Source organism: Vibrio algicola (assembly GCF_009601765.2).
Taxonomy (GTDB): Bacteria; Pseudomonadota; Gammaproteobacteria; order Enterobacterales; family Vibrionaceae; genus Vibrio; species Vibrio algicola.
The window spans coordinates 342,172-572,857 of sequence record NZ_CP045700.1; the positions used below are offsets into that span (position 1 = coordinate 342,172).

At 41.3% G+C, this 230,686-nt stretch carries 209 protein-coding genes, 1 tRNA gene and 10 pseudogenes (2 of these 220 running past the window's edge); 89 read left to right on the forward strand and 131 right to left on the reverse strand.

Features of this window, described 5'->3' with window-relative positions; genetic code table 11:
- On the forward strand, positions 1-89 hold the 3' portion of the coding sequence (locus tag GFB47_RS13215; RefSeq protein WP_027695672.1) for a DUF3820 family protein. The gene continues 127 nt to the left of window position 1, outside the view; the window shows 89 of its 216 coding nt (coding positions 128-216); the start codon falls outside the window, past its left edge; its stop codon occupies positions 87-89.
- A 6-nt stretch (positions 90-95) separates the two neighbouring features.
- On the opposite strand, the gene GFB47_RS13220 is transcribed toward GFB47_RS13215, so the two are convergent.
- Positions 96-902, reverse strand: coding sequence for a Cof-type HAD-IIB family hydrolase (locus tag GFB47_RS13220; RefSeq protein WP_153448511.1), 807 nt, complete (start codon positions 900-902; stop codon positions 96-98).
- Positions 903-1,147: 245 nt separating this feature from the next.
- Between GFB47_RS13220 and GFB47_RS13225 the strand changes: the two genes are divergently transcribed.
- Together GFB47_RS13225 and GFB47_RS13230 are read left to right on the forward strand one after the other, a co-directional pair.
- Positions 1,148-1,375: a DUF1016 N-terminal domain-containing protein gene (locus tag GFB47_RS13225; protein WP_153448512.1), complete on the forward strand. Its 228-nt coding sequence runs from the start codon at positions 1,148-1,150 to the stop codon at positions 1,373-1,375.
- A gap of 592 nt (positions 1,376-1,967) precedes the next feature.
- Positions 1,968-2,882, forward strand: a complete 915-nt coding sequence (locus tag GFB47_RS13230; protein WP_153448513.1) for an aldo/keto reductase — start codon at positions 1,968-1,970, stop codon at positions 2,880-2,882.
- Between the two features lie 350 nt (positions 2,883-3,232).
- Here GFB47_RS13230 and GFB47_RS13235 read toward each other — a convergent pair whose 3' ends face one another.
- Positions 3,233-4,189, reverse strand: coding sequence for a LysR family transcriptional regulator (locus GFB47_RS13235; protein ID WP_153448514.1), 957 nt, complete (start codon positions 4,187-4,189; stop codon positions 3,233-3,235).
- 117 nt (positions 4,190-4,306) lie between these two features.
- Between GFB47_RS13235 and GFB47_RS13240 the strand changes: the two genes are divergently transcribed.
- Positions 4,307-5,512 (forward strand): multidrug effflux MFS transporter, encoded by a 1,206-nt coding sequence (locus GFB47_RS13240; protein ID WP_153448515.1) that lies wholly within the window; start codon positions 4,307-4,309, stop codon positions 5,510-5,512.
- A gap of 165 nt (positions 5,513-5,677) precedes the next feature.
- On the opposite strand, the gene GFB47_RS13245 is transcribed toward GFB47_RS13240, so the two are convergent.
- A complete protein-coding gene (locus GFB47_RS13245; RefSeq protein WP_178306540.1) occupies positions 5,678-6,937 on the reverse strand; it encodes an SLC5/6 family protein in 1,260 nt (419 codons plus the stop codon).
- A gap of 436 nt (positions 6,938-7,373) precedes the next feature.
- Here GFB47_RS13245 and GFB47_RS13250 point away from each other — a divergent pair, with 436 nt between their 5' ends.
- From GFB47_RS13250 to GFB47_RS13280, 7 genes are all read left to right on the forward strand, one after another.
- Positions 7,374-8,030, forward strand: coding sequence for a helix-turn-helix transcriptional regulator (locus GFB47_RS13250; RefSeq protein WP_153448517.1), 657 nt, complete (start codon positions 7,374-7,376; stop codon positions 8,028-8,030).
- A gap of 67 nt (positions 8,031-8,097) precedes the next feature.
- The gene (locus GFB47_RS13255) at positions 8,098-8,364 is read left to right on the forward strand and encodes a hypothetical protein (protein ID WP_153448518.1); all 267 of its coding nucleotides are present in this window, start codon (positions 8,098-8,100) and stop codon (positions 8,362-8,364) included.
- Between the two features lie 56 nt (positions 8,365-8,420).
- Entirely contained in the window at positions 8,421-8,708 is a 288-nt protein-coding gene (locus GFB47_RS13260) for a DUF1294 domain-containing protein (RefSeq protein WP_153448519.1), read from the forward strand.
- Between the two features lie 187 nt (positions 8,709-8,895).
- A complete protein-coding gene (locus GFB47_RS13265) occupies positions 8,896-9,477 on the forward strand; it encodes a GNAT family N-acetyltransferase (protein WP_153448520.1) in 582 nt (193 codons plus the stop codon).
- A gap of 125 nt (positions 9,478-9,602) precedes the next feature.
- Positions 9,603-10,445: a sulfurtransferase gene (locus GFB47_RS13270; RefSeq protein ID WP_153448521.1), complete on the forward strand. Its 843-nt coding sequence runs from the start codon at positions 9,603-9,605 to the stop codon at positions 10,443-10,445.
- 27 nt (positions 10,446-10,472) lie between these two features.
- Complete coding sequence (locus GFB47_RS13275; RefSeq protein ID WP_153448522.1) at positions 10,473-10,901, forward strand: GFA family protein; 429 nt, start codon at positions 10,473-10,475, stop codon at positions 10,899-10,901.
- Between the two features lie 117 nt (positions 10,902-11,018).
- On the forward strand, positions 11,019-12,506 hold the full coding sequence (locus GFB47_RS13280; protein WP_153448523.1) for a class II fumarate hydratase: 1,488 nt from the start codon (positions 11,019-11,021) through the stop codon (positions 12,504-12,506).
- Here the strand turns inward: GFB47_RS13280 and GFB47_RS13285 are convergent.
- Positions 12,503-13,210, reverse strand: coding sequence for an LrgB family protein (locus GFB47_RS13285; RefSeq protein WP_153448524.1), 708 nt, complete (start codon positions 13,208-13,210; stop codon positions 12,503-12,505). The two genes, GFB47_RS13280 and GFB47_RS13285, sit on opposite strands and share 4 nt — an antisense overlap.
- On the reverse strand, positions 13,210-13,635 hold the full coding sequence (locus GFB47_RS13290; protein WP_153448525.1) for a CidA/LrgA family protein: 426 nt from the start codon (positions 13,633-13,635) through the stop codon (positions 13,210-13,212). Before GFB47_RS13290 ends, GFB47_RS13285 begins: the two co-directional genes overlap by 1 nt.
- 166 nt (positions 13,636-13,801) lie before the next feature.
- Between GFB47_RS13290 and GFB47_RS13295 the strand changes: the two genes are divergently transcribed.
- Entirely contained in the window at positions 13,802-14,662 is an 861-nt protein-coding gene (locus GFB47_RS13295) for a LysR family transcriptional regulator (protein WP_153448526.1), read from the forward strand.
- 60 nt (positions 14,663-14,722) lie between these two features.
- Here the strand turns inward: GFB47_RS13295 and GFB47_RS13300 are convergent, their stop codons facing one another.
- The 8 genes from GFB47_RS13300 to GFB47_RS13335 all read right to left on the reverse strand — a co-directional run bounded on the left by GFB47_RS13300 (position 14,723) and on the right by GFB47_RS13335 (position 26,127).
- On the reverse strand, positions 14,723-15,763 hold the full coding sequence (locus GFB47_RS13300; protein WP_153448527.1) for an OmpA family protein: 1,041 nt from the start codon (positions 15,761-15,763) through the stop codon (positions 14,723-14,725).
- A 285-nt stretch (positions 15,764-16,048) separates the two neighbouring features.
- Positions 16,049-17,269: an ammonium transporter gene (locus GFB47_RS13305; protein WP_153448528.1), complete on the reverse strand. Its 1,221-nt coding sequence runs from the start codon at positions 17,267-17,269 to the stop codon at positions 16,049-16,051.
- A gap of 366 nt (positions 17,270-17,635) precedes the next feature.
- A complete protein-coding gene (locus GFB47_RS13310) occupies positions 17,636-18,916 on the reverse strand; it encodes a DEAD/DEAH box helicase (protein ID WP_153448529.1) in 1,281 nt (426 codons plus the stop codon).
- A 90-nt stretch (positions 18,917-19,006) separates the two neighbouring features.
- A complete protein-coding gene (locus tag GFB47_RS13315) occupies positions 19,007-19,351 on the reverse strand; it encodes a hypothetical protein (protein ID WP_153448530.1) in 345 nt (114 codons plus the stop codon).
- Between the two features lie 22 nt (positions 19,352-19,373).
- The gene (locus GFB47_RS13320) at positions 19,374-20,969 is read right to left on the reverse strand and encodes an ABC-F family ATPase (RefSeq protein ID WP_153448531.1); all 1,596 of its coding nucleotides are present in this window, start codon (positions 20,967-20,969) and stop codon (positions 19,374-19,376) included.
- Between the two features lie 208 nt (positions 20,970-21,177).
- Positions 21,178-22,725 carry a hypothetical protein gene (locus tag GFB47_RS13325; RefSeq protein ID WP_153448532.1) on the reverse strand — a complete coding sequence of 516 codons (1,548 nt, stop codon included), beginning with the start codon at positions 22,723-22,725 and terminating at the stop codon, positions 21,178-21,180.
- Positions 22,726-22,908: 183 nt separating this feature from the next.
- Positions 22,909-24,096 carry a mannose-6-phosphate isomerase, class I gene (gene manA / locus GFB47_RS13330; protein WP_153448533.1) on the reverse strand — a complete coding sequence of 396 codons (1,188 nt, stop codon included), beginning with the start codon at positions 24,094-24,096 and terminating at the stop codon, positions 22,909-22,911.
- A gap of 132 nt (positions 24,097-24,228) precedes the next feature.
- The gene (locus GFB47_RS13335) at positions 24,229-26,127 is read right to left on the reverse strand and encodes a PTS fructose transporter subunit IIABC (protein WP_153448534.1); all 1,899 of its coding nucleotides are present in this window, start codon (positions 26,125-26,127) and stop codon (positions 24,229-24,231) included.
- A 253-nt stretch (positions 26,128-26,380) separates the two neighbouring features.
- On the opposite strand from GFB47_RS13335, the gene GFB47_RS13340 reads away from it, so the two are divergent.
- On the forward strand, positions 26,381-27,253 hold the full coding sequence (locus GFB47_RS13340) for a helix-turn-helix domain-containing protein (protein ID WP_153448535.1): 873 nt from the start codon (positions 26,381-26,383) through the stop codon (positions 27,251-27,253).
- A gap of 53 nt (positions 27,254-27,306) precedes the next feature.
- Here GFB47_RS13340 and GFB47_RS13345 read toward each other — a convergent pair whose 3' ends face one another.
- The 4 genes from GFB47_RS13345 to GFB47_RS13360 all read right to left on the reverse strand — a co-directional run bounded on the left by GFB47_RS13345 (position 27,307) and on the right by GFB47_RS13360 (position 31,419).
- Positions 27,307-28,194 carry a PTS sugar transporter subunit IIA gene (locus GFB47_RS13345; RefSeq protein WP_218619105.1) on the reverse strand — a complete coding sequence of 296 codons (888 nt, stop codon included), beginning with the start codon at positions 28,192-28,194 and terminating at the stop codon, positions 27,307-27,309.
- Positions 28,195-28,271: 77 nt separating this feature from the next.
- Complete coding sequence (locus GFB47_RS13350) at positions 28,272-28,577, reverse strand: PTS fructose transporter subunit IIB (protein ID WP_153448536.1); 306 nt, start codon at positions 28,575-28,577, stop codon at positions 28,272-28,274.
- Positions 28,578-28,680: 103 nt separating this feature from the next.
- A complete protein-coding gene (yidA, locus tag GFB47_RS13355; protein WP_153448537.1) occupies positions 28,681-29,493 on the reverse strand; it encodes a sugar-phosphatase in 813 nt (270 codons plus the stop codon).
- A 240-nt stretch (positions 29,494-29,733) separates the two neighbouring features.
- Positions 29,734-31,419, reverse strand: coding sequence for a DUF2813 domain-containing protein (locus GFB47_RS13360; protein ID WP_153448538.1), 1,686 nt, complete (start codon positions 31,417-31,419; stop codon positions 29,734-29,736).
- Between the two features lie 195 nt (positions 31,420-31,614).
- Here GFB47_RS13360 and GFB47_RS13365 point away from each other — a divergent pair, with 195 nt between their 5' ends.
- Positions 31,615-33,372: a bifunctional metallophosphatase/5'-nucleotidase gene (locus GFB47_RS13365; RefSeq protein WP_153448539.1), complete on the forward strand. Its 1,758-nt coding sequence runs from the start codon at positions 31,615-31,617 to the stop codon at positions 33,370-33,372.
- A gap of 142 nt (positions 33,373-33,514) precedes the next feature.
- Here the strand turns inward: GFB47_RS13365 and moeA are convergent, their stop codons facing one another.
- The gene (moeA, locus tag GFB47_RS13370; protein WP_153448540.1) at positions 33,515-34,786 is read right to left on the reverse strand and encodes a molybdopterin molybdotransferase MoeA; all 1,272 of its coding nucleotides are present in this window, start codon (positions 34,784-34,786) and stop codon (positions 33,515-33,517) included.
- 219 nt (positions 34,787-35,005) lie between these two features.
- On the opposite strand from moeA, the gene folE reads away from it, so the two are divergent.
- Positions 35,006-35,680 (forward strand): GTP cyclohydrolase I FolE, encoded by a 675-nt coding sequence (folE, locus tag GFB47_RS13375; protein WP_153448541.1) that lies wholly within the window; start codon positions 35,006-35,008, stop codon positions 35,678-35,680.
- 232 nt (positions 35,681-35,912) lie between these two features.
- Here folE and arfB read toward each other — a convergent pair whose 3' ends face one another.
- Complete coding sequence (arfB, locus tag GFB47_RS13380) at positions 35,913-36,326, reverse strand: alternative ribosome rescue aminoacyl-tRNA hydrolase ArfB (protein ID WP_153448542.1); 414 nt, start codon at positions 36,324-36,326, stop codon at positions 35,913-35,915.
- Positions 36,327-36,543: 217 nt separating this feature from the next.
- Between arfB and GFB47_RS13385 the strand changes: the two genes are divergently transcribed.
- Positions 36,544-37,149, forward strand: a complete 606-nt coding sequence (locus tag GFB47_RS13385) for an HAD family hydrolase (protein ID WP_153448543.1) — start codon at positions 36,544-36,546, stop codon at positions 37,147-37,149.
- A 159-nt stretch (positions 37,150-37,308) separates the two neighbouring features.
- Here the strand turns inward: GFB47_RS13385 and GFB47_RS13390 are convergent, their stop codons facing one another.
- Together GFB47_RS13390 and GFB47_RS13395 are read right to left on the reverse strand one after the other, a co-directional pair.
- Positions 37,309-37,722 carry an FKBP-type peptidyl-prolyl cis-trans isomerase gene (locus GFB47_RS13390; protein ID WP_153449008.1) on the reverse strand — a complete coding sequence of 138 codons (414 nt, stop codon included), beginning with the start codon at positions 37,720-37,722 and terminating at the stop codon, positions 37,309-37,311.
- A gap of 82 nt (positions 37,723-37,804) precedes the next feature.
- Positions 37,805-38,431: a thioredoxin domain-containing protein gene (locus GFB47_RS13395; protein WP_153448544.1), complete on the reverse strand. Its 627-nt coding sequence runs from the start codon at positions 38,429-38,431 to the stop codon at positions 37,805-37,807.
- A 242-nt stretch (positions 38,432-38,673) separates the two neighbouring features.
- Between GFB47_RS13395 and GFB47_RS13400 the strand changes: the two genes are divergently transcribed.
- The 4 genes from GFB47_RS13400 (at position 38,674) to yieH (ending at position 41,943) form a co-directional block, all read left to right on the forward strand.
- Positions 38,674-39,726 carry a S1 family peptidase gene (locus tag GFB47_RS13400; protein WP_178306514.1) on the forward strand — a complete coding sequence of 351 codons (1,053 nt, stop codon included), beginning with the start codon at positions 38,674-38,676 and terminating at the stop codon, positions 39,724-39,726.
- A 127-nt stretch (positions 39,727-39,853) separates the two neighbouring features.
- Positions 39,854-40,348: a CreA family protein gene (locus GFB47_RS13405; protein WP_153448546.1), complete on the forward strand. Its 495-nt coding sequence runs from the start codon at positions 39,854-39,856 to the stop codon at positions 40,346-40,348.
- Between the two features lie 205 nt (positions 40,349-40,553).
- Positions 40,554-41,102, forward strand: coding sequence for a flavodoxin (locus GFB47_RS13410; RefSeq protein ID WP_153448547.1), 549 nt, complete (start codon positions 40,554-40,556; stop codon positions 41,100-41,102).
- A gap of 178 nt (positions 41,103-41,280) precedes the next feature.
- Complete coding sequence (gene yieH / locus GFB47_RS13415; RefSeq protein WP_153448548.1) at positions 41,281-41,943, forward strand: 6-phosphogluconate phosphatase; 663 nt, start codon at positions 41,281-41,283, stop codon at positions 41,941-41,943.
- A 129-nt stretch (positions 41,944-42,072) separates the two neighbouring features.
- On the opposite strand, the gene clcA is transcribed toward yieH, so the two are convergent.
- A complete protein-coding gene (gene clcA, locus GFB47_RS13420; protein ID WP_153448549.1) occupies positions 42,073-43,620 on the reverse strand; it encodes a H(+)/Cl(-) exchange transporter ClcA in 1,548 nt (515 codons plus the stop codon).
- An 876-nt stretch (positions 43,621-44,496) separates the two neighbouring features.
- Between clcA and GFB47_RS13425 the strand changes: the two genes are divergently transcribed.
- A complete protein-coding gene (locus GFB47_RS13425; protein WP_153448550.1) occupies positions 44,497-45,495 on the forward strand; it encodes a CobW family GTP-binding protein in 999 nt (332 codons plus the stop codon).
- A 4-nt stretch (positions 45,496-45,499) separates the two neighbouring features.
- Entirely contained in the window at positions 45,500-45,931 is a 432-nt protein-coding gene (locus tag GFB47_RS13430; protein WP_153448551.1) for a nitrous oxide-stimulated promoter family protein, read from the forward strand.
- Here GFB47_RS13430 and ylqF read toward each other — a convergent pair.
- From ylqF to GFB47_RS13445, 3 genes are all read right to left on the reverse strand, one after another.
- On the reverse strand, positions 45,928-46,878 hold the full coding sequence (gene ylqF, locus GFB47_RS13435) for a ribosome biogenesis GTPase YlqF (RefSeq protein ID WP_153448552.1): 951 nt from the start codon (positions 46,876-46,878) through the stop codon (positions 45,928-45,930). The genes GFB47_RS13430 and ylqF overlap by 4 nt on opposite strands.
- A 165-nt stretch (positions 46,879-47,043) precedes the next feature.
- Complete coding sequence (gene ltaE / locus GFB47_RS13440) at positions 47,044-48,051, reverse strand: low-specificity L-threonine aldolase (RefSeq protein WP_153448553.1); 1,008 nt, start codon at positions 48,049-48,051, stop codon at positions 47,044-47,046.
- A gap of 89 nt (positions 48,052-48,140) precedes the next feature.
- Complete coding sequence (locus GFB47_RS13445; RefSeq protein ID WP_153448554.1) at positions 48,141-48,665, reverse strand: NUDIX hydrolase; 525 nt, start codon at positions 48,663-48,665, stop codon at positions 48,141-48,143.
- 195 nt (positions 48,666-48,860) lie between these two features.
- Between GFB47_RS13445 and GFB47_RS13450 the strand changes: the two genes are divergently transcribed.
- From GFB47_RS13450 to ppiC, 5 genes are all read left to right on the forward strand, one after another.
- Positions 48,861-50,561, forward strand: a complete 1,701-nt coding sequence (locus GFB47_RS13450) for an ATPase RavA domain-containing protein (RefSeq protein WP_153448555.1) — start codon at positions 48,861-48,863, stop codon at positions 50,559-50,561.
- A gap of 61 nt (positions 50,562-50,622) precedes the next feature.
- Positions 50,623-52,074 (forward strand): ATPase RavA stimulator ViaA, encoded by a 1,452-nt coding sequence (gene viaA, locus GFB47_RS13455; protein WP_153448556.1) that lies wholly within the window; start codon positions 50,623-50,625, stop codon positions 52,072-52,074.
- A gap of 257 nt (positions 52,075-52,331) precedes the next feature.
- Positions 52,332-52,418 (forward strand) — tRNA-Leu (locus GFB47_RS13460).
- A gap of 507 nt (positions 52,419-52,925) precedes the next feature.
- Positions 52,926-53,606, forward strand: coding sequence for a MaoC family dehydratase (locus GFB47_RS13465; protein ID WP_153448557.1), 681 nt, complete (start codon positions 52,926-52,928; stop codon positions 53,604-53,606).
- 106 nt (positions 53,607-53,712) lie between these two features.
- On the forward strand, positions 53,713-53,991 hold the full coding sequence (gene ppiC, locus GFB47_RS13470) for a peptidylprolyl isomerase PpiC (protein WP_153448558.1): 279 nt from the start codon (positions 53,713-53,715) through the stop codon (positions 53,989-53,991).
- A gap of 111 nt (positions 53,992-54,102) precedes the next feature.
- On the opposite strand, the gene GFB47_RS13475 is transcribed toward ppiC, so the two are convergent.
- The 3 genes from GFB47_RS13475 to msrP form a co-directional block, all read right to left on the reverse strand.
- A complete protein-coding gene (locus tag GFB47_RS13475) occupies positions 54,103-54,804 on the reverse strand; it encodes an EAL domain-containing protein (protein WP_178306515.1) in 702 nt (233 codons plus the stop codon).
- A 318-nt stretch (positions 54,805-55,122) separates the two neighbouring features.
- Positions 55,123-55,731 (reverse strand): protein-methionine-sulfoxide reductase heme-binding subunit MsrQ, encoded by a 609-nt coding sequence (gene msrQ / locus GFB47_RS13480; RefSeq protein WP_153448560.1) that lies wholly within the window; start codon positions 55,729-55,731, stop codon positions 55,123-55,125.
- A gap of 27 nt (positions 55,732-55,758) precedes the next feature.
- Entirely contained in the window at positions 55,759-56,778 is a 1,020-nt protein-coding gene (msrP, locus tag GFB47_RS13485) for a protein-methionine-sulfoxide reductase catalytic subunit MsrP (protein WP_153448561.1), read from the reverse strand.
- A gap of 276 nt (positions 56,779-57,054) precedes the next feature.
- Here msrP and GFB47_RS13490 point away from each other — a divergent pair, with 276 nt between their 5' ends.
- Together GFB47_RS13490 and GFB47_RS13495 are read left to right on the forward strand one after the other, a co-directional pair.
- Positions 57,055-57,594: a cytochrome b gene (locus tag GFB47_RS13490; protein ID WP_153448562.1), complete on the forward strand. Its 540-nt coding sequence runs from the start codon at positions 57,055-57,057 to the stop codon at positions 57,592-57,594.
- A 5-nt stretch (positions 57,595-57,599) separates the two neighbouring features.
- Positions 57,600-58,169, forward strand: a complete 570-nt coding sequence (locus tag GFB47_RS13495) for a YceI family protein (protein WP_153449009.1) — start codon at positions 57,600-57,602, stop codon at positions 58,167-58,169.
- A 120-nt stretch (positions 58,170-58,289) separates the two neighbouring features.
- Here the strand turns inward: GFB47_RS13495 and nadE are convergent, their stop codons facing one another.
- A complete protein-coding gene (gene nadE / locus GFB47_RS13500) occupies positions 58,290-59,126 on the reverse strand; it encodes an ammonia-dependent NAD(+) synthetase (protein ID WP_153448563.1) in 837 nt (278 codons plus the stop codon).
- A gap of 148 nt (positions 59,127-59,274) precedes the next feature.
- On the opposite strand from nadE, the gene GFB47_RS13505 reads away from it, so the two are divergent.
- Positions 59,275-59,811, forward strand: coding sequence for a nicotinate-nicotinamide nucleotide adenylyltransferase (locus GFB47_RS13505; protein WP_153448564.1), 537 nt, complete (start codon positions 59,275-59,277; stop codon positions 59,809-59,811).
- A gap of 4 nt (positions 59,812-59,815) precedes the next feature.
- On the opposite strand, the gene GFB47_RS13510 is transcribed toward GFB47_RS13505, so the two are convergent.
- Positions 59,816-60,436, reverse strand: coding sequence for a hypothetical protein (locus GFB47_RS13510; RefSeq protein WP_153448565.1), 621 nt, complete (start codon positions 60,434-60,436; stop codon positions 59,816-59,818).
- 261 nt (positions 60,437-60,697) lie between these two features.
- On the opposite strand from GFB47_RS13510, the gene GFB47_RS13515 reads away from it, so the two are divergent.
- The gene (locus GFB47_RS13515; RefSeq protein ID WP_153448566.1) at positions 60,698-61,804 is read left to right on the forward strand and encodes a 1-acyl-sn-glycerol-3-phosphate acyltransferase; all 1,107 of its coding nucleotides are present in this window, start codon (positions 60,698-60,700) and stop codon (positions 61,802-61,804) included.
- 101 nt (positions 61,805-61,905) lie between these two features.
- Here the strand turns inward: GFB47_RS13515 and GFB47_RS13520 are convergent, their stop codons facing one another.
- The 4 genes and pseudogenes from GFB47_RS13520 to GFB47_RS16710 all read right to left on the reverse strand — a co-directional run bounded on the left by GFB47_RS13520 (position 61,906) and on the right by GFB47_RS16710 (position 63,698).
- Positions 61,906-62,226 carry a YfcZ/YiiS family protein gene (locus GFB47_RS13520; protein WP_153448567.1) on the reverse strand — a complete coding sequence of 107 codons (321 nt, stop codon included), beginning with the start codon at positions 62,224-62,226 and terminating at the stop codon, positions 61,906-61,908.
- A 173-nt stretch (positions 62,227-62,399) separates the two neighbouring features.
- A pseudogene (locus tag GFB47_RS13525) lies at positions 62,400-62,996 on the reverse strand (ATP-binding cassette domain-containing protein); the annotation flags it as partial.
- Positions 62,997-63,046: 50 nt separating this feature from the next.
- Positions 63,047-63,568, reverse strand: a pseudogene (locus tag GFB47_RS13530) (FecCD family ABC transporter permease); the annotation flags it as partial.
- A gap of 1 nt (position 63,569) precedes the next feature.
- Entirely contained in the window at positions 63,570-63,698 is a 129-nt protein-coding gene (locus GFB47_RS16710) for a hypothetical protein (protein ID WP_267904263.1), read from the reverse strand.
- A gap of 164 nt (positions 63,699-63,862) precedes the next feature.
- On the opposite strand from GFB47_RS16710, the gene hutX reads away from it, so the two are divergent.
- The 7 genes from hutX to GFB47_RS13565 all read left to right on the forward strand — a co-directional run bounded on the left by hutX (position 63,863) and on the right by GFB47_RS13565 (position 68,880).
- Positions 63,863-64,375 (forward strand): heme utilization cystosolic carrier protein HutX, encoded by a 513-nt coding sequence (gene hutX / locus GFB47_RS13535; protein WP_225874352.1) that lies wholly within the window; start codon positions 63,863-63,865, stop codon positions 64,373-64,375.
- A 106-nt stretch (positions 64,376-64,481) separates the two neighbouring features.
- Positions 64,482-65,003: a heme utilization protein HutZ gene (hutZ, locus tag GFB47_RS13540; RefSeq protein WP_153448569.1), complete on the forward strand. Its 522-nt coding sequence runs from the start codon at positions 64,482-64,484 to the stop codon at positions 65,001-65,003.
- Positions 65,004-65,432: 429 nt separating this feature from the next.
- The gene (locus GFB47_RS13545; protein WP_153448570.1) at positions 65,433-65,852 is read left to right on the forward strand and encodes a hotdog fold thioesterase; all 420 of its coding nucleotides are present in this window, start codon (positions 65,433-65,435) and stop codon (positions 65,850-65,852) included.
- Positions 65,849-66,085 carry a DUF3389 family protein gene (locus GFB47_RS13550; RefSeq protein ID WP_153448571.1) on the forward strand — a complete coding sequence of 79 codons (237 nt, stop codon included), beginning with the start codon at positions 65,849-65,851 and terminating at the stop codon, positions 66,083-66,085. Before GFB47_RS13545 ends, GFB47_RS13550 begins: the two co-directional genes overlap by 4 nt.
- A 170-nt stretch (positions 66,086-66,255) precedes the next feature.
- On the forward strand, positions 66,256-67,953 hold the full coding sequence (locus GFB47_RS13555; RefSeq protein ID WP_153448572.1) for an SgrR family transcriptional regulator: 1,698 nt from the start codon (positions 66,256-66,258) through the stop codon (positions 67,951-67,953).
- A 55-nt stretch (positions 67,954-68,008) separates the two neighbouring features.
- On the forward strand, positions 68,009-68,383 hold the full coding sequence (gene cutA, locus GFB47_RS13560; protein ID WP_153448573.1) for a divalent-cation tolerance protein CutA: 375 nt from the start codon (positions 68,009-68,011) through the stop codon (positions 68,381-68,383).
- A 23-nt stretch (positions 68,384-68,406) separates the two neighbouring features.
- A complete protein-coding gene (locus tag GFB47_RS13565; RefSeq protein ID WP_178306516.1) occupies positions 68,407-68,880 on the forward strand; it encodes a LabA-like NYN domain-containing protein in 474 nt (157 codons plus the stop codon).
- A gap of 75 nt (positions 68,881-68,955) precedes the next feature.
- Here GFB47_RS13565 and GFB47_RS13570 read toward each other — a convergent pair whose 3' ends face one another.
- Positions 68,956-70,170, reverse strand: a complete 1,215-nt coding sequence (locus GFB47_RS13570; protein ID WP_153449012.1) for a 4Fe-4S binding protein — start codon at positions 70,168-70,170, stop codon at positions 68,956-68,958.
- 213 nt (positions 70,171-70,383) lie between these two features.
- On the reverse strand, positions 70,384-70,596 hold the full coding sequence (locus tag GFB47_RS13575) for a DUF2986 domain-containing protein (protein ID WP_153448575.1): 213 nt from the start codon (positions 70,594-70,596) through the stop codon (positions 70,384-70,386).
- Positions 70,597-70,880: 284 nt separating this feature from the next.
- Between GFB47_RS13575 and queD the strand changes: the two genes are divergently transcribed.
- Both queD and queE read left to right on the forward strand, forming a co-directional pair.
- Positions 70,881-71,243 carry a 6-carboxytetrahydropterin synthase QueD gene (gene queD / locus GFB47_RS13580; RefSeq protein WP_153448576.1) on the forward strand — a complete coding sequence of 121 codons (363 nt, stop codon included), beginning with the start codon at positions 70,881-70,883 and terminating at the stop codon, positions 71,241-71,243.
- A gap of 2 nt (positions 71,244-71,245) precedes the next feature.
- Positions 71,246-71,914, forward strand: a complete 669-nt coding sequence (queE, locus tag GFB47_RS13585) for a 7-carboxy-7-deazaguanine synthase QueE (RefSeq protein WP_153448577.1) — start codon at positions 71,246-71,248, stop codon at positions 71,912-71,914.
- Positions 71,915-71,931: 17 nt separating this feature from the next.
- Here queE and trxC read toward each other — a convergent pair whose 3' ends face one another.
- Positions 71,932-72,366, reverse strand: coding sequence for a thioredoxin TrxC (trxC, locus tag GFB47_RS13590; protein ID WP_153448578.1), 435 nt, complete (start codon positions 72,364-72,366; stop codon positions 71,932-71,934).
- 137 nt (positions 72,367-72,503) lie between these two features.
- Between trxC and GFB47_RS13595 the strand changes: the two genes are divergently transcribed.
- The gene (locus tag GFB47_RS13595) at positions 72,504-73,595 is read left to right on the forward strand and encodes a ketoacyl-ACP synthase III (protein ID WP_153448579.1); all 1,092 of its coding nucleotides are present in this window, start codon (positions 72,504-72,506) and stop codon (positions 73,593-73,595) included.
- Between the two features lie 95 nt (positions 73,596-73,690).
- On the opposite strand, the gene GFB47_RS13600 is transcribed toward GFB47_RS13595, so the two are convergent.
- Positions 73,691-75,340 (reverse strand): FAD-dependent oxidoreductase, encoded by a 1,650-nt coding sequence (locus GFB47_RS13600; protein WP_153448580.1) that lies wholly within the window; start codon positions 75,338-75,340, stop codon positions 73,691-73,693.
- 116 nt (positions 75,341-75,456) lie between these two features.
- Between GFB47_RS13600 and GFB47_RS13605 the strand changes: the two genes are divergently transcribed.
- From GFB47_RS13605 to galE, 4 genes are all read left to right on the forward strand, one after another.
- On the forward strand, positions 75,457-75,882 hold the full coding sequence (locus tag GFB47_RS13605; protein WP_153448581.1) for a YeeE/YedE family protein: 426 nt from the start codon (positions 75,457-75,459) through the stop codon (positions 75,880-75,882).
- Positions 75,883-75,906: 24 nt separating this feature from the next.
- On the forward strand, positions 75,907-76,329 hold the full coding sequence (locus tag GFB47_RS13610) for a DUF6691 family protein (RefSeq protein WP_407701710.1): 423 nt from the start codon (positions 75,907-75,909) through the stop codon (positions 76,327-76,329).
- A gap of 137 nt (positions 76,330-76,466) precedes the next feature.
- Positions 76,467-76,715: a DUF2789 domain-containing protein gene (locus GFB47_RS13615; protein ID WP_153448583.1), complete on the forward strand. Its 249-nt coding sequence runs from the start codon at positions 76,467-76,469 to the stop codon at positions 76,713-76,715.
- A 124-nt stretch (positions 76,716-76,839) separates the two neighbouring features.
- Positions 76,840-77,856, forward strand: coding sequence for a UDP-glucose 4-epimerase GalE (gene galE / locus GFB47_RS13620; protein WP_153448584.1), 1,017 nt, complete (start codon positions 76,840-76,842; stop codon positions 77,854-77,856).
- Between the two features lie 506 nt (positions 77,857-78,362).
- Here galE and GFB47_RS13625 read toward each other — a convergent pair.
- Positions 78,363-80,558 (reverse strand): TonB-dependent hemoglobin/transferrin/lactoferrin family receptor, encoded by a 2,196-nt coding sequence (locus GFB47_RS13625; protein WP_153448585.1) that lies wholly within the window; start codon positions 80,556-80,558, stop codon positions 78,363-78,365.
- 389 nt (positions 80,559-80,947) lie between these two features.
- A complete protein-coding gene (locus tag GFB47_RS13630; RefSeq protein WP_153448586.1) occupies positions 80,948-83,641 on the reverse strand; it encodes a bifunctional acetate--CoA ligase family protein/GNAT family N-acetyltransferase in 2,694 nt (897 codons plus the stop codon).
- 334 nt (positions 83,642-83,975) lie between these two features.
- Between GFB47_RS13630 and GFB47_RS13635 the strand changes: the two genes are divergently transcribed.
- Together GFB47_RS13635 and GFB47_RS13640 are read left to right on the forward strand one after the other, a co-directional pair.
- Positions 83,976-84,659, forward strand: a complete 684-nt coding sequence (locus GFB47_RS13635) for an SPOR domain-containing protein (RefSeq protein ID WP_178306517.1) — start codon at positions 83,976-83,978, stop codon at positions 84,657-84,659.
- 119 nt (positions 84,660-84,778) lie between these two features.
- Positions 84,779-85,789, forward strand: coding sequence for a D-alanine--D-alanine ligase (locus tag GFB47_RS13640; RefSeq protein ID WP_153448588.1), 1,011 nt, complete (start codon positions 84,779-84,781; stop codon positions 85,787-85,789).
- A gap of 98 nt (positions 85,790-85,887) precedes the next feature.
- On the opposite strand, the gene GFB47_RS13645 is transcribed toward GFB47_RS13640, so the two are convergent.
- Positions 85,888-86,853, reverse strand: a complete 966-nt coding sequence (locus GFB47_RS13645) for a site-specific integrase (protein ID WP_153448589.1) — start codon at positions 86,851-86,853, stop codon at positions 85,888-85,890.
- A 124-nt stretch (positions 86,854-86,977) separates the two neighbouring features.
- Here GFB47_RS13645 and yciH point away from each other — a divergent pair, with 124 nt between their 5' ends.
- The 3 genes from yciH to GFB47_RS13660 all read left to right on the forward strand — a co-directional run bounded on the left by yciH (position 86,978) and on the right by GFB47_RS13660 (position 89,091).
- Positions 86,978-87,289, forward strand: a complete 312-nt coding sequence (yciH, locus tag GFB47_RS13650; protein WP_153448590.1) for a stress response translation initiation inhibitor YciH — start codon at positions 86,978-86,980, stop codon at positions 87,287-87,289.
- A 199-nt stretch (positions 87,290-87,488) separates the two neighbouring features.
- Positions 87,489-87,863 carry a cystatin domain-containing protein gene (locus GFB47_RS13655; RefSeq protein ID WP_178306518.1) on the forward strand — a complete coding sequence of 125 codons (375 nt, stop codon included), beginning with the start codon at positions 87,489-87,491 and terminating at the stop codon, positions 87,861-87,863.
- A gap of 466 nt (positions 87,864-88,329) precedes the next feature.
- A complete protein-coding gene (locus GFB47_RS13660; RefSeq protein WP_153448592.1) occupies positions 88,330-89,091 on the forward strand; it encodes a DsbA family protein in 762 nt (253 codons plus the stop codon).
- 608 nt (positions 89,092-89,699) lie between these two features.
- Here the strand turns inward: GFB47_RS13660 and maoP are convergent.
- Positions 89,700-90,053: a DUF413 domain-containing protein gene (gene maoP / locus GFB47_RS13665; RefSeq protein WP_153448593.1), complete on the reverse strand. Its 354-nt coding sequence runs from the start codon at positions 90,051-90,053 to the stop codon at positions 89,700-89,702.
- Between the two features lie 166 nt (positions 90,054-90,219).
- On the opposite strand from maoP, the gene hdfR reads away from it, so the two are divergent.
- Entirely contained in the window at positions 90,220-91,083 is an 864-nt protein-coding gene (gene hdfR, locus GFB47_RS13670) for an HTH-type transcriptional regulator HdfR (RefSeq protein ID WP_153448594.1), read from the forward strand.
- A gap of 116 nt (positions 91,084-91,199) precedes the next feature.
- Positions 91,200-91,373: a hypothetical protein gene (locus tag GFB47_RS13675; protein ID WP_153448595.1), complete on the forward strand. Its 174-nt coding sequence runs from the start codon at positions 91,200-91,202 to the stop codon at positions 91,371-91,373.
- Between the two features lie 76 nt (positions 91,374-91,449).
- Here GFB47_RS13675 and GFB47_RS13680 read toward each other — a convergent pair whose 3' ends face one another.
- The 8 genes from GFB47_RS13680 to GFB47_RS13715 all read right to left on the reverse strand — a co-directional run bounded on the left by GFB47_RS13680 (position 91,450) and on the right by GFB47_RS13715 (position 99,492).
- A complete protein-coding gene (locus tag GFB47_RS13680) occupies positions 91,450-91,596 on the reverse strand; it encodes a YoaH family protein (protein WP_153448596.1) in 147 nt (48 codons plus the stop codon).
- Between the two features lie 11 nt (positions 91,597-91,607).
- Positions 91,608-92,495 (reverse strand): DUF2861 family protein, encoded by an 888-nt coding sequence (locus GFB47_RS13685; RefSeq protein WP_153448597.1) that lies wholly within the window; start codon positions 92,493-92,495, stop codon positions 91,608-91,610.
- Position 92,496: 1 nt separating this feature from the next.
- Complete coding sequence (vxrB, locus tag GFB47_RS13690) at positions 92,497-93,153, reverse strand: response regulator transcription factor VxrB (protein ID WP_178306519.1); 657 nt, start codon at positions 93,151-93,153, stop codon at positions 92,497-92,499.
- A complete protein-coding gene (gene vxrA, locus GFB47_RS13695; protein WP_225874354.1) occupies positions 93,128-94,573 on the reverse strand; it encodes a sensor histidine kinase VxrA in 1,446 nt (481 codons plus the stop codon). Before vxrA ends, vxrB begins: the two co-directional genes overlap by 26 nt.
- A 320-nt stretch (positions 94,574-94,893) precedes the next feature.
- The gene (gene pntB / locus GFB47_RS13700) at positions 94,894-96,273 is read right to left on the reverse strand and encodes a Re/Si-specific NAD(P)(+) transhydrogenase subunit beta (RefSeq protein WP_153448600.1); all 1,380 of its coding nucleotides are present in this window, start codon (positions 96,271-96,273) and stop codon (positions 94,894-94,896) included.
- A gap of 9 nt (positions 96,274-96,282) precedes the next feature.
- On the reverse strand, positions 96,283-97,836 hold the full coding sequence (gene pntA, locus GFB47_RS13705) for a Re/Si-specific NAD(P)(+) transhydrogenase subunit alpha (RefSeq protein WP_153448601.1): 1,554 nt from the start codon (positions 97,834-97,836) through the stop codon (positions 96,283-96,285).
- A gap of 265 nt (positions 97,837-98,101) precedes the next feature.
- Positions 98,102-98,377 (reverse strand): HlyU family transcriptional regulator, encoded by a 276-nt coding sequence (locus GFB47_RS13710; RefSeq protein WP_153448602.1) that lies wholly within the window; start codon positions 98,375-98,377, stop codon positions 98,102-98,104.
- Positions 98,378-98,508: 131 nt separating this feature from the next.
- Positions 98,509-99,492: a Solitary outer membrane autotransporter beta-barrel domain gene (locus tag GFB47_RS13715; protein WP_153448603.1), complete on the reverse strand. Its 984-nt coding sequence runs from the start codon at positions 99,490-99,492 to the stop codon at positions 98,509-98,511.
- 209 nt (positions 99,493-99,701) lie between these two features.
- Between GFB47_RS13715 and GFB47_RS13720 the strand changes: the two genes are divergently transcribed.
- Both GFB47_RS13720 and GFB47_RS13725 read left to right on the forward strand, forming a co-directional pair.
- Positions 99,702-101,198, forward strand: a complete 1,497-nt coding sequence (locus tag GFB47_RS13720; protein WP_153448604.1) for a protein adenylyltransferase SelO — start codon at positions 99,702-99,704, stop codon at positions 101,196-101,198.
- Positions 101,199-101,371: 173 nt separating this feature from the next.
- A complete protein-coding gene (locus tag GFB47_RS13725) occupies positions 101,372-101,830 on the forward strand; it encodes a DUF3069 domain-containing protein (RefSeq protein ID WP_153448605.1) in 459 nt (152 codons plus the stop codon).
- Between the two features lie 157 nt (positions 101,831-101,987).
- Here GFB47_RS13725 and GFB47_RS13730 read toward each other — a convergent pair whose 3' ends face one another.
- The 4 genes from GFB47_RS13730 to GFB47_RS13745 all read right to left on the reverse strand — a co-directional run bounded on the left by GFB47_RS13730 (position 101,988) and on the right by GFB47_RS13745 (position 104,714).
- Complete coding sequence (locus tag GFB47_RS13730) at positions 101,988-102,272, reverse strand: DUF3861 domain-containing protein (RefSeq protein WP_153448606.1); 285 nt, start codon at positions 102,270-102,272, stop codon at positions 101,988-101,990.
- Positions 102,273-102,385: 113 nt separating this feature from the next.
- Positions 102,386-103,237, reverse strand: a complete 852-nt coding sequence (gene hchA, locus GFB47_RS13735; RefSeq protein ID WP_153448607.1) for a glyoxalase III HchA — start codon at positions 103,235-103,237, stop codon at positions 102,386-102,388.
- A 175-nt stretch (positions 103,238-103,412) separates the two neighbouring features.
- Positions 103,413-104,099 carry a hypothetical protein gene (locus GFB47_RS13740; protein ID WP_153448608.1) on the reverse strand — a complete coding sequence of 229 codons (687 nt, stop codon included), beginning with the start codon at positions 104,097-104,099 and terminating at the stop codon, positions 103,413-103,415.
- A gap of 90 nt (positions 104,100-104,189) precedes the next feature.
- Entirely contained in the window at positions 104,190-104,714 is a 525-nt protein-coding gene (locus GFB47_RS13745; RefSeq protein ID WP_153448609.1) for a hypothetical protein, read from the reverse strand.
- Between the two features lie 383 nt (positions 104,715-105,097).
- On the opposite strand from GFB47_RS13745, the pseudogene GFB47_RS16800 reads away from it, so the two are divergent.
- Together GFB47_RS16800 and GFB47_RS16670 are read left to right on the forward strand one after the other, a co-directional pair.
- Positions 105,098-105,199 (forward strand): annotated as a pseudogene (locus GFB47_RS16800) (phage integrase N-terminal SAM-like domain-containing protein); the annotation flags it as partial.
- A gap of 6 nt (positions 105,200-105,205) precedes the next feature.
- A pseudogene (locus tag GFB47_RS16670) lies at positions 105,206-105,343 on the forward strand (tyrosine-type recombinase/integrase); the annotation flags it as partial.
- A gap of 45 nt (positions 105,344-105,388) precedes the next feature.
- Here the strand turns inward: GFB47_RS16670 and mog are convergent.
- The 8 genes from mog to GFB47_RS13790 all read right to left on the reverse strand — a co-directional run bounded on the left by mog (position 105,389) and on the right by GFB47_RS13790 (position 114,491).
- Positions 105,389-105,922, reverse strand: a complete 534-nt coding sequence (gene mog / locus GFB47_RS13755; RefSeq protein WP_153448611.1) for a molybdopterin adenylyltransferase — start codon at positions 105,920-105,922, stop codon at positions 105,389-105,391.
- Positions 105,923-106,087: 165 nt separating this feature from the next.
- Positions 106,088-107,860 carry a sugar phosphorylase gene (locus tag GFB47_RS13760; protein ID WP_153448612.1) on the reverse strand — a complete coding sequence of 591 codons (1,773 nt, stop codon included), beginning with the start codon at positions 107,858-107,860 and terminating at the stop codon, positions 106,088-106,090.
- Entirely contained in the window at positions 107,857-109,086 is a 1,230-nt protein-coding gene (locus GFB47_RS13765; RefSeq protein WP_153448613.1) for a glycosyltransferase family protein, read from the reverse strand. Before GFB47_RS13765 ends, GFB47_RS13760 begins: the two co-directional genes overlap by 4 nt.
- Before the next feature lie 37 nt (positions 109,087-109,123).
- Positions 109,124-109,996, reverse strand: a complete 873-nt coding sequence (locus GFB47_RS13770; protein WP_218619106.1) for an HAD-IIB family hydrolase — start codon at positions 109,994-109,996, stop codon at positions 109,124-109,126.
- 291 nt (positions 109,997-110,287) lie between these two features.
- Positions 110,288-111,415 carry a molybdenum ABC transporter ATP-binding protein ModC gene (modC, locus tag GFB47_RS13775; RefSeq protein ID WP_153448614.1) on the reverse strand — a complete coding sequence of 376 codons (1,128 nt, stop codon included), beginning with the start codon at positions 111,413-111,415 and terminating at the stop codon, positions 110,288-110,290.
- Entirely contained in the window at positions 111,412-112,125 is a 714-nt protein-coding gene (gene modB, locus GFB47_RS13780; protein WP_153448615.1) for a molybdate ABC transporter permease subunit, read from the reverse strand. The genes modC and modB overlap by 4 nt, the downstream gene beginning before the upstream one ends.
- 44 nt (positions 112,126-112,169) lie before the next feature.
- Positions 112,170-112,934 carry a molybdate ABC transporter substrate-binding protein gene (gene modA / locus GFB47_RS13785; protein ID WP_153448616.1) on the reverse strand — a complete coding sequence of 255 codons (765 nt, stop codon included), beginning with the start codon at positions 112,932-112,934 and terminating at the stop codon, positions 112,170-112,172.
- Positions 112,935-112,997: 63 nt separating this feature from the next.
- A complete protein-coding gene (locus tag GFB47_RS13790) occupies positions 112,998-114,491 on the reverse strand; it encodes a cobyric acid synthase (protein ID WP_153448617.1) in 1,494 nt (497 codons plus the stop codon).
- Between the two features lie 203 nt (positions 114,492-114,694).
- On the opposite strand from GFB47_RS13790, the gene GFB47_RS13795 reads away from it, so the two are divergent.
- Entirely contained in the window at positions 114,695-116,119 is a 1,425-nt protein-coding gene (locus GFB47_RS13795) for an MltF family protein (RefSeq protein ID WP_153448618.1), read from the forward strand.
- Positions 116,120-116,239: 120 nt separating this feature from the next.
- Here the strand turns inward: GFB47_RS13795 and GFB47_RS13800 are convergent, their stop codons facing one another.
- The 4 genes from GFB47_RS13800 to nrdD form a co-directional block, all read right to left on the reverse strand.
- The gene (locus tag GFB47_RS13800) at positions 116,240-116,977 is read right to left on the reverse strand and encodes an ATP-dependent zinc protease family protein (protein ID WP_456119761.1); all 738 of its coding nucleotides are present in this window, start codon (positions 116,975-116,977) and stop codon (positions 116,240-116,242) included.
- Between the two features lie 96 nt (positions 116,978-117,073).
- Entirely contained in the window at positions 117,074-118,258 is a 1,185-nt protein-coding gene (locus GFB47_RS13805) for an amino acid aminotransferase (protein ID WP_153448620.1), read from the reverse strand.
- Between the two features lie 191 nt (positions 118,259-118,449).
- Entirely contained in the window at positions 118,450-118,923 is a 474-nt protein-coding gene (gene nrdG / locus GFB47_RS13810; protein ID WP_153448621.1) for an anaerobic ribonucleoside-triphosphate reductase-activating protein, read from the reverse strand.
- Positions 118,924-119,063: 140 nt separating this feature from the next.
- Positions 119,064-121,202: an anaerobic ribonucleoside-triphosphate reductase gene (gene nrdD / locus GFB47_RS13815; RefSeq protein WP_153448622.1), complete on the reverse strand. Its 2,139-nt coding sequence runs from the start codon at positions 121,200-121,202 to the stop codon at positions 119,064-119,066.
- Between the two features lie 309 nt (positions 121,203-121,511).
- Here nrdD and GFB47_RS13820 point away from each other — a divergent pair, with 309 nt between their 5' ends.
- Positions 121,512-122,438 (forward strand): endonuclease/exonuclease/phosphatase family protein, encoded by a 927-nt coding sequence (locus GFB47_RS13820; protein WP_153448623.1) that lies wholly within the window; start codon positions 121,512-121,514, stop codon positions 122,436-122,438.
- A gap of 19 nt (positions 122,439-122,457) precedes the next feature.
- Here the strand turns inward: GFB47_RS13820 and GFB47_RS13825 are convergent, their stop codons facing one another.
- The 3 genes from GFB47_RS13825 to GFB47_RS13835 all read right to left on the reverse strand — a co-directional run bounded on the left by GFB47_RS13825 (position 122,458) and on the right by GFB47_RS13835 (position 127,834).
- Positions 122,458-124,011 carry an NAD(P)-binding protein gene (locus tag GFB47_RS13825; protein ID WP_153448624.1) on the reverse strand — a complete coding sequence of 518 codons (1,554 nt, stop codon included), beginning with the start codon at positions 124,009-124,011 and terminating at the stop codon, positions 122,458-122,460.
- Between the two features lie 488 nt (positions 124,012-124,499).
- Positions 124,500-127,040 (reverse strand): ABC transporter permease, encoded by a 2,541-nt coding sequence (locus GFB47_RS13830; RefSeq protein WP_153448625.1) that lies wholly within the window; start codon positions 127,038-127,040, stop codon positions 124,500-124,502.
- Positions 127,040-127,834 (reverse strand): ABC transporter ATP-binding protein, encoded by a 795-nt coding sequence (locus tag GFB47_RS13835; RefSeq protein WP_153448626.1) that lies wholly within the window; start codon positions 127,832-127,834, stop codon positions 127,040-127,042. The genes GFB47_RS13830 and GFB47_RS13835 overlap by 1 nt, the downstream gene beginning before the upstream one ends.
- Before the next feature lie 25 nt (positions 127,835-127,859).
- Between GFB47_RS13835 and GFB47_RS13840 the strand changes: the two genes are divergently transcribed.
- Together GFB47_RS13840 and fabV are read left to right on the forward strand one after the other, a co-directional pair.
- Complete coding sequence (locus tag GFB47_RS13840) at positions 127,860-128,459, forward strand: arylesterase (protein ID WP_407701711.1); 600 nt, start codon at positions 127,860-127,862, stop codon at positions 128,457-128,459.
- Between the two features lie 325 nt (positions 128,460-128,784).
- Positions 128,785-130,005, forward strand: coding sequence for an enoyl-ACP reductase FabV (gene fabV / locus GFB47_RS13845; protein ID WP_153448628.1), 1,221 nt, complete (start codon positions 128,785-128,787; stop codon positions 130,003-130,005).
- 298 nt (positions 130,006-130,303) lie between these two features.
- On the opposite strand, the gene GFB47_RS13850 is transcribed toward fabV, so the two are convergent.
- A complete protein-coding gene (locus GFB47_RS13850; protein WP_153449014.1) occupies positions 130,304-130,591 on the reverse strand; it encodes a type II toxin-antitoxin system RelE/ParE family toxin in 288 nt (95 codons plus the stop codon).
- Positions 130,591-130,869: a type II toxin-antitoxin system Phd/YefM family antitoxin gene (locus GFB47_RS13855; RefSeq protein ID WP_178306520.1), complete on the reverse strand. Its 279-nt coding sequence runs from the start codon at positions 130,867-130,869 to the stop codon at positions 130,591-130,593. Before GFB47_RS13855 ends, GFB47_RS13850 begins: the two co-directional genes overlap by 1 nt.
- Positions 130,870-131,123: 254 nt before the next feature.
- Here GFB47_RS13855 and GFB47_RS13860 point away from each other — a divergent pair, with 254 nt between their 5' ends.
- Together GFB47_RS13860 and GFB47_RS13865 are read left to right on the forward strand one after the other, a co-directional pair.
- Positions 131,124-132,779, forward strand: a complete 1,656-nt coding sequence (locus tag GFB47_RS13860; protein ID WP_153448629.1) for an ABC-ATPase domain-containing protein — start codon at positions 131,124-131,126, stop codon at positions 132,777-132,779.
- A gap of 238 nt (positions 132,780-133,017) precedes the next feature.
- The gene (locus GFB47_RS13865) at positions 133,018-133,518 is read left to right on the forward strand and encodes a YgjP-like metallopeptidase domain-containing protein (RefSeq protein ID WP_153448630.1); all 501 of its coding nucleotides are present in this window, start codon (positions 133,018-133,020) and stop codon (positions 133,516-133,518) included.
- A gap of 4 nt (positions 133,519-133,522) precedes the next feature.
- On the opposite strand, the gene GFB47_RS13870 is transcribed toward GFB47_RS13865, so the two are convergent.
- Positions 133,523-133,690: a hypothetical protein gene (locus tag GFB47_RS13870; RefSeq protein ID WP_153448631.1), complete on the reverse strand. Its 168-nt coding sequence runs from the start codon at positions 133,688-133,690 to the stop codon at positions 133,523-133,525.
- A gap of 60 nt (positions 133,691-133,750) precedes the next feature.
- Here GFB47_RS13870 and GFB47_RS13875 point away from each other — a divergent pair.
- Positions 133,751-133,903, forward strand: a pseudogene (locus tag GFB47_RS13875) (IS3 family transposase); the annotation flags it as partial.
- Positions 133,904-134,074: 171 nt separating this feature from the next.
- Here the strand turns inward: GFB47_RS13875 and GFB47_RS13880 are convergent.
- Both GFB47_RS13880 and GFB47_RS13885 read right to left on the reverse strand, forming a co-directional pair.
- Positions 134,075-134,449 carry an AzlD domain-containing protein gene (locus GFB47_RS13880; protein WP_153448633.1) on the reverse strand — a complete coding sequence of 125 codons (375 nt, stop codon included), beginning with the start codon at positions 134,447-134,449 and terminating at the stop codon, positions 134,075-134,077.
- Between the two features lie 11 nt (positions 134,450-134,460).
- Positions 134,461-135,255 (reverse strand): AzlC family ABC transporter permease, encoded by a 795-nt coding sequence (locus GFB47_RS13885; RefSeq protein ID WP_153448634.1) that lies wholly within the window; start codon positions 135,253-135,255, stop codon positions 134,461-134,463.
- Between the two features lie 299 nt (positions 135,256-135,554).
- On the opposite strand from GFB47_RS13885, the gene GFB47_RS13890 reads away from it, so the two are divergent.
- The 3 genes from GFB47_RS13890 (at position 135,555) to GFB47_RS13900 (ending at position 138,087) form a co-directional block, all read left to right on the forward strand.
- Positions 135,555-135,935, forward strand: a complete 381-nt coding sequence (locus GFB47_RS13890) for a Rid family detoxifying hydrolase (protein WP_153448635.1) — start codon at positions 135,555-135,557, stop codon at positions 135,933-135,935.
- Between the two features lie 52 nt (positions 135,936-135,987).
- Positions 135,988-137,262 (forward strand): L-cysteine desulfidase family protein, encoded by a 1,275-nt coding sequence (locus tag GFB47_RS13895; RefSeq protein WP_153448636.1) that lies wholly within the window; start codon positions 135,988-135,990, stop codon positions 137,260-137,262.
- A gap of 165 nt (positions 137,263-137,427) precedes the next feature.
- Positions 137,428-138,087 carry a helix-turn-helix transcriptional regulator gene (locus GFB47_RS13900; protein WP_153448637.1) on the forward strand — a complete coding sequence of 220 codons (660 nt, stop codon included), beginning with the start codon at positions 137,428-137,430 and terminating at the stop codon, positions 138,085-138,087.
- Positions 138,088-138,275: 188 nt separating this feature from the next.
- On the opposite strand, the gene GFB47_RS13905 is transcribed toward GFB47_RS13900, so the two are convergent.
- The 8 genes and pseudogenes from GFB47_RS13905 to GFB47_RS13930 form a co-directional block, all read right to left on the reverse strand.
- On the reverse strand, positions 138,276-138,761 hold the full coding sequence (locus GFB47_RS13905) for a ferritin family protein (protein ID WP_153448638.1): 486 nt from the start codon (positions 138,759-138,761) through the stop codon (positions 138,276-138,278).
- A gap of 144 nt (positions 138,762-138,905) precedes the next feature.
- Positions 138,906-139,454: pseudogene (locus tag GFB47_RS13910) on the reverse strand (4Fe-4S binding protein); the annotation flags it as partial.
- Between the two features lie 14 nt (positions 139,455-139,468).
- Positions 139,469-139,576 (reverse strand): iron-sulfur cluster-binding protein, encoded by a 108-nt coding sequence (locus GFB47_RS16610; protein WP_225874316.1) that lies wholly within the window; start codon positions 139,574-139,576, stop codon positions 139,469-139,471.
- Positions 139,577-139,611: 35 nt separating this feature from the next.
- On the reverse strand, positions 139,612-139,863 hold the full coding sequence (locus GFB47_RS16615; protein ID WP_225874317.1) for a hypothetical protein: 252 nt from the start codon (positions 139,861-139,863) through the stop codon (positions 139,612-139,614).
- A gap of 46 nt (positions 139,864-139,909) precedes the next feature.
- Positions 139,910-140,308, reverse strand: coding sequence for an FAD-binding oxidoreductase (locus GFB47_RS16620; protein WP_225874318.1), 399 nt, complete (start codon positions 140,306-140,308; stop codon positions 139,910-139,912).
- On the reverse strand, positions 140,308-141,357 hold the full coding sequence (gene asrA / locus GFB47_RS13920; RefSeq protein ID WP_153448640.1) for an anaerobic sulfite reductase subunit AsrA: 1,050 nt from the start codon (positions 141,355-141,357) through the stop codon (positions 140,308-140,310). Before asrA ends, GFB47_RS16620 begins: the two co-directional genes overlap by 1 nt.
- Positions 141,350-141,655, reverse strand: coding sequence for an SAM-dependent methyltransferase (locus tag GFB47_RS16805; RefSeq protein WP_153448641.1), 306 nt, complete (start codon positions 141,653-141,655; stop codon positions 141,350-141,352). The genes asrA and GFB47_RS16805 overlap by 8 nt, the downstream gene beginning before the upstream one ends.
- Before the next feature lie 303 nt (positions 141,656-141,958).
- Complete coding sequence (locus GFB47_RS13930; RefSeq protein ID WP_153448642.1) at positions 141,959-142,894, reverse strand: hypothetical protein; 936 nt, start codon at positions 142,892-142,894, stop codon at positions 141,959-141,961.
- A gap of 447 nt (positions 142,895-143,341) precedes the next feature.
- Here GFB47_RS13930 and rbsD point away from each other — a divergent pair, with 447 nt between their 5' ends.
- The 6 genes from rbsD to GFB47_RS13960 all read left to right on the forward strand — a co-directional run bounded on the left by rbsD (position 143,342) and on the right by GFB47_RS13960 (position 149,337).
- Positions 143,342-143,761, forward strand: a complete 420-nt coding sequence (rbsD, locus tag GFB47_RS13935; RefSeq protein ID WP_153448643.1) for a D-ribose pyranase — start codon at positions 143,342-143,344, stop codon at positions 143,759-143,761.
- 14 nt (positions 143,762-143,775) lie between these two features.
- The gene (gene rbsA, locus GFB47_RS13940) at positions 143,776-145,281 is read left to right on the forward strand and encodes a ribose ABC transporter ATP-binding protein RbsA (protein ID WP_153448644.1); all 1,506 of its coding nucleotides are present in this window, start codon (positions 143,776-143,778) and stop codon (positions 145,279-145,281) included.
- The gene (gene rbsC / locus GFB47_RS13945; protein WP_153448645.1) at positions 145,278-146,264 is read left to right on the forward strand and encodes a ribose ABC transporter permease; all 987 of its coding nucleotides are present in this window, start codon (positions 145,278-145,280) and stop codon (positions 146,262-146,264) included. Before rbsA ends, rbsC begins: the two co-directional genes overlap by 4 nt.
- A gap of 65 nt (positions 146,265-146,329) precedes the next feature.
- Positions 146,330-147,208, forward strand: coding sequence for a ribose ABC transporter substrate-binding protein RbsB (gene rbsB / locus GFB47_RS13950; protein ID WP_153448646.1), 879 nt, complete (start codon positions 146,330-146,332; stop codon positions 147,206-147,208).
- A gap of 155 nt (positions 147,209-147,363) precedes the next feature.
- Entirely contained in the window at positions 147,364-148,305 is a 942-nt protein-coding gene (rbsK, locus tag GFB47_RS13955; RefSeq protein ID WP_153448647.1) for a ribokinase, read from the forward strand.
- Between the two features lie 15 nt (positions 148,306-148,320).
- Positions 148,321-149,337 carry a substrate-binding domain-containing protein gene (locus GFB47_RS13960; protein ID WP_153448648.1) on the forward strand — a complete coding sequence of 339 codons (1,017 nt, stop codon included), beginning with the start codon at positions 148,321-148,323 and terminating at the stop codon, positions 149,335-149,337.
- Between the two features lie 180 nt (positions 149,338-149,517).
- On the opposite strand, the pseudogene GFB47_RS13965 reads toward GFB47_RS13960, so the two are convergent.
- The 3 genes and pseudogenes from GFB47_RS13965 to GFB47_RS13975 all read right to left on the reverse strand — a co-directional run.
- A pseudogene (locus GFB47_RS13965) lies at positions 149,518-150,675 on the reverse strand (MFS transporter); the annotation flags it as partial.
- A 456-nt stretch (positions 150,676-151,131) separates the two neighbouring features.
- Positions 151,132-151,986 (reverse strand): PA4780 family RIO1-like protein kinase, encoded by an 855-nt coding sequence (locus GFB47_RS13970; protein WP_153448649.1) that lies wholly within the window; start codon positions 151,984-151,986, stop codon positions 151,132-151,134.
- Positions 151,987-152,051: 65 nt separating this feature from the next.
- A complete protein-coding gene (locus GFB47_RS13975; protein ID WP_153448650.1) occupies positions 152,052-153,050 on the reverse strand; it encodes a 2-hydroxyacid dehydrogenase in 999 nt (332 codons plus the stop codon).
- A 211-nt stretch (positions 153,051-153,261) separates the two neighbouring features.
- Here GFB47_RS13975 and GFB47_RS13980 point away from each other — a divergent pair, with 211 nt between their 5' ends.
- Positions 153,262-153,975 carry a TetR/AcrR family transcriptional regulator gene (locus GFB47_RS13980; protein WP_178306521.1) on the forward strand — a complete coding sequence of 238 codons (714 nt, stop codon included), beginning with the start codon at positions 153,262-153,264 and terminating at the stop codon, positions 153,973-153,975.
- Here GFB47_RS13980 and GFB47_RS13985 read toward each other — a convergent pair.
- A complete protein-coding gene (locus tag GFB47_RS13985) occupies positions 153,972-155,285 on the reverse strand; it encodes a DEAD/DEAH box helicase (RefSeq protein WP_153448652.1) in 1,314 nt (437 codons plus the stop codon). The two genes, GFB47_RS13980 and GFB47_RS13985, sit on opposite strands and share 4 nt — an antisense overlap.
- A 345-nt stretch (positions 155,286-155,630) precedes the next feature.
- On the opposite strand from GFB47_RS13985, the gene GFB47_RS13990 reads away from it, so the two are divergent.
- Positions 155,631-155,843: a hypothetical protein gene (locus tag GFB47_RS13990; RefSeq protein WP_153448653.1), complete on the forward strand. Its 213-nt coding sequence runs from the start codon at positions 155,631-155,633 to the stop codon at positions 155,841-155,843.
- Between the two features lie 123 nt (positions 155,844-155,966).
- Here GFB47_RS13990 and GFB47_RS13995 read toward each other — a convergent pair whose 3' ends face one another.
- A complete protein-coding gene (locus GFB47_RS13995; protein WP_153448654.1) occupies positions 155,967-157,157 on the reverse strand; it encodes an acetate/propionate family kinase in 1,191 nt (396 codons plus the stop codon).
- Positions 157,158-157,610: 453 nt separating this feature from the next.
- On the reverse strand, positions 157,611-159,491 hold the full coding sequence (locus GFB47_RS14000; protein WP_153448655.1) for a DEAD/DEAH box helicase: 1,881 nt from the start codon (positions 159,489-159,491) through the stop codon (positions 157,611-157,613).
- A gap of 403 nt (positions 159,492-159,894) precedes the next feature.
- On the opposite strand from GFB47_RS14000, the gene rnb reads away from it, so the two are divergent.
- Positions 159,895-161,931, forward strand: coding sequence for an exoribonuclease II (gene rnb / locus GFB47_RS14005; protein ID WP_153448656.1), 2,037 nt, complete (start codon positions 159,895-159,897; stop codon positions 161,929-161,931).
- 254 nt (positions 161,932-162,185) lie between these two features.
- On the opposite strand, the gene GFB47_RS14010 is transcribed toward rnb, so the two are convergent.
- The gene (locus GFB47_RS14010; protein WP_153448657.1) at positions 162,186-162,545 is read right to left on the reverse strand and encodes a DUF3024 domain-containing protein; all 360 of its coding nucleotides are present in this window, start codon (positions 162,543-162,545) and stop codon (positions 162,186-162,188) included.
- 203 nt (positions 162,546-162,748) lie between these two features.
- Here GFB47_RS14010 and GFB47_RS14015 point away from each other — a divergent pair, with 203 nt between their 5' ends.
- Positions 162,749-163,567, forward strand: a complete 819-nt coding sequence (locus GFB47_RS14015) for a phosphate ABC transporter substrate-binding protein (protein ID WP_153448658.1) — start codon at positions 162,749-162,751, stop codon at positions 163,565-163,567.
- Between the two features lie 258 nt (positions 163,568-163,825).
- Here the strand turns inward: GFB47_RS14015 and GFB47_RS14020 are convergent, their stop codons facing one another.
- The 3 genes from GFB47_RS14020 to norR all read right to left on the reverse strand — a co-directional run bounded on the left by GFB47_RS14020 (position 163,826) and on the right by norR (position 168,668).
- Positions 163,826-164,908 (reverse strand): hybrid-cluster NAD(P)-dependent oxidoreductase, encoded by a 1,083-nt coding sequence (locus GFB47_RS14020; RefSeq protein ID WP_153448659.1) that lies wholly within the window; start codon positions 164,906-164,908, stop codon positions 163,826-163,828.
- A 108-nt stretch (positions 164,909-165,016) separates the two neighbouring features.
- A complete protein-coding gene (gene hcp / locus GFB47_RS14025) occupies positions 165,017-166,687 on the reverse strand; it encodes a hydroxylamine reductase (protein ID WP_153448660.1) in 1,671 nt (556 codons plus the stop codon).
- A 412-nt stretch (positions 166,688-167,099) separates the two neighbouring features.
- Positions 167,100-168,668 carry a nitric oxide reductase transcriptional regulator NorR gene (gene norR, locus GFB47_RS14030; RefSeq protein WP_153448661.1) on the reverse strand — a complete coding sequence of 523 codons (1,569 nt, stop codon included), beginning with the start codon at positions 168,666-168,668 and terminating at the stop codon, positions 167,100-167,102.
- Positions 168,669-168,975: 307 nt separating this feature from the next.
- Here norR and GFB47_RS14035 point away from each other — a divergent pair, with 307 nt between their 5' ends.
- A complete protein-coding gene (locus tag GFB47_RS14035; protein ID WP_153448662.1) occupies positions 168,976-170,178 on the forward strand; it encodes an NnrS family protein in 1,203 nt (400 codons plus the stop codon).
- Between the two features lie 132 nt (positions 170,179-170,310).
- On the opposite strand, the gene helD is transcribed toward GFB47_RS14035, so the two are convergent.
- Positions 170,311-172,458, reverse strand: a complete 2,148-nt coding sequence (helD, locus tag GFB47_RS14040; RefSeq protein WP_153448663.1) for a DNA helicase IV — start codon at positions 172,456-172,458, stop codon at positions 170,311-170,313.
- 209 nt (positions 172,459-172,667) lie between these two features.
- Between helD and yccS the strand changes: the two genes are divergently transcribed.
- The 5 genes from yccS (at position 172,668) to GFB47_RS14065 (ending at position 178,772) form a co-directional block, all read left to right on the forward strand.
- Complete coding sequence (gene yccS / locus GFB47_RS14045) at positions 172,668-174,869, forward strand: YccS family putative transporter (protein ID WP_153449016.1); 2,202 nt, start codon at positions 172,668-172,670, stop codon at positions 174,867-174,869.
- A 39-nt stretch (positions 174,870-174,908) separates the two neighbouring features.
- The gene (locus tag GFB47_RS14050; RefSeq protein ID WP_153448664.1) at positions 174,909-175,874 is read left to right on the forward strand and encodes an HlyD family secretion protein; all 966 of its coding nucleotides are present in this window, start codon (positions 174,909-174,911) and stop codon (positions 175,872-175,874) included.
- Positions 175,875-175,903: 29 nt separating this feature from the next.
- Positions 175,904-176,836: an ABC transporter ATP-binding protein gene (locus GFB47_RS14055; protein WP_218619110.1), complete on the forward strand. Its 933-nt coding sequence runs from the start codon at positions 175,904-175,906 to the stop codon at positions 176,834-176,836.
- Entirely contained in the window at positions 176,833-177,978 is a 1,146-nt protein-coding gene (locus tag GFB47_RS14060; RefSeq protein ID WP_153448666.1) for an ABC transporter permease, read from the forward strand. Before GFB47_RS14055 ends, GFB47_RS14060 begins: the two co-directional genes overlap by 4 nt.
- 140 nt (positions 177,979-178,118) lie before the next feature.
- Positions 178,119-178,772 (forward strand): DsbA family oxidoreductase, encoded by a 654-nt coding sequence (locus tag GFB47_RS14065; protein WP_153448667.1) that lies wholly within the window; start codon positions 178,119-178,121, stop codon positions 178,770-178,772.
- A gap of 65 nt (positions 178,773-178,837) precedes the next feature.
- On the opposite strand, the gene GFB47_RS14070 is transcribed toward GFB47_RS14065, so the two are convergent.
- Both GFB47_RS14070 and GFB47_RS14075 read right to left on the reverse strand, forming a co-directional pair.
- Entirely contained in the window at positions 178,838-179,233 is a 396-nt protein-coding gene (locus GFB47_RS14070; RefSeq protein WP_153449017.1) for an ATP-binding protein, read from the reverse strand.
- 35 nt (positions 179,234-179,268) lie between these two features.
- Positions 179,269-179,883, reverse strand: a complete 615-nt coding sequence (locus GFB47_RS14075) for a sugar O-acetyltransferase (RefSeq protein WP_153448668.1) — start codon at positions 179,881-179,883, stop codon at positions 179,269-179,271.
- A gap of 127 nt (positions 179,884-180,010) precedes the next feature.
- Between GFB47_RS14075 and GFB47_RS14080 the strand changes: the two genes are divergently transcribed.
- The gene (locus GFB47_RS14080; RefSeq protein WP_153448669.1) at positions 180,011-180,895 is read left to right on the forward strand and encodes an NAD-dependent epimerase/dehydratase family protein; all 885 of its coding nucleotides are present in this window, start codon (positions 180,011-180,013) and stop codon (positions 180,893-180,895) included.
- Positions 180,896-180,934: 39 nt separating this feature from the next.
- On the opposite strand, the gene GFB47_RS14085 is transcribed toward GFB47_RS14080, so the two are convergent.
- From GFB47_RS14085 to GFB47_RS14165, 17 genes are all read right to left on the reverse strand, one after another.
- The gene (locus tag GFB47_RS14085; protein ID WP_225874359.1) at positions 180,935-181,363 is read right to left on the reverse strand and encodes a CBS domain-containing protein; all 429 of its coding nucleotides are present in this window, start codon (positions 181,361-181,363) and stop codon (positions 180,935-180,937) included.
- Positions 181,335-181,601 carry a hypothetical protein gene (locus GFB47_RS14090; protein WP_153448671.1) on the reverse strand — a complete coding sequence of 89 codons (267 nt, stop codon included), beginning with the start codon at positions 181,599-181,601 and terminating at the stop codon, positions 181,335-181,337. The genes GFB47_RS14085 and GFB47_RS14090 overlap by 29 nt, the downstream gene beginning before the upstream one ends.
- A gap of 197 nt (positions 181,602-181,798) precedes the next feature.
- Complete coding sequence (locus GFB47_RS14095) at positions 181,799-182,785, reverse strand: phage major capsid family protein (protein WP_153448672.1); 987 nt, start codon at positions 182,783-182,785, stop codon at positions 181,799-181,801.
- A 37-nt stretch (positions 182,786-182,822) separates the two neighbouring features.
- The gene (locus GFB47_RS14100) at positions 182,823-183,083 is read right to left on the reverse strand and encodes a hypothetical protein (protein WP_153448673.1); all 261 of its coding nucleotides are present in this window, start codon (positions 183,081-183,083) and stop codon (positions 182,823-182,825) included.
- Positions 183,084-183,290, reverse strand: a complete 207-nt coding sequence (locus tag GFB47_RS14105; protein WP_153448674.1) for a hypothetical protein — start codon at positions 183,288-183,290, stop codon at positions 183,084-183,086.
- A 1-nt stretch (position 183,291) separates the two neighbouring features.
- Complete coding sequence (locus GFB47_RS14110) at positions 183,292-183,882, reverse strand: hypothetical protein (RefSeq protein WP_153448675.1); 591 nt, start codon at positions 183,880-183,882, stop codon at positions 183,292-183,294.
- 328 nt (positions 183,883-184,210) lie between these two features.
- The gene (locus GFB47_RS14115) at positions 184,211-184,597 is read right to left on the reverse strand and encodes a hypothetical protein (protein WP_153448676.1); all 387 of its coding nucleotides are present in this window, start codon (positions 184,595-184,597) and stop codon (positions 184,211-184,213) included.
- 16 nt (positions 184,598-184,613) lie between these two features.
- Positions 184,614-185,114, reverse strand: a complete 501-nt coding sequence (locus GFB47_RS14120) for a hypothetical protein (protein WP_153448677.1) — start codon at positions 185,112-185,114, stop codon at positions 184,614-184,616.
- 296 nt (positions 185,115-185,410) lie between these two features.
- On the reverse strand, positions 185,411-185,758 hold the full coding sequence (locus GFB47_RS14125) for an HNH endonuclease (protein WP_153448678.1): 348 nt from the start codon (positions 185,756-185,758) through the stop codon (positions 185,411-185,413).
- Positions 185,759-185,949: 191 nt separating this feature from the next.
- The gene (locus GFB47_RS14130; protein WP_153448679.1) at positions 185,950-186,510 is read right to left on the reverse strand and encodes a hypothetical protein; all 561 of its coding nucleotides are present in this window, start codon (positions 186,508-186,510) and stop codon (positions 185,950-185,952) included.
- 2 nt (positions 186,511-186,512) lie between these two features.
- Complete coding sequence (locus tag GFB47_RS14135; protein ID WP_153448680.1) at positions 186,513-186,821, reverse strand: hypothetical protein; 309 nt, start codon at positions 186,819-186,821, stop codon at positions 186,513-186,515.
- 590 nt (positions 186,822-187,411) lie between these two features.
- A complete protein-coding gene (locus GFB47_RS14140) occupies positions 187,412-189,259 on the reverse strand; it encodes a primase-helicase family protein (RefSeq protein ID WP_153448681.1) in 1,848 nt (615 codons plus the stop codon).
- A gap of 535 nt (positions 189,260-189,794) precedes the next feature.
- The gene (locus GFB47_RS14145) at positions 189,795-190,106 is read right to left on the reverse strand and encodes a hypothetical protein (RefSeq protein ID WP_153448682.1); all 312 of its coding nucleotides are present in this window, start codon (positions 190,104-190,106) and stop codon (positions 189,795-189,797) included.
- Between the two features lie 2 nt (positions 190,107-190,108).
- Complete coding sequence (locus GFB47_RS14150) at positions 190,109-190,555, reverse strand: hypothetical protein (RefSeq protein ID WP_153448683.1); 447 nt, start codon at positions 190,553-190,555, stop codon at positions 190,109-190,111.
- Between the two features lie 352 nt (positions 190,556-190,907).
- On the reverse strand, positions 190,908-192,134 hold the full coding sequence (locus tag GFB47_RS14155; RefSeq protein ID WP_153448684.1) for a tyrosine-type recombinase/integrase: 1,227 nt from the start codon (positions 192,132-192,134) through the stop codon (positions 190,908-190,910).
- Between the two features lie 144 nt (positions 192,135-192,278).
- The gene (locus tag GFB47_RS14160) at positions 192,279-192,848 is read right to left on the reverse strand and encodes an HPP family protein (RefSeq protein ID WP_153448685.1); all 570 of its coding nucleotides are present in this window, start codon (positions 192,846-192,848) and stop codon (positions 192,279-192,281) included.
- Positions 192,849-193,012: 164 nt separating this feature from the next.
- Positions 193,013-194,023, reverse strand: a complete 1,011-nt coding sequence (locus GFB47_RS14165; protein ID WP_153448686.1) for a phospholipase A — start codon at positions 194,021-194,023, stop codon at positions 193,013-193,015.
- A 225-nt stretch (positions 194,024-194,248) separates the two neighbouring features.
- Between GFB47_RS14165 and GFB47_RS14170 the strand changes: the two genes are divergently transcribed.
- Positions 194,249-194,830, forward strand: coding sequence for an outer membrane beta-barrel protein (locus tag GFB47_RS14170; protein ID WP_153448687.1), 582 nt, complete (start codon positions 194,249-194,251; stop codon positions 194,828-194,830).
- Positions 194,831-194,888: 58 nt separating this feature from the next.
- Here the strand turns inward: GFB47_RS14170 and guaD are convergent, their stop codons facing one another.
- From guaD to GFB47_RS14225, 11 genes and pseudogenes are all read right to left on the reverse strand, one after another.
- A complete protein-coding gene (guaD, locus tag GFB47_RS14175; RefSeq protein WP_153448688.1) occupies positions 194,889-196,193 on the reverse strand; it encodes a guanine deaminase in 1,305 nt (434 codons plus the stop codon).
- Positions 196,194-196,311: 118 nt separating this feature from the next.
- The gene (gene xdhC, locus GFB47_RS14180; protein WP_407701706.1) at positions 196,312-197,163 is read right to left on the reverse strand and encodes a xanthine dehydrogenase accessory protein XdhC; all 852 of its coding nucleotides are present in this window, start codon (positions 197,161-197,163) and stop codon (positions 196,312-196,314) included.
- Between the two features lie 51 nt (positions 197,164-197,214).
- Positions 197,215-199,650: a xanthine dehydrogenase molybdopterin binding subunit gene (xdhB, locus tag GFB47_RS14185; protein WP_153448689.1), complete on the reverse strand. Its 2,436-nt coding sequence runs from the start codon at positions 199,648-199,650 to the stop codon at positions 197,215-197,217.
- A pseudogene (gene xdhA, locus GFB47_RS14190) lies at positions 199,643-201,069 on the reverse strand (xanthine dehydrogenase small subunit). The gene xdhB and the pseudogene xdhA overlap by 8 nt, the downstream one beginning before the upstream one ends.
- 527 nt (positions 201,070-201,596) lie before the next feature.
- Positions 201,597-202,091, reverse strand: a pseudogene (locus GFB47_RS14195) (IS5 family transposase); the annotation flags it as partial.
- Positions 202,092-202,376: 285 nt separating this feature from the next.
- The gene (locus tag GFB47_RS14200; RefSeq protein ID WP_153448690.1) at positions 202,377-202,886 is read right to left on the reverse strand and encodes an NUDIX hydrolase; all 510 of its coding nucleotides are present in this window, start codon (positions 202,884-202,886) and stop codon (positions 202,377-202,379) included.
- Between the two features lie 58 nt (positions 202,887-202,944).
- The gene (locus GFB47_RS14205; protein ID WP_153448691.1) at positions 202,945-203,649 is read right to left on the reverse strand and encodes a UTRA domain-containing protein; all 705 of its coding nucleotides are present in this window, start codon (positions 203,647-203,649) and stop codon (positions 202,945-202,947) included.
- 139 nt (positions 203,650-203,788) lie between these two features.
- Positions 203,789-203,950, reverse strand: coding sequence for a YqaE/Pmp3 family membrane protein (locus GFB47_RS14210; RefSeq protein WP_153448692.1), 162 nt, complete (start codon positions 203,948-203,950; stop codon positions 203,789-203,791).
- A gap of 68 nt (positions 203,951-204,018) precedes the next feature.
- Positions 204,019-204,417 carry a YccF domain-containing protein gene (locus tag GFB47_RS14215; protein WP_153448693.1) on the reverse strand — a complete coding sequence of 133 codons (399 nt, stop codon included), beginning with the start codon at positions 204,415-204,417 and terminating at the stop codon, positions 204,019-204,021.
- A 104-nt stretch (positions 204,418-204,521) separates the two neighbouring features.
- Positions 204,522-205,889, reverse strand: coding sequence for a TrkH family potassium uptake protein (locus GFB47_RS14220; protein WP_153448694.1), 1,368 nt, complete (start codon positions 205,887-205,889; stop codon positions 204,522-204,524).
- Positions 205,890-205,903: 14 nt separating this feature from the next.
- Entirely contained in the window at positions 205,904-206,566 is a 663-nt protein-coding gene (locus tag GFB47_RS14225) for a potassium channel family protein (RefSeq protein WP_153448695.1), read from the reverse strand.
- A 348-nt stretch (positions 206,567-206,914) separates the two neighbouring features.
- Between GFB47_RS14225 and GFB47_RS14230 the strand changes: the two genes are divergently transcribed.
- Complete coding sequence (locus GFB47_RS14230; protein WP_153448696.1) at positions 206,915-208,036, forward strand: mechanosensitive ion channel family protein; 1,122 nt, start codon at positions 206,915-206,917, stop codon at positions 208,034-208,036.
- Positions 208,037-208,117: 81 nt separating this feature from the next.
- On the opposite strand, the gene GFB47_RS14235 is transcribed toward GFB47_RS14230, so the two are convergent.
- A complete protein-coding gene (locus GFB47_RS14235) occupies positions 208,118-208,516 on the reverse strand; it encodes a DUF1090 domain-containing protein (protein WP_153448697.1) in 399 nt (132 codons plus the stop codon).
- Between the two features lie 133 nt (positions 208,517-208,649).
- On the opposite strand from GFB47_RS14235, the gene rlmF reads away from it, so the two are divergent.
- Entirely contained in the window at positions 208,650-209,726 is a 1,077-nt protein-coding gene (gene rlmF, locus GFB47_RS14240; protein ID WP_153448698.1) for a 23S rRNA (adenine(1618)-N(6))-methyltransferase RlmF, read from the forward strand.
- 193 nt (positions 209,727-209,919) lie between these two features.
- Here rlmF and GFB47_RS14245 read toward each other — a convergent pair whose 3' ends face one another.
- Positions 209,920-212,223, reverse strand: coding sequence for a peptidase U32 family protein (locus GFB47_RS14245; protein ID WP_153448699.1), 2,304 nt, complete (start codon positions 212,221-212,223; stop codon positions 209,920-209,922).
- A 102-nt stretch (positions 212,224-212,325) separates the two neighbouring features.
- Here GFB47_RS14245 and GFB47_RS14250 point away from each other — a divergent pair, with 102 nt between their 5' ends.
- Positions 212,326-213,006, forward strand: a complete 681-nt coding sequence (locus GFB47_RS14250) for a glutathione S-transferase (protein ID WP_153448700.1) — start codon at positions 212,326-212,328, stop codon at positions 213,004-213,006.
- 124 nt (positions 213,007-213,130) lie between these two features.
- Here GFB47_RS14250 and aroG read toward each other — a convergent pair whose 3' ends face one another.
- Both aroG and GFB47_RS14260 read right to left on the reverse strand, forming a co-directional pair.
- The gene (gene aroG, locus GFB47_RS14255) at positions 213,131-214,186 is read right to left on the reverse strand and encodes a 3-deoxy-7-phosphoheptulonate synthase AroG (protein ID WP_153448701.1); all 1,056 of its coding nucleotides are present in this window, start codon (positions 214,184-214,186) and stop codon (positions 213,131-213,133) included.
- Positions 214,187-214,399: 213 nt separating this feature from the next.
- Entirely contained in the window at positions 214,400-214,600 is a 201-nt protein-coding gene (locus tag GFB47_RS14260; protein WP_153448702.1) for a hypothetical protein, read from the reverse strand.
- A gap of 106 nt (positions 214,601-214,706) precedes the next feature.
- Here GFB47_RS14260 and GFB47_RS14265 point away from each other — a divergent pair.
- Positions 214,707-215,497 (forward strand): annotated as a pseudogene (locus GFB47_RS14265) (transposase).
- A gap of 480 nt (positions 215,498-215,977) precedes the next feature.
- Here GFB47_RS14265 and cspE (GFB47_RS14270) read toward each other — a convergent pair.
- The 3 genes from cspE (GFB47_RS14270) to GFB47_RS14280 form a co-directional block, all read right to left on the reverse strand.
- A complete protein-coding gene (gene cspE, locus GFB47_RS14270) occupies positions 215,978-216,187 on the reverse strand; it encodes a transcription antiterminator/RNA stability regulator CspE (protein ID WP_153448703.1) in 210 nt (69 codons plus the stop codon).
- A gap of 1,287 nt (positions 216,188-217,474) precedes the next feature.
- On the reverse strand, positions 217,475-217,684 hold the full coding sequence (gene cspE, locus GFB47_RS14275; RefSeq protein ID WP_153448704.1) for a transcription antiterminator/RNA stability regulator CspE: 210 nt from the start codon (positions 217,682-217,684) through the stop codon (positions 217,475-217,477).
- A 409-nt stretch (positions 217,685-218,093) separates the two neighbouring features.
- Positions 218,094-219,110 (reverse strand): lipoate--protein ligase, encoded by a 1,017-nt coding sequence (locus GFB47_RS14280; protein ID WP_153448705.1) that lies wholly within the window; start codon positions 219,108-219,110, stop codon positions 218,094-218,096.
- 172 nt (positions 219,111-219,282) lie between these two features.
- Between GFB47_RS14280 and GFB47_RS14285 the strand changes: the two genes are divergently transcribed.
- Positions 219,283-220,668 carry an alpha/beta fold hydrolase gene (locus GFB47_RS14285; protein WP_407701712.1) on the forward strand — a complete coding sequence of 462 codons (1,386 nt, stop codon included), beginning with the start codon at positions 219,283-219,285 and terminating at the stop codon, positions 220,666-220,668.
- Positions 220,669-220,782: 114 nt separating this feature from the next.
- Here the strand turns inward: GFB47_RS14285 and GFB47_RS14290 are convergent, their stop codons facing one another.
- A protein-coding gene (locus tag GFB47_RS14290) for a T1SS-143 repeat domain-containing protein (RefSeq protein ID WP_153448706.1) crosses the window boundary here: on the reverse strand, positions 220,783-230,686 show its 3' portion. 8,348 nt of this gene lie beyond the right edge of the window; 9,904 of the gene's 18,252 nt are visible here — the last part of the coding sequence; its start codon lies beyond the right edge, outside the window; it ends in the stop codon at positions 220,783-220,785.

Here is a 230,686-nt window from a genome sequence, read left to right on the forward strand (position 1 = left end):
CTAAAGGCGAACTCGGCGATTTATTGAAATTGTGCTTAGCACTAAAAGTTGAAGGGCTAGACAGCTTGGTTAAGCCATTAAAGCGTTAAAGCGAATTAATTATCTTGCGCCAAAAGCTCACCAATTACCGTTAACACACCAGAATCACGGTGACTTGGTGCGCTAAAACGAGCAAATTGTTTTACCTCTTGGTGCGCGTTATCGACCGCATAAGAGTGATAACTGGCTTGCAGCATTTCGATATCGTTAAAGTAGTCGCCAAAACTCATGGTTTCTTCATAACTAAAATTTAAGGTATTTTGTAAATGCTTAATCGCATCGCCTTTAGATGCGCTAATATTCATGATATCCAACCAAATTTTTGCGCTCACCACCACTTTATGACTGTGTCCAAAATGCTTATTTACGCTTGGGTATACCTTCTCTTGTGTGCCATCGAAATGACAAATTGCGACTTTAATAAAATCATCTTCAACACTGAGTAAATCTTCAACGTATTGACAACGATGATAATATTTTTTGATCTCTTGTAACGCTTTGGGATCTTGAGTTTCAATATAGGCCGATTGCTTGCCACATAGAACAGTAAAAGCCCCTTCTATCTGACGAACTTGTTTAATGATGTTATGAATTGATGGCGTATCAATGGTGCAACTATAAAGCTCTTGCCCCTGATGCATCACTAAAGTGCCATTTTCGGCAATAAAAAACATCTTGTCTTGCAGCGGTAAAAAGGTTTCGAGCAAGCTGTAATATTGACGACCAGAAGCGGCCGCAAACATAATACCTTTTGCATCGAGCTGGGCAAAGACATCAAAAAAAGCGGCATCTAATTGCCCATCTTGATCGAGCAAGGTGCCATCCATATCGGTAGCAATAAATTTAATAGAGTGTGATGTCATTTGAATACCCATAGAGCAAAAAATTGAGATAGGCCGTTGTAGTGACATGTATTGAAAAGTTTTAACGGCCACGAGAAGGTTAACCATACAACGGCTAGCCATAAATTTGAATTAGTTTCCGCAAGATCCATCACTCAGCTCATCATTCACCAAATACTGAATAATTAAGGCATAGTTCCACGATTTATGCCTAATGAGTGATATGATAAATGCAATTTTTAATGGTGCCTTAGGCCAGTAACCGCATGGATTACAGAGTAAGAAAAACTTATGAAGCAGACAGAACAGCGATTGTTGAAGAGGAGCAAAATGGCAATGAAAAAGCTCGGTATGGTAGTTATTTAGTTAAAACGTTGTCACAAAAGCTTACCCGTGATTTCGGCTCTGGTTTTTCTCAGCGAAATATCAAATATTTCAGGCAGTTTTATTTAGCTTTCCCTGAATTACAAATTGGGCACACAGTGTCTGCCTAATTGAGTTGGAGTCACAACAAGCAATTATTGAGAGTTCAAGATCCTCAAGCTCTGTTGTGGCTAAGTAATATTGGCCATAACATTGTAGGTTCCTAAATTGCTTTCGGGCGAAATCGAGTTAGGATCAGAGCGGGAATTACTAGGGGCTGTTGATCTTTCGTGATTAAATTTTGTTCGAGATAAAAGCCTTTTAATCGAGGCAAGTCGATTGAAGCCTAGTTATTCTAAGTAAATGAGACTTAACGAAGAGTAAAAGGCTTTTAGCCGAACCCTTCGGGCTGCGTTTGTTGGTCTTTTCTACTTCGTCATCGGCTTTTCGTGTAGCCAGCTACACCACAAAGCCTCTTCCTTGTATAAAAACCCAACAATTCGCAGCAAAAACAACCATGAAAGATCAACAGCCCCTAGTTTCAGCAAGATTCATAACGGGGTGAAAAATGTCGCGAGGATCAGACTTCCCGTTTTTTTAAATGCAATATTATATTTCGATGCATAAGCCCAAAGTAACGTTGAACCCAATGATAAAACTGCCTAGGATGAAGGCAATCGATTTTCAATATTCAAAGGAGTCAGCGGTAAGCTGAAAAGGAATATGACGACAATAAAAAAAGTACAAATCGCGCCACAAGGGCCTGAATTTTCTGAATTAGTTCAAGGTTACTGGCGCTTGGGGGATTGGAATATGACCCCGCAGCAACGATTAACCTTTTTAAAGCAACACGTGGAACTTGGGATCACGACCGTTGATCATGCGGATATCTACGGATATTACCAGTGTGAACAATTGTTTGGTGAAGGATTAGCATTAGATAAAAGCATGCGCGATCAAATTGAGATCGTGAGTAAATGTGATATCAAACTTTGTGGTGATAAGAATCCAGACTGGAAAATAAACCATTACAACACCAGTCACTCGCACATTGTAGAGTCGGTCAATAATTCACTTAAACGCCTGCAAGTAGAAAATTTGGATGTTTTGTTGATCCATCGTCCTGATGCATTAATGGACGCCGATGAAGTAGCAGATACCTTTAATCAGCTTAAACAAGCCGGCAAAGTGAAGCACTTCGGGGTATCGAACTTTACCCCACGTCAATTTGAATTGCTGCAATCTCGCCTTGATGCGCCATTAGTCACCAATCAAGTAGAAATCAATCCGCTTAATTTTGATGTTGTGGATGATGGAACGTTAGATTTATTACAGCAATTACGCGTAAAACCAATGGCATGGTCTTGCTTAGCGGGTGGTGATATTTTTAATGGCTTAGAAGAAAAGCATGTACGCGTGCGTGAAGAGCTAGAAGCCATCGCCAAAGAAGTGGGCGCAAAAAGTATCGATCAAGTGATTTACGCTTGGGTACGTCGTTTGCCGTCGAATCCATTGCCAATTATAGGTTCAGGTAAAATCGAACGAGTGAAAGCGGCGATTGATGCGTTAAGTATTGATTTAAGCCGTGAGCAGTGGTTCCGAGTTTGGTGTGCCTCGAAAGGCCATGGCGTGCCATAAAATCAACCTGCGTATTTGAAGCCGCAGCGTTGTTGGCTGCGCTCACTCACCCTAATCACCTAGACGTGGGCTTTCGTTTATAAAAGAAAGCTCATAGGGCTTCGTTCCCTTGCCGCCTTGCTGTAACGCCAATTACTTTGACTGGTCACCTGCGCATTTGACTGGATGTATGCTGAAGCTACAGCTTCGTTGGCTACGTTCGTTCACCCCAATCATTTAGGCGAGTTTTTGGTTAAACGCCTTTTTGTAATGATCAATATTGTAAAATAGTGAGTAATATCTATGTAAAAGAGCCATATCGACCCGTGCGATGGGCTCTTTTTTGTCTATAAATCAGCAATTTTATTTGATTAATTAATCGCTTTTTCGACACTTTGACAGATGGTTTCACGCATCCATTGGTGGCCTTTATCTTGGTTATTGCGCTCATGCCATAATAAGACATAGGCCATTGGCAAAAATTCAAAAGGCAGAACCAGTTGGGTGAGTGGGTAGAGGTTTAAAGCGTGACTGGCAAAACTTGAGGGTAGAGTGAAAATTAAATCAGTATGGGCGCAGACACTGGCGGCGCTATAAAAATCGGGTACTGTGGCGCTAATATTGCGATGATGACCTTGATCAGCCAAATGATAATCGAGTGCCCACCATTCCTTTCCCTCACAGCGAACTTGCACATGTGTCATGGTTAAATAGCGAGTGAGTGTCCAATCTTGTTGTGCTATTTCCTGCAAAATAGGGTGGTCGTTACGCACTAAACAGACTTGTTTATCTTCATATAAAGTATGTTGTACTAAGCCTTCGGGTAATTTATTGCTGTCTAATCCTGATTGAGGGTGGAGATCTCGCCCTGCAATACCAAAGTCAATTTGCCCTTGTTGTAGATCGTGGAAAGATTGTCCGGTCCATAAATAGAAATCGAGTTTAATGCTCGGCGCTTGTTGCAACAGTGAGCCAATAAACGAAGGAATGAGCGTTTCATAAGCGCTTTCGACCATCGAAAAAGTAAATTTACGTTGGCTGGTGGCGGGATCAAAAATAGGTGGCAAAGTCAGTTGATATAAATCTTGCAACGTATTGGGTAATAATTTGGCTAACACGAGGGCGTGCGATGTTGGTCTTAATCCATGTGAGGTACGCTGAAACAAAGGATCATCGAGTGTTTCCCGCAGGCGATTCAAACTTTTGCTTAATGTCGATTGGCTGAAGTTTAAACGATGCGCGGCGCGGGTGACGCTTTGTTCTTCAATCAAAACTTGTAAGATCACCAATAAATTGAGATCGATGCGGGATAGTTTGTCTAAATTCACCTGATATTCCTTAATGGAAATTAACTGGCGCAATTATATCATTTCTATTCATATCATCTAGCCATTACAATGCCCACCCAGATCACACTTCTTTTTTATTTATCGTTCGAGAGCCGTATGAAACGAAATTTATTACCCATTTTAATGTCGATGGTGCTACTAAGCCCGTTGGCGATTGATATCTATTTGCCATCATTACCGACGATGGCGCAAGACTTTGCCGTGTCGAACAGCCAAGTACAATCCACTTTAATTCTATTCTTATTTGCGATGGGTGTTGGGCAAATTATTATTGGCCCGTTGGCAGATCGCTTTGGTCGCCGTCCGATCGCGCTATTTGGAGTGTGCTTATACATTTTAAGCAGTTTGTTGGCGGTGGTATCAAAAGAGTTTCAACTATTGCAATTGGCGCGTGTATTACAAGGTTTAGCCGCCTGTTCTACCTCGATTGTGGTGTTTAGTGCGGTGCGAGATTGTTATTCAGTTAAAGATGGCGCAAAAATTTACAGCTATTTAAATGGCGCTATTTGCGTGATCCCAGCATTAGCTCCAACACTCGGCGGCGTATTAGCGCTGCATTTCGGTTGGCGTTCCACTTTTGCTTTTATGATGTTGTACGGTTTGATCATGTTGGTGGTGGTGCTGTGGAAGTTTCCTGAAACCCGTCCGGCGAATACCATTACCGATGGTGCGCTGTATCGTTGGGCGCGTTACAAACCTGTTCTCACTGAACGCCATTTCTTGTTTTATGCGATTTGTTGCATGACAGGAATGGGGGCGATCTTAACTTATGTTTCGTATGCACCAGTATGGCTAATTGGTAAATTAGGCGTATCGGAATTGGCCTTTAGTGGTTTATTTGGTGTTAATGCGATCGTTAATATCGCCGCCTGTTTTGGCGCGCCTTGGTTAATTAAAAAACTGGGCAACCGTCCAACGGTTATTTTTGCGCTAGCTTTATTGGTTGTCTCGGCGGTATTGCAATTTTTAGTGCAAGAAATTGGACCGCAAGCCGGAATGGCCGCCGCGATTGGCTTTATGTTACCAATGGGCTTGCTGTGCATTGGTTTCGCGTTATTACTAGGCCCTGCCACCAGTATGGCGCTTTCTGCCTTTGGCGAACGAGCCGGAACCGCAGCGGCAATGTTAGGCTTTATTCAAATGAGTGGGGCATCGTTATTAGCCGGTTTAATTCAACAAACCTCGCTTACTGCGCCATTTGCGGTGATCACCGTGATGGGCGGTGGGGCGATTATATTGTTGGCGGTGATGTCGATGAAGCGGATGAATGCCTGGCATGTTGAGCAAGTTGTTCACGATTAAATACCCTGCTTACTTAAAGCTGAAACTTCAATTAATTTGGGTATACATTGTATTACTTAAAGCTGCAGTATTGTTGATTACACTTGCTATCATTTAACCCAATAAAAAAGAGTGAGCCATTAACGGGCTCACTCTTTTTTTAGTTGCTGAATCTAATGGATTGAATTAGATGAAAGCAAGGAATGGAGAGATACATAACAATACACCAGTGGCAATAATAAGGTTAGTTGCCGTGCCTTTGTATTGGTGTAATGACGGTACTTTGTGCACTAGGTAAGCTGGAATTAAGCAGCCAACCAAGCCAAAGATAGGGCTACAGATTGAAGTGAACGATAGGATTGGTGCATTCAACGCGATAGCACCCCAAGCGATCAGGATAGTGAATAGCACCACACCCTTATCAATCAAGTTTTTGTTAATGTTCTCTTCTTTGTATTTACGCTTTAAGAAGTTAAGCGCAATACCGTTACAAGCTTCACGGAAGGCTAAGAAAACACCAAAGAATGAAGTAACAACAGCAAAGATATTAATAACGATACCTGCAACCGTTACCCAGCTACCAGGGTAGTACTTAGCAATAATCGCAAGCGCAGAGATATTTTGTGCCATCGCAATATTGGCTTGTTCTTGGCTAATCGCGAAAGTGAACGATACTGCAAAGAAGAAGACAACAAAGAAGAGAATCAAGAAAGCAATCGTCATAGCGCGAGTGGCTTTATGACGTGCAACTTCAATGTTTTTCTCATGGGCGCGGTATGAAATGACCATCGGGCTTAATGATTGAATAAACAGGATGGAAGTTAATGTAAATGGTAGGGTAATGATGGCATTTTTCAGCATCGGTAAGAAAGTACCCATGGCTGGAACGTTATTCATATCCCATTCAGACATCAGTAATACACCCATCACCGCAACTAAGACAAGCACGGTTGTTGCCATTACACCAGATAATTTAAAGAGTAGTTTTTCACCTTTACTGGCAATGAAAGCTAAAACACAAATTAGACCTAAGCCATAAAATACGTTTTCATTTAAATGACCTTGCGTGACACCAAATGAATGTAAGTAAGAGGCACTGTCATTGGTAACGGCTAATGAGTAAACCAATACCCAGATAACCAACATTAGGAAGTAAAGCACGCCTAATGCCATGCCCCAGTTTTTACCTAGGTAACCGGTGATAACGCCTGGGTAATCAGTACATTCTTTGGATTCCGCTAGCGTATTAATGAACAATTTTTGGAACAAGTACATTGCAGGATAGCCAATTATAGAGGAAAGTAAGAATACCCATAACCCCATAATACCTACTTGGACGGGTAGAAAAACAATCCCCGCACCAATTGCCATTCCGATGCTCATTACGATCCAACCGATATCAACACTGTCGAATTTGGTGGCTTGTTTCCATTCGGTTTCAGTCATGCCCGCTTTGATGTGGCGAGGCTGCTTTACGCTGCTTTTTGTTTGAGAATCTACTGCTGTATTTGTAGTCATAATGTTGATCTCGTTATTGTGTATTTCTCAAATATATTTGAGAAGGATGTAAGCAAACAATAAAAACCGTATTTATTCAGTGGTAATTGAGAGCTCGAGCATAAAGTGAGCATAGTTTGTGAAGTAGATCACCTCTATCTAGTAACCAAATATTACCAATTGCAAAATTTTCAGATTAATTTGAATTTTTAGATTAAATGTTCGTCAGGAATGAAAATATAAACTCCAATTTTTTTGATTATTTTAATAAAGATTAGTGAAAAGTGTGATCACTCTCTTTGTTGTTGCTAATCAAGCTAAGGCAGAATCAACGCAATAGCTTACTTTTAGCTTGAACGTGCGGAAAAGACGTTAAGGATGCACAGTGGAACTCAGAAAATTAACCCAAGCAGATCATGATATTTTGCATGCGATGGAAAACGTGGTGGATGGGATCGCGAAAATGTACGGACAACACACCGAAGTGGTGCTGCACAGTTTAGATTCTCAATCCCCGTCAGTAGTGAAAATCGCTAACGGTCATATCACCAGCCGCAGTTCGGGCGCGCCGATCACCAATTTGGCTTTTTTGAAACTCAAAGAAGGTCGCGATGTTTCCGATTCTTACTTTAGTAAAACCAGCGAAGGTAAAACGCTGCGATCAATTACTACGATTGTGAGAAATCGAACCGGTGAAGCGATTGGTCTGTTGTGCATCAATTCTGATATGGATGTGCCAATGCATGCGTTTATTCAAACCTTACTGCCAACCGATCAGACCGTCAGCTTTACCGATAGCGCATCTCCGGAAACTTTTGCGCAGAATATTGATGAGACCATCGTCAGTACCATTGATACAGTAAAACAAGAGATATGGTCTAACCCAACCGTTTCGCCATCAAAGCGTAATCGTGAAGTGGTGACGCGTTTATCTGAATTAGGCATTTTCAAATACCAAGACAGCAAGCAAACCGCCGCCGAGGTTTTAGAAATTTCACGCGATACGGTTTATCTTTATTTGAGAGAGCTTGAGCATAAGTAGCTTGAGTATAAGCAGACAGCTACGATAACGGATTGAGCCAAATAGCCCTTAAATAAAAGAGGGTCACATGTCGAGTTGGTATCAAAAGAATTTAGGTGAAGCTTTAATGGCGATCCCAGAATTTGAAGCACTGAAAACTCAAGTGGCTAAATTAAAAGCTGAGCACAGTGGCGCGGTGGTCGATCTTTATTATCGACACCAGTCGAATGGTCAACTTCATTGTGATTTGATGGTTTATTTATATTCAGATAATAAAAGGATCATGAACGAGATCCAGGCCAAAGTGTGTGCTAAACCAAGCCAATCTGGTTTGTCTCGGCTCGATTCAGATTGAGAAAAAAAGCAATTTAGCGTACATTCAACGGCAAGATTAATCACAGAGAAATTCCCATGATCACGTTACAAACTGGGCTGTTATATTGCTTTATTATGAGCCTTGTGACCTTCATCGTTTACTGGAAAGATAAACGCGCGGCCCGTAAAGATTTATGGCGCACTCCCGAAAAAACCTTACATATTTTGGCCTTTGCTGGTGGTTGGCCTGGCGCCTTGATTGCACAGAAAGTGTTTCGCCATAAAACCCGTAAATTGAGTTTTCAAATTATTTTTTGGTTGATGGTTATCCTAAATTGCATCGGCACACTGTGGATACAAAACCCGAATTTTTATCTTAACTAGATTGATGCCTTTGGATACCTTATTGTTGATGCGATGATTTTGGAGGAGCTCAGGTTTTTCTCTCGCTGTTAATAACGACGGAGATTTGCTATTATTTGATGGTTATTTCGACACCTATGAGCGTGCTCAATCATCCAGACTGGTGCTCTCTAGGTGATGGACCACAAATAAATGGGGCTCCACTTCTATGAATATTAATCAATCGAGCGATAATCTAAGCACCACTCAATTAGCCAATCAAGCATTTGATATTAAGCTTACCGATGCTCATATCTCTAAAATTCCCGATCAGGTATGGCCTCAAATTGAGCAAATTCAAGAGCAGGCGTATCGTGATGATCTGGCCGAAAATATCGATATTCTTAAAATAAAGTCCGATGTTTCCCCTGAAACCTGCTTTGTCTGTATGGATGATGAAGAGCAAGTGCTTGGCTATGTTTTGGCTCATCCTTGGGAAAGCTCGGTTCCACCCTGTATTAATCAAGATATTTCTGAACGTGGTGAATTGGTATCACTGGAAGAGGCTTCAACTTTGTATCTGCATGATTTAGCCATTAGCCCTGATGCGCGTGGTGCGGGTATTGCTCAAGCATTGGTTGAAAACTTACTCAAGCATGCACAACGATGGAATATAGATAAAATCTCTCTTGTTGCGGTACAGGGTATGGCAAGCTTTTGGGGTAACTACGGTTTTAACTCGGTTAAGTCAAACGCGACCGACAGTTATGGCGATGATGCTCAAATGATGGTAATCCAACTGCCTCTTTGATCGCCCGCAGGTATTATAATCAAAGTAGATCCTCAATTCCTAGATCAATAAATTTCTCTCATTCGATACCCTAAGTCTGGTATGTCAGCTTTGATTGGACAGGGTATAACACAAGGATAGATATCATGAATTCAACTCACCCGATGGTGACTCCTACATGGCTTTTTGACCATTTCTCCGATGATAATGTGATCGTGCTTGATGCCACGACTATCGATGCGGTAGCAGGTGAAGCATTACAAGGAGCACGCCGATATCTACCTAACTCACAAGCATTTGATATTGAAAAAGTGTTTGTTGATTTAGATAATCCGCTACCCAATACTATGCCAAGCCCCGAAAAATTTACCCAACAAGCTCAAACCTTGGGTATTAATCAAGACAGCATTGTGGTGATTTATGATGAGCGAGGCTTGTATTCCGCGCCACGTGCATGGTGGATGTTTCAATGTATGGGGCATGCACAAGTTTATGTATTAAACGGCGGCGTCAATGCTTGGCAAGCAATGGGTTATCCTATTACCGATACGCACGGTGTCGATTTATTTGCCAAGGGTAATTTCATCGCGAAATATCAAGCCGAGAAAGTGTATAGCGCACAAGATGTTTTGGCTGTAATGGATAAGCCTAAAACCTTGATTGTTGATGTACGTGGCGAAGGGCGGTTTAATGGAACCATGCAAGAACCACGCGAAGGCATGCGCTCAGGACATATCCCATCTTCTATTAATTTGCCGTTTGGTAAAGTATTAGTTGGCCATCAGTATTTGCCATCTCAAGAGTTAACAGCCTTGCTTCGTGAATACCACTTTGATCAAGCTGACAAATTAATCTTTAGCTGTGGTTCTGGTTTAACCGCTTGTATTGTTCTGCTGGCTGCTTATAGTGCAGGCTATACCAATTTGGCACTGTATGATGGTTCATGGAGTGAATGGGGCGCCGATCACTCGCTACCGATTTCACAGTAACGGCATTGATTAACTGTAGGGAATATTATGAATAATGAATCTGTTGATATTTATCCAGTAAAAGGGCAGTGCCAATGTGGGCAGGTCACTTTTAGCTTAAAAGCCGCGCCAAAAATGGTGATAGCGTGTCATTGCAAAGAATGCCAGAAGTTATCCACTAGTGCGTTTAGTATTACAACCATTGTCGAAGCAAGCAATATTGAAATCAACGGCGTATTACATGACAGTTCTCGCGTAGCCGATTCAGGCAGTGTGAATGTCGGAAAATTTTGTCCAGGTTGTGGCAATCGTATTTATCAGATCAATCCGGTAGCGCCTGAAATGATCAAATTTAAAGCCGCTGGTGGCTTAGACAATACCAGTATGATCATTCCAACCATGCATGTTTGGACCCGTGAGAAACAAACTTGGTTTACGATTCCCGAAGGTGTGCAACAGTTCGAAAAACAACGTTAATCGCGCTTTATCTTTTGCACAGTCTGCTCATTACTTGCTTAATGGGCAATTTCCTCCAACACTAAAACCATCGACTCTTTTTAACTCAATTATTTGGGTATCAATAGGATCATTACGATGGCGACTAATCATTATTCAAACCAAGAAAGCTCTGTAAATAAAATTAATTCTAATCATGATCAGGATACGTCGGATTACCGAATTGAACACGACAGCATGGGAGAAGTTCAAGTACCCACCAGTGCCCTCTATCAAGCGCAAACTCAACGAGCAATAAATAATTTCCCTATTAGTGGGCTAACATTGCCGATTCGCTTTATTCAATCAATCACTATGATCAAGCAAGCCGCCTCGGTGGTGAATCTTGAACTGGGATTATTGGATCATCAACGCGCTCAAGCAATAGAAGTTGCCTGCTCGCAAATTATTGAAGGCGAGTATAACGATCAATTTCCGATTGATGTGTTTCAAACCGGCTCGGGCACTAGTACTAATATGAATGTTAATGAAGTGGTGGCAACTTTATCTAATCGGACTTTAGCCAATCAATTCCCACACGAAGGCAGTCAAATTGAGCAAGTTCACCCCAACGATCATGTCAATATGAGTCAAAGCAGTAATGATGTGATCCCCACCGCAATCCAATTAAGTTGTTTAACCGCTATTCACACCCAATTGCTTCCCGCTATGTCTCATTTGATCAGCGTGCTAGAAACAAAAGCGCTGCAAAATGACGATATAGTCAAAACGGGGCGCACTCATTTAATGGATGCGATGCCAGTGACTCTTGGGCAGGAATTACGCGCATGGAAAACACAAGTGCAACGCGCGCAGCAACGCATAGAAGACTCATTACCCGAACTGCAAAGCTTAGCTCAAGGCGGCACCGCAGTCGGTACAGGCATAAATGCACCAGAGACGTTTGCAGCAAAAATCGCACAACAACTCAGTGATATGACAGGGATAAGTCTGCATGCCAGTGATAATCCATTTTATAATTTAAGTTGCCAAGACAGCAGTGTGGCCTTATCGGGGGAATTAAAAAGTTATGCCGTGGCATTAATGAAAATAGCCAATGATTTACGTTGGATGAACTCTGGGCCCTTAGCAGGGATTGGTGAGATTGAACTCGCCGCATTGCAACCTGGTTCGTCAATCATGCCGGGTAAAGTCAATCCTGTGATCCCAGAGGCCGTTGCGATGGCTGCAGCGCAAGTGATAGGCAATGACACCACCATTACTGCAGCAGGGCAATCGGGAAATTTTCAATTAAACGTAATGTTACCGCTGATCGCTTATAACTTATTGCAGAGTGTCGAATTACTCAGTAATTGTTCGGTGCTATTGGCGGATAAAACAATAAAAGATTTCAGCGTTAGGCAAGATAATCTGGATAAGGCGTTAGCTAAAAATCCTATTTTAGTCACCGCATTAAATCCCATTATAGGTTATGAACAGGCGGCTAAAATTGCTAAAAAATCCTATCAACAACAAAGATCGATTTTGGATGTAGCAGAACAAGAAACCTCCTTGAGTCGAGTGGAATTGGAAGCGTTACTCGATCCAATCAAACTGACTCAAGGAGGGGTAGGCAAATCATTTTAAGCCCACAATATATGACCAAGCATTGGCGCTAACAGTACGGTCACGACACCAGCCAGCATCATCATTAGACTAGCAATCACGCCAGCTTGATTATCAATTTTATAAGCGGTGGCCGTTCCTGCTCCATGAGCGCAAGCGCCAAGGCCTGCGCCTTTCCCATGGTGCGAGTTTATGGTTAATAGCCCTAAAACTAACTCCCCAACAATGATGCCAATCACGCCGGTTATCACCACAAAAACGGCAGTAAGATCAGATTTGCCACCAATAGATTCGGTTGCCGCCATCGCAAATGGAGTGGTAATGGATCGCATTGCCAAACTACGCTGTAACATCTCAGACAAATGAAACCATCTACTGAGCAATAAAGTACTACCAATGCCTGCGACAACCGCGATCACAACCCCAGAGCTCAACGACAGCCAATGCTTAATGATTAATGAACGATATTCATAGACAGGAACTGCAAAGGCTAAAGTAGCAGGACCAAGCATCCAAACTAACCAATGAGAATCAAACATATAGTCTTGATAAGGAATGTTTAATACCAAGACTAAAGCGACGATCACAATCGGTACAAATACCAAAGGAATAAAAATGAAAATCGGGAAGCGGCGATGTAACCATTTACTGAAATAATAACAGGCAACAGTGAATACTAAGTAAGTCACGATCAGGACTTGATGCAGAAAAGGAGAGTAAGTCATTATTTATTCCCTTGCATTTTATCTGCAATTAATTGTTTTAATGCTATTTTTTTAACTTCATAACGGTAGACTTTCTCAACCACGAAAGAGGTTATCCCTAGTACAAAGCAGGTACTTAATATTATTACTGCCATGATTTTTAAGCCTTGATGTAGAAATAAATCTTGATAGTTAATGATCGCAATAACAGCAGGAATAAAAAACAATAGCATCTCGGCCAATAACCACATTGAACCGGCTTTTAACCACTTCACATTGACGATGCCTGTAAACATCAAAGCCAGCAAAACGAGTAAGCCAAATACATTCGAAGGCATAGGGATATGCAACAAGCGAACCACTTGGTCTGAAAGTAACCACAGCAAGCAAAGTTCGATAACTTGGATGAAAACAAGAGATGTATTTTTTACGCTGAAACTAGACATGATAATTAATAAGCCCGCTTTAATTTGATGTACTCATTATAGGTGAAGATATCAACTTTCAATAAATGAATAATATAACTATAATCTATTCCATATTGGAATGGTGGTGGGTTTTAGGGCTAAGTGATTCGCTATGCTGCTGAAATGAAACGTGAGGTACGCGAAAATGAATAATAAAGAACTGAATTATTTTGTCACTTTGATCCGAGCAAAGAATTTCACTCGCGCATCTGAGCAACTATTTGTCACCCAACCCACCATAAGTAAAGCATTGAAGTCGTTAGAAGCATCGGTTGGAGAACCATTAATTCAACGCAATAACCGAGACATTCAATTAACCGAAGCCGGAGAAGTGGTTTATCGTTATGGTGAATCTATATTGCAGCAATTTACCGATATGCAAACCAAGCTCCAAGATCTTAAACAATTGGAATATGGGCAGCTTTCGATTGGTATCCCGCCAATGGTTGGGCATCTCTATGCTAATACATTGCATCAGTTTAACGTGGATTACCCTAATATTGATGTTTCAATTATAGAGTTTGGTAGCCGAAAAATTGAAAGTGCAATTCATAAAGGTGAGATCGATGTTGGCGTCACCATGTTGCCATTAGAAAATGAAAAACTACAAACTAAGACCATAGTAGAGCATCCAGTACTTGCAGTAATGGCTAAAAATAATGGTTTTGAGAATAAAAAAAATATTGATATCACCGAGTTAAAAAACCATACCTTCTACCTTTATAGTGAAGAATTTGCACTTACCGCGGTGATTGAAAAAATGTGTCAAAAGTATGGTTTTCAGCCGAAGATTGGCGTGCGAAGTACTCAATGGGATTTTTTGGCCGCGATGGTAGAAAATGGGCTTGGAGTGACTTTTTTACCCGCGCCAATTTGCGCAAAGTTAGATCCAAAGCATTATGATTTTTTTGAGTTAAAACAAGAGATAAAGTGGGAGTTAGGCATTAGTTGGTCATCTCAACGCTACTTATCGCGTGCCGCTGAGGCATTCTTAAGCTTAATCTAAAATAAAAAACTGCACTGGACTCCTCCAAATGCAGTTGATATTTTTATTCGCTGCTAGAGATTATTTTCTTTCGTAGAAAACTTCAACACGGCGATTTTTCTCACGTCCTTCGGCTGTCGCGTTGTCAGCAATTGGGCCCGTTTCGCCTTCACCTTTTACCACAATTCGGTTGGCATCGACATCTTGAGACACTAAATAGTCAGCCGCCGATTGAGCTCGTTGTTGTGATAATTTTTGGTTATAGGCTTCACTACCACTAGAGTCAGTGTGACCTACAATTTCTACGGTTAACTCTGGTTCAGCTTTAAGTTTATCAGCAACAGGGTGCATTGATTCTTTGGCTGCAGGAGTAAGCTCGGTTGAATCGTGAGTAAACGCACCAGTAGAAAGGGTAACAGCTAATTCTTCTTTTGGCGCTTCTGCAACCACGGGAGCTGATTCTTGTACAGGTTCTTCTACCATAGGCTGATCTTCAACAGGTGCCGCCATTGGCGTAGCCTCTGCCACCGCTGCTTGGCCAAAGTAATAAGCAATACCGACAGAAACATAATTAACATCTGGCTGCGCACGATATCCTGCACCATCTGAAACATTATCACCAGCATTATCAAACCATTGATATTCACCGCGTAAACGCCAATTATGACTGATCTGATACTCAATACCGGCACCTAACATAAGTGAAATGTTATTGTCATCACCAGCAAAATTACTGGCTTGAACATTGTTATAAGCACCACCAAGTTTACCAAATAGGTTCCAAGAATCGGTAATATTCCAATCCGCCTTCGCGCCTAACTCAAAATTTTGTAGTTTGGTCTTTTCTGCATCGTAATGGGATTTACCTAAATAGTTATAACCACCTTCTAAAGACAACCAAGTGTTAAATTGATAACCACCGTACACACTGCCAGCCCAAGCATCATCATCGACATTACTAGCATCAGCAGGATCAAAGTCAAAGTTAGCCCAACCAGTTTTAGCACCTAAATAAAACTCACCAGCATTTTCAGCCGCTGCATTTACATTTGCAGATAACAGCAAAGAAAGAGAGAGAATTGAGGTAATTGAAGTAGAAAGCAAAGTCCGTTTTGTATTCATAATGTCACCATATATTTAAGGTTAATTTTCGTTGCCGATACCATGCTGAATAATCTGGTATCGATAATAAGGATGAAAATTGAGTTATGTTTAAACCTAGTTGTAATAATATGGTCAAATTGTTGCTTAAGCAATGTATTTTTGTTAATTGATTGGTGTGGTGCATGCATTGGGAGGGCGAAATGCGGGAATAATAAATTGTAGGTTAAGGTGAAAAAACACTGGTACTAAGGTAATTGAAATGGCAGCGTGTGTGTCCATTCAATTACCTTGATTTAGATACAATCAATCCTCATTGGTCGAACTGATCTTATGGAGTGATAAATCGGCGCCGTTGTACTCTTGTTCTTGAGTTAAGCGTAATCCGGTAACTTTATGAATGGCGCCGTACACAATAAATGAACCCAGCACCGCAATGGCAATACCGGCAAGAGTGCCGAGAATTTGTACAGGTAAACTCACGCCGCCCATGCCACCTAATGCTTGCTGACCAAAAATACCGGCTGCAATACCACCCCAAGCGCCGCATACTCCATGCAATGGCCACACCCCTAATACATCATCTATTTTGGTGCGATTTTGCATAAAGGTGAATAACCAAACAAACACAGCGGCGGCTATGATCCCAGTGAGTAGGGCACCAATCGGATGCATCACATCGGAACCTGCACACACAGCCACTAAACCGGCCAATGGCCCATTATGAATAAAGCCGGGGTCATTTTTACCGACTACCATCGCAGTGATGATCCCACCTGCCATTGCCATTAATGAATTCATGGCAACTAAACCACTGACACCGTTAATTGCCTGCGCCGACATGACGTTAAAGCCAAACCAACCAACCGATAAAATCCAAGCGCCTAATGCCAGGAACGGGATATTAGAAGGGGCAAAGTTAGTGTGTTTACCTGCGCGCACGCGTCCATGTCGCATGCCAAGAAAAATGACTGCGATGAGAGCAATCCAACCGCCGACGGCATGAACCACCACAGATCCTGCAAAATCATGGAATGGGGCGCCAAAAGTGATATCAAACCAATGTTGTAAGCCAAAGTTGCCATTCCAAATCATGCCTTCAAATAAGGGATAAACAAGGCCGACAATAAAGAAAGTTGCAATCAGGATCGGATAAAAACGAGCACGTTCCGCAATACCGCCAGAAACAATCGCCGGAATGGCGGCGGCGAAGGTGAGCAAAAAGAAGAACTTGACTAATTCATAGCCGTTGCCTGCCGATAGAGTTTGAGCATCAACAAAAAAGGTATGACCATAGGCGACCCAATAACCAAAGAAGAAGTAAGCAATGGTTGAAACTCCAAAGTCGGCTAAGATTTTGACTAACGCATTAACTTGGTTTTTATGACGAACGGTGCCCACTTCTAAAAATGCAAAGCCAGCGTGCATCAAAAACACCATGATGGCACCGAGTAAGAGAAAAAGCGTATCAGAGCTTTGAGTGAGAGCTTGTACTGCGCCCGTGACCTGAGTAATTGGATCATCCATGAAACTTTCCTTTGAATATTAAAATTAGATTGTAAATACCCTGTCGCACAATATGAGTGCGCTACAGCTCTGTAATGGAGCAATTTTTAATTGATAAGGATGTTTTAAGCAAAAAATAAGCCAAGTTATAAAGGCATGGTATTTTTAGAGGTATTAAAATAAAACTAGCATAGTAAAGGCGTATCAAGAAGAGATGACTTTGATTGGTGAGCCATGATGAGTTGCAGTGCACGAAAATAGTGCAATAAAGCAGACTGGTGCAAGTTGGTGGTGCGGATTGAATTGCCCAATATTGGACAATTCAATTTTGAACACTCTTTTTGTTATTCGTTTGAATGACGCATGAACATTTAATAGGAATGTTTGTTATTTAGATCTTGGTTTGCGTGCTGCATTCTTTTCAGGTACGCGCTTTTCAGGTGAGCGATCGGCTTTGGGCTGAAAATCTTTAATGCTGCGTTTTTTGGCGCTACGGCGATTGGCCTGTTTATCTTTGGCTGGGCGTTTGGCTACGCCCGTGCTTGGTTTATCCGTCACCGGAAAGTCGCTGAGGGTTTGTAGAGGCATGCGGTTTTTGGTTAGCGCCCGAATAGCGTCTAATGCTTCAGTTTCGGCGTGGCAGACCAAGGATATCGCCGAGCCTAGTTTGCCTGCGCGCGCAGTACGTCCAATTCGGTGCACATAAACAGGGGCATTATCTGGTAGGTCGAAATTGATCACAACCGGTAGCGCATCAATATCAATGCCACGCGCTAGGAGATCGGTCGCCACTAATACTTGGATGGTGTGTTGTTTAAATTGATGCAGAGTGGCTTCTCGCTCTATTTGTTCTTTATTACCATGCAGGGCTTTTACGTTAATGTCGGCTTTGATTAATTTTTTGACTAGGGTATCCGCATTGTCTTTGGCATTAATAAAAATCAATACTTGTTTTGTCGGTTGCTGTTTTAACAATGAAATTAACACTTTGGTTTTGCTGCCTTTATTGACTAAGAATAACTGCTCATTAATCCCATCGACCACACTGTTATTGTCATTGGTTTTAATTTCAACTGGTGAGGTGAGAACCTTCTGTACTTCAATCGCCAAGGTCTCGGTCAATGTGGCTGAAAAACATAAGGTTTGGCGCTGGATAGGAATAAAGGTTAATAGCGCTTGAATATCACTCCAAAACCCCATATCCAATAAACGGTCGGCTTCATCTAATACCAAGTGTTTGACGTTAGATAAATCAATCTTGCCTTCTTTTGCAAGCGCAAGCAGGCGACCAGGCGTAACAATAATAACATGTGGCAGTTTGGCTAATTGCTGCGCTTGAGTGACGAGGTCAACGCCACCAAATAGTGTGGCAGTTTGAATGCTTAACGCTTTAGCAATGGGTTTTAATGTTTGCGCAGTTTGTCGTGCCAGTTCGCGAGTTGGGGCAATAATAACGGCTTGAAGATGCGCGTTTTTATTGTCGATCATTTGTAAAACAGGCAAACCAAATGCAAGGGTTTTGCCACTGCCAGTGTGGGCTAAAGCCAGTACATCGGCATCGTGTAAAATAGCAGGGATCGCTTGTTGTTGAACGGGGGTTGGATTGGCAATGGTTGAAGGTAGTGCGTTAATAATATCGCTATTTAGCTGAAGTTCAGAAAAAGTCATGAGAGAACCTGTATAAGGAAAGCGTGAGAATAAAAAGGCCCTAAAGTGGAAACTTCAGGGCCTTGTTGTTGATTATGAATGCCGAGGTTGTTACTTAACCGCTTTTACCATACTTTTAGCGGGTGCGTCTTTCACGTCATCAACTTTACCAGAGACATTGTCTTTAGTGTCGTCGACTTTGTCAGACACGTTATCTTTGGTGTCATCGACTTTGTCCGATACGGCATCTTTGGTATCGTCAACTTTATTAGTGACTTCTTTCTTGGCCTGTTTGGTGGTTTTTTCCACATCACAACGACCATTAACACCAACAGATGATTCAAGCGCGGCATTTTTAGCCGCTTTACTTGCATTACAATCTGGCTTAATCACACCAGCGTAACTCATGCTTGATGCAAGAGCGAAACCAAGCATAACCAAAGCTTTAATCTTCATAAATTGACCTTTATTTTTAAGCCTAAGCTTTGTTTACTTCACGAACTTTTAGGTATTCTTCATAAGTACCACGGAAGTCGTGGATTGCACCATCACGAATTTCAAGCACGCGAGTAGCCAAAGAGGATACAAACTGACGATCGTGTGAAACAAAGAACAAGGTGCCTTTGTAGTTTTCAAGCGCCAAGTTTAATGATTCGATCGATTCCATATCCATGTGGTTGGTTGGTTCATCCATCAACAGCATGTTTGGTTTATGCATCATCAACTTACCAAGCAACATACGGCCTTGCTCACCACCTGAAAGGACTTTTACGTCTTTTTTGATATCGTCCTGACCAAATAGCATACGACCTAAGAAGCTGCGGATAACTTGCTCGTCATCACCTTCTTGACGCCACTGGGCCATCCAATCAAATACTTTGATGTTTTCGGAAAAATCATGTTCGTGATCTTGAGCGTAATACCCAATGTTGGCGTTTTCAGACCACTTAAACTCACCCGATCTCGGGGCTAATTTACCGGCAAGAGTGTTAAGCAGGGTAGTTTTACCCACGCCATTTTCACCGATGATCGCAACACGCTCACCTACTTCAAATATAGCATTAAAGTTGCTGTATAGATCTTCTTCAAAACCTTGAGTCAATTCTTCAACGATTAACGCGTTACGGAATAGCTCTTTTGATTGCTCAAAACGGATGAATGGGTTTTGACGGCTTGATGCTTTAACTTCGTCTAATTGAATTTTATCAATTTGCTTAGCACGAGAAGTCGCTTGCTTTGCTTTAGAGGCGTTAGCAGAGAAACGAGACACGAAAGTTTGCAGTTCAGCAATCTGCGCCTTCTTCTTAGCATTATCATTGAGTAGACGTTCACGCGCTTGAGTCGAAGCAAACATGTAATCATCGTAGTTACCAGGGTAGACACGTAACTCGCCGTAGTCGATATCAGCCATGTGGGTACATACTGAGTTCAAGAAGTGACGGTCATGCGAGATGATGATCATGGTGCAGTTACGTTGGTTTAGCGTGTCTTCCAACCAGCGAATAGTATCCATATCCAAGTTGTTGGTTGGTTCATCAAGTAGCATGATGTGTGGGTCAGCAAAAAGCACCTGTGCAAGTAGTACACGTAGTTTCCAACCTGGAGCGATTTCGCTCATTGGACCCCAATGTTGCTCAGTTTCAATACCCACAGAAAGCAGTAAATCACCGGCGCGAGATTCTGCGGTGTAACCGTCCATTTCTGCAAATTCAACTTCAAGGTCGGCGACTTTCATCCCGTCTTCTTCGCTCATCTCAGCTAAAGAATAAATACGGTCACGCTCTTGTTTTACTTCCCAAAGTTCTTTATGACCCATAATCACGGTATCAAGCACAGAAAATTCTTCGTAAGCGAATTGGTTCTGGTTTAGTTTTGCTACGCGTTCGTTAGGATCAACGCTCACATTACCACCGCTTGGCTCAAGCTCGCCGCTAAGGATTTTCATAAAGGTTGACTTACCACAACCATTGGCACCAATTAAACCGTAACGGTTACCGTCACCAAATTTTACTGAAATGTTTTCAAATAATGGCTTGGCACCAAATTGCATTGTGATATTAGCTGAACTTATGATAACGGCATTCCTCTAGTTTATCTTTTAATTTCATAGACTTACAATCCAGAAGGTAAAAGGTTCTGAATTGACTTTATTCTTGGGCTGCATTATAGACGATAAATGACTTATGTGATACTAGTCTAACTTTTTGTCTTAATAGAAAAGGGAATGTTAAGACAAAAAAATAGCGTTTAGCTTATGGTTAAACCGCTAAACGCTATGATTTTTAATCTTCTGCGACGGGGACTAACGCTTTAAATGCATGTAATTCATCAAGCGAGATAGGACTCTCTAATCCCTTTTTCGTTTTAATATTATAAATATAATTTTTATGTTGGCCTGAACTTGTCGTCGAGGTTATATAAAGCTGATTATCTGAGCTTAGGTTAATTGTATCGATTTCTTGATTGTTCAGAATAGTCGTGACTGCATTATTGTTATTACGATCGATGATAGAAATTTGCGCCGCTTCTTTGATCACAATGTAATCGTCATTAACCCATAGATCGTTTTGCTCGCCGTTACTTATTTCATCATCAGAAGTATCGGTATTGAAGCCGCTATTTGATAATGGTGAGGCATCTAAGTTACCCAGTTTATTTACAGATATAGAATATAGGCATTGTTTGCCATCAGGACAAATAATGCCGTTGAGATTATTGTTTAGTGTTGTACTAAGTAGAAACGCATCATCGCCATTTTGTGCTGATTCACCATCCCAACCACCTGAATAATTTTTATTTAATGTATCACCATCCTTCAATAGCCCTATATTCAAAAGAGTTAAATCAGAGTCTGAAATTGGAAGGATTTGGTTTACATCGGATAAATTTTTGATTCTGTTGTGTATCCCAATCATATTTGATAACAAGCCATCATTAATTTTGGCAATGGCACCTTTACATAATGCTTTTTGTGGCAAGGATAATTTATCACTTGTACAAATATTCCCATCAAAAGCCGTTTTTTGACCTTTTGATGTTTCAATTAACACGTCACCCAATGTATTACTGGTTGACAATAGGCTATCACCGCTCATTGCTGTCACTGACTTGGTTTTTTCAATGGTTTTATTTTCAATTAATTGCTGTAAAACTTGTGCGATCGATACATCGGGATCATCGCTGGTGATCTGGCTAATAGCATCAATGATAGAAGCCTCATTTAAATCCAAACTATTATAAAAATGACCATGTTTGAGTGTGTCGGTAGCGAAGACTTCACCATTAGAAAATATTAATGATCCTTTACTATTTTCACCTAGAAACGATGGGCTATCCTTCTTATCGGTAATGAGAAAATAGTCGCCATTGGGTTGCACATAATACCAAGCAGGGTTTCTCATGGTTTGAGAAACATCCAGGACAGGTTTATCGCCAGTGATGGCGTCAATCAGTTTATTGAGGGCGTCCTCATTTGGATCCTCAACCGGTGCTAAACCTTGGGTGTATTTATAAACCGCGTTATGTTTTTCTGTAACCTGAACAACAAATCCGCCGTTTTTGGTTGGGGTAAAGTCATTCACGCCATAATTAGAAATGTCATATTGCGCGCCGGAGCTATCAAAGCCGATCAAATGCTGAGTCGAGAGGGTGTTTTGAGTGTCAGCTTTATCATTGTCATCTTGCAGGCGAGCAAGACTGGAAACCGTGTCAAGATTCGAGAATTGTAGTACCGCTAATTCAGCTTTTGGTGCGCTGTCATCATCGGATAAGTCGTTACAAGCAGAAAGGGCAAAGCAGCAAAGGGTGGTGAATAATAACTTCTTGATCATGAGGGCTCTCTATTTTTTTTGTGCGGTATATTAGCTTATGAGAGGCCGCTTTTTACAGCTTACCTGTTGGGGGAGAGGAAGCAGCTTGGAATTATGGCACAAAAAAAGGCACTAACCAGAAAATATTGGGTAGTGCCTTATTTTTTATGTGATGCGAAATTTGGTTTTCGCAGGCTTTTATTTTTAATTATAAGCGCGAGCAAAAGTGCCGTTAGTGTCAACTTGATATTGCGCGGCGCTTAATGGAATAAAGGCCGACTGTCCTTTGCTGATACAAAGCTCAACGCCTGATTGATGACGCAATATAACATCTTGATCAATGGCAAAAATAATTTCAGCGCTTTGACATTCAATCTCACTATTTCCCTGGTAAACACTGAAATTAAAATCGGCAACTGGAATCGGATAATGCTTGGCATTGCCCTCAACGCGTGGCGTCATTAAAATTTCATCATTGGGTTTTGGCACGCAAATAGTGTTGGCGATAAGCTCTGGCACATCCATATATTTAGGGGTTAAACCGGCGCGTAAAACGTTATCGGAATTGGCCATGATTTCTAAACCTGTCCCTTTGATATAAGCGTGTGGGGTACAAGCATCAAGGAACATAGCTTCGCCTGGTTGCAGCGTCACCACATGCAGCATTAGTGGTGCGAATAAACCGACATCGCCTGGATATTGCTTAGATAATTCAAGGATCAATCCAGCGATTTTACAGCTTGCATTCTTTTCAACGTGAACCATTAAGGCATTGAGAGCAGAGGCTTTACGCTCGCCTTTAAGTGATAAAATGGCTTCAAAAAAGGTGGTTAAACCTTGTTGCGTTTGATTGGCTTTAAATGTAGCAACTTCCGCTTCTAATGCTGCAATGCCAATGTTTTCGAACGGTTTAATGATTGCAGGGTAAGCTTTAAAGCCATTCATGGCTTGATATGGAGTTAAAGCATACACCAATTCTGGTTTATGGTTTGGATCTTTGTAGTTACGGTTGGCGGCTTTAATATCTATGCCAGCTTGGTTTTCTTTTTCAAAGCCAATTTCAGCCGCTTGCTTACTTGGATGAACTTGAATTGATAGTGCTTTTTCTGCTGCTAATACTTTAAATAAGTAAGGCAGTTCGTTAAAGGTGTCGGTGGTGGCTTGACCTAAAATAGCCACTTTATCTTGTTTGATAACCTCATCTAGATTAAGCAGTGCACCATCAATTTCGATTTGAGAACAACCATTAGGGTGAGCGCCCATCCAGATCTCAGCTTGTGGGCCTTGACTTGGGTTCGGCATATCAAACAATTGTTCAATCGAAGTTGTGCTGCCCCAAGCGTAATCTTGGATCACGTTTTTCATCAGGGTAAATGGAGGTAACTGTTTCATAAAAGACCTTAGGTGATGACCATTTTGTACCGATTGTACTGACAAGTGGTTAAGAGGTATAAATCTAGATCAAAAAAAGTAGATAACAAATTCATTATCTACTTTTATTGATTATGGTGTTTTAAGTGGTAATTAGGCTGCCACGGCGTTAGCGGCTCTCGCTTTACGCATTTTTTTCAATGTAACACAAACGACAGCGGTAACAATTGCGCCAGTCGCCATACAAATCAATGCCATGACGGGTTTGTTCATCGCGCCCAGTAGCGCTACCACAGGACCACCGTGAGCTACGCTGTTAGTAATGCCAAATGAGAATGCCATCACTGCGCCAACCATTGAGCCAATCACGTTAGCCGGAATAACCGATAGCGGATCTTGCGCGGCAAATGGAATTGCACCTTCAGAGATACCCACCAAGCCCATTGCGCCGGCGGCTTTACCTGCTTCGATTTCGCTAGCTTCAAAGATATCAAGTTTGCGACCAATAACAGTGGCAAGTGCCATACCGAGTGGTGCAATTGGGATCGCGACTGCCATTGCGCCCATAAATTGAGTTTGGCCACTGGCGATCATGCCGACCGAGAATAGGAATGCCACTTTGTTAAATGGACCACCCATATCAAAGCCTGCCATGCCACCAAGGACAATACCTAATAACACCACGTTACCAGTACTCATCTCAGTTAGAACGGCACTCAACCACTGCATTAAATCAGCAATTGGCGCGCCGATAACAAAGATAAATAATGAAGCAACAAATACCGTACCTAAGATCGGAGCGATCATGATAGGCACGAGTGGGGCAATCATTTTGTGGTAATTACGAGTCGCAATAAAGCGCACGAAATAACCAACTAATAGACCGGCAATAATAGCACCAATGAAACCAGTACCAGCGTCAGCGCCATAAAAAGAACCGGTATTGGCGATCCAACCACCAATAAAGCCAGGGGCAAGTGCGGCGCGATCACCAATGGCAAAAGCAATATAACCGGCAAGAATTGGGATCATCAGTTGGAAGGCAACCACACCCACATCTAACACATGTTGCCATAAACTGCCTGCTGGAATTTGCATCCCACTTGGGGTCGGTTCACCCCCAATCGCCAGAGAAAGCGCGATCATCAAACCACCAGTGACCACAAATGGGATCATGTGTGATACGCCATTCATCAAATAACGATAAAGGTTAGAGCGGCCAGAGGTTGCGGCTGATTTTTCTTGTTTAGAACTGTCTGCATCAGCATGATAAGGGGCTGCATCGAGCGCTTGCTGAATAACGCCTTTACCATTACTGATAGGGGCTTTCACACTGGTTTGGATCAGTTTTTTACCATTGAAACGCGCCATATCGACTTGTTTATCACAGCTGACGACGATGGCTACCGCACGCTCAATTTCTTCGGCGGTTGGCGCGTTTTTAACGCCAATTGAACCGTTGGTCTCAACTTTAATTTCGTAACCCATTTCAGCCGCGGCTTTCTCTAAACCTTCGGCTGCAAGATAAGTATGCGCGATACCAGCAGGGCAACCAGTGACACCAATAAGGAAACCTTTATCAGCAGCAACGCTATTGGTCACTTCTTTTTTCTCAAGCAATAATGCCAATGCCTCGGCCGGTGTTTTGGCCTGCATAAAGGCTTCAATAAAGCCGTCTTCAATCAGCTTTGATGATAATTCAGCGAGTACCTCAATATGGTGATCAGCGCCGCCATCGGGAGATGCGATCATAAAGAACAGTTTAGAGGCTTCGCCATCTTCTGCGCCATATTCAATCCCGCCGCGACTAATACCAATCGCAACCGCGGGCTCGCAAACTGCCGCACTTTTGGCATGGGGAATCGCGATGCCGTCTTCAAAACCGGTATTGCCGATTTCTTCACGGGCATACACATCTTTTAAAAATTGCTCACGGTTATTGAGTTTGCCTTGAGATTCTAATACATCCACCATTTCATTAAAGACTTCATCTTTGCTGGTGGCGGTTAGATTCAAGCGGATCAGATTTTCATTAATCAGCTGAGTAATCATTATCATACCTATATGGGTTGGGCTTTGTTATACGCGATATTGTTGGATATTTCGGTCATGAAAAAAAGTGCACATAAACACCATTTACTGGATTATTGTAACCTAGGGTTAGGTTTGTGATCTTGATCACCTAGCTTGGTTGGCTAGTGATATACCCAGTAATAAGCAAGGTTTACAATGTGTGTATTATCTTAAGGTTACTTAAAGTCTCTTAAAGGTAGTCCAATATTCAACAATAAGTGAAAAAATGCCCATGAGCCAAGTTTTTATCAATGTGTTAGAAGGTGTATTAGCGGAGAGGGAGCATTTTAATCGCGTGTGGTTTGCCAGCGATCACAGCACGCCACCGCCTTTTAGTTATCAAGTCAATTTCCCGCGGATGGAGTTTGTGATCACCGGTGAGTATATTAATACCATTGAAGATCCTGAGTTTGGTATCACCCAAGTGAAAGTCTTGCCAGGTGACATTTTGTATATTCCACCCAATAGTTGGAATAATCCAGAATGGGATACCGATTGTTGTGTCTTGAGTTTATTATTTGGTAAGCGCCAACTTGGGTTTAGTTTGGTGGAAAAACGTAAAGGGGAGGCCACGTTTTTTGATGTGCAAAAACACAGTGTTAAGACTCGTACTGGCCATGCTTTAGACCATATTTTAAGTGGATTAAATACTTTAGCCACAGAGAAAATACAGCATCCAACTGGTGGACATTTACTGATGGCATTAATGAGCTATTGTCACAGCATGTTGTTATCACCAGAAAGCTCAACCCAAAATCGCAGTGAAGATTTGTATCAAGGAATTTGTATTTATATTCAGGAAAATTTTCACCGAAATATTACCCGTGACAGTATTGCCAGCCGTTTTAATGTTAGCCCCAATCATTTGTCGCGTTTATTTCGCCAACAAGGGCACATGCGGCTAGCCGACTACATTACTTGGGTGCGGTTAGAGCGGGCAAAATTTATGCTTACGCGTTATACCTTTAGATTAAGTGAAGTGGCACTACGCTGCGGTTTTAATGATGTGAATTATTTTTATCGGGTGTTTAAAAACAAACTTGGCCGCACTCCAAGTGAATTTAAAGCCATGCATACGGTTAAAAATGGCGCGAGTAGAGATTAATTTTTAAGCTTTCCAATAACCAATAACCAATAACCAATAACCAATAACCAAGTTTATTTTGGCATCATTAAACAAGTTAAGATCGCTTGCAGTTCACAAGGGTTATGATGGGCGCTAATAAATTGGTTTTTCTCAATATCAATTAAACTTACCGCCAAATTACGCACCGCTAAAATGGCATTGTTACTGCATGGTTTTGGCAGCAGCAGCGCCACAACATGAGTGACAAGGCCATGCTTAGATTGCCAATTAATAGGGGTATGAGAAGTTAAGCAGATCAGTTTAGGTTGTGATACTGATTCAGTGATCACATGGGGAAGCGCGACTCCACCTTGCATTCCAGTGGACGATACTTGCTCTCGCTGGGCTAATTGTGTTTCGATAGCTTTATAGTTTTCGAGTGAGGCTATTTTCGCAATGCGTTGTAATATATAAGACTTCTCTGCTTTTGAGTCATCTTCAGAGGGGGTCATTAAGCGGTAAAGGCGAATAAAAGCTTCCAGTTGATCTTGAATAATATCATGGTGAAATTGGAAACTACTCGAATGTAAATTCTGCGAACCTTGTGGCTGAGCGGAGCTTGGACTCTCGAGTAAGAAGCAATCTTGTTGTAAGTAAAGGCGTAGAGTAGCGGCATAGGTTTCAGCTTGTTTCCCACACAGTGTGATCTCACATAAATCAAAGGGTTGAAAGGCAAAAGTGAGAGCGCTTAAATATTGTTGCACGTTTACCCGTTGCAATGTGTGCACTTTGATCAACTCAGAATAGCCTTCAAATCCTCTAATTTGCTGGTGGATCCCTTTAATCAACCAAGCCGGTAAGCCAACTTGACCCAAGTAAAAAGTGACTCGTACTGTAGAGGTCTGTTTTGATGACGTGACTGAGGTTACTGGGTGAGTATTAGGCAAAGGGATTATACCATTCAAATTAGTTTCAAGCATGTCTAACATTAAACTGGCTGTAATATTTTACTACCGTGAGTTTAAACCGTTGTTGAGATTAAGCTTCAGTTTGCTCACTAAAAACCATCAAGGCAGCGTTTAATTACCGCATCTGGATTGGTTAATACCTCTTCAATGTTCGATTTAATCACATGGCATTGCTCAAATCGTTCTGCTTGCTCAATTTCAATATCTGATGCAATAAGCGCGATGTCGGCATGGCTAATATCGTGATAGCTTAATTTATTTTCTATCCCCATTGCCCCTTGAGTTTCGACTTGAATATTTATTTTTAAATGAGCAGCCGATTTAACCAAGGCTTCGGCGGCCATATAAGTATGTGCAATACCAGTAGGGCAGGCGGTGACAGCGACTATTTTCATGTTACATTTTCCATTTATTCTTTAGTGAAATACGGCGTTGCGTATAGCAGTCATGCTATTTGCTACTTATGAATAAACGGTAAGTAGCATAAGTTAAATAAAATTATTTAGCGTTTAATACAAACTTTTCAATTGCTTGAGCGACACCACTATTGTCATTGCTGTCGGTGATATAGTTTGAAATCGCTTTGGTTTCATCGGTGGCATTTGCCATTGCGATACCGAGCCCAGCGTAAGTGAGCATGTGGTGATCGTTACCGGCATCACCCATTGCAATCACTTGTTGCTGCTCAATACCAAGGTGCTGGGCTAACGCTTCAACCCCTGCGCCTTTATCACTGGTTTTGTGCATTATCTCTAAAAAGAAAGGTGCACTGCGCACTATGGTAAATTGTTGATAAAGATCGTTTGGTAGTTGTGCTACGGCTTTGCTCAGGATCGGCTCTTCATCGACCAGCATCACTTTTAAAATCGGGGCATCATCACTCAACTCAGAAAAAGGCATCTCTACTACGTCAATACCATTGATAACACATTCATGATTAGTGTATTTGCTGTTTTTAGGCGTGATCAAACCATGCTCAATCGAAAAAGCATGCACATTAACATTTAATGTTTCAGCCCAATTAGCGATCAGTTTGGCATCGGCGCCAGTTAATATTTCTTGGCGGATCACCGTCTTTGAATCTGCAGTTTGCACCATAGAGCCGTTATAGCTGATCACATAATCTTGATCAGTATTCATCTCTAATTCTTCAAGCGCGGCAAGCATGCCATCGAGTGGACGACCAGAAGCCAGTACCACCGTCACACCCATCGCGCGAGCTTGGCTAATGGCTTGTTTATTGTGTTTGGTGATCTTGTGTTCGCTATTAAGCAGTGTGCCATCCATATCCAGTGCGATCAGTTTGTACATGATTCTTCTCGTTCTAAAATTAATTTAGATGCATGTTAACGGTATGACATGGGTGACACAATCGATATATACCCATGTTACTTGAAGCTGCGGCTTTTTTGGCTACAAAGTTCACTTCAATCACTTAGACAAGCCAAATTCATGGACTTATGTCGATAATCTAGGGTTTAGTTGCCGCCTCACTGCAACTTCAATTATCTTGGATATAGAAGGTCAGCAGGATGCCGGTTTGAAAAACAATCAATTATTGCCATTGGCCATAGTGATCACTCGTTTTAAGATCCGGCGCAGCAATTGGGGTATTTGTTCTATTCCTTGTTGTTCACAATACTCTGCTATGCTCAGCGCGACATCGGGTTTGGCGTGTTTTTTTAATACTCGATTAATTACCTTTTTCGCGGATACCGGTTGATCAATAGGAATATTAATTAAATCGCGAAAGAATTTTTCAAAGCCATGATGATAGAGGAAGTTTTCGATATCTTTATCTGGCAGCTCAGTTAATCGATGCTGTTCAAGATCTTGTTCGAGTAGAGAACGCACCGTCGTGGCGTATTTATTGCCGGCCGCGTCGCCATCGGTCACCACATGCCAATCAATCTTTAAGGCTTTAGCGACTTTGATTAACGATTTCAAGCCAGACTGAGCAAATTCAACCAGTTGGATCCCTTCATTGGCGAGTTGGTAACCGCACACTTTGGCCAATTCATTAAATAACCAAAATTCCGTTTCACCTTCCACCAATAACCAACTGCGAGCAAAAAGCGCATTGGGACGATGAAAACGAATATGAAAACTAATACGGCGTAATTCATCATGACTGAGTAAGTGGTGCGGAATCGAAAGGGCGACGGTTTTATCTGATTGCCTGACTAACCGGCGTATGGAGAAAAAAGGCACAGCACTGAGCAATATACCACTATTGGTGGTGACAATTTTTTGCATAGGGATCATTTGTAATAACTCCCATGATTTTAATAAATTGGTAGGGTGCAAGCGACTTTCAGGATCTTCTAAAATCATTATAGGGCGAGCAGATTGGCTAATGTCAGCAGCCCCTTTGGCTTGAAAGTACGCATTAAGTAAGCCCATTAACAGCAATTTACTTTGATGATTTTTATTGCTTTTTAATAAATGAATTAAACTGTCTTTATTGGGGTTAATTGATTCACTCAGACCACTAAAAAGACCGTCTCTTGCTTCGCGTGGATTTTGTTTCGGCTGATTTTGAAAGGAGAAATAATGGTCAATTAAGTGTTGCATCGCATTGATGGTGCTTTTTAGTTCGGCTTTATTCACATGGCCCGGCATAGCGGATAAACGACGATAGGTATTGTTGACTCGGCGTTCGATCTTTTCTTTGTCATTGTCATCGCTAAATATGACTTCTTCATTTTGCTGGTGCAATCGTCGAGCATCGCGTAAACGGATCACGGGATGCAACCGACTTAACTCAAGGGCCAATTGCTCGCAATCGTGAATAGCGAGCACATTGCCTTCCCAATCTAAAAATTGATAATGCGTGCTGACTTTATGCTCATTGCGGATTGCGCTGATCTGAAAAAGAAAGCTTTTTGTGTCTTCGGAGTCGGAGTTTTTATCATTATCCGCATGATCAGAATCGATCCAAATTGGTTTTAAGCGGCGATAACGAGCGCTAAGATGTTCCGATTTATGCTGAGTGCGCCATTGGGTTACAATTTGAATATGTTGGGTTTGCGGTTGTGACAAGGCGTAATTGACATGAAAATCTTGGATCTGAAAAGGATATAACTGACCATTATGAGGCAGCGCAATACACAGGGCATCCAGTAGAGAGGATTTACCCCAAGTGTTTTCACCTAGCAATGTCGTGATCTCATCAAAGCCGATGGATAAACGTTGAATACCTCGAAAACCCACAATTTCAATTCGTTCTAATTGCATATCAAGTCCTTATCACTAAGCCATCCACTTTAGATTATAGGAATCAATCCAATCAAGAGGGTGTTTTGCTCACAAATTTGAAATAGTCATAGAGTTGTCATGCTTGAAGGCTTATGATTAAGAGTAAAGAAAAGAGCATAAGATTGATCTTAAAAAATACAGATCGTGATGACAGATACAACCATAAGAAGAACTATGACAGATATAACGCACCATTCCGTGAGCCTAACGCTTGCGCATATCAACGATACCCATTCCTATTTTGAACCAACATCATTGCAGTTACAGCTTAAAATTGGTCAACAAACGCTATCTCCGTATGTGAGCGCGGGTGGATTCGCGCGTATTGCCACTCGATGTGATCAATTGAGAGAACAAGCAAAGCAAGACAATAAAGGTTTCTTGTTTTTACACGCCGGTGATTGCTTTCAAGGCACATTGTATTTTTCCTTATTCAAAGGCAGAGCCAATGCCGACATGCTGAATGCTTTAAACCTTGATGCGATGGCGCTGGGTAATCATGAACTCGATATGGGGAATGAGCCGGTCGCACATTTTCTTAAACGAATCGAATTTCCATTGCTGGCTGGCAATTGGGATGTTTCCAACGAAGATAAAACCAAAGCCTATAAAGTGAGTGACTCAACTCAATTGCATAGCTTTGCATCGCAGCATCAACACGCCACTTGGGTTGAAAAGCAAATCAACGGCGAGCGCATTGCTATCTTTAGCCTTGCCTTAGATAAAATGGCCGATATTTCTAACCCTGATGTGGATACGCCTTTTATTAATGCCATTGATGTGGCTAAGGCAACCGTGGCGGCTATTCACAAACAAGGTATAAATAAAATCATTTTGCTCAGCCACTTAGGTTATGAAGCTGATTTAGAAATGGCAGCCCAAGTCGATGGTATCGGAATTATTGTGGGTGGGCATTCGCACCGTTTGCAAGGTGATTTCTCCGAGCTTGGTTTAGGTAAAGATGATGATTATGGCCAAAAGATCAATGATACATACGTGGTGCAAGCCGGCTTTCATGCCCAAACGATGGGACATTGTGACGTTACCTTTGCTGCCAATGGACGGGTGAGCGACTTTAACGGCAAGAACGAATTATTACTCGGACGCCGTTTATGTTTAGACGCCACATTAAGCCAAACACATGGTGATAATGCTCATGCCAAAGCGTGTCAGTTTGTGGCACAGCACCCTAATGTGGTGGTGTGTAAAAAAGATCGTGATGTGCAAAGCATTCTGATTGATAAATACATGCCGAAAGTTCGAGCATTGCAACAAACGGTCGTCGGTAAAACGGATTATAAATTGCGTCATGTTCGCATTCCCGATGAACAAGGGTGCAGTGAACTGGCGCCATTAGTGGCAGAATCTTTCGCATTTACCTTAAATCAGCAAGGCCATAATATTGAATTTGCCGTTCATAATGCGGGCGGAGTACGGTGCTCTTTAAATCCTGGTGATATAACCATTGATGATGTGGCAGGAAAATTATTGCCCTTTGCGGTACCGATTGGGTTCTATCAAATACAGGGGCGCTATATTGGCCAAGTTCTGGAAGGTGCCATTAATAATGCATTAAGTAATGGTGTGGTTGGAACGGGATCAGGCAGTTACCCTTATGTGCATAATTTGCGTTTTGAATATTGCGCAGAGAAACCGTTAGGCCAACGAATTCAAGCTTTGCAGATTTATTCCTCATCAAGTCAGTCGGAGAATAAGTGCTGGCAAACTATTGATGATAAACGTTTTTATACCGGTTCTTCCTCGGCTTACACCATGAAAGGAAAAGAAGGCTATGGCGCAATAGTCAATATGAAGCAACAAGGTCAAGTCACCTCGTTTTCGATGGCGGATTGTTTTATTGAATTCTTAAAACAAAATCCACAGCGTTTACTTCAATCGCAATTAATGGGGCGAGTTAATCGCAATCGTTAATATCAACCGTTAATAGGTTGGTTGACCATTTCGCGTCAAAAAAAGGCTGATCCCACTTCTCATTAAAAAGAGCATGTCAGGTATCAGCCTATTTTTTATTTGTTCGGTTTGCCGAGCTTTTATTTGCTCGGGTCACCGCGATTTAAGCATAAAATACGGGAGCAAACTGCTGAATATAAACCGTTTCGCCAGCTTCTACTTTACCGCGCTCTCTTTCTAGAATGATAAAGCAGTTGGCCAGGCTCATTGAACGGAACGCACCAGAGCTTTGATTACCGGTGCTACTAACTTCAAATTGACCTTGCTCGTTAATCGTATAAATACCACGTTGGAAATCGGTACGACCAGGCGCTTTTTTAAAGCCAGTTAACGCTTTGGCAGGAATACTTGGTTGGGCTTTCCAATCGGCATGTCCTGCCAGTTTTGCTAATAAGGGTTGTACTAAAATATACAAGGTTAAAATTGCAGAAACTGGGTTACCAGGCAGACCACAAAAAATGGCATCAGCGCTATCATCGGTTGCCAATAGTTTTCCAAACGCAAAAGGTTTACCCGGTTTCATGGCAATCTTCCAAAAACCAATTTGTCCAAGTTCTTCTAAAATGATTTTAGTGTAATCGGCTTCACCTACACTAACACCACCAGAGGTTATCACCACATCAGCTTGCTGTTGTGCTTGAATAAAGGCTTGACGCAGTTGGTCTTTATCATCAGGGATCACGCCCAAGTCAATCGCTTCACAACCAAATTGTTCTAGCATGATCTTAATGCCATAGCGATTACTGTCGTAGATTTCACCTTCTTGAAGAGGTGTTCCTAATGGTTTTAATTCATCACCGGTCGAGAAAAATGCCACTTTAGGTTTGTTTAATACTGTTAAGCTTGGAATGCCTAAGCTTGCGATCATTGGAATATCGCGCGGGGTTAAACGATGACCCTTTGGCAGCACTAAATCGCTTTGGCCAATATCTTCACCTAATGAACGGATATTTTGTTGATCACGAACTGGCAGAGCTTGGCTAAAATCGACAATGTTAGGAGTAGTGGCATCTATTGTCGCTTGTTCTTGCATGATCACAGCGTCACAACCGGCGGGTATTTTGGCGCCCGTCATAATGCGAATACAGCTTGCTGGTGGCCATTCACCTTTATATGGAATACCGGCGAAAGATTTCCCTACGACTTCTAACGTGGTTGTATTGGAAAGATCCGCGATACGAACCGCATAACCATCCATCGCTGAATTATCAAAAGGCGGCACATTAAGTGGAGAATGCAGGTCTTGTGCTAAAACATAACCAACCGAATCGGAAAGCAATTTTTCAACAGTACAAGTGACTGGGGTAATGGATTTCAGCATATTGGCTAAAGCATCATCAATTGGCATTAGGCCGGGAGTGCTACAAATGTCCATAGTATTTCCTGTTTAAAATTGAGACTGGTGGCGTGAGTCGGATTTAACTTGTTGGCAGCATTTATAACAACAAATAGGCCTTCAAAAATCAAAAGAGCACACGCAATTTATGGATGTAATTATGCTTGAGAACGAGTATCCTTGTCATCAACTCAATAGTGGTATTTAGCTTCTAGTCGAGTTTTTATAGATGTTCGATTCGAACGAAAGGGAGTAGTGATGGGATCTCAAGCAGTGAATAAACAAGGTTTAAGCGAATCAGCGTTGTTAGTGAAAGCAGCATTACAACAGCGCGGAATTGAAACACCAATGCGTTTAAATGACATTCCTCGCCAAGAAAAAAAACAACGCATTGAGCATCACATGCGAGAGATTTTAACGCTGTTAGAGTTAGATTTGAGTGATGATAGCTTGGAAGAAACCCCCCAGCGCATTGCAAAAATGTATGTGGATGAAGTATTTTCGGGGCTAGATTACAAAAACTTTCCTAAGATCACTATGATCGACAATAAAATGTCGTGCAGTGAGATGGTTCGAGTAAAAGATATAACCGTCACCAGTACCTGTGAACATCACTTAGTGACGATTGATGGTCAAGCTGCCGTGGCTTATATCCCGCGCGGAAAAGTCATTGGTTTATCTAAAATTAATCGTATTGTGCGTTTCTTTGCTCAACGCCCACAAGTTCAAGAACGCATGACTCAGCAAATTTTAGTCGCGTTACAAGCACTACTCGAAACCGATGATGTTGCCATTACTATGGATGCCACTCATTACTGCGTAAAATCTCGCGGCGTGATGGATGCTACCAGTGTGACCACCACCACAGCCCTAGGCGGCATTTTCAAATCCAACCCAGCAACCCGTGCTGAGTTTTTCCATGGTTTAAGATAAGAGCTCATGGTTTAAGATAATGAGTTTCACGGCTTAAGATCAACACATGGATAAAAGAAGAAAAACGCCCGTCATCCCACACATGAGCCTAAGCGAAGAAGATGCGGGATCTCGCTTTTGATTTCCTTACGCATATTGTCAGCTCGCGGATACTTTTCACGTTATACCAATACAAAAAATCGCACCTTTGAGTGCGATTTTGCTTATTAAATTTAATATCTAGCAATTACCACTAATAAGAAACTTTACCGCGCAGTTGTTTTTTTTGCCCTTGTTGTACTTTCTTATCGGTACGCTTTCTTTGCGATGAGCGAGTCGGCGAAGTGGCTCGGCGCACCTTGACGATTTTCGTCGCTTCTAATATCAACTCTTTCAAACGCAGCAGTGCATCTTCTCGATTTTGTTCTTGAGTACGATATTGTTGCGCTTTAAGCACGATTACGCCATCTCCGGTTAAACGCTTATCGGAGATTTTAAGCAATCGTTCTTTATAGAAGCCAGGCAAGCTTGATGCATTAACATCAAAGCGTAAATGAATCGCAGAAGACACTTTATTGACGTTTTGGCCACCCGCACCTTGGGCACGAATTGCCGTCAGTTCAATTTCATTATCAGGTATTTCGACATTATTTGAGATTTTGAGCATAGTTTTATTAAAAATTGATGAATGAATGTAGTTAAGTTATCGAATTGTTATTAACACTAATGATATGCTATATCGTATTCGATAGACAGCGCTAGTATGAACGCGGTTTTGAAATGTTCGACAGTGGTGTTTAAAAAAGCAGTAGACTTATGTGATTGGTCGGTTGGTATTTATTGTATCGACTAACATATCAGTGCAATGGATTTAAGGTGGTAATATGACCGTAGATGTATCTCATTATAAAGCACTCATTTTTGATATGGATGGCACTTTAATCGATACCATGCCATCGCACTTAAAAGCGTGGCAACAAACGGCAGAGCAATATAACTTTCCATACGAACAAGAATGGATCCACAGTATGGGAGGGATGCCCACCTTAAAAGTGGCTAAGCAGTTAAATGCAAAGTATAACATCGATATCGATCCCGCAGTGGTGGCACAAACTAAGATAGGTTACTTTGCCTCTCTTATCCATGACGGAAAAGTTATTGATTGTACTTACCAAGTATTAGAGCAGTTCCAAGGGCTGAAAAAAATGGCGATTGGCACCGGAAGTAACCATAACAATGCCATGAAGTTATTAGAATACAACGGTATGTTGCCAATGATAGATGCGTTAGTTACTTCGAAAGATGTGACCAATCATAAGCCCAATCCCGATACCTTTTTATTGGCAGCAGAACGCTTAGGTATCGAGCCAAAAGATTGCGTGGTATTTGAAGACACCGAGATTGGACGCCAGGCTGCTATAGCGGCAGGAATGGCGTGTATTATGGTGGTTGATGGTAAATTAGTTGAAAGCAGTACTCAAGTCGCTTAGTGTCCATTTTTTCGATCATTAAACATCTGTAATGGTTTGCTCTTGTTCAGCTGACACTAATATTAAGCAGACACAAAAAAACCTGAAAACGAAAGCTCTTTCTAGCTAACAAGTTTTCAGGTTTTTTATGCCGAATTCTAGATTTCTGTCAAACAGAAACTACTTAACAATATCTAATAATTCCACTTCAAAAATCAAGGTTGCACCAGCAGGGATAGGGCCGCTACCCGATTTACCGTAACCCAGTTGATAGGGCACAAATAAACGGATTTTCTCACCGACAACCATGTGTTGTAGACCTTCTTGCCAGCCCTTTACCACTTGATTTAACTTAAATTCAATTGGCTCACCACGTTTGTATGAGCTATCAAATTCCGTACCATCGAGTAATGTACCTTGATAATGAACGCGCACTTTACTGTTGGCGCTTGGGTGTTCTTCACCGCTACCTTTTTCTAATACCAAATACTGCAAACCGCTTGGGGTTGTGATCACGCCTTCTTTATTGGCATTATCCGCCAGAAAGGCTGTACCCGCTTTGATATTTTCTTCTGCTGCTTTTTGATCATTCATTGAACGATACAATAAAAACAGCACGCCTAGAAGTAACAGTACAGGCAATAAAATCTTCACTTAACTTAATCCTTTAATCGATTTATGGTTGTTTTAACAAGTAGTTTATCGTGTTTGCGATATCTTGAATATCTTTATGACCAGGAATGAGAACTTGATATTTACCGTTAACGATAAAGGTAGGTACTGCATCAAATTTAGCTTGGTTGGTGATCGCCATTGCGCCTTTTAAGTACTCTAATAATGCTTTCTTTTGCAGTTCATCAAAGTTGTATGGACTAATGATATGACGAGAGGTGAATACTTGCTCAACCGCTTGTTGTTGCTGAGTTAAGGTCGAACCTTCACCTAATTGAACCGCTGCGAATAATTCAGACATCATTTTTTCGTCTGGAATATGGTTTAGCTGCATTACCCCTGCATAATAGAATAAGGCTGCAGTTTGAGCTTGGTCGTTGAAGGTAACGTGTACCTTGCCAAATTTTTGATGAGTTAAGCCTTCGAGCTCAGCAAGGGACGGTTCTAAATTACGGCAATGACCGCAAGTTAACGAGAAAACTTCGGTTACCGGTTTAATATCCGGTTGGGTTAATGCAGTTGGTAATTTCTTATATTGGACACCTAACTCTGGCTTGCCATTATCAGAACAAGCAGATAAAAATGTTAAGGTTATCGCAAATAAAAACAGACTTTTTAAATGTTTTGGCATGAGATTCTTTATAAAGTTAAGTTAAGAGACAAGCAAGTAGAGCGCAAAGCATAAGAAAAGTTCCGCTTGATGTAAAACAAAAACGATAGGTTGTGATCTTAATAGGCTAGATTTACTTTATTTGCCTAAATAACTCGCTATTCAAACATGATTTGGTGATAAATTAGCTAAATGGAAGCGTTGGTAAATGGAGCCAACAATAAGAGACGACATTATTTTTTAGATGAATGGATTTTAAAAGCATGGATGTGATGAAATTTTTTACGGTATCAAATACCTCAATGTGTTGTGCTTTAGCACTAAGCGCAAATGTCTACGCCAATGAAGATGCGAAGGGCTACTCAATTGTTCCTTATATCATTAATGGTAATGAAGCGGATGTTGCTGCATTTCCTTACATGGGGCTATTGCTCAAAGACTATTTAGATACCACAACCACAGAATATCCTAATGGTTATCTTGTTACTTTGTGTGGCTCAACTGTACTGGACGAACGTCATGTGTTGACCGCTGCCCATTGTGTTGAGGCGATCACTGATGCTCAAAAAGAAGAAAACAAAAGATTGGCGGTGGTATTTAAGGTGCAAAATATCAATTCCGATATATTTGCTAATACTAAGTATTCGGTTGAATCTATCTATTATCACGATGATTACAACATCAATAATAATTTATCCCATGATATTGCAATTCTAAATCTCTCAGAGCCCATTAGCAGTGATGATGTTTCGCGTAATAGCTATGTTGCAATAGCGGGGAGTGAGAGTGACTACCGTAGTAATGATTTTCAATTTACTCTGATCGGCTACGGTAATACCGGGCCTGCAACCTCCAATCCAAATGAAAACAATTCTAAAGTATTACAAAAGACTAAAGTCAGTTATATAACAGCAGATGAGTGTCAGAAAAACTACCCTGATGTAGATGATGCACAAATTTGTGTAACAGGTTCCATAGCGAATATGCTGCGTACAGGAGCCTGCCAGGGAGATTCAGGTGTGCCATTGCTTTACAGGCGAAATAATACGACATACCAAGCTGGTTTAGTCAGCTTTGGACCTGAATCGTGTGGTGATACCAGCCAAGTTGTCCAAAGTGTATATACTGAACTGGTGGATTATCAAGGCTGGATCAGCTCGGTATTAAATGGTACGGCTACCCCAAAACAGGCTATGAATGAAACCGATGATGATAGCAATAACGAATCCTCTAATAGCAGTTCTGGTGGTGGCTCTTTAGGTGGTTTTGGATTGGCATTGTTAGGTTTGATTTATTGGAATCGTCGTCGTAGGTAAGAAAATCAACAAACTCAATAATGCAATTGTGATTATTTGGTTGCGGTGTTTTTCAAGGTAGTAGTGATAATTTTTCAAGGTAATTGTGATAAACTGATTTAAAACAATATGAATTTAAAGGAATAAAATGAAAAAGTTAATTGTGGCTCTAAGCTTGGTGACCATTTTAGCAGGGTGTGATAACAATGAGGTTGGGGATGTGTCTTTAGGGCTATTCACCACCAAAGATATTAAATTGAACACTTTAATTGATCCAGAAGTTGCCGGTGTGACCTGTCATATAGCCTCAATTGAAGCGAATTTAAGTTTATCTGATCCGAGTGATAGCTCGATTTCTTGCCGTCAAACCGGAGAAATTACCCCTGAAATGATTGCGGGTATTGATCGCTCAGAATCAGGTGAAACGGTCTTTAAAAAATCAAAAAGCGTGTTCTTTAAGACCATGAAGATCCGCCGTATTTTTGATGCTAAGAGCCAAACCTTAATGTACCTTTCTTATTCGACTAAAGAGACATCGGGCAGTTTCAAACATAGCCTATCAACGGTTCCTCTATGGGGCACGAAAGCGTATAAAACACCAGAAATGCTGGCGCAAGAAAAAGCCCTTAAAGATGCAGAATAAAGCAAGTTAAGTCTTGGGTTTAAATTCATGATCAGATTAATAAATCATTGATTTTAAATAGCAACTGTTATTAGTGATCCTAAAAGCCTAGTGAATATTTACTAGGCTTTTTTATTGGCAAGTATCCTGTTACTTATTGCTTGAAAGTGCTATGGTCATTGGCTCTTTCTGATCAGAAAAAATTTGATGGATGATAGGAAATATTATGGAGTCGCGAGTATCTCAGTTAATTGCACAAAAGATACAATGGTTATCTCACCATGTTGATGTAGCATTCCCAACGCCAGAAAGCCTACAAGGGCGAGAGTTATACCTTGCGGCGCAAGCGACAAAGACCTTTACTACTCAAATTTCTAGCGAGCTATTATCTCAAGCCAGTCAATATCCAATTTGGTTAGATGAAGTGGTGTTGGTTGATTTTCATCGCTTAACCATTATGTTTTCGATTCTGCAAGCAAAAGCGTGGTCACAGCAACCAGAACAAGAAAAGTTGGTGATCGAGTTTTTAACTCAAATTATGTTAGATGATGATTACCAATTGTACATGGGGTTTAAACAAGGTGAAGCGGTGGCAGCATTGATTGTACATAAAAGCGTGGCAACGACCGAAGATCCTTCTGAGTATTTATTGCTTTCAGATGTGTATTTATCAAGCGGCTATCAAGTAGAAACAGCATTACCATTTTTTGCCTCTGTAATTGATTTATACCAACAGCCAAATGATAAAAAAACAATCATAGTTTATCCATTATAAAGTCATATTAACCATATCAATGGGATGTTTGCTCTCCTTGTATTGTTAACAAAAGTGATCTTGTTTGAATTTCTAGAGTTTGATTCGGTTTGATCTAACAGTTTACCTAACCTTTGCTTTCTTAATTTATCTCTCAAAGCCAGACTGAAAGTATAAATTTTAAAAGAGGGTAGCAAGGATGTCTCAATCCCAGATCAAATGCGTTATATTTGATTGCGATGGCACGCTAGTGGATAGCGAAACGCTATGCTGCCAAGCATTAGTACAAGTATTTGCCAATTACGGTGCTAAAGTAAGTTATGACAACTGCATGGCGAACTTTCAGGGCGGGAAAATGTTCGATATTCTCAAAGATATCAGTGAGAGTGTCGGGTTGACTATTCCAATGGAAATACTGGAGCCTCAGTATCGTGAAGTTATGCGTCAATTATTTACCGACCAACTCAAACCTATCCCGCATGCGCTAGAAACCGTTCAATATCTAATTAGTCAAAATATTGCGGTGTGCGTAGTTTCCAATGGACCAACCGCGAAGATGCAACAATCTCTTGAACTGACCGGAATGTTTGATCTTTTTGAAAATAATATCTTCAGTGCATTTGATATTAATTGCTGGAAACCCGAACCCGATTTACTGCTGTATGCGGCCATGCAGATGGGCTTTAAACTTGAAGAGTGCTTATTTGTGGATGATACCGAAAACGGAGTAAAAGCGGGTATCAATGCAGGGATCCAGACTATTCATTTTACACCATTAGAAGCTAAAGTGATTCAGCACCCATTAGTGAGTCATATTGCGAATTTATCTGAACTGCAAAAATTACCGCTATTTCATCATTAGCTAATATTATAAATACTCAAACTAATCAGGAGATCTATCATAATAGATTTGTGAGGATTGAACAAAGGGTCGTGTGTGATGTTATATCGCCAAATTTCACTACCTATAAACGACCGTTTTGATCGTTAATTATGTTTTATCATCTTTAATATTTAAAGCTTCACCATAATCACCAGCAACCTTTTTCGCAGGTTTATGTTCATCGGTTAGCTCCGTTGAGATTGCGGATTCAGTTGTTGTCGCCTTAGTCTCATCAATATCAGTTTTTACTTTTACTACTGGCGTTGTAATTGGAAGATCACCACGCTGTAATTTGGCTTTCTTCAAGGTTCGATGTAGTAATTGGGTGTAAATAGGTTGTCCACCGAGTAACTGCGCCATGATGGTCGCGCCCAAAGTGGTAATGATCAGTGGCAAGATCAAATGATAGTTATTAGTCATTTCAATAACCAGTAAAATACCGGTGATAGGGGCTCGAACTGTTGCTGCAAACAATGCCCCCATACCTGCAATCGCAAACATTCCAGGTTCAATGGGTAAGCTTGGGTCAATATAAAGGGCAAATTGACCAAAGAAGGTACCAAATAATGTTCCTAGTGCCAGCATCGGAGCAAAAATACCACCTGGAGCACCAGACCCAAAACAAATTAACGTTGTGGCAATACGCGCAAGAAATAGGATCATTAAGAAACTAATACTGTAGTCACCATTAGTTGCACCAGGAATAAGCTCAACCCCACCACCGGTTAATTCAGGTAAGTAAATCAGTAATAAACCAAATACACCACCAATAACAGTACCAGTGATCAAGTAGCGTTTACGTTCATTTCTATGGATCAGCGCGAACATATCTTGCGCCCAAGTAACCAAGCGATTGAAGGTGACACCAAAAATACCAAACATCAGACCAAGAACTAAGAAAAGCCATAAAGTGTGTAATTCTGGAGGGTTGTATTGCGGCATGGTGATCACCGCATCTTGACCCTTTATGCTGCGAAATACTAAGGTCGACATTACAGAGGAAATAATAACGGCTTTAATTGACAATAAGTTGTATCGAAAGTGAGGACGCATTTCTTCAACCACAAACATGATACCCGCGAGAGGAGCATTGAATGCGGCAGTTAAGCCACCAGCGGCACCACAAGCTAATAAAGAGTGTCGTCCATCAGGGTCTTTTAAGCGAAAAATATCAGAAACCATACGTCCAATATTTCCGCCCATTTGTACTGTAGGACCTTCACGGCCTAATACCATCCCCGATCCAAGTGCACCTAGACCACCAAAGAATTTTACTGGTATAACACGCCACCAGCGAACGGGGCGAATATCATCCATCGCGCCTTCTATTTCAGGAATACCAGAACCGGAGGCTTCAGGAGCAAAACGGTTTACAAGGTAGTAACCGACAAAAGCGAGTGCAGCACTAACAAGGATGGCGGTTAACCACAAAGGCACAGCGGAACCAACTTCTTGCTTTAACCATTCAGTACGAGTCTCTGATATCCAAGTGACGGCTATTTCAAAAAAGGTGCCGACAAAACCAGCTAAAATACCAACGATGGCAGATAATAACAAAATCGAAACGGGGGTTTTATCCCGAGTTAAAATTACTCCGACAAATTTTTTCGATTTGTATTGAGTAAAAGATTTTTTAAACGCTTTTGTTTTAGCCATTAGGGTTTGAGATTCCTATGATGATGAGGAAGTGATAAAAATGAGATCCAGATTATAAAATATTATGAAATAATTACATCTAATTGTTACGAAAAGTAAGTTTACTCATAAAGTAGTAAAATAGCACAGATTTTATCAGAAAATATTATTTTGGATCAGCTTGTAATTTGAAAGTTATGAACCATACTTTTTATAGGTAGAAGACATACTTTACAGGGAGGGAATAGCTTCTGCAGGCGAAAGCCAAATCGACACAGTAATACGTTAACTGACATAGCGCGAAACACTTCAATGTTGTTAGATATTTAGATTTATCGTGACAAAGTAAAAAGAGATACCGCAACAAAATACACAGTAAACGCTACACAGAAAGACGTGACAAAGGCTACATAGTAAAAGGCTACATAGTAAAAAGTGACAAAGTAATATGTACACCGCTACAAAATAGATACAAAGCAACAAAGCAACATAACAACAAAGATAAGCGCTAGAAACACATATGTTAAAGACACAAAACGTTTCAAGATACATGCTTTAAAGTAAAAAACACGTGTTAGTAACAAAGAGTACAATGTGGAAAGTGTAACGTAACAAACTGAGAAATCCTCGACCTATGGTCAACAGGATATATTACCTGATTGACTCGCATACTCACGATTGAGTCTCGAGGGGAAAGCGCACTGCAATTGGTGCGCTTTTTACTGTCTAGCATTCGATACAGAGTCATTAATTATTGTTGAAATATAGATGTTAGGGTGTAACCCGACCAATGGATTAACGGGATGAATTGTGGAGGTTATAACCGAGCCCTCCATCAACTAATACTGCAATTCAACCAATAAAAGTATATACTGCCGGCTCTCACAAGGAGCATCTATGTCACAGCGAGTCGCTACAAATATCATTACCGGTTTTTTAGGTGCGGGTAAAACCACCACCATCTTACATTTATTAAAGAATAAGCCTAAAGACGAAAATTGGGCGGTTTTAGTTAATGAATTTGGTGAAATTGGTATTGATGGTGCCTTGATGACCGAGCAAGGCGCGATGATCAAAGAGATCCCTGGTGGGTGTATGTGCTGTACCGCTGGTGTCCCAATGTCTGTGGGTATTAATGCGCTATTACGAACCAAGCCCGACCGTTTATTGATTGAACCAACGGGACTCGGTCATCCCAAAGAAGTGACTTCCAAATTACTCTCTGAGCAATTCGCTCCTTATGTTGATCTAAAAGCGACCATTGCTTTAGTCGATCCTCGTCATATCTCAGATGAAAAATATACGGCTAATCAAAATTTTAATGACCAACTTGACTCCGCTCAAATTATCATCGCCAATAAAGCGGATCAATCATCTGAACAAGATATCGATAATTTAATCCTTTGGTTTGAACAGTTTAAACTCAAGCATCCATTAGGCGCTGAACGATTACAGCTAGTGACAACGTCACAAGGTTCAATTGATTTAGTTTTACTTGAACAGGTAAGAGTCGCAGAAGCGTTAACGGCATCAGAACATTCAAGTCATAGCCATGGTCATTTAGATCCACAATTTGGCTTACAACCAGGACAAGAATACGTTCGTAAAGAAAATAAAGGACAAGGTTATTTTAGTTGTGGTTGGTTATTTGGTGCAGAGTTTATTTTCAATTTTGATCAACTATTTTCTATGTTGTCATCGCTCACTGCCGAGCGAGTCAAAGCGGTAATGAATACCGATCAGGGCTGCTATGCGTTTAATATGTCGAATGGTGTTGTATCAGTCAATCAAATGACACTGGAAGGTTATGAATCTCGAATTGAAGTGATCGATAGCGAGTTAATGCCATGGCAACAACTGGAAGATGTTTTATTATCTTTAATTATCAATAAATAGACCAATGAAAAAAACACTTTCAAATAGCGAATTACTTATCGGTTCGTTGCAAACTGAATATAAAACCTTGCAAGCAATGATTGGCATTTATTGTCCTGCCCATCATGCTACTAACTTGGGTGATAAAAATCATCAGGGGTTATGCCAAGAGTGCCAAAGTTTGTTAGATTACGCAGAAATGCGCTTAGATCGTTGCCCTTATGGTGAAACCAAACCAACCTGCAATAAATGCCCAATCCACTGTTATAAACCAGAACCAAAAGCTCAAATGCGTGAGGTGATGATTTATGCGGGTCCTCGCATGTTAATGCCACATCCGATCTTGGCGATCCGTCATTTAATTAAAGAGCGTAAAAAAGCGGCAGGGAAACCCGCCGCGAATCAATCAAACCGTGCTAAAAGAAAAGCAAACTACGAGCGCTCAGGAAATAACTAGCGTTTATTACGCAGATAACGTTTACGGCGCTCTTCTTTTTTCTTAATTTGTGCTTCTTTTTTACGTTCAGCTTCAATTTCTACATCAATCAATTCTTGAGTGATCATTTCTGGTCGCTCAAGAGTGATTTTTCCTAATGTACCGCTGCGTAATTCATGCAATAAAATTTCAGACGATTTGTGTAAATCAATTCGGCCACCAGCGCGCAATGCACCACGTTTACGCCCAATCTCTTCCATCAACTCAATTTCTGTTTGTGGTAATTCTTCAATATTGTAGCGCTCTTTCAATAAGTCTGGGTATTCCTTGGCAAGGTATTCCACTGTATAAAAAGCCACTTCATCATATTCCATTGCCGTATCTTTAACCGCGCCAGTTGCGGCTAAACGAAAACCACTGTGCGGATTCTCAACTTTAGGCCATAAAATCCCAGGGGTATCCGACAATACTATGCCGTTTTGTAGATTAATACGCTGTTGGCGACGCGTTACCGCTGGCTGGTTACCCGTTTGTGCAATCATGCGACCGGCCAACGTATTGATAATCGTTGATTTTCCTACGTTCGGTATACCCATGATCATGGTGCGAATATCTTTACCAATATCACTACGATGTGGCGCTAACTTTCGACATAACTCCATGATTTTAAACACTTCTTGCGGGTTTTCAGTGGTGATCGCCATGGCTTTAACGCCTTGCTCTTTTTCAAAGTGATCGATCCATAACTGGGTTAGCTCCGGATCGGATAAATCACGTTTGTTGAGCACTTTAATACAAGGTTTATCACCGCGCAGATGTGAAATTAACGGATTTTCACTAGAGAACGGAATACGCGCATCCAGCACTTCAATAATTACGTCGATTTTAGGGATAACTTCTTCTATTTCTTTACGAGCTTTGTGCATATGGCCCGGAAACCATTGGATGCTGTTGTTAATTGTCGACATTGAATCGCCTTTAATTGGATGCAGTATTAAGATTTTTTAATTAAGGCGGATATTAACACCTTCTTTGGTTTTAGGGGAGTTTTGCCTACTCTTGCATTCAAATCATCACAAGAGTTTACTCACCTTGTGATGATTTAATCACAGATAATTTAATGTTTGTCACACTTATGCGACTAATGGCGCTAGTACTTGTAAAAATCGCTCAACATCTTGACGATTAATATCTTTATGCAAAACAAAGCGCATCGGTTGGCTACAACTAATGGTAATGCCTTGTTGTTGAAGGCTTTGTTTTAATGCGGCTTGATCAATGTTGTCATCGATTTTGGCGAATACAATATTGGTATGCACCAGCTCAGGCTTTAAACTAAAAGCGTCTAGGGCATTTAAGCCTTTGGCTAAGATCTGAGCATTCTCATGATCGACTTTCAATTGTGAAACTTGCTCAGTTAATGCCAATTTACCCGCCGCGGCTAAAATGCCAGCTTGACGCATTCCGCCACCCAGCATCTTACGAATACGACGGGCACGCGAGATAAATTCTTTAGTACCCAATAATAATGAACCGACAGGGGCCGCTAAGCCTTTGGATAAACATACCGTCATTGAATCAAAGTATTGCGCGATTTCTTTTACATCGACATCCAGTGCAACCACTGCGTTATAGACACGAGCGCCATCAAGGTGCAGCTTTAGATCATGTTTATGAGTAAATTCACGTGCTTGCTTTAAATAATCTAAAGGCAGTATCTTGCCGTTGATGGTGTTTTCAAGGCTAAGTAATTTGGTTTGAGCAAAGTGAGCATCATCGGGTTTAATCGCACGCTCTAATTTTTTAAAACACAAAGTGCCATCAGGTTCGTTTTCGATCGGTTGTGGTTGAATTGAGCCTAATACCGCCGCGCCCCCCCCTTCAAATTTATAGTTGTGTGCTTGCTGGCCACATAAGTATTCATCACCACGCTGACAATGCGCCATTAATCCAAGTAAATTGGCTTGGGTGCCCGATGTCACAAACAATGCCGCTTCAAAACCGTGTTGTTGCGCCGCCCATATTTGCAGATCATTAACCGTAGGATCGTCGCCATAAACATCATCCCCGACAGCGGCGGTTGCCATCGCTTGACGCATAGCTTGAGTAGGGTGAGTAACAGTATCTGAACGGAAATCCATGTTAAGTCCTTATATTATTTAGAAAAAATAGATTATGTGGTGCTGCTTCTTGGTGTTAGTCAGCTTTGTTATATATAACTAATAATGGGTTAGCGATCAAAATAACCGCATAGCTTGGCTTTACTGATACAAGTAATGGTTTTGGCATCGGTGAGTACATCATCGCAGATCCATTGTTCTACTTGTTTCAAACTGGCTTGGGTGACATCAATAATTTCATCGTTATCAAGTTGCTGTTGCGCAGGGGCAGATAAGCGGGTAGCAACAAAAAGATATTGAATCTCATCACAAAAGCCTGCCATTGGGGTGCATTGCCCAAGTGGGTGTATCTCTTGTGCTCGATAGCCGGTTTCTTCGGTCAGTTCCCGTTTTGCACAAGTGAGCGGGTCTTCGTTATTTTCAATGGTGCCAGCAGGTAATTCTAAAATCCATTTATTAAGGGAAGGGCGAAACTGCTTAAGTAAAATGATTTCGCCATTCTCGGTGATCGGTAAAATGACCGCCGCGCCAGGGTGGATAATCGTGGTGTGACAAATCGATTGACCGGTTGGAAGCGTCACCTCTTTTTCAATTAATTGAATATTTTTCCATTGATGTAAAATTTGCTGGCGCATACTAAGATCTAATAAAACACAAATGAGGCTTTCATAGTGCCATTTAGGCTGTTAAATTCAAAGGTAATTGTTCAAGCCATGGATAGCTCTCAGTTTTTCTTATTACTGTTTCTTATTACTGTTTCATATTACTGATTGATGAGCTTTATCTTTGATTGATTATGTATTCAAAATTGTTTTTAAAAAGGGAAAAGCATGGATCGCACATCATCTTCACAACTATCAAACTCTCAAATCCCAAACACTCAACCAGTCAAGCGCACCGCTTCACAGCGATCACTGCTCTCTGAGCGTATCAATCAACTGGTGAGCGCGTTATCCGAAGGCGTGTACGAAAGGGAAGATACCATTAAGTTGTGTCTGCTCGCGGCGTTATCGGGCGAAAGTGTGTTTTTATTAGTGCCTCCTGGTATTGCCAAAAGCTTGATTGCGAAACGTTTAATTCAAGCGTTTGATAATAGCCGATATTTTGAATATTTGATGACCCGCTTTTCCACTCCTGAAGAAGTGTTTGGCCCATTAAGCATTCAAGAATTAAAAGATAATGGGCGCTATGTGCGCTTAACTGACGGCTATTTACCGACTGCGCAAGTGGTGTTCTTAGATGAAATTTGGAAAGCCGGTCCCGCTATTCTTAATACCTTGTTAACGGTTGTGAATGAAAAAACTTTTAAAAATGGTAATGATATTGAACCGGTGCCAATGCGCTTATTGGTATCTGCTTCGAATGAGTTGCCTGACGAAGACAGCGGATTAGAAGCATTGTACGATCGAATGTTGGTGCGTGTGTTTGTTAATCGCATTCAAAACAAACAAAACTTTCGCGCCATGTTAACGGTAGGAACCAAACAAGAAGCGGTGATCCCTGAAGGGTTAGCGATTAAAGATGATGAATACCAACAATGGCTGCAAGAGTTAGATCAACTTGATCTGACCGAAAGCATGTTTGAAAAACTATACCAATTAAAATCGATGCTTGAAGCGAAAGAAAATGCCGCCGGTGATGCCAATGATGAAATGTATGTCTCGGATCGCCGCTGGAAAAAAGCAGTTAAGTTACTCAAAGCCAGCGCCTATTTTAATGGTCGTGATGAAATCAATGCACTTGATATTCTGCTGCTACAAGATTGTTTATGGAACTCGCCACATTCGCGTTTAGTGGTTCGAGAATGTGTGTCTAACTTCGCAACCCAGTATGCCTATGATCAAATCTCGATCCAACAAAGTGTCGATCAACAACAAATAAAGATGACCGAACTTGATGAAGAAATCGTAAAACAATATGCGATGAATTTATCGGCCGATACTGAAGGGACGATACGCCGTAAAAATATTTATCAATACGATCTTTCTACTGCTAAGCGTTATAAAGTGGGTAACACCTCGGATCTGGTCAAATTAGTGTTATTACAAAGTAATATGTCGGTCAGTGAAAGTGATTCTGGTGACAGCCGTTGGGTGTATGTGCCTTTTAAAGAACTTGAACAGCTGATCCGCGAAGGCGGCGGAGATGCTTACGGTTTTGTAAATAAAAAATCCACTTTGTGCCGCTTCCGTTTAGAAGTCGATCATAAACAACATCTAGTGATTAAAGATATTGCTAATCGATCTATATCGGTAGCGGTTGCGACCACTCAAGGTTTTAATAAAGACAAACTTAATGCTTGGCATCAATTGGCAGAACAAGTGACCAAGGCATTAAAAGAAGCCGATTTTAGTGTGCGCCAGTCAAAAAATGCCTTCCACGCTTCGTTACCACACAGTTTCTTAGATAAAAACATTCCATTGATGATTGAATCGAGTTTGCAAGATCTTAGCGGCGCGATTGAGTCGGTGGCACAATTGAGTGAACAAGCTTTAAATAAAGTGACTCGTTTAGATGAAGCGTTTGAATGAGATTATTTATGATGTACTTGAGCTGTAAAAATTTCGAGCAGCCAAAAGGCAGGGCTAAATTATGCTAGGTATTGACGCGCTTGATATCGCCACCATTTTAGCTGACGCGGAAGTGATTGAGTCAGCATTGCACGATTTAATGGCTCGATCACAACTTATGCCATTGATTCAAGAGAATAAAAATGTTGCGACCTTAGTGCGCAATCAACTGGATAAATGGAAAAAGAAAGTCTCTAAAACCGTAATCAATGTGGCACCGTCGCAAAACTTGCAAACCGAATTGGCACTCTATCAACAAGTGATCCGCTGGCAAGAAACTGAATTTGTAGAGCGTAGCGATGATTTGCTGCTGCAACTAGAGCCTATTTCGTCGTTTTACCCTAAAGCGCAACGCTTATTATCCGAATCTAACGCCAAGATTAACCCGATGTTACCGCATTATTTTTGTCACCAGTGGTATCAAAATATCCTTGGGGAAGTAAAACAAGCGCAACAGGCGGCATTAGAACAAGAAAAAGCTGATCAATTGGAAGATTTATATCAACGTATCGATACTTTGCAAAATATGGATAAAGTCGATCCAGATATCAATAATGACTCTGTTGCAGGGCGCTTGTGGGATATGTCGTCGGCAACCTTATCTAAAGCCGATTGGTCGGTGATGAAAGAGCAAGCCGACTTCTTAAAGAAACACCCTAAATTACAAGATATTGCACAAAGTTTAGGTCGAATGGCGAAAGAAAGCCTCGATCCCGAACAGCCAAAGCAATATGCCCAACAAATCATATATCAAGAAGAAGTATCACAGCATGCGACTGACGATATTGTGGGCATTCATGAGAGCGACGATCTTAATAAACTTCTACCCAATGAGACACTCTTTTTAGCCTATCCAGAGCTGGAAGTAGTTTTCTATAAGCATCTTATTGATAAGCGCTTAATGAACTATAAGATGCAAGGCAAAGCTCGCAAAGTACGAAAAGTAGCCGCGCAGCAACCATTGCCAAGTAAAGCAGACGAAGATACCGGACCGTTTATTATTTGTGTCGATGCTTCCGGTTCGATGGCGGGTTTTCCCGAGCAATGTGTCAAAGCGATAGCCTTCGCTTTAATGCAAATTGCGTTAGCGGAAGAACGCGACTGTTTCGTTGTCTTGTTTTCTACCGATTACGTGACCTATGAATTAACGCGTCCAGACGGCCTACGAGAGGCAAGCGACTTTTTATCTTATACTTTTCATGGTGGCACGGACTTAGCACCCGCTATTACCGCGGCATTAACCCAAATGGAAGGGGCAAGATATAACAATGCCGATTTAGTGATACTGTCTGATTTTATTGCGCCTAAGCAATCGAAAGAGATGATCGCCCATGTGGATGCACTTAAACGTAATAAAAACCGTTTTCATGCGATTAGTTTATCCAAGTACGCAAATCCCGAGTTAATGAATATTTTTGACCATCATTGGGCGTATGTGCCAACGGTAGGGCAGAGGTTTGTGAAGCAAAAATAAAATTTAATCGCGGCAGGATTGATGGTTTAGTATACACTTTGTTGGTAATTCGATCGGCTCGGTATGCTTTTTAATCGGTTGAATCAAAAAAGTAAAATTTCTTATTGACTCATTTTTGTAATCAAGTAAAGTACATCTCGTTCCCAAGGGAAAGCAATTAAAAGCTTCTTGAGAAAATAAATTGAATGATATGGCGAAAGCGGTATCAAGATGGTGTCTTAACTTTGCAGTTAGGCGCATCGCAATAAGAATTGCGTGCCCTGGTGGTGGAATTGGTAGACACAAGGGATTTAAAATCCCTCGGCGTTCGCGCTGTGCCGGTTCAAGTCCGGCCCGGGGCACCATCTATAACGAAGGCTTACCAGTATTGGTGAGCCTTTTTTATTGGCTATGATTTAACAAAATGGGAATTTAAAATCCAGTCAGTGGTTCGCTCTGTGCAGTATCATGTCAGTTCGAGAGCACCATCTATAACGAAGGCTTACCAGCATTAGTGAGCCTTTTTTATTACCTGCTATTCAAGGAAAGATTCAAGAAAATGTTAAACGTTTGCGTCTAAGTTGATGGAATTAGAGAAGTATTGGCTTTTATGACGGATTGGTAATTTATACTATAATTCCAAGTCATAAATTTATTAGTGAATCATTGTTTTATGTCAATTCGATGTCAAAGAGTGGATTTTTTTAAAAACCAAGAAAAAGCATAACATCATGTTCTATATGATTTTTTGTTTTTAAGGATACGGGTGTACGCTCGAAAGTATTTGCACCGCTTTGGGAAGTACTTCAAAATTAAACATAATTGAGCAACTGGTACGAGTTGTAATAGAAGATAAAGGGCAAAGACTCATTATGAAAGTCGTTGATATTATAAAACATAAAACAGACTCGCTAGCGAAGCATCAGTTTGACTTAAAGGAATTGATGTCACCAGTATTAAGAGCCTACTGGACTGATTTTATTAATAGAGCGAATTCTCAACAAATTTTTCCTTGGTTGAAAGAACACCAAGCACCAGCTGTTAACGAAGAAATCGCACCGACTTCACCTATCATTGAACTGTCTGCAGCAGCGGAAGCACTTTATGTTGAATTACGCACGAAAGTTGGCGAAGAGCTTCATGTTGGTGACTGGTTAACGGTGGATCAAGAGCGGATCAATGCTTTTGGCCAAGTGACTGAAGATATGCAGTGGATCCATACGAATCCCGATCGCGCAGCAGAAGAATCACCATTTAAAACCACCATTGCACACGGTTTTTTAACTTTGTCTTTGCTGTCTCGTTTAACCGATAGTGTCGATGAAAAAAATCCACCATTTCCGACCGCTAAAATGACGGTTAATGTCGGGTTAAATGAAGTTCGTTTTCCTTACCCTGTAAAGTCGGGTAACCAAGTACGAGCTCGCAGTAAATTATTAAAAGTTACCCCGATTAAACGTGGGTTAGAGATCGAGCGTGAAATCAAAGTCGAAATCGATGGTATCCGTCGCCCAGGTTGCGTGGTTATTTCGGTTGTACGCTTGTACTTTTAATCATTCGAATTTAAAATCGATCACCCAATTTTAAGCAGCGCTGACTCACCTCAGCGCTGTTTTATTTTATCCAACTTATTACATTATTAATTATCGAGGCCTTCCAATGGCAAGAACTGCAGCAGCACTACATATTTTAGTTAAGCATGAATCTCAAGCACAAGATATTATTGCCCAACTTAAAAAAGGCGCTAAGTTTCAAGCTTTAGCAAAAAAATACTCTACTTGTCCATCGGGTAAGAAAGGTGGTGATCTGGGTGAGTTTCCAAAAGGTGCGATGGTACCTGCGTTTGATAAAGTGTGCTTTTCGGCAGAAGTATTAACGCCGCATCTAGTAAAAACCAAATTTGGTTGGCATGTGGTCAAAGTGCTATACAGAACTTAGTCGTTTTACTTTCATAAAATCAGCTGAAATAAAAAAGAGTTCCGTTATGTTTAATAACGGAACTCTTTTTTGTATTTGAGATTACTGGTTAATCCTAGAGCGAAAACTCGATCATGCTGCAACAGGGATCATAGGTTCTGGCATTGCAAGGAAATAGCCTTGATACATATCGATATTAAGAGAACGCATGCTATCAAGTTGCTCTTGGCACTCAATGCCTTCAATCACGGTCTTAGCGCCACAATTATGGGCTACTTTTAATGCATCGAGTAATTTTTCTTTAGAGCCTTGCATAAACTCAGTCAGTAGACCACGATCAATTTTTACAATGTGTGGACTAATAAGATTAACGCGATCTTGATTGGAATACTCTTGACCATAATCATCGATTGCAACATGAAATCCATGCTCGTTGATTTTTTTCACCGATGCTCTGAGCTCTCTGACATCATCACAACGCATTTCGAGTAGTTCTAATACAATTTGAGATGAACTGACATTTAACTGCTTCAGTTGATTAATAAAGCGAACTTCTTGCTGGCACTGACTATTAATTTTTTGTGCTGAATTTGGCAATAGGTTTAGAAATAATTGCAAATCTTGATATTGTGAATTGGCAAAATTATTGACATGAAGGATGCGGCTAATTAAATCAATCGCCATTTTATCAATATTGACTGGGTTTTGATCTGAAAAGTAAAAGCCAGGACAAACCCGATTGCCATTTTGATCTTTGATTCGGATCAGTGCCTCAACCCCAATGATATTATTATGTTGGTCAAAAATTGGCTGAAACACGCTGCTAAGGAGCATCTCCTTATATTTCGCAAAGTGATTACCAATATCATCCTTGAAAAAGCGCATTTTAAAATTATTGGGCATGGATTCGAGCTCAAAGTAAGGTTGTTGAAGTGGCACAATTTAACAGAGAGTGCATTTGGTAGCTATAAACTAATATTTAAAATGCTCATTTAATCAGCGATCTCTTAATTTAAATCAAACTTCTGTGTTTGCTGACATTTTGATAACTTTGATTGTCAGTACAAGTGAGTATTTCGTGCTTGTGGCTGAGGTTCTGATGCAAGTTGACCCAACGAAACCGTCTAGAAAATTGTGAGAAACAGTCACTTATTAATGCGTTTTAACCTTAAGCCAACGTCTAATTTTTTGCTGACGTAAGTAAAGTAACAAAAGACTGATCATAAGATAAATCACGGGCTCGACAATGCCAGATTTGACGGACCAATAATAATGAATAGGGGCCAGTATTGCGGCAAGGTATACCCAGTTATGCAATTGCTGCCATTTTTTTCCTAGCTTTCTTTGCATCGATTGAGTTGAGGTCAAAGTCAGTAAAAACAAAATAATCCACACACTTGCACCCACAACAAGATACGGACGTTTAATAATTTCACTGCCGATTAATTGCCATTCTAAGGCTAAATCAAACCATGCAAAACTTGAAAGGTGTAATAATGCCCACACAAAACAATATACTCCCAACAGACGACGTACTCGGATCAATGCACCGAGTTTGAATTTCTGCGTAACAGGTGTGATCAGTAGCGTGAGTAATAAACTATTGATCGCGGTTTTACCAGTAAAGTGAATAATAGGCTCAACAGGATCTGCGCCTAAATAACCATTCACAACAGCAAAATAGAGCCATAAAAATGCAAAGATATGCCCAGTATGAATGAGCACTTTTAACCATATTGTATGTTTAGGAAGTAACGTCATAGAGGTCTGCCATCGAATGGTTTAGGATTAATAATTCTTGGTCAAATCGAGGTTTTTATACAGTGATGCCACTTGCTCACCATAACCATTAAACATTAAGGTTTTTTGTCTGCGCGAGCTAAATAAACTGCCTTCGCCAATAAAACGTTCGCTGGCTTGACTCCATCTTGGATGATCAACATTCGGGTTGACGTTGGCATAAAAACCATATTCCTCAGCGGCCAATAAATTCCAAGTGGTAGGGGGTTGTTGTTCAAGTAAATGAATTTTCACAATCGACTTAATGCCTTTAAAACCATATTTCCACGGCACGATTAAGCGTAATGGTGCGCCATTTTGTGGTGCTAAGGTTTTACCGTATAAGCCGACCGTCATTAAGGTTAAAGGATTCATAGCCTCTTCAATGGTTAAGCCTTCAACGTACGGATAATCGATACCACCACCAAGAGAGTACGAAGCTTGCCCTGGCATTTTTTTAGGATCATAAAGGGTTTCAAAAGCGACATATTTCGCTTTGCTGGTGGGTTTTACTAACTTAAGCAAACTGGCGAGAGTAAACCCAAGCCAAGGCACATTCATTGACCATGCTTCAACACAGCGATGGCGATAAATTCGTTCTTCAATCATCATGTTTTTCATCACATCATCTATATCTAACGTGACACTTTTGGCGACTTCACCGGTAATTTCGATGGTCCATGGTCGAGTTTCAAAGCCTTTGGCTAATTCCGCGGGTTGCCCCTTGCTAGAACCAAATTCATAAAAATTATTGTAGGTTAATACTTTGGGCTCAGGTGTCAGTTCAAGATCAGAAGTTGAAAGGGATGATGGACGACCGACGAGATCTTGGCGAGGATCCATGACTGCAACCGGATCTTTCTTAGCAGAGAAAACATCAAATAGACTGGCTTGCGCGTTAGATGTAAAAGGAGTGATCGCCGCTGCAAGACCCAGTTTTTTAACAATATCTCGGCGTTGTTTATAAATAGTCTCGGGCGTGGCTTGGTTTTCTTTTAACTGCCATGAAAGCGGATTTTTTATCAACATAATAAACTTCCTTTTGATAACGTTTTAATTACATGTTCATCGCAATACCAATGAGTTATAAATTAAGACCTGTCGTTTTCAAATTTAATTTCAATTACTTGTTGGTGAATTTGCATTCTTTATACTTTAGGTTAAATGTTACATAAATTTACAGGTACTTGTTTGGGTTAAGCGCTATGATAAAGTTATTAACAAGGTAAGTGATGGTTGTTAACAATTTTGCGGTGAATGTATTATTACTCATTATCCGAAATATTTATTCAATGTGGTCGCAAGATGAACAAAGAAGTAAAAAATTACCATTGGCTTACAAAAATAAATCATTGGGCTGCCGCCGTTGTGATCATCAGTTTATTCGCCTCTGGATTATGGATGGTCGAGCTCGATTACTACAGCAGTTGGTATCAAGATGCGCCGCATTGGCATAAATCGGTCGGTTTACTACTGGCAGGTTTTACTTTGTTTAGGTTGGTGTGGAAGCTATTAACACCTTCTCCTGTAATCGAAGGCACAAAATTTGAAAAGACAGCCGCGAACATCGCCCATGGGTTAATGTACCTCTTAATGTTCAGTATTTTTATTTTAGGCTATTTAATTTCGACATCAGATGGCAGAGGTATTGATATTTTTGATTGGATGACAGTGCCGTCACTTGGACTGCTGTTTGAAGATCAATCGGATATATCCGGTTTGTTACACTATTATTTTGCTTGTGTACTGATTGCTTTAGCTGTGGTTCATGCCGCCGCTGCATTAAAGCATCATTTTATTAATAAAGACGATACTCTACGAAAAATGACAGGAGTCATAAAATGATCAAGATGAAAAAATGGTTAACAACTGCAGGTCTGTGCGCCTCTATGGTTTTACCCGTGAGCGCGATAGCGGCAGATTATGCAATTGATACCAAAGGGGCGCATGCTTCGGTGAACTTTCGTGTCAGCCACTTAGGTTACAGCTTTACTCAAGGTCGTTTTAATACTTTTGATGGTACGTTTTCCTACGATCCGAGTAATGTTACTGCGTCAAAAGTGAATGTTGTGGTCGATACCACCAGTGTAGATTCTAATCATGCTGATCGTGATAAGCACATTCGTAGTGATGATTTCTTAAATGCGAGTAAGTTTAGCAAAGCAACGTTTTCAAGCACCAAAGTAACCGATAAAGGCGATGGGAAATTAGTCATAGACGGTACATTAGACTTACATGGCAAGAAAATGCCTGTGACAATTGATGCACAATTTATCGGCGGTGGTGAAGACCCATGGGGTAAAGAGCGCGCCGGATTTAAAGGTACAACCCGTTTAGAATTAAAAGATTTTGGGATCAAAGAAATGGCAGGGGCGACTTATGTTGATCTTGACCTATATGTTGAAGGCATCAAGCAGTAATACGAGATAGAGCCAAAAAGAACCGTGACAATTTGAATAAAATAAAGGCTGCCGATTGTAATTAAACTCGGCAGCCTTTTTTATTTTATATCATCACGTTAATCAAAAGAATGATTAGTGTTATTCGTCATCATAAATCGTGGGGATAGGTTGGCGCTTATGTTGAGTCTTGGTATAAATGCTCACCAAGCGATCGGATGCTTGCTTAGATACTGGTTTGCCTTCTAAGAAATCATCTATTTGATCATAAGTCAGCCCTAATGCCGCTTCATCGGCTTTTTGAGGATCGAGCTCTTCTAAATCAGCTGTCGGCACTTTTTGCACTAACGTTTCTGGTGCGCCTAATTCAGCCGCCAGTTGACGAACTTGGCGTTTGTTTAAACCAAACAATGGCGCAAGATCGCAAGCGCCGTCACCAAACTTAGTATAAAAACCGGTGATATTTTCTGCCGAATGATCGGTGCCTAAGACTAAACCGCCAACATATCCTGCCACTTCATATTGGGCCACCATGCGAGCACGCGCTTTGACATTGCCTTTTACAAAGTCGAGTTTTTCTGCGCTTGTTGGTAGTAAATTAGTATGCTCAAGGGCTTGATGAGTCGCACTGTTCATGCCATCGACACTTGGTTTAATATTTACTGAAATAGAATGGCTTGGCTGAATAAACGACAGAGCTAATTGCGCTTCATCTTCATCTTTTTGTTCGCCATACGGCAGACGTACTGCAATAAATTGGTAGTCGTTGGAGGATGATTGCTGGTTGAGTTCATTAATTGCTAATTGCGCTAATCGACCGCAAGTGGTGGAATCAACGCCACCGCTGATACCCAAAATTAAAGATTTGCAACCCGATGATTGCAGACGATTTTTGATAAATGCAATCCGACGTGAGATTTCAAATTGCGCATCGATAGAAGGCTGAACGCGCATTTCTTGACGAATTTGTTGCTCCATGATGATTCCTTATAGCCACAGATGTAAGACGTTTTAATCATATACTTAAAAGGGGGAAGGTTACTAGTTCAAATCTAGTTCGAATCAAGCCTTTTCGGTGTTAAACTCATGCATTAAATATCATCTTAGTTGTTTACAGAGATCCAATATGACCACCATAGCAGTGTTTGGCAGCGCATTTAATCCACCGAGTTTGGGGCATAAATCGGTGATCGATTCATTAATGCATTTTGATCGTGTGTTATTAGTGCCAAGTATTGCGCATGCGTGGGGTAAATCGATGCTGGACTTTGATGTCCGCTGTCGCATGATTGAAGGGTTTATCGATGAAATCGGGCAAGAAAAAGTGCAATTGTCACGTATTGAGGAGGCGCTCTATCAACCTGATGGGGTAGAGGATAACCGGAGTGTTACCACCTTTGATGTGCTTGGCGCTCTGCAACAACGTTATCCAGACGCGGTACTAACTTTTGTCCTCGGTCCTGATAACTTGATGAATTTTTCCAAGTTTTATAAAGCGGATGAGATTGTGCAACGTTGGTCGGTATTGGCGTGTCCTGAAAAATTAGCGATCCGCAGTAGCGATATTCGCCAACGCTGTATCAATAATCAAACCATTGCAGAGTTCACCACGCCATCGGTTCAGCGTTATATTCAGCAAAAAAAACTCTATATTCAACAATAAGCAGTTATAAAAGTTGATCGGCAACTAATTGGCAAAGTTGATCGGCTTGAACCTCGTTACCATTGAATAAAGTGGTAATAATATTGGCGCGTGCTTGACCTGATTTTTGCATTTTAAACGCTTCTCGTACCTTGAGTGCTAGCTGCAATGCTTTATCTTCTGATTTGTCGTTTAGGTTTTGGCTTACGGTTGGGTGATTATTAGCAAGCTTAGGCGCATGTTCTTTTTTATGACAACTTGCGACTAATTCTTGAATAAACACGGTATACAAAGCTTGCAACGATGGATTATTCGCCTCAAAGCGTAGGGTGCGAAACTTGTTGACCAATGCAGTCAATAACTCGGTTGGATTGAATAAACCGGCTTGATGTGGATAGGCGTGTTGTGAGCGGATCGAAATGTTGATTTCAGTGATCCGGCTATTGGGTAGATAACTTATTGCCACTAAGCACTCAATCGGCAGCCACAACAATTGTCCGGCAGTAAACAAGTATTCCTCTTTGCCTAACCGCACCGCAATCTCGCCTTGTTCAACAGAGATCAGTTTATGTTTGCTGGTCTTTTTTCGCGCAGTGGTGGTCAGAAAAGGATGTTGAGTACTGGTATGGGAAATAAGATAATTCATGTGTTAAGTTCGGCGTACGAGTAAGATGGGCTAAGACTAGCGTTTTCTTGATCCCGATGCCAATTTTTGTGGCTAAAATATCAGAATTTAAACATAAAAAGGCTCAATATGGTCATTCTGGACGATGTTGTTATTCACTATTGGCGCTATTTCAGGTACTTTACCTGTCCAGTTTTAAGCTTTGTATGGTTGAACTCGCTAAAAAATTAAAGCGATTTTTCAAGCGTACAAATTATGTTCTATTCATAACAGCAGTAAATAATGAGTATTGAAAACGATCCGTATAAAGAAATCCGTCCTTACAACGATGATGAAATCCCTGCCGCATTAGATCGGCTGATCAATGATGATGAGTTTATCAATGCCATCATCAAATATCGTTTTTCCGAAAAATCGGCTTGGTTTAAAAAGCTGGTGTCCCCGATCTTGAAGTTTTATCTCAAACTGAAATGGTCCAAACTGAAAACGGTTAATGATATTCAAATCGAAATCGAAAATTTCATGGGCTCGACATTAGATAAAACAGCCAATGGCATCACTTATACGGGGCTGGAAAACTTAGATCCGAAACAAGCGTATTTATTTGTTTCCAATCACCGTGATATAGCGATGGATCCTGCGTTAGTTAATTTGGGACTGTTTAATAACGGCCATCAAACCGTGAGAATTGCGATTGGTGATAACTTATTAAAAATGCCTTGTGCGACCGAAATGATGAAGTTAAACAAAAGCTTCATTGTAAAACGTTCCGCTAAAGGTCCGCGTGAAATGATGAAAACACTGGGTCAATTGTCCGGTTACATTAAGCATTCACTTGAAACCAATAATTCGATTTGGATCGCGCAGCGTGAAGGGCGTGCCAAAGATGGCAATGATATGACCGAGCCGGCGATTTTAAAGATGTTTCATGTAGAAGGCCGTCGTCAAAAAATCCCATTTGCGGATTACATCAAGTCATTGAAAATTGTGCCGGTGTCTATTTCGTATGAAAACGATCCACTGGATGTCGCCAAAGCCAATGAGTTATACCAACTCGAAACACATGGTCATTATCAAAAAACAGAATTTGAAGATATTGAAAGTATTGTTAAAGGTATCATTGGAAAGAAAGGGCGCGTCAATGTTAGCTTTGGTGACGTTGTCACTGGTAACTTTGAAACACCAGATTTATTAGCGCAAGAAATTGATCGTCAGATACATGATTTATACCGTTTGTACCCGATTAACTTGCTTGCCGCTGGGAAAAAAAGTGATTCGATCACCGAAGAAACCAAAGCGACATTGGCAGAAAAACTGCGTCAATTACCTGAAGGTGCGCAAGAAAAGCTGGTTGCGATGTACGCCAATCCAGTCGAGAAGAAGCAGTAAAAACGAGAAATAAACAAAAAATTAAAGACAATAAAAAAGCAACCAACTGTGAAGTGGTTGCTTTTTTTATTTCAAAAATCGATGATTATTTTAAACCGCGATTAACGGTTTAATGAGCGACTTTTGAGTTCGAAAATTAATTTTTCAGCGCTGCATTCAAATTTAATACGAGCGGTTAAGGTCGTTGCGTCATCCGCCATTGCTTCAATTTCATGTTGGAAATCGGCATTCACTTCTTTTGCTAATGCAAGGTAAGGGGCAAAGTGAGCCAATAAGGTCTCTTTGTTTGGTCCTTGGATATGAACATCAGCCACATCATCACCTTCTTTGATGATAAAGCCCATTTCTGCACTGCAACCACATGCTTCACAAACTTCGTTTTCACCAGATACTAATTCGAGTTCTTGTCTTTCATTGCTCATTATATTTTGCCTTTTAAGTGACTAATGCGATTATTTTACGCTTCATTTTTTGGCAACACTAGTAAAAAACTATGATAAAGATTAAAAAAAAGTTGATGGTTGAATAAGTAACTAAAACAACTTAGCCCGATGATAATTGAAATAAGCTGTTCAACCATAAACTTAGATCAAATTTAAACGGGGTGTACTACCGGAAAATCATAGTGAGGATGCGCTTGTACTAAAGTTTGATAGCCATACACTTGCAAAATATTGTCAGGGGTTAAAGTGTGCCAAGGCGCGCCATCGGCGACAATATCGCCTTGATTTAATAACAAGATCCGATCGGCATATTGAGCGGTAAGATTAAGATCATGCAACACGACAATCACGGCTGCGCCTTTACTTGCCATCGATTTAGCTAACGCTAAGGTATTGTGCTGGTGGGCGAGATCTAAGGCCGACGTGGGTTCATCCAACATAAAAATACAGTTATGTTGCGCGTGACTGAGTTGGGTTAATACTCGAGCTAGATGGACTCGTTGCTTTTCACCTCCCGATAGCGAGGGGTAGGAACGCTCACTTAATTCAGGTATACCGACTTGTTGCATCATCTTGGTTGTGGTGTGTTTTAAATCGTGGTTATTGAGGCCTAGAGGGATCCCTCCGAGTTCGACCACTTCTTTAGCTAGAAATGGAAAGGTGAGGGTGCTGTGTTGCGGCAACATGCCAAGTTGCTTCGCTAACTGCGATTTCTGCCAATCTTTTTGCGCTCTACCAAAGTAATGCAAACTCGGCGTTTTACCTGCATGACGATTTATTGGGTTGGACAGGGCTTGTTCGCCACCCCTGCCAGTAACATTACCGTGACAGACGTACCAAATTGACTGGTTCCAAGTTTGTAAATCATGATGGTGGTTAATGCGCCACCTAAAAAAGCAAATACCGGTACGGCGGCAAGATCCATAAACAGCGGATAATCTTGCTTTAAGCCCGCAAAACAAACAATCGCAAACGCCGCGCCGAGTGCCGCGCCAGAGGATACCCCAATAATGCTAGGCTCAGCTAATGGATTACGAAATAGCCCCTGCATCACAGCGCCACAAAGCCCAAGGATCGCGCCAATGAATAGACACAATAAAGTACGAGGCAAACGAACCTGCTGAATGATTAGCTCAACATGAACCGGCAATTGGTTCATTGTTGGCATGATAGCGGTTGGAAATAGGCGCTCAATGCTGCTTTGTAGAGCGTGGCTAAAGGAAATATTCATCGGACCAACTGAAATCGACATCACGATCATGCTGCACAGTAAGAATAAAAAGGCAGCAAACAAAATACGAATGGGAATATGGCGTAACATGTCATGTCCTTATGGATAAATTGCTGCCTGCTGGCATCGCAAAGGCTTTTTGCTGATCGAATTGAGTGAACATCAAGATGTGCGCACCAATCGCAATGCTTGCCGCTACTGTATACCGATTGAAATTCACAAAGTGTCCTTACTGGTAGAGAATGTTAAATAAATGATCGAGGTGATCATTGATCAAGATGCAAATAATATCAATTATCATTTGCATTGTTATTTGGGTGAAATTAAGATGCATCTCATCAACACGATCAGCAACATTGTGATAACAAATAAGAGAAGGTCTTAATGGAAGAGAGACAACAAATGAATAGCGCAGTGATGAGTATGATTGACAGCGATCCGAGTTTATTGCCAGCCGCTATCGCACAACAACTGAAGATTTCAGAGCTTGAGGTGGTGGTCGCATTACCAAGTGAAATGGCGGTCGTTGTCGATGGGAAGCACGCCCAAAGCCTGTTAGAGCATTTGGTCGGTTGGGGGAATATGACCAGCATTGTGCATTCGGGCGGATCGATTTTTGAAGTAAAAGCACCGTTTCCAAAAGGGAAAGTCGCCCACGGATATTATAACTTAATGGGGCGCGAGTGCGAGTTACAAGGTCACTTAAATTTATCCAAAATGTCTAAAGTCGCTTTAGTCTCTAAACTATTTCGCGGTAAAGAAAGCTATTACTTTGGCTTTTTTGATTTGCAAGGAGACAGTATTTTTAAAGTGTACTTAGGGCGGGATAACAAACGAGCCTTGTTGCCAGAACAAGTTGAAAAATTCAAACAGTTGGTGGTTAAGTTTACATCCTAAACGACTTAACCATTGGAAATTATTATATAAAGATTCAGTCTATCGTTATCGAGTAAACAGCAATAAAGCAAGATAGTCACTCTAATACTAGCTAAGGGAAGAAATTATGGAAAATGAAGTAAAACAACAAAGGTTGCAGAATCGACTCGGCCCAGAGATCCAAGAATTTCGCGATGAGCGTAAAACCATTCAACTGGCGACTATTGATAAAAACGGGCAACCGAACGTGAGTTACGCGCCATTTGTGTCAAATAAGCAAGGTTACTTTGTGTTAATTTCTGAGATAGCTCGTCATGCGCGTAATTTATTAGATCAGCCGAATGTTTCATTGATGTTGATCGAAGATGAAGAGTCCGCCAAACAATTGTTTGCTCGTAAACGTTTAAGTTTTGATGCAAAAGCCAGTGTCGTTGAGCGTGATACAGCGCAATGGCAAGGTGTGATTGAACAAATGGAACAGAGATTTGGTGAGATCATCACCAGCCTTAGCCAATTAGAGGATTTTAAACTGTTTTGTTTAAGCCCGCAGCAAGGCCTATTTGTAAAAGGCTTCGGACAAGCATTCCAAGTCTCGAGCGATGACCTAGTCGATGTAGTGCATTTAGAACAAGGGCATAAAAAGTGGTGAGTAGCTAAACTCTATTACGATCTTAATAATAGACGGTTTTAAGATGAGAAAAGGGTCAGTTCGCAGTGAACTGACCCTTTTCCCTTTTTTGCAAGCAAAGGTGTTTTACGTTCCCATCGAGGGGAATATTGTTGTTCGGAAATCATACACCTTTTTGGTTATCAAAACCATACAAATTATCAATAGATTGGATATGTTTTGTATTTTGTGAATGTTCTTATAATTTGAGCCATTTTAACCGCATTTTGGGGCAGTTAGTGGGTATGAGTCTGTAAAACTCTGTTGAAATAGTATTGTTTGAACTATCAGTATTTAAGTGGTCACCTTGCAGTTCACCTTAGATGATAATATCTTAAGCCAAATAGTTTGTTTTGTGCAATTGGAGCACAGAGTTTCAGACCAACAACAGATATACCACAAGGAATGCACATGATTTGGAAGAAACCCGTTACTCTTGAAATACTGAATGCGACGTCTAAAAATACCATCATGGAGCATTTAAACATTGTGTATAGCGAGTTAACGGAAGACAGCATTTCTGCCACTATGCCAGTTGATCATACTACCCATCAACCACTAGGCATGTTACATGGTGGCGCTTCGGTGGTACTGGCAGAAACATTAGGCTCGTTAGCGGCTAATATGTGTGTTGATGATAATGCGTATTGTGTTGGGCTTGATATTAACGCTAATCATATTCGCGCTAAGCGTCGTGGAGTGGTGACAGGCACGACTAAACCTATTCATATTGGCGTGTCGACTCAAGTGTGGCAGATTGAAATTGTGGATGAAGAACAACGCTTATTGTGCACCAGTCGTATTACTATGGCGGTGAAACAACGCAAATGATCATAGAATTTACTCACGGTAAAGTTATCGCCAATATGCATGAAGTGGTGGTGCGATTAAACGCTGGCGGGCAGGTAACTTTGCAGGCTCAAATCGATGCGTTAACTTTAATCGGGCGTGGCGCGAATGTGATCACCGCCTATGACATGCAATGCCAGTGGTCAGTCGCATTAGATAACGATGTACAGCTGCAACAAGTAGCGGATTTTATTGGCGTTCCGGTTAAACGATAACAATAACGCTGGCACTTAAACGCAGAAACTCACTCAGATAGCCCGCTTGGTTAGGCTTAAAAGAGGAAATCCACCCCCCAATTTTTTTAGATTTAATCAAAGAAATTCCCAGTTTTGCGTGCTAATCTAGGAAATATTGTTATCACCCAAGATAGTTGAGTTTCCTCTTTATGAGCAGTCCTCGTTTACGCATTCAATTTGAACGTTTATTTGAGCATTTTCAAGGTGAAGATGCTTCCATTCAACTCGAAGAACTGACGGACATTTTATGCTGTACCCGCCGTAACACTCGTATTGTATTAAATAAACTGGCGGAAGAAGGTTGGGTGGAATGGATCCCAGCAGCTGGACGTGGCAAACAATCTCAATTGATTTTTAAACGCAATAAATACGATGTCAGTGAAAATCTTGCCAAGCGTTATTTAGAAGAAGGTAAAATCGAGCATGCATTATCGGTGCTGGATAACGATCCAGCACGTTTAACTCAAATATTTCAAAGTTACCTAGGTGTCAGTCATTTAGAAGGGCAGCAAGTAGTGCGCTTGCCTTATTATCGTCAACTGGCCAACTTAAATCCGGTTAAACCGACTCGTCGCTCCGAGCAACATATTATTCACCAAGTATTCAGTGGATTAACTCAGTTAGACGAACATGAACAAGTTCAACCTGATCTTGCCCATCATTGGGAAATGCTCAGCCCGACTCATTGGCGTTTTTATCTTCGCTCCGGTATTCGTTTTCATAATGGCGATCGTCTACAGATCAAAGATATCATTGAAAGCATTGAACAAATGAGTTCGATGTTATTATTCAAACATATCGAATCTGCTTCCTCATCGGCAACCAACACGCTGGATATTTTACTCAGTGAAGCCGACCACCATTTGCCACTATTGTTAACTGAGACTCTGGCTAAGATCTTGCCGAGCAGTTCAGAGCGATCAGATAATTTCGATTTAATTCCTAATGGCACTGGGCCTTACCGAGTGACGCGTAATGATAATATGCGTTTGGTTTTAGAAGCTCATGATCAGTACTTTGGTTTTCGTCCATTAATTGAACGGGTTGAAGTATGGGTTATTGATGAAACTCACTCGTCGATGGTGTATCCGAGTTTGACCAACCCAATGAAGCCCAAAGAAGGGCAATTTATTGATGTTGAACTTGATCCTGGTTGCACTTATTTACTGCTTAATCAAATCACCGGTCTGGCAAAAGATCCATTATGGGCAGAGTATTTTGCCAGTCGTTTGAATTCTTTTAGTTTATTGCGTGAAATCCCCGATCAAAAAGTGATTGAACTGGGTCTTTTGCATGCGCATGGTTTAAAACCCGGTTGGCATCATAGTGGTACCTATCATGCTGATATTGAACTGCCATTTGAGCCAGATACCACCAAGCCCGTTATTACCGTGGCTTATCATGCGATGCACCCTTTGTTTCCTCATGTGGTGGCAGCAATCAAATCACTACTTAGAAAAGATGGCATTGCGATCCGTACAGTAAAATACGATGTAGAGGTTGAAAATCCTCAAGAAATCGACATTTGGCTTAAACCTATGGGGCTGGCGAATAATCGAAAAGATGCCTTGATGGGCTGGTTACTCGGCTATAGTGATATACAGAAGATGAGTAAACCGGAGTTATTTCAACGATGGCAACAATTAATCAGTGATTGGCGTGGGGATAATAATGTTTCGTTTCCGGCCAAAGCATTGGCTAAAGAGTTAGTGCAGAGTAAGCAATTGATCCCGATGTTTCATTGCTGGTTAGGAGTGGGGCAAGATCATTGTGGTTCGTTACAAAACGCCACTTGCAACGCATTAGGTTGGTTTGACTTTAGTCAGGTGTGGGTTAAGCCTGAATAGCCAAGCCAATAGCCTAATCTAAGCCAGAAAAACATGAGAATGAAGGAGATAGCCGATGAGTGTTATTACCGAGAGTGATATTCACAAAAGTGACCAAGGTCGTCTACAACCTTGCGCGGTGGTATTAACCACCACCAACGATGATGAAGTGCGGCAGTTATTGATTGAGCAATTGCTCGAAAAACAATTGGCGGCTTGTGTGCAAGTGTTACCTATTTCCAGTTATTACCAATGGCATGGCGAGATCAATCAAGATAAAGAATCACTTTTGATCATCAAAATGGTTAAGACCCAGTACAAAGCGGTCGAACACTTAATACTGAGCGTGAATACCTACCAAGTACCACAAGTAGTGATGCTGCCAATTGAAACTGGGTATGCGGAATACTTGCAGTGGATTAATAAGCACGCTCAACCTGATGTTTTATAGTTACTATTCAAATTTGGATTTATATGCAAACTGTTTCGATTTTAGTAGATGTACAAAATATTTATTACACCACGCGTGATATTTACCATCGTCACTTTGACTACAATGCTTTTTGGGCCAAAGTCATGAAAGATCGCACCTTAGTACATGCTAATGCCTATGCAATCGCGCGCAGTGATGATAAACAAAAGCAATTTCATAATATTTTGCGTGGCATTGGATTTGAGGTGAAGTTAAAGCCGTTTATCCAACGTCAAGATGGCTCAGCCAAAGGCGACTGGGATGTGGGTATTGCACTCGATGCCATTGAACTGGCTGAAATCTCCGATGTAATTGTGATCGCATCAGGCGATGGCGACTTTGATTTATTGGCAAAACGTATTCAGCAGCGTTACGGTAAAAAAGTTGAAGTGTATGGCGTGCCGGGACTGACGGCGAATTCTTTAATCGAAGCCGCCGATGAATATTTTCCGATCCAAGCTGATTTGTTGCTTTAAGGCTTCAGTATGTCAATAGAGCTTAACGCTACCCGTTGCAGTCACAAGAAGATCAGAGAGTGACGACAATAAGTATTAATAACGGATGTAGTCCATAACCTGAATAAGCTGCATCCGAATGTCATTACTGGTTTGACTGTGCCAATAACCGCCGGCAAAAGCCAGTAATGGGATCCCAAACATGATCACCAGCACCAATATCATTAAGTGCTTGCTGGATAATTGCCAACCGTTACGAGTTTTAAACCCTAACGCTTCTTTTTTAGGGCAAGCGGAAACACAGCGCATACAAGCTTGACATTCATCGGTGCGAATTTGGCTTGCAGTATGAATAATAATATTGGATGGGCAAGCTCGAGTACATTTATCGCAATTCATATCGCCACGTTCATTTAAACAGTGATTCTTTTGACGACGAATTTTAAATGGGCTGGCAAAACTGATTAAGCCTAATAGCGCACCGTAAGGGCAAAAATACCGACAAAAAGCGCGTTTACGCCATGCTGCCATTAATAAAATCACTGCAAATACCACCAAGGTAATCGTACCTGGTGCGACAAATACCCATGCGGTTTTGATATCGGCAATCTTGTGATAGTTGCCATTGAGGTAATAGGGAATATTAGCTGGGTGCATGCCTAAAGAAATAAACGCAAAAAAGGCCAATAATAAGTATTTCATCATCCGCAATGGCCAATCTATCCAGGCGGGTGGTAAATAGGCTTTTTTGATCATTTTTAAACGAAGCTTATAAATATATTCGCCTGCCAATCCCAATGGGCATATCCAGCCACAAAAGGCGCGTTTGCAGACAATACCAGTAATTAATACCGTAAATAACATCACCGCGCCAGCAGGGTGGGTTTGATCCCAAAATCCTAAAGTAACAATCGCTTTAAGCTGAATGGCGGCGGCAATTGGCAAGAACGCATCGGTGACATCAGGGCGTAAAAAACTCGGAGAAATCTGCGCGGTTAATAATGCGGTATGAACGGCATATTGAATGGCAACAAAGAAGAATGACAGTGCCATTGCATGTTGGCAAGCATTGCGCAGAATATCGGGCCGTTGGCTAGCTTGGGCAAACTCAGGACGAATTTTGTGTACGCCAGTGATCACCATAACAGCCATCAGCAATGCGACAAATAATGGCCAATAAAGAGTGCTTAGCGCCGCCGTGAGTACAACGATAGTGGCTATCGCCGCACCTAATTTTTTACCACTGGTGTAGAGCAAGCTAACGCTGTACACCAAGGCCAGCATTAACGTAAAAGATTCGATAAAAGTCATAATCGCACCACTTGAGTTTGTGATGCCATTATAAGAAGTTTGAGGATGCAGATCTGGTGATAAAATCAGCATCTGCACTTTCTTTGATGTGAGTTAAATTTTACCCGAAATACGCTACTACTTTAGAGTAGAAATAGGCCTAAAAGACGGAGTTGTAGAGCGGGTATTAGGGTTTTATTGCCGCGAAATTAACCGCGACGACAAACCTGCTTGTTACTCTTGTTCGATTTGTTCTTGTTCGATTTGTTCTTGTTCGCTTTGTTGCTGAGCATCGACTTGTTGATCGTTTTGCTGCTGCGCTTCCAGTACTAACTTTTCACGATCGGCTTTTGATACGTATTTAGGTTTATTCGAGGTGTGAAGTTTTGAGTTCATCTTCTTAATACGTTTTTTTAAGATCGAATTGATTTTCTTCTTACGATTCATGCTTCTCTCCAGTAAATGTCTACCCTCGAGTCAGCCGATGGTATTGATGGGGGCGCATCATAGCAATAAACCCAAACCCCTGCTAATGAAATTTAGGCGCTATCGATTGCTTTGTTGTGCTAAAAATGAGCAATAAATGCATAAATCGAGCATATATCTTTATTTATAAGGGCAGTATCTATATATTCAGGCGCAAAGAGCATACTCACTTTGCTAACAGTAATAATAAGCAGTAAAGGCTTTGAGTATTGATCATTCCATCTATTCAACTAAACGGTAACGTAATGACTTGTGAAATTTATAAAGACTTTATTTTTGAAGCCGCGCATCATCTACCCAATGTACCAGCAGGGCATAAGTGCGGCCGTTTACATGGTCATTCATTTTTTGTGCGTTTATACGTCAAAGGCGAAGTGGATGCGACCACAGGTTGGGTGATTGATTTTGGTGATATCAAACAAATATTTGCGCCAATTTATGATCGTTTAGATCATTATTATTTAAACGATATTGAAGGGCTTGAAAATCCAACCAGCGAAGTCTTAGCTAAATGGATTTGGTTACAAGTCAAACCCGCGCTACCCCAACTCAGCAAAGTTGAAATTAAAGAAACCTGTACCGCAGGTTGTATTTACGTGGGTGAATAATTGTGTATAAAGTGAATGAAATTTTTCAAACTATTCAAGGTGAAGGTCATTTTACCGGCGTACCTTCAGTCTTTATTCGTTTGCAAGTTTGCCCTGTTGGTTGTGCGTGGTGTGATACCAAACAAACTTGGCAGGCGTTAGCGCAAGATCAAGTGAGTTTTGGTGATATCATCATTAAGCAAGTGGATAGTCCGACATGGTGCTTAGCGTCCGTAGATGAAATAATTTCGCAATATCAATCGCTTGGTTTTACAGCCAAACATATCGTGATCACTGGTGGTGAGCCTTGCCTTTATAACTTACTTCCTTTAACTCAAGCGTTTGAGAAGATGGGGTGTCAGTGCCAAATTGAAACCAGTGGCACCTCTGAAATTATCTGCTCTGATAATACCTGGGTGACAGTGTCACCTAAAATTGCCATGAAAGGTAAATTACCCGTATTAACTAGCGCAATGCAACGAGCGAATGAGATCAAGCATCCGGTGGCAACCCAAAAAGATATCGATCAACTTGATGCGTTATTAACGGCGACCAATTGCCAAGCTAAATCGGGCATTGCATTACAACCGATCAGTCAAAAACCGCGAGCGACCGAACTGTGTATGCAAGTGTGTATTGAGCGCAATTGGCGTTTGTCGATCCAAACCCATAAATACCTGAATATTGCATAACGCTATCGGTTGAACTGCTATTTTTGCAACGCTTGCTCTAACCACTGTTTAAATTGAGCAGGAGGAAGTGCGCCATTAATTGAATCGACACTTTTTCCGCCTTTAAACACCATTATGGTGGGGATGCTGCGTATTTGGTAGGAAGCGGCAATATTTTGTTGTGCTTCAGTATCCACTTTTACAAAGCGTACTTGTCCTTCGAAGGCTTGAGCAGTTTGTTCAAACACGGGAGCAAAGCCGACACATGGATTGCACCAAGGGGCCCAAAAATCAATCACGATAGGTTGCTTTGATTGAAGTAAAGCTTCGATATTACTTGAACTGGCGGTGATCGGTTTACCATCAAATAAAGGCTGTTTACAACGGCCGCAAGTGGCGTTATCCGACACCCGCTCAAGTGGCAGTTTGTTGTTGCTTTGGCAATGTGGGCAAGGCGAAGTAAATGTGGTCATGATATTCCCTTATGGACTGTGAAGTATGAACGTATCGGTTTGTTAATAACTATCGTATAATCGAGTTATATTCAATTAAAAAATAGCGATACCCATTCCATACTTGGGCATACATAATCAAATATTAGGATGTTTTTATGGCGAACGTTTACGCTGAAATTACAGGCTGGGGCAAGTGCCTTCCACCTGCGACGTTAACAAATGATGATCTGAGTACTTTTCTAGAAACATCAGATGAATGGATCCAATCTCGCACGGGGATCCAAAGTAGAAGAATTAGTCATGTTGAAACCTCAGATCTCGCCACTGTAGCCGCGAAAAATGCCATGCAGGCGGCGGGTATTAGCGCTCGTGATGTGGATTGTATAATTGTTGCGACCTGCTCACCAGATACACTGATCCCTAATATAGCCTCTAAAGTGCAACAAAATCTTGGCATTCCTGCCGCGGCCGCGTTTGATTTAAATGCCGCTTGTACCGGATTTTTGTATGGCTTAGAAACCGGTACTCGTTTAATCCAAGCGGGTAACTACCGTCATGCCATTATTATTGGCGCAGAACATTTAAGTTTTTACCTTAACTGGATGAAGCGTGATACCGCCGTTTTATTTGGTGATGGCGCTGGTGCGGTGGTGCTTTCTCGTCGTGAACAGCAACAAGCGGTGGGCTTACAACAAGCCTCATTGGGTTGTGATGCTGAAGGTCGTGATATTTTAGCCGTGCCAAAATTTGGTACTGCTATGGAACGTTTTGATGAGCAAAATGGTAACTGGGATTTTGACTTCGTTGGACGTGATATCTTTAAACGGGCAGTAAAAGGCATGAGCGCGGCTACTCAATCAGTGATTGAACGCTCTGGTTTAAGCAAAGAAGATATTGATAGTGTCATTCCGCACCAAGCCAATATTCGCATCATTCAAACCTTATGCGACTTTGCGGGTATTCCACAAGAAAAAGCGTTTGTGAATATTCAAAAATACGGCAACACCTCAGCGGCAACCGTTCCTATTGCCTTGTGTGAAGCAGTAGAGCAAGGCTTTATTAAACCAAACCAAAACATCTTAGTGGCTGCATTTGGCGCAGGCTTAACCTGGGGAGCGGGTTTAATTAAATGGGGTGAGCGAGTGACACCATTAGAAGCGCAAACGGCCGAGCTTCCTCCTTGTGACCAAACCGCATTAGAACTGTTAGAGAAAGCGATTGAGCATTGTCGTACTTATAGTGAATAAGAGATGAGGCTATTCTCATAAGATAAAACCCCGCATCGCTTCAATTGAGTGGTACGGGGTTTTATATATGAATCTATGGGTAAATATTAATTGTATTAAGCGTTAGCCGCTAGGTAGGTACGATAACCCCCGATAAGATTTTTGGCTTTAAAGCCATTGTTGACGAGTTGACGATACGCAACATTACCGCGTAACCCAACTTGGCAGTAAACAATGATTTCCTTGTCTTTTGGTAGTTCACTTATCCGTTGACGTAATTGATCAAGCGGAATATTGATATCCCCAATGATATGGTTATTGTTTTCTCTCTCGCCAGGGTTGCGAACATCAAGCAATATCTGATCATCATTTAAATTGTTAATTTCATCATAATGGATAGGTGCAGCATCACCATTTATAATGTTATTAGCAACAAACGCAGCTTGGTTTAGAACATCTTTGGCACTGCCATAAGGGGGTGCGTAAGTGAGTTCAATATGTTGTAACTGTTCAATTGTCATACCTGCCCGTTGTGCTACTGCTATGATATCAATTCGTTTATCAATACCATCTTTTCCGATGGCTTGTGCACCAAGAATTTTGCCATTATTTGGGTTATAGATAAGCTTTAAAGATACTGTTTCTGCTCCAGGGTAATAACTAGCATGACTTGCGGTATGCACATACACTTTTTGATACGGTGTCTTCATTTGCTGTAATTGCTTTTCATTTTTTCCTGTCGAGGCGACGGCGAGATCGAATACTTTACAAATCGCAGTCCCTTGAGTTCCTTGATAGCTTTGTGCTCGGCCAAACATATTATCTGCTGCCATTCTTCCTTGGCGGTTTGCTGGACCAGCAAGAGGCACTAAAGTTGCTTTTCCGGAGACAAAATCCATTTCCTCAATAGCGTCACCTACCGCATAAATACTTGGATCGCTAGTTTGCATCATTACATTGGTTTTGATGCCACCAAGTTCTCCAATCTCTAAACCGGCTTGTTTGGCGAGAGTGATTTCAGGCTTAACACCAATAGCCAAAATGAGTAACCCCGTTTGTAGTTCCTCACCATTACTTAATGATAGTGTTAATAGGTTATCCTTCGACTGGTGTTGTATAGACTGCAGCGAAACGCCTAATCGTAAATCAATGTTTTTAGCTCTGATTTCTTGGTGAACGAAACCCGCCATTTCACGATCTACAGGTGTCATCACTTGATCCGCCATTTCGATCAAGGTCGTTTTAATCCCAAGCTGATGGAAGGCTTCCATCATTTCAAGACCAATAAAACCACCACCAACCACGGTTGCATGTTGTGGCTGATATTGTTTGAGACTTGTAAGTATGGCGTCCATATCTGGAATATTCCGTAAAGAATGCGTTAATGGATTATCAATACCATTAATCGGTGGAACAATAGGGGAAGCGCCAGGGCTTAATAGTAAAAAATCGTACGACTCTGTGTATTGGCTACCTTGTAAAAGATTAGTGACCGTAACGCTTTTATCTTCTTTATTAATCGCTACAACTTCATTCATTACCCGGACATCAACATTAAAACGGGCTAAAAAACTATCTGGTGTCTGTAATAACAGCTTATTTCGATCAGTAATATCACCACCGATATGATAAGGGAGACCGCAGTTTGCGAAGGAAACATGAGGACCGCGCTCAAACATAATGATTTCAGCGTCTTCACTTAATCTGCGCGCCCTTGCTGCCGCTGATGCACCTCCAGCTACTCCACCAATAATGATAATTTTCATCGTTACCTCAGTCGTTAGTTTTTAATGAAAGAAAAGTATACATAATAAATTAGATATTGCTAATATATAAAATACTAATATACTGGTGAGAAATTGCAAAAAGAGAGTAATAATATATGCAAATCCCGTGGTTTTCTTTAGCTGGTGGGCTGTTATTAGGCGTCTCGGCGACATTATTGATGTTGTTTAATGGCAAGGTCGCCGGAATAAGTGGCATTGTTGGTGGGTTGTTTAATCGCCAGCAGGTGGATAAATTATGGCGGGTGTTATTTGTGCTTGGCTTAATTGGGGGTGGAGCGATCGCCAATGCTTTTTCATCGAGTGCTGGGTTTTCAGGTATTCCACAGCAATACGTTACCAGTTTATTGTTAATGCTGGTGGCAGGGTTTGTGGTTGGCATCGGGACTAAATTAGGCAATGGCTGTACCAGCGGGCATGGTATTTGTGGCATGGGACGGTTTTCAATTCGATCCATCGTTGCCACTTGCGTATTTATGCTGGTAGCGGCAGTCACTGTTTTCGTTCGTATTCATCTTCTATAGGCCACAATTCAGGTAATTAATATGATGAACTTTAATAAAATGATGCCACTTATTGCGGGCCTATTATTTGGTATGGGCATGGTGATCTCAGGTATGGCAGATCCCGCCAAAGTGATTGGCTTTTTGGATGTAGCGGGCAATTGGGATCCGAGTTTAGCCTTTGTGATGGGCGGGGCATTACTTGTGTTTACCCCAATGTATCACTGGGTGATAAAACCACGTCAACAAGCGTTAGATAATACAAAACTGTGTATTCCAACCAATAAAAAAATCGACAAAAAACTGATTGCTGGTGCGGCTCTTTTTGGTATTGGTTGGGGGATCGCCGGAGTGTGCCCTGGACCTGCTATTTCATCATTGTCAGGATTTAACATTGGCATACTCGCCTTTGTTGCCGCTATGATTTTTGGCATGGTGCTTACCACTAAAATCTTTAAACGAAGTTAGCGATTCTGTGCGGATAGAGATTAGATGTAAGCGGAGATCGACGAGGACAAGGAGCAGGCGAGAAATTGACTATCAACTATACTTATAGCGAAGTTACTTCAATAAATGAGTTATTTTTGATGACAAAGGAGCATTAAATGGAGATGCATAATCACAGTCTAAGCTCACTGTTCGATCAACTCGGTCTTGCTAGCAACGAAGAAGAAATAAAAGGCTTTATTCGACAGCATCGTATTCACTTATCAGGTGGAGCCAAATTACATCACGCTGATTTTTGGAATGATTCCCAAGCGGCATTTTTAAAAGAAGCGAAAGCCGAAGATGCCGATTGGTCAGATGTGGTTGATCAACTGGATGTATTGTTACGCACCTCGAGCGAAGAATGAAATGGGCTCTTGTCATTATGATGACGTTATTAATAAACACTTAATGTTAAACTTAACGATATTCGGTTGTGCTTAGCATTAAATAGGCTAAAATCGAATCAATTTCTTTAATATTGAGGTGGTTATGTTGGTATTAGTTACGGGCGGAATGGGATATATCGGCAGTCACACCTGCATTCAAATGATCGAAGCCGGTATGACGCCAATCATTTTTGATAATCTTTATAACAGCAAATCTAGCGTACTTGATCGCATTGAAGAAGTGTCGGGCCAACGTCCAATCTTTGTTGAAGGTGATGTGCGTAACAAAGCTGATTTAGATAAAGTGTTTAGCCAATATGATATTGAATCGGTTATTCACTTTGCAGGTTTAAAAGCGGTGGGTGAGTCGGTCGCAATGCCACTTGAATATTATGATACCAACGTTAATGGCTCTTATGTATTAACCGCTGCCATGCGTGATGCAGGCGTTAAATCATTAGTGTTTAGCTCGTCTGCTACTGTATATGGCGATCCTGCTTCTGTGCCTATTTTAGAAAGCTTTCCTACTAGTGCGACCAATCCTTACGGCCGTAGCAAGTTAATTATTGAAGAGTGCCTGACGGATTTCCAAAAAGTTAATCCAGATTGGAGCATTACTTTATTACGTTACTTTAACCCAGTAGGTTCGCACCCGTCAGGACGATTAGGTGAAGATCCTCAAGGGATCCCGAATAATTTAATGCCATTTGTTTCTCAAGTTGCGGTCGGCCGCCGTGAGTTTTTATCGGTGTTTGGCAGTGATTACCCAACCGTTGATGGAACTGGTGTTCGTGATTATATTCATGTTATGGATCTTTCTGATGGCCACTTAGCTGCGCTTAACCATGTTGGTAAAAAAGCAGGTTTGCATATCTATAACTTAGGGACGGGTAACGGCAACAGTGTATTAGAAATGGTGGCAGCGTTTGAAAAAGCGTCGGGTAAACCGGTTCCTTATAAACTGGTTGAACGTCGTCCTGGTGATATTGCAGAGTGTTGGGCCGATCCGGCTAAAGCTAAAGCCGATTTAAAATGGCAAGCAACTCGCACCTTAGATGATATGACGCAAGATACATGGCGTTGGCAATCGAATAACCCAAATGGTTATCCTGAAGTCTAAGACGTTCTCAACTGTGCATTAAGATGCATGCAACGGTAGATTAATAAATAACAAAAATTGCAGTTATTAAAAACCATCAGAGTGGTTCATCAAGATCAAAATATCTTATGAACAGCAATGATGGTTTTTTATTGAACACAAACTGTTAGCTTTCTCTCAAAAATCAAACTGTAACTTGTTATTACTAGGTGATGAATTAAAATGCACTGGCTATAACAATTATATTACTTTTTATTAACTTGGGGGTTCCTAATGTCATTAGGTCTTATTATCATGTTTATTCTTGCTAGTGTTGTAATGGTTCGACATGAAATGAAAGATAAATCATAAAGATAGTTCGTTATTTAGCATAGAAATCAATACCTTTTTAATTAAAAAATTTAGATTTCTACTTTTTAAAGTCAGCCTAGGCTGGCTTTTTTATTGCGTAAAAAACACTCTTCATACAATAAAAGCCAATGAAAATACCAAAAGTGGCAGTTTCATTGGCAATAATATTAGCTTCATCATCGATTGATTAAAAGAGCCTTAGATTGATAATCTAAGCTAACGCCCCAGTTACGACCTGATTGAGTATAAAAGTCTTGATTTTCGCCCGATTTTTTACCGTTCAGTTCAGAATATAACCAATATTTTTTATCCAAAGCATTAAATAATCCTGCACGTAAGGTTAAGTCCTGGATAGGACGATAATAGGTGGTTAAATCGACTAAGCTATAACCTGCCGCCACAAAATTATCATCTTGTGACCAATCATTTTTACTCGCCGCCATTGTGATATTAACTAAACCACCAAAAGTATGATTGACACTGTCATAGCCAACGCCAACATTACCGGTGAGTGGGGCAACAGAATCTAGGTGATCGCCACTGTCTTTGTCTCGACCTTCGGCGTAAGCCACCGAAAATTTACTGTAGATACCTTGCGGAGCGTTAAAAGCTTGATCAAGTAAAATAGTCGATGAAAATTCGACCCCATAGATTTCAGCATTGGCGATATTACTTTTACTGTAATGATCTTTATTGCCGACTTTACCTAAATATTGGTCAGTGATGAAGTCACTGTAATCATTGTAGAAGCCAACTAATTCAAAACGCGCGGATTGACTTTGTCCACGGACTCCTAGCTCATAAGATAAGCTTTTTTCGGGCTGAAGATCGGGATTGGCATCGACGATAGCACCTTGATTATAAGAGTAATAAAGATCGTAAACCGTCGGTGCTTTAAAACCTTGGCTAATTTGCGCAAAGCTGCTGAAGTGATCACTAAAATGATAAACAGTGCCTATTTTTCCGGTAAACGAGTCACTTTTATTTTCAGGATATTCAGTGGTAAAACCGTCGTCAGTCTTAGGTGAGGTTTTAAAAGAATCGTAACGCAAACCTGCCGTTAGAATGACACGTTCATCGAGTAAAAAGGCTTGGTCTTGAATAAACGCGCCCCATTTAACTAAGGTAGCATCCGGCATACCAGTGTTGCCAGGGCCGACGGTGGCGAGATCATATTTATGGTCGCTATTATCAATTTTAAACTTATTGTGCATAAAGTTAGCACCATAAGTGAGCTGATGGAACCCATGATTTGCTTCGATTAATTTATCAAATTGGGCATCAAATTGAATGCTATCATCACTGGCATCACGCTTACGCATGCGCTTTCCAGTCCCCATCATACCTGTGGTGGTATCGTAATTTTTCGATAAGGAATCCGACATTTGAGAGTTGATTGACCAAGCCAGTTGATCGGCTAGTAGGGTATTCATGCTCCAATCGTGCGAGAGTCCAACCCGAAGACGTTCGCTGGTATCTTGATTATAACTATCATTATAAGTGATCAATGGCATCGGCATGCTAGGTATAGTCATTGAGTAGCCGTCATAAGACAATTCATCTTCATCATATTGACGTTGGTAGTATTCAACCGTTAAGCCAATTCGGTGAGCATCATTAATTTGGTAATAAGCTTTACCTAACACATTACCAATGTTTTTATCGGCGGGATCGGCCGCGCCACGATCAGGTCCTGAAATATCGGCGCCATCACCGTAGGTTTCTGTTTCATACCCATCGGCATAAGTGACCATCAATAAGGTTTCTAACTTACCTTGACGCATTGCCCAAGTTAAAGTGTTTTTAAAGGTTTCATCGGCTGAAGTGTAGCTCGATTTAATCCCAAATCGATTTTCGTTGCCATCGTTGATCAATACATCAGAAGGGTCTTTGGTTTTAAATAGCACTACACCACCTAAGGCATCGGAACCATATAAGATTGAAGAGGGACCTTTGTTAATTTCGATGGCCGATAAGGTATCGATTTCGATATCATTGGGATAGAAACGTTGCTCATTAGACCCTGGGTTGTACGAGGTGGGTTGTTGGACACCATCGACCATAACCTTGACGCGACTGTCTTCCATACCACGGATGTTATAACCTGAGATCCCAAAGCGACCACTGCCTTGTGCATCCACACCTGGTGTGTATTGCAGTGCTTGTTTAGGATCGCTGGCCATAGTGTCATCGATCTCGTTATTTGAAACGGTTTCGACAGAAGCGGAAACATCGTTAATATTTTGCTCGGTACGGGTGGCAGACACCACAACTTCGTTTAAGGCACTTTTTTCTGCCGCTATTAATGGTGAGGAAAATGAGAAAGCAATCGCAGTAGCCAATAGGTTAGGTTTAAAATTGAAGGTAGACATATAGTTATCCGTTACTATGTTAATAAATAAGTTCGAACGGATTCCATACAATAAGAATGATAGTGACTATCATTTGCATTGGTGGTGAGTTTTATTTGCGTCTACTCTATGAAAGTAACCATTTAGATTCATTAAATCAATGAATTGCTATCAATTAGTTATGTGGAGGTAGCGGTGTTGTTAATATTTTTAGGTTTTAAATTTGTGAGATAGATCACAATGAATATGAGGCATAATGACTTTTTTTTAAATAAATTATGGCGGCAGAAGATATAAAAATGGAGCTCGAATATATAAAAAAAGCAGGACTTTGCGCATTTCAAATGTGAATTAAAAGTACGCAAGGTCTACAAGGGCGAAGAACCCCTAGTTAATTAATGGATTAGTCGCTAGGAATGGCCTTGTTGAAGTTCGAGTAGCATATCCACCAGGTTATCTTCAAAATGAATCGTGGTATGAAAATTCAGCTTACGAGACAGCCCAATCATGCCTTTATTGGAAGGCATAGTCATCCCCACCATTCTATGCGAGCCTTTGCTGCGACTATAGTTGATTAGCTTTTCAAGTAATATCCGCCCAAGGCCAATGCCTTTTAGATCAGATCGAACCAAAATTGAGAATTCAGCATCATAGTTATGGGGGTCTGCGACCACTCTGGCAACCCCGATAATAAACTCTTGGCCGTTGCTATCATATTGTGTGGCGACAAAAGCCATTTCACGGTCATAATCTATTTGAGTCAGATTGGCTAAGGCTTCATGGTTGAATTTTCCAACATCGGAAAAAAAGCGTTTATACAGATCTTCACGCGATACTTGGGTAATGAACTGCGCCAATTGATCTTCATCTTCCGGCAAAATAGGGCGCAATAAACACGATTCACTGTTTTTTAACCTTAACGTTTGTTCATGCTCAACCGGATAAGGTTTAATCGCTAAACGTTGACGAGCAGCGCCATCTTTAGCTTGGAGCTCTAATCTGGCATCAATCACGGTAAACTCATCTCCAGCCGCGAGTAATGGATGGAGATCTAAACTGATGATCTCAGGGCAATCAATCACCATTTGCGATAAACGCACTAGCAAACGACATAGGGCCACCGTATCTATAGGGTTGGGAAGTTGCTCAAGACGCAGTTTACCGACACGCATCGCACGAATAATGAGGTAGCGGGCCAGCGCCATATTCAGTGGCAGTAAGGCGACAGAAGCATCATGCGTTTCATCCCATTCTGAGCCCCCTTGACCTAATTTTATCACCGGACCGAAAACAGGATCACTATCAATTTTGATGCGTAATTCTTGCGAGCCCGCATGACTCACCATAGATTGAATGGTTAAACCTTGAATTAATGCTGACGGATAGGCCAGTTTGGCGCGATCTAAAATCGCTTGTGCTGCATTGGATACTTCGGTGGCATTACGCAAATTCAGCATAACCCCTTGTATTTCAGATTTATGCTTTATATCTGGTGAACGCACTTTAACAGTGACAGGGTAACCTAAGTTCTCACTAATATGTACCGCTTCACTTGGATCGGCGGCAAGCCATGTGGGAAGCACGTTGATACTGTAGTTGTGCATTAAAGCCGTTATATGATGGGAATCAAAATACGTATGCTGTTGCTCAACTTGCTGGGCAATCCATTGCTTTGCTTGAGCTAATTGTGTCGGTTTTCGTAACTCTACTGACAGTGGCGTTTCCATCAATTGCTTTTGGTTACGTCGGTATTCGACCAAATGCATATAAGCGCCCACCGCACCTTCTGGGGTACGATAGGTAGGAATGCCTGCTTGGGTGAATAAGTTACGCGCCTCTTTAGCGGTTTCTTCGCCAGACCAATTGGTGAGGATATTAAATTGTTTGCTCTTTTTGTGGTTATTAATCGCATCAATCACCGCATTGGCAGTTTGAGTCGGATGTGAAATAGCCGAAGGGCTGTGCATGATCAAGATGGCATCGATCTCATCACTATCAAATAGGCAGGTAATGGTATCAACATAACGTTGAGCATCGGCATCACCGACCAGATCGATCGGGTTGCTATGAGACCAACTCGTGGGTAACAATGCAGTTAATTTTTCTAGGGTTTGATCGGTTAACTGAGCCAGTTTTCCGCCTCGGTCAATCAATGCATCGACCGCCATGATCGCAGGGCCACCACCATTAGTGACAATCGCTAATCGTTCGCCTCTGAGTGGAACCGAGTGGGTTAAGGTTTCTAACGCCGCAAATAATTCATGGGTATTGTTTACCCGTAACATCCCAGAACGTTTTATCGCAGAATCATAAATGATATCTAAAGTTTGCTCACCGCGAGTATGGGCAAGCACCGCCTGTTGTCCGGCATAACTGCGACCACTTTTTAAGACCAAAATACGGCGATTACGCGAGGCGCTTCGAGCAGCCGACATAAAACTGCGGGCATCTTTAATAGAATCGACATACAGCAAAATTGCGGATGTTTTACTGTCGACCGATAAAGTATCTAACAGCTCGGCATAATCAATATCAATGGCATTACCCAGCGAGATAAAAGCAGAGAATCCAATGTTTTTATCGTTAGCCCAGTCAAGAATGGTGGTGCAAACAGCCGCTGACTGAGAAATAAACGCAATACTGCCTTTAGAAGCAGTAACCGGAGAAAGTGACGCATTGAGGTTTAACCATGGCAAGATCATGCCTAAGCTGTTTGATCCTAAAATACGCATATTGGCTTGATGGGCAATGGCTAAACATTCTTGATCTAATGTTTGTTCGCTCTCAAAGTTCTGATACATATCCGCGGAAATGACAATCACCGCGCCAACACCTTTGTAGGCTAATTTCTGAAAAATATGTTTATTATGCTTTGCGTTGGTACAGACAATGGCTAAATCGGGCGTTAGAGGCAAGTCATCGATATCTGAATAAGCTAACACACCACAAACCGACTTATAGCGAGGAGTCACCGGCATTATCGCGCCGTGAAACCCACCTTGTAATAAATTGTTCATTACAATAGAGCCGGCACGAAAAGGGCGAATTGATGCGCCAACAACGGCGATAGAGGTTGGTTTTAGTAATTTGTTCAGGTTCAACATGATTAACCACCGTATGACAGCAATAAAATGTACCCATTAACATGACGTTACCACACTAATTTCTGAGGGTAGAAACAGAAGTAGTGCTAAGGTTCTAAATACCATCATAATCAAAATAAGCTCAAGCATTAACCTACAAATGCGTGACTGTGATCTATCGCTATTAATAGACTAATTTGATGCAAATAATTGGCTTTATAACCGGTTTGATGGAAGATATTTCTAGCAACGTCAGAATATTGATAATTTTTAGATTTCTGTTGGTTTAGACCTTGATATTCAATAGATCTATGGGCATGATTAAAGTAAGTTTTTAATGGATATATGGCCTCTCATGAAGAAAGTAGTAATAATCTCCCTTTCTGCGCTGTTATTAGCAGCTTGTTCGTCTAGCGATTATGATTCAGATGTTTCAACTGAATCTTATCAAGAAACCTATAAAACTGACGAAGTCGCACAACCTATTACCGAAAGCAGTGCCGCGCCAATGGAGCAGGATGTCAATGCTGAACCATCGATGATAGAACCTGCAATTGCTGCTTCCGATAAAGAAACATCGGCTGCGTCAGCGACAGAATCTAACACCGACACCAACAAAAAAGTGGTAAAATTGAGTCCACAATCAAAAGAGGTAATAGATAATAAAGCTGAAGAGAAAAAAAGTAGTGAATCTACCATTCGTGTTTTCTACCCAGATAATCTATTAAGTAGTGCGACTCAACCGGGTGAAGATAACTACTTAGTGCAAATCGCGGCATTAAGTACCGAGCACAGTTTGGTTGCCGTGGCGAAAAACCTACCATCAAATCAGCCTAAATGGGTAAATAGCAAAACTGTTAATGGTAAACAATGGTACACATTATTGTTGGGCAATTATGCAACCGCGCAAGATGCAAAAGATGCTATTTTACGACTATCAATTGATATGCAAAACCTAAAGCCATTTGTTAAAAGCGTAAAAGCAATCAAAACATCAAAATACCCTGAGCTTAAAAAATTACCCTATATCGTTAAATAAAGCAGGTTAATCAAGGAGTTCAATATGGGCTCCTTTTTTGTGTGTCGATAATTAAACAAAGTGGCGACCTTTTCACCTAAAAAAAGTGAAATTCGGCTCTTTTAACAACAGTATTAAAAATGAAAAATATCCTACTTTTATGTGGTGGTGGTTCTTCTGAACATGAGGTATCACTGGTCTCTGCTCAATATTTAGAGCAACAGCTGAAGTTAATCACTGATTTTCGAGTTATTAAAGTTGAGTTAACTAAAAATAACGGCTGGCAATTATTTGATGAGGTAAGTTCGAGTACCTTATTGGTTGAACTTGATATCATGCATGGTGCGCTAAAAGGAGATGATTTCGCCTCTGTTGTGATCGATTATGTTGTCCCTTGTATTCATGGTTTTCCAGGAGAAACGGGTGATATTCAGTCTTTGCTTGATCTAGCAAACATCCCATACCTAGGTTGTGGTGCAGAAGCAAGCTCAAACAGTTTCAATAAAATCACCTCAAAGCTTTGGTATGACGCGCTTAAGGTGCCGAATACGCCTTATCGATATTTAACCGAGAATTCTCAACAATCCATTATGATTGCTGAGCAAGCCTTTGATCTGTGGGGGAATGTATTTGTAAAAGCCGCAAGACAAGGATCATCTGTTGGTTGTTACAATGTCACAAATCGTAATGAGCTCACCTCAACGATTCAAGATGCATTTCAATATTCCGAGCAAGTATTGATAGAGAAATCGGTTAAACCTCGTGAACTTGAAGTTGCCGCTTATCAATATCAAGGTGAGTTGATTATTACTAAGCCGGGTGAAGTGATTGCACCAGACGGTGTGTTCTACACCTATGATGAAAAATACAGCGCTGGCAGTCATTCAACCACCACACTTGAAGCACAAGGCTTGAGTGATAAGCAATTAGCCGATATCGATCAGTATTCACGTAAAGTGTTTACCCACATGCAGTTAAAAGATTTATCTCGGATTGATTTTTTCTTAACCGAAGATGATGAAATTTACCTAAATGAAGTTAATACTTTTCCGGGGATGACGCCAATTTCAATGTTTCCTAAGTTAATGGAACATAACGGCCATGTTTTTTCTGCATTCTTAGAGCAAGCGGTTCGTGGTGCGATTAAGTAATACGGCTGTATCGGAACGATAAGTTACAGAGGGCATTATACTCATTAGACTTTGATTATGCTCATTTATAAAAAAGCTGGGACTGAAGGCATAGTCTTTTAATCCCAGCTTTTTATTTGTCTAAATTTCATTTGTTCGCTATCCGAGAGCTGATACTTTTCTAAATATTGCGCCGGCATCACAGGGCTCATCCATCGGCCAAAATCTTGGATTTGTTTTAAGTTATAGCCTTGGGCGTACAAGTCTTTAGTGGCACCAATTCGGCTTGATTGTCCTGAAAATTGCAAATGCTTGGGTAAACGCAATAGTTCACTAGCACGTCGAAATACACGGTAAATAGAAGAATCATCGAGTTGGGTGTCGCCTAAATTTTCATATTTATCAATACGACTCAACAGATAAGTGTGGTGGCTCGGGATAAAAGATAACCATTTGTGCAATAACTGAGTTAACGCTGGAGTTAATGAATATTGATGATCATTAACCATTAATTGAATGGTTGGATAGCCCGATACTATTAAGTGTTCGAGTTCCACTGCACGTAATTGACCACGTTTTAAAGCACATTCAAACATTAAATGATAAATAATGAGATCGCGTAGATCTTTGATTGAATCAGAATGTTCTAGTTTCTGAGTCAATTGCGATAAATGTTGACGAGTAAAAGCAGTTGCTTGAGTCGCATCGCCTTTTTTTATCTGTCGCAATTGGGCAAGAGTAAAGTGGATTTGACGGTGATTAGTAGGATCACTAAGGGCATGCAACCTATGGATCAGACCTATGGTTAAGCTATAACGACGCAGTGTGGCGTATTTTCTCTGCTGACTTTCCTTTTCCAAAAATAACCGAATCGCAGTGATAGAGGCGGGCAGAGGACTTACATGTTTTGTGCGGCAAAAATGACTAAAGCGATTCCAATCATTAAGCATAGAAAGCAAAGAGTTATGCGAATACTGCTTATGGGTTAAGGCATCTAATTGTTCATAATCTATCGGCAAAGCAAAGTTAAGTTGGCTCTGCTTTAATTGCTCGGCATTATTACTAATAGGAATGTTTTTTCTCATAAAAGCCGCCTTTAGTGCACTATAACTTAATTAATCATAGCAAAGACTTGAACCAATCCCAAATACTATTATGATTAAGCTAATCTATTTTTAGTATTACAAGACACAAATAAGAAGGTTCACTATGTCACTCGTTTATTCCACCGATCTTGGTCGTATCAAACCCGAAGAAAAAGTCGAACAAAGACCAAAAGGTGATGGTGTGGTTCGAATCCAACGTCAAACCAAAGGACGTAAAGGAAAAGGGGTTTGTATTGTGACAGGTCTTGATCTCAACGATACTGAATTAAAACTTATTGCTGCAGAATTGAAAAAAGTGTGTGGTTGTGGCGGCAGTATCAAAGAGGGCACGGTTGAAATTCAAGGTGATAACCGCGACAAAATCAAAGCCCATTTAGAGAAAAAAGGTCACACAGTAAAACTTTCAGGTGGTTGATACAAACAGCTTGACCTGTCATGTTAACTCTCCGATCTAATTAAAATTGCGATCTGGCAACAAATGATACCGGCATATTGTGACTCTAACGGATAATTTAATCATTTAATTAACATTACCACTATAAAAAGTAATGAAATAACCGCTATAATCAGAGAGTTATTTTAATCATCTAGAATTATAAATGAGAGATAAATTTATGTATAAAAAACTATTGATTGTTAGCGTAGGAGCTCTTTCACTTATGGCTTGTAGTTCAACTCCAGCACCACAAGACACTCAAGCTGCCACTAAATGTGAAGTGTTGACATCGAAACCTGGTGGCTGGCAAAAAGTATCGATCACGCCTCAAGTCACTGAAGCAGCAACGACAGCTGTCGCAAGTATTGATGGAAGTCATAGCCTGAAAGAAATTCAAAGCGCAACTGAGCAAGTGGTTGCAGGTATGAATTATAAAATAAACTTTACAACTGAAGATGATACTGCCTATGTTGCAGTAGTATATCGTAACTTAAAATCTGAATACAAAGTGGTTAGCTTAATGTCTAAAGAAGACGTTGCGGATTGTAAGTAATCTTGCCGACACAAAACAGACATTAATACCAAAACCAGCAATTGATTGCTGGTTTAATTGTATAGTAAGCACCATCGCCTGATACTTTTAAGAACTTTCGACGTGTTTGCTTTAGTAAAATGCGTAGACCGGCGATGGGATCAAACTTGTTGTCGGTTTCATCTTTCTAGCGCTTTAAATTCTATCTGATAAGAACAATGTGTGAACATGAACTGAATGTTATTTAACATAATACGTATAATGCGCACTAAGATGCATTAATTATGATACACTGTATTTACGTTATAAATCATAGGCAATATTGCTTATGTTATCATGGCTTGAATGAAATTAATTCTCTGACACATGGAACTAATCATTGTTGTTATGCTCTTACTAACTTATACCCAAATGTCTACGTTAGCTTGGGTATATATCCGTTTTTGGATACTCGCTTTACATTCTCTTTTTTTGGATCAGTACATTTATGAAAAAAATCATCTTACCTTTGGCGTTAACTTTTTGTGCAACGTCTGCATTCGCTGCAAATACCGCTGATTTCACACCAGAACAACAAGCCAAAATTGGTGAGATTGCCGCGCAATACCTCGTTGACCATCCTGAGTTTTTAATTAAAGCGAGTCAAAAACTTCAACAGCAACAACTTGAGCAACAAGCCAATGGACAAAAAGCGGCAGTCTTAGCCCATAAAGATGCGTTATTAAATGATCCAACCACACCATTCACGGGTCCAAAAACGGCTAAGGTAAATGTGGTCGAGTTTTTTGATTACCAATGTATTTACTGCTTTAAGATCTCAACTGCGATTGAGCAGATGCAAAAGCAATATCCAAACGTGAAGTTCATTTATAAAGAGACCCCTATTTTTGGTAACCGTTGGGAGCCTTCAAAATACGCGGCCCAAATGGGATTAGAAGTATTTGCTCAACAAGGTTCAAAAGCTTATGGCGAATACCATAATGGCGTATACGCTACTGGGCTTAATGAAGGTAAATTAACGAAAGCAGTTGTTGATAAACAAGCAAAAGCGGCAGGAATGGATTTATCGAAATTTACTCCCACAGAAACGTATCAGAAAAATATTCAGTTGTTCTCCCAGTTAGGCTTCAAAGGCACACCGGCATTGGTTGTGATGCCAACAAATGGTGCAACGACTGAAAACACGTATGTTATCAACGGTGCTGATGTGAATGGTTTGAGTAACGCGATAAAAACCCTATCTAAATAGAAAATTAAACATTTAACGACAGTACTGAAAAATACTGATAACGGAGGACTCTCATGGAGTGCTCCGTTTTTTTATCTCTTGTTCAGCTCCCTTTTCTAACACCTCAATTACTGTGGCAGTCATGCTCGACACAAACAGCATGATACAAATCTTGAGCAATTATCCAGCATAAAAGTGACACTGTATCTTTTGTGTGTTTTATAAAGAACAAACGAATGCCTACAAAAAACGATTCGAAAAACTTTTTAACTGCAAAATGGTGAAATAAATGCGTAATTTCATAACGGATGCTATTACAACACACTGTACAGTTTGGTTATTTAATTTCATATTGTGCATAAGGTGTGGGTAATAATTAGCATTGAAGACTATTCTTATAAAAAAACCAATAGTCATTCTTTAACTATCTGTATTTTATGGTGTTATTCTCAAGGGTGTAAATATCCAGTTGGTTACACTGTGTAAGTGTGTTTTGTTTTTTATAGACGAAAAAAAGCCCACCAAAATGGCAGGCTGTCGATGATATTACTTATGTCTATCTTATCTTTATCATTTCAGTTTGATCTTGAAATGTCATTACCCTTGGTGCTAATTGCTAATGAGAGTGTTTAGTTATCTAGCAAAAAGTCATCGCTATCACCGTTGTTATCATCATAAGAAGAGGCATCAGAATTATTTTTTACCGTACTGCACAAGGTGTAACTGCGTTTACGCTGAGTTTTATTAAGGTACTTTTTCCAGCAACTTGAATAAGCGCTGTCTATCACCTCCCCTCCTTGTTGAAATGCGGAAGCAAATAATTCTTCATCGGCATCTTGAGCTTCAATAGAGCCCTCGAACAACCCCTGCATGGTACGGCCATAATCTTCAAGGATTTGTGCTTCTTTAATAGTGAATTCACCAGAGCGACTAAAGCCGCGTGCGAAATGTTTATTATCAAAATACTTACCAAGATTTCTCATGATTTATCACTCTATCGGTTACTTTTGTTATAGCGAAAATAGGCGTTTAAACTCATTCTGTACAACAAAATTTTTTGTTCATTTACATAAAAATTTTTTATCAAATTAAGGTATTCTTATACTCAATATAGACAAGATTTTCACTTTTTGAAATTTTGAGGCATCAATGGATACTGAACTCTTACGCACCTTTTTAGAAGTTGGAAAAACCCGCCATTTCGGACGCGCGGCAGAAAGCTTGTATTTAACTCAATCGGCGGTCAGCTTTCGGATCCGACAACTTGAAAGTCAATTAGGCAGTGCATTGTTTTCTCGTCAGCGAGGGAATGTGCATCTCACCCCGGCAGGAGAAAGATTGTTACCGTATGCGGAATCTATCCTGCAAACTTGGGGACGAGCACGTCAAGATGTGGTGTTGTCTGAAAGTTATATGGAACAAATTGCCATTGGCGCGTCATCGAGTGTATGGGAGCTTGGTGGAATTTCCGATTGGGTCAATGATTTACATGGAAACTTACCTGAAGCCGCTTTTCGGCTCGAATCGATCAGTCGACAAGATATTGTGCGAGCATTACTCGAAAAAAGTATTGATATTGCCCTATTAGGCGATCCACCAAAAGTCGAAGGATTCAGCTTAAAACAAGTGGCTAGTTTTGAATTTAAGTTAGTGGCAACCGAACCAGGCTTAACATTTGAGTCTTTAAACACCCAACCTTTGGCTTATTTAGATTGGGGGACTCGTTTTTCTATTGAACATGCACGGATCAGTGAATTACAAAAAATCCCAGTCTTACGGGCATCATCGAGCCGAATAGTGCTAAATTACTTGTTAGCCAATAGCGGCATGGCATATCTACCGGAACCGGTTATTTCTAAAACCGTTGATGCGAATAAATTATTTATTGTCGATGACGCCCCTGTTATGGAACAATCTTTGTATTTGTGTTGGAACGATAGGCATGAAAAAATTGATTTCATACAGCAATTATTAGCGGTCCCATTTGAACTTAGAACCACCACAGACGATTAATATTTTTAATCATCACCTGAAAAATTATTTGTTTTACTGTTTGGTTATATTTTCATAGTCTGAGAGTGGCTTCAAAATAAATTGTGTTTTTGATAATAATCGTTTTGGATAGAATTATGAGTAACTGGGACAAATGGCTTAGTAATGATAGCCGTACTTTAGGAAAGAAACTAAAACGCGATTTTGATGACTTTGATGGTGAAGTCGTTGAAAAAAGTAAATCTAGACGAAAGGCCTATCGAGATAAACATTTTCAAAGGTTTGATGAATTTGAAGAAACGCGATATTAATCAAGAGGGCACAATGCCCTCTTTTTATTTATTGCTACACTTTAGTTATAGTGCGCAAGAATAAAAAGAAAAAGGATCACTCCCCTTTCTTTTCTGCTCGTATTCTAGCTGCGATTATTTTGATTGCCTCCCCTGTACTCATTCCTTGTTGCATTAACTTTTGGATCTCTTCGACTGCTTCTTGTTGTTCTTGGTGGGTTAACGTAGGTATATCATCAAACATAGTGTTCTCTTTTAGTTAGATAAATCATAAGCTTTATTGATGATTTGCTTATATTCAATTGAAATTAAGCCTTGCCATCGTTTATGTGTCATTGAAACATCAAGCAAATAACGATTATTCGGTAATGTGGATTGAGGCAGAGTTTCAGGGTATTTCGTTTCAAAGGCTTGCGACCACACCTTTTTATAATGCCCTTCAATATTTCCATATAGGCTAATATCAAGAATAGGTAGTGGACAAAAGCGATTAAGTAAGGCGGTTTTGTCAATCGCCCAACTGTCTTTAGATACCCATCTAATCGATTGGGCGCTATCAGGTTGCCCTAATACTATCCAATCCTCCCAGCTATTACCTGATTGTGTTTTAATCCGAATTTTATATAAACCATTTCCAATTTCAGTATTGCGATCAATTTGAACACTATAGTTTAGCTTACCGGTGCTCGCGCTATTGTCTTTACTGAGCTTAGCATTAGACAGCAGTGCTTTATCTGGCCATTTAACGAAGCTGATTTCACTTACGTTTGAATTGGTTGATGCTCTAATATTTAAACGATAATTTAAACGATAATTTAAACGGCCCGGACTTTGAATGACTTGTCGCTCAATTACAACATTATTCAACCAACTTGGGTAACCGGAAGTATCAAAGCCTCGGCCACAATCGCTTTCTAGCCCTTTCCATAGCAAACCATTTAAATGATTGGTTACATGAGCTTCTGGTTCATTTTGCCAAGCTTCGACCATCGCATCGAAGCTTTTCTTTAAGTCTCCTGATAACAATGCTTTATGAGCATTGGTAATCGAATCTTGTTGTGTAAACCACTCATTATCCGCCCAACTTTGGTTAGGTAATAAGCTAATACATAAGATCAAAAGACTTGGGTTAATTTTCAACATTTTATTCTTTCATTTTATAACCAACACCGCGCAAAGTTTCTATTTTAATGCTCGGTATTTTTTGACGAAGTTGTAAAATATGGGTATCAACGGTACGAGTGGTTGGGAAGTGATTATAACCCCAAACATGATCGAGTAATTCGTCTCGAGTGAAAACGCGGCCTAAATTGACGGCTAAAAACACCAGTAAATCAAATTCGGTCCGAGTCATGATAATAACTTCATCACCCTCTTTTACCTCTCTCGTGGTTTTATCCATAAAGATATTGCCAACGGTAACTTTGCTTCCGTCATCTTCTGAATCGGGCGATCTTAACTGTGCTCGAATACGAGCAAACAACTCGGCTTCTGCAAAAGGTTTGGTTAAATAATCATTGGCTCCCGAATCTAATCCCGACACTTTATCTTTTACAGAGACTAACGCGGTTAAAAGAATAACCGGTATATCTTTAATTTGTTTCCACTCGGCTAAAAAGGTGACCGAATCACCATCGGGTAATTGTCGATCCAAAATAACAAGATCGGCTTTGTCCCATAACGCTGCCACATCTTCAGCGCGCTCTACATGTAAGCATTCATAACCCGCCTGTTCTAAACTGACTAATAGTCCATCTGCAAGGTTGCGATCATCTTCAACGAGTAGCAATGTCTGTTTCACAGGGAATCTCCAATTTAAATGTTGTCGGTGGTCCACTTAGGCTCATTTTGCCATCCATACGAGCAACCATCGATTCTACAATAGTTAAACCAAGACCCAAACCACTTTTACTAACAAAGGGTTTGCGAAGTTTCGCCCAATCTTTTTTTGTTAATAGCCCTTGATCAATAACTTCAAGAACCAATTTATTTGAATGTGTCGTCGCTTTTAATAACACTGGTGCTACGCCATATTTACAAGCATTTCTAACTAAATTGTCAACACAGGTTCCTAGCCAATAAATATTAATTTTCACTGCTAGATCTTGGTTCAACTCAATGGCGATATCAAATTCTGATCCCTCATAACGATACCGTAACCATTCCCCCACAGAGGGTATCCATTCTGTTGCTAGGGTTTGGTTATCCGACTGTAGATAATCTTTACTCGCTTCAGCCAATTGCCTTAAACGACGAGTGTCTTCACATAAACGTCTAAATTCATCGTAAACAGTATCCGGTAAATGTTCAAATTCACGTCGAAAACCTTCTACCGTCAGTGACAGACTTGCGATCGGTGTTCTTAATTCATGAGTTAAAATTTGCAAAACCAACATTCGGCTGCGAAGATCTTTACGTTTGCTTAACCAACGTGAATAACCCCAACTACAGATTAGGATAATATTGACGATAGCTAAAGCTAATATACTGTAAAATAACGTATCTGAGTTATTTTTATTATCCCAACATACATTTCCGCTGCGAACATAACAGTGTTCGGTTTGTGAAAAAGGTTTTACCACCAATTCTGATTGCTCAAGGTGCTCTTGCCACATCTTAGCAGGAAAAAGATAATACTCGGTACCGCGACGTAACCAAATTTCATTTTGTGACAAAATAGTCTCGGAACCCGAAATCAAGGCGGCGACAGCATCGTATGGCATGAGCTGCAATCGACCTAATAATGTATTCTTAGCCGCTTTGGGACGCTCTTGGATATGCATAAACGGCAATAATTGTTGATATTTATCAGGGTGTTTTTTCACATAACGAGCAGCATAAGTGCCTCCACCGGGGTGGATCAGGTTGGAGCGGATAAACCATTTAAGTGGTAATGCGGTGCCTTTACACATTGCCCGAGAAAAGACTAAAGGTTGAGTTACCGATGGACTTAACGGGTACTTCCCCTTACAGGTAGTGGCAATTTTATAAACTTGTTGTAAATCTTTAAGTGGGTATTGAGCAGTCTGAGGAAGTATGCTGTCTGGTGAGAGTAAATTGGTTGGGTAATCAGTTTGGATCACTCGAATATCGTAAACCGCCACCGCTTTATTGTCGTTAAACGATTTTTTAAATTGAGTAATACGTTCCGGTAACGTGTTAGCTTGAGCAGACCACGCTAGACAAGAAAGCCCCAATAGTAAAAAATTTCGTAAATTCAAAAAGCTACCTAATTGATATAGTGAGTTACTGATAGTCATTCTACATCAAAAATAATAAACACTGTGCACTTCCATACATTTTTATAATTAATTAACCTTTATCACTATAAAGTTTGACCTAACTAACACTCCATTACTGCATAGTAGAGCTATAAATCATCCCATCACTCTGTAAGTTACACTGTGATAAATTAATGCGTTCATATTTCAGTCACACCAAGGGTTTATAGAAAGCGAACCCAGATCGCTCGCTTCCACCTTTTAATCAAAAAAAACCAGCTCGAAAGCTGGTTTTTTACTTTATCCAATGAGTTTATTAATTAAAGAGCTTTTGAAATTGCATCGACACTGGCTTTAGCATCACCAAACAACATTTGAGTATTTTCTTTAAAGAACAATGGGTTTTGAACACCAGCATAACCTGTGTTCATTGAACGTTTAAAGACAATCACATTTTTCGCATTCCAAACTTCCAATACAGGCATACCTGCAATTGGGCTGTTTGGATCTTCAAGAGCTGCTGGGTTAACCGTATCATTCGCACCAATAACAAGAACGGTATCAGTGGTGGTAAAATCGTCGTTGATTTCATCCATTTCTAATACGATGTCATAAGGAACTTTGGCTTCGGCCAGTAATACGTTCATGTGACCAGGTAACCGCCCTGCGACTGGGTGAATACCAAATCGAACGTCAACACCTTGCGCGCGCAATTTTTCAGTAATTTCATGTACTGGATATTGAGCTTGAGCAACCGCCATACCATACCCTGGGGTAATGATGACTGACTTAGAATCTTTCAGCATTTCTGCTACTTCTTCCGCCGTGGTTTCACGGTGCTCACCTTGCTCTTCATCACCGGTTGATGCCGTTGTTGGTGCATTACCAAACCCGCCTGCAATCACGCTGATGAAAGAACGGTTCATTGCTTTACACATAATGTACGAAAGAATCGCACCAGAAGAACCCACCAAGGCACCGGTTACAATTAACAAATCATTCGCGAGCATGAAACCTGCTGCTGCTGCTGCCCAACCTGAGTATGAGTTAAGCATAGAAACTACAACAGGCATATCCGCGCCGCCGATTGACGACACCAAATGGTAACCAAACACGAGCGCGATAGCCGTCATAACAAGTAAAGCAAACATGCTGCCATTGTTATTAACGAAGTAAATCATCAGCAATACAGAAACAACAATCGCCAATAAATTCCATTTATGCTTATGGGGAATATTTAACGCCGATGTTGATACTAAACCGCGTAATTTACAAAATGCGACAATCGAGCCACTAAAGGTGACCGCACCAATGAACACACCTAAGAACACTTCAACTAAATGAATATTCAGTAATGCGCCCGTTAATACACCGTGATCGATATAGCTGTTATAACCCACCAACACCGCTGCCATACCCACAAAACTGTGGAGAATTGCAACTAATTCAGGCATTTCAGTCATTTCTACTTTGCGAGCTAAGTAGATACCTATAGCACCACCAATGATCATCGCTAAAATGATCCAAGTGATACCAGCCGAGTGAGGGCCGAAAATAGTGGCGATCAAAGCGATGGCCATACCTGCGATACCGTAATAGTTACCAAAACGAGCCGAATCTTGCTTAGAAAGACCCGCCAAGCTCATAATAAATAGAACGGCAGCAACAACGTATGCCGCTTGTACTAATCCTGCAGACATAAGTTACTCCTACTTCTTACGGAACATTTCAAGCATACGTTTGGTTACGGTAAAGCCACCAAAAATGTTTATGCTTGCAATTAAAATCGCGATGAATGACAAAAACGACACAATGCCATTACCTTGCCCCACTTGTAACAATGCGCCGACGACGATAATGCCAGAAATCGCATTGGTGACCGACATTAGCGGAGTATGCAAAGAATGCGATACATTCCACACCACGTAATAACCCACAACACAGGCTAAAACAAACACGGTAAAGTGAGATAAAAATTCCGGTGGTGCTACAGTTCCGATCCAACCGAATAAACCTGCCGCGATCACCATCGCGCCAAATTTTTTGGTTGGTGAGACTGGCTTTTCTTCTTTCTTAACCGGAGCGGCTTGTGCTTTAGGCGCAGCTTGTGGTTGCGCAGACACTTGAATTGGCGGCGCAGGCCAGGTGACTTCGCCTTCTTTAACGACCGTAACCCCACGTAAAACCACATCTTCAAAGTCAATATTGATGTTGCCATCTTTCTCTTTGCAAAGCAGTTTTAGCAAGTTAACTAAGTTGGTACCGTAAAGCTGAGAAGATTGAGTCGGAAGACGGCCAACCATATCGGTATAACCGATCACGGTGACACCATTTGGTGTTTTAACCACTTTATCCGCTTCAGTGTATGCACAGTTACCACCATTTGCGGCGGCAAGATCAACGATCACGCTGCCGGCTTTCATGCTATCGACCATTTCTTTGGTGATAAGCTTTGGCGCAGGACGACCAGGGATCAATGCGGTGGTAATAATGATATCGACATCTTTGGCTTGCGCAGCATACAGCTCTTCTGCTTTCTTGTTAAAAGCGTCCGACATTTCTTTTGCGTAACCATCACCAGCACTGGTGTCTTCTTTGAAATCAACTTCTAAGAAATCAGCGCCCATTGATTGAACTTGTTCTTTTACTTCAGGACGAACATCAAATGCGCGAACAATCGCACCTAAACTGCCCGCAGCGCCAATAGCCGCAAGACCTGCAACACCAGCACCGGCAACCAGTACTTTCGCTGGCGGCACTTTACCTGCCGCAGTAATTTGCCCTGTAAAGAAACGGCCAAACTCATGCGCCGCTTCTACCACTGCGCGGTAACCCGCAATGTTTGCCATTGAACTAAGGGCATCTAACGCTTGAGCACGAGAAATACGAGGAACCGAATCCATCGCCATCACGTTAATATTTTTAGTGGCTAGTTTTGCTAACAACTCTTCATTTTGAGCAGGCCAAATAAAGCTGACCAAACTCGCGCCGTCTTGAAGCAATTCAAACTCATCAACGCCGGTATCAGCATTGATTTGAGGCGCATTCACTTTAAGAATGATCTCTGACTTCCACACATCTTGCGCAGAAACCACAGACGCTCCAGCCGCTTCAAATGCAGTATCATCAAAACTGGCAAGTGCGCCAGCATTCGATTCTACCGCGACAGTAAATCCTAGTTTTAATAGCTGCTCGACCGTTTTCGGCGTGGCAGCGACTCGCGTTTCACCCGCAAGTATTTCTCTCGGTACACCAATCTGCATAGTAATTCCTTGAACATTGGCAATAAAATTAGTGGTTATCTAACTTGTGTAAATATGAACATTAGATAGTAATCGTAAACATCATGTAATAAAAAAACTAAATTTTATGACTTATAACGCTAAGTTAGCTTGATTCTCACCTTTATGAAGTAAAAAAACAACAAGATAGACAAGAAAACAGGTCATACCTGATATGCATTAAAATCATGTGGATACAAAAACAACACCTATCGTTCCTTAATTAATCATAATGCGAATTCATAACTTAAAACATGGACGAACCAGATTGTTCGATAAAAAGTTTTGCCTTTTTCAGCATCAATTGATTTGCATCATCTTGTGATGACAGCACATCGGAACGAATGAAGCGGTGTGTTTTAACCTCGCCATCGATGTGTTTAACAATCCGTCCCGCCACTCGATATTGACTGCCCTCAGAAATTGACTCGGCGTAGATTAAAAAACCATTAAACTCGATCGGTTCAACCTCAACGACTTTTGTTTCCTTTTTACTACCAAACAACTTTGATAAAAAACCCACTCGTTTCTCCTTTAGCAAACAATCTCGCCATAGTAATACGTTTTTTAATATTAAATGACCGGATTATAACGATAATACCAATAGGCAAAACCTATCAAAATAATCATCCATAAACATGACTCACTCTAGACTTAATCTTGGTTAAAGAACAATACGATACTGCCGCCCTTCAATGCACTGCCATAGTTAATGTTGATCCCAATCCCAACGTTATCGACCCAATCACGTAAAATTGGAGGGGTGAGTAACCAACCCAATGAGAACTCATAATAATTATCTGTACCCAATGAGGCAATCGGATCGCCCCCTAGATCAACCCGTTTGAAACTGGTGTACATCGACGGAATATAACCCGCCCAATTACTCAGGTTGTAATTCGCTTTAACACCATTCATCCAATACCAGCCATTTGGGTTACCTGCCTCATAACGCTTTTCTTTGTCCCAAGATTTACCATAAAAATAATTCATTTCCGTGGTATAGCGCCAATAACCCCACTTACGTTGAAATTTATAATCAAATGCAAGGTTAGGCTCAGCTACATAAGCTCGGCTGGAGGTATTGTAAGCCGCGCCATCTAGGATCGGCTTCAAACTTTCACTGTCACTGCTGTTGTATGAATGCTTATTCTTATAATACATAAAATGATTACCAAGACCGTACAATACCCGCCAATTCTCGGTAATATTAAAGGTGAGCTTATAGCCGACATAACCGCTGTAGACCTTATTAATATCTAAATCGGCTTTAATATCAGGACGTTGATTCAGTTTGGTTTCATTTTCAAAGTAAACGTAAGAGGCACGAACATAAAATTGATGATGAAAACGCTCTGTTGCACCATCAAGTTCCCAACTATAAGGAAAAGTGGTGACTGCAACACGGCCACGAAGAGCAAGAGATTGGTCGTCACCCAGATTATCATCTTGAAAAGGGGTAATCGCATTGGGATTAAAATCTTGGATACCAAAAGTGATCACATCACTATTAGTTAAAATAACCGCGGTCGAAAAAGTCTGCTCGGCACGAGAATGCACCGGTTCACTCGCTTTTGCTAATGCAATAAACGTGAGATTAATTACTATAACGGCAATAATTGTCGTTAAATGCGCCATCCATGATCCTTAAACACTGTGTACTGGTCCTCGCTCAGATATAGATGTTATACAAGTTATCACTGCTTGCAAATATTTAGCTGTCATCCATTAACCTTTAAACACAAATTTAGACCTAAGTAACCTCTTTTCGCTATACCCCTCATTTTAATCGGTATTTAAAGCGTAATAGCTATGATAATTTGGGTGCTCATTATGCGAGGTTTCTTATGTCTGCTTGGTCATCTGCCACATTACAATATTCATTCCATCAACTTACCGATGGTTTTTATCATGCCGTTAACCCAATGGCGCTGAATAAACCGGAATGGGTCGATTGGAATGCGGATTTAGCCGATTTACTTTCTCTGCCTCAAGAAGAAAATGCGCAGTTATTAGCAGAGTTTTCTGGTCAAACTATCCCTCAAGAATTTCGCCCGATTGCAATGAAATATGCAGGGCATCAATTTGGGCATTACAACCCAGATCTAGGCGATGGACGAGGATTGCTAGTGGCAGAGATAAAAGGCAAAGACCAACATTTTTATGATCTTCATATTAAAGGCGCAGGTTTAACGCCCTATTCACGACAAGGTGATGGCCGCGCGGTATTACGCTCTAGCATCCGCGAATATTTATGCTCTGAAGCTTTGCATCATTTAGGAATACCGACCAGCCGAGCATTAGGCTTGATCAATAGCCGTACACCGGTTTATCGTGAAAAGACCGAAACTGGCGCTATTTGTATTCGAGTGGCGCAAAGTCATGTTCGCTTTGGTCACTTTGAACACTTCTTTTATACCGGCCAGCATGAACAGCTTAAACAGTTACTCGATTATTGTATTCAGCACTATTTTCCTGAACAGCAACATCAACAAAAGCCCTACCTCGCCATGTTTGAACAAGTGGTGCTTTCCACCGCTCAACTTATCGCAAAATGGAATGCCTTTGGGTTTGCTCATGGGGTATTAAACACCGATAACATGTCGATCCTCGGCCAAACATTTGATTTCGGACCGTTCGGATTTTTAGACGCTTATCAACCCAACTACATTTGTAACCACTCCGATTATCAAGGGCGATACTCTTTTGCCAATCAACCCAATATTGGTTTGTGGAATTTGACCGCCCTCGCCCATGCACTCTCGCCTTTTATTGAACGTGCCGATCTTGATGCTGCATTAGCTCAATATGACCCCGAACTCAATCATGAATACAGCCAATTGATGCGCGCCAAAACTGGCCTAAACAACAAGCAGCCTGAGGATGGTGAACTGTTTAATCAACTATTTGCTTTAATGGCCGAAAACAAAGTCGATTACACTCGCTTCTTCCGCCAACTGTCGATGCTCGATCTACCAGATCTACCAGATCAATCTACTCAACAATCTAAAATAAGTAAAAATGCTCAACAGCAGGTATTGGATTTATTTATTGATAGAAACGCGGCAAAATACTGGTTAGATAAGTACCTGACGCGAGCCGAGCAAGAGCCAGCAAGCACCGAACAACGCTGCCAATCGATGCGACTGGCGAATCCAAAATACATCCTACGCAATCACCTTGCTCAAATTGCCATCGATAAAGCCGAAGATAGCGATTACAGCGAAGTCAAAATACTAATGGAATTGCTTAAAAACCCGTACAAAGAACAACCAAAGTATGATCATTACGCCAATTTACCACCTTCGTGGGCACAAGATCTTGAGATCAGTTGCTCTTCTTAACGCCCTTATACATAATAAGGCATACCTAAATTAATTAGGGTGAACGAATGCCATCACACCGACCCGAAGTCATTGAAGTTTCCGCTTCAGCGACTAAAGGTTTAGATAGCATTTAAATTAATAAGGTATTAGCACATAGATAGTCATGTGTAGCAAAATATTGGGGTTTTATTATGTCAGAACAACAAGACCAAGTGATCGAAGAGTCGGTAGAAGACAACGTAGATTTAAGCACTTACTCGCCAGAATTACGTCACTTAATCGAATTCGAACAAGTACCAGAACAAGCCATCCCTATGGTGACCTCAATTCACGATGTATCTGAAGAAGCCGTACGTGATGTATGGGACGATCTTCCTGCCAGCGCACAGAACATCTTAGATAATTTTGAGCAATTTCATGCCTTGATTTCAGTAGGTCAAACCTTCTCTGCAATCGATCTAATGCAAGAATTTGAAACCATGAAAATGCCTGCCGACATGGATGATGCAGGTAGAGAAGAATACCGCGCGTCATTACTAGATAAAGTATTGCAGAACTGCGTAAAAGATATGATCAAGCAGCTTAAAAAAGCACGTCGTGATCCTATTCTTAAGCGTGACTTCGTGGAAATTTTTGCTAAAGAAAAATAACCACACGCTTGTTATTTGTTAATTTAAAACGCTGACATCTCTTGTCGGCGTTTTTTTATTGCATTCAAATTTCGGCATTAATGAATGACATCCCCTAGATCAGCTGTCGGCTGCGCGACACCTATCCTTATTTGTTATATGTAAACTGCAATAAAATCTATTTTTTCTTAAGTTCTTTCATGAACTTAGTAAAATCAGGTTTAAATTCTTTGAAAAGTTCATTTTTACTGTTTTTTAGCATAACTTCTCCAAAAAGTTTTATTCCTATAGCAAAGGCTGTTGCATCTACTTCATCAAGATCCATTTTATCTTTCATGAGTTCAACTATCTTGAAGATATCATCGTGGTTTCTAACTTCAAACTCTAAAGCATCTGCTTCGACAGAATTACCTTTAGAGTCTTCCTTGTGCTCAATACTGAATTTATATAAGTGACCTTTCATTGGACCTCCAATCGAATTACATATAACGCCTCGCTAAGAGGCAAAAAATAGTTGGTTAAAATAAGCGACGCAGGAGCAAAAACCAACTGTTTTTTGTCCTTTTGAGCGACTTGTTATGTGCGTGATGAAGTTAATGTTTCTACAGCTAATTTTCCTAGCGCATCAGCGGCTAATGGACTTGCTCCTGTAATTAGTAACCGATCACGACACACTGTGTTGTCTGCTTTACTATTTGCCAGCACAACTCCAAACTCTTTTAGTCTATCACTCAACCCCCACGGCATCTTACCCGGTAAGTAACCAATCATTGGACTTTGTGCATCGACTGAATCTGGGAAAACAGCCATTTTATAACCATGATATAAGAACTCTGAATCATTCGTGCAAGTTGATAAAAAAGCGGCAGGACCATGGCAGATAGAAATTGTGAATATATCGTTATCATGAGCCCAATTTAGAATAACACCAACAGATTCATCTTCAGGCAGACCTAGCATTGCACCGTGACCACCAGGGATAAACACTGCTGCATAATCTTCAGCACTCAGCCCATTAGCAACAAGGCTATCTAGACTCGTAGGGCTCTCGAACTGCTTCTTATACTCGCTATATATAGAATTTACATGCTCATCTTTCTTAGGAAATGCCCACATTTCTATAATTGCAGGCTGACCACTAGGTGTCGCTATCTCAAACTCATAACCCGCATTTCTAAGGTGTAACATAGGTACAAGTGTTTCAACTGGGTGATTGCCAGTTGAAAACAGCTTCCCATTTTTCATTTCCATGTTCTTTTGTTCAGTTGCTAAGACTAAGATTTTTTGCTTTGGGTTAGCTACCGAAGTATATGCTACCTCTTTGTAATCTGTCGTATCAGCTGTAGCAAGCTTCAAAGCAACCTTTGAAGGTGAGTATGAGCCATCCGACTCAAGCTTTGGGGCTAACCCCAACAATTTTTTTAACACAATTTTCATCCTTTCAATATATTGATAGCTAGATGTTAGCTCAAAGCACATAACGCCGCGTTAAGTAGTGAGCAACGCTACCACGAAACGCAACCAAGCCACCGAAAACACTGAACCCAACGATAGAATGAAAAATGCCATGCGTTGGGAATCTGTCTTAAACGCTTTGTTATGTTTAAGTTGCTACGACACTACCTTGTACTAAAGAATTATTTGCCACTACAATCTCACTTTCGTTATCAGACGGGTCAAAATATAAGATATTGTCTCGTTCGATAGTGGTGCTTACAACAACGCCTCTTGGTTCATCATTGTACGTAGTAAAGGCAAACTCTTCTGCTTTCTCTTTACTCAAAGTCCAAGACATACCAAATGCCCCCGATTGAGATTCACTTACACTCATACCACGATATCCAGTAACTACAGCTGGTAAATTTGAATCAATCACTTCATCACTCACAATTCTTTGTGTTAGATGAATCCGTGGTCCTTGATTTTCAGCTTGGCGATGTTTAAAGAGTTCAACTAAGCCTCCACAAAAGTACCAAAAGAAATAACACATGATTTCATAAAGATACTCTTCAAGCTCGTCATCAACAGCGAATGAAGCTTTGAGATGATTGAAAGCTCTCTCTTTCATATCGGAACCCTCATAGCTTTGATTCATCGTATCAAGGCAGGGTAACTTTGTCTTCGCTTCATCTTGAAGCAAAAAACTGACTAAAACATCAAAACAAATAGCTTGCGAACCAAATCGCTTGTTTAGATCTTCTTCAAATTCAATAACGTTGATACATAGCTTTTCAGCCAAGTAGTTAGAATTGTTATTTCCAAATATCACTCGAGATTCCTGATTAAACATAACGCCCGCTTAAGCGGACAAAAATTGTTGGTTATAATGTGGAGCGAAGCGGAACGTAGCCAACTATTTTTATTCCGTTTAAAGCTCTTGTTAGCTTTCATTTTTAGCAGAAACGATCAACTCTGTTCTCCATTCTGCTACTAAACTAGATAATTTTTTATAATCATAATTAACTTCTATCGATTGCTGTACTTCATTAATTGGAAATTCACCAACTGCTGAAAATGCAGTTAAAACTTTAGTTGTATAATTATCAGGCCATGCATTTTTCCATTCATCTCGGTGTTTGAAATAATTAGCAGTACAATTTACTAACTCTAATAAAGAGTATCCTTGAACTGATACGTGATGCATTTTATATGCATCCTCTTTCTCAAGTTTAGCAAGACCTAGGCTATCTCTAATTTGATTAATATCCCGGAGACTTCCAAGACAATAAGCTTGAACAGAAACAAATAGAGCCCCCAAAAGGACCTCTCCATATTCATTCATCCATAACCCATCAAATCCGGGCTCCCGGCTATTTCTTTCAAAAAGCTTTTCAATACCATCAAGGATAGAATTTTCTACATCGATTAGGGGGCCAATACCATAATCGGCTTCGAAAATGTTCATAATACTCCTTGAAAGCTAACAGTGTATTAGCAAGAAACACGGATAAATCCGAAGATTATTTCAACACGTTCACTGCTAATCAATTCATTTATCATCATAAGATACTCTAATGATGAATTTTTTACAGCATTTAGCCGATTTTATGCGATGGAGAAAGCGAGAACTGGGTTTAACAAGCCAATTGTAACAATCTCAAACTTAAGATTATTCATACTTTAATTTTAAATCAGTGAGTTAGATTAAAACCGCAATACTGAACAGCTCTTTTTTGTTCTCGCTTTCTCCATTTTAATGGCACTTTGGTCAAAACACCATTATAACTGTATATAAATACAGTTAAGGGGTTATATAATGCCTTCACCATTTATTGAATCTATTCGACAATGCGCCATTACAGTTTAAAAACGGAGAAATCCTATCTCTTTTGGATTCGACAATTCATTCGTTTTCACAAAATGAAACACCCTAAAGACATGTCAAATTCTCACATTGCTACACAGCTTTTACAGTCGGGTTCCGACATAAGAACAGTTCAAGAGCTGCTAGGCCATAGCGATGTTAGAACAACAGAGCTATATACGCATGTGATTGGCAGTAAATTTGGTTTTACTAAAAGCCCTTTGGATTAATACATTTTCCATTACTAATCCAAAGGTTAATCTTATTATGTTGGGTTACTTCGCCTTCGGCCTAAATGGCTTAATGACGCTTTCATCACACTCTAAGAATGGGCCTTCCATTAGGTCGATGCAGTAAGGAATGGCTGGGAATACCGCGTCTAAACATTCGCGGATTGATTTTGGTTTACCTGGCAAGTTCACTAATAAGCTGCTGCCGCGTAAGCCTGCAGTTTGACGTGATAAAATTGCGGTCGGTACAAACTTTAATGACTCGCTGCGCATTAACTCACCAAAACCTGGCATCATGCGATCGCACACGGCTTCAGTAGCTTCAGGGGTTACATCACGCTTAGCTGGGCCTGTGCCGCCAGTGGTCACTACTAAACAACAACCCTCTTCATCGACCATTTTAATCAGTAAGGCTTCGATTTGATCTTGTTCATCTGGAATGATTTGATAAACCGGTTCCCAATCAGAAGTAAGGTAATCATTTAATGTCTCGATGATGGCTTTGCCAGATAAATCTTCATACACACCTTGGCTGGCGCGATCGCTTACCGTGACGATCCCGATTTTTGCTTTGCTCATGACTAACTCCTAAACATTATTAATCTTAAACCTAGCTTTTGGCCTTGCCTTAAAAAAGCTGCGGCTTTCATTGCTAAGTAAGATACCTGTTCAGGTTAAAAATGAACATAGCCATAAGTGATTATCCTGATGTTAAACAGACTAATTGCATTCATTTGAGCCTTTTTACACCACCTTATTAGTGATCCAAACGGTTTGATAAGGTTGAAGTTCAATATTAGTGACGCTTTGTTCAATCAATTCTCTACTAATAATATCTTGCCAAGTATCGGTTTGAATTATGTTCATATCAGCAAGATGCACGCTTTGGGTATCAAGAGTCATATTACTCACGCAGAATATGCTTTGGCTTCTGTCCACACTTTGTCGCCAATAACCAAATAAAGAATCACCGAGATGCAACGTAAACTGCGTCGCATTGGGATCAAACGCCGATTGTTGAGTTCGTATCTCAATTAAGTCGAGCATCTTGTTTAATACTTTATGGTGCTGAGAATGAGGTTGTTCTAGCGCTTCAACCAGTTGAATATAAGACCAACGATGACGATTGATGGAACGGTTTTGGTTGGTATTTTCAACTTTTTCATAGTCATTACTGGTGGCGAGTAAACTATGAATATAAATCCCAGGGATCCCTTCCATTCCAAGCATGATCGTATGCGCGCAGATAAAACGATCAATGCCGTATTTATCTGGACCTTTGTCGGTGCCTTGTAGCGCATCAAATAAAGCCACATTTATTTCATACGGTTTTTGCTCGCCGTTAACCCCAGTACGCCACGATACTTTGCCACCAAATTGCTGCATGGTATTAACCAAGTTTCCAATTTCTTGATCGGTTAATAACCCTTCTGCGGGCCTTAAACCAATGCCATCGTGTGAGGCTATAAAGTTAAAATACGTGGTTCCACGTTGCGCGGGTGGCATTCCCATCATCCAGCGTTTTAAATGCACACAATTACCGGTAATAAGGCTGTTGAGCAATAAGGGTGGCAAAGAGAAGTTGTAAATTGCATGAGCCTCGTTGCCATTGCCGAAATAGGTGAGGTTTTCGTGATTTGGAATATTGGTTTCAGTGATGATTATCGCATCTGCGCGGGCTTGCTCAATGAGACTTCTTAACAGCCGTATCACCTCATGGGTTTGTTCGAGGTTAATGCAACTACTCCCAGCTTGTTTCCATAAAAAAGCCACCGCATCTAAGCGAAAGGTTTTAACGCCGTGATCTAAATACTGACGAATGATCTCAACAAAAGCTTTAAGTACGTTTGGGTTTCTAAAATCAAAATCGACCTGATCATGACTAAAGGTACACCACACATGTTGGGTTCCTTGCCGCGTATTAACCTCTTTTAATAACTCAGAAGTACGTGGACGAACCACTTGAGAAGTATCTTGATCCGGTGGCGCGGTGTAGAAATAATCATGTCCCACCCCTTCTGCTTTAGTAAAGTTTTCAAACCAAGCACTTCGAGCCGAGCAATGATTGATCACTAAATCCGACATCAAATCAAACTCTGAGGCAATTGCTTCAATATCTTGCCAGTTTCCGAGTGACTCATTGACACTGGAATAATCAATCACGGAAAAGCCATCATCCGAGCTATAAGGAAAAAATGGCAGAATATGCACGCTGTTAATATGCGGTTTAAGATATTGATGCATAAAGCGATTGAGGGTTTTCAATGGTGCTTCGTTATCCTGTTGGATAGTATCACCGTAAGTGATCATGATAAGATCTTTTTCGGTCCATAATGAGGTGGCATTATCGTGAGCAACACTTGGACAGGTCGCTGAATCAATTCGCATAATGGCGAGTAATTGCTCCGCGAGTTCTGCATGATTTTCAACTTGTTCCAACCCTGCATAAATAACCTCAAGATGATGGCATAATTTCTCGGTTAATGAGGTACCGGCAATGGATGCGTTTTTTATCATAGCATCGCTCCAAATTCTTGATTATCAAGCTCCACGGCTTCTTTCAGACGTTCCATCACATCTGGCATGGCGCTGATCACTCTGTTCCAACTTGGAATAAACGGCGTTTCCATAGGTTTATCCATAAAGCTTTGCCCTGCAGTCATAATATTTTGCGCAAACATTTCGACCGCTTTTTCTTCATTATGAACATCTAACTCTAAGCCGTTCATAATTGCATCGTTATGATAAGCTTCGACAAAATCCAGAGCGACACGGTAATAGGTTGCTTTTAACGAGCGGAAGGTTTCAGCATTAAAGGTTTCACCTTGGGTCGCCAGTTTTCTAAATAGTGATTTGGTAATATCAATCGACATTTTAGATAAGCCAGCATTGACATCATTAAGCGATAAATCTTGATGCTTGTGATCGTAGGTTGTGGCGATATCGACCTGACAAATACGGTTACTGGCATAATTACGATGCATTTCAGATAGCACGCCAATCTCTAGTCCCCAATCGCTTGGAATACGAATATCATTTAATACATCACGTCTAAATGAGAATTCCCCCGCCAGAGAATATTTAAAGCTATCCATATAATCTAAATACGCGGTTTGACTGGTGACTTTTTTTAATGCTTTAAGTAAAGGGGTTACCAACAAGCGTGAAACACGCCCATTCATTTTTCCATTGGCAACTCGAGCATAATAGCCTTTACAGAATTCGTAATTAAAACGAGGATTGGCGACTGGATAGATTAAACGCGCCAATAAATTACGCTCATAAGTGACAATGTCACAGTCATGCAGCGCCACCGATTCCGCTTTACCGGTTGCGAGCACATACCCCATGCAATACCAGACATTACGGCCCTTGCCGAGTTCTTTTGGTGCTAGACCTAATGCGGCTAACTCTTTATCTAATGCTTGTAAACGCGGTCCATCATTCCACAATACACGATGATGTTGCGGCAATTTACCGAAAAAAGATAAGGCGTGTTTGTACTGCTCGAGATTGGCACGATCCAAACCAATCACAACTTGTGATAAGTACGGAACTTCGGTTAAGTGATCGACAATTTTAGGCAGTGCATCCCCTTCTAATTCCGAAAATAACGAGGGTAAGATCAACGCCATTGGCCGTTTTTCTGAGAATTGAACCAATTCCGCTTCGAGAGCGTCTATTGGTCGGTCGGCTAAATTATGAAGTGTGGTTACAATTCCATTTTGATAAAAATCTGCCATGTTATCTCCTGCATTCCATGCTTGATATTAAGTTGTTTTATAAATGTTTTTTCAGTAGAAACCGAATTGAGCTGTTCCAACCTTGCGGTCCATATTCTGTGCTATCGATAACATTATGTGAGCACGTTAATTGCGGTCGTTCATGATGCGGTGATGCGATCCTAACGGCAATATCCGCTTTTTCTAACATCGCAATATCGTTGTGGCTATCCCCCAGTGCAATACTAATCAATGGTTTAGCATTTGCTTCATGTTGATTTTTATACTGCTCCATAAGCCAGTGCATGGCTTTGCCTTTATCATGCTCGCCCGATATATGTACAAAGCGGCCACCTTCCAAGACGGTTGCCCCTTTAGCTTCTAACCTTTGGATAAATTGACGCTTTTGATCGCGGTCGCCTAGCCATTCAACCGGCATACCAAATTGACGTTGTTTTGCTCGTTGCGCTTCAAGTTGCGATAGCCCAGTTAATTGCGCTAAATACTCGCATGACATCGTGTGAAATGAGGTAAACAAACCTGTAAACTCATGTTCGATTTCATCAAGGATCAGCAACCAGTGTTCGCAAGTTTGACTGAAATTCTTAACCCAATAATCACCAATATGGAGTGTCCCTTGTGGTGGTTGTTTAAATCTAGCAACGGGCAAATACACCGCCGCGCCGTTCTCAACAATAAATGGGCTCGATAGACTAAGCTGCTCGCACAACACTAACAGTTCGGCTTGGGTTTTACTGGTGGTCGGGATCACCTCTATATTGGCGCATTGCAACTGATGCAATAATGGTGCGACCTCAGCAGCGCTGTAAGTATCATGGTCAAGTAAGGTGCCATCTAAATCCGTAAATATGACGGGGTGAACATCCTGTTCAAGCATTAAATAGTGACGTTGATTTCGATCTTGACTCAAAATTTTGCCCCTTATTATTTGCATCATAATGGTGCGAGATAACGGGCATACCGTAAGGGCTTGCACTAAAGATGATCGTTTTAGTTTGTTCTCTTTCCTGTAATGAATTGAAAAATAAAGATAACCACATAATTAACCGTCCTTGTGTTGATTAAGTAAGCCTGCCTTGTATAAATAACGATCAAGAAACGTGCCATCCACTTATAAACGGACACAAAAAAGCCTTGAGAGAGCTTTCACTCTTTCAAGGCTTTATATGATTTTAACATCTACAAAATGAATCTTTGTGAACTATCCTTTACGCGCCATATCTTTATTGGTGAGACGAACCCCTTTAATCTGTGCGTAAACTAATTGCCCAGTTTGTAGTTTGAGGTCATCGTATGCCCAAGCGGTAATATTTGCCCACAGACAAAGATCTTGAGAGTTATTGTCTACCGTACTTTCATCATGCTGTAAACGTAGTAATACCGATACAGGCGCAGAGGCATCGCTGACTTCTGCCACTTTAACCACTGTGGCGGGTAAAATATTACGAATAGAGGTGTTTGATGCGTGCTCTAAGGTGATCGATACATCGCTGGCATGGATCCTTATCCGCAATATTTCTTCTGCTTGAGCTTGAATACCCGACATCCAAACCCCAACCTGTGGCGCCAACTCAACATAAGTGACACTGTAATGATTATGAGTGTGTTTTACCCTTCCTTTAAATAAGGTACTCAATTCATTCGTATTATGCCAAGCGGCTAATGACGTTGAGCGCCATAAAGTCTCGATATCTCCCGCTTCTTTGACTCGCCCATCTTCAATTAACAGCATGTGATCGGCTAAATGTAGGATCTCATCCATACTGTGGGTCACATATAAAATCGGAATATTCACTTCCGATGATAAACGCTCTAAAAATGGCATCACTTCTTGCTTACGAGGTAGATCGAGGGAAGCTAGTGGTTCGTCCATCAATAAAATATCAGGCTCTGAAAGTAATGCACGAGCAATGGCACAGCGCTGTTTCTCGCCACCAGATAAGTCCGCTGGGTAACGATTCAATAAGCTGGATAAATCTAATAATTCAACCACTTGGTTAAATTTATTCGCTTCTATTTTGCCTTTCACACCATAGAGTAAATTGCCTTTTACTTTATAATGAGGAAATAATCGTGCTTCTTGAAATACATAACCGATGTTACGTTTTTCAATTGGTTGATTAATGCCTAATTCGGAATCAAATAAAACCTGATCGCCTTTGGCAATTCGGCCTGATGTAGGATTCTTCAAGCCACTGATTGCATTGATAACACTGGTTTTACCTGCGCCAGAGCGGCCAAAAATCGCGGTGATCCCAGCGCCAGGAATGGTGGCATCAATATTAAGGGCAAATTGCTCGAGTTGTTGTTCAAAACGTAATGTGATCATACTGCGCCCCCTGCCGAATTGGTGACACCCAACTTAGCTTGCGTTCTTTTGGTCAGCCATTCAGAACATAACAACGACAATAGAGCGATCACCACTGAAATAATGCATAGACGCGCGGCTTGAAACTCTGCGCCAGGGGTTTGAATAAAGTTATACATAGCCAAAGGCAGGGTTTGAGTTTGCCCCGGAATATTGGCAACAAAACTAATGGTTGCGCCAAATTCTCCTAAACTGCGGGCAAAGGACAGCATAGCGCCCGTAATAATGCCCGGCAATACCAGTGGCAGCGTGATGGTAAAGAATACTTTGAGCGGCGTCGCGCCAAGGGTTCGCGCCGCTTGTTCTAATTTTGGGTCAACATTGATCAAACTTAAACGAATGGCACGCACCATTAATGGCAATGCGACGACCGCCGAGGCCAATGCAGCGCCTTTCCAATTAAAACTGAAGACTAAGCCAAAAGTGCTGGCCAGCCAATGTCCGACAACCCCTTGTTTACCCATAGTCAGTAACAATAAATACCCAATCACGACCGGAGGTAATACCAAAGGAAGATGGATCACGCTATCCAGTAATCTCTTGCCGAAGAATTCTTTTTTTACCAATAGCCAAGATAGGAATATCCCGACTGGCAACAAAAAGATCACCGCAGTAAAAGAGACTTTCAAGCTTAAAAACAAGGCTTGAATTTCATAATCAGTTAGCGCCAAACTCGCTTCCTTTTGTCTTTTATTTCTGATTTAAAGATAAATGATTAGTATGCCATTAATGGCGTAAACCCATACTTAATAAAAGTTTTGCTGGCCGTTTCCGTCGCTAAGAACTTATAGAATGCTTGGCTTTGTGCTTTATCATTTAACACTGTCATTGGGTACACAATTGGTGAATGGGTACTGTCGGGGAAAGTTTGTACTATAGTCACTTTTTTACTCATCAAGGCATCGGTTTTATACACAATGCCAAATGGCGCTTCACCGCGTTCAACTAAGGATAAGGTTAGACGAACATTATTACTGGGCGCTGTTTTACTCGATAGTACCGACCATAATCCCATATTAGTGAGACTTTCTTTGGCATACATACCCGCAGGAACCGTTTCCGTTTGGCCTACCGCTAAACGATCACTGCCGAGTAAAGTCGGTAATTGTTTAAATGTACCAGCATCGATTTGCGTTTTATTCTCACCACCAGACCCAATTAATACCAGCTGATTCCCGACTAAATTTTTCACTTTATCTTTGGTAGTCATGCCTTTATCAGCCAAATAATCCATCCATTTCGGGTTGGCAGATATAAATACATCAGCCGGTGCGCCCTGTTCAATTTGACGAGCCAGTGTTGAAGAACCCGCAAACACCGACACAACTTCGTCACCTGTTTGTTGTTTAAATTCTTGGCTCAGTTCATTCATCACATCGGTCATTGAAGATGCGGCGTAAACATTCACCTCTGCTGCCATCGCTTGAATTGAAGGAAAAACAAATGCGGCGACAAGCGCAATTTTGTTTAGCTGTTTCATAAAACCTCTAATGAAAATTATAATTATTTTTAAGATATTACATCAGTTTGTTGGTTGGTGACATCAGGTTTTAAGTTGCGGCCACAGTAAGTTTAAGTCTAGATGAGTCTCAATCGCGTCGGCAATGCGATCAATCGCTTGTTGTTTAAATTGGTCAGTGTCTATAACTTGTGATAAAGGCTCGCAACCCGCCCATTGTAAAATGGCCGTTAACGCTTCGGGTTCATCAAACAAGCCATGTAAATAGCTGCCAAATATCTGTCCACAGTCACTGATCGCGCCATCTTTTAGGCTATGTTGGGCGCTATCGGGTGACTCTTCCAACCATTCGATCGGTTGCTGATCATCGGTTTCACTGCGACCGGCATGAATTTCATAGCCTGTAACCGTCACGGTTTGTTGATGCGGTAACGTTAACCATCCTTGCATCTGGCGTAGTTGCTTTTGTGGCTCTAATATCGTGTGTAGTCGTAAATAACCCAAAGCTTGTGATTCACCTGCTTCGCCCTCTAAACCTAATGGATCTAAGATGCATTGACCTAGCATTTGATAACCGCCGCAGATCCCCATTAGTTTGCCGCCAAACCGTAAATGGCGTTCAATATCCTTATCCCAGCCTTGTTTTCTCAAAAATTCCAGATCAGGTCGAACCGATTTAGTACCAGGAAGAATGATAAGATCCGCGCCTTGCAATGATTGACCTTGAGCACGGTATTGAAAGTCAATATCAGGATGTAATCGCAGTGGATCAAAATCGGTGTGGTTACTCATGCGGGTCACCACTGGAACAAATACAGTGAATTTGGCATTGGCCCCCAAGGTTTGCTCTGCGCTAATCGCATCTTCCGCTTCAATATTTAAGCCATGTAAAAAAGGTAACACCCCAATCACAGGTTTACCGGTTTTTTGTTCAAGCCAATCTAAGCCAGATTCGAGAAGTTTTATATCACCGCGAAAACGGTTAATCACAAACCCCACCACCCGATTTTGCTCTGATTGCGATAATAACGCCAAGGTGCCATAAAGATGAGCAAATACTCCACCACGATCAATATCAGCCACAATGATCACTGGCACATCGGCTTTTTCAGCAAAGCCCATATTGGCAATATCGTTTTCTCGAAGATTAATTTCTGCCGGACTGCCTGCGCCTTCGATCATAATACTGTCATATTGCGCGCTTAATTTTTCAAAAGAATCCATCACATACGGCATGGCGATTTTCTTATAACCATGAAAATCAATCGCGTCCATCGATTGCAGCGCTTTACCTTGCACGATCACTTGCGCACCAATATCGGTATTGGGTTTTAACAAAATCGGATTCATGTCAACGCTAGGTTCAATGCCACAGGCAAATGCTTGCACCGCTTGCGCCCGGCCGATTTCTCCGCCATCTTTGGTGACCGCACTATTAAGCGCCATATTTTGAGATTTAAATGGCGCGACGTTAATTCCTTTGCGCGCTAAAACTCGGCACAAGCCTGCCACTAACACACTTTTACCTGCGTCAGAGGTTGTGCCTTGTACCATCAGTGCTTTATGTGTTCCTTTCATTTTATTTCTCAATAGTTCTTAAAAGCAATTTAGTTCAGAGGTTTAGCTATTTATTATCAACGTGAAAGCAAGAATTTATTATTTGAATTAAAACCTAGCTAACACTTTCGCATTCTAACTGCCAGATAAACACAAAGCTATTTGCTTACCATTCTATTTGGCATTATCTTTACTTAACAAACATAACAAAGTGATGACAATTAATGCGAAGATTCCGACTATGGGTAGTAGCTCTCACATTAATACCCAACTTAGTTTTTGCTCTTGAACTTTCTCCATTAAGTAAACAACCGTATATGGGGGATTTACCTGAGTTGAAAAAAAGAGGGGGAATTCGAGTATTAGTGGCTGCCGATCTTGGGTTTTATTATATCGAAAAAGGCCAACCTAAAGGGATCATTGCCGAAATTTTGTATCATTTCGAAAAAGATTTACGTAAAAATAAGTTAAAGATTCAAATCATTCCGGTACAACGTCATCAATTATTACCTTCGCTTAATGCAGGTTATGGTGACCTTGCCGTTGCCAATTTAACCATTACCCCAACAAGGCTACAAAATTATAGCTTTAGCACTCCTATCGTCAATCATGTACAAGAACTCATTGTCACCAATAAAAATACCCTCGAGATTAAAACATTAAAAGATTTAAGCGGAAAAGAGATTTGGGTTCGACCAAGTTCGAGTTACTTCGAAAGTCTCAAGAGTATCAACCAACAACTCAATACAGCAGGCTTACCTCCTATTCAGATCAACTTTGTTGAGACCTCATTACAAGACTATGAATTAATGGAAATGCTCAATCAAAATCTTCTTCCTGCCACCGTCATTGATGGTCACAAATCTAGGCTTTGGGTACAACGAATGAAAAATATTCGTCTGCATGACAAATTCCCGATCCGAACCGAAGGTCAAATTGCCTGGGCAATGCGAAAAAATGAACCTCAACTTAAAAAAGTCGTGAATCGATTTGTAAAAACATCCAAGCAAGGCACTTTACTTGGCAATGTTATTTACAACAAATACCTCAACCACACTAAATGGTTAAATACAGCGTTAAGCCCTAAAAAATTAGATCGTTTAAATAATCTCTCAGCCATTTTTAAACAATATTCTGAACAATATCAATTTGATTGGTTGATGGTCTCTGCGCAATCATTCCAAGAGTCACGCTTTAACAATAATTTGGTTTCTCACGCTGGTGCTGTAGGCTTAATGCAACTTCTGCCAACTACGGCTAATGAACCTTACATAAATATACAAAACATTGAAAAACCAGGAAATAATGTTCATGCAGGTGTGAAGTATATGCGATTCATACAAGACAGATATTACAATGATGACAATATCACCGTTGAAAACCAAATCTATTTATCCCTTGCCTCTTACAACGCCGGTCCCGCTAAAATTCGAAAAATGCGCCGCTTAGCGCTAAAACATGGCTATGATCCGAATATCTGGTTTAATCATGTCGAGGTGATGGCTCGTAAATATATTAGTCGTGAGCCGGTGGATTATGTCGCGAATATCAGTCGCTACTATGTCATATACAAACAACTAGAGAAGATCCAACAGTTTAGAGAGAAAAATCAAACGGAACAGTTTAACCATAGATATCGCTACTTTTAAACATAAAAAACCTCCTAACTTATCGAAAGTTCAGGAGGTTTTATCTTTTCTATTTAGTTGATTAAAGTTTAATTGATGAAATCACAATGAGCACTATGCCCAATCAACAGAGATGCCGTTTTATTTATTGGTACCAATTTTCACTTTAGGCTGTACATATTGACGGCTAACATCAACCACCGCTTCATCGCGGAAGAAACTACGCCCTAGTAACACACCAAAATCCATGTGAGTACGATCCGCTAAAGTAAATTCAGTTTGTACTTTCAGGGTTCCGACTGTGATCCAACCTTTTACCGCATAACGCTCGAAGGTTTTATCTGAGTTAGACTGACGAATAAATTTGGTAGAAGCCACCGGCAATTCAAGTTCTTTTGAACTTTTATTATCATGAGCAAGTTTGAATTTCACCCACTTCTTACCATCACGCTCAAAAGCAACGATATCAATAGCACTGACTGATGAAGTGGTCGCGCCAGTATCAATACGAGCAGGAACGTTAATATCTAGCCAATCAATATGGACCCACTCTTTTTGACCTAAGATCAGCTTGCCTTCTGGCGTTTTAGTGCCTGTTGTGATCGCGTGAGCTTTCTTCGGCGTCACGGTTGGCATTGGCTTAGGCTTTACATTAGGGTGCTTTTCTTTAGGTGACAACTTTGCTGGGTCTGTTTTTGCCGCCGCCGCTTTTTCTGCGTCAGATTTTGATGCAGCAGTATTGCTTGCGGTGGCATCATCTTTCTTTACAGTACTGCTTGTGGTTGTCGAATCGGTTGATGCAGGTGGTGGCGTTGTAGAACAGCCGACCACAGCAACAGATAAGATGACAGGAAAGAGGAAGCCCCATTTTTTCATTATACTAACCTTTTTTTAATTCAATTTTTAATAATGACGACAAACGTCATCATTATTTAGATTTATAGGATTCATTATACACGTTTTTTGGATGTATGATTATCTTGCTAATGTTGCAATCGCGTTAGCAACATACTCTATGTCTTTTTCTTGCAAGCCTGCAATGTTAATACGACCATCACCTACGCCATAAATTCCATAGTCTTCACGCAATTGCAGCATTTGTTGTGATGAAAATCCTAACACAGTGAACATGCCTTTGTGTGACTTTATGAAGTCAAATTGATCCATATTGTGCGTCGTGTTCAATTCTTGGCACAGAGCGGTGCGTAAACCGACCAATCGTTGCTGCATCACCACTAATTCTTGTTTCCAGGTGTGAGTTAAATCGGCATCGGTTAACACGGTTGCGACCAAATCTGCGCCATGATCAGGTGGCATGGTGTAAGTTGAGCGCGCCAAAGTCATTAATTTTCCTTTGGCATTATCGGTGTGCTGTTGGTTCTTTCCTACCACAATCGCTGCGCCTGTACGCTCACGGTATAAACCAAAGTTTTTAGAACAAGACGCGGTGATCAGCATCTCTTCAACATTATCTGCCATAAATTTCACCCCCGCGACATCTTGTTCAAGTCCATCGCCAAATCCTTGATAAGCAATGTCCACAAACGGAGTAAAACCATTTTTATGCGCCAGCTCGGTGATCGCTTTCCAGTCACTCAAGCTAATATCCGCGCCCGTTGGGTTATGGCAACAACCATGCAGCAGTACCACATCATTTTTACCCGCGCATGATAGATCTTGCAGCATTTTTTGGGAGTCAACTTGACGCGTTTGAGGATCGAAATATTGGTAATAACGCACCTTTAAGCCCGCCGCTTCCATCACTGGGCGATGGTTAACATAACTTGGGTTCGAAATCCAAACGGTAGTATCCGGTTGTGCCACCTTGATTAAGTCGCCCAACATACGTAATGCGCCGCTGGCTCCGGGGGTTTGAATGGCTGACACGCGAGAATAAGCCGAAGTATCTTTGACAATCAGATCGATCATGCATTGGTTAAATACTTCGTTACCGGCAAGACCAACATACGCTTTGCTGGTTTGTTGTTCGGTTTGGCGTTGTTGAGCTTGTTTAACCGCTGCCATGATCGGTGTTTGGCCTTGGCTATTTTTATAAACGCCAATACCCAAATCGACCTTTTCAGCGCGAGGATCGGCGCGATAGGCAATTGAAAGCGATAAAATAGGATCTGCTTGAGGCGCAGTAAGATGAGATAACATAAGACACAACCCTGTGAAATGATACAATTAGTGTCAAATTACCATTGGCACAAAAAAAAATCGATGAGAATTTAACTCTCATCGATTTTTTTAATAACGATTAACAATACTTAGCAACGAGACTTCATACGGCTTGCCTTACCTATAACGCTTTTCTCGAACAAAATTGAATCACTAAAGATCAAGTGCGCCTAATCTAGCTCACTAAAGTAGTGAATAACCTGATTAGCACTGCCCTTCCAGTTCAAACTTGGATCGGCTAATTCTTGTTCAAACTTACCATCCACCAGCACATCCACCAATGCCACAACTTGTTGTTGTTTAGCATTCAACTCTGCCAGTGTATATCCACTCCACATCCAGACATCTTTGCCGACACATTCTTTACGAACACGCTGCAATAGTGCCAAGACATCATCAAGATTATCAGGATGAAGTGGATCGCCGCCAGAAAGTGATAATCCGCGGCGCTTTATTCGAGTATCAAGCAGATCTCGAATAATCGTGTCTTGATTTTCTTGGGTGAATAACGACCCCGAACTCGGTGACCAAGTTGACTGGTTATAACATCCTTTACATTGATGGACACAACCAGACACAAACAAGGTACAACGCGTACCTGGGCCATTGATCACATCAATGGGATAATATTGAGAAATATTCATTCACTTCCAAATCCAAAATAACACCACTAAAACAACAAACGCAGCTTAAGGACTTATGCTGCGTTTGGTCTTAGATTTTTCTGTCTATAGCCTAAATAATGAAGTCAACGAAGCTGTAGCTTCAAGTATGACGGGTATAATTATAAATGCTTAACTCGGCGCTTTACTTCTTCCTGCTTACCATCATTAAATGGACGAGCGTCAGGGCTGCCTAAATAACCACAAACTCTACGAGTGACCGATACTTTGGTTGAATCGTGATTACCACATTTCGGACAAGTAAAGCCTTTGCTAGTACATTCAAACTCACCGGTATAGCCGCACTCATAACACTCATCAATTGGAGTATTGGTACCGTAATAAGGCACGCGGTTATAGCTGTAATCCCATACGTTTTCGAGTGCTTCAACGTTATGTTGCATATTTGGGAATTCGCCATAACAAATAAAGCCACCGCTAGAGACTTCTGGATATGGCATTTCAAAGTCAATTTTATCGTATGGGTTAACGGTTTTTTGCACATCTAAGTGGAAACTGTTGGTGTAGTAACCTTTATCGGTTACGCCATCAATGACACCAAATTGTTTGGCATCTAAACGGCAGAATCGATTACATAAATTCTCACTTGGCGTCGCATACAAGCTAAAACCATAACCGCTTTCTTTCGTCCAGCGATCAACTGTATCTTTTAAGCGATTGACGATGCGCAGCATTTTTAGACGCATTTTTTCATCGTCGTATAAGTGCTTTTCTGTACCAAACAATGCGGTAGCGGTTTCATGTAAACCGATATAACCCAGCGAAATCGAAGCACGACCATGTTTGAAAATCTCGGCAACGTTGTCATCGGCTTTTAGACGAACGCCACATGCCCCTTCCATATATAAAATCGGTGCAACACGAGCTTTAACATTTTCTAAACGTTGAATACGAGTGTCTAATGCGCGCTTCGCTAATACTAATTTGCTTTCTAAGATGTTGTAGAATTCGTCTTCACTGCCATGAGCTTCAATCGCGATACGTGGCAAGTTTAAGCTCACAACCCCGATATTATTCCGACCATCGTGGATCAACTCGCCATTTTCTTCATAAGTACCAAGGAAACTACGACAGCCCATTGGGGTTTTAAACGAACCGGTCACTTCCACAACTTTGTCGTAGTTAAGAATATCTGGGTACATACGTTTGGTAGCACATTCAAGCGCCAGTTGCTTAACATCGTAATGCGGATCGCTTGGTTTATGGTTTAAGCCATCGCGGATCGCAAATACAAGCTTTGGAAATACAGCCGTTTTACGATTTTTACCTAAACCCGCAATACGGTTACGCAAAATAGATTGTTGGATCAGTTTACTGGCCCAGCTTTCGCCTAAACCAAAACCAAAGGTCACAAAAGGCGTTTGGCCATTCGCGGTATGCAGTGTATTGACTTCATACTCCAAAGATTGGAAAGCGTCGTAACATTCTTTTTCGGTTTGTTTACGGGCAAACTCTTGTGGATTAGGAATATCCCACTGTTGCGCCAGCTTCAATTGCTTAGCATGGCTAGCATGAACATACGGTTCTAGAATTTCATCAATGCGGTTAATGGTGGTGCCGCCATAAATATGACTGGCCACTTGAGCAATGATTTGCGCGGTCACTGCGGTTGCGGTTGAAATGGACTTTGGGGTGTCAATTTCAGCGTTACCCATTTTAAAGCCGCCCGTCAGCATGCCTTTTAGATCGATCAACATACAGTTGAACATTGGGAAGAACGGCGCGTAATCAAGATCATGATAATGAATATCACCCACTTCATGCGCCGTTACAATGTCACGCGGAAGAATGTGCTGTTTCGCATAATGTTTGGCCACGATACCGGCGAGAAGATCACGTTGAGTTGGGATCACCTTGCCATCTTTATTGGCATTCTCATTTAAAATGTCAGTATTGTTTTGCTCGATCAATCCGTCAATTTCTTTGGTCAAAGCGCTGGTTTTTTCACGCGAAATATCACGATCATGACGATATTCAATATAAGCGCGTGCCAACCCTTTATACGAGCCTTGCATCAGTTCATTTTCGACTAATGTTTGGATTTCTTCTATGTGTATGCCTTGCAGATCTGGATGACACTGAGCCGTCAGTTTGGTTTCAACATTTTGAGCAACAGACTGGGCATAATCTTTCAATGCTTGATCGGACTGTTCCGCCGCGCTTTCTACCGCAGCAACAATACGATCTTGTTGAAATGGCACTTTTGCCCCATCTCTTTTTATTACGATTAATTTAGTCATCAAAACGTTCTTCCTACTGACAAATTCATTATATAGGGTTAAAAACCAACCAAGACACAATATATGGTGCACATTATCGATTTTACACCAAATGAGCTCTTGATTTAGATCAATAAAAGGATGGGTGCGATGAAGATCAATACGATCTTGGTGTTCAAGATCGCGGTCAAGGATGAAAACGCTTTTATTTCAAATTACATACTATTTTATGCGTCACTTAGTCGCTAAACTTAGGTCAATAAATAGTAATTTACCACACTCAAAATAACCTAAATAGCAACTACTATTTTCAGTTTTTAAAGGACTAAAATGCGAAATTTCACCGCTCCAATGCTTGCTTTGGTTTTGTCTGGTTTTTGTGGTTTCTTTGCGCCGACGGTGCAGGCAAATGACTTAAATGTGGCGACTTGGAACTTAGAATGGCTCACGACCAAGCCCAGCCGAAGTATTCCTCAAAGTAAACGCTCTTCGCAAGACTTCGCCCGACTCAATGACAAGTTTGTTGCGATTCAAGCCGATATTTTAGCTTTTCAAGAAGTCGATTCAAAAGCGGCCATCAAAAAAGTGGTGGGGCCTTTTTATCACATCTATCTCTCCGATAGATCTTGGTCATCGAACAAATCCAAGCAATTCTCCGGTGTCAATCAATACACAGGTTTGGCTATTTCTAAAAAATGGAAAGTGAGTGATCCGCGCGATCTGATCATGTCACCCAATTCAAAATTGCGTTTTGGCACTTATGTGGTGTTAAAACGGATCGGTGAGCCTAACGTGCACTTGTTATCGGTTCATTTAAAGCAAGGTTGTATTGGCAAGAAATCGCGCAGTAAAAATTGCAGTCAGTTAAGTCAACAAGGTAAGAAACTTAATCAATGGATGCAAACCCGACTTAACAATAAAGAAGCGTTTATTGTGATGGGCGATTTTAATCACAACCTCTCCTTTCACGGAAATTCATCGAAAAATGATTGGTTATGGTTAACGTTGAATAAAGGTATTGAAAGACAAGTTGAATTGGTAACCGCCACCACAGATGCATTTTGTCAGGTGAAATCGAGAAATGATCCTAATGAGCTGTATCGCTACCCAAGCTTGATTGACCATATTATCATCAGCAAACCGGGGCGCGCCTCGCAAGGTAAACAGGTATTGTTTAGCCGAGAAGAAGCGCTATATCATCATTTAAGTGATCACTGCCCTGTTGCGAGCACGGTCGATATCCGTCAAATCGATTAGATACGGCACAGTATGTTGACTAATCATCTCGATTGACACCACCAATATCGGCTAATGCGGTTGGGTAATGCCTTTGCTGTGCTAATTGGAATGCTTTGCTTAATACTTGGCGAAGCTCTAATCGTGCGGACACGGGATCACGCGCAATTGAATCTGAAGCACTCAAATAGCCTTTATTATATAACTCTGCTTCAACTTGTTTCGCCGCTTCAATCGCCGATGACGCTTTTACTATCTCTAAACGTGCATAGTTATCTCCCACAAACGACACACTTGCCGCGCGTAAGGAAATATCACTTCCCGGAACTTGTTGTGCGCCAAATAGTGGTTTTCCGCCGACAGTGGCGCTCGCAAAGCTTGGAATAAACTGCGCCATGTGAGCTATGGCTTTATTGGTACGCTCAATTTGTTGTCTCTCATCCCAACCACGGATCATTTTATTGATCAAATAGGCCGGTAGTTTAGGTTGAGAACTTTCTGCGGTCGATTTAGCCACCCCATCACTAAACAAGGTGATGTCTTCCGTCATCCCGTGCAGTTGAAAATAGCCGTCGGGATACGGTGTTAATTGTGCCATACCTTGCGGGGTTCCACGCTCACCATGAAAAATCACCTCTGGCCACATGCCATCATGCTCTAACCAACGAGACACATAGGCCGCTTTAAATTCGACTAAGCGTGAACGTGGTGCTTTGATCCAATCATCGACCGTGCCAGTTTGATAGCCGGAAGCATTAATCAAATAATCAACTTCAACACTGCGGCTGTGATCCCCCATCCCACTGGTTGGTGAAACGGACGGTTGAAAATGGATATTCCACTTGGTTTTATTGTCTGCATTCCCTTTACCGTCTACATTCGCTTTAACGTCTGCATCGGTTTTAATGTCTGAATTGGTTTTACCATCTGAATAGCAGGATTCATTAACCCCAGTGACGGTGGTATCGGTGTAAACATGACAATTGGGCAGTTGTTGCAGCGAAATGTTCACCGTGGCAGATAAACGAAACACACTTAAGCCATATTCTTGCACCAGCACTACCGGAAACTTCAGGGTATTTAAATCCACTTGTTTGGCAAACGGGATCATCCATTCATCTAAACTTGCTTCACTGATATCATCAGGTTTTGGCACCGCTTGTTTCGCTAACCTTTCAAGATCGTGTTTGGAATATAATTGATAGTAATGATCAGGGTCTCCCAACACTTGATTAGACCGATCGCTCGCCACTAATTGATGGTAAGCCTGTTTGATCACTTCTAAACGCGGCAGTAAATCTTCTGGTTGGCCTTTATCTTGTTTAGGCACGGCAATTACGGTCGGACGTACATTTAAGGTATGACGATATAACTTGACCGTTTCAATTGATTCTTGCAGTAATTGGACACACTGCTGTTGGGAGATCTCTCGATATAAGTTGCCACCCGCATGCAAGTGACAAATCGGTGGACCATCAACCAAGCTTGGTCCACGCTCAAAAATGGAAACGTCTAATCCCAATTCAGCAAAATGCAAGGCGGCGGTTGCCCCTGCAATTCCACCACCAATAATACCAATATGAGGTGCTGACATAGTGTGTTTGATAATCCTAAAGTCATACCTATTTAACTAGGTATATAATCCATAACGAGGACGAGATATTGGTTAAAAACATAATGGCTGGGATGTCAGCCTAAAAGATTTTTTAGCAAAACGAATAAACAAAAATATCATGCTATTTTTAAGCTAGAAACCACGATTTTTTGCAAAAACCGCCCTTAAAACAACCAGCATAATGCAATATTACAGCAGGTTGTAAACTCCTGTGATTACCCTATCATTTTGGTCAGTTTTTTCGAGCAAAATTTGAAAACTTGTCTACTTTTTTTATGAAAAATAACGCAAATATAGCTTGACTCAATCTATTCACTTTTTTGATTTTTAATAAATGTGTATAACCAAATTTCGCTAACAATGACAGCACGTGGCTTTCAAGCCGACCCCCTCAAAAGTACCTGTGAGTTATCCCAATATTTATCCACCGTTTTTGTGGATAACTCACAAACTATTCCACAAAGCAGTTAATCGTTTACTTTATTCATAGGCACCAACAATTGGCTGATCAGTGTTTTCAGCACCAAAGCTAAAGTAACAAAAGCCAATGCTGGCAGACTGAACCACAACCCCCAATGCCAAGTAGGTTCTAACTCAAATCCCCATTTCATGATGCTGGCGACACTTGCTTCTGCCCCAACACAGGCCACTAAACCGGCAATCAATGCCATGATGCCGTATTCATACCAAACAGTGCGGTTAATACGTTTACGACTGGCACCTAAAGTTCGATATAAGCGGATTTCTTGCTGACGTTGCGACAAGCTCAACCGCAACAAAGTAAAGATCAGCAACAATCCTGCGACTACCCCTAACCCCGCCAATACAGTGATCGACCAAACAATTTGAGTCAGTAGCACTTGGATTTTCCCCGCCATGGTTCGAATGTCCATCAAACTCACAGTTGGGTAATCGCGCGATAATGTATTTAAGAATAAATTGCCATCGAGCTGCTCAGTTTCAACCTCCATGTTTTTGCTTTGAGGCGCTTTAAAACTCACAAGCCAAGTACCAGCAATATCTTTTAAAACATCAGGGGTGAAAATAAAGTAAAAATTGGGCTTCATTTCACGCCAATGCACTTTTCGAATCGTATTCACCTTAGCGCTAACGGTTTGACTGCTGATCACAAATGACACGGTATCGCCAATTTTTAAGCCCAAGTCATCAGCAACACCGGACTCAACTGACACACTGCCTGATTCACCCCATGTGCCTTCGAGCAAATCATTACTTTGCGGCAATGAATCGGCCCAAGTAAAGTTTAACTCGCGGCGCAGAGAATCACTCTTATCTTCACCATGGGCATATTCTTTCGCGTCAACGCCATTGATCTGACTAATGCGGCCTCGAATGATCGGATAGGCTTGCGAGCGGATCAACTTCGCCTGATCTAACTGTTGTAGATAGGCGTCTTTTTCATGATCGGCAATATTAAGAGCAAACACATTCGGCGCATCGGGCGGCAGAGTTTGTTGCCAGTCACTGAGTAAATCATTGCGTACCAACCAAATCATAGCAATCAACATTAATGATAAGGCTAATGCCCCAAATTGAATGCCACTGGCAAGCGAGGAGCGATTAATCCGACTTAATGCCAACTTTAACGCCGGTGTGGCGGGTAATCGTTGTAATAAGCGAGCTACCCCAAGGCTAATGATCGCCAGCAATACAAACAGTACCATAATACTGGCAAGCACCATCCACACTAAAACATTACTGCCATACGCAAGCATTAATAACACGAATGGCAGTAATACTAAGCTCCATGCTTTTTTCGATATTTTGGCCGCTGAGTCTTGCATAACAGACGCGGCAGAGGTGTTAAGTAAACCTAATAACGGGATCCCTAATGCTGGAATACCAATGGCAAGACAAGTACCGATAGAGAAAACCAACGGCATCCAGCCATAGCTTGGTAGCGGATCTGGCAATACGTCGGTTAATGGAATGCGTAATAAAACTTCTAATATCACGCCAATCACCACCCCAAACACCATACCAATCACAAACAAACTGCCAATTTGCAATGACAGCCAACGGATCAGCCACTGTTTTTGTGCACCTAAACTTTTTAACATCACAATGGTTTGACGACGACTGGCAACATAATGCTGACAGGTTAACACTAAGGTGATCGCCGCCATGACAATCACAATCGCCACCGTTAATGATAAATATTGTTTTGTCCGCTCAAAAACTTCCGAGGTACGGCTCTGTGAATCTTGATCGATCCAGCGATCGCTTGGGGTCAGTTCAATCTGCTTCTTAAGTGCGTCTATTTGGTTTTGTGAGGCGTTAATAAATAAGCGAAAGCTGACGCGACTCCCGACTTGCACCGCGCCCGTTTTGGCTACATCCGATTGATGAATATACACACTGGGCATTTGCTGGAACGGATTAAAGGCTAAACCAGGCTCTTGTAACACCTGCCCTGACACCTTGAAATCGGCATCGCCAATCGTGACATTGTCACCAATTTTAACTTGCAGTTGATCCATTACCCGAGGTTCAAGCCACAATTGATTGTTATTAACATGATTTGAAATCGAGTTATCGCCTTGTGAGACTGATTTTGGTTGTGATGCTTGTTTCTTTTGTGCTCTTTTTTTTCCTTGCAATAACATTTCACCACGTAATGGATAAGCCGAATCCACCGCTTTCACCGTCACTAATTGCATACTGTTGTCACTAAATGCCATGGTGGAAAAACGGGTTAAAGTCGCGGTTTGAACCGATTTTTTCGCAACATCATCTAGTAACGTTTGCGGCAAAGGATTGGATGAACGAAAAACAGTGTCAGCAGTTAAAGCATTTTTACCTTGGTTCATCACCACTTGATCGAGCCTATCGGCTAAGGCTGCAAGTCCAAACACACAAGCAATGATCAAAGTAAGCGCCATCGCCACTGGCCATAATTGACCATGCTTGATTTCGCGCCAACTCCACTTTAATAAGGCCTTATTAGGCAGAGACCCCGTGTTCGCGGAGTGATGAGAATTACCCATTATTCGCCTCCAGTGGTTTTTTCTTCTAAATATCCCGCTTGCATCTGGAAAATACGATCGCAACGCTGCGCCAGTTCATTATCATGCGTCACCAACACTAATGTGGTGCCATGCGCCTGATTCAATTCAAATAGTTGCTCAATAATTTTAGTGGCAGTGATCTGATCTAAATTACCGGTCGGTTCATCGGCAAACAAAATTTGAGGTTTGATCATAAATGCACGAGCCAATGCAACCCGTTGCTGCTCACCACCCGATAATTGGCTTGGAGTATGATGTATACGAGCCTCAAGCCCGACTTCAGTTAACAATGCAGTCGCACGTTGAATGTCTTCTTTCTCACCTTTTAACAAACAAGGAAGCGTGACATTTTCTAATGCCGATAATGTGGGAATAAGCAAAAAACTTTGAAACACAAAACCAATTGCATCACTTCGAAGCGCCGCTCTGGCTTCATCATCTAAACTCGATAACGGTTTCCCCAGTAAACTGATCTCGCCGCTGGTGGCGGTATCTAGCCCTGCCAGCAAGGTCATTAAGGTCGATTTTCCTGCGCCAGAAGTCCCCACTAATGCCACACTTTCCCCTGCATTAATGCTCAGCGTTACTTGGTGTAAAATCGTGAGTTGCTCTTGTTTGGTGCTGACAACTTTTGCAACGTTTTGCGCCGTGATCACCGCTACCTTTTTAGGATCTGACGCGGTAGACTCAGAGTTAAGAGTCGATGCCTGATTGATTGATGTTTGAGTAGTCGATGTTGTTGCAGATGAATGAACGATAGGTGATTGAGACATGATGAGAATATTCTCCTTAATGATAATGCTGTGTGTAACATCCTTAACACAGATAAATATGGCGCAAGCAAGCCAACAAAATCCAACGATTTTAATCTTGGGCGATAGCTTAAGTGCTGGCTATCAAATGGCAATCGAGCAAAGTTGGCCGTCATTATTACCGAAAGAATTAAAAACCAAAGGCATTAACGCCACGGTGATAAATGGCAGTATCTCTGGTGATACATCGGGTAACGGATTAGCTCGCCTGCCGGCATTATTATCACAACATAACCCAGATTGGGTGGTGATCGAATTAGGCGCTAATGATGGGTTAAGAGGCTTTCCCCCCGCGACCATCAGCCAAAACCTCACTCAAATAATCAAATTAAGCCAAGGTTCCGGTAGCCAAGTAGCATTAATGCAAATTATGGTTCCGCCGAACTATGGTAAACGTTATACCCAAGCTTTCTCTAATTTATACCCTGAATTGGCCAAACAACAAAACATCCCTTTGTTACCATTTTTCTTACAAGATATGATCGTCAAACCTGAGTTAATGAAAAAAGATGGACTGCACCCAAAAGCCGAAGCACAACCGTGGATCGCCCAGTTTATGGCGGCTCAGCTGCAACCTATTCTATAAGTTCAGGTTAAAATGATCCAAGTTCACACAAATTTATAACAGTTATGCAAATCGTGACTTACGCCATATCAATGTGATATGGCGTTTCTTATTCATGATCTGAAACAATTTAATCACATTTATTCAAAAAAAATGCCCTTTATACCTGTTTGGCGCAATAAATTTATCGCTAAACCCTCCTATTCTAAATTTAGAACTTTTCTCATTACTTTTTCAAAGGTAACCAAATCGATTGAATTTACTGTTATTGAGCCGATCTCAATGATTTCACAAGCCGTAATTTCAATTCAAGATGGTTACACCAATTAGATAAATAGGATTTAACATGATCATTGAGCCCATCATTAAAGGCGTTGTTGCCCGTTCAGCTCATCCTTATGGTTGCGAAGCGGCAGTAAAACAACAAATCGAATTCGTAAAGCAAGCTGCTGCTATTAAAAATGGTCCTAAGCGTGTCTTGATTTTAGGCGCTTCATCGGGCTTTGGTTTGGCTTCTCGTATTGCCCTTGCGTTTGGTGGCAGTCAAGCCGATACCATTGGGGTGTCTTTTGAGCGTGGCCCATCAGAAAAAGGGGTCGGCACCGCAGGTTGGTACAATAATATCTTTTTCAAAAAAGAAGCCGAAAAAGAAGGTCGCATTGCGATTAATATCGTCGGCGATGCATTTGCCAAACAAACACGCGCCCAAGTGGTTGAAGCGATTGAAACTTACTTTGAAGGTGAAGTTGATCTGGTCATTTATAGTTTAGCGACTGGAATACGCCCAGATCATAAAACCGGAGAGAAATGGGTCTCCAGCATCAAACCAATCGGTGACAGCGTCACTGGTGCAAGCGTGTTATTAGAAGATGACTCATGGCATGAAAGCACGGTTGAAGCGGCAAGCGATGCTGAAATTGAGTCAACCCTCAAAGTCATGGGCGGCTCCGATTGGGAAAGTTGGATTGACGATTTAATTAACAGTGAATCTTTGGCTGAAGGCTGTAAAACCGTGGCATTTTCCTACATTGGCAGTGAGATCACCGCCCCTATTTATCGCGATGGCACGCTAGGTTGGGCCAAAGTCGATTTACATCAAGCCAGTCATTCTTTGAACTTAAAAATGAGCAACTTTAATGGTTCTGCGCACGCCAGTGTGTGTAAGGCATTAGTGACTAAAGCCAGTGTCTTTATCCCTACTTTAACGCCTTATTTGATTGCGCTGTATAAAGTGATGAAAGAAAACGGTACTCATGAAGGTTGTATTGAACAAATGCAGCGCTTGTTTACCACCAAACTTTATAATCATGCGCTAGATGGAGATGTCCAACATGATATTCCGGTTGATGCCGAACGCTTGATCCGCATCGATGATTGGGAACTAGATGGCGCCACTCAAGCGCAAGTTAAAGCCATCGTAGACAATATGACTGCGGATAACTTTAAACAAATTGGCGACTATCAAGGCCTTAAAAAAGAATTTATGCAAATCAATGGTTTTGATTTTGATAATGTCGATTACAACCAAGATATTAGTATTGATGAATTACAAGCATTGGTGGACTAAGTTTTACATAATTTTTCTGACAAGGCATAAGTACGCTCGAGAAAGAGTCGAACAAGTTCCAGTTCGACTCTGAGCGACACTTGCCTGAGGATACTATCCTCTGATCAAAAATTTGGATTTTTCATGTTAGGCGCATAACACTTTCCAAGATGAAAGAGATGACCAGAAAGATTGATTAACTCGGGTATTGAAAATTAACACTACATTAAGTGGTTAACGGTGCGTGCAAAAATCAAGCAAAACTAGATCAGCACACTTTCGCGAAACCAACAGAACCTTTTTTGCTGGAAACTCCGTGTTAAAAATCGTTTTCAGTTAATATCTGACGACAATTACGAATCGTCAATACACGGAATTCCACACCTACACTGTAAATAATACGATAATAACCAAACAGAATTTCACGATAATTTGTGTGTGGCATTTCTGGAACCATTCGTCCCATTTCAGGCATAGTTCCAAGTGAATTTGTTTTGTCGAATACTTCATTTACCCATTTTTTAGCCGTTGCAGGGCTATCTAAAGCAATAAATTCAGCAGCATCACCAAGCTTTTCAAGAGCCAATGGAGACCAAACGACTTTCATCATTTAATACGCCCTAATACTTGATCTCGAGCCTCTTCGTTAGATACACCTAAGCCAGAAGCGAATTGAGCTTCTGCTGTTCGCAATTCTTCAAGTAACTCTATTTTTTCTTGCATTGCTTCATATTCAGCAACATCAAGTACAACAGCGACACCTTTACCGCGTTGAGTAATGACAAGAGGACGACGGGTTTCATTTATTTGCTTAATAAATGAGGTGACACCAGCACGAAATTCAGAAAGAGGCTGAATATCTTGATCGAAATGTATACGGCTCATATCAAACTCCAGAAGGTACAAAATAACGTACAAATAATAGTTCAATTGCATTTTTTGAGCAAGAATTCAATTTAGGTGCACTAACGCGTAACAAAAAAAGAATCCAATACCTACCCCTAATATCGACCAATTTACAATGATTTTGCCGTGTACACCGATGGGCTTTATATACTTAAGCTCTTCGCCTAAATCCCAATTCAGGTTATACTGAGCGGCTAAATTTTGCCTCATTATAAAAGTGAAACTGATAATCTATGGAAACCCTGATCTTCGCGCTGAAAAACATCGAAAAACAAAACTATCGTGCCTATCAACAAATCAAGGGACAATACGATTTTACTGACTTCGATCTTTTTATCGATACGGTTCAAGGCGACCCGCATGCCACCGCTTCTCGATTGCGAGCTAAACGAGCTTGGTCATTAACCGATCTCAAATGGTTACTAGAAGAATCAGAAGATTATCAACGTTCTGCGCGTGATTTCATTGCTCGCTATTTTTCCAAATTAGCGCAACCTGAAGCGACAGTTGATATTGCATTTAATGGCCAAACGATTTTAGATCACACCGCGGTATTATTCACTGAACAAGGAATTGAGCTGCGTTTTCGCGTCAATTTACCTGCCGATGGTCGTCAGATCTTAGGTAAAAAAGCGATTAACATTTTGACCTTCCACCTGCCAAAATTCATTCGCCGCGCCACTCTTGCGCGCGAAATTGATATCGAGGCATTAAAACGTCATTGCGAAATTGCCGAAGACCAAGCCGCGCTACGCAGTCAACTGGCCGCCAATAACTTAGTGGCATTTGTGGCCGATAACAGCGTTTTACCTCGCGTATCTGGCGATTGCGATTTACCGATGAAAGATGCCATCACTTTTAGCGCGCCAGATTCTTTAGCGGTCACCTTGCATACTCCGCATCGTGGTCATATCCGTGGTTTAGGTATTCCCAAAGGGATCACTTTGATTGTTGGTGGTGGTTATCATGGTAAATCGACCCTACTGACCGCGATTGAGCGCTCTATTTACGATCATATTCCTAGCGATGGACGTGAATATATTGTTACCGATCCACAAGCGATGAAGATCCGCGCCGAAGATGGTCGCAGTGTGCACAACTTAAATTTATCCAACTACATTAATCATCTGCCAATGGGCAAAGACACCAGTGATTTCTCGACTCAAGATGCTTCCGGTTCGACCTCACAAGCGGCGTGGTTACAAGAGTCCCTTGAAGCCGGCGCGACTACGATTTTGATTGATGAAGATACTTCCGCCACCAACTTTATGATCCGTGATGAACGTATGCAGGCATTAGTGGCAAAAGGCGATGAGCCTATTACCCCACTGGTGGATCGCATTGGTCAACTGCGCGATCAACAAGGCGTTTCATCGATCATCGTGATGGGCGGCTCGGGCGATTATTTTGATGTGGCCGACACCGTGATCCAAATGCACGACTACCAAGTACTAGATGTAACCACCAAAGCAAAGCAAGTTATTGAACAACACCCAAGCCAACGTAGCCATGAAGTTGAAGGCGAATTGGTGGTTCATCCTTCGCGTTCATTAAAAAATGGCTGCTTACAAAAGATCTTAGCCGAAGGTAAATTCCGTATTCAAGGCAAAGGCACTCACACCCTTCGCTTTGGTAAAGAGCACGTTAATCTTTCAGCGCTTGAGCAAATTGAATCGATTTGTGAATTAAACACCATAGGTTGGTTGTGGTTCTTGTTATCGCAGCAACAGGGTTGGAGTGAAAACCCTGCCCAAGCGTTCGAACAGTATCTAGCCGGTGACTGGCATCAAGCGTTACCAAATAATGGCGATTTAGCAAAACCAAGAACGCTCGATGTGATGGCGGCTCTTAACCGTTTACGCAAAGCACAATTTAAAGCTTCCGTTTAGATAAGCACATCGAATTGGCGTTGCTACTGTTAATACCTATTTCATTTTATTTTTGATCAATTTGAATACGCAAAAAAGACGCTGATCCGTCCTTGGTCGCTTGAGAAAAGGCCATCCATGGCCTTTGACACTTTTCTCTGTATTCAATTTTGAGCGATCATTAAATTGATGGAATGGGTATAATATGGCAATTAGCAATTAGCAACGTCAATCATCGACCAGATAAAAAGAACAGCCAATGAAAAACAATCCCTCGCTTAAATACCTACAAGGCTATCCGCAGCAAGTCTTAACTCAAGTCGACCAGCTGATCGCCAATGGTAAACTCGAATCGTGGGTGCAAACTAAATACCCTAAAATGCATGCTCTCAAAACAGAAAAAGCCCTGTATGAGTACACCATGCAAATTAAAAATCGTTACTTAAAAAAATCCTCGCCACTTTCTAAAGTCATTTACGATCCTAAAATTCATGTGGTTAATCATGCACTAGGTTTGCACACTTTTGTCTCGCGTAATCACGGCGGCAAACTAAAAGCTAAAAACGAGATCCGCATTGCATCGATTTTTAAAGATGCGCCCGAACCACTACTCAGAATGTTAGTGGTGCATGAACTGGCACACATCAAAGAAAAAGATCACAACAAAGCCTTCTATGCACTTTGTTGTCATATTGAGCCGGATTATCATCAACTCGAATTTGATGCTCGTCTATTTTTGACTTATAAAGAAATGGCCTAGCTCATCACCACTCTTTCTTACACTTCAACCAACATTGCTTAGCAAAGTGAATAAAAGACGCGAACCCACGGCAGGTAAGCAATGCGGGGACGGCTTTTGAATCCATAAAGGTAACAAACAGTTCGTATAAGCCCATTGCTTCTTCGTAATCTTCTTTTTTAATCGCAAACAAGAAAATCACCTGTGCAATATTGCCATTGCCCCAGTGTAGTGGCCAAAATCACCGTACCACTACAATGTGGTTTATTTAACGCGTGATGCAATCAAAGAAGATGTTGAAGAATATATCCGGTATTACAACCATGAAAGGTTGCATACTACGCTTGGTGATTTAACGCCAATCGACTATGAAAAATTACAAAGTCAGGTGTCCTATTGGGCTTGACCAGAATAAGTAATAAAGGTTTCATTGGTGGCGACACTTAGGGTCCTTGGATTAAAAGCTGAATAACAGGATGGTTAAACTACAAATCATAATAACAAAATTTACAATTTTAAAACGAAAAAAAGCCTCATCAAATCAATGATGAGGCTTAATAATAGAACGGTTTATCAATTAACCAAGATAAGGCGCTAAGAAATGCGTCATTGGACCTAAGTATGCTTCAAAGAAAATCAATGATGCTAAGCCACTCACGACTACCCAAATCAAACCAAAACGTAAGCTAACCAAAGTACAAACAATCGCGGCCCATACTTTGGGGTTATGTAAGTTAAACTCTAAGTGTGCACCGGTTCCTAAGATCTCAACCGCAATGATTGCAGGTAAAACGGTCACCGGCACAAAACGTAATGTTTTCTTAAAGCGTTCTGACATATTAAATTTGCCAGCCATACCAATAACAGAAAAACGAACTGCAAAAGTCGCAACTGCCATCGCAAATGATAATAAGATAACGTAATGGCTAGTTAATAGTGATGATGTATGCATGTTGATATCCTCTATTCGGTTACAGTTTTAGTGAAACAAGTCGCATCTTCTGACTCAACAGTATTACGCTCTAACGCTTCTTGTTGTAATTCAAGTTTGGCTTGTGCTTTTGCCTCTTCTTGCATTGCTTCTGTTGATAAATCCATACGGTAACCCGCATACACACCCACAACTGCAGCAACTACAAGACCTAACGAGTAAGGAAGGCCCGATAGTAAAATACCCGTTACCGTTGCAACCACAGCAGCAACGATACATTCGCGATTTTTCACTTGAGGAATAACAATCGCAATAAAAGCGGCAACCATGGCGAAATCTAAACCATAGCTAGCTATTTGAGGGAACGATGAACCCACCATTGCACCAAGGAAATCCGCCACAACCCAGTTGATCCAGAAACCCAACATGACCGCTAAGTAATACCAATGACGATTTGGTTTTTCTTCTTTCATCTCTTGAATAGAAGAAGCATACACTTCATCAGTTAAGCCGTAGGCCATAAACATGCGCATCGGCAGCGAATATTCTTTTACATGATCAGAAAGCGAAGCACTGTAAAGCACATGACGAAGGTTGATGACAAAGGTCGTTAACATAATCACTAGCATTTCACTAGATGATTGGACTAAGCCTAGTGCGACCATCTGTGCAGAACCGGCAAACACAGTCATTGACCACATTGTACTTTGGAAAACGGTCATACCCGCATTGATACTGACCGCACCGACAATAAAAGAAAACGGAAAGGCGCCAACGCATAATGGGAATATCGATTTAAGACCCGCTTGTATTAGTTGCTTTTTCATACTGCTCACTTAATAGCTTAGAGTTAAAATTTATTTGCAATTTATTATTAAAAAAGAAAAAGGTCCGTCTATCTTCTGGTGTTTATAATAGCCGAAAATTATCTTTTGCACATTGATTTGAAAAAATAAAATATGCCCCCCGTCACAAAATCACTAAAACGTGATGTATAACAACAACTTATGACTATAGATCATTTACAAAAACATTGTTTTCACCAAACTAAAAGCAAAATAATTTGCAAATCATTCAAATAAAAAACTAAACTACAGTTGAACCTAAACTGACAGGATAAAAAATCATGACTAAAGTAATTACTTCTCAATCAGCTCCAGAAGCTATCGGTCCATATTCACACGGCAATCTTTACGGCGACCTTATCTTTACTTCTGGTCAATTACCGGTCTCTAAAGCGACAGGCGCTGTAGCCGAAGGCGGTATCAGCGAGCAATCTCGTCAGTCTTTAGAAAACCTAAAATCGGTTATCGAAGCGGGTGGCGGTAACTTAGACACCGTATTAAAAACAACATGCTACCTATCAGACATTTCTGATTTCGCTGCATTTAACGCAGTTTATGCAGAATTTTTCAAAACAGATTGCCCAGCGCGCAGCTGCTTTGCAGTAAAAGATTTACCAATGGGTGTGAAAGTGGAAATTGAAGCTATCGCTCACCGCGCTTAATACATCGTACTGACAAAAAATATAACGATAAACGATATAAGAGGTCTCCCCTATGAATACCCAATGGAATCAATACAAAGCAATCATCAATTCAGTTGTTAAACCAGCGCTTGGTTGTACTGAACCAATTTCAGCCGCTTACGCTTCTGCTGTTGCCGCTGATCTTCTTGGTGAAAAACCAGAGCGTTTGCACGTAATGGTGTCTGACAACCTTTACAAAAACTCAATGGGTGTTTTTGTTCCTGGTACTGGTCAAATTGGTTTACCGATTGCTGCGGCTGTTGGGGCAATTGGGGGAAATCCAGAAGCGCTTTTAGAAGTATTAGCACAAATCACACCAGACGATGTGACTCAAGCGGTTAGCTTTATTGAAGCGGGCAACGTAACAGTTAGTCGCGCTGACGTTGAAGAATTCATCTACTGTAAAGTAGAAGCATTTGCTGGCGACAAAAAAGCATTTGTTGAGATCAGCGGTGGCCACACTCAAATCGTGACTAAATCTCTAAACGATGAAATCACTTTCCAACAATCAGCTGAAACCGCGCAATCTACCGGCTCTATCTGTGATGGTGTGGACATTAGCGTAGAAAAAATCTACCAGTATGCCACTCAAGCGGATTTCAATGACATCAAATTTATTCTAGAAGCAGCGACATTAAACTCTAAGCTTTCAGAAGAAGGTCTTAAAAATTCATACGGCTTAGAAGTGGGTCGTACCATTGAAAAAAGCATTCAAAGCAAACTGCTTGGTGACGGCCTTGCCAATAACATCATCATGTTAACAGCAGCAGCATCAGATGCTCGTATGGGCGGCGCAACATTACCGGCTATGAGTAACTTCGGCAGCGGTAACCAAGGCATTGCAGCGACTATCCCTGTGGTAGAAGTGGCGAAACACTACAAATCAAGCGAAGAACAACTTGCTCGCGCATTGATCATGAGCCATTTGGGTGCGATTTACATTAAATCTTACTACCCACCACTTTCAGCTTTCTGTGGTAACACAGTGACAAGTGCGGCCGCTTCTATGGCATTGGTTTATCTTGCAGGCGGAACATTTGAGCAATCTTGTCACGCGATCCAAAACGTACTAAGCGATTGTTCTGGTATGGTATGTGACGGCGCAAAATCAACCTGCGCAATGAAAGTTAAGACCTCAACCAGCGCAGCGGTAACTGGCTTTATCATGGCGCTAAACAGCCAACAAGCTCAAAGCCAAGGCATCGTAGCACAAGATGTTGAGAAAAGTATCCGTAACGTAGGCCGCATGGTCACTATGGGTATGACAGGTACTGATGCAACAATCATCGATATCATGTCGGCTTAATATGGTTTGCAATCGCAGCCACTATTGTCAATGATGTTCTGACTGTTGATTAAAAACAAATATGTCATAAAGCCGCCGTTTAATGGCGGCTTTTTTGATCTTGCCCTTTTTTATATCAATACTTTGTTGTTATGATTAAAATCTGCAGATAAGAATGGAGTCCCTATGTATAAGCTAACCCCAACCGACCGCGAAATTTTACATGCGATGGAAACTATGGTCGATGCCATAGCCACCATGTTTGGGGAGCATACTGAAGTGCTGCTACATGCGTTAGATGAAGATGATCCTTGCGTAACCAAAATCGCCAATGGTCACATCACCGGGCGAGAAGTCGGCGCGCCAATCACCAATATCGCACTGCTAAAACTGGAAGAAGGCTACGATGTTTCCTCGCCTTACATCACCAAAAGTAGCGACGGTAAAACCTTACGTTCGTACACCACCATTATTCGTAATTCATCCCAACAAGCGATTGGCCTTATTTGTGTCAATTCAAACCTTGATGCCCCTTTTCAATCGGTCATGCAAGCACTGTTGCCGGGAATTCCTCACTATCATGAAGGCAATATCACCCCAGAAGTGTTCGCCAAAAGTAACAGTGATGCCATGCTTGATACCATCCATACTGTGCGTGATAACGTGCTAGCCAACACCAACATTGCCCCATCGAAGAAAAACCGTGAAATCGTGACCGAACTTTTTGATCTTGGTGTATTTGATATTAAAGACAGCGCCCAAATCGCCGCCACCGAACTCGATACTTCGGTGCATACTATTTACCGCTATTTGCGCCAATTGCGTGATGAAGAAGTAGTCGTGTGATATTTCTCGGCTAATTATTGCTTAGTAACGTATTGATCATTTCATTCTGCCCTTGTATATAACTGCCCAAATGAGCGCTGTAATGTTGTGAATTGGCAAGTTCCACTACTTGAGTGAGGTCGGTTGGAAACGTGCGTTTACATTTAAGATCGTCAATTGAAATCCATTCAATTGCTTGAATAAATCACTTAAAACGCATTAATCGCGATTTTATCCGCATAAGCCGTTAAGATTTTGATATGCGAGTGCTCTTCTGCAATGATTTCATCAAGCTTTTCTGAGCCTTTCACTTCTGGCACAAACTCTTTGATGCGTGAGTAGAACAAAATTGCATCTTTCTCTTTATTGATGGCAAATTTCAAGATACTAAGCATATCGTTAAAGTCGGCATCGCCATCAAACAATGACTGTATTTGAGCAAACGAGCGGCAATAAGCACTGGCTTCGTTATTGGGATCAAACACCGGCGCTTCTTTTTCATTACAGCCTAATTCTGCGCGTAATTCTTTGAAAAATGATTTATGGGTAAATTCAAACGATGCCAGTTTGAGTAAGAAGTCACGATTTTCTTGGCTTTCAACTTGCTCTGCCGCTTTCACGTAGAAATCACAGCTTTGTTTTTCGATCTCTTCAGCCATGATCAGCACTTCATTAGCATTAAAATTAATAATCATAATATTATCCTTTTATCCCCTATCGCCTCTTAAATTCACATTGAAGTGGATAACCTCAGACGTAGGGGATATTTCTGGTTTAAATTGTGCGTTTAGTGCGTACCTTTTACGTGCATATCGGCTACATACTCGTCTTCAGCCCAGTAAATACACAGGTTCACCTTTTAGCATTTCTTCTTCAAACGCTAAGATATTTTTGATCACGCCTTGGATCACATCTTCTGTTACCCATTTAAGGAAAGTTTTACCGACGCGTGGGGTTTTCTTAGAAGTACGACCGCCTAATTTCACCATATACAGTTGTTTAGCATCGCGTTGCCAAGCCATCGTTGGGCATGCCAACACACATTCGCCACAACCAATACAACGCGAAGCATCAAAGGTCATTTTAGCAATACCAATAATACCGACATCACACATATCAATGCTGATATCTTTAATAAACGGTTCCAGTGCTTTGTTAACCGCATCAATATCTTGATAACGAATACCCGGCATCGCTAATTTTTGACGAGTGGTAAGGTGAATAACGCCATTACCCCAAGTTTCAGCAATGTTTTGCGCCACAGACAATAAATGCGCCGGCATGATCCCACCCGGAACCCGCACACTGATCATGCACTCTCCACGAACTTTAGACAGACGAAAATCACCTTTAGCACGCGTTTTAATAATATCTACATCTAAACCCATAATGTGTTCCTCACCTAGTCAATCATGTCTTCTGCTTGATCAAAACGGAACACAGGTCCGTCGACGCAAACGTATTTATCACCAATGCGGCAATGACCACATTTACCGACTGCACACGCCATACGACGTTCGTAATCAACCCAGATTTGCTCTTTGGTTAATCCTTTGGCCAGCAGCCCTGCACAGTAAATTTGATCATGATTGGTGGACCGACCACGATGGCTTGAATTTCATCGATATCAGAAAAATCTAAGCTATCTAGGTGTTGAGTCACAAGGCCTTGATGATAAAAAGCGTCATCATCAGCTTCATCTAACGTGGCGATCAAGTTTTGCACTTTATCCCACTGATGTAATTCTTCTTTATATAACGCGGCTTGTTTGTTTTTAAAGCCGAGGATCATATCCATTTACTGATTTCATTCGGATTTTGGCAAAAATGATTCATTAAGCCTTTCACCGGAGCAACCCAGTACCACCGGCCACCACGATCATGTGTTTGCCTTGATATTCTTGCATCGGGTAACCATTACCATGCACGCCACGCATCCAAACACTGTCGCCAATGTTTAAATGGAACAGTTTACCTGTCACTTTACCGACGTTACGGATCATCAAATCAACATACCCTTCGCCGTGATCAGACACTGAAATTGGCGCTTCGCCCACCATCGGCAGCGAGACTTCAACAAATTGACCGAAGTGGGTATCAAAGTCTTTTTCAACTCGGAAGTTCCACTCGTTGTCCGTGTGTTTGATGATGTCGATAATACGATATGCTTTGGGCAAGAGTTTATTTTCTTCGTGATCATGATCGTGACAATAACAGTCTGGGCATTTATTTTCGCAAGTCATTATTTCTCTCCTTCGGCAGCAAGTTCTGCTGCGACGGTATCGGTCATGTTGTTGATAAGGTTGCTAAATGAAATATATTGTGGGAAGCGATCATCGCAACGACCACAACCCACACACATGTGGTTTTCACCTTGGCGCGCTTTGTAATCATTGACTTTATGCAATGCGCGGTAACGTAGACGCTCGCCATGTTTGTTGCGGAAATTATGACCACCCGCCATGTCAGAGAAACCATCCACCATGCAGCTCGACAATTGACGACGACGTTCACCGAATTTTTCATTTTCTTCATACGCCACATCGAACACGCTGTAGCATGAACAGGTTGTGCACGAAGTGGTACAACGACCACAGGCGATGCAACGCTTATCAAATTCATCCCACATTTCATGATTAGTAAGAATTTTTCGGATCACTTTTGGAGAGTCACACACGGAATCGGGCGTGCACACCACTTCTTTATTTTCTTGCACAAAGCTAGCTGCAAACTCAATATCGCAACCAATCTCATCAAAATAACTGACGAGATCTTGATCTTTAATTTCAATCGATACGCCTTGGTCATCAAAACGGACTGAAGCGGCGTAATCTTGGGTTTTATTGGTACCCATCGAGACACAAAAACAGCTATCAAAACTGCTCTTGCATTCAAGTAAGACAATTTTTAGTTTGGTGCGTAGACGTTTGTAGTAAAAATATTCATTACCACCATTTTTCAAGTACATGTTATCCAGACGCTTTAAACCATGAATATCACAAGCGCGAGCAAACACGATGGTGGGTCTTGGATCGATGGTCGATTGCTTTAATTCAGAGCCATTAAAATGAAATAACGTCTCGGTCACAGGGGTAACCACTTCATTGGGTGAGAAGTGGGATTTCTCTTGCCAAACAATATCGTCAGTCTGAGTGATATCGCCATAAACAATATTATCGGTGTGAGCAAAACGGCCACCAAATACTTCTCTGACTGGCGCTTTAATTTGGTAATCAGGCATTAACTGCTTAATCACCTTATCAAACTCAGTATTGGTTAAATATTTAGACATATAAAGTCTCTCTATAAAAGATTATTAATTGGTATATTCGAATTCGGTTAATACTTTTTAACGACAGGCTAAGAATTTGTGGCGAAACCAGATTATCAAACACCACTACATCCGCTTTTTGCAAGATGCCATAGGCTTTTAAGGTCAATAAATTAGGACCACCAGGGCCGGCGCCCACTAATGAGACATTATATTTTGCGCGATCATGTGTTTCATTAAATAGGGTTGATTTTATATCGATGTTTATATTTGCATTATTAATGAGACTATAATCAGAGTGACGCGTTAATACATTCATAACATTGCCTTAAATTCGACTTAGCTACAATATACGCCTCAGATTGGGTTAAACACCTTGAATAAAGGTGTGTATTGATTGAAATAAATTTATTACGTTTTCAATTTTATACTCGATGTTAATTAATACTTAACGACTTTAAATTTAAGACTTGCATCACATTTATTCTTTTCATCTTTCTATTAATATAAAAAAAACGCCGTGATTTTGAACTTGAATTCAAAAATCACGACGGTCTATTTTTTATTTCCAGCTTGAGGAGCTTTAACGTTGATTTTCAACGAACAAGCTAGTACAACAAGTTTACATCCAAGCCTCTCGATTCAAATCAAACTGAGCAATCCATTTATCATCGGCTCGAGCGGCAAGATACAATTGCAAACCATTAAACAACTGAAATGCTTGAACTCCGCCTAAATGCGCAAATGCATCAAAGAATTCATCTTCTGCTTGTTCGAGTTGCTCTAAGGTTTCAATATCATTATCTAGTGCCCACTCAATCGCTTGTGGCTCTACTACCGCTTCTCCCATGTCAATTGCAACCAGTTGATATTGATTTTCTTTTACGCTGTTATCCGCATGAATTTGTTGCGTGTCGAGCTCTTGCTGTTCGATCTCATCAATGATTTTTATGATCTCATAATGACGTGCTTTACGATTAATTTGGCTAATTTTCAGTGCATAACTAAAGCGTTGATAACCGACAACGTTCAACACGCCTTCAAACAGCGTGGTATTTAACCCTTGCGCAGCGCAATAATAATTCATACACGCTTCTTGACTGGCAAAGCGCACGCCATCGAATTCAAAACCAGCGCTATCATCATAGCCAATTGCAGAGCCCGCAACGGTTAAATCCCAGCCAGCATAACGCACTCGTTCATTGGCGATTTGATACATGGCCCATGCGCTGCGGCTAAAACCCTCAAAAATTGAGCCTTCAAAGCTGGCTTCTTCCAATTCTTGTTTAGTCCAATTTAACCCAATACCTAAATGCTTGGCGTACACCTTCATTAAACGCTGCTTAATATAATCACGATGCTGCCAAATCGAATTGCAATGCTGCTGCACCGGAAAAGTTTGGCATTCAGCGCAAATCGGCACAGAGATCGGCTGATGAGTGCAAAGTTTCACATTTCTCATCGCCAGTGGAATATCGAGCATATCCGCTGCAGGTTCACCACAAAACCAGCAGGTATGACGATAATTAAAAGGAATGTCGATAGGTTCAAAGTTCATAAGCGCTCTGGTTTGAATTAATAGGGTGCGGTGCTTTTCAAGATAGGTGTCATCTTACTTGAAACTGACTTTTTGAAAAGACTAATCATTGAGTACATAACGCGTACTTCTGCCGCTGGCACTGGTTTTTTGTAAACCTGATTAGATTACATCTATTAATCAAATCATAAGATGATGCGAATAGAGAGTTTATTCGCATCATTGGCCGTTTAGCCTTACTTTTTACAATCATATGCTCATAAAAACGTCTCATTTATAACTATACCAAAATGAAATCATGAATAAATTCTTGTGATTATGATCACCACTACAGCCTGCCATCGAAACGTTTCGATGATCTATTTCACAAAACGTATATGACACCAATGCTTTTTGATAATCAGCCACTACACTTCATCGAAACGTTTCGCTCACATTGCAACAGACTTTATAATTAGGTTTATCCATATGAAAAAAAGCGTCCTACTACAATCAGAATTTTCTCACTTAATTGCCACACTTGGTCATACCGACGAAGTGACTATATGTGATGCTGGATTACCCATTCCTTCTAACGTGAAAAGAATTGATTTAGCTCTCACCCATGGTGTGCCAAGCTTTGCTCAAACCGTTGATGTTTTCTTAAAAGAATCTCAAATCGAAGGTGTCATCTTAGCAAACGAGTTCAAGCAAGTTAGCCCTAATGCCCATGCTGATATCTTAAGTAGAATTAAACAAGAAGAAGAAATTTCAGGAAAACAGATTCGAGTCACTTATCTATCACATGAAGATCTAAAAATTAAAACTAACGACAGTAAGGGTATTGTAAGAACAGGTGAATGTACCCCTTATGCAAACGTAATATTTCAGTCTGGTGTAATTTTTTAAAGCGAGGAATGGTTATGAATCAAGCCATCTTAGAACTCAATAAAATAGAGAAATCTTTTCCTGGAGTAAAAGCCCTAGACGAAGCCAGCTTAAATGTTTATCCCGGCCGAGTAATGGCTTTAATGGGAGAAAATGGTGCTGGGAAATCTACGTTAATGAAAGTGTTAACTGGTATCTATTCTTTAGACTCCGGCAATATTCAATATCAAAACAAACCAGTGACATTCAAAGGTCCTCGAGATTCTCAACACGCAGGCATTAGTATTATTCATCAAGAATTAAATCTCATTCCTGAAATCAGTATCGCCGAAAACATCTATTTAGGGCGGGAGATCACTAATAGCTTTGGTCGTATTTTATGGAAAGAAATGTACGATAATGCAGATAAATTATTGGCTCGATTAAACGTAAAGAGAAGCGCTAAAACATTATTGGGTGAGTTGAGTCTTGGCGAGCAACAAATGGTAGAAATAGCTAAGGCACTTTCTTTCGAGTCTAAAGTCATCATTATGGATGAACCTACTGATGCATTAACTGATAAAGAAACTGAATTTCTATTCAAGGTTATCAATGAGTTACGCGATCAAGGTTGTGGCATCGTCTATATTTCTCATCGCTTAAAAGAAATATTTGAAATTTGTGATGATATTACGGTATTACGCGACGGTAAATTTATTGGTGAATGCACGGTAAAAAGCACTAATGAAGATGCACTTATTGAAATGATGGTTGGTCGTAAGTTGGATGAACAATATCCGCGTATATCAGTGCAATCAGGTGATACTCGTTTAGAGGTAAAAAACTTAAACGGTAAAGGAATACATGACATCAGCTTCTTACTGAAAAAAGGAGAAATACTCGGTATATCTGGACTCATGGGGGCAGGCCGCACTGAATTGATGAAAATGATTTATGGTGCACTTCCCTATCAATCAGGTGAAGTATTACTTGAAGGCAAATCAGTCCATGCCAAGTCACCACAAGAAGGACTTTCTAATGGTATTGCCTATATCTCAGAAGACCGTAAAGGCGACGGGTTAGTTTTATGTTTATCTGTTAAAGAAAATATGACGCTCTCTGGTTTGCAGCATTTCAGTAAAAACATACAACTGCAACATAAAAGCGAAATGATGGCTGTCGATGATTTTATCGAGCTTTTCAATATAAAAACGCCAACTCGAAATCAAATAATTGGCAATTTATCGGGTGGTAATCAACAAAAAGTAGCCATCGCTAAAGGCTTAATGACTCGACCTAATATTTTAATTTTAGATGAACCCACTCGTGGTGTAGATGTTGGAGCTAAAAAAGAAATTTACCAATTGATTAATAAATTTAAAGCAGAAGGAATGAGCATCATTTTAGTTTCATCAGAAATGCCGGAGGTACTTGGAATGAGTGACCGAATATTAGTCATGCATGAAGGGAAGATCAGTGGCGAATTTGATGCAAAACAAGCAAATCAAGAATTACTACTGGCTTGTGCAGTCGGTAGAAACATTAATAAGGACGTCGCATGAGCAGTAATAGCGTAAAATCAAAAGAACCAGATGCCATAAAAAAACCATTAATCAGTAAGGAATGGTTAGTCGAACAAAAATCTCTAATCGCACTTATTTTTTTGATTGTTGTAGTGTCATTTTTGAGCCCAAACTTCTTCACTGTTGACAATATCTTAAATATCCTGCGACAAACATCGGTAAGCGCGATTATTGCCGTTGGTATGACACTCGTTATTTTGACTGCTGGCATTGATTTAAGTGTTGGTTCGGTTCTTGCTCTATGTGGTGCATTTGCAGCAAGTTTAGTTGCAATGGAAGTGCCCGTTTTGATTGCGGTGCCCGTTGCTTTGATTGCAGGCGCAGGTTTGGGTGCCATTAGTGGTTTTATTATCGCGAAAGGCAAAGTACAAGCCTTTATCGCGACGCTAGTCACTATGACATTACTCCGGGGCGTCACTATGGTTTATACCGATGGTCGCCCAATCTCTACCGGATTTACTGAGGTATCTGATAGTTTCGCTTGGTTCGGTACAGGCTACGCCTTGGGTATCCCCGTACCTATTTGGATAATGGTAGTAGTGTTTGCTGCCGCTTGGTATTTACTTAACCACACACGTTTTGGACGTTATATCTATGCATTAGGTGGTAATGAGTCTGCAACTCGTTTATCGGGTATTAATGTTGATCGAGTAAAAATTGGTGTGTATGCAATCTGTGGCGTCTTATCTGCCCTCGCCGGTATTATTGTGACATCACGTTTGTCTTCCGCTCAACCGACTGCTGGCATGGGATATGAATTGGATGCGATTGCTGCAGTTGTCGTTGGTGGAACGAGCCTCGTAGGTGGACGTGGTCGGATTATGGGAACCCTAATCGGTGCTTTCATCATTGGATTCTTAAATAACGCATTAAATTTATTAGATGTATCGTCTTACTACCAAATGATAGCCAAAGCTTTGGTGATTTTATTAGCGGTAATGGTCGATAACAAAAACAAATAATTTTATTAACCGTAAACATAATAATAGAGTCAATTGATAGACTCCCCTACAAAAGGAATAACAAAATGAAAAAGCTTACTACTTTACTTTCTGCTGCTGTGTTAGCCAGTACGATGTCTGTTTCTGCTCACGCCCAAGATACATTAGCAATTGTTGTATCAACTTTAAATAACCCTTTCTTCGTTAGTATGAAAGATGGCGCTGAGTCTAAAGCCAAAGAATTAGGTTATAAACTAATCGTACTTGATTCACAAAATGATCCAAGCAAAGAACTATCAAACATAGAGGATTTATCAGTCCGTGGCGTAAAAGCGATTTTAATTAACCCTACTGATTCTGATGCAGTTTCAAATGCAATTAGAATTGCCAACCGAGCCAACATTCCTGTATTGACTTTAGATCGTGGTGCAAGCCGTGGTGATGTAGTAAGTCATATAGCCTCTGACAACGTCGCCGGTGGTGAAATGGCTGGTAAATACATTATGGAAAAAGTTGGAGAAAAAGCCAAAGTGATCCAACTTGAAGGTATTGCAGGAACTTCTGCAGCTCGTGAACGTGGTGAAGGCTTTATGAATGTAGTGAAAAATTCAGAACTTGATCTACTCGCTAGTCAACCAGCTGACTTTGATCGTAGTAAGGGTTTGAACGTAATGGAAAACCTTTTAGCTGCTAATGGTGATGTCCAAGCAGTCTTTGCACAAAATGATGAAATGGCATTAGGAGCATTACGTGCAGTTCAAGCATCTGGTAAAAATATTCTAATTGTTGGATTTGATGGTACTGATGACGGAATTGCAGCGGTAAAGCGCGGAATTCTAGGCGCAACTATTGCTCAACAACCAGCACTTATTGGCGCATTAGGTGTTGAAACTGCAGATAAAGTACTTAAAGGAGAAACCGTAGAGAAACACATTCCAGTTCCTTTAAAAATCATCACAAAATAACCTCAGCTAGTGAGGGTGAAACCACCCTCACTTTTTCTATGGAAAGATCGTCTGAACGCCTCAAATGACTTATTGTTGTGTAAATAAATTTCACTTTGTTTCTAGAGCGATAACCTCATAACAACCCTGATCTGATCAACTTAAGGATGAAATTAATGAATAAACTGATGGTTTTAGGTAGTGTTAATGCTGATCATGTTCTTCAAGTGCCGTCTTTTCCTCGCCCAGGGGAAACATTAACTGGCCGAAATTATCAAGTCATCGCGGGTGGCAAAGGAGCAAATCAAGCTGTTGCCGCTGCTAGGTTAGGTGCAGACATTGGTTTTATTGCTAGCGTCGGCTCTGATGATTTTGGTCGAAATATAATTAACGAATTTAAGACTGATGGGATAAATACTAACTGTATCCACATTGCGCCCTCAACACCAACCGGGATTGCGATGATCCAGGTCTCTGATAATGGTGAAAACTCAATTTGTCTTTCCCCAGAAGCAAACGACTTACTAACCACAAGTATTATCGAAAGCCATATTCAAGCTATCCAGTGTTGTGATTATCTATTATTACAACTTGAAACACCTCTCGAGGGAATTCAAACAGCAGTGAATTATGCCAAAACAGCCTCTGATCATACCGTAACTGTTATTTTAAACCCAGCACCGGCTAGAAAATTACCCGATACACTTTTAGCCCAAGTAAACGTGATCACTCCGAATGAAACTGAAGCAGAAATTTTAACAGGAATAAAAGTATTCGATGATGAATCATCCCAAAATGCCGCTAATATTTTGCATGATAAAGGTATCGATACTGTTATGATCACGCTGGGTTCAAAAGGTGTCTGGTTAAGTGAAAATAGAAACGGAAAACTAATTCAGGGCTTTAAGGTTACCGCTGTAGACACGACAGCCGCTGGCGATACATTCAACGGTGCGTTTGTAACAGGCTTATTAGAAAATAAGAATATTGAAGACTCTATTATGTTTGCACATGCGGCGGCGGCACTTTCTGTTACACGTTTTGGCGCACAAACATCAATACCATACAGGCAAGAAACTGATTCATTTTTACTACAACAAAACGCTCTACTTAATTAAATAGGACAACAAAACATGGCAACAATGAAAGATGTCGCAAGAATTGCTCAAGTTTCTACATCAACTGTGAGCCATGTTTTTAATCAAACTCGATTTGTAAGCGAAGATATTGCAAAACGTGTCAATAATGCAGCACAAGAGCTAAATTATGCCCCCTCAGCTTTAGCGCGTAGTTTAAAGATGAAATGCACAAAAACACTTGGAATGTTAGTTACAACATCCACTAATCCATTTTTTGGTGAGGTCTTAAAGGGAGTTGAGCGACGTTGCTATGAGAAAGGTTATAACTTAATTTTGTGTAATACAGAAGGGGATAGCGAACGTATGAAAGCCTCGATTAATACCCTTCTACAAAAACGTGTCGACGGTTTAATGCTCATGTGTTCGACTTTGGAGGGTGAAGAAATTGAAATATTTTCTCGTTACCCTGAACTGCCAATCGTGGTGATGGATTGGGGGCCTATGGCATATGCGAGTGATAAGATCCAAGATAACTCTTACAAAGGTGGGTATTTAGCGACACAATACTTAATTGATCGTGGCCATAAAGAAATTGGTTGTGTGACCGGTCCATTACATCGAAACCAAGCTATATCACGTTTTAATGGCTTCAAACAAGCTTTAACCGATAATCATATAGCTATCAATCAAGACTGGATTGCCGAAGGGAATTTTGAATGTGATGGTGGTTTCAATGCTTATCAAACATTTAAAAGACGTTCTTTAGCGCAAGGAAGTTCTTTACCAACCGCTTTATTTGCATGTAACGATATGATGGCGATGGGGTTAATCAATGCAGCATCTCAAGATGGTCTTCATATCCCTAATGATATCTCTGTTATCGGTTATGATGATATCCAACTCGCTAAATATATCACCCCTTCCCTTACCACTATCCATCAACCGAAACACCAATTAGGAAAAACAGCCGTAGATACTTTACTTGCACGACTTAACGAACCCAAATCACCTCAACAAATTGTCCAACTTGAACCAACCTTAGTTGCCCGTCACAGTGTAAAGGTTATCTAAAAACCAGCTCACCGTGAGCTGGTTTGTGTTGATAAATTCAAATTGGTTTACATCTAAGTGAATACGCTATTAGATTTTAGCTTCAACCAACTCAGCTTGTTCTTTAATACCACTGTTTTTATCATCAATGTCATTGGCCTTATTGAGCATCACTTTAATGATATAAGACGAAACAAAGGCAAACGCCACCACCAAGCTACCAACAATCACTTCTGATAATGCTTGGAAGAAATGTACTAAGAAGAACACTTCAGGGCGTATTTGCGCATTCGATCCCACATTCATTACCGCAAAGGTCAAAATACCAAACGCAATCGCAGTCGAGATAAACGAGAATCCAATTTTGGTTGCGGTAGTAAAGGTGACCCCTTTTGCTTCTAATTTAACAAATAAAACGGCAATAAATGGCCCAGCAATGATGCACCAGAATGGGTTCATTGCCATCGGTGCTTCTGGCGCAATTGGCACAATATTAAACAAATCACCACGCATAGTGTTAATAGCCACCATGGTCATCGAAGTCATCATTTGTCCGTAGTATAAGTAAAAACATGTGGTTAAGAACATAATGATTAAGATTGTGCCCATTTTTAATCAGGTCGCTTTATCCGCTTTTACCATTAAAGAAATGAAGTATAAAATCGCCGCGCCGCCAATGGCGTATACGATATTTTGCCCCACATCCATATTCGAAAACATGAAGAACACGAGAGCGACCATAGCAATCGATAAAGCAAAAAATGACAGCCAGTTTTTCATGCTCACCGGTTGTCGCTCACTCTCATTACATGCACTTAATAAGTTTTTACGGTTTAACAGTAAAATCAGCATCGCGGCAAACGCCATCACTACCGATAAAGCAAAGCTGCCGTTAAAACCAATCACCAATACCGCCAGTGGGAAGATGTATTTACCAATCAATGAACCAAAGTTATTGACGGAATAGTTGATTGGGTAGGCATTTTCAAAATCTTGCCCATTAGCAAAAGTGCGTTTATACACTATCGGATACGCCGGAGACATCAAACCACGCGCATAACTGGCCAGTGCAATACCGGTTAAGCTCAATGGAATATTAAGATCCGCCGCCCCAAGTACCAATAACGCATACCCTAAAGTGAAAGCTAAAAAAGAAATGGTTAACGATCGGTACGCACCGAGGAATTTATCGGCAATAAAACCGCCCGCGATAGCAAACAAAGGGCCTATTGATGAAAATGCGCCCACCACCATCATGGTGTCCACTTCATCGTAATTCAGTTCATGTATGAAAAATCGCGTTAATATGACCATTACGCCATAAAACGAAAATCCGAACATCATCTGACAGAACATCATGGATACATTTAGTTTATTTCACATGAAAACTCTCTTTAAAATTAGAAATAGTCAGATTTAAAAACTGGATGGATAGTAATTAGATAGAATTTTATATCAATAGATTTATTGTGTGAATATTACCTAAATCGTCTTTGTGGTTACAAGCGATTACTCTGTCGCTAATTACTGTATGGTTTAAAAACAAAAAATGCCGCAGACAGTGAAGGGTCACTTCAACATCTGCGGCATTCCATTGCATCGCTTATAGTTTATTTATTAAAAAGCATCAAATAATCGATACAATCTGTTCATTTCAACTTAATGATAACGGTCATAACCCAAAGTAATTGACGTTGCAGTTAGGCGACAAATGAACGAAACCCCATGAGCTTTCTTTTATAAATAGAAAGCTTGCCTAAGTGATTGGGGTGAGTTAACGCAGGCAACAAAGCTGCGGCTTCAAGTACGAAGGGTTTAGTCTTCTTCCGCTTCTTGCATGATACGTTTACGCTCTTGCGCTTCATCAAAGGCGGCTTGAATTTCATCTAATACCAGATTGACATCGGCATTGATCAAAATTTCTTCAAACTCCCCTGTCAATTTGGTATCTGGCTTTAATTCACCGACTTCGTATAACGCCCACATTTCTTTGCAATATTGACTATCGAGCAGTTGTGGCGCGTATTGACCATAATATTGAGTCATATTGGTAATATCGCGCTCTAACATCCATTGAGCATTATTGTTCGCTGCGGCATCGACGGCTTGAGGTAAGTCGATGATCACCGGACCTTCGCCATCGACCAATACGTTAAACTCGGACAAATCACCATGTACGATGCCAGCGCACAACATACGCTTAACGTAATCCATCACCACAGCGTGATCACGAATAGCCTCTTGTTCCGACATACTGACATCATTTAAACGAGGCGCAGTGTGTCCGGTAGCATCGGTGACTAATTCCATGATCAACACACCATCAAAGCAACCAAATGGCTGAGGAACGCGCACCCCAGCATCGGCTAAACGGTATAGCGCATCGACTTCAGCGGTTTGCCACACTTGTTCTTGTTGTTCACGACCAAATTTAGAGCCTTTGCCCATGGCGCGAGCACGACGGCTGTTTCGAACTTTACGACCTTCCTGATATTGCACTGCTTTTTTAAAGCTGCGTTTATCGGCTTCTTTGTATACTTTGGCGCAGCGGATCTCTTCGCCACACCGAATAACGTACACGGTCGCTTCTTTACCACTCATTAACTGAGCGATCACATCATCGATTAAACCTTCATCGATCAGGGGTTGTATTCTATTGGGTATTTTCATAGCGCCCTTATACAGGAATTAGCGCTAAGATGGAAGAATGGTAGTGATCTCCCCTGAAAATAAGCTTAATTGATGTTAATTATTTCGTTACCCGACGTTTGTTGTTGAGAAAAAGCTTTGATGTTCGCCAATGTAGTATCCGCTATATTTTGCAAGGCTTCATCGGTTAAATAAGCTTGATGTCCAGTAAAAATCACATTATGACAGGCGGATAAGCGACGGAAAGTATCATCAGTAATAATATCATTGGATTTATCTTGGAAAAATAGCTCTTTCTCATGATCATAAACATCCAAACCTAACGCCCCTATTTTACCCATTTTAAGCGCTTCAATCGCATCAGATGAGTTCAACAGTCCACCACGACTAGTATTGATGATCATCACGTTATCTTTCATCTTTTTAAAAGAGTCAGTATTGAGCATATCGCGATTTTCATCCATTAACGGACAGTGAAGTGTGATGACATCCGCTTGCTGATAGATGTCATCAAGTGTGGTATACGTGACACCAAGGTCAATGGTTTGCTGGTTTGGATATGGGTCGAAACACAAAATATTCATGCCTAAACCTTTAAGAATACGCATGGTTGCAAAGCCAATTTTCCCTGAGCCTACCACACCGACTGTTTTACCATAAAAATTAAAGCCGGTAAGACCTTCAAGCGAGAAGTTCGCATCACGAGTACGTTGATACGCTTTATGAAAACGACGATTCAAACACATCATCATACCAACCGCATGTTCGGCAATGGCTTCTGGTGAATAAGCAGGAACACGAACGACTTGCAGTCCTAAACGTTTAGCGGCCTCTAAATCAACTCTATCAAAACCTGCGCAACGCATAGCAATTAATTTGGTACCTTGCTTGGCCAACCTTTCAAGTACGGGCGCACTGAGATCATCATTCACAAAGGCGCACACCACTTCTGCATCTTCGGCAATTGCAGCGGTTTGTTTGGTTAACCTGAAATTAAAAAATTGACATTCAAAACTATATGATTGGTTCATTTTTTCAAAAGAAGAAACATCGTAGGATTTAGTACTGAACATTGCGATTTTCATAAAGCCACCTCAAACTAATTGCGATTAAGACACAATAGCGTTAACGGGCTTCGATTGCACGAAAATATAAGACCTAAAACTAGAAGGGAAAATAATAAAAATAGTGTTAATTATATACATACCATTAAAGCAACAAAAACTTCGCTAGTTGATTACTACTGCAGTATACTATCCTACTGGACAGTATGTGACCGTAAAAATGAGGCTATCTGTGGATACAGGAACGGAAAAAAAACAAGGTCGGCGTAGCGCACAAGAAGCGAAACAGACCAAAAGACAAATCTTGTCGGTTGCTGGCTCATTGTTTGCAAAATTAGGCTATAAACGGGTATCACTGCGTTTGATCAGTGAGCAGGCTGGAGTTTCTCATAGCTTATTACGCTATCATTTTGGCAGCAAAGAGAAAATCTGGCAGCATATTAGTGATCACTTATCGCTGCATTTTAAGAATTATTTTCAACATATTATCGATTCACTGCCGCAAGATTTACCCGCCAATATCTTATTGTATAAGTTAATGAATCGAGTGTTAGCTTGCAGCTTGCATGATCCGCGTGCGATTCGTTTTTTAGCCGACGCAGTACGACAAGACAAAAAGATGGTCAATTATTTACTCGACCCAAGTATTCACGTCAATGAAGTGATTGAAAACTTAATGATCCAATTTAAGCAACAGTACCCAGACTCGTTGCTCACGGGCAAAACATTACGCTGGCAGGTGACATTGTACTCTCACTCCGCCAGTACGTTACGCCCTTTACTTCCGCATGTATTTGAGCAACCAAGCGACGACGATGCCCTCTTTGCGCATTGGCAACAGTTTAATCTCAATATCAGCCAGCAGTTGCATATTAAGCCGCAAGATATCGAACGACCACGTTGCTTGGCGACCATGATAATCGCGCCGCCAGAAGAAATAGATTAACGTCGCTTACCGCGTTGGCTGTGGATCTTAAGTTTGGCTTTGAGTTTGCGCTTTTCAGCTGAACGACCACGTTTCATTTGTGGCTCTTCTGGATCGCTAAAGCTTGGCTCATACCCTTCTAGCCATTGTTGTGGCAAACGCTTATCTAATAAGGTTTCAATCGCATCGAGTAAATATTGCTCTTGTGGGCACATTAGCGAAAAAGCTTGTCCCGTTTCCCCTGCGCGACCGGTGCGACCTATGCGGTGAATATAATCTTCGGCTTGAAATGGCAGTTCGTAGTTTACCACTTGTGGCAATTGTTGGATGTCGAGTCCGCGCGCCGCAACATCGGTCGCAATTAATGCGCGAACTTTTCCTGATTTAAAATCATCGAGCGCTTTTTGGCGTGCGCCTTGGCTTTTATCACCATTAATCGACGCTGCGTTTATACCATCCAATTTCAATTCTTTGGCCAGCATGTCGGAAGTTTGTTTAGTTTTAGTAAACACCAACACTTGTCGCCAGTTTCTTGAACCAATCAAATACGCCAGCAGTTCACGTTTGCGCGATTTATCGACGGGATACACCATTTGCTCAACACTTTCAGCGGTACTGTTTTGCGCCGCAATTTGCACTTCTTTCGGCGATTTTAGCATTTTGTAAGCGACTTCTCGGATCCGTTTAGTAAAGGTGGCTGAAAAGAATAAGGTTTGGCGGTCACTATTCATGCGGCGTAAAATACGTTGTAGATCAGGCATAAAGCCCATATCCAGCATTCTGTCGGCTTCATCTAACACCAAACTTTGGGTGTCTTTTAAATGAATATTGCCGACAAACAAATGGTCCAATAAACGCCCAGGTGTGGCAACGACAATATCTGCCCCTTTGGCTAATTCTTTGGTTTGCACACTCATACTGGTGCCACCGTACACCACCACAATATTCAAACCTTGATTGTATGAGACTAAACTGTCAAAAACTTGCTGCGCCAATTCTCGGGTTGGGGTCAGCACTAAACCACTTACCGAACGATTGACTTTGCGCGGTGTGACTGGATGATCTTTATCCGTATCAAGCAAAGTCTTAGTGCTTGTTTCAACCTCTATCTTTGCTTCAAGTGTATCTTGCTTTTGCTGCATGATTTTTTGGATTAAAGGCAGTCCAAACGCGGCGGTTTTACCGGTGCCCGTTTGTGCGCAAGCTAACACATCATCACCTTGTAGCAATAACGGGATCGCTTGTTCTTGAATAGGTGTGGGTGAAATGAAGCCTAACTGCTTAACGCAATCGACCAAGCGGGGATCTAAACCTAGAGTTTGAAACGACATGAGAACCTAATGTTGAAGACACAAATAATTGGCTGAAGTTTAACAAATTTCTCTGTGGCTGTATTGAGGTTTTACACATACTAATAACATCGGAAAGACCAGCTGGACAGGCGATTGAATAATGTCAGCGTTTGGTTAAAACAAGATACACATCTCATAAGTTCATGCGATTATAAACTAATCAATTAAATTTATGAGACAATAATTTTTGATATGTAACTGACACAAGCCTTAGTTACATAGGAATGTAAACAGACTCGCTATATTGCTTTTTTATCGAGTTAACTATGTACAGAATCACTATCGCATACACATAATGAATAAGAACGACAGAAGGCATACATTATGAATATAAAAAAAGTAACAAGAAAGCCTGCTTTGGACGTTGATTTGGATATTTGCTGCTGCCCATTATGTTCGAGCGAAGAGTTTTTATTATCTGAGTATGGAGAAGAGTTGATTTGTATCGACTGTGGTCCTGTCTCTTTAAATACCGATGCAAGGTTATTTGCCTCTTCAACGCCATTAGAGTTTCATAACCCAATTTTGCTTCATTGATGATTAAGTGACCACGAGGTAAATCTTACGATCAGATTTTGTAAACTCCACCACCAATTTTTCAACAAAAAAGCCACAGCTTATTTTAAGCTGTGGCTTTTGCCGTTTTAACTTTTGCTTGCATTAGGCCATTAAAGCCACTGACTCTTGAGCAATAACGAATTCTTCATTGGTTGGGATAACCATCGCCACTGGAGAATCAGCGGTAGTAATGATCCCTTCTGCGCCAAATCGAGCATCGGCATCCGCAGCTTCATTCTCTTTGTAGCCAAAGATTTTAAGGTACTTTAAAATTTCGCGACGAATTAGCAATGCATTTTCACCAATACCACCGGTGAAGATAATGCCGTCTAGGTTATCAAGTGCCACCATGTAAGAGCCGATGTATTTCGCCACGCGGTAAGTAAACACTTGGAATGCTAATGTTGCGCCTTCATGGCCTTCTTCCATCGCTTCTAAAATACCGCGAGCATCGCTGGTTAAACCAGACACACCTAAGAAACCTGATTTTTTATTCAATGTTTCAAATACTTGTTCTGTCGTCCAACCTTTATTAAGTAAGAACTCAATGATACTTGGATCTAAATCACCACAACGGGTACCCATCATAAGGCCAGCAAGTGGTGTAAAGCCCATACTGGTATCAACACTCTTACCATTTTTAATTGCACAAACTGATGCGCCGTTACCAAGGTGAACAGAGATAAAGCTGCTTTCTTCCACTGGCTTATTAATCATCTTAGCGGCTTCACGACTCACGAAGTAATGGCTAGTACCGTGGAAACCGTAACGACGAATTGCGTATTGATCGTAAAGCGTCTTATCAATTGCGCCGGTAAAGGCTTTAGCTGGCATTGTTTGGTGGAATGCAGTATCAAACACGGCAAACTGTGGCAACGTTGGGAAAGCGGCTAAAGCAGCTTTAATACCAATAACGTTGGCAGGTGCGTGTAAAGGTGCAAGTTCTTTTACTGCTTCGATATCTTTTAATACTTGCTCATCAATTTGTACTGTTTTTGTGAATTTCTCACCACCATGAACGATACGGTGGCCAACAGCGATGATGGCATCAGTTAAGTCGTATTCCGCAACAATGCCAACTAATTTACCGATAGCAAGTTGGTGATGATTTTCTTCACCAACAATTGAAACTTCTTGTTTGTTACCTTGATACTTCCAGCTCATACGAGAATCTTCTAGGCCAAAACATTCGCCTAGACCCGTTAATACTGCATCACCAGATACTGAATTGATAACGGCAAACTTAAGTGAAGAACTACCAGAGTTGATAACGAGGACATATTTATTTGACATGAGGTTTCTCTTATATGCTATTGAGTAAAACAGAGGGGTCTATACCCTTGTGACTTAGGGTAGTAATACCGCAACTCGTTTGTTTGTGAACATGGGTACCATTATTCAATAATTTTTGAAACTTTCAACTTTTCTTTGTGAAAAGAGCTTAAAGAGTCTGGCTTAAGTTGATCTAGCGCATACTTTGAATTAATTTCTGCTGTGAAAGATATAACTTTATTTGAACAAAAAGCATGAATCCTCCCTAGCCCTCCCAAAACAACCTAACAAGTCCACACTCGATAACGTGTGAAAGTGTAGTCATGATCAGCAAGAAACGTGTATTTAAATACGTCCAATCCTAAACTAAAGTTCAAAATACCCAAACCCAAGACAAAAAAACCGAGATAGCACAGAGCTTATCTCGGTTTCATCATCTTATACTCGTCTGAGACTGAATATTAAATGTTAATCTTATGCGTCGCGGTTAGTGCGAGGAGCCGCAGGCTTGCCACTTGTGCGGTTACGGTCAAAACGACGTTCGCCATCACGACCACCAGCAGAAGCACCACCATCACGACGACCACGATGACCTTCGCCACCACGTCCGCCACGGAAGTTTCCGCCGTCACGACGAGAAGCACCAGAACCAGCACCACCACGAGGGCCACGTGATTCACGGAAATCATCAAAGTCACACACAATCGCGCCAACTTCTTTTTGACGAATGCGTAATTTCTTAAGCTTACCCGCAACTTCAGAAGTCATTGCTTTTGGTAACTGAACAAAAGTATGACCTTGAGCCAGTTTAATCGCACCGATTGAATGCTTAGTTAAGCCAAGCTCGTTTGCCAATGCGCCAACGATATCTTTAACTTGAACGCCACTGTCACGACCAACTTGTAATTGGTAAGTATCCCAATCTTGCTTAGTGCCACCGAACGAACGACCACCATCACGGCCGCCATCACGTGGATTATCACGACGTTCTGCGCGACGTTTGCTATCACGAGCAATAGCATCAATCATAGGATCTGGACCTTGGTAGAACAAAGGACGTTTACCTTGTTGACGCTTAAGCAAGATAGCGGCAAGAGTTGCAGCATCTACTTCTAAAGAAACTTTTAGTTTTTCAATCAGTTCAGCAAAGCTTGCAAGTGCAGAGCTGCCTTTTTCTGATTCTAACTCAGCACCTAATTTAATCAGACGAGCTTCTGCTACTTTATCGCGGTTTGGAAGTTGAATTTCTTCCATGCTTGATTTAGTAACACGCTCAATAGTGCGAAGCATACGAATTTGGTTAGTACGAACCAATAATACTGCTTTACCAGTACGTCCAGCACGACCAGTACGGCCAATACGGTGAATGTATGATTCAGTATCGAATGGGATATCGTAGTTAAATACGTGCGTGATACGTGGAACATCAAGACCACGAGCAACCACGTCAGTCGCAACAAGAATATCGATCACGCCACGTTTGATGTTATCAACCGTACGTTCACGTTGTGCTTGAGGAATATCACCATGAAGCGCAGCAGATTTAAAGCCACGAGCCGATAACCAATCAGACAGACGCTCAGTATCTTGACGAGTACGAACGAATACGATTGAAGCATCGATTTCTTCAGTTTCAAGCAGACGGCTCATTGCTTCGTCTTTTTCTACGCCTTTTACTACCCAATATTGTTGCTCTACTTTCGCTACTGTGCGGTTTTCACCAGCAACATCGACGCGAGCAGGGTTACGTAGGAAGCGGTCTACAATAGTCTTAACCATTGGAGGCATAGTGGCTGAGAACAATACGCGTTGCGCAGATTCTGGAGCTTGTTCCATGATCCATGTTACATCATCAACAAAACCCATTTTTAGCATTTCATCGGCTTCATCAAGTACGAATGTTTTTACTTCGTCTAATTGAAGAGAGCGACGGTTAATTAAGTCTTTAACACGACCAGGAGTACCAACAACAATGTGAGAACCATTTTTCAGGCCACGCATTTGATCAACGATTGATGCACCACCGTAAATTTCAATTACTTTCAAGCCTTTAATGTTTTGGCCAAGTACTTTGATTTCTGCTGCAACTTGAATAGCAAGTTCGCGAGTCGGTGCCATAACGATGGCTTGTGGTTTATGTTGCTTAAGATCGATTTTATTTAGAACGGGTAAAGAGAACGCAGCTGTTTTACCAGTACCGGTTTGTGCTTTACCTAGCGCATCTTTACCTTCTAGAAGAAAAGGAATAGAAGCGGCTTGAATTGGAGTTGGGGTTTCAAAGCCCATTGAATTTAGTGCAGATAAAAGATTTTCGTTAAGATCAAGATCGACGAATTTAGTTTGATTTTCTGACATGGGGTTCCTACTTATTTAAGGAAAATTTCGGTCCCATTAAGCTCTACTACCTCTCATACCTACCCTAACTTCGTGTTCCATAAAAATCATGGATTAGGTAGAAAACGCCTTAAGCTGTTTCGGGACATCATTAAGGGAGGCGAATTCTGCCCTATAAACACAAAAAAAGCTAGGAAAAATTGAATTTCATCACAATTTTGTTCTATTTAGCCTAAAATATGTAAAATTATTCACCAATACCTGATTATTTAACATTATAGAGAGCGCTGCTTATCAATTACAGCCCTCGTCTTTCTCAATATTTGAGGTTAACCCACTGAACCGCTAATAAAGTGGCAATCTCTTTATGCAATGATTATAGTGTGCCTCATAGAATTCGACTCACTAATTTAGAAAGAAGCCCATGTTTTCTGATAATCCGCTCCTCGCTCAACTCAAACAACAAATGAAACAAACTTTGCCTAAAAAAGAAGGCACCGTGAAAGCCACCGATAAAAGCTTTGGTTTTCTAGAAGTAGACAGCAAGAAGAGCTACTTCATCCCACCCGCTTTTATGAAAAAATGCATTCATGGCGACAAAGTCGTGGCCATCATTCGCAGTGAGAACGACAAAGAAAGCGCAGAACCGGACGAACTTATTGAGCCGTCTTTAACCCGTTTTATTGCCCGAGTGAAGAAATTCAAAGGCCGTTTGAATGTGGTACCCGATCACCCGCAACTGCGTAAATTGTCTCTTAAAGCCAAAGCACGTAAAGGCGTAAACCCAGAAACCTTAAATGAAGGCGACTGGGTAGTGGCGCATCTGATTGAGCATCCTCTCAATTCAGACACTTCCCATGAGCAATTCTTAGTTGAAATTTCTGCCAAGATCACTGATGCCGACGATAAAATTGCCCCTTGGTGGGTGACATTAGCGCAAAATGATTTACCCAACTGCGAACCTGCGGGTTTGGAAGAAGGCCAACAATGGCAGTTGATGGATGATGAGGCATTAGAACGCATTGATATGACGGCAACACCGTTTGTCACTATTGATGGTGAATCGACCAAAGATATGGATGATGCACTATACGCAGAGACCACGCCTGAAGGCGATTTTAAACTGACCATCGCCATTGCCGATCCAACCGCGTATATCATTCCAGATTCAGTGATGGATAAAGTGGCGCGTAAACGTGGCTTCACTATCTATTTACCTGGTCGCAATATTCCAATGCTGCCGCGCGATCTCGCCGATGACTTATGTTCACTCAAACAAGATGAACTGCGCCCTGCTTTATGTTGTTCGGTGACGGTCTCTAAAGATGGCGTGATCGGCGATGATATTCATTTCTTTGCTGCAAATATGAAATCTCATGCCCGTCTTGCTTATGATAATGTTTCGGATTGGCTTGAAAATAAAGATAACGCTTGGCAACCACAAGACAATATCGCTCCGGTTGTGGCAACATTGCATCAATTAGCTCAAGCTCGCGCTACTTGGCGTTTAAACAATGCGGTGGTATTCCCAGATCGCCCAGATTACCGCTTTGAATTAAGCCCAGACAACGATGTGGTCGCGATCCACGCCGATTTACGTCGCACCGCCAATAAGTTGGTAGAAGAAGCCATGATCACCGCCAATATTTGTGCCGGCAGTGCGCTGAAGCAAAAATTCCAATCCGGTATCTTTAATACTCACGCTGGCTTTAAAGAAGATAAGCTAAAAGATATTATTGAGTTAGTTGATCCTGAAGGTGAGCAAGGTTTTACTGCTGAATCTATCGTGACTTTAGAAGGCTTTAGCGCCTTACGCCGTTGGTTAGGCAAGCAAGACACTTCTTACTTAGATAACCGCATTCGTAAGTGTCAGGCTTACAGTGAGATTAATCACATGCCAGCCGAGCATTACGCGATGGGGCTGGATATCTACGCCACTTGGACTTCACCAATCCGTAAATACGGCGATATGATCAACCACCGTATGTTAAAAGCGTTAATTCTTGATAAAGCACCGGTCCAAGTGCCCGATGAAACCATTGGCGAAGAGTTATCATTATGTCGTCGCTATCATGGCATGGCCGAACGTAATGTCGGTGATTGGTTGTACGCGCGCACTTTGATTAATGAGCCTAAAAATGGCACTAAATTTGCAGCCGAGATCTTTGATGTTAATCGCGCCGGTATGCGAGCTCGACTATTGGCTAATGGCGCAGCCGTCTTTATTCCTTGCTCACAAATTATTGATAACAAAGAACGCATTGTAGGCTCGCGTGAATTGGGCACGATCGAAATCGATAAAAATGTTGAGTTTAAGTTGGGTGATGTCATTGAAGTAACGCTGCTGAATGTCAGCACCGATACGCGTAACATTACCGCCAAACCGACGCAAACTTTTGCCCCGTTGCAGGACTCTTCAGACGTTACCACCGATGCAGCAAGCATTGATGAAAAAAAGTAAGTAAATAAACAACGCTTAACGGCACATATAACGTCTGTATTTATGACACATAAAGCATCTTCGCTTACGGAGGTGCTTTTTTATTGGTTTATGGGCTTATGGGTAATCACATCACTGTTATACCCATTGCATAAATTTAATGATCGTTCAAAATTGAGTACAGAGAAAAGTGTCAAAGACCATGGATAGCCTTTCCTCACTTGAAAGAGGCTAACTACGGGTACAAAAAATAGAGGTGCCTGATAATCGCCGCTCTAGCCCCAAATATATTCGTCTTGATCTCTTTCAATCACACTCAATAAAGATAAAGCATCCACATGCATTGGGTGAGTAATATGCGCTTGCCATTCCACGTCACGGTTAATGTCATTATCATTGCTACGGATAAATAAGTGCCACTGCTTGCCTGTTGGCTCATAATGCAGCTTCGCTACTTCAATATCTCGTTGGCAATGGATAGAATCAACCGCAAATGCCGTTTTATAGAAAACGAATTGTTGCGCTTGAATATCAAAGCAAGCCTTACCAAGTTCTGCCGATACATTCTCATTGCGCCAATGACAGAGTTGCTCTGCCCTACGCTTTATTCTTTGAATTTCAATTTCAGATGGCATAAAACCTCCCAATCCATAAATAATGAACTTGATTTAGTATAGCCCCAATCACTTCTTTGGTTTTGTTATCTAACGCATAGACTGACAAACATAAACACCTCTCCTCTGGTAAGGATCGCACTCCGATTCACATAACTGTCATATAACAAACATATAATTATTGAAAATTATACCTAAGTAACTCATCACCTTTGGAGACCTACATGTTACGAGTGTTACTAACCGGATTGTTATCCTCACTTATTTTTATTTCAAACGCTTACGCCAAAGATATTGTGGTATCAGGCTCAAGCTCTGTCACTCGAGTGATGGATGTGCTGGCAGAAAGCTACAACAAAACCCACCCAGAATCTTATATTGCGGTTCAAGGGGTAGATTCGACAGCCGGTATCATTCTTGCCACTAAGGGCGTGGCCGACTTAGGGATGAGTTCACGTTATTTAACCGAAGCCGAGTTAAGAAAAGATCTGACCATCACCACCATTGCTCATGATGGACTGGCCATTGCTACCAATATTGCCAATCCAGTCAGTAATTTAACTCGTGAGCAATTAGCTAAAATCTATCAAGGTGAGATCACTAACTGGAAACAAGTTGGCGGCGAAGATAAAGGTATTGCGGTTGTCACTCGCGAAGCCTCTTCAGGTTCACGTTACAGTTTTGAAAGCTTGTTAGGCTTGACCAGAGTAGTCAATAACCAACTGGTATCGAACATCAGTCCAAAAATTTTAGTGGTCAACAGCAATGGTATGATGAAGACATTAATCAACAATAACCCTCAAGCGATTGGTTTCGTTTCGATGGGTTCACTGGATAAATCAATTAAAGCAGTGGATTTTAACGGTGTCGATCCAACTTCTGCCAATATTGCCAACGGTGACTACAAACTCAGCCGACCATTTTTAGTGGTACAAAAGAAAGATCATAAAGATCCGTCTATCGAGTCTTTCTTAGGCTTTATAACGTCTAACGATGGGCAAAAAATCATCACCGATTATGGTTACACCCCAGCGAAAAAATAATCGTTTATTCGCTATCTGAAAAATCCAACTCAAATTTCAGACACAAAAATGGGTACCACTTTATAACCAGTGGTTCCCATTTTTATATTTTAAAACCGCTTATCTAATGGATACCCATTCCATAAATTTAATGTCCATTCAAAATTGAATACAGAGAAAAGTGTCAAAGGACATGGATGGCCTTTTCTCAAGCGACCAAGGAAGGGTCAGCGTCTTTTCGGCGTATTCAAATTGATCAAATATTAAATGGAATCAGTATTAGTTAAGCGCAACTTCTAGATCAGAATGGACTTGGCAAGAACACGCCAATACGAAACCTTGCTCGATTTCATCTACGGTAAGCGTTTCGGTACTGGTGCGAGTAAATTCGCCTTTGGTCACTTTGCACTTACAAGAGCCACAAATACCACTACGACACGCGGCAATTACCGGTACTTTTGCCGCTTCTAATGCATCGATTAATGCACTGCCGATCTTGGCTTCTACTTGAGCGCCAAACGTTGGCACAAATATAGTAGCATTGGCTAATGCTTCAACTTTATCAGCATTATTGAGTTCAACATCTGGTTGAGTTGACTCCGCTGGGGTAAAACTTTCTTGATAGAAGTTATCCATGTCCATGCCTAACGCTTGTAGGTTTTCTTGCATTGCGCCCATAAAACCAACAGGGCCACATAAGAAAGTGGTGCGCTCAGCAATATCGGCACAATAGTTAGCTAGCGCGGCTTGAGTTAAGCGCCCTTCTAAGTAATCACTGCCCTTGGCATCTTCAAGCATGATGCTGACATGAAAACGCGCATGTTGCTCAGCCATAGCTAATAATTCTTGATGATAGATGATTTGATCGATTTGAGTGGCAGCATGGATAAAATGAATATCGGTGCTGTCATCTTTATTAGCCAATAGCGTTTTTGCCATAGACATAACTGGCGTAATACCACAACCGGCGCTTAATAATACAATGCGATTGCCGTGCGCTTGATCTTGAGATCGGCGCTCAATGTGAAACTCACCTGCAGGTTTTAATACCGATACCGCTTGCCCTTCTTGTAGGCTATCAACGATATAGTTTGAAACTTTACCACCCGCTACACGCTTGATGGTTAATTGTAATTCGGTTTGATTTGGCATTGAGCTTAATGAATAAGCGCGATATTCCATTTTACCGTCGATTTCGATCCCTAAAGTAATAAATTGGCCAGGGATAAAGTTGAATGCGATGTCCTGATCATTAATAGATTCAGGTGCTAACGTAAAACTCACGCTGTTTGAAGTCTCTGCCCATTTACGTTTACATACTAAAGTTGCAGGACCATTCGAAGGCCATTGGAATTGCGTCATATTCTTCTCTCGTTGCTCTATTTTTAGCGAAATATACATCATTATTTAAAATACATAGCTCGTTCCTTTATATCAAGAAACGAGCTACAAATTTAAAGACGGATATTATTAAGCGACTTTTTCACCTAGGATAGTCTTCATATCTTCTTCAACCGTTGAGATCATTCGTAAGTCGAATTTCTCTTGAATAACGGCCATTAGGTTGTCAGTTAAGAACGCAGGTTTGGTTGGACCTGTGTAAATACCTTTAATGCCTAATGCAAGAAGAGTAAGCAGAACCACAATCGCTTTTTGCTCGAACCAAGAAAGAACCAGTGTTAGCGGTAGATCGTTCACGCCACAATCAAACTCGTTTGCAAGAGCAAGTGCAAGCTGAATAGCAGAGTAAGAATCGTTACATTGGCCAACATCTAATAGACGAGGAATGCCGTTGATTTCACCATGTTGCTCTTTGTTGAAGCGGAATTTACCACACGCAAGCGTCAAGATAACGCTGTCATCTGGCGTTTGTTTTGTGAATTCGTTGAAGTAGTTACGCTCAACTTTGTCACCGTCACAACCGCCAACTAGGAAGAAGTGGCTGATGTTACCCTGTTTGATTTGATCGATAACAGCAGGCGCGGCTTCCATCAATGCGTTACGACCGAATCCAACTGTGATCATTTGTTCGATTTCATCATGTTGGAAACCGTCTTGCGCTAATGCACAATCAATCACTGCGCTAAAGTCGTCACCTTCAAGATGAGCAACACCAGGCCAACCTACGATGCTACGAGTAAATAGACGATCAGCGTATAGACCTACTTCTGGGTTAAGCAAGCAGTTTGATGTCATTACGATTGCGCCAGGGAAGTTAGCGAATTCTTTTTGTTGGTTCTGCCAAGCACTACCGTAGTTACCCGCTAGATGTGGGTACTTGTTAAGCTCTGGGTAGCCGTGTGCAGGAAGCATTTCACCGTTAGTGTAAACGTTAATGCCTTTGCCTTCAGTTTGTTGCAAGATTTTCTCAAGATCATGTAAATCGTGACCAGAAACCAAAATACATTTGCCGCTTTTGGTTTTGACGTTAACTTGAGTGGGTGCTGGGTGACCGAAAGTTAGGGTCTCACCACGGTCAAGGATTTCCATGATTTTGTAGTTCATCATGCCGATTTGCATAGAGCAATCTAGCAAGGCTTGAAGATCTTGTGGCTCAGTACCTAACCATGCCATGATCTGATGGTATTCAGTGAAGATCTCAACGCTTGTTTGAGAAAGAATGCGAGCATGTTCCATGTAGGCTGCCGCGCCTTTTAAGCCGTAAAGACAAAGAAGACGTAGGCCCATAACATCAGGATCAACACTTTCATGGCCACGGTTGACGGCAGCTAATGGTGCAAATTTAAGTAGAGATTCACGGTCAGTTGGAAGCTCGAAAATTGCTGCTGGAGAAAGTTCTGGTAACGCTTTGTCTGCTAATAGAGCGGCAGCGCGTACTTTTTCTTCTAAGCGAACTTTGAATTGGTAAGCTGCGTTTGAAAACTCAATGATGCGGTCTTCATCGAAGTTAACGTTGGTTAAAGTAGAGAAGAATGCTTTTGGTGCCCACTCATCAATTTCAGAATCGATGATGCCATATTCACGACCAAGCTCAGCCCAGAAAGACACACCTTGTAGTACGTATACTAGGATGTCTTGCAGATCAGAAACATCGCTTGTTTTACCACACATACCTTGAGAATAAGAACAGCCGCTTGATACAGGGGTACGGATAGTTTGTTCACATTGAATACAGAACATAGTTTGAAGCTCCAGTAATTAATTTATTATGTGGCCTTAAACACTAAGACCATTTTATAGATTCACTACCGTACAGCAGGATGCATGCCAACTTTTAATTTATTGATTTATGACGATTTAACAAGTCATTAACCATGATAGGCGTTGTAAATACAACATCGCATTGATGTTATATTTACAACAAAAATTATCCCCTCATTATTTATACCCAAAGTAATTGAAGTTGCAGTGAGGCGGCAAGTAAACGAAGCTCCATGAGCTTAGCTTGCCTAAGTGATTGGGGGTGAGTTAGCGCAGCCAACAAAGCTGCAGCTTCAAGTAAGACGGGTATATATGCCTTGTTTTTGTATCAGCCTGGTTATTACTCGTAAAATCGGTCTATTTAACATAAAAATCTCATGCTTACTCATATTTACAAGCCTAATTTTTTACCCATTTTATATAAGTTGCCGCGATCCATTTGTAAAAATTCCGCCGCTTTAGCCCACACCCCACCACTTTGTTGCAGTGCGTGTTCAATAAGTTGTTTCTGATAGGCTTCAACGGCGCTGCGCATTGGGGTGGATTCTAGCGGTAATAACGCCGAAGCTTGACTATTTTCAGCTTGGCTTGCTTTAACAGCATTAGACTCTAATATTAAATCGCTGGTGAAATGATGTAGTTCAATTTGATTTCCCTGCTCTTGCATCGCTCTTAACCCTGCGCGCATAAGGGTATGTTCCAGCTCGCGCACATTACCTAGCCAAGATTGACGCTCTAATTGTTGTAGAGCTTGCGGGTGGATATGTAAGGTTTTAAGCTGAAATTGAGTGCGAATAGTATCGAGAACATGACCAATGAGCACTGGAATATCCCCTTCTCGATCACGCAATGGCGCAACCTGGATCGGGAAAACGTTTAAGCGATGGAAGAGATCGGAACGAAAACGCCCTTCACTCACTTCTTTATTCAGATCTCGGTTAGTGGCAGCAATGATGCGTACATCGATTAAATTGTTTTTATCCGCCCCCACCCGCTGCACTTCGCCTTGCTGAATAACCCGTAATAATTTAGCTTGTAGCAGTAATGGCAACTCGCCTATTTCATCTAAAAATATAGTGCCACCATCGGCCAGTTCAAACTTACCCGCACGGTGAGAATTTGCGCCGGTAAACGCCCCTTTTACATGGCCAAACAGTTCACTCTCTGCAATAGATTCTGGCAATGCGGCGCAGTTTACATACACCATAGGTTTATCGTATCGCAAACTCTGGGCATGCACTCTATGCGCTACCAGCTCTTTACCTGTACCGGTCTCGCCGCTGATCAACACCGCATAATTCGATTTAGCCACCATCTTAATATTGGCTAACAGCTTTTTGATCTGCGGGCTGATCCCCACCAATTTACCGCCACGATTGCGCGCCTCATCAATTAACACTTTATTAATTGATTGTTGCTGGTGATTGGCTTTATTTAAGGCTTCAAACAAACTGATATTGCGCACAATCCCAGCCGCCAGAGTAGCAAAAGTTTCTACCGTGAAATCATCCACCGACTTAAACGCTCCGATGGCTTGCGCATCTAAAGTCAACGCGCCAACTAAGGTATCTTCCACATATAAGCTGCACCCCATACAGGCATGCACATCTATTTTATGGTGAGGATCATCACTTAATAAACCATCGAATGGATCGGGCAGATCGGAATTGGCCGCGAAACGCACCGGTTTACGACTGGCTAATATGGTTTTTAAACGAGGGTGGAGTTCTGGTAAAAAAGTACGGCCTAATACTTCATTCGATAATCCATACATTGCCACCGGCACAAGATGCTGCTGATGATCTAAAATGAATAATGCACTGGCATCGCAAGGTAAAACTTGCTGCAACGCATCGATCAATTTTTGATAATGTTGCGAAGTCGGGGTACGGGCATTTAAATTTAGCGCTATTTGCAATAAAACGCGCTCTACCGAATGCTTTGATGTGTTTTTTACCATAATTGCTACCAATAAGTTAATAATAAATAAGAAAATTGATCTCAAAAAATTTTATTGTTCGCTATAATAAAAGTCAGTATAACCTCGCGATGTTTATTTTACATCACAAGATTTTCATAATGATAAATACACAATTAAATCAATAACATAAAAACTGGCATGATTTATGCCTTGTATCTAATCGCGGTATCAAAAGATCGCATATTGACTGTGAATCTAGACATTCAAAGTAACAAAAATACCACGACGTTAATCACTCAAGTCACCTCTATTTTAAGTAACACCCAATTTTTAGGAGCCATCTTTAATGATGAACATAACCGACAAAAGTATCGAAGACAAAATTACCCCGCTATTGCGTCTCGGCTTTCGCCCTTTCTTTTTACTTGGCGGTATTTATGCCCCGCTGGCTATCGCAATTTGGGTGTATGCCTTCCAGCATGGCCAACCAGAGCAGTTACATGTTCCTGCGCTTTGGTGGCATGTACATGAAATGATCTTTGGCTTTGCGATGGCGATTGTAGCTGGCTTCTTATTAACCGCAGTACAAAACTGGACTGGGGTGAATGGCACCAAAGATAAAGCATTAGCCGCTGTGGTTTTATTATGGTTGTTGCCTCGCGTTTTATTTTGGACCACCACACCGCTTTGGGTTATCTCGGTGATTGAAGCCATATTTCTGGCGGTGGTGGCTTATGAAATCTCATTTAGAGTCATAAAAGCGAAAGGTTATCGTAACCTGATCTTCTTAGCTTTCTTTGTACTAGCCATTGTGGCCAACTTTGCCGCTTACGCCACCATTGATGGCAGCGCACCTTTCTCTGCCACTGCTGTATGGGAAGCCATGATTTGGTGGTTTCTGTTGCTGATTTCTATCATGGGGGGCCGCGTGATCCCATTCTTCACCGCTCGCCGTATGGAGTTTGACAAACCAAACCCAATATTGTGGTTAGAAGCCGGAGCCAATACACCGCTAGTGTGCTTGTTTGTTTTAAGCTTCTTCCCAAGCGTTGCCGAAGTTGCCAGCCCTGCCTTAATGATTTTTGCAGCCGTGATGCAACTGGTTCGTTTCCTACGTTGGAAACCTTGGACTACATTAAAAGAGCCGCTTGTTTGGTCTCTACATGCTTCGTATGCGTGTATTCCAGTTGGTTTATTATTGAAAGGTTTGGCTTTAGTTGGCGTGATCAGCAATGGTTATTTTGTTTCACACAACATGATCCACGTACTTGCGATTGGCGGTATTGCTGGTTTAATTTTAGCGATGATCGCGCGCGTTACTATGGGTCACACAGGGCGTAAAATTTATGAAGGCCCTGGCATGTGGCATGCTTTTTTAGCGGTGGTCATCGCAGGATTGACTCGTGGTATCGGCGTGGCATTTTGGCCTGAGCATATGATGCAACTGATTAATATCTCTGCCGCATTATGGATTTACGCTTTTGTACTATTTACCTTTAAATTTGGCCCTATGCTGTGTAAAGCAAGAGCCGATGGCCATCCAGGCTAATCGTTTAATACTCAAAATATCCTAATTTACATAGTAAAATGGCTTGCGTTAGAGAAATCTAACCAAGCCATTTTTGTTTTTGAACTGCGGAAAAGTAACAAACACTCAACTCTAAAGCGTGCTCCTCAACCATCAACGCTTTTTAATATTGATCGGGTAGCGCCCTGCTTTTAATTCTTCGATAAACACCGATGGTTTGGCGTTATGTAAGATCCACAGTTTTTCTTTGGCACGGGTCATGGCGACATAAAATAAACGGCGCTCTTCGGCAAATGGGAATTTATCGCGCCCCATCAATAAAGCATCATGTAAATGTTGTTGACGTTCGATGGCTGGCAGTTGCCCATCATCGGTTGATACGATGATCACATAATCCGCTTCTTGCCCTTTACTGGCGTGGCAAGTTTTAAACTGAATATCTAAATGCAGGTGTTGTTTTTGTAACTTACTCAAGTCTTTAGGTTCATGGTAACGGTTTCGACCTAAAATTAGCACGGTTTTACGCTTGGTGGTTTGCTTCACGTTAAGCCCATCTAATATACCTTCAAGATGATGCATAGGCGCGATATTGACGGCTCTTTGTTTTTGATGCTTATGGCTATTAAGCTCTTTCTTGATCTGATATGGGTTCGATTGCACAAAGCGATTGGCTACCTCACCAATTTGATTATTAAAGCGATAGGTGGTGTCCAATGTTTCAATTTGTGCATGCGGGAAACGATTTTTAAAACCTGTAATTAATGTGACATCCGCGCCTGCAAAGCGATAAATTGCCTGCCAATCATCCCCCACGGCAAACAATGCACATGGTTGGGTTAAACTGGTTTGTACTAACGGCACTTTGGTGTGCGATTTTTGGCAGATCATATCCAGCAACTCTAAGCGACTTGGTGAAATATCTTGGTATTCATCCACCATTAAATAGCGCCAAGTTGGGATGAACTTGCCTTGCTTGATGTATTGTGTCGCTTTAAATATCATGCTGTTAAAGTCGATTTGTTGCTCGTCTTTTAACATTTTTTGCCATGCTTGATACGCCGGCCACGCCAGCATTAATTCGCTGCTTAACCTTGGGTAGTCGTCATGATCAACCAATTGTTGTTGCAGTTGTTTTTTGGTTTTTTGCAAACTCGACAGTTGATCGACTTGTTGCTCTACCCACGCCAATAGTTTTGGATTTTCAACATGTGAGCCTAATTCAACATCACCTTGTAAAAAGGCGATGGGCCATTCAGCTAAATGTTTCTGCCAACGTTTAAAATTAGTTTCTGTCATCCAATGCATTTTAAGCCAATGTGAGAACCAAGCACTTTTTTGCGCTGGCGTTGTGGCCAGTGATGAAACCTCAACATTCCCCCCTTCAACCGACTTAATTATATTCAACCCTAGCTGATGAAAAGTGCTCACTTGAATAGCGCTTGCGGCCTCACCCCATTTATCGGTTAAGCGTTGTTTCATTTCTTTGGCCGCTTCTCGACCAAATGCCACCATTAAAATCTGCTCGGCCGTCGCTTGCTTACTTTTCAGTAAATAGCCGACTTTCGCAGTTAAGACACTGGTTTTACCCGAACCCGCACCGGCTAAAACTAAGGTATGGTCATCATCCAATAACACCGCTTTTTGTTGCGAAGCATTGAGCGGCGAGCGTTCGCATTGATTGAAAAAATCAGCCCATTCACTGGTTTGATTTTGCAACCACACCTTATTACGTTGTTCGAGTGAGCGTTCTGGATAAGTTAACCAACGCTTTAAACCGCTCATCAATAACATGCCAGACGACAAAGATTCGCGCTGTTCTTTCTCATCCGCGTTGGGGAATAAATGAATAATATCAGCAAGTTCTAATTCTTTTTTACTTAAATCTTCACTAATATTATTGATCCAATGATGCAACGCTGAATGAGTGAGATAGCTGGGTTGATTGACTAACTCTTGCAGTTGTTTAAGCCAATTCGGTAATAGCTCGGCTAACGAATCATTTTGATCTTTTTGCCAATCTCGATACTGATGAATCGCATATTGCGCGAAACGTTGGCAGTCTTTCCAAGGCAGCCCTTGTACTAACCATTGCAGTTGTTCATCATCTTCCACATGAGCATGGAAGTATAAATTGCCCCACTTCAAACCATGCTCGACCGTGATATCGCCATTCCATGCACCAAACGGGATCTGAATTTCATCCAGTTGCGATGACAAGGTCACGCACTGATCCTTTAATTCCACTTGATGATATTCATTTTGAATAAAGAATTGAGCCATACGACTCGCGCTTAAAAACATGGGGCTTTTTCCTTTTACTTGGTCGACATCGGGCGTTCTGACCGTCAGCTCTAATCACTTTACCGGCAAATAATACCAGTAAGCGCGACAGAATTGTTAAAAACTTCCCTATTTCACACACTGTTACAGCGATAATGCACTAGGGTTTCCATGTTGAAAGCGCTATACTCAAAGCTATTAATATCGTTAAGGTTATTAGCATTTATATGATGTATTCATTGGGTCAATTTCGCCATTACTGGTCAAATAAAACCATTAATTATTGCGTAAGAATTTTAATTGCCCTACTTGGGGTCGTTTTGCCTTGTTGGTATTATCAATTTAATCACGAAATAACCCCGCTGATTCTAGGTGTTATTGCTGCTGCACTGGCTGAAACCGACGACAGTTTCACAGGACGGCTCAAGGCCCTCTTCCTCACCTTTATTTGCTTTGCGATTGCTTCTTTTTCAATCGAAATCTTATTCCCATTCCCACTATTATTTGCACTTGGCCTATTTACCAGTACCTTTGGTTTTATCATGTTGGGTGCGATTGGTCCACGTTATGCCAGTATTGCATTCGGTTCGTTATTAATTGCCATTTATACCATGCTAGGCATTCATATCAGCACCGATATTTGGACTCAACCAACGTTATTATTACTCGGCGCGGCATGGTATTCATTGGTGTCGATGGTATGGCAGATTTTTTGGCCGATGCAACCGGTCCAACAGGGTTTAGCCAATGTTTTTGCAGAACTGGCTAATTATCTAGAAGGGAAAAGTGATTTATTTCATCCGGTTGTCGGCTTAACCCCTCAACCTTATCGCATCTTAGAAACCAAGCTTAATGCCAGTACGGTCAACGCGTTAAATCAAGCCAAAAGCACCTTGCTGATCCGCTCTAAACGCGGGCATGTTGACGGCCCAAGCGACCGATATTTGCAAATGTATTTTCTAGCGCAAGATATCCATGAACGGATCAGTTCCAGTCATTATCGCTATCAAGATTTGGCCGAACATTTCTCACGCAGCGATGTTTTGTTTCGCTTTAAACATCTAATGATCACTCAAGCAAAAGCATGCCGTTCCATTTCAGAAGCATTAGAAACTGGTTCACAATATCAATACGATGGCGATTCCATTCTCGCGCTCGATGAGCTACAAGCCTCGATGCAATATTTAAAAGATCAACAAAATCCAGACTGGAAACTGCCTCTGGCGCAGTTGTTCTACCTGTTCAATAACTTGGTCACAGTTGAAAAGCAGCTTTCTAATGTCAGCAATCCCGATGCATCGACAATGACGATCGAGAATACCAGTGGTGAGGCTAACGATTACTCCTTGCATGATACTACCGCCCACACACCAAAAGTGATGTGGCAACGTATTCGCAATAATCTACATAAAGATTCGATGTTATTTCGTCATGCTTTAAGAATGTCGGTCGTACTCACCATTGGCTACGCGATTATTCAAGGCTTTGATCTCGAACGTGGCTATTGGATCATGTTGACCAGTTTATTTGTTTGCCAACCTAACTTTAGTGCCACTCGTCAAAAATTAGTTGCAAGAGTAATTGGTACCATTGTCGGCTTGATTGTCGGCAGTGTACTATTAACCTTATTCCCTTCTCAAGAGAGCCAGCTGGTGTTTTTAGTCGCATCTGGCACCTTATTCTTTGCTTTTAGAATGAATAACTATGGCTCTGCAACCGCTTTTATTACGTTACTGGTTTTATTTTGCTTTAATCAATTAGGTGAAGGTTACGCGGTTATTCTGCCTCGCTTAGCTGATACCATTATCGGTTGTGGATTAGCCGTATTGGCAGTGCGTTATTTGCTGCCCGATTGGGAGGCAAAAAAATTACACCGCGTGATGTCTGAAGCGATCCAAGCAAATAACCATTATCTTGGCCATATTATTGCGCAATATCGAGTTGGCAAACGTGATGATGTTAATTACCGATTGGCTCGTCGTGAGGCACATACTATGGATTCCACATTAAGTAGCACCATTAGTAATATGTTGGCCGAGCCGGATAAATATCGAAAAGCTATTGATGAAAGTTTTCGTTTCTTAACCCTAAACCATGCCATGTTAAGTTATATTTCGGCGCTTGGCGCTCATCGAAAACGCATTGATGATCCCGAAACGCATTTATTAATATTAGAAGCACATCAAGGGATCCACGATAATTTAGAATCGTTAGAACAGCATCTTCTGATTCAAGAAAGCGATATTTCACCGACATCATTAAGCAGCGAGCTCGACAAACGTTTAAGTGAATGGCGTGAGGGTGATGATGAATCGGTTCGCTTGATCTTGCAGCAGTTACACCTGGTTTATAGAATGTTGCCAGAGCTGTATTCATTGGCAAATAAATTTTCAGTCCGAACCGTTTTAGATGAGAACCCTAAAACTGCATAACGAGGCTTTAGAGGCGACATCAATAACATAGGGATCATTATGGGCGCTATCTCAACACTCTGGAAAACCGGTTCATTATTAGCGGCTGGCTTGCTGTTAACGGCTTGCGATATTAGCGGTTCCTCTTCACAAGCACTCGGCACACTCGAACGTGATCGCATTGCTCAAACTGCGGTCACTAATGAAGTGGTGGTTGAACTGCCGGTAGCAAAAGGCTCAACGGTCAACAAAGGCACGATCTTAGTTCGCCTTGATGACACCTATCAACAAGCCATTGTGAGTAAAACCCGCGCGCAAATGGTGCAAGCAAAAGCCAATTTAGATAAACTAGAAACGGGGCCACGCAAAGAAGATATTGCCGCCTCTCAAGCCAATGTTGCCGGTTCTAAAGCCAGTCTGGTGGATGCGCAAGCGACCTATAAGCGTCAGCAAACCTTAGTGAAACGTAAACTTGCCAGCCAATCCGATCTTGATCAAGCGCTCGCCAATCGTGATTCTGCCCAAGCCAAGCTCAATAGCGACCAACAAAACCTTAATGCTTTGCTCGCAGGTAATCGTGAAGAAGACATTCGCATTGCCAGCGCTGAACTTAAAACTCAACGTGCTCAACTGGCAGCTGAAAAGAAAAAGCTCGCCGATTTAACCATTCGCGCAACTCGTGATGGGGTGCTCGATAATTTACCGTGGAACTTAGGCGAACGTGTTACAGTCGGTAGCCCTGTCGCGATTTTACTCGCCAATAAAGCACCCTACGCTCGTATCTATATTCCAGAGCCAAAACGGGTCAATATTCATATTAACGACACCTTAACTGTGCATGTTGATGGATTAGAGCAAGCGATTAACGGCAAAGTGACATGGGTATCGAGTGAACCTGCATTCACCCCATACTACGCCTTAAACCAAGAAGATCGCGCTAATTTAATGTATTTAGCCGAAGTTCAACTGCCGGATGACTACACTAAACTGCCTTCTGGGATCCCCGTTCAAGTGGATTTGCCATGAGTGAAGCAAAAGTAAACAATAAAACAGACATCAGCGAATTTGCGATTCAAACCGAACAATTAAGCCGCAGTTTTGGGGACTTAAAAGCGATTGATTCGCTCGATTTGCAGGTTAAAAAAGCGGAAATCTATGGTTTTTTGGGGCCTAATGGCTCGGGAAAAACCACCGCAATTCGAATGCTGACAGGGTTATTAAGCCCCACTAGCGGCAGTATTAACGTGCTCGGGCATTCATTGCCACAAGATGCTGAAAAGTTACGCCGAAAGATTGGTTATATGACGCAGAAATTCTCGTTATATGACGATCTCACGGTACAAGAAAATTTGCGCTTTATCGCTAAAATTTATGGTCTACGCGCCAAACAACAAAAACAACGGATTGAACAACTGCTGTCGGTTTACGGTCTCGATCAACGTAAAAACCAATTAGCAGGCAGTATGAGTGGCGGTCAAAGGCAACGTTTAGCTCTTGCCGCCTCCACTTTGCATCAGCCCGACTTACTGTTTTTAGATGAACCGACTTCCGCGGTCGATCCTGAAAATCGACGCGAATTTTGGGAGCAGTTGTTTGATCTATGCGAACAAGGCACCACGATTTTAGTCTCAACTCACTATATGGATGAAGCTGAACGTTGCCATAAATTGGCGATTTTAGAGTCTGGTTTTAAACGCGCCGATGGTTCACCGGATGAGTTAATGGCGCAACTTGGCGCTCATGTCATTGAAATTGAAAGCCATAACTTACGCCAGTTGAAACAACACCTTATTTTGCAACCACAAGTGATCAGCGCCGCGCAATTAGGCTCTCGTCTACGGGTGTTAATTCAAGATAGCCAAAGCGATCCGGTGGCATTTTTACGCCATCAAGCCCCGTTAAGTAATTTCAAGCCTGAGCAATTTTCACAAGTTCGCCCTAGCCTTGAAGATGTGTTTGTCACTTGCACCGGAGATGGTAGACAATGATGTTTTTATCTCGTATTCAAGCCATCTTCTTTAAAGAGTTATTGCAACTTAAACGCGATAAAATGACGTTTCGTATGATCATTTTAATCCCTATTATTCAACTGCTTTTATTTGGTTATGCGATTAATACCAATGTGCGCCATATTCCGGTTGGGGTGGTCGATTTAAGCCAAACAACGTTAAGCCGAGTATTAGTCCAAACGGTAGAAGCGACTCAAACCGTGAGCTTTACCAAGCAATATACCGATTTAAACCAAGCGCAAAAAGACGTTGCCAGCGCCAAAATTCGCGCCGTTTTGTATATTCCGCCTGATTTATCGCAACGCTTGGTGCGCAATAATGCCATTGGACAAAGTACCCCACCGGCCACCAGTGGCGAAACCAGCCGCCCGATCGCGCAATGGATTATCGATGGCTCTGACACCATAATAGCCTCGACGATCAAAAGCTTGCGTTCCATGCCATTAACCGAATTATTGGATAAACCGGCTAATCAAGTCACGCCAACCTTTGCCGCCACCATTTTGTACAATCCCGAGCAGCGCACCGCAGTCAATATCATTCCCGGACTGGTCGCGGTTATTCTTACCATGACGATGATTATGTTTACATCTGCGGCGATTGTACGCGAACGTGAACGCGGCAATATGGAAATGCTGATCACTACCCCAGTGCGTTCAATCGAACTGATGATTGGTAAAGTGATCCCCTATTTATTTATTGGCTTAATCCAAACCAGTATTATTTTAGCGCTCGGTTATTTCCTATTTAATATTTCGGTACAAGGTGGCTTAGTGTCACTCGGTATTGCGACTTTGTTATTTATTCTGGCGAGCTTGGCATTAGGCTTAGTGCTGTCGACCATTGCCACTAATCAACTGCAAGCGATGCAAATGACGGTGTTTATCCTACTGCCCTCAATCTTACTTTCAGGCTTTATGTTTCCTTATGATGGCATGCCAGTGGTGGCGCAATATATCTCTGAAATTCTGCCCGCCACCCATTTTATGCGCTTGATAAGAGGCGTCATTTTACGCGACGCCGCCATCGCAGACATGAGTTACGATGCGTTATGGTTACTTGGCTTTAGCGTAGTTGGTATGATTATTGCCTCACTCAGATTTAAGAAGCATTTAGATTGATTAAACAGCAAGCAAATTATTTTGCTGGGTGAGATCACACTTTAGTGGTAATTTTTGTGCCTTATTCCTATTGACTCTCAGCCATCAACTTACATAATGAGATCCTATTTTTTAAACATCATCATTGGCAAGGTTGCAGCATGTCCGATATAAAACTCAAAATTGATATCATTTCAGATCTTGTCTGCCCTTGGTGTGTGATCGGCGTTAAGCACTTGCGTAATGCTGTGGTGAAAAATAACTGGCAACATCAGATTGCGGTAGAATGGTATCCGTTTGAGCTAAACCCTGATATGCCCGCAGAAGGCGAAAACTTACGCGATCATATTGTGCGTAAATACGGGATCAGCGAGCAAGAAAGTGACCGCAATCGCCAACATTTGATTGAGTGTGGCAAAAAGGTTAATTTCGATTTTAACTTCACCGACCAATCTCGCATTTACAATACTCGTCATTGCCATGTTTTACTCGATTACGCCTATTCATTAGGGCTGCAAACTCAGCTTATTATCGCTCTGGTGACCGGCTACTTTACCGATGGTAAAAATATTTCAGATATTGAAGTATTACTCGAAATTGGTGAATCTGTTGGTCTTGAAGCCGCTGAAATGCTGGCTCATCTAAGTGATGCTTCTGAAAATGACAAAATTGATGTGATTGAAAATCAATGGATCGAAATGGGAATAAGCGGCGTACCAACAATGGTATTTAATAATGAAACCGCTATCACAGGCGCGCAAAGCGTTGAAGATTACGAAAAAATCCTACGACCATTTTTTGAAACTGAAGAATAAGCCACTACGGTTATACCAATTCCATTAAAATGAGATTCATTTGAATAAGTGGTTTATCAAGGAGTTTACGACTCTTCCCACTTGCGCTTCATATTTGCCAGTACGCTGGCGTCGATATTGTGCACTGTGCCAAACTCGCCTCGGCATACTTGAATTTCAATCGTAATATTCAGTTGCTGCGCGAGCTCTTGATACACTTTCATCTCCCACAAGCAAACAAATGTATTCGACACGATCACACTGAACCCTTGTGTTAAATGTTGGCGGGTTTGTTGCTGGCACCACTCATGTGCATCACTGAGCTTTTTAGCATCAAAGCGATAATGACCTTTAGCGTTGACAAAATACATGTCGGTTTCTAAGTGGATCGCGCCAGTTTGTTGCGCTAATTGTGCCGCCAACGTCGATTTACCAGAGCCGGGCAAACCACGAACTAAGGTTAAAGTTGGGCGAGGCCCCACACTGCTGAGTTTTGTCTCATTGATAATCAAATGGCTTAACCCCACCCTTCTAATCCGTGTTTTTTCAATAGCGCATCCACCTCAGCTTGAGTTGGCATTTTGCCATGTTCAATGGTTTTGATCACTTTGCACGGGTTACCCACGGCAATCACGTTATCAGGAATATCTTTGGTGACCACACTGCCCGCGCCAATCACACTATTGCTGCCAATAGTGACGCCGCCTAACACAATCGAACCAGCACCTATCCACACACAATCGCCAATCGAGATCGGCTCACCACAGGCAAAAGGTTGAATACGTTCACTTAATAAAATCGGATGACTGGCAGCGCACAGTTGCACATTTGGCGCGATCAATACATGATCGCCAATGGTAACGGGCGCAATATCGAGCACAGTTAAACCATAATTGATAAATCCGCCTTTACCAATGGTAAAATTTTGGCCAATATCACAGATAAAGGGTGGCTCGATATGGGTGCCTTGGTAATTAATGATGATCTTTTTTAAGATCGAGCGACGCAGTTCTATCTCTCTCGGTCTGGAGTGATTAAAATCATACAGCAGCTCTCTGCATTCCATTTGTTTTTCAAGTAGATCATTACAAATTAAGGTTTGGACACTAAAGTCACTCAGTTTATTTGCCATGCTGCGCTCTATGTGAAATTTTGAATGAAGGGAATTTTATACTACTTTATGATTTTATGCTGCTTTGTGGTTAGCGTATACCACAAAAATTGGTTTAGAAGATAACAATTTAGGGACAATTCAATTTATGGATAAAAATATCAGTATATGTGGTTGCGGCTGGTTAGGTTTGGCGCTGGCTAAGTCGCTAGTCTCTGATGGTTATTGCGTTTATGGTTCAAAACAAAATCTGGACGAAGTGGTTGGCCTTAAAGAATACGGTATTCATGGGGTGCAACTTCAGCTGCCTTTGATTGACCATTCCAACAACAATCTTAGCAATCAGATTGGTCACGATAACAACGATAAGTATACAAAATTAAACGCCTTTTTCAGCTCTGATGTATTGTTCATTAATTTGCCACCGCGCCGTAAACCCAATAGCGCGCAGCAATTTAAACACAATGTGATGCAAGTATCTGAACAAGCAAAATTGCATTGCATTAAAAAAGTCATCTTCATTAGTACCACCAGCGTTTATGCCGATTGTCACGGAGAGATCACCGAAGACACGCCAACTAAGCCAAATACCGACTCAGGTCAGGCACATGTTTGGCTGGAAAATGAATTACGTCAACAGTGGCAAGATAATTTGGTGGTGTTGCGATTATCAGGCTTAATAGGCCCAGACCGTCACCCAGCTAAGCATATTGTGAAGCGATATCTGTCTAGCCAAGAGGCGCTTGATAATGGCTTAACACCGGTGAACTTAATCCACCAGCACGACATCATTTGCGCTATTCAATCGATACTCCAACATTGGCCTGAACGTAAAGTTTTGCATCTTTCCGCCCATTCTCATCCAACCCGCGCGGATTATTATCAAGCGATGGCGCAGCATCTTGGCTTAACCCAGCCTGAGTTTGTTAGCAATGGTGAAAACAATAAATGGATTAATGCCGAGCAAAGTTACCAAGCGCTTAGGTTAACCTTGAAATATGGTGACTTGATGGCGTTTAAGCCTTATGAATGAGTATATACCTTCGATTTAAGCGCTTAATTCTACTTAAATTTAGCCTTTTTGATTCACTGAATACAGCGCACCAATCAGATCCGATTGAGTAATGATGCCGCACAGTTTTTGTTCAGAATCGAGCACAGGAATATGATGCAAACCAATGTCAGAAAGAAGCGGCACTAACGCGACAATATGATCGGTGTCTTTTACCGCCGTCACATTGGTGACCATCAGATCTTGCACTCGATTATTGACTTCTTTTTTATGTTTGCGTTTCACCAATATCACGCTCAAATGTTGCAGCAAACCCGAATAACTCGGTACAGCTAAGTTTTTAAGAAAGTCGACACTGGAAATCACCCCTAACAATTCTTGATTATCATTAACCACGGGTAACATGCTGATTTTATGTTTATGCAGTAACTTCCATGCCTTACCTAATGAAGCATCTTGGCTAATCGTTATACATCGTGTGAATAATATCTCGACTTAATACTTCGCCACTGCGCCTTTGATAAGCATGACGTTGCGCTTGCTGATAGATCTGTTCTAAGTCTTGCTCGCTGACCGCTAGTACGGTATCGAAACTGTTGATTGCTTGCATTAAATCTTCTTGCTGCAAACCTAAACGTTTAAGTGGGCTTTGATCATTGTGCAAATGCACCGGATAAAATCGCTCTGGCAAAGCTGACGGCTTTCTGAGTAAAACCCAGCGATTCAAGATTAAACCCGCAAAACTCAAGAAAACAAAGGGCTCATGTGATTTAACCCTAAAAAAAGTAACACTCAGAGTAACATCAGTCAAACGTTATTTTAAGTTCTGTGTACTAGCAGCCTCTCCTTTTTGTTTAGCTCAATAAAAAGGGCTACCCGACCGGATACTCCTTAACTGATAACTTGTGACGCTGTAATCGTTCTCTATGAGACGGTAATCAATGTTACTGGAGTGATTAACTCGTATGAAATATTAAGCTGGGTTTTGTAACTAACGATTTCCTGTTGCAAGCCGCTTGTAATTGATACGCCGGTTTGTTGAATATATTGAGCAATTCCACCAGCCGTAGATCCACGGGCAACCAATTTCGGTGCTGGGTCGTTCTCGTCAAGTTGCACGATCGCGGTTTGTTTATCCGAAATAATTTCCAATGAGTTACCATCAGCGGCGCAAACTAAATCATTATTACCAATGATCAAAATATTGTCATCTGCACATTCGGCACTTGGTAGCAGTTCGAACAATTCAGAATTGAACTTATTTTTATTCAGCGCAACCATTGCGAACCCTAACAAGGCCGGTGGTACTACGATAAATACTTTCTTATTAAATGCTAATTTCTTGCCCACTTCATCAATAAAAACAGACTCGCGATCTGTTGCCGTTGCCGTTACTGCCACGTTAGAACCCGTCGCAAGCAATCCTGCTGGGTTGCGTACCGATTCAGCGGTCGTTGAAAGCAAGTTTTGCTCTAGTGCGCGATTGATTGAGCGACCAATAACAAACTGACTGATAAAGCTCTCTAGCTGGCCGTTTGAGCCGTCTAGGCTTTCGCGTGTTGCGTTGGCAATACAAGCAAGCTTGTGCTGCGCCTTGAGGCGTTTTGATGTGATCACTGAGTTAATTACGGGAATCATTTCACCTTCACCGATAAAGCCGCAACCATCAGCATCACCGCCAATTGGAATAACAGTGGTCTTGTTTAGATCTACAGTTTTGACACTCGAATCTGTAAAGATAGATAGTGCACTTGCCGGCATATTAGGCGTGATAAGACTAGATAATTGGTCTTGAATCAATACGTCACTGGTTCCGGTTCCAGTTTCGTGGATCGGTACTTCACTTTTTGCAAAATAACCAATCGTACCTTGTGCGGTCGCTGCCGCTTTAATAATCTGCTGAATACTCATTGTTTTGATTTCCTAAAAATTAATATAAAAGATGGTGCTAGACCGTTGTGACTAACACGTTATTGCTGTCAGCGTTCCACGTCGCCCACTCAGCTGCAAAATCTCGCCCGCTTGAACTATCATCACTCTCAATTGTTGATCCATAAAAACAACCGTAATATTCAACCTTGCCAGCATAAGTAAAACGGGTAATAAAAGGGCGCCCCGCTTGTGCTGGCGTTAACCCTAACTGCTCAGCTCGGGAACCTTTCACAAGCGGCTTGTAAATCGTGTCCAGTTTCGTGATTAATGGGTTCATTTAAACACGCTCTAACATTTCGTTGATTGTTAGTTCACCGCAGTTTTTGAACACTCGAAGCGTATATCGCCCACTCGATAATTCTTTGGTAAACTCCGCATCGGTTGCAGGTCGATACTTATTGCGTGCTAGACACTTCACCGCGCCGCTCTTGTTGACTACATACGATGGCTGGCCACCGCTTAATAATACGATTTGTCGACTCATTTTAAGCCCCTTGTTCGATTGATTTAAGCCATTCAATGGCCGCTTGTCGTTTAGTAATGCCTTTGCACTTCGCAGCTTGAGCGATTGTGATAGGCGCGTTGTCTTTCATTTCTTTCATGCGCTTCATTAAAGCAATATCTTCTTCGCTTTTTAGAATAACGGCCAGGGGATTAGATCCGATTGCGCAAATGCTCAATTCTAAAATCCTCACACCAGTTTTAATATGTAGGCCTGTAAAATTTCCGTTTGCATCTTTCATGACATCATAGCCAGAAGGCGCGACGGTAAAGCCGATCGACGTAGCAGCCCACGCTCCCGATTTTGCATTATCGAAGCCTTTTTGTGATTGCTCGCCGTTGACGTAGTGATCATCAAAATTCATATTTACTACGAGTACGTTACCTTGAGCCTTGGCGCTATATCTTAGCCGCCAATCCTCGTTATACCCGATCGTTGTTCCGCTAGCGTGGTTCGAGAAAATGGGGATCGATCGGTCATTCATTTCTGTGACGTCGTAACTTGTCGTTTCTATAATGTCGCCGTCAAGATCGACCACCGCGCTTGAGCAAATTGCATTTAAAGTGAATTTCATCTTGCTTAAATCCTATTGATTAAAATAAAAGCTTAAGGTGGTGCGGCTGTTTCGCAATCAAAGCAGCGTACGCAGAAAACGTTAACCCTGATCACTTCTAACTAGCTTGTCACCGTTGAACCGTTCCGAGGACGGCAACCAGCCGCACCACTTAAGCCCTCTTCATGTACACATTTTAACAGTAATGTACACCAAAAACGTGATCTGCGATCTGTTAGCTGCCCACTTGGTAATCTAGTACACACTTTTTTTCTGTGGTTGATACCTCACTTTTGTTTCAAGTGGTGGTATATGCGTCGCCTTGATCGTGATTTGTTGCGTTGATTCTTCACTTTTTACCCTGCCAGATGTCATAAACCATCGTGCCGTGAAGCATGTCGGCAAAGTTGTTCGCGTAATCTAGCTCTAGTAAGTATTCGCCATTGCTGCCGACCAAACGCAACTCATGATCACCCAAAATAAAAGGCGAACGACTACAAATGCGGCTCATGTCGTCGATAAGTAAACGGCACTTATAGACGTCTACATCATGATCGGCAATGTGATTGATAAATCCTAGCAGGTCGTCACGGCTGCCTATACTGTCGGGTACTTCAATATCGTGCTCAATAATACGAGCATTCATTAATAATCGTTTAGACCAATGCCCTTTGTTGAGCTTGTCGATCTGTTTCATATCGTAATAATCTCGATGTTCATCACTTACATGCAGCATTAGCAATTACTTCCTTTTATTTTTTCACTGGTTTGATGTAGTCAGGCAACGGTTTTTTTGTTGCAGTGGGCTTTGGTTGGGCTGGCTGGCGATAAGTCGGGGCATTGCGTTCTGCTGTTGCCGCTGCTCGCTTTCGTTGCACTTGTGACTCATTTTTACCACTTGCGATCAAGTTTAGGCTACGAAATAGGCTCATTTTTCGGGTATATAACGCATCTGCAATCTGTAAAAGTGGGTTCTGTTTTACTGCTCCGCTGGCGGTAGTGATCACAAAATCAAAGTTGCGTTTTCTCATTTGCTTTTGTACGTCGTTCAGCTGATCTTCTACGAAACAAAGATCGGTTAGTGTTGCCAATTCAGAAGAGTTTAAGCTTAGTAACTCGCGCTTGTACTTCTCAAAGATCGCCTGCTGTGCCTTGGTTCGTAGCTGATCTGGGCATTTTGTCGCCATAACTTCGGCATAAGCTAAATTGTCGCGTTGCATGTTATGCGCGGATCGGTTTCGGTTGTCATCCATAATGATTCCTTAAATTTAAAATAAATATTGACTTAAAAAATAGTTCTGGTATGGTAAAGACATGATTTTACGCCTGAATTATTCATTTCACACTTTAAAATTAACCCCGAAAAGGGTAGCGCCATTTCTCCAACTTAATATTGTGCTCTGGAGCAAAATGTCATTTTGAGCCACTTCACCCCCCGCCTGCCTAGCGTTAACAACACGGTAGGCCATCCGCTTAAGTGATTATTAGAGCTTCTTATATAGCTCGTTTGATGCCTTAACGTTGGGGTATGGTATGGACTATTGGCTTATCAGTAATCAAACCACTCATCATTGATATCTAAGCTGCCACCTGTTGCGCTGCTGCCACGCTTCACACCGTTCTTATAGTCGTTATCGTCACGACTGCACACCTTGTTATGACATGACCTGCACACTATTCGAATATTGCTTGAATCCATCGCATCTTCTGGCGTCTTACACGCTGCCAACGGTGTCGGATAGTGATCCGCTACCAGACCTTTACCAGTTTTATAAGGGCTACGTGTACCGCATAAGCAGCATGTCCAGTCAGCCTGTCTTATCAGTGCCATGCGTTGTTTACGCCATCTAGGATCGTCGTATACTGCGCGACGTAGTGCTTGCGTATTAAATAGCATTCGCTTCTCCTTTGCGGATATACATGCGGGTCTGCTGCTTGGCTTCAAGTGATACCAGCGGCAATGATAAGTTTCTGCCTCGAATCGGAGATTCTGGCTCTGAATCTGTGCTCAACTTTATGCGTAAAATCGCACTGTTGCGCTTCATCTGTCTGTTGTTAATTCTTATCACCACGCTGCTCTCCGTTGCATCACATCCAACGTATGCGCCTCGGCTGAGTGGTTATATAACGCCCTACACCCTTGTTGAATAGCGCTTCTCGTCTCATATCTGGGTCGTCCGGTAGCGTCTCATTCACGCCTTCCTTCAAACTGTCACGATATTTTTGCAATGCAATGATTGATTCGGCAAGTGTCTGTTTGCGTTCGATGCCGATAGCTTTCTTTTGGCGATTCCTCAAGCGAGCGATTGCGTAATTCAAACGCCTGATCTGGTCAGGCTCTACTTTCTCATCTCGATGCACCGCTTCCGCTTCGGTTTGCTGCTGACTTAATCGCTCAAGCCCTTCGATTGTATTTATCGCCCATAACTCGCGGTCTATATCAGCGCTCAGATAGTCATGGCATTGTTCAACGAGCGACAACGCTGTTTGTCGGCCTATGGCGTTTCGGCTTTGTCTCTCAAGCGAATAAGCCCAACTTGCAGCCGCTGACCGCTGCTTGGGGGTCATATTGGCGCCAATGGAGATCACGCTTATACGTTTGCCAGCGTTATGGCTAACTTGCGTGGTGTCCGATCCGATAACCCACATAATCAGATATCCGCGACTAGATCGACGACTTGCACGCTATGCGCTCCACCGTCCTTGTAAATATCAGCCATGGCCGTAGCCTGTGCTTCATCGACAACCACAACTAATAAAGGGCGGTGATCACAAACCTGCTTCATCATTTGCGCGTGATAGTACGCCGTGTGCTCAAGCTGCCGCGGTGCGTTCAAGTCGAACACTCGGTCACGGCTTATATCAAATCCCGCTTTTTTCAATTGAGCGCAGAAAGTCAGAATGGTATCTAAGCGACGTATCTCACTTTCGCATTTTTTGATATTCAGAATAAGAATCATGATTAAACCCTCTCGTTTCGATGTGGTTATTTTACCACCAAATTTAAAACGCTGTTCATAAGTTCATGGAGGTTTCATTGCAAGCCATAGCAGTATCTTGTTTTTTGCCATTAATCGAGATCTAGCGATTTACTTTGGGGAAAAATCGGTTGGGGAAATTTTCATTTTTGAATTAAAAAAGAGGTTTTGCTTTTGAAGGGATCCACCAGCTTAAACGCCTAAAACTGTACAAAGATCAACCTAAATTACAAAAGTTACAAAAAATCAAAACACCTTTTGTAACCGCTAAGTTATTGATTACTAAAATTAAAACAACCAAAGTTACAGCAGTTACAAAAAAAGGGGAATCATAAATTTCTATTTAGATTTAGTATCATTTCTGTAGCAACTTGGTTTTTTACTCTATTTTCTGTATTTTCTGTATTTTCTGTAACTTTAAAGATAAAGAGTAATAATAACAGCAAGTTAACGGTTACAGAAAATCCTCAACGGTTACAAAAAACCCCTGAAAGTTACAGAAAACCCGAAATAGTTACAGAAAAAAGGGTTAGACCGTTAGATCTAACCCTTTATCACGCACCACCAGCAATTTATTGATTGTAGCCGCTAAGGTTGGTTTGCTTACCAAATATACCCTTTACTACCGCGTTGGATTTGTTATTAACTTCTTCTTCAAACAGATCGTCTGGGTTTATATCAATCTCTAATTCAATGTGAAATTTATCCACAAAGAAAGCTATTGCCTCCTTATGATTAGGTACTAACCAACCACGCACCCCGACACCGTTTATTTTTACATTTTTGTTTATCACCGTTCCACCAGCGACGCGATCCAACTCTTTGCGTAATTGTTGTGATGTCATAACACCACCACGGCCACCAGAAGCGCGGATCCATTCTGCAATTGATGCCTTTAATACTTCTGGGCTGATCACCTTGTCGATTGGTTTTTTTTGATGAATGATACCGGTCGCGTTACCTTCATCTTTATATTTAACGTAACCAGTCTCTAAACAGTTAGCCCACCATTTAACAATATGATCCACAGATACGGCCTGTTGTTGCTTTAATCCATCTGTTTTAACCGCCGCTGTTAAATCAATATTCGATATATCGAGGTTACTGAATATATATGTTAGCTCTCGCAGCATGGTTTTATCAAAACCGCCATGCTTCGTCTTGCCACTGTAAAATGGCGCGAAATATTCCTTATTCTGTGCTTTCTGGGGGTTTACGTCTAGTACTAGATAACGCCTTTCATCGTTACTCGCTGGCACTACCCAAGCATCGTTCGACAATAAAGCTAAACGATAATATTTAGTGTGCATTTCCATGTCTACACCTTTGCGTTCTACCACCAGCATGTTACCCGTTACACTGTCCTTTAAAACGCCTTCGCTTTTCTTGTTGCCGCCCCAACTAATTTCTTCACCGACCACCAGTAACTTATTGATCAGGCCAGCCACGAAGCGCCCCCATATATGCTCTGCATCGCTTGTCATCATGGATTGTTGAACCCCAACCACTTGACACAAGATTTCCATAACCGTTGATTTGCCTGTGCCTTTTTCAGCTGATCGCAATACTGGCGCGAATTGCGGCCGCTTGGCTGGGTCTTGAATGATGTTAGCCATCCACGCCACAAATTGCTTAAACGCTTCATAATCACTATTACAAATATTATCGTGTACGTGTTCAAAGAAACGCATAGAAGCACGGCTGGTTGTCATTGATTCAAGTTGCACCTTAAGACCTTCGAACCCATTTAAAGGCAAGATGATGCTTTGGCTTGGTGCATTATCAACGGTATGGGGAAAGCCTTGGAATAAGTTCAGCGTATTGCGTCGATCTTGGTCGCGGAATTCTTTTTTTTCATTTGGATTAAACGCAACTGATTCATAGATCCGCGCAACGTCTGATTGTTCGATAAAATACTTGGCTGCTGGTAAATACTTAAGCTTCGGATCGCCTTCTTTGTCTACACCCCAGTACGCCAACTTCAAACCCGAAAAGCTATTGATAATAGTAGACGCTGACATTATGCGTAAGTCGCTTGAACTATGTTCTATAATGCGAGCCGCACCACCAATCATCGCCTTGGCATACTTGCCGCCCATAACTTTATCGATAACCGCCTTGGCTTCAAATATATCAACGGGTACTAAATCATTGCGACCTTTAGCAATGCGAAGGTTAGTGATACGACACATCGCTTGTATGTTATCGACCATTTCCGTGATCTTGCTTAGACGTTCTTTCTTATTCGCCGCTTGTTGTTCTTCTGCTGTCAATGTATCAGTATTAGCACCATCTTTTGGTTGTGGCGCGTCGCTGTGTGAAATATTTTCCGGTTCGGTGGTGTCTGGCTTCACATTTTGCGTAGCGTCGACATATTTCGGATCTTGTTTCTTTGAATCGCTGCTATTTTCATCTTTCATTATGTTATACTCATGTTTCATAAGTAGTGAGTTAACCTGTCTTAATTAACTCTCGAATGATGGTTTAGTAGTCAGTCATTCTTAAATAGCCCTTGTACTTTGCAAGGTTTTTTTTTATGCTTCTTTCTTAATTGCTGCTTGAACTTGACGGCAAATATCTTGCTCCACTTCTTCCATTTATTGATCTCGGTCAATAAACGCTTGCGAAGCGTACGACCTGTTTTGCTTTCATAGCAACTTCTTCATATTCTGTTAATTTCATTTTATAACCCTGCAAAAACAACAACGCCACCTCGCCCCAATAAAGGGTGAGATGGCGAGGTGGCGTTATTGTAAAACTCGGTAATCTAACATCTCATTGTTGATTGAATTGCTAATATAAGGCAATATTCAATTATTTAGTAAATGATATTATCGAATAGTCAATATTTATTTTTCAAATGAAATTAAGCGAAATTAAAGGTAAAACGTAGGATATATAAGGCATCATAACCATATAACCGAAAGTAATATATATAACGCAAAAAAGTGTGAATTACTTATATGTACGCACTTCGTAACTATGACTGCTTATCTTGCGTATATTGTATGTTTTCGTTTCAGTGCCGGAACTTGACCAGCGCGGTTTTGGCGGTAACTTAACCGATTTATCAACTTTTGGCGCTGCACTCGGCCACTCTTTTTTTACGGCTGGCTTTTCGGTTCCATCCGACAATTTAAAAACAGTAGTGCCGCTTTCATTAACTGCGATCCCTCCAGTATGCGCTTTCAAAACACTGTAATCGGGGGCTGCTTGCGCTCCCCCTACCACCAGCATTAACGAAAGTAATGCTATTACCCTGCTCATTATTATTGCTTATTAGTAGCTGACTTCTGGGTATAACAAACGCTGTAGCCGTGCAGTTGCTTTGGATCGCGCTCTCTAGACACTGTTACATCAATCGCAAAGGCGGTGACGTTTGTTGCTCTGTCAATCGCCCCGTGTAGCTTTCTAGCGTATCCGCTGTTCGCTATATTGGCGCAAGAGTTGACCGCAAAGCCTTGCGTATCCTTTTCGCTAAGTGGGGTCTTGCCTTCGTCCATGTTGATAAACATTACCAGAACACTATCATTAAGCTCAGCATGACCACCAGTAGCCACACCATAACCTTGGAACGGCTTGTCTTTAATTGATTTTGTAAACTCCTCACCAAAATTGCTGACCATCACACCACTTGCGTAATACGGAGCCGGAGCTGAACAACCTGTTAATACTGCTGTCGCTGTCAATACTGCTAAAACAACTAATTTTTTCATTTGATAGTCCTGTTTGGTTTAAGCAAAAAAAAGTCAGTTATCTACACCCCCGTCTTGCAATGAAGCGCAACGGCTCGCGTGGGTGTAGATAACTGACTCATTTAAATATGTGTTATTGAATACGCGAGCAATCAACCCGAACATAATAAAACAGCATTCAATTGGTTGTCAAATTATATTAATGCATAATGAACATTGAGAAATAAATGGCTTTACGTTAATTATATAAAACCATTAAGAATTATAACGAAATGGAATATAGACAATAAAAAATGTGACTATCTATCTTTTCGCAGCATAACTAATCAATAACACACAACAAAAAAATAATTGCTACTGACTTGATCATAACTTAACCCTTTAGCCTCCACCTGCTACCAGCACTTTCACTATTAACTCCACTCACCGCTTCAATATCGCCCTCATTTTCCACTAAATCACTCATATACTGATAAAGCGGCTTGCGCTGCTCTTGGTATTCAGATTTATTGTAGATGCGTGATATCTGCGTATTCACCGCGTGACCCAAGCAAATTTCAATATACATAGGATTAAAACCCGCATCATTTAATATACTGCTGAACGTATATCTTAACCGATGCGCAGTTGATTTTTCTTTTATGCTAGCGAAAACAACGCCGACAAATTGTCGATGGTTCGGTTTGTTTCTGTTATTTCGAAGATGAAAAACGTAGTGATCATTTTCAGCACCCACTGGCTTGATTTTTTCAAGTAAACTTTTCGCATATTCTGTCAGAAAAACATCAATATTAGTGCTAGTTTTTGACTCAAATATACTAACTTTATTATTATCAAAACCTATATCTTTCCACTGTAAATTAAGTAAAGATTGCACTCTGCAACCCCACATCAACAAAAGTAAAGTAGCGTATTTTTTTTCGATAGATTTCTTGCAAGAGTGAATATCTGAAATAAACTGAGGTAATCTATCAACTGTAACAAAGTCAAGATCGGGCTTAGGCGGCTCATTCTCTAAAGCTAACAATCCCGTGAAGTTTTGCTTCTCAATATCTCCAAACTCGGATTCGCAAAAAGCCATAGTATTTACTATGACAGAGTAGAATATTTTCTTGCGACTATAACTCTCAATATTCGCTCTTGCATGATCTTTAATCATATTGCGCGACAATTTTTTGTACGGAATTGACTTAAGTTGCCCCGCGTATTTATAAAAAACAGATTTGTAGTTATTAAGTGTCGATCTTTTTGTTTTCGTAGACGCCCTCGCGAAATATTTCTCAAACGCCTCAACCAGCGTCAATCCGACTACTTTTTTTTCAAGTATCGGATCATGTCCATCCGCTAATTGTGCTTTTAATTTTTTTACAATATTACGCGCGTGAGTAATCGTCACATCTTCATAATTTCCAATTTTGAATAGCTTTGTTTTTCCATTTATCGGTGATCGGAAACGGAAACACCAGCTTTTTTTTGATATGTCTGGCTTAAGCTTATTAATTGGGTGAAGTCTGAAAGTTAAACCGTCTTTACTAACTTGAAGTAGCTTGTCGCCAGCTTGTAGTCCATCGAAATATTTTTTTGTGAAGGGGTGTTCCATATTAAGTCCTTTTGAGCCGCGATTTTAGTGTTACTGAGTATTTTTCAGTAACACTAAGAGTAACACTGCAAAATTAAAAACGTTTAAATTTAGGGTGGTTAAATAAAACCACCTCACTGCAAGCTATTGATTTATATCAATGTATTATTTCACTGAAAAAGTACAACATTGATAATATAATACCCAGCGATTTAAAATTAAACTCACCACTAAAAACACCAATAAATTGAGCATCACTGGCATCAGCAATTCATAACCGATATCCATATTGCGACTGCCTATCACTGGCACTAATGCTGTTGCGGCGGCCGATGGGTGCATACATTCAAAGATGTACATCAACATTAATACAATGCCAATGGTTGCGCTGGCTAATAAGACAAAATCGGACAACACCATCGTCATGCCTAACGTTGCGTCAACGGTATGCCCCACTAAAAAACTCCAAGGTTTGGCTAATGGACTGCTTGGTAATGCAAAGATGATCACCGCTGAAGCGCCCATTGAGCCGAGTAATATCAACGACGCATTGGAGTCTTGTATCTGGGTGCTAATGGTGGTGACGATAAAAATAGTGGTAAATGCTGCCAAAGCGACCTTAATACGCTCGATTAATGGAATGACTGAAATATTTTGACTATCGTTGTGAACCACGCCGAGTTGCGCCAGTATGCGTAACGACCATTTTTTACTGTGTTGAAGGATTAAATGCATAAATTTCAGTATTTACTCAAAATAGAATGGCCAGATAGTTAAAATAAACGCTTCCGCAACTGGCTAGAATGGGTACAAAAAGTGCAGTAATGATAAACAATTTACATTTGGTTACCTAATAACATCCGACTATATATCATACCATTCAATGCTTATTTTGAGCGCTATAACCAACCTGTAATCGCCACTCCTGCCCCGATCCTTTGTTGGTTTTGGTTATAATCAATCAAGCTGCTGCCGTATCCTGATGAGTATTGCCCATAACCTCGAATTTTCCCCCAAATAGGAAACGAAAATCCGAATTCGGCATACCCTTTATGAGTGGAAAAATTCTCTCGACCAATAAAGGAAAATTCTAAATCATCCCACTTATAAGCACTGGTTAACTCAAAGTGCCCCATGTAATCATCAATATCAGGGTTATCATCACCGTCAGAATCATCGGGGGAATTTTTCTCATCTTCAGGAATGCGCCACCAAGGTTGAACTGCCACCACAAAATTGTCTTTGGCAAAATAAAATTGAGTATAAATTCGATTCCAACTGCGAGATAACTCTTGCCTTTGTCCATTCGATTCATGTTCCACCCCGAAACCTACCGCGGTATTTCCGCCAAAGGGGGTCCAAGCTGTAGGAGTAATATAGAATAATTCTGGTCGATAATTGGTTTCACGAAACGGACGCGAAATATCCTCAGCGTACACTTGCCAAAAAGACTTTAACGTCATGCCGAAATACAATGCATCCCCATCAAACATTAAATCACCGTAGTTTAATGGCACTTTAAAACTTATCTGAAACTCTGCTTCTGCATGGCTTAAACCATCAGACCAATCGGTATTGTCATACGCTTTCTCATTAATATTATCGGTATAAGTGATAGGTAATAAATAATTGAGTCGATGCGCGGTCATCACAAAAGGTTCGAAGGCGACTTCACGTTCCGATTTCAAACGTTGAGTCGCGAGGTTTTCATCTGGTTGATTGATTGCAACCGTGGTTTGAGTCACCTCCTCCAATTGGCACTCACTGCGAATACTCGCCACCGTCGCATCGCCGCTTTTTTGTTTAATTTTATCCAGCAAACATAAATCGTAGGCGCTCGGCGCTTCCGCCCAAGCAAATGGTACACAGCCTAAAATCAAGATGGCCATTGATATTGTTTTGATCTTCATCACCACTCCTTCACGCGACTTCTCACCCCTGTTTTAAATCCACTTTCACAGGCTTACATACACATTACTAGATCCCGTCACATATATTAATAATAAATTGATATAGTTGAAGAAATAGACCCTATGATTGCTTAAAATGTAAGCAGCTCAATTTGAGTATTTATTCAGCCCTATGTACTCAGCAAGATTTAGTCAACAACATTTATTCAACAATATGGATGACGTATGATGAAGCACTATCTGATCCTTTCACTCACGCTTATCAGTGTCAGTAGTTATGCTGATATTATGATCACACCGATGATCGGCTATACCATTGGTGGTGAAGTGAAAGATGCTCAAGATAATCGTTATGACATCCAAGGCGATTATAACTATTCGATAGCCATTGAGATCCCAGTAGAAAATGGCAGGATTGGGCTCTTTTATACTCAGCAAGATAGCCAATTAGACGATCTCGATTTAGATTCTCCGGTCAAATATTTATACTTACAAAGCAGCTTAGATCTGCCGATCAACGATAAGCTGTTAGGTTATGTTGGCATAGGTCTTGGCGGCTCGTATATTGACGTTGATTGGGCCAAGGGTAAGGTGGGGTTTTCAGCCACAGGCTTTGCAGGGTTAGAATACAAACTCACCCCGCATATTGCGCTCAATGCTCAGTTTCGCTGGCTAGGTACCACGGTCGATAGCAGCAGTTCAACCGTGTGTTATAGCGCGCATGATGTGAATAAATGTTATATCCATTTTGAATCGGATTGGATGAATCAATTTCAATCCAATGTCGGCTTCACTTTCCGCTTTTAGGTTAAAAAACAGCAGCCATATTTCAGCTCACAATAAGACATGCAAAGCTTTTTAAGTGCTAATTTTTGTACGCTAAGTTTCCTTCAATGTAGGTGGCATGCACGGTGCGGTCGTCCCCTAAACTCATCAATACAAAAAGCTTTTCTGATAAGGTTTTGGCTTGCTGCATTCTAAATTTCATCAAGGTAGTGGCGTTGGGTTCTAGCACCACAAAATCGGCTTCTTTACCCACTTCTAAACTGCCAATTTTATCGTCTAAGTATAACGCTTTGGCTCCGCCTAATGTGGCTTGATATAAGGATTTTACCGGATGCAGTTTTTGTTGTTGCAACTGCATGATTTTATAAGCTTCACTCATGGTTTGCATCAATGAGAAACTGGTGCCCGCGCCAACATCGGTACCCATTCCGACTCGTACGCCATAGCCTTCAAGACGAGTGAGATCAAACAATCCAGAGCCTAAAAACAGATTAGAAGTGGGACAAAAGGCAATCGCCGATCCGGTTTCTGATAGTCGCTGACATTCACAATCGGATAGATGTACACCATGAGCAAAGACCGAACGTTGATGCAATAAACCATAATGATCATACACATCAAGATAACCCTCACGTTCAGGAAAGAGCGATTTTACCCATTCAATTTCTTGTTTGTTTTCCGACAAATGGGTATGCATATACACACTTGGGTATTGTTGTAGTAATTTACCGACCATTGCCAGTTGCTCAGGACTGCTGGTTGGGGCAAAACGTGGTGTCACGGCATACGACAAACGCCCATTGTTATGCCACTTTTCAATCAGCTCTTTTGAATCGTTAAAGCCACATTCGGGCGTGTCGGTTAAATAATCTGGCGCATTGCGATCCATTAATACTTTGCCGCAGATCATGCGTAAATTACGGCGTTTGGCCTCTTGGAAAAACACATCGACCGATTGTTTATGGACCGTGCCGAACACTAATGCGGTAGTGGTGCCGTTACTGGCAAGCTCATCAAGAAATATCTTGGCGACTTTGTCGGCATATTCTGGATCTTTAAACCGTTCTTCTTCTGGAAAGGTGTAATTTTCCAGCCAGTCGAGCAGTTGCTCCCCATAAGAGGCGATCATGCCCGTTTGGGGGTAATGAATATGCGTATCCACAAAGCCTGCGGTGATAATTTTATCTCGATAGTTGATCATTTTCATATCGCTATTATGTTTAGCAATGGTTTCGATATGATCACCAACATCAATAATTTTACCATTTTCGACCACCAATAAGCCGTCTTCAAAGTAACGGTAAGCTTGCTCGATACCGACTTCATTGGGATCGGCGAGAATTTGAATAATGGCACTACGATACGCGGTTTTATGTTGCGGCATACGATTTCCTTATTGATATACCTTTAATACTGAACTCTGTGCTACGAAATTCTGTGATACTAAACTTTGTGCTAATTCGATAATTTTTGGTTAGTGTTTTTTTATGGTTGATAACGATTTATCCGACTAATCCATGTTGTTTTATTGGCCTTTTTTGTTCGAGTGTTTGGCCTTGATAATGGGCTATTAACTCACCCGCCACCGACACTGCAATTTCAGCAGGGTGCTTGCCTTTCACTGCGCCAATGCCAATTGGGCAGATCATATTATCAATAATATCAGCAGAAAAACCTCGGTGAGATAGGCGTAAATCAAATTTCTTGCGTTTGGTCAGTGAGCCAATCATGCCAAAGTAACTCGCATTATCTTGAGTTAAGATCGCACGCGCTAAATCAAAATCGAGCTGATGATTATGCGTCATCACCAAATAATAACTATTGGCTGGCATATGTTTGATTTCGCCGACCGGATCATCACTGACTAACTTATGCACATTCGGTGCCAATTGAGTAGGAAACTCCGCTTCACGTTCATCTATCCAAGTAATTTTAAATGGTAGCGTTTGTACGATATTCACCAGAGCTTTTGCAACATGACCTGCGCCAAATAATACTAAATGATGTTGATTAAAGCCGATGGGTTCAAAGCTTAGAGTTGCCATGCCACCGCAACATTGGCCTAATCTTGCGCCTAAATTAAAGCGCTCGATATGCGTTTTGTTTTCACCTTTTATTAAGATCTCGCGCGCCATTTGGGTGGCCAAATGCTCTAAATGACCACCGCCTATGGTGGCAAATAATTCATCACGGGTGACGATCATTTTGGTTCCTGCATCACGAGGGACCGAACCTTTATCTTCAAGTACGGTGACCAGCACACACTCTTCACCTTGTTGTTCAAGATACGCAAGATGCTGGATCCACGAGATTTGGTTGATCGGGTTTTGATGCTTGCTTTGATCCGTATTCATAATACATCCTTCATTATGTGGTGAAATCAACGATGAAACATGATCTCACTTTTATTCTTTTTCGCTGGCCACTTTTCGACGCTTGTGACTCGATTCATCGCTGCGTGGCTTTGCTTGAGGATTTCTTGCGCGCTCCATTGCCCACAACATACGCTCTGGTGTGGCTGGGGTATCCAACTGAACTGTGACGTTGTCACCTGAGTTGGCATTTTCTAGTGCGACTGCATGTACCGCATCTTTTAGCGCGCTCCACACCGACATGCCGAGCATAAATGGTGGTTCGCCCACCGCTTTTGAGTTAAATACCGTGTCTTCTGGATTGGTGCGGTTTTGTACAATCTCGGTTCTAAAATCAATGGGCATATCGGCAATGGCCGGAATTTTATAGCCCGCAGGACCATTGGTCATTAAACGGCCTTTTTCATTCCACACCAGCTCTTCGGTGGTCAGCCAACCGACGCCTTGGATAAAGCCACCTTCGATCTGGCCAATATCAATCGCAGGGTTAAGTGATGCGCCGACATCGTGCAAAATATCCGCGCGCAAAATTTTGTATTCCCCCGTCAGCGTATCGACAATCACTTCCGAGCAAGATGCACCATAAGCGAAATAATAGAATGGACGCCCACAGGCTTTTTCATGATCATAATAAATTTTAGGCGTGCGATAGAAACCTGTGCTCGATAACGACACCTGATTAAAATACGCTTGCTGAATAAAGTCGGAAAATGAGAACAACTGATCTCGTACTTCCACCACGCCATTATTAAACACCACTTCTTCTGGGGTGACTTTGTAGTGGCTGGCTGCAAACTCAACTAAACGTGCTTTAATCGTTAGAGCCGCATTTTGCGCCGCCTTACCATTAAGATCGGTACCAGAAGATGCCGCCGTTGGGGACGTGTTAGGGACTTTATCGGTATTGGTGGCCGTGATCTGAATTTGATCGACATCGACACTGAACTCTTGCGCCACAATTTGGGCGACTTTAATGTTCAGTCCTTGTCCCATCTCAGTGCCACCATGGTTTAAATGAATACTGCCATCGGTATAGATATGTAATAACGCCCCCGCTTGATTTAAAAACGTGGCGGTGAACGAGATACCAAACTTGACGGGTGTCAGTGCGATCCCTTTCTTTAAAATTGGGCTATTGCCATTATATTGCGCGATCTCTTGGCGACGTTTTTTGTATTCGCTGGTTTTTTCTAATTGGTCGGTAATATCAAATAAACAGTTATCTTCAACCGTTTGATAATAATGAGTGACGTTACGGTCTGCTAGGCCATAATAATTATGCTTACGAACGTCAAGCGGATCCTTACCCAAATAATGAGCAATTTCATCCATGATATGTTCAATCGTCATCATGCCTTGTGGGCCACCAAAGCCACGATAGGCGGTATTCGAAGCGGTATGGGTTTTACAACGGTAACCGACCACTTTAGCGTCACCGAGATAATAAGCATTATCTGAGTGGAACATTGCTCGGTCGACAATAGAATGAGACAAATCAATTGAATAACCACAATTTCCCGCTACCGATAAATCGATGCCCGTAATACGCCCTTGGTCGTCAAAGCCCACTTTATATTGGTTGTAGAATGGATGACGTTTGCCTGTCATCACCATGTCATCGTTGCGCCACAGCCGCATTTTGGTAGGCTTACCTGTTAAGCGAGCAATCACGGCAGCAAGACAGGCTGGAGCATTGGCTTGGGTTTCTTTACCGCCAAAACCGCCCCCCATACGTCGCATATCGATCACCACTTTATGCATTGGCACACCCAAAACGCCCGCAACTACTTTTTGTACCTCGGTTGGATTTTGGCTTGAAGTGTAAACAATCACTCCACCATCTTCACTTGGTACCACGCTACTGGCTTGGGTTTCTAAATAAAAGTGCTCTTGACCACCAACGTTAATATGCCCTTCCAATACATTCTTAGAAGATGCTAACGCCGCTTGATAATCCCCGCGCTGTTGCACATGGGTATCATTCACGAAGAACTCTTTTTCCAACGCTTCTTTTACATCTAAAATCGCGGGTAAAGCTTCCAGTTCGATCTTGGCCGCTAATGCTGCGGTGCGCGCGGTTTCCATATCTTTGGCCGCCACTGCAATAATAGGTTGGCCGTAATATTCTACAATGTCATCGGCAAGCAAAGGATCGCCAGGAAATACCGCGCCTATATCAAGTTGCCCAGGAATATCTTTACTGGTGATCACAATATCGACGCCATCAATCTCATAACAAGGGCTGGTGTCAATACTCACAATCTTGGCATGCGCTTCGGTGCTTAAACGACAATACACATGCAGCTGATTAGGAAACTCTAACCGATCATCGACATAGACCGCTTCACCTGTGACTTGTTTTGTGGCGCTATCGTGCTTAACCGATTTTCCCACACCGGTGGTCAGATCTTGTTTATATTGAGTCAGAAGTTCATCGTAACTTAATGTGATTTTATTGTGATTAGACATAAGACGTGACCCTCGTTTCAATACTGTTTTGTTTAAATTTGTGGCTGTTGGCTTGCGTGATGGCATTGGTTTGTTGCTCTAAAAAAAAAGCGCATCAACATATTGCAAGCCGTTTTGCTACGGTATTCTTTACTGGCGCGAAAATCTGAAAGCGGTTCAAAATCTTGCGCCATTTCTTCCATCGCGGCTTCAACGGTTTGCTTATTCCATGCTTTGCCTATTAAGGCTTTTTCACATAATGCGGCGCGCTTAGGTATGGCCGCCATGCCGCCAAATACCACTCTTGCATCCACGACCACCTCGTTTTCAATCACCAAGTTAAATGCACCACAAACGGCTGAGATATCATCATCTAATCGCTTAGACAGTTTTATAAGCACCAAACTGCGCATTGGGATCCAATGGTTTAGGTATGATTATTTTTTCAATAAACTCAGACTCTTGCTGAGCAGTCACTTTATAATTAATAAAGTATTCATCTATCGGTAAGGTGCGGGTTTGATTACCTTTACGCAGCGTGATTTGAGCATTTAAAGCAATAAGAAGAGGGGGGGTATCGCCAATAGGAGACGCATTGGCGACATTCCCCCCAATAGTACCTTGGTTACGCACTTGCAATGAGGCAAAACGATGCAATAATTGCCCAAAATCAGTGTAATAATTAGCCAATGTGGCGTAGCAATCACTGATCGGCAGGTTAGACCCAATCACGATATTTTGTTCGGTTTCACTGATCGTCTTCATATCGCTCACGCCAGTGATGTTAATTAACGTTTCGATATCACGATGAAATTGCGTCACTTCTAACGCTAGATCCGTACCACCAGCCACCAACTTAGCTTGTGGGTGACGTAGATATAAATCAGCCAGTTCCGCCGTGGTAGTTGGCGAGAAACTGGTTAGGTTCCCCTGCACCATCGGCGCAGTTTTTTGTTCAATTTTTTCCAATTTCGCGATAGTTTGCTGCTCAAGTTGTGCAAACTGATCCAGTAACGGCTTCTCATTACTAATAGACAGCGCTGCATCCACAATCGGACGATAACCAGTACAGCGACACAAATTACCCGCTAACGATTCCATGACCTCTTCTTTATTGGCATTGGGTTTATTTTTACTTAAAGCAAACATCGACATAATAAAACCAGGTGTACAGTAACCACATTGTGAACCATGGAAATCCACCAAGGCTTTTTGTACGGGATGCAATGACGATTTTTGGTGTAGATCTTCGACTGTGATCAGCTGCTTGCCATGTAAAGATGAGACAAAGGTCAAACAAGAATTGACACTGCGATATTGCAGTTGGCCATCCACTAGTTCGCCTAGCACCACGGTACAGGCACCACAATCACCAGAGCCACACCCTTCCTTGGTGCCGGTTTTATTTAGCTCTGTACGCAAATAATTCAGCACCGTCATATTTGGTGAAAGTCCACTCTCACGCTTGATGGTTTGATTAAGTAAAAAAGTGATCACGTTAACTCCTTGTATCGTCATCTTGCCGATATCTTCTTGTTTAAGTATGGCTGAACATGCCATTAATGCTTACCCTGATGGGGACAAACTCATTATCCATTAAGCAGCAATATTACGACTTATTTGTTGTTCCACTGTTAATAAGTATTGTTTTTCCTGACTATTGAGTCAACTTATAAAGATCACATTTTTGCAACATAAAATACAACAACCAACCAACTAATTAATGTTTAACACAATATTGTGTACAGTTTTGTGCCGCAGACGAGAAAATTAGCAATAAAAAACCGCACACTTCATCATTGAAGTCGTGCGGTGTTGTCATTTTGGGGTTGAAGGGGGCTTTGTTGCGTAATTCAAATTTAGAGGTGACAACACTAGAATGGTATTATTTCAATCAATTCGGTAAGTTTTAGGCATACCTAGCCCTGTTAGTTTATTTAAAGCTTTGATCATTGCGTAAGCTTCCCCAACTTGGGCATTATAATTTCATGATTAACGACATCAACACCTATATGTAACTTACGCCAGATCCGGCGCTTCCCATCAGTTCCATGTTTCCTGACTTTCCATTCACCCTCGCCGTAAACCTTGAGGCCAGTAGAATCAATGGCTAAGTGTTGTATCGTGCCACGAGCTTTCGTTTTGAATGAGACTTCAACCTCTTTAGCCCTACGACTAATACAAGAATAATGAGGGCAAGTGAGCGGGACATTAGCAAGTTGAAATACAGAATCAATAAATCCCTGCAATGCCCTTAAGGGCATTGAAAATATACGTTTTACCATAAGCGCTGTTGTTATTGCTAAATCACTGAAAATACGAGGTCTACCACGCAGCCCTTGTTTAGCTTCTTTCCATTCTTGGATAGCTTCTTCATCAATCCAGAAAGTCAGTGAACCACGTTTAATCAGTGATTGATTATATAACTTCCAGTTTTTGGTCTTATAACGAGGTTTTGGCATGAATATCGATGGTTTAGTGGGGAGTAAACGATCTGATCGTCAGTTTCACATTTAGTTCCATCGAATTACGCAACAAAGCCAATCCCACTGGCAAATCGTATGGAAAAAGACGCTTGGGTGCGCCGCCAAGAAAATGATCGCATTATTTTAAAGCCATACGCAGATCCTACGGCTTAAACGCGATTAAATATGAACTGAGCATAGCAAAAAGATGCTGACGAAAACTCATCGCTCGTCTTTTCTATGCCATCATTTATGGTTCATATAAAAACCCATAGCTAAAATTTAACCTGCAAGCAATTTCAGCAAAAAGGTTTCTCGTTCGATACTCATGCCCTTTTTTGGGCTTTGAGCGATGGTGTTTTCGTTATGTGCAATCGCCTCATGAATATTGATCCACACAGGTCGCATACCATTGTTAATTTCATGGCTCTCATAACGAGTTTCGCCTAATTGCTTATCCACTTGGCAGATAAAGCAATACGACAACATGTGGATCACATCGATATCATTTTTATACCAAGGTCGAAATTCTTCATAGCAACCAAACGGTTCAATATCTCGAATATTCAACGCGCCGGTTTCTTCTTCTAATTCGCGGATCATGCCTTGCACTTGATCTTCGCCCTCATCTAAGCCACCACCTGGCAAACTGTAGTCATGGTAACGTTCGGTAAATAAAAGCAAAATTTCATCATCGCACTGCACAATGGCGCGTGTTGCTAATCGTTGTTTAATGGTTTTGTTATCAAGAGTGGTGATATCTGGGTGAATCGTTGAGCGCAGTAATTTCATAGTATTAGATGGGTATCGTGTTAAGAATTTATGTGATTGATTAAGCTGACATAACCGTTCAATGAGGATGAGAGAAACTTGAGGTAATTTCGACTGCATCATGGCGCCAATATTCAAGATCATGCGCCATCGTTTGCCCTGCGAGATTAATATGTTGACGTTCAATAAGCAACGCCGAACTGCCACTGGTGGTTCGCAAAGCTTGTGCAATATCCGCATCAAGTGAGGTCATGGTCATTTTGGTCACGGTGCGTAAATAGGTTTGTTGATAGTGTTGCTGAAACAAGTCGGGTAACGAGCCGGTTAAATCACACTCAAGCAAGCCGGAAAATTTTGATTCAGAGACATAAGTGAGCACAAAAGCCACCGGCCTTGTATCTAATGATAATAACCGTTTCAGTTTGAATACTTTACTAAAAGCAGGTAGTGCTAATAATTGTGAAGCCTGTTTATCCGCTAGCATTGAGGTGGCAGAGATGAGTTGGATTAAGGGCTGTAAATGCTGCTCTTGTGCCATAAGTTCAAAAGGTTGCGGCTCCGAAAGATCATATTGAAAACGTTGCGGCGAAATAAACCAACCACGGCGATCTTCTCGAAAGATTTTGCCTTCAGTTTCAAGCAGGGATAATGCCTCTCTTAATGTCACTCGGGTGGTGTTAAAAGAGTCGGCTAACTGTCGCTCTGAGGGTAACTTCTGCATCGGTAACAAAGCACCGGCATCAATCTGCTCTACAATCGCCTCTTTGATCTTAACGTACTGCAATACTTAACCCTTCTTGAAACATATTGCTATTGCTCACAATGTCAACCTTCAAACAAAAACGCCCAGCACACAGCGTACTAGGCGTAGATTTTAATCAATTCATGCTTGAAAAGTAAATCACCGTAACCAATTGTTTTGGTTACTTGGTTACTATCCACAGCGCATGGATCATGGCTGGGAAGAAGAACAAGAAACATAATACAATGTTAATCAATAAATCTTTACCTACACCACATTTCAAAAATACCGCTACTGGTGGTAATAATACCGCTAAAATAATCGCGACTAATTTGTTATCCATTTTACCATCCTTGTTTTGCGTTCTAATAATAACTCTGTCTAAGTAACATAAAGCTATTTATCTCATGGTTAATATTTTTTAACAATCGTTTGTCCAATTGGCGCAAGAGAAATGAGAGCCAGTTTGATATGTTGGATCCCAAACGGAATACCAATAATGGTACAAAAGCAGGCAACGGCCGCGGTTAAATGGCCAATCGCAAGCCAAATACCTGCAAAAATAAACCAGACCACATTACCAATCATGCCTAGTGCGCCAGTACCAATATCATCTTTGAACGTTAACTCATTACGCTTAACCGCATCTTTGCCAAATGGAAAAAAGGTAAAGGTTCCAATCACAAAGCAAGATTTAGCCCATGGAATGCAGATAATTGTGAGAATGCAAAGCACCCCTGCCAACCACCAAGCAAGCCCCATAAACACACCACCAAACAAAAACCATAAAATGTTACCAATCGTGCGCATAATATCTCTTTATCAATTAAAGCAAATGATGCATGCCAATAAATTAGGATATACAAAAGCGAGCTGTAAAGCTCGCCTTCTTAAAATAGTTGATATATCTATCTTTAACCAGTTAATACATTATCTTCTGGGTATTTAAGTAATGTCGGTTTTGGTTTCGCTAACATGTAGGCTAATGTCATCGGACCAATTCGACCAATGATCATGATCACCACCATAATGTATTTACCCGGTTCCGACAATTCTGCAGTTAAACCGGCTGATAAACCGACGGTTGCAAATGCTGAAATGGTTTCAAACATGACTTTTTCAAAACTGGCTTTTTCGGTCAACATCAATAAAAACATAGAAAACGTAAGGATAATACCACTAACTACGATGATCGCCAAAGATCGGGTTACTTTTGGCCAACTTACCGTACGTCTAAACATCACCACATTTTGTTTTTGTCTCAAAAATGACCACGTCGCAACCACTGCCACCACAAAGGTCGACACTTTAATACCACCACCAGTTGAAGCAGAGCCAGCACCAATTAGCATCAGCACGATCATAATCAATAAAGCAGGCTGCCCCATTTGCGTAATATCGATACTATTAAAACCAGCAGTACGCGCGGTTGCCGATTGGAAAAATGCCGCTAGCCATTGCCCTTCTTCCGATAAATGCCCCATGGTATGAATATTATTATGCTCAAGCAGCCAAAACATCACTGTACCAAACAAGAGTAATACCGGTGTGGCAATTAACATGATTTTAGTATGAAGATTAAAACCGCGAAAACCGCGACGCCAATGAGCACTAACATCGGCAATAACTGTAAAACCGAGACCACCAAAAATAAACAACAATGCCAGAGGGATCACAACTTCTGGGTTAGATACATAATGCATTAAACTGTCGGAAAACAATGAAAAACCCGCATTATTAAACGCAGATACCGCATGAAAAAGCGAATACCATAGGCCCTTTCTCCAACCTAACTCAGGTACCCAAGTAAAAGCGAGCACCGCCATACCAAATAATTCAGCAATCATCGCAAAGATAATAATTTTCTTAACCAATTTTCTAAGGTTAATTCCCTTTTCTTGTCCTAACGCTTCTTTGGCTGCTGATTGCTGTTTTAAGCTTAAACGGACACCAAAGATATACAGTAAGATTGCCGAAAGTGTCATTTGACCTAAGCCACCAATTTGCATCAGCAACATAAGTAAAACTTGCCCTTCGATAGTGAAATGAGAACCGGTATCAACCACACCTAAACCCGTTACACTAATAGCAGATGTAGCGGTAAATAATGCATCAGCAAAAGATAAACCCGATACAGAGAATAACGGCATGGTCAAAAGTACAGCGGAAGGGACTAAGATAGATAAAAAACTACCTAAAATGATTTTTGGCTCTGACCAGCCTTTTTTCTCACCATCTTGTTTGATGGCAAATATGGAACCTTTTCTATCTATAACGCTCATAATTCACGCTTCGCTTACATTGATTTCATTCTATGAGCCATTGCAGAGTGAGGCCCAACAATAAAGAGGATATCCCCCATCTCTAAAACCGTGTTGTAATCAGGTGAGTCTATAATTTCAGGACCACGTTTAATCGCCAATACTTTCATATCTGCGTCTTTACACATGGAAACATCGCCCAGTTTTTTACCCATATTTTTAAGCGCAATAACGATTTCAGAAATCGCTAAGCCGCTACCAATATCGTGGAAATCAAACACGCGACGATCAAGCATTTTACGCGCGACGCGGACTCCCATATCTCGTTCAGGTAAAATCACATGGTCGGCACCAATTTTTTGTAAGATTTTGGCATGAAACTTATCATTCGCCTTAACCCAGACATTTTTAGCGCCTAATTCTTTTACCACCAGCGTCGTTAAGATACTGGCATTCACATCAGAGCCGATGGCAACCATCACCATATCGTATTCATCAAGCTTTAATTCTTGGGCTGTTTCTTCGTTAGAACAATTTGCCACAATAGCGTTATTGGTAATATTCGAGACAGCATTCACTCTCGCTTCATTGATATCTACCGCAAGCACTTCAGCACCTGAATCGCTTAATTCTCGACAAACTGAACTACCAAAGCGACCTAAGCCAATAACTGCAAATTGTTTACTAATTGATTTCATATTAAATTCTAGCCTTTTTTTTCGTCTCAAAGTACCGTTCTCTACATCCGCCAAATTTGAAATTGTCACTTGGCTAGTTATCTTTACTCAAGATGCAAAACGTCATTATAGATAATCGGAAAATATAGATAAAAGTCACAGTGCTTTTTATACCCTTACTGAGTCAATGCCAACCATTTTTAGTAAAATGTCTGCACTTTTTTCTATTATTGTTCAATATAACACCAAATAAATTTAATTCATCACAAATGCTAATAGGAATACGCAGAGATATTTGTTATTTTTCTTATCTTTAATAAATTCTAAACCCAGTAAGACTGGCTATAAACTTTAGGCTAAAGGACTTTCATGGATAATTTCCTCCTAACCATGCAGCAATTTTATCAGCAGCATACCCAAGACTGGAGCAGTGATATTGTCGCGATCATTGTATTTAGTTTAGTAGTCTGGATTGTTTGGCGTATCATTTATGCTCGCTTATCTCACATTGCCGACAAAACCAAGCTAGCATGGGATGATGTTATCTTACTGTCGTTAAAGTCTCCGGTAAGTACTTTGATCTGGTGTTGGCCGATGACTATCGGAACCGGCATTATTCTAGAAGATGTTTTTAATCGTAGTGTTTCATGGACTCAAACCGCGCAAATTTTACTGGTTATTTCAATTATTATTTGGACGCTATATCGTTTGATCGGGAATAGTGAAGATATTCTTGAAAGAAACAGTAAATATGATACTTCTACCGTTCAAGCTCTCGCTAAAATCGCCCGCTTAATGATCTTTGCTCTTGGCATATTAACCATGATGCAAACTCTGGGGTTAAGCCTTTCAGGGTTACTCACCTTTGGTGGTGTCGGCGGTTTAGTGGTCGGTTTTGCAGCCAAAGATTTATTGTCTAATTTCTTCGGTGGTATTGTGGTTTACTTAGATCGCCCTTTTCGGGTTGGTGATTGGATCCGTTCCACAGACCGTAATATTGAAGGTACAGTTGAACGCATTGGCTGGCGGATGACCATTATTCGCACTTTTGATAAACGTCCGTTATATGTTCCTAATTCAATCTTCACCAATATTGTGGTGGAAAACCCATCTAGAATGCAAAATCGACGCATCAATGAAACTATCGGTATTCGCTATCAAGATGCCGATAAAATGGATGGGATTATTCGTGATGTCACCGAGATGATCCGCAATCACCCTGATATAGATAATAAACAAACCATTATTGTTAACTTTACCAGTTTCGGTCCATCGTCATTGGACTTCTTTATTTATACTTTTACTAAAACCGTTGAATGGGTTCATTTCCATGAAGTAAAACAAAACGTATTGTTAAAAGTGCTCGACATCATTCATCAACACGATGCTGATGTGGCTTTCCCTACTCGTACTTTGCATATGCAATCTAGCCAAGTCGAACCGGAAATCACTCCTGCAGATGATCAAAACAATACAGAAACGACTAAATAGCGGGCTTAAAATATAAAAAATGCACATCATACCCAATATGACGTGCATTTTTTGCTTAAAATAGTGTGTTGAAAGTCTCTGCTATTTTTTAAATTTCGCCGCTTCTAATTGCAACTGATCCAGCTTTTGCTCATCTTCTGCGATCTTATCTTGGTACTTTTTAATTTTATCGGCTTTGTTGTCTTGCATTGCTTCAACTAAATCGGCTTTATGCTCGGCCATGTCTTTTTGTACATCAGAAATATCATCATAAAGATTCGACTCTAAACTGGCATCAGTACAATGCAATTTCGCTTGCTGTAATGCGGTGGTTAGCCCTGCTTCTTTATCTTGATTATCATGCAGTTTGGCCATTTCTAATTGTGTCTCTATCTGGCATGTTTTTTCAGCACAACCTATTTTGTCACTGCAGCTTTGCGCCCAAGTTGTGCCACTTGCGATCAGCAAGGTCAGTGCTAATACACCTTGATAAATTTTCATTTTTTCTCACTATTTATATAATTGATTATTATCTTATTATAGTGCATCCAACTGATATTTTTGTGAAGTATATTTTATGTCAGAAATAAGCTAGTATGCACGCCCGCTTAATCTAGTACTTATTGGAGTTTTTATGTCTTCTGGCAATCCGCAAAACAAATACGGTTCAAAGCCTTCTCATCAGCAGAAACGCACCCCAAGCAGAAACGGAAAGCCTCAGCATAAAAAAGCTGCCAATACTGAAGCGAAACCCGCGGGCTTGCACCCAAACAATATTCACCAAGGTCGTTATGATTTTGATGCATTAGAGAAAGCGCACCCTGCTTTAGCGCCTTTTGTGATAATGAATCCTCACGGTGATCGTTCGGTGACATTCAGCGATCCCAAGGCGGTATTGGCATTAAATGAAGCGTTATTAAAAGCGTATTATGGTTTGGATTTTTGGCAAATTCCGCCAAACCATTTATGCCCACCAATCCCAGGGCGTGCCGATTACATACACTATTTAGCGGATTTATTAGCCGAAGAGCAGCAATTACAGCTCGATGAAGCACAATCAACACCACAAGATGATGATGACGAGTTTGAGCCTCGCGGTAATTCAAATCGCGCACCAATGATTTTAGATATTGGTACTGGCGCTAACTGTATTTACCCAATCCTTGGCAGCACTTCTTATGATTGGAAGTTTGTGGGAACCGATATCGATCCGGTTTCTATCAAATCGGCGCAATGGGTCATCAAAGCCAATAAAAAGCTTAATGGCAAAATCAAACTGCGCTTACAGCAAGATAAAGATTCGATTTTCCATGGCGTGATTAAGCCACAAGATCAATTTGCAATAAGCATGTGTAATCCTCCTTTCCACGCTTCAATGGAAAAAGCGACCGAAGGCAGTTTGCGTAAAGTGAACAACTTAAGCAAAGGCAAAGCGGCATTATTAAAAGCTAACCAAAAGCCAGTATTAAACTTTGCTGGTACTGAAAACGAATTATGTTACGAAGGTGGCGAAATTGCCTTCTTAGAAAAAATGGCCAATGAAAGTACCCAATTTGCCTTGCAAGTGACTTGGTTTACGACCTTAGTTTCTAAGACTGAAAACGTCGAAGCGTTGCGTGAAATCCTTGAAAAATTAGGCGTAAGAAAGATCAAAGTCGTTCCAATGGCGCAAGGTCATAAAGTGAGTCGTTTTGTGGCGTGGAAATTTTAAGACTAATTTAAACCACATGTTGCACGGATTAAAAAAGCGCCCTGTGAGTTAAATTCACAGGGCGTTTTAGTATTTAGCATTATTGATTTTAGATTTTTATAACCATTTGAATACAAATAAGAAAACAAAAAAGCCAGCAACCTCATCGGCTACTGGCTTCTCACAATCTAAAATAAGATTTTAATTCTAAACCCTACAAACCAGTATGATATTGCTGATCAGTTGATCCAACCACCATATTAGATAGCGCCTGACTTGCTTCTTGCTCGCCATTTAACAAGGCTTCAAATTGTTTAATTAACTCGACCTTATCAGGTGATACTTTGCTACCTGCGCCAATTTCGGTTAAATCAATCATAAATCCATCAAATAAGTGACTAAGATCGTCGATAATATCAGTATTTAAGAATTGGTCCTGATTGTAGATGCTTGGGTAACCACCCTTTTGCTTATCAATCGCAAATGAATCGCCTTTCAAGTTTTTGATACTGGTCTTTTTATCACACGACAACATACAGCCATTATCAATACGTGGCTTCTCACATCCGACGCTCTGCTGGAAGAAGCACTGACGGCTTGCCATTAGCAGGATCGGATGATAAATGCTGTACATCATTTTAAAGTTTTGTGGACGAGCGATATTTCGCATTTGTTGCTTACTGATCTCGTTAGAAACAAACGCACCGCTGCAATCAAAGTTTTGTTGCAATGCCAATAACACATAAGAGTTGGTGGTATTGAGCAGTGGGCCCGCAATCCAGTTGATGCCTAAGCGCTGAGCGTGATACGCAATACCGGTATTATTGGTGACGATCAATTGAGGTTTGACTTGCTCTAAAATATTCAGCGCAACGTCAAAATCCTTGCCGATCAATACTGGTGGGAACCAAGGGATCAAACGTGGGTTATCTTGTAAAAACGACACATATTTGGTGCAACCACGCTTATACGCATCTGGCAGATTAAAGTAGATATCGGCATCAGTGACATCGGCAAGTGCGGCATCGGCTTCATCGCATATCAAAACGGAAAGCTCTGGTTTTTGATCGACCGGTTTAAGGTGGCGCTCAAGCTTCGGCAGCGTAACTTCTGCGATGGTGGCAATACCATCATTTAAGTAAGCCAATAATTCATTTTTAAGTGCGGTTATTTCACGATAAGGAATGCTTAAACCATCGCGTAACTGCTCTGTTTCAAACTCAACTAATTCATAATTGGCGTTATTGATATTTTTAAAACGCTTTTCTATCGCTTCTTTATCAACACTTAATTTTTCACTCACTGACATAATACTGCTTGAGGTAAATACGACCGTTTTTGGCGCTTCACTTAATAAGCCGTTATTTTGTTCCGTGGTCACGGTTAAGGTCAACGGCTTGCCTTGCTCGCTGGCAAAGTGCAATTTCAACTTAATTTTTTCAATGCTTAGCTGAGCAATTTTCTCATCCACAGACGCATTGATTTGCTGTTTATCTAATTGCAGTTGCTGTTTAGCATCAAATATTTCAACCACAGAAATGGTCTCACCCTGATCTGCTTTTTGCTTATCGGCTTTTAATTGCTCAACAATACGGTTATTCGAGTTGTCGCGAGGGTTATCAATAAACATCGATTGATTTAAATCACCGCGCAAAAACGCATTGGTAAAATCACGGTTGAATACCTTGTATAAACGTTCGCCATCTTGCGTCAGTTCGCCGGTTTCAACATAGCCATCAATTTGTTTGCGGAAGCTGTCAATCACAGTGTGAACATAGCTTGCACCTTTAATACGCCCTTCGACTTTAAACGAATGCACACCGGCATTAATTAACGCCGGTAAATCAAAGAAGGCTGAATTATCTTTAATGTTCAGTGGAAAGCTATTGCCCGACTCTGTGGTTTCATATTCTTCACGACAAGCTTGACTGCAACGTCCACGGTTACCGGAATTACCGGCTGTGGCCGAGGTTGAATAACATAACCCCGAAAACGCGACACATAATGAGCCATGCACAAACACTTCGACCAACACGTCATGATCTAACCCTATCGTCGTCATTGCGGTAATTTCTCGCAGATTAAGTTCACGCGATAAATTCACTCGGCTGACACCCAGCTTTTTCATAAAAGGGATCTGGCCAATATTATGGATCGTCATTTGAGTCGAAGCATGAATATCAAGCGTTGGGAAATATTGGCGTAAAACGTACAATAAGCCGATATCTTGTACAATAACACCATCTAGCGTGGTATTGACTAATCGGTTAAGCAGTTTAACTACGGTTTTGAATTCTTGCTCTAAAATCACAATATTCAAAGTTAAGAAGATCTTACAATCGTATTGATGAGCAAGTCGGATAGCCCCAACCAAGTGATCGAACGAAATATTAGACGCACGGTTACGCGCATTAAAGGTATCTAGACCACAATAAACGGCGTCCGCGCCTGCAATAATAGCGGCTTTAATTGCGTCGATATCGCCACCTGGGGCTAATAATTCAATCTTTTGGTTCATCACACAGAGTCTCGGCTAACTTTAAAGGCGGAATGATACCTGTATATGTTGCTAATGAAAATCATTGCGACAAATTAATCCATTTTATCATTAAAGGAAAAAATGATGTTCGATAAACACAGTCCGTTGCCCGTGTTGTATTCACTGCGAAATTGTCCGTTCGCGATGCGGGCTAGAATGGCGATTTATCGCTCACAACTGCCAGTACTATTGCGTGATATTGTATTAAAAGATAAACCAGCGGAAATGTTAATGGCTTCGCCTAAAGGGACGGTGCCCGTTTTGATTACCAGTGATGGTATGGTCATTGACGAAAGCATCGAAGTGATGTTGTGGGCATTAAGTCAAAATGATCCGGCGGATTTATTATTGCGTGAGGATGAAAACCAGTTTGATGAGATGCGCAGACTCATTCATCAATTTGATAGCGAGTTCAAACCGTGCCTTGAAGCTTACCGAGCCGCTAAACGCTACCATGAGCCTAACTTAACTGAATGCCGTGCAGCTTGCGAACAGCACATCGCCCAGTTAGAACAAGGTTTATCCAAACATACCTTCTTATTAGCCGAGCGAGAAAGCCTTGCAGACTTAGCATTGCTGCCATTTATTCGCCAGTTTGCTCGCGTAGAACGGCAATGGTATTTGCAATCACCCTATCCTAAATTACGCCAATGGTTAGACCGATACTTACAAAGTAAAATGTTCAGTAAAGTGATGACAAAGCATGAACTTTGGTTGTTGAATCGACAAGATGTTGTATTAAACCCGTCTAATTCCATTTAATATTTGATCAATTTGAATACGCCGAAAGATGCAGATCCATAAGAAAATGTTGCATAAAAAACACCCCATAAACTTAAGGTCCGTTTATGGGGTATTTTTATATCGGCGATTTATCGTGTTACCATCATTTGGCCAAACGGCGCGCTGCAACAGCTTCCGCTAATTGGCGCAATACGGTTTCGGTGTCATCCCAACCAATACAAGCATCGGTAATACTTTGGCCGTAGTTTTCTACTTTCCCATCCACCAGATCTTGACGACCTTCATTGATGTGGCTTTCAATCATCACGCCAAAAATAGCGTTTTCACCTGCGGCTAATTGCGAACAAACATCTTCCGCCACCACCATTTGACGCTGAAATTGCTTAGAGCTATTCGCGTGGCTAAAATCGATCATCACTTTTTGGCGTAAACCTTGACCCGCTAATTCGGCTTTGACCGCCGCAACATGGGCAGCGCTGTAGTTTGGCTCTTTACCACCGCGTAGGATGATATGACAATCTGGATTTCCGGCAGTTTCTATAATGGCTGAATGGCCGTATTTGGTTACCGATAAAAAGTGATGCGAGGCACCGGCAGAGCTGCACGCATCGGTGGCGATTTTGATATTGCCATCGGTCCCATTTTTAAAACCAACGGGGCAAGAAAGACCAGAGGCAAGTTCACGGTGGACTTGAGATTCCGTCGTACGCGCACCAATTGCGCCCCAACTGATCAAATCACCCATGTACTGCGGCGTGATCATATCTAAGAATTCACTGGCGGTTGGCATGCCAGCATCGGTTAGATCTAATAACAATTTACGACCAATGCGCACGCCATCATTAAGCTGATAAGTATCATCAAGATATGGGTCGTTGATAAGCCCTTTCCAACCGACTGTGGTGCGTGGCTTTTCAAAGTACACTCGCATTACGATTTCAAGATTGCCTTTAAACTCTTCACGCAATACCGCCAGACGTTTGCCATATTCTAAAGCCGCTTCAGTATCATGGATAGAACAAGGACCAATCACCACCAGCAGACGGTCATCCTCGTCTTGCAGAATATTGTGGATAGCGGCGCGTGATTCAAATGTCGTGGTGCTCGCCGTTTCTGTGGCAGGGAATTTTTCAAGAACCGCTACCGGTGGCAAAAGTTCTTTTACGTTTTTAATTCTTACATCATCAATCTGGTACATAACTACATCATCCTATGTATTTGAGCGCACGACTTCTTGTCTATTAAAATAAATCTTTAAAGTCTGTGAAACATCTAATGTGATTTTTTCAAACCTTTCTTTAACTTATCCTTACAAAATAAGAACTTCAATCATTAATTGTGTTTTAACCGCGATTTAAACAAAAAAACCAACATAGTCGCCTACGTTGGTTTCAATATCGGTGGATGTTACTTATTTAACCCGGTGGAAGATTTGGTTCCAGTCATGCTTAATATCCACCACTAACCAATCGCCTTTTTGGGCTTCTTCTAACGCTTCATCTAACTGGCAAATCGGTGAGTTTTTGTCATACGCCCATTCACGTTTTGCGTCGGTATGATGAATGAGCACGGACAATCTTGCGCCATCGCCCGCCGCCGTCCATTGCAACATTTGCATATCACCATTTGAATTACCAAATGAGGCCACTGGGCGCTATTCTGGTCTAATCGATCTGGACACCTTGATTGTGGATAATCGATAATCAATCGAGGTGAATATGAATACAAAACGTCAATATCGAACTTATACGAAAGAATTTAAAGAAGAGGCAATCTGCCTTATTACCGAACAAGGGTATTCTGTCGCCCAAGCTGCTGATGCGTTGGGAGTATAACAAAACCTGCTTTACACTTGGAAGCAGAAGGCTGACGAACTCAATAATTCATCTGTCAACGCAGATGAAAAAACGGAATTAATGGCTCTGAGAAAGGAAGTAAAGCAGCTTAGAATGGAGAAAGAGATCCTAAAAAAAGCCAGCGCCTTCTTTGCGAAAGAAATGAAGTAAAGTTTCAATTTATTCGAGAGCATCGCTCTCGATTTCCAATAAAAATGCTTTGTAACGCTCTAAAAGTAAGCCGCAGTGCATTTTATGATTGGTTAGCACGACCTGCTCAGATCATTACTGAGCAAGAGCTTAATTTATACAGAACTGCCAAGCGCTTATTCAAGCGCAGTCGTGGAAGTTTAGGCTCTCGTCAATTAGCTAAGAAACTACGTGAAGAAGGCTTCACTATCGGGCGTTATCGTACTCGCACCATCATGCGTAAGTTAGGTCTTGTTGTGCGTCAGCGTCGAGCTTGTTTAGACAATGCTGTCGTCGAACGGTTCTTCGGTAGCTTGAAAAATGAATGGCTACTCAATGTGGTTTATTTAACGCGTGATGCAATGAAAGAAGATGTTGAAGAATATATCCGGTATTACAACCATGAAAGGTTGCATACTACGCTTGGTGATTTAACGCCAATCGACTATGAAAAATTACAAAGTCAGGTGTCCTATTGGGCTTGACCAGAATAATTAGCATCATTGAAATCAATCGTTTTGCGTGTTTTTTGAGCTTTTCAGTATGGGAAATTCATACAAAATAAGAGATTTAATGTTTATTTCTCACTAATATACCCAAAGTAATTGAAGTTGCAGTGAGGCGGCAAGTAAACGAAGCCCCATGAGCTTAGCTTGCCTAAGTGATTGGGGTGAGTTAGCGCAGCCAACAAAGCTGCAGCTTCAAGTAAGACGGGTATATATATGAGGTCGAGACGTGACACTATCTTGTATAAATGAAAAAACGATGTTTAATTAGGGGTAAGTTGCATTTTTCTTTTTGAATGGTATCGAGGAGAGCTTAGTGAGCCGAGTACAACATGAGATTTTACAGTAGCGCGGGTGGTTGGAAAGTTTGCTGTTCTTCATATAAAACAAACGCCGGCATAAGCCAGCGTTTATATATCTTTCAGCTTTTAGTAAACTAACAGCTAAAAAATCAATTTATTAAGCAGTAACAACGTTCGCAGCTTGAAGACCTTTCTGGCCTTGTTCTACTTCAAAAGACACTTTTTGGCCTTCAGCAAGAGTTTTGAAACCCTCAGAAGCGATTGCACGGAAATGTACGAATACATCAGCGCCGCCGTTGTCTTGAGTAATGAAGCCGAAACCTTTCTCTTCGTTAAACCATTTAACGATACCAGTTGTTTTAGACATTTTATGTCCCTTATATTTTTAATGCATTAAATGCAAATTATGAAATTACCGTAACATTACGGTGTGCTATAAAGTGCTATTAATTTGAAGCTAAGGGAAATACAGAGGACAAAAACAGTTACGAAAATGTATCTAAGATTCTTCTTTTACTTTGTAGCAATTAATAACGCTTTAGAACGAGATAGATAATACAAGGTTTTCAGGATAAGTACACCCTTTTATGCAAAAGAAATCAGTTAATTTTCTGGATGCGGATAAACCCATCAAATTCATCTAACAAGTGTGATCTAACAACAACTTAAGTCTATTTTATAAGCATAATTACAACGACAAATGGCTGATTAACATGCCGGTATGGCTTAAATCTACCCCGCTTTGTTAGGGCGCTCACTCTTCTCAATTAGCTTAGTGAATTTCTATTGACCGCAAAAATCTATCGGGCTTAATGTAGTACCACCTTACGGTGATAACTGTGATGCATACTGGGAAATCAGTAACCTAAACTAATACCATTTCATATTTGATCAATTTGAATACCCGAAAAGATGCTGATCCTTCCTTGATCGCTTGAGAAAAGCCCATCCATGGCCTTTGACACTTTTCTCTGTACTCAATTTTGAACGATCATTAAATTTATGTAATTGGTTTAAATCAAATCAAAATGATAGTTTTCTCAAGACATTAAAAAAGCACACCATAATGAAATGATGTGCTTCATTTTCTTCGAAAGAAGAGTGTACCTATCAACGGTTATAAACGAGAGACGGTACTATTTTGATACTTGATTTTGAACGCGTTTGTTTTGGAACCAAAAACGCTTTCTGCCGCTTGAACGAGACATAGTTAACCCTTTTATTTAATTATAATCGTTTACTCCTCGCTCCTGTGTATTACGTTAAAACGCGATACTATCTGGTGCAGAGGGAAAACCCTATGATTAAGCCGGGATAAGCAGAATTTATCTTTTTGAGCTGTTGTCGATGAACGCTTATATGGGTTGTCGAGGGGAGCTTAGTGAACCGAATACAACATGAGACATTTACAATAACGCAGATGTTTGGAATGTTTAATTTTTCACTGTTTCTTCAAGTTATGTATTGAAGAATATAAATTGATTATCTTGGCTTGTGCTTTTTTTCTTGTTTCTATTTCAGTGTTGCTTGTTGCGACTTCAAACCATTACTGGCATACGAAGCTATTGATATTTAGATAAAACAAACGCCGGCTAATGCCAGCGTTTATATATCTTTCAGCGTTTAGTAAACTAACAGCTAAAAAATCAATTTATTAAGCAGGAACAACGTTCGCAGCTTGAAGACCTTTTTGGCCTTGTTCTACTTCAAAAGACACTTTTTGGCCTTCAGCAAGAGTTTTGAAACCGTCAGAAGCGATTGCACGGAAATGTACGAATACATCAGCGCCGCCGTTGTCTTGAGTAATGAAGCCGAAACCTTTCTCTTCGTTAAACCATTTAACGATACCAGTTGTTTTAGACATATTATGTCCCTTATATTTTATGCATTACATGCAGTTTATGAGAATACCGTAACATTACGGTGTGCTTTAAAGCATGTTATTAATTTGAAGCTAAGGGAACACAGAGAACAAAAACAGTTACGAAGATGTATCTAATGAATCTACTTTTACTTTACATAATAACTCTTTGCAGCGAGGTTTATAATACTCTCTTCATCTCAAATGTACATAGTTATTTAAAAAAAACTTAAAAATAATTCAATGTTACGAACTAACTTATTGAAAAATAGCTAACTCCATTGTGTTAACGGCATTTTCACATTCAGCGTGATGACGATATATGGGCAGTGAGGTTGAAAATATGCCCCCTGCTCCCCCCATTATTACCCCCGAGAAGAGCATCACCACCGCCAATCACCCTCTCAACATATTACGCCAGTTGAATTAACAACCATTGTCGCACTTGCTCCATTTCTGCATGATTAGTGGGATATTTGTTATCGACATAATCAATCGCCGCATTGATGCCTTGTGCATTGTACAACTGACCATGCAATGCCACCTGCAATGCTTCTAATGGCGCAGGATCTAAGCTATCACTAAAAATTTGCACTTCGTCGATATGCGCTTTTTTAATATTGAAATGTAATTCTACCCCACCCCACGTAAACCTTTCGTCAATATGGTGAGTAAACTCAGGGGTATTACCAAAATTCCAATGCCAATCTTTTTGTTTCTCGTACGTGGCGGTAAAGTTAGGCAGATCTGGCATCGCCTCAGGTGAAATAAATTCTGGCTCGACCGTTTCACCGTAATAGGCAAAAAACGCTTGAGTGAGTGCATGACATAATGCGTCATGGGTTACGCTATCATTAATTTGTTGCAAGTTGATCACTCGAGAACGCACAGAAGTAATGCCTTTGGCTTGCAGTTTTTTAGGATCTGGATTGAGATAATTAGCTAAACGGCTCATATCGGCATTTAATAAAATAGTGCCATGATGAAAGCCACGATCAAGGGTTTCACGGTAAGCAGAGCCTGAGAACTTGCGCACACCTTGTTCAGTATCCACCACTAAATCATTTCGCCCTGTTGCTTTGCCTTGAATGCCAAGTTGAGTTAAAGCATCTAATACGATTTGAGTTGAGATACTCTTATCGTATTCCGGTTTACCCGCCATAAAGGTAAAATTGCTGTTACCGAGATCATGAAACACGGCGCCACCACCACTTTGACGTCTCGCAAGGGTAATGCCATCTTCTTCCATCCGTTGAGTATTACATTCTTTCCACGGATTTTGCGCCCGCCCAATCACCACCGTATTATCATTACGCCACAAAAATAGCACCTTTTGTGTGGCTGACATGGAACGAAAAATCGCATCTTCCACTGCTAAGTTAAATAACGGGTCAGTTGATGTTGAAAAAAGCAATCGCAGTGATGACATAGGAACCTACTAAATTAAGTGCGTTGATGAGCAAGAAAGTAAATCTACCATAAATTATAAATACTCTCTCGCGTAAAGTAACACCAGAAACATTTGAGCAGGTTTGATATTGTAGATGACTCATTACTTGCCATCAAAGGAACTCATCGTGCATTTACCGTCTGAAATTTTAATGCCATTTATCGATCAAGGTGTTGTTTATACCCCACATGTATTCACCCTACCGCTTTGCTATCAACCCCAACAATACTTACAAGAACAAGCATCAGAAGCGGCATCTGTAACACCGGATGAAACCATTCAAGTTTATGCACGCGAATTGGTATTAGTAGATAAGCAGCATCAAGATTTACCTTGGCTGGTGTATTTTCAAGGTGGTCCTGGCTTTGCTTCTCCTCGCACCAGTGGTCAATCGGGCTGGTTAAAAGCGGCACTGCAACAATATCGAGTGTTATTACTTGATCAACGTGGCACAGGGCTAAGCACGCCATTAACCCATCAAACATTTACTCAGTCACATTGGGCAGATAAAACCGCTCAACAACAATGTGAATATTTAAGCCATTTTCGCGCCGATAATATTGTGAGGGATGCCGAAGCGATTCGAGAAAAATTCAAAATTAAACAATGGGCAATACTAGGGCAGAGTTTTGGTGGGTTTTGCTCTCTCACTTATCTTTCATTATTTCCACACAGTCTCAGTCGCTCACATATCACCGGAGGAATACCTTCTATTACTCAACATGCAGACAGTGTTTACCAAGCAACCTATGCAAGAGTAAAACAAAAAAATCACGCTTTCTTTGAGCAATTTCCACAGGCTCAATTATTGTGCCAGCGTATCGCAAATCACCTCCTCGAGCATCATGTCACACTCCCTAACGGTCAGCATTTTACCGTTGAGCAATTCCAATTGATCGGCATTAATTTCGGTCGAGGTCACGCCGTACTGCCAATGTATTATTTACTCGAACGTGCTTTTGTCGAGTTAGATGGAAAGCTTGAACTTAGCTATGACTTTTTAAATGCGATGCTAAATGAACAAGCCCATCAAACCAATCCTATTTATGCTATTTTGCATGAATCAATCTACTGCCAACCCACTGCTCAAAACGACAATGGCGACACCGCATCTTTGTGGTCAGCTCATCGCATGCGTCAACAATATCCAGAGTTTAATTACCAAAAGGGACAGCCATTTTTATTTACTGGAGAAATGGTATTCCCTTGGATGTTTGAGCAACTCATCTGCTTAAAAGCACTCAAACAAGCCGCGCAATTATTAGCAGAAAAATCCGATTGGCCAGCATTGTATAAACCAGATGTTCTCGCAAACAATACTGTTCCTATCGCTTGCGCAGTTTATGTCGATGATATGTATGTTGAATTTGACTACTCTCGTCATACCTTAAGCAACATACCTAACAGTAAAGCTTGGATGACCAATGAATATGAACATAACGGCTTAGGCATGGATGGTGAACGTATCTTTAACCGACTCGACACTATGCTAAATGAATTAGGCCAATTACCGCACTCCCCCAGCATTAATAAATAACTTAATACATTGCATCAGAGTGAGTCAAAACCGTATGCTCTATAAATAAAAAAACCAGCACCTCTCAGTGCTGGTTTTTATTAATTAACACTTATTCGACAAGCTCAATGACGATTAAGAGTCAGGGTTAAAGTTACTTGAATTGAACAGATCATTAATGATATGACCGGCTGAGCTAGTATCTTCAACACCTGAAACGTCTAAGTCAAAACCAGAGACATTTGCATGATCAAGGTGCTGAGTTGAAGCCAAATCATCACTGCTGGCTTCCGTTGCTTTGCCTATATCAGACGCTTCTGATGGGGCTGCATCACCTAATAATTTATCCATATCATCATGGCTTTCACTGCCATCTTGATTAAACAAATCAGACATATCAAGGTTAGCATGCTCATTCGACATCACGCCATCATGTGCATCGCCATCTCCTGAAGCGGCGATATCACCGTACAAACCATGGTCAGCAGCATCACTAAATAAACCGCCTTCAGTCGATTCGCCAAATAAACCACCGTCTGATGAATCATTAAACAGACCTCCATCATGCGATTCACCTAACAATCCATCCTCATTCTCCTCACCAAACAATCCACCGTCACTGGCTAAATCGGCTAGAGCATGATGTTCACCAATGTCACTGGCAATATCGTGAATATCAAATAATCCTTCAGGCAACATGGTGTCTGCCGAATGTGAATCATCGTCACTATCGGTGGCGAATATATCATGCTGATCATTATCTGCTTGAGCATCTAAGGTGTTATCAGAACTGTGCTCATCAAATGCAGGTGCTAAGTCTGGATTAGTATGGGCATCATCTGTCAAGGTACTGAGCGTGTTGTCATGCTCCATACCTGGTTGCAAATGCTGTTCTGCATCTGTCGACATACTATTATTATCTAACGCTGTCGCTTGATCGACAATCGCATGTAAGTCATCGGTTAATGCATGAACACCATCGGTTGCTTGCTCATGTAGCGTTTCGGCTACATCAGGGTTGGCGGCTAACAATGCCGCGGCATCGTGCCCTTCTGCTGCATGTAGAGCCTCACCGACTGCCGCCAGTTGAGCATGTTCATCGGCAACATTGTTGGCGGCATCAGCATGATTTACATGATCAGCAGCATGATGAACCACATTCTCACCAGCAGTTGAACCAGAGGTGGTAAAGCCTGCTTCGACTTTATGTTCACTCACCACACGGTTGTCGGCATCTTTGGTGGTAACACTAAAGCTTGGCGTGGTGCCAGACTCTAAATGCTGTACATATGCAATCGCCACTTGATCAGCGGTTAATTCAACTGAGCCATCAGCTTGTACACTACCTAAAGGTTGATTATCCGCATCAACCACTTGTGCACCTTGCATATGCCCAAGAGTCAGAGTCTCACCATCTTGCGCCGCCACGGCTGCTGTCAGTAATAACGCCGCTAGTGGCATTATGGTTGACGCATTAGCTGCACTCACTTGTTGTGATGAGTTCAATACATTACGTAAATCAGCCCCTAAACTTGCCGCTTGTGGAATACTCGCTGGCGCTGCAGGTGCAGACTGCTGGCTTTCAAATACATCCGGTGCCACAACATCATTAATATCAATAGTACCGTTAGTCACGAGTTGGTTATTACCATCTGCGTCACCATTATCGGTTGTCTTGATATCAATCTTATCATCACCACTAAAGCCATCATTTGGCGTGTAGTTTACTCCGCCTGCTAGCACTGCATTAATATCATCCAATGATCCCGTGACTTTGTAAGTTCCGTCATCTTCAACTGTAATATTTATCCCAGAAGTATCGGTGCCTTCAGGCAGAGATAAGGTTCCATTCTCCGCTTTTAGCTCAACGGTAAAGTCTCCTTTTCCTTCATCTGCATCAATATCACTGATCTGTATGCCAGTAATCGTGGTCACACCATCGGCATTATCGGCATCAACTGAATCTGGGGCTGATATTTCTGCTGCGTCATTTTCAGGTGTTACATCAACGTTAATCGTACCATTGGTGGTCGGACCGTCAGTCACGCCATTATCATTACCTTGGATGACATAGTTTAACTGTCCATCCCAATTATCGGAGTTGGCATCACCTGGATTAAATATAATACTATCTAAATCCGAGGTATCAGAAATAATGGTAACACTGCCATCTGGGTTAGTTGTAATGCTACCTGATTCTCCCTCAGGAAAAGCAAACGTTGCTCCTTCTGGTACATTCGAAATGGTAATCTGAACTTGCTCTGGCGCATCTTCATTTACATTCGAATCACTACCACCCGTTGCAGCATCATCCACATCATGCGCATTAAAGTGCAGCACAATATCGCCATTTTCCTCACCTGATGCTTCGGTTACCACATTGGTATTCACGGCATCCGCGTGTGGATCAACATGGAAAGTGATCGGGATATCATTTTCTGCTGGTTCATCTAGAGAATCTTCTTGAGTAAAGACTTTCAATGTAATGGTCACATCACCACTGAAATCATCAGGCGGATTAATCGAGTATCCTGATAACTCAAAGCTGCCATCTTCATTGGTTTGTACGTTAGTCAGAGTCCAAACACCATCACTTAAATTGGCCCCGCCTTCAACTGTAAAACCAGGAGGTAAATCTGAAATACTGATGGAAACAATATGCTCAGAGCCATCTGTATCGATAAGATCACCCGTAATGGAATCTAGCGGAATATTGCCATCTTCATCACCATGAATATTATCGGTGCCATCAACGTCTACACCATCATTAACGGCGATAACATCAAAACTCACATCAGTATCAATTTGCTTAGTATCTGAACCAGTGCTGGCATCATCGGTCACATCGGTTTTAATGTTTACATCGACCTTACCACTAAAGTCATCTGCAGGTTTAAAGTAAATTGGTTGATCAATATCTGAGATGGTAATAGAACCATCTTCATTACCAATCGGGTTACCATTAGCATCAACAAATTGACCTTGATCAGGATCGACCGTTAAGGTGAAATCACCAAAAGACTCCTGACCACCATTATCTGGACCATCATTATTTTGATCACCAAATGCAGCATTCAGATCAAGTGTAATAATGCTGTCTTCATCTCCAGTCCCATCAATAGTGATCACTGGGTCGTCGGCTACTGGCGTCACATCAATATCAATATTCATGGTGCCGGAGTTGGTATCACCTGAGTCATTATCGGTTTCCGTAATAACAATTGGGAAATCAATCTTACCCGCGTAATCTGGTGGTAGATCCATAGTAATACCACTGAGATCGACATTACCATCGGCATCTGGTGTCACTGAGAATACATATTGCCCAGTCGATTCATTATAGGTCATACCATTAATGACGGCACCATCCGGTAAATCGTCAGCATCGATTGCGATTGAGAAGGTGTCATTGGTTTGATCACCTTTGCCATCACCATCATTATCGCTGGTGTTAATGACAACATTGCCTGAAATTAAATCACCAAGATTGACAGTGCCATCTTCAACTCCACTTCCTGTGGCATCGGTAATCACTATATCTGCGGCTTTATCCGAATCACCACCACCATCATCAATACCATTGAAATGCAGAGTAATATCAGAATCCTCGGTCACTATCTTGCTGGTGTCACCTTCATTATTATCACCATGATCGACAACTTCTGCTGAGATAGTAATATCAATTGAACCATCAAACCCAGGTGGTGCTTTAATCACGATGTCATCGATGGAATCTTGGGTAATAGTAAAACTACCATCACCATTATTGGTCGCGCCTGGAATGTAAAAATCGCTCACATCATAGGCTTTTCCATTATCATCATAAACAATACTGTTACCATTGGCATCGACATCAACACCATTAAATTTAATGATGACTTTGGTGACGTCTTCGGTACTCGAACCATCATCATTGATCCAATTAATGCTATCACTGCCACCGTTCAGCTCATTGGTAGTAAGATGAATCTCATTGCTGGTATCTGAGTCTTCGTAGATATCAGCCTTGCCATCACCATCTTGATCGGTGATCGCATTACCATCGCTATCATCGACTTCAAGATGACCGTCACCTTCGACCACAGAATCAACATCAACATCAATATCACCATGAATAACATTGGTTGCTGCATTCGGATCATCCGCTTCTTGATCCGAAATAGTCACATCGGTGGTTAAGTGAATATCCACATCCGAATCTTCTGGCATTTTTAAATAAATACCATCGCCATTACCATCGGTGTCAATCATCGCTTCTGCTAATTGATCAGAGGTTAAGGTAATTGAACCATTCACATCAGGTTGAATCTCTTCCCCATCAATTACAATAGAGTAACCAGGAGGGAAACCATTAATGGTTAATCCTGTCACTTTTTCACTGTCATCAACTAATTGTGAAGTTGGATCCCAGTTTAATTTAACCAGATTATCCTCATAGCCGGTACTAGTGGCCGTATCGTAATCCTTCAAAGAGCCATCATCGTTGGTACCAACACCATCAACTTCAGGGTTAACCTTCACTACTATATCGTAATCAATAGAGGTAGAGTCGCCATCATTCTCGGTCATGACAATTCGTACCGGAATGGTAATATCTTCAGAACTATTTTCTGGTAGATGAATTTGCAGACCTTTAAGATCATCAACATCGAGTTGGTAAATATCCGGATTGGCACTCACCAGCACTGGATGAAGTGGATTGCCATCCGCATCCGAGAAAGTCACACCATCAGGGATGTCTCCCACACCAAAGGTTAACGTCTCTGATGTATCACTATCTGGGTCCACACCACCGTCAGGGTTATTTGGATCGTATTCGCCAGAGCTAAAGCTAAAGTCGATTGTTGCCGTGCCATCTTCACCAATAGTGGTCGTGATCGCCGTCCTACCATCAATAGGATCGCTTACATCCCAAGCACTATCATCAGGCAGAACCACTACAGGGTCATCAGCTTCACCATGCATATCAACATTAATATCACCACCGTTGATAACCTTGGTGTCATCACCAGAAATAGGATTACCATCAGCATCAGTTCCAGTTGCGGTATCTACTACTAGACCGTTGTAGCTAAACGTGAAATCAACATTGCTTTGTGGTGGTGGGATCAAGTCAGCATTATCTAAATCATCGACATTGATATTATAGACACCATTTTCATCCGGGCTAACTGGTTCCCCATTAACCATAACTACTGCGCCGTCTGGTAAACCAGAAAGTTGTACAAAGTAGGTTTCAGAACCATCAGTATCTGCAGATGGATTAGCTGTGATCACATCAGCTAAATGAATTGCAGTATCTTCGTTGTCTTTGATATTAGCATCAGCATGAATGGTCATATCATCGGCAACCGGATCAACATTGATCACTATTTCTTGGTGATCAGAGTCCGCGGTACCTTTACCATCGACCACATTCCCGCTTTCGGTACTGGTGGCGTAGATATCCAACTTAATATCACCAGAATAGTTTGCATCTGGCTTAATCGCCAACTGGTCAATACTATCAGCAGGAATATCGTAGTAACCGTTTTCATCTGGACCTTCAATTCCAGGAATACCATCGACAATCGTACCGTGGGTATCACCATTTTCATCAGGTTCAATTCTAACGTGATACATCAGACTTTCTGATCCATCACTATCATTTGAATCAAATTCAACAGGGACATGAATAGAGTCATCATCCTCATTGGCGACAATATAGGTACCTGTATCCTCATTCCATGTTGGGGTATCGGCAATCCCATCAACGGTAATGCTAAAGGTAGCATCGCTGCTATGAGTACCAGCATCATCATTAACAATAGCGTTCACATCAAATTGCAAGTCAACATTATTGGTTGAGAAATCATCATCTGGTACAAAGGTAATGCCACTCATCTCATAAGTGGCAGTACCATCTCCATTATCCACTAAGGTAAAGGCATCGCCTGGAATGGTTACAGATCCATCAGCATTAATTGGGATCGGGTCGCCGTTATATTCAAATACACCATGCGCTTCACCTTCTGGTGTAATCGTAACTTGGGTAAGGGATTCATGTTCATCGATATCACCCACATCGATACTCATATTAACCGGAATACCATCAACATTATGGTTAGGGTCAACATTATCGTTTGGATCAGTAGTGTGATTACCGTCTTGTTCTTGACCACTGCTATCATTGGTATCATTGGTATTGATGGTAATACCGTCATCTTTCACATTAATCGTGACATCGGAAGTATCGGTATCGCCATCACCATCGGTAATAACAAAGGTGATTTTATCACTCAAATCTTGACCACTATGAACAAGCTCGGGATTGGCTTTAAAATACACCTCGCCATCAGCTGAGATATATAACTGACCTAGATCTTGATTTGAAGCATCATCACTGCTGACATCATATTGGTAATAAGTATTGCCATCTTGACCTTCAACGGTCGGCAATGTGTCCAATGCAACAACTTCTCCATCAACCACAATTCCTGTAACGCTAGCACCATCATTACCTTGGCTGGCAATAATATTACCCATGTCAGTTAGCTGATCGCCTTCGGTTACCGTTTTAGTCACATCTTGCGCGACTGGAACATCATCGTTAATGGTAACGTTAGCATTAATGGTATTACTCTTATCACCATCATCATCAATACCATAGATAGGAATATCAATCGAAACCGATGTACCACCGGTTGCATCGTTTAGTGGATCATCGATAGCACCATCCACAGTGAAGGTATAAGTTCCATCCTCGGAGAAGCTAATATTAAATACTTCATCACCACCGTTATCCGTGACACCAGAGAATGTGCCATCTCCATTATCAACAAGTGTGACGTTATCTCCACCCGATGTGATGGTATTTTGATTATTAAAGGCATTAACATCGATAGCAAAATGAGTGACCCCATCACTGCCTGAATCGACAGTGATCTGCCCGGTTGTGCTTGATGTTGGATCCAGTCCATCATCTGGCGTGACATCGGTGTGTGAACCATCTGCCGTCGCACTTTCATCAACCGTAATTGAATCGGCGCTGATAATGAAAGGATCATCCCCATCGGTAATTGAAGCGTGGAAATCAATCGGGTTATCTAAGAAGTCACCGTCGGTATCTTGGATTTGAATAGGGAAATCGATGGTAATCGTGTCGCTATTTTCATCATATTGCACCATACCAGAATCATCGACACCGCTGTGATCGATTGGTTGGAACTGGTCCATACTGACGGTAATAGAGACACCACCATCATCTGTCGGCACCGCATTTAAGCTAATATCTAGAACGGGGTCATTATTACTATCGACGCCTTGTAACACACCGGTCTCAGGATTAAAGCTAAAAGTGACAGCCTCTCCACCCGCGGTAGTAATTTCTGCATCTAATTCAGTAATAAGATCATCCAGTGAATTAGGATCAATTTGCACCGTACTTGGATCAAAGTCATCCACTCCCGGTTCCAGAACAACAGGTGATCCTTCACCATGAACAGGATAACCATCACCATTACTATTATCGCTACCACCATCAGGGGTTAAATCACCTTCAGTAGTATGGATATCAATCTCACCACCACCAGTCGCATTACCACCATCAGTATCACGAACCGTGATGGTACCTTTACCAATATCTCCATCGGCATCTTCCACTTCGACATTGAAATCTAGGTTTGAAAGTTCACTATTATCCTGATCAATCGGTTGGGTTTGAACAACATTATATTGACCATTATCATCAATGGTCAGGATCATCACAGGCAGACCCGTGACATCATTGGTGATCGAAAGCCAAGTGCCATCTTCAGAAACATTCACTGTCGTTGGTTGACCATTACTGGTGACATCATCTAATTGAGATTGGTCTTGCCCAAAGCGAACATCTTTTACTTCATCACTACCAGTATCAACATCGATTTTTCCAGAGCCAAAATCGACGCCGAATATTTTACCGTCATCAGAAAGGTCCACTCCTGAGTCATCCCCAAAACTTGGATCTTGCCCATCTTCGATGTTTACCGTGATATCAATTTTAGTTTCTGTGCCATCGGTATCATCAATCACCATAGGAACATCGATACTGATTTGATCGCCATTAGCTGTGATGTAGTCACTAGAGAAATCAATGTGATCTAATGGGCCATTTTGAGTGACGGTTGTGGTTAAGGTCACATTGCCATCTGCATCCAGTACTGGTTGCATATTGATGTCTAAAATACTGTCGCCTGAACCTGGGAAGCCACCTGAAATATCAACGGAACCATCAGCATTAATCGTCATGGTGAACACCAATGCCTGACCATCACTGGTCAATTGATCAAGGTCACCCATCAAATCATCAAGCGCTGCAGGATCAACCGCTAACGTACTAGGATCAAGGTCATCACTTGATGAATCAACCACAACGCTAGATGAACCACTTACAGGATAATTGTCGCCATTCTCTAAATCACCTTCGGTAATAACAACCGTATCTGAAGTATCGTTGCTATCGCTATCGTGAATAACAATATTAATGTCGCCATTTGCTTTATCGCCATCATCATCAATAGCGTAAACGTTTAGATCTAGATTCACATCGCCTTTATCTTGATCGATAGGTTCAGATTGAGTGAATGTGTAAGTACCATCGGTATTTAGCGTGATAGAAAGAACGTCATTTCCATCCATGTCCGTCACACTAATAGTGTCACCATCAACGGTATATTCTGTCGGTTGACCACCATTAACCGTAATATCACCTAAACCAGAATCGGATTGGTCTGGGTCAAAGCCAATTTCTTTGATTTCATCACTGCCTTTATCAAGCTCAATATCGCCCGTTGTGACAGTTGGACCATCTTTATTATCAGTTTCAGTGATATCAATATCGGTAGTGCCGGTGAAGGTTGGATCTTCGCCATCTTTAAAGTTGACGTGTACTGTCACATCCGACGTATCGCCATCGGTGTCATCGATTTCAAATGGCAACTCGACTGAGATCACATCATCAATGTTGGTGATCAGGCCGGTATTCTCACCCGTGCCGTTGTTGTCATCCAATGGTTGATATTGATTAACAACAGTATCGACCGTTACATTACCAGTCGCTGGATCAAATGTTGGGGTCATGGTGATGTCTAGGACCGGATTGCCGTCCCCATCCACACCAGAGATGGTGGTCACGCCATTGGCATCGGTGGTCATGCTGAAGTTAATTGGGTCACCACCATTGGTGGTCATTTCACCCATTTCGGCGGTTAATGCGGTTTTGCCCGCATCGGTCATGCGCAGCGTGCTTGGATCCAAATTATCACTTGGCGACTCAATCGTAACCGAGCTTGAACCATGCACTGGGTATTCGTTGCCTTCGGCTGGGTTTTGCACATCGCCTTCGTCAACAGTGACCGTATCGGTTACATCGGCCGCATTGTCACCGTCGGTAATGTGAATATTAATGGTACCGTTAGCCGTATCCCCATCGTCATCCGTGCCGTGCACGTTTAATGCGATGTCGGTGATATCCCCATCATTTTGGTCGATCGGTTGCTCTTGAGTGACAACGTAGTTGCCTTGCGCATCGATGGTCACACTCAAAACGGTGTTGCCGTCGGTGTCGACTAAGGTTAAATCATTGCCATCAACCGAATAAGTCGTCGCTTCACCATTACTGGTGATCCCATCTAAACCGGCTTGATCGGTGTCAAACACGATTTGGTCTACGTGATCACTGCCTTGGTCAAATTCAATCGAACCATTGGCGGTTTGGGTGCCGTCATTTTCAGTGATGCTGGCGCCCGTGTCCGCGCCAAAGCTTGGATCTTCACCATCTTTAAAGTTGACGTGTACCGTCACATCCGACGTATCGCCATCGGTGTCATCGATTTCAAATGGCAACTCAACAGAGATCACATCATCAATGTTGGTAATAAGACCGGTATTCTCACCCGTGCCGTTGTTGTCATCCAATGGTTGATATTGATTAACAACAGTATCGACCGTTACATTACCAGTCGCTGGATCAAATGTTGGGGTCATGGTGATGTCTAGGACCGGATTGCCGTCCCCATCC

Bases quoted from the DNA above. Each gene is read 5' to 3' on its own strand.
- GFB47_RS14110 (WP_153448675.1), bottom strand. From the start codon at position 183,882: ATGAAATTCACTTTAAATGCAATTTGCTCAAGCGCGGTGGTCGATCTT.
- GFB47_RS13345 (WP_218619105.1), bottom strand. From the start codon at position 28,194: ATGCTTGAAACTAATTTGAATGGTATAATCCCTTTGCCTAATACTCAC.
- GFB47_RS13240 (WP_153448515.1), top strand. From the start codon at position 4,307: ATGAAACGAAATTTATTACCCATTTTAATGTCGATGGTGCTACTAAGC.
- GFB47_RS13510 (WP_153448565.1), bottom strand. From the start codon at position 60,436: ATGAATTATCTTATTTCCCATACCAGTACTCAACATCCTTTTCTGACC.
- GFB47_RS13740 (WP_153448608.1), bottom strand. From the start codon at position 104,099: ATGTTTAATCAGGAATCTCGAGTGATATTTGGAAATAACAATTCTAAC.
- GFB47_RS14260 (WP_153448702.1), bottom strand. From the start codon at position 214,600: ATGTTGCAATGGACGGCGGCGGGCGATGGCGCAAGATTGTCCGTGCTC.
- GFB47_RS13840 (WP_407701711.1), top strand. From the start codon at position 127,860: ATGCTGTGTGTAACATCCTTAACACAGATAAATATGGCGCAAGCAAGC.
- GFB47_RS14280 (WP_153448705.1), bottom strand. From the start codon at position 219,110: ATGTCATCACTGCGATTGCTTTTTTCAACATCAACTGACCCGTTATTT.
- GFB47_RS14015 (WP_153448658.1), top strand. From the start codon at position 162,749: ATGTTACGAGTGTTACTAACCGGATTGTTATCCTCACTTATTTTTATT.
- GFB47_RS13275 (WP_153448522.1), top strand. From the start codon at position 10,473: ATGAATAATGAATCTGTTGATATTTATCCAGTAAAAGGGCAGTGCCAA.
- GFB47_RS13255 (WP_153448518.1), top strand. From the start codon at position 8,098: ATGTCGAGTTGGTATCAAAAGAATTTAGGTGAAGCTTTAATGGCGATC.
- GFB47_RS14060 (WP_153448666.1), top strand. From the start codon at position 176,833: ATGATGTTTTTATCTCGTATTCAAGCCATCTTCTTTAAAGAGTTATTG.
- GFB47_RS13290 (WP_153448525.1), bottom strand. From the start codon at position 13,635: ATGTCTAGTTTCAGCGTAAAAAATACATCTCTTGTTTTCATCCAAGTT.
- pntB (WP_153448600.1), bottom strand. From the start codon at position 96,273: ATGTCTGCAGGATTAGTACAAGCGGCATACGTTGTTGCTGCCGTTCTA.
- yieH (WP_153448548.1), top strand. From the start codon at position 41,281: ATGTCTCAATCCCAGATCAAATGCGTTATATTTGATTGCGATGGCACG.
- GFB47_RS13745 (WP_153448609.1), bottom strand. From the start codon at position 104,714: ATGAACATTTTCGAAGCCGATTATGGTATTGGCCCCCTAATCGATGTA.
- GFB47_RS13635 (WP_178306517.1), top strand. From the start codon at position 83,976: ATGAAGAAAGTAGTAATAATCTCCCTTTCTGCGCTGTTATTAGCAGCT.
- GFB47_RS14010 (WP_153448657.1), bottom strand. From the start codon at position 162,545: ATGCCATCTGAAATTGAAATTCAAAGAATAAAGCGTAGGGCAGAGCAA.
- GFB47_RS14100 (WP_153448673.1), bottom strand. From the start codon at position 183,083: ATGAACCCATTAATCACGAAACTGGACACGATTTACAAGCCGCTTGTG.
- GFB47_RS13265 (WP_153448520.1), top strand. From the start codon at position 8,896: ATGAATATTAATCAATCGAGCGATAATCTAAGCACCACTCAATTAGCC.
- queD (WP_153448576.1), top strand. From the start codon at position 70,881: ATGACTTGTGAAATTTATAAAGACTTTATTTTTGAAGCCGCGCATCAT.
- GFB47_RS13230 (WP_153448513.1), top strand. From the start codon at position 1,968: ATGACGACAATAAAAAAAGTACAAATCGCGCCACAAGGGCCTGAATTT.
- GFB47_RS13595 (WP_153448579.1), top strand. From the start codon at position 72,504: ATGGCGAACGTTTACGCTGAAATTACAGGCTGGGGCAAGTGCCTTCCA.
- GFB47_RS16620 (WP_225874318.1), bottom strand. From the start codon at position 140,308: ATGACTTGCGAAAATAAATGCCCAGACTGTTATTGTCACGATCATGAT.
- GFB47_RS13520 (WP_153448567.1), bottom strand. From the start codon at position 62,226: ATGAGCAATGAAAGACAAGAACTCGAATTAGTATCTGGTGAAAACGAA.
- rbsC (WP_153448645.1), top strand. From the start codon at position 145,278: ATGAGCAGTAATAGCGTAAAATCAAAAGAACCAGATGCCATAAAAAAA.
- cutA (WP_153448573.1), top strand. From the start codon at position 68,009: ATGAGTGTTATTACCGAGAGTGATATTCACAAAAGTGACCAAGGTCGT.
- GFB47_RS13685 (WP_153448597.1), bottom strand. From the start codon at position 92,495: ATGTTGAAAATTAACCCAAGTCTTTTGATCTTATGTATTAGCTTATTA.
- yciH (WP_153448590.1), top strand. From the start codon at position 86,978: ATGTCACTCGTTTATTCCACCGATCTTGGTCGTATCAAACCCGAAGAA.
- GFB47_RS13645 (WP_153448589.1), bottom strand. From the start codon at position 86,853: ATGAGAAAAAACATTCCTATTAGTAATAATGCCGAGCAATTAAAGCAG.
- GFB47_RS14020 (WP_153448659.1), bottom strand. From the start codon at position 164,908: ATGACGCAATTCCAATGGCCTTCGAATGGTCCTGCAACTTTAGTATGT.
- GFB47_RS13970 (WP_153448649.1), bottom strand. From the start codon at position 151,986: ATGAAAATACCCAATAGAATACAACCCCTGATCGATGAAGGTTTAATC.
- nadE (WP_153448563.1), bottom strand. From the start codon at position 59,126: ATGGAGCAACAAATTCGTCAAGAAATGCGCGTTCAGCCTTCTATCGAT.
- yccS (WP_153449016.1), top strand. From the start codon at position 172,668: ATGTATTCATTGGGTCAATTTCGCCATTACTGGTCAAATAAAACCATT.
- GFB47_RS13350 (WP_153448536.1), bottom strand. From the start codon at position 28,577: ATGAAAATAGTCGCTGTCACCGCCTGCCCTACTGGTATTGCACATACT.
- GFB47_RS13855 (WP_178306520.1), bottom strand. From the start codon at position 130,869: ATGAGCCGTATACATTTCGATCAAGATATTCAGCCTCTTTCTGAATTT.
- GFB47_RS13390 (WP_153449008.1), bottom strand. From the start codon at position 37,722: ATGAATGATCAAAAAGCAGCAGAAGAAAATATCAAAGCGGGTACAGCC.
- GFB47_RS13260 (WP_153448519.1), top strand. From the start codon at position 8,421: ATGATCACGTTACAAACTGGGCTGTTATATTGCTTTATTATGAGCCTT.
- GFB47_RS13960 (WP_153448648.1), top strand. From the start codon at position 148,321: ATGGCAACAATGAAAGATGTCGCAAGAATTGCTCAAGTTTCTACATCA.
- asrA (WP_153448640.1), bottom strand. From the start codon at position 141,357: ATGTCTAAATATTTAACCAATACTGAGTTTGATAAGGTGATTAAGCAG.
- mog (WP_153448611.1), bottom strand. From the start codon at position 105,922: ATGAGCAAAGCAAAAATCGGGATCGTCACGGTAAGCGATCGCGCCAGC.
- GFB47_RS13430 (WP_153448551.1), top strand. From the start codon at position 45,500: ATGAAAAAAACACTTTCAAATAGCGAATTACTTATCGGTTCGTTGCAA.
- GFB47_RS13410 (WP_153448547.1), top strand. From the start codon at position 40,554: ATGGAGTCGCGAGTATCTCAGTTAATTGCACAAAAGATACAATGGTTA.
- GFB47_RS14285 (WP_407701712.1), top strand. From the start codon at position 219,283: ATGCCATTTATCGATCAAGGTGTTGTTTATACCCCACATGTATTCACC.
- GFB47_RS13680 (WP_153448596.1), bottom strand. From the start codon at position 91,596: ATGTTTGATGATATACCTACGTTAACCCACCAAGAACAACAAGAAGCA.
- GFB47_RS14075 (WP_153448668.1), bottom strand. From the start codon at position 179,883: ATGGCAAATAAACTGAGTGACTTTAGTGTCCAAACCTTAATTTGTAAT.
- GFB47_RS13315 (WP_153448530.1), bottom strand. From the start codon at position 19,351: ATGAAGATTAAAGCTTTGGTTATGCTTGGTTTCGCTCTTGCATCAAGC.
- GFB47_RS14130 (WP_153448679.1), bottom strand. From the start codon at position 186,510: ATGTGGGTTATCGGATCGGACACCACGCAAGTTAGCCATAACGCTGGC.
- GFB47_RS13565 (WP_178306516.1), top strand. From the start codon at position 68,407: ATGCAAACTGTTTCGATTTTAGTAGATGTACAAAATATTTATTACACC.
- GFB47_RS13570 (WP_153449012.1), bottom strand. From the start codon at position 70,170: ATGACTTTTATCGAATCTTTTACGTTAATGCTGGCCTTGGTGTACAGC.
- GFB47_RS13360 (WP_153448538.1), bottom strand. From the start codon at position 31,419: ATGCAATTAGAACGAATTGAAATTGTGGGTTTTCGAGGTATTCAACGT.
- GFB47_RS14215 (WP_153448693.1), bottom strand. From the start codon at position 204,417: ATGCGCACGATTGGTAACATTTTATGGTTTTTGTTTGGTGGTGTGTTT.
- rbsK (WP_153448647.1), top strand. From the start codon at position 147,364: ATGAATAAACTGATGGTTTTAGGTAGTGTTAATGCTGATCATGTTCTT.
- GFB47_RS13295 (WP_153448526.1), top strand. From the start codon at position 13,802: ATGAATAATAAAGAACTGAATTATTTTGTCACTTTGATCCGAGCAAAG.
- ppiC (WP_153448558.1), top strand. From the start codon at position 53,713: ATGGCAAGAACTGCAGCAGCACTACATATTTTAGTTAAGCATGAATCT.
- GFB47_RS14235 (WP_153448697.1), bottom strand. From the start codon at position 208,516: ATGAAAATTTATCAAGGTGTATTAGCACTGACCTTGCTGATCGCAAGT.
- GFB47_RS13600 (WP_153448580.1), bottom strand. From the start codon at position 75,340: ATGAAAATTATCATTATTGGTGGAGTAGCTGGAGGTGCATCAGCGGCA.
- msrQ (WP_153448560.1), bottom strand. From the start codon at position 55,731: ATGACGTTACTTCCTAAACATACAATATGGTTAAAAGTGCTCATTCAT.
- GFB47_RS14160 (WP_153448685.1), bottom strand. From the start codon at position 192,848: ATGCATTTAATCCTTCAACACAGTAAAAAATGGTCGTTACGCATACTG.
- hcp (WP_153448660.1), bottom strand. From the start codon at position 166,687: ATGTTCTGTATTCAATGTGAACAAACTATCCGTACCCCTGTATCAAGC.
- nrdG (WP_153448621.1), bottom strand. From the start codon at position 118,923: ATGAATATTTCTCAATATTATCCCATTGATGTGATCAATGGCCCAGGT.
- GFB47_RS13365 (WP_153448539.1), top strand. From the start codon at position 31,615: ATGACAGATATAACGCACCATTCCGTGAGCCTAACGCTTGCGCATATC.
- GFB47_RS13820 (WP_153448623.1), top strand. From the start codon at position 121,512: ATGCGAAATTTCACCGCTCCAATGCTTGCTTTGGTTTTGTCTGGTTTT.
- GFB47_RS13575 (WP_153448575.1), bottom strand. From the start codon at position 70,596: ATGAATCGTAAGAAGAAAATCAATTCGATCTTAAAAAAACGTATTAAG.
- guaD (WP_153448688.1), bottom strand. From the start codon at position 196,193: ATGCCGCAACATAAAACCGCGTATCGTAGTGCCATTATTCAAATTCTC.
- GFB47_RS13245 (WP_178306540.1), bottom strand. From the start codon at position 6,937: ATGACTGAAACCGAATGGAAACAAGCCACCAAATTCGACAGTGTTGAT.
- rbsB (WP_153448646.1), top strand. From the start codon at position 146,330: ATGAAAAAGCTTACTACTTTACTTTCTGCTGCTGTGTTAGCCAGTACG.
- GFB47_RS13490 (WP_153448562.1), top strand. From the start codon at position 57,055: ATGAACAAAGAAGTAAAAAATTACCATTGGCTTACAAAAATAAATCAT.
- nrdD (WP_153448622.1), bottom strand. From the start codon at position 121,202: ATGACTAAATTAATCGTAATAAAAAGAGATGGGGCAAAAGTGCCATTT.
- GFB47_RS13660 (WP_153448592.1), top strand. From the start codon at position 88,330: ATGAAAAAAATCATCTTACCTTTGGCGTTAACTTTTTGTGCAACGTCT.
- GFB47_RS13395 (WP_153448544.1), bottom strand. From the start codon at position 38,431: ATGCCAAAACATTTAAAAAGTCTGTTTTTATTTGCGATAACCTTAACA.
- xdhC (WP_407701706.1), bottom strand. From the start codon at position 197,163: ATGAATACGGATCAAAGCAAGCATCAAAACCCGATCAACCAAATCTCG.
- hutX (WP_225874352.1), top strand. From the start codon at position 63,863: ATGGAAGAGAGACAACAAATGAATAGCGCAGTGATGAGTATGATTGAC.
- cspE (WP_153448704.1), bottom strand. From the start codon at position 217,684: ATGTCTAAAACAACTGGTATCGTTAAATGGTTTAACGAAGAGAAAGGT.
- GFB47_RS14245 (WP_153448699.1), bottom strand. From the start codon at position 212,223: ATGAACCAAAAGATTGAATTATTAGCCCCAGGTGGCGATATCGACGCA.
- yidA (WP_153448537.1), bottom strand. From the start codon at position 29,493: ATGTACAAACTGATCGCACTGGATATGGATGGCACACTGCTTAATAGC.
- GFB47_RS14050 (WP_153448664.1), top strand. From the start codon at position 174,909: ATGGGCGCTATCTCAACACTCTGGAAAACCGGTTCATTATTAGCGGCT.
- GFB47_RS13895 (WP_153448636.1), top strand. From the start codon at position 135,988: ATGAATACCCAATGGAATCAATACAAAGCAATCATCAATTCAGTTGTT.
- viaA (WP_153448556.1), top strand. From the start codon at position 50,623: ATGCTAGGTATTGACGCGCTTGATATCGCCACCATTTTAGCTGACGCG.
- GFB47_RS14095 (WP_153448672.1), bottom strand. From the start codon at position 182,785: ATGAGTATTCAGCAGATTATTAAAGCGGCAGCGACCGCACAAGGTACG.
- pntA (WP_153448601.1), bottom strand. From the start codon at position 97,836: ATGCAGATTGGTGTACCGAGAGAAATACTTGCGGGTGAAACGCGAGTC.
- GFB47_RS13625 (WP_153448585.1), bottom strand. From the start codon at position 80,558: ATGTCTACCTTCAATTTTAAACCTAACCTATTGGCTACTGCGATTGCT.
- GFB47_RS14225 (WP_153448695.1), bottom strand. From the start codon at position 206,566: ATGAAATCAATTAGTAAACAATTTGCAGTTATTGGCTTAGGTCGCTTT.
- arfB (WP_153448542.1), bottom strand. From the start codon at position 36,326: ATGCTCAAAATCTCAAATAATGTCGAAATACCTGATAATGAAATTGAA.
- manA (WP_153448533.1), bottom strand. From the start codon at position 24,096: ATGAAACAGTTACCTCCATTTACCCTGATGAAAAACGTGATCCAAGAT.
- hdfR (WP_153448594.1), top strand. From the start codon at position 90,220: ATGGATACTGAACTCTTACGCACCTTTTTAGAAGTTGGAAAAACCCGC.
- modA (WP_153448616.1), bottom strand. From the start codon at position 112,934: ATGAAACAGCTAAACAAAATTGCGCTTGTCGCCGCATTTGTTTTTCCT.
- GFB47_RS13930 (WP_153448642.1), bottom strand. From the start codon at position 142,894: ATGAACTTTGAACCTATCGACATTCCTTTTAATTATCGTCATACCTGC.
- norR (WP_153448661.1), bottom strand. From the start codon at position 168,668: ATGGTAAAAAACACATCAAAGCATTCGGTAGAGCGCGTTTTATTGCAA.
- GFB47_RS13445 (WP_153448554.1), bottom strand. From the start codon at position 48,665: ATGCGCCAGCAAATTTTACATCAATGGAAAAATATTCAATTAATTGAA.
- GFB47_RS13655 (WP_178306518.1), top strand. From the start codon at position 87,489: ATGTATAAAAAACTATTGATTGTTAGCGTAGGAGCTCTTTCACTTATG.
- GFB47_RS14200 (WP_153448690.1), bottom strand. From the start codon at position 202,886: ATGAAATTACTGCGCTCAACGATTCACCCAGATATCACCACTCTTGAT.
- GFB47_RS14105 (WP_153448674.1), bottom strand. From the start codon at position 183,290: ATGAGTCGACAAATCGTATTATTAAGCGGTGGCCAGCCATCGTATGTA.
- GFB47_RS13305 (WP_153448528.1), bottom strand. From the start codon at position 17,269: ATGGATGATCCAATTACTCAGGTCACGGGCGCAGTACAAGCTCTCACT.
- GFB47_RS13610 (WP_407701710.1), top strand. From the start codon at position 75,907: ATGAACTTTAATAAAATGATGCCACTTATTGCGGGCCTATTATTTGGT.
- GFB47_RS13495 (WP_153449009.1), top strand. From the start codon at position 57,600: ATGAAAAAATGGTTAACAACTGCAGGTCTGTGCGCCTCTATGGTTTTA.
- GFB47_RS13995 (WP_153448654.1), bottom strand. From the start codon at position 157,157: ATGTCAAATAAATATGTCCTCGTTATCAACTCTGGTAGTTCTTCACTT.
- GFB47_RS13465 (WP_153448557.1), top strand. From the start codon at position 52,926: ATGAAAGTCGTTGATATTATAAAACATAAAACAGACTCGCTAGCGAAG.
- GFB47_RS14250 (WP_153448700.1), top strand. From the start codon at position 212,326: ATGATGTTCGATAAACACAGTCCGTTGCCCGTGTTGTATTCACTGCGA.
- GFB47_RS13765 (WP_153448613.1), bottom strand. From the start codon at position 109,086: ATGGCAGATTTTTATCAAAATGGAATTGTAACCACACTTCATAATTTA.
- GFB47_RS13860 (WP_153448629.1), top strand. From the start codon at position 131,124: ATGGAAACCCTGATCTTCGCGCTGAAAAACATCGAAAAACAAAACTAT.
- ylqF (WP_153448552.1), bottom strand. From the start codon at position 46,878: ATGTCGACAATTAACAACAGCATCCAATGGTTTCCGGGCCATATGCAC.
- GFB47_RS13715 (WP_153448603.1), bottom strand. From the start codon at position 99,492: ATGGCGCATTTAACGACAATTATTGCCGTTATAGTAATTAATCTCACG.
- GFB47_RS14170 (WP_153448687.1), top strand. From the start codon at position 194,249: ATGATGAAGCACTATCTGATCCTTTCACTCACGCTTATCAGTGTCAGT.
- GFB47_RS13310 (WP_153448529.1), bottom strand. From the start codon at position 18,916: ATGACTTTTTCTGAACTTCAGCTAAATAGCGATATTATTAACGCACTA.
- GFB47_RS14140 (WP_153448681.1), bottom strand. From the start codon at position 189,259: ATGAAAGATGAAAATAGCAGCGATTCAAAGAAACAAGATCCGAAATAT.
- GFB47_RS13905 (WP_153448638.1), bottom strand. From the start codon at position 138,761: ATGATTATTAATTTTAATGCTAATGAAGTGCTGATCATGGCTGAAGAG.
- GFB47_RS14155 (WP_153448684.1), bottom strand. From the start codon at position 192,134: ATGGAACACCCCTTCACAAAAAAATATTTCGATGGACTACAAGCTGGC.
- msrP (WP_153448561.1), bottom strand. From the start codon at position 56,778: ATGTTGATAAAAAATCCGCTTTCATGGCAGTTAAAAGAAAACCAAGCC.
- GFB47_RS13830 (WP_153448625.1), bottom strand. From the start codon at position 127,040: ATGGGTAATTCTCATCACTCCGCGAACACGGGGTCTCTGCCTAATAAG.
- GFB47_RS16805 (WP_153448641.1), bottom strand. From the start codon at position 141,655: ATGAATGTATTAACGCGTCACTCTGATTATAGTCTCATTAATAATGCA.
- GFB47_RS13405 (WP_153448546.1), top strand. From the start codon at position 39,854: ATGAAAAAGTTAATTGTGGCTCTAAGCTTGGTGACCATTTTAGCAGGG.
- GFB47_RS13760 (WP_153448612.1), bottom strand. From the start codon at position 107,860: ATGATAAAAAACGCATCCATTGCCGGTACCTCATTAACCGAGAAATTA.
- GFB47_RS14120 (WP_153448677.1), bottom strand. From the start codon at position 185,114: ATGGATGACAACCGAAACCGATCCGCGCATAACATGCAACGCGACAAT.
- GFB47_RS14210 (WP_153448692.1), bottom strand. From the start codon at position 203,950: ATGGATAACAAATTAGTCGCGATTATTTTAGCGGTATTATTACCACCA.
- GFB47_RS13555 (WP_153448572.1), top strand. From the start codon at position 66,256: ATGAGCAGTCCTCGTTTACGCATTCAATTTGAACGTTTATTTGAGCAT.
- GFB47_RS13400 (WP_178306514.1), top strand. From the start codon at position 38,674: ATGGATGTGATGAAATTTTTTACGGTATCAAATACCTCAATGTGTTGT.
- clcA (WP_153448549.1), bottom strand. From the start codon at position 43,620: ATGGCTAAAACAAAAGCGTTTAAAAAATCTTTTACTCAATACAAATCG.
- GFB47_RS13285 (WP_153448524.1), bottom strand. From the start codon at position 13,210: ATGACTTACTCTCCTTTTCTGCATCAAGTCCTGATCGTGACTTACTTA.
- GFB47_RS13890 (WP_153448635.1), top strand. From the start codon at position 135,555: ATGACTAAAGTAATTACTTCTCAATCAGCTCCAGAAGCTATCGGTCCA.
- GFB47_RS13730 (WP_153448606.1), bottom strand. From the start codon at position 102,272: ATGAAAGGTCACTTATATAAATTCAGTATTGAGCACAAGGAAGACTCT.
- GFB47_RS13475 (WP_178306515.1), bottom strand. From the start codon at position 54,804: ATGCTCCTTAGCAGCGTGTTTCAGCCAATTTTTGACCAACATAATAAT.
- modC (WP_153448614.1), bottom strand. From the start codon at position 111,415: ATGATCACATTACGTTTTGAACAACAACTCGAGCAATTTGCCCTTAAT.
- GFB47_RS13545 (WP_153448570.1), top strand. From the start codon at position 65,433: ATGATTTGGAAGAAACCCGTTACTCTTGAAATACTGAATGCGACGTCT.
- GFB47_RS13900 (WP_153448637.1), top strand. From the start codon at position 137,428: ATGTATAAGCTAACCCCAACCGACCGCGAAATTTTACATGCGATGGAA.
- GFB47_RS13885 (WP_153448634.1), bottom strand. From the start codon at position 135,255: ATGAAAAAGCAACTAATACAAGCGGGTCTTAAATCGATATTCCCATTA.
- GFB47_RS14220 (WP_153448694.1), bottom strand. From the start codon at position 205,889: ATGAGCGTTATAGATAGAAAAGGTTCCATATTTGCCATCAAACAAGAT.
- maoP (WP_153448593.1), bottom strand. From the start codon at position 90,053: ATGAGAAATCTTGGTAAGTATTTTGATAATAAACATTTCGCACGCGGC.
- GFB47_RS13505 (WP_153448564.1), top strand. From the start codon at position 59,275: ATGACCACCATAGCAGTGTTTGGCAGCGCATTTAATCCACCGAGTTTG.
- GFB47_RS13515 (WP_153448566.1), top strand. From the start codon at position 60,698: ATGAGTATTGAAAACGATCCGTATAAAGAAATCCGTCCTTACAACGAT.
- GFB47_RS16615 (WP_225874317.1), bottom strand. From the start codon at position 139,863: ATGGATATGATCCTCGGCTTTAAAAACAAACAAGCCGCGTTATATAAA.
- rbsA (WP_153448644.1), top strand. From the start codon at position 143,776: ATGAATCAAGCCATCTTAGAACTCAATAAAATAGAGAAATCTTTTCCT.
- GFB47_RS13985 (WP_153448652.1), bottom strand. From the start codon at position 155,285: ATGTCGTTTCAAACTCTAGGTTTAGATCCCCGCTTGGTCGATTGCGTT.
- GFB47_RS13790 (WP_153448617.1), bottom strand. From the start codon at position 114,491: ATGAAAGGAACACATAAAGCACTGATGGTACAAGGCACAACCTCTGAC.
- rlmF (WP_153448698.1), top strand. From the start codon at position 208,650: ATGTCTTCTGGCAATCCGCAAAACAAATACGGTTCAAAGCCTTCTCAT.
- cspE (WP_153448703.1), bottom strand. From the start codon at position 216,187: ATGTCTAAAACAACTGGTATCGTTAAATGGTTTAACGAAGAGAAAGGT.
- GFB47_RS13795 (WP_153448618.1), top strand. From the start codon at position 114,695: ATGCGAAGATTCCGACTATGGGTAGTAGCTCTCACATTAATACCCAAC.
- GFB47_RS14035 (WP_153448662.1), top strand. From the start codon at position 168,976: ATGATGAACATAACCGACAAAAGTATCGAAGACAAAATTACCCCGCTA.
- GFB47_RS13450 (WP_153448555.1), top strand. From the start codon at position 48,861: ATGGATCGCACATCATCTTCACAACTATCAAACTCTCAAATCCCAAAC.
- GFB47_RS14165 (WP_153448686.1), bottom strand. From the start codon at position 194,023: ATGAAGATCAAAACAATATCAATGGCCATCTTGATTTTAGGCTGTGTA.
- aroG (WP_153448701.1), bottom strand. From the start codon at position 214,186: ATGTACCAGATTGATGATGTAAGAATTAAAAACGTAAAAGAACTTTTG.
- GFB47_RS13340 (WP_153448535.1), top strand. From the start codon at position 26,381: ATGAGCCAAGTTTTTATCAATGTGTTAGAAGGTGTATTAGCGGAGAGG.
- GFB47_RS14115 (WP_153448676.1), bottom strand. From the start codon at position 184,597: ATGCTGCATGTAAGTGATGAACATCGAGATTATTACGATATGAAACAG.
- GFB47_RS14000 (WP_153448655.1), bottom strand. From the start codon at position 159,491: ATGTCAGAAAATCAAACTAAATTCGTCGATCTTGATCTTAACGAAAAT.
- GFB47_RS13550 (WP_153448571.1), top strand. From the start codon at position 65,849: ATGATCATAGAATTTACTCACGGTAAAGTTATCGCCAATATGCATGAA.
- GFB47_RS13865 (WP_153448630.1), top strand. From the start codon at position 133,018: ATGAAAAACAATCCCTCGCTTAAATACCTACAAGGCTATCCGCAGCAA.
- moeA (WP_153448540.1), bottom strand. From the start codon at position 34,786: ATGGACATTTGTAGCACTCCCGGCCTAATGCCAATTGATGATGCTTTA.
- GFB47_RS14150 (WP_153448683.1), bottom strand. From the start codon at position 190,555: ATGAAAAAATTAGTTGTTTTAGCAGTATTGACAGCGACAGCAGTATTA.
- GFB47_RS13615 (WP_153448583.1), top strand. From the start codon at position 76,467: ATGGAGATGCATAATCACAGTCTAAGCTCACTGTTCGATCAACTCGGT.
- GFB47_RS13220 (WP_153448511.1), bottom strand. From the start codon at position 902: ATGACATCACACTCTATTAAATTTATTGCTACCGATATGGATGGCACC.
- GFB47_RS14080 (WP_153448669.1), top strand. From the start codon at position 180,011: ATGGATAAAAATATCAGTATATGTGGTTGCGGCTGGTTAGGTTTGGCG.
- GFB47_RS13825 (WP_153448624.1), bottom strand. From the start codon at position 124,011: ATGTCAGCACCTCATATTGGTATTATTGGTGGTGGAATTGCAGGGGCA.
- GFB47_RS13835 (WP_153448626.1), bottom strand. From the start codon at position 127,834: ATGTCTCAATCACCTATCGTTCATTCATCTGCAACAACATCGACTACT.
- GFB47_RS14135 (WP_153448680.1), bottom strand. From the start codon at position 186,821: ATGATTCTTATTCTGAATATCAAAAAATGCGAAAGTGAGATACGTCGC.
- GFB47_RS13225 (WP_153448512.1), top strand. From the start codon at position 1,148: ATGGATTACAGAGTAAGAAAAACTTATGAAGCAGACAGAACAGCGATT.
- GFB47_RS13990 (WP_153448653.1), top strand. From the start codon at position 155,631: ATGAATATAAAAAAAGTAACAAGAAAGCCTGCTTTGGACGTTGATTTG.
- GFB47_RS13805 (WP_153448620.1), bottom strand. From the start codon at position 118,258: ATGTTATCTCATCTTACTGCGCCTCAAGCAGATCCTATTTTATCGCTT.
- GFB47_RS13605 (WP_153448581.1), top strand. From the start codon at position 75,457: ATGCAAATCCCGTGGTTTTCTTTAGCTGGTGGGCTGTTATTAGGCGTC.
- ltaE (WP_153448553.1), bottom strand. From the start codon at position 48,051: ATGGATTTCCGTTCAGATACTGTTACTCACCCTACTCAAGCTATGCGT.
- GFB47_RS13720 (WP_153448604.1), top strand. From the start codon at position 99,702: ATGTCTGCTTGGTCATCTGCCACATTACAATATTCATTCCATCAACTT.
- GFB47_RS13300 (WP_153448527.1), bottom strand. From the start codon at position 15,763: ATGAATACAAAACGGACTTTGCTTTCTACTTCAATTACCTCAATTCTC.
- trxC (WP_153448578.1), bottom strand. From the start codon at position 72,366: ATGACCACATTTACTTCGCCTTGCCCACATTGCCAAAGCAACAACAAA.
- GFB47_RS14145 (WP_153448682.1), bottom strand. From the start codon at position 190,106: ATGAGCAGGGTAATAGCATTACTTTCGTTAATGCTGGTGGTAGGGGGA.
- GFB47_RS14230 (WP_153448696.1), top strand. From the start codon at position 206,915: ATGGATAATTTCCTCCTAACCATGCAGCAATTTTATCAGCAGCATACC.
- GFB47_RS14125 (WP_153448678.1), bottom strand. From the start codon at position 185,758: ATGCTATTTAATACGCAAGCACTACGTCGCGCAGTATACGACGATCCT.
- GFB47_RS14065 (WP_153448667.1), top strand. From the start codon at position 178,119: ATGTCCGATATAAAACTCAAAATTGATATCATTTCAGATCTTGTCTGC.
- rnb (WP_153448656.1), top strand. From the start codon at position 159,895: ATGTTTTCTGATAATCCGCTCCTCGCTCAACTCAAACAACAAATGAAA.
- fabV (WP_153448628.1), top strand. From the start codon at position 128,785: ATGATCATTGAGCCCATCATTAAAGGCGTTGTTGCCCGTTCAGCTCAT.
- hutZ (WP_153448569.1), top strand. From the start codon at position 64,482: ATGGAAAATGAAGTAAAACAACAAAGGTTGCAGAATCGACTCGGCCCA.
- xdhB (WP_153448689.1), bottom strand. From the start codon at position 199,650: ATGTCTAATCACAATAAAATCACATTAAGTTACGATGAACTTCTGACT.
- GFB47_RS13280 (WP_153448523.1), top strand. From the start codon at position 11,019: ATGGCGACTAATCATTATTCAAACCAAGAAAGCTCTGTAAATAAAATT.
- GFB47_RS13425 (WP_153448550.1), top strand. From the start codon at position 44,497: ATGTCACAGCGAGTCGCTACAAATATCATTACCGGTTTTTTAGGTGCG.
- GFB47_RS13335 (WP_153448534.1), bottom strand. From the start codon at position 26,127: ATGATTACTCAGCTGATTAATGAAAATCTGATCCGCTTGAATCTAACC.
- GFB47_RS13850 (WP_153449014.1), bottom strand. From the start codon at position 130,591: ATGAAAGTCGTTTGGTCTCCATTGGCTCTTGAAAAGCTTGGTGATGCT.
- helD (WP_153448663.1), bottom strand. From the start codon at position 172,458: ATGTTTTTAAGCGCGAGTCGTATGGCTCAATTCTTTATTCAAAATGAA.
- GFB47_RS13725 (WP_153448605.1), top strand. From the start codon at position 101,372: ATGTCAGAACAACAAGACCAAGTGATCGAAGAGTCGGTAGAAGACAAC.
- GFB47_RS13975 (WP_153448650.1), bottom strand. From the start codon at position 153,050: ATGAAAATCGCAATGTTCAGTACTAAATCCTACGATGTTTCTTCTTTT.
- rbsD (WP_153448643.1), top strand. From the start codon at position 143,342: ATGAAAAAAAGCGTCCTACTACAATCAGAATTTTCTCACTTAATTGCC.
- GFB47_RS13630 (WP_153448586.1), bottom strand. From the start codon at position 83,641: ATGTTGAACCTGAACAAATTACTAAAACCAACCTCTATCGCCGTTGTT.
- GFB47_RS13675 (WP_153448595.1), top strand. From the start codon at position 91,200: ATGAGTAACTGGGACAAATGGCTTAGTAATGATAGCCGTACTTTAGGA.
- GFB47_RS16610 (WP_225874316.1), bottom strand. From the start codon at position 139,576: ATGGCGTGTGCAGTCGGTAAATGTGGTCATTGCCGCATTGGTGATAAA.
- GFB47_RS13325 (WP_153448532.1), bottom strand. From the start codon at position 22,725: ATGATCAAGAAGTTATTATTCACCACCCTTTGCTGCTTTGCCCTTTCT.
- GFB47_RS13880 (WP_153448633.1), bottom strand. From the start codon at position 134,449: ATGCATACATCATCACTATTAACTAGCCATTACGTTATCTTATTATCA.
- galE (WP_153448584.1), top strand. From the start codon at position 76,840: ATGTTGGTATTAGTTACGGGCGGAATGGGATATATCGGCAGTCACACC.
- folE (WP_153448541.1), top strand. From the start codon at position 35,006: ATGGGATCTCAAGCAGTGAATAAACAAGGTTTAAGCGAATCAGCGTTG.
- GFB47_RS13385 (WP_153448543.1), top strand. From the start codon at position 36,544: ATGACCGTAGATGTATCTCATTATAAAGCACTCATTTTTGATATGGAT.
- GFB47_RS13270 (WP_153448521.1), top strand. From the start codon at position 9,603: ATGAATTCAACTCACCCGATGGTGACTCCTACATGGCTTTTTGACCAT.
- GFB47_RS13640 (WP_153448588.1), top strand. From the start codon at position 84,779: ATGAAAAATATCCTACTTTTATGTGGTGGTGGTTCTTCTGAACATGAG.